Source organism: Granulicella sp. L56, assembly GCF_009765835.1.
GTDB lineage: Bacteria > Acidobacteriota > Terriglobia > Terriglobales > Acidobacteriaceae > Edaphobacter.
In genome coordinates this window covers 1-229243 of the sequence record NZ_LMUS01000004.1, presented here as the reverse complement: position 1 = coordinate 229243, position 229243 = coordinate 1, and the positions used below count along the sequence as shown (strand labels likewise).

199 protein-coding genes, 5 tRNA genes and 1 pseudogene are annotated in these 229243 nt (G+C 57.8%); 97 read left to right on the top strand and 108 right to left on the bottom strand.

Annotated features, from left to right (window positions below):
- Window positions 1-271: pseudogene (locus tag GSQ81_RS07895) on the top strand (CDP-diacylglycerol--glycerol-3-phosphate 3-phosphatidyltransferase); the annotation flags it as partial.
- A 111-nt stretch (window positions 272-382) separates the two neighbouring features.
- Window positions 383-1342, top strand: coding sequence for a hypothetical protein (locus GSQ81_RS07890; RefSeq protein ID WP_158910227.1), 960 nt, complete (start codon window positions 383-385; stop codon window positions 1340-1342).
- A 6-nt stretch (window positions 1343-1348) separates the two neighbouring features.
- Here GSQ81_RS07890 and GSQ81_RS07885 read toward each other — a convergent pair whose 3' ends face one another.
- Complete coding sequence (locus GSQ81_RS07885; RefSeq protein ID WP_158910226.1) at window positions 1349-2893, bottom strand: fumarate hydratase; 1545 nt, start codon at window positions 2891-2893, stop codon at window positions 1349-1351.
- A 30-nt stretch (window positions 2894-2923) separates the two neighbouring features.
- Entirely contained in the window at window positions 2924-3184 is a 261-nt protein-coding gene (locus GSQ81_RS07880) for a hypothetical protein (protein WP_158910225.1), read from the bottom strand.
- A gap of 66 nt (window positions 3185-3250) precedes the next feature.
- On the opposite strand from GSQ81_RS07880, the gene GSQ81_RS07875 reads away from it, so the two are divergent.
- The gene (locus tag GSQ81_RS07875; protein WP_158910224.1) at window positions 3251-4651 is read left to right on the top strand and encodes an aspartate ammonia-lyase; all 1401 of its coding nucleotides are present in this window, start codon (window positions 3251-3253) and stop codon (window positions 4649-4651) included.
- 124 nt (window positions 4652-4775) lie between these two features.
- Here the strand turns inward: GSQ81_RS07875 and GSQ81_RS07870 are convergent, their stop codons facing one another.
- On the bottom strand, window positions 4776-5462 hold the full coding sequence (locus GSQ81_RS07870; RefSeq protein WP_158910223.1) for an outer membrane protein: 687 nt from the start codon (window positions 5460-5462) through the stop codon (window positions 4776-4778).
- 138 nt (window positions 5463-5600) lie between these two features.
- Here GSQ81_RS07870 and GSQ81_RS07865 point away from each other — a divergent pair, with 138 nt between their 5' ends.
- Complete coding sequence (locus GSQ81_RS07865; RefSeq protein WP_158910222.1) at window positions 5601-6146, top strand: cytochrome c; 546 nt, start codon at window positions 5601-5603, stop codon at window positions 6144-6146.
- Window positions 6147-6363: 217 nt separating this feature from the next.
- On the opposite strand, the gene GSQ81_RS07860 is transcribed toward GSQ81_RS07865, so the two are convergent.
- Window positions 6364-7518 carry a DUF481 domain-containing protein gene (locus GSQ81_RS07860; protein ID WP_254060071.1) on the bottom strand — a complete coding sequence of 385 codons (1155 nt, stop codon included), beginning with the start codon at window positions 7516-7518 and terminating at the stop codon, window positions 6364-6366.
- An 899-nt stretch (window positions 7519-8417) separates the two neighbouring features.
- Between GSQ81_RS07860 and GSQ81_RS07855 the strand changes: the two genes are divergently transcribed.
- The 3 genes from GSQ81_RS07855 (at window position 8418) to GSQ81_RS07845 (ending at window position 11786) form a co-directional block, all read left to right on the top strand.
- Window positions 8418-9155, top strand: coding sequence for a GvpL/GvpF family gas vesicle protein (locus GSQ81_RS07855; protein ID WP_158910220.1), 738 nt, complete (start codon window positions 8418-8420; stop codon window positions 9153-9155).
- 156 nt (window positions 9156-9311) lie between these two features.
- Window positions 9312-10943 (top strand): OmpA family protein, encoded by a 1632-nt coding sequence (locus GSQ81_RS20255; RefSeq protein ID WP_158910219.1) that lies wholly within the window; start codon window positions 9312-9314, stop codon window positions 10941-10943.
- 69 nt (window positions 10944-11012) lie between these two features.
- Entirely contained in the window at window positions 11013-11786 is a 774-nt protein-coding gene (locus GSQ81_RS07845) for an SDR family NAD(P)-dependent oxidoreductase (RefSeq protein WP_158910218.1), read from the top strand.
- Between the two features lie 20 nt (window positions 11787-11806).
- Here the strand turns inward: GSQ81_RS07845 and GSQ81_RS07840 are convergent, their stop codons facing one another.
- From GSQ81_RS07840 to GSQ81_RS07825, 4 genes are all read right to left on the bottom strand, one after another.
- A complete protein-coding gene (locus GSQ81_RS07840) occupies window positions 11807-12028 on the bottom strand; it encodes a hypothetical protein (RefSeq protein ID WP_158910217.1) in 222 nt (73 codons plus the stop codon).
- Between the two features lie 107 nt (window positions 12029-12135).
- A complete protein-coding gene (locus GSQ81_RS07835) occupies window positions 12136-13176 on the bottom strand; it encodes a YpdA family putative bacillithiol disulfide reductase (RefSeq protein WP_254060070.1) in 1041 nt (346 codons plus the stop codon).
- Between the two features lie 14 nt (window positions 13177-13190).
- Window positions 13191-13898: a response regulator transcription factor gene (locus tag GSQ81_RS07830; protein ID WP_158910216.1), complete on the bottom strand. Its 708-nt coding sequence runs from the start codon at window positions 13896-13898 to the stop codon at window positions 13191-13193.
- Window positions 13899-13936: 38 nt separating this feature from the next.
- A complete protein-coding gene (locus GSQ81_RS07825) occupies window positions 13937-14677 on the bottom strand; it encodes a response regulator (RefSeq protein ID WP_158910215.1) in 741 nt (246 codons plus the stop codon).
- A gap of 18 nt (window positions 14678-14695) precedes the next feature.
- Here GSQ81_RS07825 and GSQ81_RS07820 point away from each other — a divergent pair, with 18 nt between their 5' ends.
- Complete coding sequence (locus GSQ81_RS07820) at window positions 14696-16567, top strand: DUF2339 domain-containing protein (RefSeq protein WP_158910214.1); 1872 nt, start codon at window positions 14696-14698, stop codon at window positions 16565-16567.
- Complete coding sequence (locus GSQ81_RS07815) at window positions 16564-17853, top strand: hypothetical protein (protein ID WP_158910213.1); 1290 nt, start codon at window positions 16564-16566, stop codon at window positions 17851-17853. Before GSQ81_RS07820 ends, GSQ81_RS07815 begins: the two co-directional genes overlap by 4 nt.
- An 11-nt stretch (window positions 17854-17864) precedes the next feature.
- Here GSQ81_RS07815 and GSQ81_RS07810 read toward each other — a convergent pair whose 3' ends face one another.
- Entirely contained in the window at window positions 17865-20489 is a 2625-nt protein-coding gene (locus GSQ81_RS07810; protein WP_158910212.1) for a DNA translocase FtsK, read from the bottom strand.
- A 360-nt stretch (window positions 20490-20849) separates the two neighbouring features.
- On the opposite strand from GSQ81_RS07810, the gene GSQ81_RS07805 reads away from it, so the two are divergent.
- Both GSQ81_RS07805 and GSQ81_RS07800 read left to right on the top strand, forming a co-directional pair.
- A complete protein-coding gene (locus tag GSQ81_RS07805) occupies window positions 20850-21314 on the top strand; it encodes a PA2169 family four-helix-bundle protein (RefSeq protein WP_158910211.1) in 465 nt (154 codons plus the stop codon).
- 128 nt (window positions 21315-21442) lie between these two features.
- Window positions 21443-23107 carry a ribonuclease J gene (locus GSQ81_RS07800; protein ID WP_158910210.1) on the top strand — a complete coding sequence of 555 codons (1665 nt, stop codon included), beginning with the start codon at window positions 21443-21445 and terminating at the stop codon, window positions 23105-23107.
- Window positions 23108-23176: 69 nt separating this feature from the next.
- On the opposite strand, the gene GSQ81_RS07795 is transcribed toward GSQ81_RS07800, so the two are convergent.
- The 3 genes from GSQ81_RS07795 to GSQ81_RS07790 form a co-directional block, all read right to left on the bottom strand.
- The gene (locus GSQ81_RS07795) at window positions 23177-23623 is read right to left on the bottom strand and encodes a hypothetical protein (protein WP_158910209.1); all 447 of its coding nucleotides are present in this window, start codon (window positions 23621-23623) and stop codon (window positions 23177-23179) included.
- Between the two features lie 173 nt (window positions 23624-23796).
- A complete protein-coding gene (locus tag GSQ81_RS19705) occupies window positions 23797-24474 on the bottom strand; it encodes a hypothetical protein (protein WP_174237952.1) in 678 nt (225 codons plus the stop codon).
- 72 nt (window positions 24475-24546) lie between these two features.
- A complete protein-coding gene (locus GSQ81_RS07790) occupies window positions 24547-25209 on the bottom strand; it encodes a DUF6629 family protein (protein WP_158910208.1) in 663 nt (220 codons plus the stop codon).
- 213 nt (window positions 25210-25422) lie between these two features.
- On the opposite strand from GSQ81_RS07790, the gene GSQ81_RS07785 reads away from it, so the two are divergent.
- The 7 genes from GSQ81_RS07785 (at window position 25423) to GSQ81_RS07755 (ending at window position 33598) form a co-directional block, all read left to right on the top strand.
- Window positions 25423-27594: a patatin-like phospholipase family protein gene (locus tag GSQ81_RS07785; RefSeq protein WP_158910207.1), complete on the top strand. Its 2172-nt coding sequence runs from the start codon at window positions 25423-25425 to the stop codon at window positions 27592-27594.
- Between the two features lie 23 nt (window positions 27595-27617).
- Window positions 27618-28610 carry a threonine/serine dehydratase gene (locus GSQ81_RS07780; protein WP_158910206.1) on the top strand — a complete coding sequence of 331 codons (993 nt, stop codon included), beginning with the start codon at window positions 27618-27620 and terminating at the stop codon, window positions 28608-28610.
- Between the two features lie 118 nt (window positions 28611-28728).
- Window positions 28729-30423, top strand: coding sequence for a diguanylate cyclase (locus GSQ81_RS07775; RefSeq protein WP_158910205.1), 1695 nt, complete (start codon window positions 28729-28731; stop codon window positions 30421-30423).
- Between the two features lie 78 nt (window positions 30424-30501).
- Window positions 30502-31539, top strand: coding sequence for a hypothetical protein (locus GSQ81_RS07770; RefSeq protein WP_158910204.1), 1038 nt, complete (start codon window positions 30502-30504; stop codon window positions 31537-31539).
- A gap of 46 nt (window positions 31540-31585) precedes the next feature.
- A complete protein-coding gene (locus GSQ81_RS07765) occupies window positions 31586-32140 on the top strand; it encodes a DinB family protein (RefSeq protein ID WP_158910203.1) in 555 nt (184 codons plus the stop codon).
- A 41-nt stretch (window positions 32141-32181) separates the two neighbouring features.
- Window positions 32182-32664, top strand: coding sequence for a GNAT family N-acetyltransferase (locus GSQ81_RS07760; protein ID WP_216846398.1), 483 nt, complete (start codon window positions 32182-32184; stop codon window positions 32662-32664).
- Window positions 32665-32707: 43 nt separating this feature from the next.
- The gene (locus GSQ81_RS07755) at window positions 32708-33598 is read left to right on the top strand and encodes an undecaprenyl-diphosphate phosphatase (RefSeq protein ID WP_158910201.1); all 891 of its coding nucleotides are present in this window, start codon (window positions 32708-32710) and stop codon (window positions 33596-33598) included.
- A gap of 73 nt (window positions 33599-33671) precedes the next feature.
- Here the strand turns inward: GSQ81_RS07755 and GSQ81_RS07750 are convergent, their stop codons facing one another.
- The 13 genes from GSQ81_RS07750 to GSQ81_RS07690 all read right to left on the bottom strand — a co-directional run bounded on the left by GSQ81_RS07750 (window position 33672) and on the right by GSQ81_RS07690 (window position 45827).
- Entirely contained in the window at window positions 33672-34028 is a 357-nt protein-coding gene (locus GSQ81_RS07750) for a DoxX family protein (protein WP_158910200.1), read from the bottom strand.
- Window positions 34029-34066: 38 nt separating this feature from the next.
- Entirely contained in the window at window positions 34067-34918 is an 852-nt protein-coding gene (locus GSQ81_RS07745) for a 2,3,4,5-tetrahydropyridine-2,6-dicarboxylate N-succinyltransferase (RefSeq protein WP_158910199.1), read from the bottom strand.
- A gap of 39 nt (window positions 34919-34957) precedes the next feature.
- A complete protein-coding gene (dapA, locus tag GSQ81_RS07740) occupies window positions 34958-35878 on the bottom strand; it encodes a 4-hydroxy-tetrahydrodipicolinate synthase (protein WP_174237951.1) in 921 nt (306 codons plus the stop codon).
- Window positions 35879-35934: 56 nt separating this feature from the next.
- Window positions 35935-37200 (bottom strand): aminopeptidase, encoded by a 1266-nt coding sequence (locus GSQ81_RS07735; RefSeq protein ID WP_158910198.1) that lies wholly within the window; start codon window positions 37198-37200, stop codon window positions 35935-35937.
- Window positions 37201-37224: 24 nt separating this feature from the next.
- Window positions 37225-37911 carry a 4-hydroxy-tetrahydrodipicolinate reductase gene (dapB, locus tag GSQ81_RS07730; RefSeq protein ID WP_158910197.1) on the bottom strand — a complete coding sequence of 229 codons (687 nt, stop codon included), beginning with the start codon at window positions 37909-37911 and terminating at the stop codon, window positions 37225-37227.
- Between the two features lie 11 nt (window positions 37912-37922).
- A complete protein-coding gene (gene lysC, locus GSQ81_RS07725) occupies window positions 37923-39356 on the bottom strand; it encodes a lysine-sensitive aspartokinase 3 (protein WP_371715228.1) in 1434 nt (477 codons plus the stop codon).
- Window positions 39353-40453, bottom strand: a complete 1101-nt coding sequence (gene asd, locus GSQ81_RS07720) for an aspartate-semialdehyde dehydrogenase (RefSeq protein WP_158910196.1) — start codon at window positions 40451-40453, stop codon at window positions 39353-39355. Before asd ends, lysC begins: the two co-directional genes overlap by 4 nt.
- A 112-nt stretch (window positions 40454-40565) precedes the next feature.
- The gene (locus GSQ81_RS07715; protein ID WP_254060069.1) at window positions 40566-41381 is read right to left on the bottom strand and encodes a carboxypeptidase regulatory-like domain-containing protein; all 816 of its coding nucleotides are present in this window, start codon (window positions 41379-41381) and stop codon (window positions 40566-40568) included.
- A 29-nt stretch (window positions 41382-41410) separates the two neighbouring features.
- Window positions 41411-42451, bottom strand: coding sequence for an isocitrate/isopropylmalate dehydrogenase family protein (locus GSQ81_RS07710; RefSeq protein WP_158910195.1), 1041 nt, complete (start codon window positions 42449-42451; stop codon window positions 41411-41413).
- Window positions 42452-42462: 11 nt separating this feature from the next.
- Window positions 42463-42936, bottom strand: a complete 474-nt coding sequence (gene nrdR, locus GSQ81_RS07705; protein WP_158910194.1) for a transcriptional regulator NrdR — start codon at window positions 42934-42936, stop codon at window positions 42463-42465.
- Between the two features lie 77 nt (window positions 42937-43013).
- Window positions 43014-44072, bottom strand: coding sequence for a lysylphosphatidylglycerol synthase transmembrane domain-containing protein (locus tag GSQ81_RS07700; protein ID WP_158910193.1), 1059 nt, complete (start codon window positions 44070-44072; stop codon window positions 43014-43016).
- Between the two features lie 42 nt (window positions 44073-44114).
- A complete protein-coding gene (locus GSQ81_RS07695; RefSeq protein WP_158910192.1) occupies window positions 44115-44843 on the bottom strand; it encodes a lytic transglycosylase domain-containing protein in 729 nt (242 codons plus the stop codon).
- A 57-nt stretch (window positions 44844-44900) separates the two neighbouring features.
- Window positions 44901-45827: an HAD-IIB family hydrolase gene (locus tag GSQ81_RS07690; protein ID WP_158910191.1), complete on the bottom strand. Its 927-nt coding sequence runs from the start codon at window positions 45825-45827 to the stop codon at window positions 44901-44903.
- 148 nt (window positions 45828-45975) lie between these two features.
- Here GSQ81_RS07690 and GSQ81_RS07685 point away from each other — a divergent pair, with 148 nt between their 5' ends.
- Complete coding sequence (locus GSQ81_RS07685) at window positions 45976-46944, top strand: pyridoxal-phosphate dependent enzyme (protein WP_254060068.1); 969 nt, start codon at window positions 45976-45978, stop codon at window positions 46942-46944.
- Between the two features lie 146 nt (window positions 46945-47090).
- Here GSQ81_RS07685 and GSQ81_RS07680 read toward each other — a convergent pair whose 3' ends face one another.
- The gene (locus GSQ81_RS07680; protein WP_158910189.1) at window positions 47091-47801 is read right to left on the bottom strand and encodes a hypothetical protein; all 711 of its coding nucleotides are present in this window, start codon (window positions 47799-47801) and stop codon (window positions 47091-47093) included.
- 176 nt (window positions 47802-47977) lie between these two features.
- Between GSQ81_RS07680 and GSQ81_RS07675 the strand changes: the two genes are divergently transcribed.
- Complete coding sequence (locus GSQ81_RS07675; RefSeq protein ID WP_158910188.1) at window positions 47978-49582, top strand: inorganic phosphate transporter; 1605 nt, start codon at window positions 47978-47980, stop codon at window positions 49580-49582.
- A 56-nt stretch (window positions 49583-49638) separates the two neighbouring features.
- Here GSQ81_RS07675 and GSQ81_RS07670 read toward each other — a convergent pair whose 3' ends face one another.
- Window positions 49639-50568 carry a choice-of-anchor A family protein gene (locus GSQ81_RS07670; protein WP_158910187.1) on the bottom strand — a complete coding sequence of 310 codons (930 nt, stop codon included), beginning with the start codon at window positions 50566-50568 and terminating at the stop codon, window positions 49639-49641.
- Between the two features lie 200 nt (window positions 50569-50768).
- A complete protein-coding gene (locus GSQ81_RS07665; RefSeq protein WP_158910186.1) occupies window positions 50769-51278 on the bottom strand; it encodes an O-acetyl-ADP-ribose deacetylase in 510 nt (169 codons plus the stop codon).
- A gap of 76 nt (window positions 51279-51354) precedes the next feature.
- On the opposite strand from GSQ81_RS07665, the gene scpB reads away from it, so the two are divergent.
- The 4 genes from scpB (at window position 51355) to GSQ81_RS07645 (ending at window position 54935) form a co-directional block, all read left to right on the top strand.
- On the top strand, window positions 51355-52386 hold the full coding sequence (scpB, locus tag GSQ81_RS07660; protein WP_158910185.1) for an SMC-Scp complex subunit ScpB: 1032 nt from the start codon (window positions 51355-51357) through the stop codon (window positions 52384-52386).
- A gap of 71 nt (window positions 52387-52457) precedes the next feature.
- Window positions 52458-53396, top strand: coding sequence for a pseudouridine synthase (locus GSQ81_RS07655; RefSeq protein ID WP_158910184.1), 939 nt, complete (start codon window positions 52458-52460; stop codon window positions 53394-53396).
- A gap of 269 nt (window positions 53397-53665) precedes the next feature.
- Window positions 53666-54142, top strand: coding sequence for a peptide-methionine (S)-S-oxide reductase MsrA (gene msrA / locus GSQ81_RS07650; RefSeq protein WP_174237950.1), 477 nt, complete (start codon window positions 53666-53668; stop codon window positions 54140-54142).
- 40 nt (window positions 54143-54182) lie between these two features.
- The gene (locus GSQ81_RS07645) at window positions 54183-54935 is read left to right on the top strand and encodes a class I SAM-dependent methyltransferase (protein ID WP_158910183.1); all 753 of its coding nucleotides are present in this window, start codon (window positions 54183-54185) and stop codon (window positions 54933-54935) included.
- A gap of 19 nt (window positions 54936-54954) precedes the next feature.
- On the opposite strand, the gene GSQ81_RS07640 is transcribed toward GSQ81_RS07645, so the two are convergent.
- From GSQ81_RS07640 to GSQ81_RS07630, 3 genes are all read right to left on the bottom strand, one after another.
- Window positions 54955-55932, bottom strand: a complete 978-nt coding sequence (locus GSQ81_RS07640; RefSeq protein ID WP_158910182.1) for a glycosyltransferase family 2 protein — start codon at window positions 55930-55932, stop codon at window positions 54955-54957.
- On the bottom strand, window positions 55929-57071 hold the full coding sequence (locus GSQ81_RS07635; protein ID WP_158910181.1) for a glycosyltransferase family 9 protein: 1143 nt from the start codon (window positions 57069-57071) through the stop codon (window positions 55929-55931). Before GSQ81_RS07635 ends, GSQ81_RS07640 begins: the two co-directional genes overlap by 4 nt.
- 169 nt (window positions 57072-57240) lie before the next feature.
- The gene (locus GSQ81_RS07630; RefSeq protein WP_158910180.1) at window positions 57241-58626 is read right to left on the bottom strand and encodes a lipopolysaccharide biosynthesis protein; all 1386 of its coding nucleotides are present in this window, start codon (window positions 58624-58626) and stop codon (window positions 57241-57243) included.
- 60 nt (window positions 58627-58686) lie between these two features.
- Between GSQ81_RS07630 and GSQ81_RS07625 the strand changes: the two genes are divergently transcribed.
- The 7 genes from GSQ81_RS07625 (at window position 58687) to GSQ81_RS07595 (ending at window position 68395) form a co-directional block, all read left to right on the top strand.
- Window positions 58687-59769 carry a glycosyltransferase family 2 protein gene (locus GSQ81_RS07625; protein WP_158910179.1) on the top strand — a complete coding sequence of 361 codons (1083 nt, stop codon included), beginning with the start codon at window positions 58687-58689 and terminating at the stop codon, window positions 59767-59769.
- Between the two features lie 393 nt (window positions 59770-60162).
- A complete protein-coding gene (locus tag GSQ81_RS07620; RefSeq protein ID WP_158910178.1) occupies window positions 60163-61683 on the top strand; it encodes a DEAD/DEAH box helicase in 1521 nt (506 codons plus the stop codon).
- 316 nt (window positions 61684-61999) lie between these two features.
- Window positions 62000-63637, top strand: a complete 1638-nt coding sequence (locus tag GSQ81_RS07615; protein ID WP_158910177.1) for an ABC-F family ATP-binding cassette domain-containing protein — start codon at window positions 62000-62002, stop codon at window positions 63635-63637.
- Between the two features lie 74 nt (window positions 63638-63711).
- The gene (locus GSQ81_RS07610) at window positions 63712-64845 is read left to right on the top strand and encodes an alkaline phosphatase family protein (RefSeq protein ID WP_158910176.1); all 1134 of its coding nucleotides are present in this window, start codon (window positions 63712-63714) and stop codon (window positions 64843-64845) included.
- A 148-nt stretch (window positions 64846-64993) separates the two neighbouring features.
- Window positions 64994-66235: an ornithine--oxo-acid transaminase gene (gene rocD, locus GSQ81_RS07605; RefSeq protein WP_158910175.1), complete on the top strand. Its 1242-nt coding sequence runs from the start codon at window positions 64994-64996 to the stop codon at window positions 66233-66235.
- Between the two features lie 16 nt (window positions 66236-66251).
- Complete coding sequence (locus GSQ81_RS07600; protein ID WP_254060067.1) at window positions 66252-66644, top strand: DUF2237 family protein; 393 nt, start codon at window positions 66252-66254, stop codon at window positions 66642-66644.
- A gap of 164 nt (window positions 66645-66808) precedes the next feature.
- The gene (locus tag GSQ81_RS07595; RefSeq protein WP_158910173.1) at window positions 66809-68395 is read left to right on the top strand and encodes a tetratricopeptide repeat protein; all 1587 of its coding nucleotides are present in this window, start codon (window positions 66809-66811) and stop codon (window positions 68393-68395) included.
- 22 nt (window positions 68396-68417) lie between these two features.
- Here GSQ81_RS07595 and GSQ81_RS07590 read toward each other — a convergent pair.
- Window positions 68418-68494, bottom strand: a tRNA-Arg gene (locus GSQ81_RS07590).
- Between the two features lie 100 nt (window positions 68495-68594).
- On the opposite strand from GSQ81_RS07590, the gene GSQ81_RS07585 reads away from it, so the two are divergent.
- On the top strand, window positions 68595-69161 hold the full coding sequence (locus GSQ81_RS07585) for a DUF2911 domain-containing protein (protein WP_158910172.1): 567 nt from the start codon (window positions 68595-68597) through the stop codon (window positions 69159-69161).
- A 3-nt stretch (window positions 69162-69164) separates the two neighbouring features.
- On the opposite strand, the gene GSQ81_RS07580 is transcribed toward GSQ81_RS07585, so the two are convergent.
- From GSQ81_RS07580 to gcvT, 7 genes are all read right to left on the bottom strand, one after another.
- Complete coding sequence (locus GSQ81_RS07580) at window positions 69165-69431, bottom strand: hypothetical protein (protein WP_158910171.1); 267 nt, start codon at window positions 69429-69431, stop codon at window positions 69165-69167.
- On the bottom strand, window positions 69432-70979 hold the full coding sequence (gene gcvPB, locus GSQ81_RS07575; protein ID WP_158910170.1) for an aminomethyl-transferring glycine dehydrogenase subunit GcvPB: 1548 nt from the start codon (window positions 70977-70979) through the stop codon (window positions 69432-69434).
- A 2-nt stretch (window positions 70980-70981) separates the two neighbouring features.
- The gene (locus GSQ81_RS07570; RefSeq protein ID WP_158910169.1) at window positions 70982-71326 is read right to left on the bottom strand and encodes a hypothetical protein; all 345 of its coding nucleotides are present in this window, start codon (window positions 71324-71326) and stop codon (window positions 70982-70984) included.
- Window positions 71327-71328: 2 nt separating this feature from the next.
- Complete coding sequence (gene gcvPA / locus GSQ81_RS07565; RefSeq protein ID WP_158910168.1) at window positions 71329-72666, bottom strand: aminomethyl-transferring glycine dehydrogenase subunit GcvPA; 1338 nt, start codon at window positions 72664-72666, stop codon at window positions 71329-71331.
- Between the two features lie 2 nt (window positions 72667-72668).
- Entirely contained in the window at window positions 72669-73058 is a 390-nt protein-coding gene (gene gcvH / locus GSQ81_RS07560; RefSeq protein ID WP_158910167.1) for a glycine cleavage system protein GcvH, read from the bottom strand.
- Between the two features lie 67 nt (window positions 73059-73125).
- Window positions 73126-73416: a muconolactone Delta-isomerase family protein gene (locus tag GSQ81_RS07555; protein ID WP_158910166.1), complete on the bottom strand. Its 291-nt coding sequence runs from the start codon at window positions 73414-73416 to the stop codon at window positions 73126-73128.
- A 39-nt stretch (window positions 73417-73455) separates the two neighbouring features.
- Window positions 73456-74583: a glycine cleavage system aminomethyltransferase GcvT gene (gcvT, locus tag GSQ81_RS07550; protein ID WP_158910165.1), complete on the bottom strand. Its 1128-nt coding sequence runs from the start codon at window positions 74581-74583 to the stop codon at window positions 73456-73458.
- Window positions 74584-74733: 150 nt separating this feature from the next.
- On the opposite strand from gcvT, the gene GSQ81_RS07545 reads away from it, so the two are divergent.
- Window positions 74734-76068, top strand: a complete 1335-nt coding sequence (locus tag GSQ81_RS07545; RefSeq protein ID WP_158910164.1) for a S41 family peptidase — start codon at window positions 74734-74736, stop codon at window positions 76066-76068.
- A 60-nt stretch (window positions 76069-76128) separates the two neighbouring features.
- On the opposite strand, the gene GSQ81_RS07540 is transcribed toward GSQ81_RS07545, so the two are convergent.
- Genes GSQ81_RS07540 through GSQ81_RS07530 form a run of 3 tightly spaced genes read right to left on the bottom strand, consistent with a single transcriptional unit; the run spans window position 76129 to window position 79041 of the window.
- Window positions 76129-77730, bottom strand: coding sequence for a methylmalonyl-CoA mutase (locus GSQ81_RS07540; protein ID WP_158910163.1), 1602 nt, complete (start codon window positions 77728-77730; stop codon window positions 76129-76131).
- 30 nt (window positions 77731-77760) lie between these two features.
- Entirely contained in the window at window positions 77761-78276 is a 516-nt protein-coding gene (locus tag GSQ81_RS07535) for a hypothetical protein (RefSeq protein WP_158910162.1), read from the bottom strand.
- Between the two features lie 54 nt (window positions 78277-78330).
- Window positions 78331-79041, bottom strand: a complete 711-nt coding sequence (locus GSQ81_RS07530) for a DJ-1/PfpI family protein (protein WP_216846397.1) — start codon at window positions 79039-79041, stop codon at window positions 78331-78333.
- A 117-nt stretch (window positions 79042-79158) separates the two neighbouring features.
- Between GSQ81_RS07530 and GSQ81_RS19700 the strand changes: the two genes are divergently transcribed.
- The 3 genes from GSQ81_RS19700 to glgC all read left to right on the top strand — a co-directional run bounded on the left by GSQ81_RS19700 (window position 79159) and on the right by glgC (window position 81334).
- A complete protein-coding gene (locus tag GSQ81_RS19700; protein WP_174237949.1) occupies window positions 79159-79302 on the top strand; it encodes a hypothetical protein in 144 nt (47 codons plus the stop codon).
- 170 nt (window positions 79303-79472) lie between these two features.
- Entirely contained in the window at window positions 79473-79787 is a 315-nt protein-coding gene (locus tag GSQ81_RS07525; protein ID WP_371715227.1) for a hypothetical protein, read from the top strand.
- 284 nt (window positions 79788-80071) lie between these two features.
- Window positions 80072-81334 (top strand): glucose-1-phosphate adenylyltransferase, encoded by a 1263-nt coding sequence (gene glgC / locus GSQ81_RS07520; protein ID WP_158910160.1) that lies wholly within the window; start codon window positions 80072-80074, stop codon window positions 81332-81334.
- A gap of 174 nt (window positions 81335-81508) precedes the next feature.
- Here glgC and GSQ81_RS07515 read toward each other — a convergent pair whose 3' ends face one another.
- Window positions 81509-82207 (bottom strand): hypothetical protein, encoded by a 699-nt coding sequence (locus GSQ81_RS07515; protein WP_254060066.1) that lies wholly within the window; start codon window positions 82205-82207, stop codon window positions 81509-81511.
- A gap of 337 nt (window positions 82208-82544) precedes the next feature.
- On the opposite strand from GSQ81_RS07515, the gene tatA reads away from it, so the two are divergent.
- On the top strand, window positions 82545-82757 hold the full coding sequence (gene tatA, locus GSQ81_RS07510) for a twin-arginine translocase TatA/TatE family subunit (protein ID WP_121470463.1): 213 nt from the start codon (window positions 82545-82547) through the stop codon (window positions 82755-82757).
- Between the two features lie 80 nt (window positions 82758-82837).
- On the top strand, window positions 82838-83644 hold the full coding sequence (locus GSQ81_RS07505) for a polyphosphate kinase 2 family protein (RefSeq protein WP_158910159.1): 807 nt from the start codon (window positions 82838-82840) through the stop codon (window positions 83642-83644).
- A 180-nt stretch (window positions 83645-83824) separates the two neighbouring features.
- Here the strand turns inward: GSQ81_RS07505 and GSQ81_RS07500 are convergent, their stop codons facing one another.
- Both GSQ81_RS07500 and GSQ81_RS07495 read right to left on the bottom strand, forming a co-directional pair.
- A complete protein-coding gene (locus GSQ81_RS07500) occupies window positions 83825-84703 on the bottom strand; it encodes an EamA family transporter (RefSeq protein WP_254060065.1) in 879 nt (292 codons plus the stop codon).
- A gap of 10 nt (window positions 84704-84713) precedes the next feature.
- Window positions 84714-86027 carry a VWA domain-containing protein gene (locus GSQ81_RS07495; RefSeq protein WP_254060072.1) on the bottom strand — a complete coding sequence of 438 codons (1314 nt, stop codon included), beginning with the start codon at window positions 86025-86027 and terminating at the stop codon, window positions 84714-84716.
- 233 nt (window positions 86028-86260) lie between these two features.
- On the opposite strand from GSQ81_RS07495, the gene GSQ81_RS07490 reads away from it, so the two are divergent.
- Both GSQ81_RS07490 and GSQ81_RS07485 read left to right on the top strand, forming a co-directional pair.
- On the top strand, window positions 86261-87298 hold the full coding sequence (locus GSQ81_RS07490) for a VWA domain-containing protein (RefSeq protein WP_158910158.1): 1038 nt from the start codon (window positions 86261-86263) through the stop codon (window positions 87296-87298).
- Between the two features lie 378 nt (window positions 87299-87676).
- Window positions 87677-88015, top strand: a complete 339-nt coding sequence (locus tag GSQ81_RS07485) for a hypothetical protein (RefSeq protein WP_158910157.1) — start codon at window positions 87677-87679, stop codon at window positions 88013-88015.
- Window positions 88016-88041: 26 nt separating this feature from the next.
- Here GSQ81_RS07485 and GSQ81_RS07480 read toward each other — a convergent pair whose 3' ends face one another.
- From GSQ81_RS07480 to GSQ81_RS07425, 12 genes are all read right to left on the bottom strand, one after another.
- Window positions 88042-89175, bottom strand: a complete 1134-nt coding sequence (locus GSQ81_RS07480; protein WP_254060064.1) for a lactonase family protein — start codon at window positions 89173-89175, stop codon at window positions 88042-88044.
- A gap of 62 nt (window positions 89176-89237) precedes the next feature.
- Window positions 89238-89912 (bottom strand): HisA/HisF-related TIM barrel protein, encoded by a 675-nt coding sequence (locus GSQ81_RS07475; protein ID WP_158910155.1) that lies wholly within the window; start codon window positions 89910-89912, stop codon window positions 89238-89240.
- A gap of 56 nt (window positions 89913-89968) precedes the next feature.
- Window positions 89969-90739 (bottom strand): imidazole glycerol phosphate synthase subunit HisF, encoded by a 771-nt coding sequence (gene hisF, locus GSQ81_RS07470; protein ID WP_158910154.1) that lies wholly within the window; start codon window positions 90737-90739, stop codon window positions 89969-89971.
- On the bottom strand, window positions 90740-91021 hold the full coding sequence (locus GSQ81_RS07465) for a biotin/lipoyl-containing protein (protein WP_158910153.1): 282 nt from the start codon (window positions 91019-91021) through the stop codon (window positions 90740-90742). It abuts the gene before it with no gap.
- A 2-nt stretch (window positions 91022-91023) separates the two neighbouring features.
- Window positions 91024-91632, bottom strand: a complete 609-nt coding sequence (gene hisH, locus GSQ81_RS07460) for an imidazole glycerol phosphate synthase subunit HisH (protein ID WP_158910152.1) — start codon at window positions 91630-91632, stop codon at window positions 91024-91026.
- A 280-nt stretch (window positions 91633-91912) separates the two neighbouring features.
- Entirely contained in the window at window positions 91913-92521 is a 609-nt protein-coding gene (gene hisB, locus GSQ81_RS07455; protein WP_158910151.1) for an imidazoleglycerol-phosphate dehydratase HisB, read from the bottom strand.
- Entirely contained in the window at window positions 92521-93651 is a 1131-nt protein-coding gene (gene hisC / locus GSQ81_RS07450; protein WP_158910150.1) for a histidinol-phosphate transaminase, read from the bottom strand. Before hisC ends, hisB begins: the two co-directional genes overlap by 1 nt.
- A complete protein-coding gene (gene hisD, locus GSQ81_RS07445) occupies window positions 93648-94907 on the bottom strand; it encodes a histidinol dehydrogenase (protein ID WP_158910149.1) in 1260 nt (419 codons plus the stop codon). Before hisD ends, hisC begins: the two co-directional genes overlap by 4 nt.
- Window positions 94908-95022: 115 nt before the next feature.
- On the bottom strand, window positions 95023-95904 hold the full coding sequence (hisG, locus tag GSQ81_RS07440; RefSeq protein WP_158910148.1) for an ATP phosphoribosyltransferase: 882 nt from the start codon (window positions 95902-95904) through the stop codon (window positions 95023-95025).
- Window positions 95904-96242 (bottom strand): phosphoribosyl-AMP cyclohydrolase, encoded by a 339-nt coding sequence (gene hisI / locus GSQ81_RS07435; protein WP_158910147.1) that lies wholly within the window; start codon window positions 96240-96242, stop codon window positions 95904-95906. The genes hisG and hisI overlap by 1 nt, the downstream gene beginning before the upstream one ends.
- Window positions 96243-96474: 232 nt before the next feature.
- Window positions 96475-98097: a multicopper oxidase family protein gene (locus GSQ81_RS07430; protein WP_254060063.1), complete on the bottom strand. Its 1623-nt coding sequence runs from the start codon at window positions 98095-98097 to the stop codon at window positions 96475-96477.
- On the bottom strand, window positions 98094-99740 hold the full coding sequence (locus GSQ81_RS07425) for a phospholipase C (protein WP_158910146.1): 1647 nt from the start codon (window positions 99738-99740) through the stop codon (window positions 98094-98096). The genes GSQ81_RS07430 and GSQ81_RS07425 overlap by 4 nt, the downstream gene beginning before the upstream one ends.
- A gap of 192 nt (window positions 99741-99932) precedes the next feature.
- Between GSQ81_RS07425 and GSQ81_RS07420 the strand changes: the two genes are divergently transcribed.
- Both GSQ81_RS07420 and GSQ81_RS07415 read left to right on the top strand, forming a co-directional pair.
- The gene (locus GSQ81_RS07420; RefSeq protein ID WP_158910145.1) at window positions 99933-100244 is read left to right on the top strand and encodes a helix-hairpin-helix domain-containing protein; all 312 of its coding nucleotides are present in this window, start codon (window positions 99933-99935) and stop codon (window positions 100242-100244) included.
- A 133-nt stretch (window positions 100245-100377) separates the two neighbouring features.
- Window positions 100378-101100 carry a DUF4397 domain-containing protein gene (locus tag GSQ81_RS07415; RefSeq protein ID WP_158910144.1) on the top strand — a complete coding sequence of 241 codons (723 nt, stop codon included), beginning with the start codon at window positions 100378-100380 and terminating at the stop codon, window positions 101098-101100.
- Window positions 101101-101163: 63 nt separating this feature from the next.
- On the opposite strand, the gene ahcY is transcribed toward GSQ81_RS07415, so the two are convergent.
- The 4 genes from ahcY to GSQ81_RS07395 form a co-directional block, all read right to left on the bottom strand.
- Entirely contained in the window at window positions 101164-102600 is a 1437-nt protein-coding gene (gene ahcY / locus GSQ81_RS07410) for an adenosylhomocysteinase (protein ID WP_158910143.1), read from the bottom strand.
- A gap of 94 nt (window positions 102601-102694) precedes the next feature.
- Window positions 102695-103813, bottom strand: a complete 1119-nt coding sequence (locus tag GSQ81_RS20250) for a bifunctional transcriptional activator/DNA repair enzyme AdaA (RefSeq protein WP_158910142.1) — start codon at window positions 103811-103813, stop codon at window positions 102695-102697.
- A 120-nt stretch (window positions 103814-103933) separates the two neighbouring features.
- The gene (metK, locus tag GSQ81_RS07400; RefSeq protein WP_158910141.1) at window positions 103934-105103 is read right to left on the bottom strand and encodes a methionine adenosyltransferase; all 1170 of its coding nucleotides are present in this window, start codon (window positions 105101-105103) and stop codon (window positions 103934-103936) included.
- A 329-nt stretch (window positions 105104-105432) separates the two neighbouring features.
- Window positions 105433-105849: a RodZ family helix-turn-helix domain-containing protein gene (locus tag GSQ81_RS07395; RefSeq protein ID WP_158910140.1), complete on the bottom strand. Its 417-nt coding sequence runs from the start codon at window positions 105847-105849 to the stop codon at window positions 105433-105435.
- A gap of 359 nt (window positions 105850-106208) precedes the next feature.
- Here GSQ81_RS07395 and GSQ81_RS07390 point away from each other — a divergent pair, with 359 nt between their 5' ends.
- The 5 genes from GSQ81_RS07390 (at window position 106209) to GSQ81_RS07370 (ending at window position 113065) form a co-directional block, all read left to right on the top strand.
- Complete coding sequence (locus tag GSQ81_RS07390) at window positions 106209-107327, top strand: acyltransferase (protein ID WP_158910139.1); 1119 nt, start codon at window positions 106209-106211, stop codon at window positions 107325-107327.
- Between the two features lie 212 nt (window positions 107328-107539).
- Window positions 107540-108688, top strand: a complete 1149-nt coding sequence (locus GSQ81_RS07385; protein WP_158910138.1) for an acyltransferase — start codon at window positions 107540-107542, stop codon at window positions 108686-108688.
- A 244-nt stretch (window positions 108689-108932) separates the two neighbouring features.
- Complete coding sequence (locus tag GSQ81_RS07380) at window positions 108933-110450, top strand: hypothetical protein (protein WP_158910137.1); 1518 nt, start codon at window positions 108933-108935, stop codon at window positions 110448-110450.
- A 91-nt stretch (window positions 110451-110541) separates the two neighbouring features.
- Window positions 110542-111828 carry a hypothetical protein gene (locus tag GSQ81_RS07375; protein ID WP_158910136.1) on the top strand — a complete coding sequence of 429 codons (1287 nt, stop codon included), beginning with the start codon at window positions 110542-110544 and terminating at the stop codon, window positions 111826-111828.
- A 136-nt stretch (window positions 111829-111964) separates the two neighbouring features.
- The gene (locus GSQ81_RS07370; protein WP_158910135.1) at window positions 111965-113065 is read left to right on the top strand and encodes an ABC transporter permease; all 1101 of its coding nucleotides are present in this window, start codon (window positions 111965-111967) and stop codon (window positions 113063-113065) included.
- 40 nt (window positions 113066-113105) lie between these two features.
- On the opposite strand, the gene GSQ81_RS07365 is transcribed toward GSQ81_RS07370, so the two are convergent.
- Window positions 113106-114218: an acyltransferase gene (locus tag GSQ81_RS07365; protein ID WP_158910134.1), complete on the bottom strand. Its 1113-nt coding sequence runs from the start codon at window positions 114216-114218 to the stop codon at window positions 113106-113108.
- A 285-nt stretch (window positions 114219-114503) separates the two neighbouring features.
- Between GSQ81_RS07365 and GSQ81_RS07360 the strand changes: the two genes are divergently transcribed.
- From GSQ81_RS07360 to GSQ81_RS07320, 9 genes are all read left to right on the top strand, one after another.
- On the top strand, window positions 114504-116417 hold the full coding sequence (locus tag GSQ81_RS07360) for a hypothetical protein (protein WP_158910133.1): 1914 nt from the start codon (window positions 114504-114506) through the stop codon (window positions 116415-116417).
- 366 nt (window positions 116418-116783) lie between these two features.
- Window positions 116784-117236, top strand: coding sequence for a 50S ribosomal protein L13 (rplM, locus tag GSQ81_RS07355; RefSeq protein WP_158910132.1), 453 nt, complete (start codon window positions 116784-116786; stop codon window positions 117234-117236).
- A 123-nt stretch (window positions 117237-117359) separates the two neighbouring features.
- Window positions 117360-117755 (top strand): 30S ribosomal protein S9, encoded by a 396-nt coding sequence (gene rpsI / locus GSQ81_RS07350; RefSeq protein WP_158910131.1) that lies wholly within the window; start codon window positions 117360-117362, stop codon window positions 117753-117755.
- A gap of 308 nt (window positions 117756-118063) precedes the next feature.
- On the top strand, window positions 118064-118984 hold the full coding sequence (rpsB, locus tag GSQ81_RS07345) for a 30S ribosomal protein S2 (protein ID WP_158910130.1): 921 nt from the start codon (window positions 118064-118066) through the stop codon (window positions 118982-118984).
- A 118-nt stretch (window positions 118985-119102) separates the two neighbouring features.
- A complete protein-coding gene (gene tsf, locus GSQ81_RS07340; protein ID WP_158910129.1) occupies window positions 119103-119771 on the top strand; it encodes a translation elongation factor Ts in 669 nt (222 codons plus the stop codon).
- A 435-nt stretch (window positions 119772-120206) separates the two neighbouring features.
- Window positions 120207-120788 (top strand): carbonic anhydrase, encoded by a 582-nt coding sequence (locus GSQ81_RS07335; RefSeq protein WP_158910128.1) that lies wholly within the window; start codon window positions 120207-120209, stop codon window positions 120786-120788.
- A 178-nt stretch (window positions 120789-120966) separates the two neighbouring features.
- Window positions 120967-121608, top strand: a complete 642-nt coding sequence (locus GSQ81_RS07330) for an NAD(P)-dependent oxidoreductase (protein ID WP_158910127.1) — start codon at window positions 120967-120969, stop codon at window positions 121606-121608.
- Window positions 121609-121661: 53 nt separating this feature from the next.
- Window positions 121662-122366, top strand: coding sequence for a UMP kinase (gene pyrH, locus GSQ81_RS07325; RefSeq protein WP_158910126.1), 705 nt, complete (start codon window positions 121662-121664; stop codon window positions 122364-122366).
- Window positions 122367-122494: 128 nt separating this feature from the next.
- Entirely contained in the window at window positions 122495-123649 is a 1155-nt protein-coding gene (locus GSQ81_RS07320) for an acyltransferase (RefSeq protein ID WP_174237948.1), read from the top strand.
- A 449-nt stretch (window positions 123650-124098) separates the two neighbouring features.
- Here the strand turns inward: GSQ81_RS07320 and GSQ81_RS07315 are convergent, their stop codons facing one another.
- From GSQ81_RS07315 to GSQ81_RS07295, 5 genes are all read right to left on the bottom strand, one after another.
- Entirely contained in the window at window positions 124099-125361 is a 1263-nt protein-coding gene (locus GSQ81_RS07315) for a beta-propeller fold lactonase family protein (protein ID WP_158910125.1), read from the bottom strand.
- 110 nt (window positions 125362-125471) lie between these two features.
- Complete coding sequence (locus GSQ81_RS07310) at window positions 125472-126725, bottom strand: beta-propeller fold lactonase family protein (RefSeq protein WP_158910124.1); 1254 nt, start codon at window positions 126723-126725, stop codon at window positions 125472-125474.
- Between the two features lie 276 nt (window positions 126726-127001).
- On the bottom strand, window positions 127002-129086 hold the full coding sequence (locus GSQ81_RS07305) for a M13 family metallopeptidase (RefSeq protein ID WP_158910123.1): 2085 nt from the start codon (window positions 129084-129086) through the stop codon (window positions 127002-127004).
- Window positions 129087-129267: 181 nt separating this feature from the next.
- On the bottom strand, window positions 129268-130353 hold the full coding sequence (locus GSQ81_RS07300; RefSeq protein WP_158910122.1) for an MlaD family protein: 1086 nt from the start codon (window positions 130351-130353) through the stop codon (window positions 129268-129270).
- Between the two features lie 163 nt (window positions 130354-130516).
- Entirely contained in the window at window positions 130517-130894 is a 378-nt protein-coding gene (locus GSQ81_RS07295; protein ID WP_158910121.1) for a holo-ACP synthase, read from the bottom strand.
- A 211-nt stretch (window positions 130895-131105) separates the two neighbouring features.
- Between GSQ81_RS07295 and GSQ81_RS07290 the strand changes: the two genes are divergently transcribed.
- Window positions 131106-131471, top strand: coding sequence for a hypothetical protein (locus GSQ81_RS07290; RefSeq protein WP_158910120.1), 366 nt, complete (start codon window positions 131106-131108; stop codon window positions 131469-131471).
- Window positions 131472-131514: 43 nt separating this feature from the next.
- Here GSQ81_RS07290 and GSQ81_RS07285 read toward each other — a convergent pair whose 3' ends face one another.
- Window positions 131515-132111 (bottom strand): hypothetical protein, encoded by a 597-nt coding sequence (locus GSQ81_RS07285; RefSeq protein WP_158910119.1) that lies wholly within the window; start codon window positions 132109-132111, stop codon window positions 131515-131517.
- 38 nt (window positions 132112-132149) lie between these two features.
- Here GSQ81_RS07285 and GSQ81_RS07280 point away from each other — a divergent pair, with 38 nt between their 5' ends.
- From GSQ81_RS07280 to GSQ81_RS07270, 3 genes are all read left to right on the top strand, one after another.
- A complete protein-coding gene (locus GSQ81_RS07280) occupies window positions 132150-132851 on the top strand; it encodes an ABC transporter ATP-binding protein (RefSeq protein ID WP_158910118.1) in 702 nt (233 codons plus the stop codon).
- Between the two features lie 85 nt (window positions 132852-132936).
- A complete protein-coding gene (locus GSQ81_RS07275) occupies window positions 132937-133806 on the top strand; it encodes a magnesium transporter CorA family protein (protein WP_158910117.1) in 870 nt (289 codons plus the stop codon).
- A 141-nt stretch (window positions 133807-133947) separates the two neighbouring features.
- On the top strand, window positions 133948-134223 hold the full coding sequence (locus tag GSQ81_RS07270; RefSeq protein ID WP_158910116.1) for a hypothetical protein: 276 nt from the start codon (window positions 133948-133950) through the stop codon (window positions 134221-134223).
- A 72-nt stretch (window positions 134224-134295) separates the two neighbouring features.
- Here GSQ81_RS07270 and GSQ81_RS07265 read toward each other — a convergent pair whose 3' ends face one another.
- Both GSQ81_RS07265 and GSQ81_RS07260 read right to left on the bottom strand, forming a co-directional pair.
- On the bottom strand, window positions 134296-134937 hold the full coding sequence (locus GSQ81_RS07265; protein WP_158910115.1) for a carbonic anhydrase: 642 nt from the start codon (window positions 134935-134937) through the stop codon (window positions 134296-134298).
- 17 nt (window positions 134938-134954) lie between these two features.
- Window positions 134955-135524, bottom strand: a complete 570-nt coding sequence (locus GSQ81_RS07260; protein ID WP_158910114.1) for a thioredoxin family protein — start codon at window positions 135522-135524, stop codon at window positions 134955-134957.
- 282 nt (window positions 135525-135806) lie between these two features.
- Between GSQ81_RS07260 and GSQ81_RS07255 the strand changes: the two genes are divergently transcribed.
- A complete protein-coding gene (locus GSQ81_RS07255) occupies window positions 135807-139175 on the top strand; it encodes a TonB-dependent receptor (RefSeq protein ID WP_158910113.1) in 3369 nt (1122 codons plus the stop codon).
- Window positions 139176-139703: 528 nt separating this feature from the next.
- Window positions 139704-143000, top strand: coding sequence for a vitamin B12-dependent ribonucleotide reductase (locus GSQ81_RS07250; RefSeq protein WP_158910112.1), 3297 nt, complete (start codon window positions 139704-139706; stop codon window positions 142998-143000).
- Window positions 143001-143040: 40 nt separating this feature from the next.
- On the opposite strand, the gene GSQ81_RS07245 is transcribed toward GSQ81_RS07250, so the two are convergent.
- Both GSQ81_RS07245 and GSQ81_RS07240 read right to left on the bottom strand, forming a co-directional pair.
- Window positions 143041-143451 (bottom strand): hypothetical protein, encoded by a 411-nt coding sequence (locus GSQ81_RS07245; RefSeq protein ID WP_158910111.1) that lies wholly within the window; start codon window positions 143449-143451, stop codon window positions 143041-143043.
- The gene (locus GSQ81_RS07240; protein ID WP_158910110.1) at window positions 143448-144512 is read right to left on the bottom strand and encodes an AAA family ATPase; all 1065 of its coding nucleotides are present in this window, start codon (window positions 144510-144512) and stop codon (window positions 143448-143450) included. Before GSQ81_RS07240 ends, GSQ81_RS07245 begins: the two co-directional genes overlap by 4 nt.
- 867 nt (window positions 144513-145379) lie before the next feature.
- On the opposite strand from GSQ81_RS07240, the gene GSQ81_RS07235 reads away from it, so the two are divergent.
- The gene (locus GSQ81_RS07235) at window positions 145380-145793 is read left to right on the top strand and encodes an ester cyclase (protein ID WP_158910109.1); all 414 of its coding nucleotides are present in this window, start codon (window positions 145380-145382) and stop codon (window positions 145791-145793) included.
- A gap of 151 nt (window positions 145794-145944) precedes the next feature.
- Here the strand turns inward: GSQ81_RS07235 and GSQ81_RS07230 are convergent, their stop codons facing one another.
- The 5 genes from GSQ81_RS07230 to GSQ81_RS07210 all read right to left on the bottom strand — a co-directional run bounded on the left by GSQ81_RS07230 (window position 145945) and on the right by GSQ81_RS07210 (window position 154951).
- On the bottom strand, window positions 145945-148650 hold the full coding sequence (locus GSQ81_RS07230; RefSeq protein WP_216846396.1) for a glycoside hydrolase family 3 C-terminal domain-containing protein: 2706 nt from the start codon (window positions 148648-148650) through the stop codon (window positions 145945-145947).
- A gap of 45 nt (window positions 148651-148695) precedes the next feature.
- A complete protein-coding gene (locus GSQ81_RS07225; RefSeq protein WP_158910108.1) occupies window positions 148696-149937 on the bottom strand; it encodes an endo-1,4-beta-xylanase in 1242 nt (413 codons plus the stop codon).
- A 105-nt stretch (window positions 149938-150042) separates the two neighbouring features.
- On the bottom strand, window positions 150043-152451 hold the full coding sequence (locus GSQ81_RS07220; RefSeq protein ID WP_158910107.1) for a hypothetical protein: 2409 nt from the start codon (window positions 152449-152451) through the stop codon (window positions 150043-150045).
- A 166-nt stretch (window positions 152452-152617) separates the two neighbouring features.
- Window positions 152618-153406, bottom strand: coding sequence for a carboxypeptidase-like regulatory domain-containing protein (locus GSQ81_RS07215; RefSeq protein ID WP_158910106.1), 789 nt, complete (start codon window positions 153404-153406; stop codon window positions 152618-152620).
- Window positions 153407-153712: 306 nt separating this feature from the next.
- On the bottom strand, window positions 153713-154951 hold the full coding sequence (locus GSQ81_RS07210) for a hypothetical protein (RefSeq protein ID WP_158910105.1): 1239 nt from the start codon (window positions 154949-154951) through the stop codon (window positions 153713-153715).
- A 109-nt stretch (window positions 154952-155060) separates the two neighbouring features.
- Here GSQ81_RS07210 and GSQ81_RS07205 point away from each other — a divergent pair, with 109 nt between their 5' ends.
- A complete protein-coding gene (locus tag GSQ81_RS07205) occupies window positions 155061-155948 on the top strand; it encodes an aldo/keto reductase (RefSeq protein ID WP_216846395.1) in 888 nt (295 codons plus the stop codon).
- Window positions 155949-156029: 81 nt separating this feature from the next.
- Here GSQ81_RS07205 and GSQ81_RS07200 read toward each other — a convergent pair whose 3' ends face one another.
- From GSQ81_RS07200 to GSQ81_RS07190, 3 genes are read right to left on the bottom strand one after another with little or no spacing between them, the layout of a single operon-like run.
- Window positions 156030-157526, bottom strand: a complete 1497-nt coding sequence (locus GSQ81_RS07200; protein ID WP_158910103.1) for an efflux transporter outer membrane subunit — start codon at window positions 157524-157526, stop codon at window positions 156030-156032.
- Window positions 157510-158763, bottom strand: a complete 1254-nt coding sequence (locus GSQ81_RS07195; RefSeq protein WP_158910102.1) for an efflux RND transporter periplasmic adaptor subunit — start codon at window positions 158761-158763, stop codon at window positions 157510-157512. The genes GSQ81_RS07200 and GSQ81_RS07195 overlap by 17 nt, the downstream gene beginning before the upstream one ends.
- On the bottom strand, window positions 158760-161936 hold the full coding sequence (locus GSQ81_RS07190; protein ID WP_158910101.1) for an efflux RND transporter permease subunit: 3177 nt from the start codon (window positions 161934-161936) through the stop codon (window positions 158760-158762). The genes GSQ81_RS07195 and GSQ81_RS07190 overlap by 4 nt, the downstream gene beginning before the upstream one ends.
- A 114-nt stretch (window positions 161937-162050) precedes the next feature.
- Here GSQ81_RS07190 and GSQ81_RS07185 point away from each other — a divergent pair, with 114 nt between their 5' ends.
- A complete protein-coding gene (locus GSQ81_RS07185) occupies window positions 162051-162344 on the top strand; it encodes a helix-turn-helix transcriptional regulator (RefSeq protein WP_158910100.1) in 294 nt (97 codons plus the stop codon).
- A gap of 111 nt (window positions 162345-162455) precedes the next feature.
- Here GSQ81_RS07185 and GSQ81_RS07180 read toward each other — a convergent pair whose 3' ends face one another.
- Window positions 162456-164537 carry a M13 family metallopeptidase gene (locus GSQ81_RS07180; RefSeq protein ID WP_158910099.1) on the bottom strand — a complete coding sequence of 694 codons (2082 nt, stop codon included), beginning with the start codon at window positions 164535-164537 and terminating at the stop codon, window positions 162456-162458.
- Window positions 164538-164726: 189 nt separating this feature from the next.
- On the opposite strand from GSQ81_RS07180, the gene GSQ81_RS07175 reads away from it, so the two are divergent.
- Window positions 164727-166334: a hypothetical protein gene (locus GSQ81_RS07175; RefSeq protein WP_158910098.1), complete on the top strand. Its 1608-nt coding sequence runs from the start codon at window positions 164727-164729 to the stop codon at window positions 166332-166334.
- Window positions 166335-166397: 63 nt separating this feature from the next.
- Here GSQ81_RS07175 and rpsT read toward each other — a convergent pair whose 3' ends face one another.
- Window positions 166398-166676, bottom strand: coding sequence for a 30S ribosomal protein S20 (gene rpsT, locus GSQ81_RS07170; protein ID WP_158910097.1), 279 nt, complete (start codon window positions 166674-166676; stop codon window positions 166398-166400).
- Between the two features lie 283 nt (window positions 166677-166959).
- A complete protein-coding gene (locus tag GSQ81_RS07165) occupies window positions 166960-167715 on the bottom strand; it encodes a PEP-CTERM sorting domain-containing protein (protein ID WP_158910096.1) in 756 nt (251 codons plus the stop codon).
- Between the two features lie 555 nt (window positions 167716-168270).
- On the opposite strand from GSQ81_RS07165, the gene trmFO reads away from it, so the two are divergent.
- The gene (trmFO, locus tag GSQ81_RS07160; protein ID WP_158910095.1) at window positions 168271-169626 is read left to right on the top strand and encodes a methylenetetrahydrofolate--tRNA-(uracil(54)-C(5))-methyltransferase (FADH(2)-oxidizing) TrmFO; all 1356 of its coding nucleotides are present in this window, start codon (window positions 168271-168273) and stop codon (window positions 169624-169626) included.
- Here the strand turns inward: trmFO and GSQ81_RS07155 are convergent.
- Window positions 169623-169937, bottom strand: coding sequence for a hypothetical protein (locus GSQ81_RS07155; protein ID WP_158910094.1), 315 nt, complete (start codon window positions 169935-169937; stop codon window positions 169623-169625). The genes trmFO and GSQ81_RS07155 overlap by 4 nt on opposite strands.
- Before the next feature lie 214 nt (window positions 169938-170151).
- Between GSQ81_RS07155 and GSQ81_RS07150 the strand changes: the two genes are divergently transcribed.
- Window positions 170152-171222 (top strand): hypothetical protein, encoded by a 1071-nt coding sequence (locus GSQ81_RS07150; RefSeq protein ID WP_158910093.1) that lies wholly within the window; start codon window positions 170152-170154, stop codon window positions 171220-171222.
- Here the strand turns inward: GSQ81_RS07150 and der are convergent.
- A complete protein-coding gene (der, locus tag GSQ81_RS07145) occupies window positions 171219-173027 on the bottom strand; it encodes a ribosome biogenesis GTPase Der (protein ID WP_158910092.1) in 1809 nt (602 codons plus the stop codon). The genes GSQ81_RS07150 and der overlap by 4 nt on opposite strands.
- A 125-nt stretch (window positions 173028-173152) precedes the next feature.
- Between der and GSQ81_RS07140 the strand changes: the two genes are divergently transcribed.
- Window positions 173153-175228 (top strand): ATP-dependent DNA helicase, encoded by a 2076-nt coding sequence (locus GSQ81_RS07140; protein WP_158910091.1) that lies wholly within the window; start codon window positions 173153-173155, stop codon window positions 175226-175228.
- A gap of 22 nt (window positions 175229-175250) precedes the next feature.
- On the opposite strand, the gene GSQ81_RS07135 is transcribed toward GSQ81_RS07140, so the two are convergent.
- Window positions 175251-176678: an MFS transporter gene (locus tag GSQ81_RS07135; RefSeq protein WP_158910090.1), complete on the bottom strand. Its 1428-nt coding sequence runs from the start codon at window positions 176676-176678 to the stop codon at window positions 175251-175253.
- A gap of 56 nt (window positions 176679-176734) precedes the next feature.
- On the opposite strand from GSQ81_RS07135, the gene GSQ81_RS07130 reads away from it, so the two are divergent.
- The 4 genes from GSQ81_RS07130 to GSQ81_RS07115 all read left to right on the top strand — a co-directional run bounded on the left by GSQ81_RS07130 (window position 176735) and on the right by GSQ81_RS07115 (window position 178726).
- Window positions 176735-176983 (top strand): hypothetical protein, encoded by a 249-nt coding sequence (locus GSQ81_RS07130; RefSeq protein ID WP_158910089.1) that lies wholly within the window; start codon window positions 176735-176737, stop codon window positions 176981-176983.
- Between the two features lie 119 nt (window positions 176984-177102).
- Entirely contained in the window at window positions 177103-177480 is a 378-nt protein-coding gene (queD, locus tag GSQ81_RS07125; protein ID WP_158910088.1) for a 6-carboxytetrahydropterin synthase QueD, read from the top strand.
- Between the two features lie 11 nt (window positions 177481-177491).
- Window positions 177492-178175: a radical SAM protein gene (locus tag GSQ81_RS07120; RefSeq protein ID WP_158910087.1), complete on the top strand. Its 684-nt coding sequence runs from the start codon at window positions 177492-177494 to the stop codon at window positions 178173-178175.
- A 38-nt stretch (window positions 178176-178213) separates the two neighbouring features.
- A complete protein-coding gene (locus tag GSQ81_RS07115) occupies window positions 178214-178726 on the top strand; it encodes a hypothetical protein (RefSeq protein ID WP_158910086.1) in 513 nt (170 codons plus the stop codon).
- A 21-nt stretch (window positions 178727-178747) separates the two neighbouring features.
- On the opposite strand, the gene GSQ81_RS07110 is transcribed toward GSQ81_RS07115, so the two are convergent.
- The 3 genes from GSQ81_RS07110 to GSQ81_RS07100 all read right to left on the bottom strand — a co-directional run bounded on the left by GSQ81_RS07110 (window position 178748) and on the right by GSQ81_RS07100 (window position 180779).
- Window positions 178748-179227: a DUF1440 domain-containing protein gene (locus GSQ81_RS07110; protein ID WP_158910085.1), complete on the bottom strand. Its 480-nt coding sequence runs from the start codon at window positions 179225-179227 to the stop codon at window positions 178748-178750.
- Between the two features lie 112 nt (window positions 179228-179339).
- Window positions 179340-179906: a hypothetical protein gene (locus GSQ81_RS07105; RefSeq protein ID WP_158910084.1), complete on the bottom strand. Its 567-nt coding sequence runs from the start codon at window positions 179904-179906 to the stop codon at window positions 179340-179342.
- A gap of 54 nt (window positions 179907-179960) precedes the next feature.
- Window positions 179961-180779, bottom strand: coding sequence for an enoyl-CoA hydratase-related protein (locus GSQ81_RS07100; protein WP_318523931.1), 819 nt, complete (start codon window positions 180777-180779; stop codon window positions 179961-179963).
- A gap of 8 nt (window positions 180780-180787) precedes the next feature.
- Here GSQ81_RS07100 and ribH point away from each other — a divergent pair, with 8 nt between their 5' ends.
- Together ribH and nusB are read left to right on the top strand one after the other, a co-directional pair.
- Window positions 180788-181666, top strand: coding sequence for a 6,7-dimethyl-8-ribityllumazine synthase (gene ribH / locus GSQ81_RS07095; protein WP_158910083.1), 879 nt, complete (start codon window positions 180788-180790; stop codon window positions 181664-181666).
- Window positions 181666-182088, top strand: a complete 423-nt coding sequence (gene nusB / locus GSQ81_RS07090; protein WP_158910082.1) for a transcription antitermination factor NusB — start codon at window positions 181666-181668, stop codon at window positions 182086-182088. The genes ribH and nusB overlap by 1 nt, the downstream gene beginning before the upstream one ends.
- A gap of 53 nt (window positions 182089-182141) precedes the next feature.
- Here nusB and GSQ81_RS07085 read toward each other — a convergent pair whose 3' ends face one another.
- Complete coding sequence (locus GSQ81_RS07085) at window positions 182142-183827, bottom strand: protease pro-enzyme activation domain-containing protein (protein WP_158910081.1); 1686 nt, start codon at window positions 183825-183827, stop codon at window positions 182142-182144.
- A 162-nt stretch (window positions 183828-183989) separates the two neighbouring features.
- Here GSQ81_RS07085 and GSQ81_RS07080 point away from each other — a divergent pair, with 162 nt between their 5' ends.
- The 5 genes from GSQ81_RS07080 (at window position 183990) to fucP (ending at window position 189858) form a co-directional block, all read left to right on the top strand.
- The gene (locus GSQ81_RS07080; protein WP_158910080.1) at window positions 183990-185360 is read left to right on the top strand and encodes a DUF3863 domain-containing protein; all 1371 of its coding nucleotides are present in this window, start codon (window positions 183990-183992) and stop codon (window positions 185358-185360) included.
- Window positions 185361-185423: 63 nt separating this feature from the next.
- Window positions 185424-186485, top strand: a complete 1062-nt coding sequence (locus GSQ81_RS07075) for a YncE family protein (RefSeq protein ID WP_158910079.1) — start codon at window positions 185424-185426, stop codon at window positions 186483-186485.
- A 117-nt stretch (window positions 186486-186602) separates the two neighbouring features.
- Window positions 186603-187439: an amidohydrolase gene (locus GSQ81_RS07070; protein WP_158910078.1), complete on the top strand. Its 837-nt coding sequence runs from the start codon at window positions 186603-186605 to the stop codon at window positions 187437-187439.
- A 53-nt stretch (window positions 187440-187492) separates the two neighbouring features.
- On the top strand, window positions 187493-188494 hold the full coding sequence (locus GSQ81_RS07065) for a zinc-binding alcohol dehydrogenase family protein (RefSeq protein ID WP_158910077.1): 1002 nt from the start codon (window positions 187493-187495) through the stop codon (window positions 188492-188494).
- A gap of 35 nt (window positions 188495-188529) precedes the next feature.
- Entirely contained in the window at window positions 188530-189858 is a 1329-nt protein-coding gene (fucP, locus tag GSQ81_RS07060) for an L-fucose:H+ symporter permease (protein WP_254060062.1), read from the top strand.
- A 73-nt stretch (window positions 189859-189931) separates the two neighbouring features.
- Here the strand turns inward: fucP and GSQ81_RS07055 are convergent, their stop codons facing one another.
- The 4 genes from GSQ81_RS07055 to GSQ81_RS07040 form a co-directional block, all read right to left on the bottom strand.
- Window positions 189932-190657 (bottom strand): hypothetical protein, encoded by a 726-nt coding sequence (locus GSQ81_RS07055; RefSeq protein WP_158910076.1) that lies wholly within the window; start codon window positions 190655-190657, stop codon window positions 189932-189934.
- 93 nt (window positions 190658-190750) lie between these two features.
- Window positions 190751-191965 carry a hypothetical protein gene (locus GSQ81_RS07050; RefSeq protein WP_158910075.1) on the bottom strand — a complete coding sequence of 405 codons (1215 nt, stop codon included), beginning with the start codon at window positions 191963-191965 and terminating at the stop codon, window positions 190751-190753.
- Between the two features lie 93 nt (window positions 191966-192058).
- Window positions 192059-195436 carry a maltose alpha-D-glucosyltransferase gene (treS, locus tag GSQ81_RS07045; RefSeq protein ID WP_158910074.1) on the bottom strand — a complete coding sequence of 1126 codons (3378 nt, stop codon included), beginning with the start codon at window positions 195434-195436 and terminating at the stop codon, window positions 192059-192061.
- Window positions 195433-197487, bottom strand: a complete 2055-nt coding sequence (locus GSQ81_RS07040; protein WP_158910073.1) for an alpha-1,4-glucan--maltose-1-phosphate maltosyltransferase — start codon at window positions 197485-197487, stop codon at window positions 195433-195435. The genes treS and GSQ81_RS07040 overlap by 4 nt, the downstream gene beginning before the upstream one ends.
- 163 nt (window positions 197488-197650) lie before the next feature.
- Here GSQ81_RS07040 and GSQ81_RS07035 point away from each other — a divergent pair, with 163 nt between their 5' ends.
- The 5 genes from GSQ81_RS07035 (at window position 197651) to GSQ81_RS07015 (ending at window position 208427) form a co-directional block, all read left to right on the top strand.
- Window positions 197651-199468 carry a glycoside hydrolase family 15 protein gene (locus tag GSQ81_RS07035; protein ID WP_158910072.1) on the top strand — a complete coding sequence of 606 codons (1818 nt, stop codon included), beginning with the start codon at window positions 197651-197653 and terminating at the stop codon, window positions 199466-199468.
- Window positions 199469-199569: 101 nt separating this feature from the next.
- Entirely contained in the window at window positions 199570-202281 is a 2712-nt protein-coding gene (gene treY, locus GSQ81_RS07030; protein WP_158910071.1) for a malto-oligosyltrehalose synthase, read from the top strand.
- Window positions 202274-204022, top strand: coding sequence for a malto-oligosyltrehalose trehalohydrolase (gene treZ, locus GSQ81_RS07025; protein WP_158910070.1), 1749 nt, complete (start codon window positions 202274-202276; stop codon window positions 204020-204022). The genes treY and treZ overlap by 8 nt, the downstream gene beginning before the upstream one ends.
- 243 nt (window positions 204023-204265) lie before the next feature.
- Entirely contained in the window at window positions 204266-205450 is a 1185-nt protein-coding gene (locus tag GSQ81_RS07020; protein WP_254060061.1) for a DUF5666 domain-containing protein, read from the top strand.
- 103 nt (window positions 205451-205553) lie between these two features.
- The gene (locus GSQ81_RS07015) at window positions 205554-208427 is read left to right on the top strand and encodes a TonB-dependent receptor (protein ID WP_158910069.1); all 2874 of its coding nucleotides are present in this window, start codon (window positions 205554-205556) and stop codon (window positions 208425-208427) included.
- 53 nt (window positions 208428-208480) lie between these two features.
- On the opposite strand, the gene GSQ81_RS07010 is transcribed toward GSQ81_RS07015, so the two are convergent.
- Window positions 208481-209878, bottom strand: coding sequence for an NAD-dependent succinate-semialdehyde dehydrogenase (locus GSQ81_RS07010; protein ID WP_158910068.1), 1398 nt, complete (start codon window positions 209876-209878; stop codon window positions 208481-208483).
- A gap of 124 nt (window positions 209879-210002) precedes the next feature.
- Between GSQ81_RS07010 and GSQ81_RS07005 the strand changes: the two genes are divergently transcribed.
- Together GSQ81_RS07005 and GSQ81_RS07000 are read left to right on the top strand one after the other, a co-directional pair.
- On the top strand, window positions 210003-210476 hold the full coding sequence (locus tag GSQ81_RS07005) for a nucleoside deaminase (protein ID WP_158910067.1): 474 nt from the start codon (window positions 210003-210005) through the stop codon (window positions 210474-210476).
- Window positions 210477-210479: 3 nt separating this feature from the next.
- On the top strand, window positions 210480-211790 hold the full coding sequence (locus tag GSQ81_RS07000; protein WP_158910066.1) for a homoserine dehydrogenase: 1311 nt from the start codon (window positions 210480-210482) through the stop codon (window positions 211788-211790).
- Window positions 211791-211826: 36 nt separating this feature from the next.
- Here the strand turns inward: GSQ81_RS07000 and GSQ81_RS06995 are convergent, their stop codons facing one another.
- The 5 genes from GSQ81_RS06995 to GSQ81_RS06975 form a co-directional block, all read right to left on the bottom strand.
- On the bottom strand, window positions 211827-213410 hold the full coding sequence (locus tag GSQ81_RS06995) for a glycosyltransferase family 39 protein (RefSeq protein ID WP_158910065.1): 1584 nt from the start codon (window positions 213408-213410) through the stop codon (window positions 211827-211829).
- Between the two features lie 153 nt (window positions 213411-213563).
- Window positions 213564-214787 (bottom strand): molybdopterin-synthase adenylyltransferase MoeB, encoded by a 1224-nt coding sequence (gene moeB / locus GSQ81_RS06990; protein WP_158910064.1) that lies wholly within the window; start codon window positions 214785-214787, stop codon window positions 213564-213566.
- A gap of 101 nt (window positions 214788-214888) precedes the next feature.
- Entirely contained in the window at window positions 214889-215170 is a 282-nt protein-coding gene (locus GSQ81_RS06985; protein ID WP_158910063.1) for a MoaD/ThiS family protein, read from the bottom strand.
- An 11-nt stretch (window positions 215171-215181) separates the two neighbouring features.
- Window positions 215182-215640: a Mov34/MPN/PAD-1 family protein gene (locus GSQ81_RS06980; protein ID WP_158910062.1), complete on the bottom strand. Its 459-nt coding sequence runs from the start codon at window positions 215638-215640 to the stop codon at window positions 215182-215184.
- A gap of 4 nt (window positions 215641-215644) precedes the next feature.
- On the bottom strand, window positions 215645-216580 hold the full coding sequence (locus GSQ81_RS06975; protein WP_158910061.1) for a PLP-dependent cysteine synthase family protein: 936 nt from the start codon (window positions 216578-216580) through the stop codon (window positions 215645-215647).
- Between the two features lie 87 nt (window positions 216581-216667).
- On the opposite strand from GSQ81_RS06975, the gene GSQ81_RS06970 reads away from it, so the two are divergent.
- Complete coding sequence (locus tag GSQ81_RS06970) at window positions 216668-217081, top strand: hypothetical protein (RefSeq protein WP_158910060.1); 414 nt, start codon at window positions 216668-216670, stop codon at window positions 217079-217081.
- Between the two features lie 76 nt (window positions 217082-217157).
- On the opposite strand, the gene GSQ81_RS06965 is transcribed toward GSQ81_RS06970, so the two are convergent.
- From GSQ81_RS06965 to GSQ81_RS06955, 3 genes are all read right to left on the bottom strand, one after another.
- Window positions 217158-218012: an SGNH/GDSL hydrolase family protein gene (locus GSQ81_RS06965; protein ID WP_158910059.1), complete on the bottom strand. Its 855-nt coding sequence runs from the start codon at window positions 218010-218012 to the stop codon at window positions 217158-217160.
- A gap of 397 nt (window positions 218013-218409) precedes the next feature.
- Window positions 218410-219279, bottom strand: coding sequence for a 16S rRNA (cytidine(1402)-2'-O)-methyltransferase (rsmI, locus tag GSQ81_RS06960; RefSeq protein ID WP_158910058.1), 870 nt, complete (start codon window positions 219277-219279; stop codon window positions 218410-218412).
- Complete coding sequence (locus GSQ81_RS06955) at window positions 219280-220389, bottom strand: CBS domain-containing protein (protein WP_158910057.1); 1110 nt, start codon at window positions 220387-220389, stop codon at window positions 219280-219282.
- A gap of 38 nt (window positions 220390-220427) precedes the next feature.
- Here GSQ81_RS06955 and rsmD point away from each other — a divergent pair, with 38 nt between their 5' ends.
- On the top strand, window positions 220428-221027 hold the full coding sequence (gene rsmD, locus GSQ81_RS06950) for a 16S rRNA (guanine(966)-N(2))-methyltransferase RsmD (protein ID WP_158910056.1): 600 nt from the start codon (window positions 220428-220430) through the stop codon (window positions 221025-221027).
- Here the strand turns inward: rsmD and GSQ81_RS06945 are convergent.
- Genes GSQ81_RS06945 through thiL form a run of 3 tightly spaced genes read right to left on the bottom strand, consistent with a single transcriptional unit; the run spans window position 220969 to window position 223694 of the window.
- Window positions 220969-221550 carry a hypothetical protein gene (locus tag GSQ81_RS06945; protein ID WP_158910055.1) on the bottom strand — a complete coding sequence of 194 codons (582 nt, stop codon included), beginning with the start codon at window positions 221548-221550 and terminating at the stop codon, window positions 220969-220971. The genes rsmD and GSQ81_RS06945 overlap by 59 nt on opposite strands.
- Complete coding sequence (locus tag GSQ81_RS06940; protein ID WP_158910054.1) at window positions 221547-222668, bottom strand: cystathionine gamma-lyase; 1122 nt, start codon at window positions 222666-222668, stop codon at window positions 221547-221549. The genes GSQ81_RS06945 and GSQ81_RS06940 overlap by 4 nt, the downstream gene beginning before the upstream one ends.
- Before the next feature lie 21 nt (window positions 222669-222689).
- The gene (gene thiL / locus GSQ81_RS06935; protein WP_158910053.1) at window positions 222690-223694 is read right to left on the bottom strand and encodes a thiamine-phosphate kinase; all 1005 of its coding nucleotides are present in this window, start codon (window positions 223692-223694) and stop codon (window positions 222690-222692) included.
- 242 nt (window positions 223695-223936) lie between these two features.
- Between thiL and GSQ81_RS06930 the strand changes: the two genes are divergently transcribed.
- Window positions 223937-224965 (top strand): M23 family metallopeptidase, encoded by a 1029-nt coding sequence (locus GSQ81_RS06930; protein WP_254060060.1) that lies wholly within the window; start codon window positions 223937-223939, stop codon window positions 224963-224965.
- A 211-nt stretch (window positions 224966-225176) separates the two neighbouring features.
- Here GSQ81_RS06930 and GSQ81_RS06925 read toward each other — a convergent pair whose 3' ends face one another.
- Both GSQ81_RS06925 and GSQ81_RS06920 read right to left on the bottom strand, forming a co-directional pair.
- The gene (locus GSQ81_RS06925) at window positions 225177-226178 is read right to left on the bottom strand and encodes a hypothetical protein (protein WP_158910052.1); all 1002 of its coding nucleotides are present in this window, start codon (window positions 226176-226178) and stop codon (window positions 225177-225179) included.
- Between the two features lie 83 nt (window positions 226179-226261).
- Window positions 226262-227071, bottom strand: a complete 810-nt coding sequence (locus GSQ81_RS06920; RefSeq protein WP_254060059.1) for a TIGR03435 family protein — start codon at window positions 227069-227071, stop codon at window positions 226262-226264.
- 146 nt (window positions 227072-227217) lie between these two features.
- On the opposite strand from GSQ81_RS06920, the gene GSQ81_RS06915 reads away from it, so the two are divergent.
- From GSQ81_RS06915 to GSQ81_RS06885, 7 genes are all read left to right on the top strand, one after another.
- Window positions 227218-227820, top strand: coding sequence for an HAD family phosphatase (locus GSQ81_RS06915; RefSeq protein WP_158910051.1), 603 nt, complete (start codon window positions 227218-227220; stop codon window positions 227818-227820).
- 146 nt (window positions 227821-227966) lie between these two features.
- A tRNA-Thr gene (locus tag GSQ81_RS06910) sits at window positions 227967-228042 on the top strand.
- A gap of 196 nt (window positions 228043-228238) precedes the next feature.
- Window positions 228239-228325: transfer RNA gene (locus tag GSQ81_RS06905), tRNA-Tyr, on the top strand.
- A 29-nt stretch (window positions 228326-228354) separates the two neighbouring features.
- A complete protein-coding gene (locus GSQ81_RS06900; RefSeq protein ID WP_158910050.1) occupies window positions 228355-228528 on the top strand; it encodes a hypothetical protein in 174 nt (57 codons plus the stop codon).
- A gap of 41 nt (window positions 228529-228569) precedes the next feature.
- A tRNA-Thr gene (locus tag GSQ81_RS06895) sits at window positions 228570-228644 on the top strand.
- Between the two features lie 45 nt (window positions 228645-228689).
- Window positions 228690-228764: transfer RNA gene (locus tag GSQ81_RS06890), tRNA-Gly, on the top strand.
- A 20-nt stretch (window positions 228765-228784) separates the two neighbouring features.
- Complete coding sequence (locus GSQ81_RS06885; protein WP_318523930.1) at window positions 228785-229102, top strand: hypothetical protein; 318 nt, start codon at window positions 228785-228787, stop codon at window positions 229100-229102.
- Window positions 229103-229243 lie beyond the last annotated feature (141 nt).

The following is a 229243-nucleotide window of genomic DNA, read 5'->3' as shown; positions in this document are numbered from 1 at the left end:
GGTGGTCGCCGCCATTCTGGCGCACCGCTGGGATTACTGGCTGTGGTTTCCGAGCCTGGGGGGCGGCTTCGTCGTTGGCGTTCACTTTATTGCGGTGACGGCCATCTATTGGATGGCGATAGTCTCGATTATCTCGGCGGTCGATTATTTTGTCGGCTTCTGGAAGAAGATCGACCACGCCAGCGATACGCGCCGCAAACGGCGCAGCTTCGTTCTGAATCGCAAGCAAAAAAGCACCCCACCTGCAGAGCACCCTTCCCGCATCGGCTGATCTGCGCCGTCGGATTGTCTTCCGATGAGGGCCTGTCTGATTGACCTGCTCTTCTCCAGTCCAGTATCGTTGCCTCGAAGTACTTCCAGCCCACTTAGAGAGATTTGCCTCATGCATCGATGCGCGCTGCTCGTCCTCTGCTTTGTCTTTAGTCTTGCTCTCCCCGCACAATCTCCGGGCCCACTCTCGGGCAAGGATCTTGCCCGTCACGATTTTCTCTATGCCGGCGAGGCGAAAGACCGGCAGATCTTCATTGTTCGCCAGGGCAAGATTGTCTGGTCCTACGCTGATCCCGCGGGTAAAGGCGAGATCAGCGATGCGGTCCGGCTCTGTAATGGCAACATCCTCTTCGCTCACCAATTCGCCCTCACCGAGATCAGCCCCGATAAAAAGATCGTCTGGAACTACGACGTGCCTGCCGGTCACGAGGTCCATACCGCCGTTCCTATCGGCAACGACCGTGTTCTCTACATTCAGAACGGCTCGCCCGCTCTTCTTCGCGTCGTCAACATTCGTACTGGCGCCATCGAAAAGGAACTGACCCTCAAGACCAGGACTCCCGTCAGCGTCCACGGTCAGTTTCGCCACGCACGCCTCACCCCGGCCGGGACATTACTTGTTGCTCACATGGATCTCAATAAAGTTGTCGAGTACGACTCCGGTGGCAACGAACTCTGGTCGTTCCCTGCAAAAGGTCTCTGGAGCGTCGCGCCGCTCGATAACGGCAACGTTCTCATTACCGATAGCTTAGGTGTGCGCGAGATCACTCGGCGTGGCGACGCGGTGTGGTCTTTCTCGCCCAGTACCGACGCACCCGCATACAAGTTCGACAATCTACAGCAGGCCTGGCGTCTGCCTGACGGTAATACCGTCATCAACAACTGGGTCAACGAGTGGAGCGCCGTCCCAACTCCCCAATCGCTGCAGGCCATCGAAGTCACGCCCAGCAAGAAGGTCGTCTGGGTCCTTCATTCCTGGGAGTCTCCTGCGAATCTTGGCCCTGCGACTACCTTTCAGTTTCTCGATCAACACTCTTGTCCAGAGGACGCTCACTTCGGTGATATTAAGTAAGGTTGTTCACTGTCCTAAGATCGACACTCCGCCAATTCCTTCAGCGATGCGGCGCGACCACTCCGCCGGCCCTGTGTTGTGGACGCTTGTTCCTTGCGAGTCTACGGCTACGGTGACGGGCATGTCTTTTACGTCGAACTCGTAGATCGCCTCCATGCCGAGGTCTTCGAAGGCCAGCACACGCGAGCTTTTGATGGCCTTCGAGACGAGATAGGCTGCACCGCCTACGGCCATCAGGTAGACAGCTTCGTTATCGCGGATCGCTTCGATTGCCGCTGGGCCGCGCTCGGCCTTGCCGACCATGCCCAATAGACCGGTGGACTCCAGCATCTGGCGGGTGAACTTGTCCATGCGAGTGGCGGTTGTAGGGCCTGCGGGGCCGACGGCCTCTTCGCGTACTGCATCCACCGGACCGACGTAGTAGATGAAGCGGTTGGTGAAGTCGACGGGCAGCTTCTCACCGCGGTTCAGCATGTCGGTCATGCGCTTGTGTGCAGCATCGCGTCCGGTCAACAGCTTACCGTTCAACAGGACGACCTCTCCCGGCTTCCACGTCTTTACGTCGTCGCGGGTGACGGTGTTCAGGTCAACGCGGCGAGCGGTGCTGACGTCGTAGGTCAGCTTTGGCCATGCATCGAGTGATGGCGGCTCCAGCATGACTGCGCCGCTGCCATCGAGATGAAAGTGGGCGTGGCGTGTTGCGGCGCAGTTGGGAATCATCGCCACGGGAAGATTGGCCGCGTGGGTTGGATAATCCAGAATCTTGATATCGAGCACGGTGGTCAGGCCGCCGAGGCCCTGCGCTCCTATGCCCAGCCGGTTGACCCTGTCGTACAGCTCGATGCGCAGCTCTTCGAGCTTGTTCTGCGGTCCGCGTGCCTTCAACTCCTGCATGTCGATGGGATCCATTAACGCCTGCTTCGCCAGCAGCATGGCCTTTTCCGCAGTGCCGCCGATGCCGATGCCGAGCATTCCCGGCGGACACCAGCCCGCGCCCATGGTGGGGACCGTCTTCAGCACCCAGTCCACGATCGAGTCCGAAGGATTCAGCATGACGAACTTTGACTTCGCCTCGGAGCCGCCGCCCTTGGCAGCGACGATGACGTCCACATCGCCACCCTTGACCAGCGAGACCTCGACGACCGACGGCGTGTTGTCCTTCGTGTTCTTGCGAGTGAAGGCGGGGTCGGCGAGAATGCTGCCACGCAATTTGTTATCGGGGTCGAGATAGGCCTTACGCACTCCGGCGTCGCATATGGCTTGCAGGTCCAGAGTGGCGGGTCCACCATTCGGTCCCTGCCATCCGACCTCCATCCCGACCTTCAAGAAGATGGTGACGATGCCAGTATCCTGGCAGATGGGGCGATGACCCTCGGCGCACATGCGCGAGTTGATGAGGATCTGCGCTATCGCATCCTTGGCCGCATGGCTTTCCTCCATCTCATAGGCCCGTGCCAGATTCGTGATGTAATCCACCGGATGGTAGTAGCTGATGTACTGCAGAGCGTCCGCCACGCTCTGAATCAAATCGTCCTGCTTAATGATTGCCATATTTTTGTTGTGCGGTCAGCACAGGATTCATTATCCAATATTTGGATTGGCCTTGGCGTGCTTGACCGGTCTTCGAACACACACCCAGAATGTTCCAATAAAGACGATGAGGGCAGCGATACCAGCAATGGGCATTCCGTAAATGAAGGCAGCGAGTCCTGCCATGGAGTTGTTGTGGGGGTATCTTAGTTCTGCCCACACGATATATGCGATGTTGAAACCCACGAAAACAATCGCAAATCCAATGATGGAGAATCCTAATGCAATCAGGCTACTTATTGTCTTTGTCATGCTCGCTCGATATTCAGAAGGATCATAATTGGTTTAGAGAAGGATAGTTTCAAATAGGTGCTCCTGATGTCCGATACCCGCACGGAAACCGACTCGTTAGGCAACGTTGCCGTTCCTGCCGAAGCTCTCTATGGAGCGCAGACTACTCGAGCCATCTCCAATTTCCCCATCAGCGACCTCAAGGCCAGTCCATTTCTCATCCGCGCGCTGGCAATGGTTAAACATGCTGCGGCTGAGGCGAATCAATCTCTCGGTCTCATCACCACGGAGCAGGGAAGCGCCGTAATGCGGGCCGCGCACGAGGTTATCGACGGCCAGCACCACGACCACTTCGTTGTCGATGTCTTTCAGGCTGGAGCCGGAGTCAGCCTGCACATGAACGCCAATGAGGTGATTGCCAACCGCGCCGGGCAGATTCTCGGCGAACCGCTCGGCAGCTACAAAAGAATCCATCCCAACGACCACGTTAACTATGGCCAGTCCACCAACGACGTCTTCCCCACGGCCATGCGGCTCTCGGTCTTGCTGGCGCTCGAAGATTTCTACCCTGTACTTAACGATCTGGCTGCCAGCTTCGATGCCAAGGCGCGCGAGTTCAAGGACATTCTGAAGGCTGGCCGCACCCACATGCAGGACGCCGTGCCTATCACGCTGGGACAGGAGTTCGCGGCTTACGCCGTTGCCGTCCGGAAGTGTCATCAGCATCTGGGGCGCACCGCTGAATCGCTGCGCGAACTGGGCCTTGGCGGCTCTGCTGTTGGGACTGGGCTTAATACTCATCCCGACTATCGACAGCGGGTCATTGAGAACCTTAGCCGCATCTCCGGTCTCGAACTTCTGGAAACAGAAGATCTCCGCTATGCCATGCAATCGAACGCTGTGATGGCCGACGTCTCCGCCGCGCTACGCACGCTTGCGCTCGAACTGATTCGCATCTCCAACGATCTGCGTCTGTTGTCGAGTGGGCCGAATACGGGCTTCAACGAGATCCATCTGCCCAGCCTGCAGCCCGGCTCGAGCATCATGCCGGGCAAGGTCAACCCCGTGCTCGCAGAACTGACTGCGATGGTTGCGTTTCAGGTCATTGGCAACGATACTGCCACGGCCTACGCCGTACAGGCAGGGCAACTTGAACTGAACGTGATGATGCCTACCATGGCGCATAACACGCTGCAATCCATCACTATTCTGACCAGCACGCTGAGGCAATTGGATCACCACTGCATTCGCGGAATCACGGCTAACCGAGACCGCTGCGCTCACTATGCTGCCAGCACCATTGCGCTCGCCACTGCGCTGAATCCCTACATTGGCTATGCAAAGGCGGCAGCGTTGGTAAAGGAATCGGTTGCTACGGGACAGAGCATCGTAGCCCTTGCCCGCGAGAAAAAACTGCTCACCGAAGAACAGATCGCAGAGATTCTTGACCCCAAAAACATGACGGAACCACATGCCAGAAAGTCCTGACTGCTGTGGTTCCGTCTATTGAGATATTTTTCTGCTCTAACGATAAGACAAAATACAGGATCTCTCCGCTCAGCTGCGGTCGAGATGACGTGATTCTTTGGTCTTACGGAAACACTAAAGAGTTCTAGTTTCTTCCGAAACGATAAACAATCCCAATGTTCAATCCCGCATTATTCTGCACGGTTCCTCCAAAGGTGGTCCCCAGGTAGGTCGGTGTAATCCGAAATGCCAGGTTGGGATAGAGGTTGTAGTCGAGGTTCAGGCCGACGGAAAACGCTGCTCGCGTTTCGGAAGGCCACGTCCCCAGCAGAGACGAAGGAATGCCCTTTGAGCCGCTGTCGAACTTGCCGACTCCCGCGCCGCCGATGGCAAACACGCTCACTGCCGTCTTTTCTTTCGCATAGAAGCGGTAAGAAGGCCCGGCCATGAAGCCGTATTGCGATATCTGCGGGTTGAACTTGAGATAGTCGTTGGTGCCGATCTTGGCATTGCCGAAGGCACCGCGAATGTCAGCCTCGACGCCAAGCTTCGGGTTGAAGTAGCGTGTCCCGCTCAGCCAGAAGGCGACCTCGTTGTTGCGCTGCAGGCCCTCGCCGGAGCGATAGCGCAGATAGCCGCCGCCGCCGCCCACTTCCCACTTGTGGCTGTAGGTGTCCTTGACGATCCGGGCGATTCTTGCCTGGCGGTTGGCGTTCGTCTCTCGCCGTGTCCGCCGCATGGATTGCGCCTGAACGATGCCTGCTCCGCTGGCCATCAATGCCGCCAGCAACATAACCGCTACACACTTTTCCTTCAACTTCAAACCGAACATCAACTGTTACTCCTGCACAAGCTGCGCTTTGCTATTGTTGGAACTTGGAGCGCGCTGCTGGCAAACCAGCGGCGGCCATCCCTTATTAGAACATCCGCCGCCGTTTCCGGGGCGGCTACCGGCAAAGGAGCACATCCGATGGCAAAAAAAAGTGGCAGTGGTGGCTTTGGCAAGGTTTTTTTAGGTTTTCTGATTGGGGTCGCCGCGGTTGCGGTCGGCCTGTTTCTGTACCTGCACTTTGGGCCGCTTCCCGTCGCCGTAGCCGACGCGCCCTTCCCCTATGAGAAGCAGATTGTCCACCTGCCCATGAACGCCCGCATCGACCATGAGGTCAAAACCCCGCCCTTCGGCACCAGCGAGGACGTCTTCGAGTCAGGCGCCGCCGTATACCGCGCCCAGTGCGCGAGCTGCCACGGTGTCCCCGGTCACGACGTTCTTTACGCGCGCTATATGTATCCCCGTGCGCCTCAGCTCTGGAAAAAGCATGGAAAATCCGATGTGGTTGGTGTCAGCGACGATACGGCAGGAGAGACCTACTGGAAGGTCGCCAACGGCATCCGTCTCACCGGTATGCCTGCCTTCAACCACGTGCTTACCGACACGCAGATGTGGCAGGTCAGCCTTCTGTTGAAGAGCGCCAACACAGAGCTACCATTGCCGGTGACGCAGATTTTGACCAGGTAAAAAGAGACGGGAAAGAGTCAAGAAAAGCCTGATTAAAGTTGCTGAACTCCGATGACATTCCCTCAGTGGCTAAAGCCACGTTGAAGCAGCGTCACTGGCGGACGGGCTGAAGCCCGTCCCTTTCAAAGCCTGGACTTAATCAGGGTTTTCTTAAAGACGATGAAATTAAAAGAAATAGGCGGTCTCAACCGGGTATGGGTTGAGACCGCCTATTTTCTTATTTCAATGTGTAGACGATAGCAGTGATGAACTGGAAGCTGTTCTTCTTGTATCCGGTAGCTGGCATGTTGAGGTAGTTGTCCGTGCCATTCACTCCCAGGCTGATTCGCTTATAAGTAGGCAAAGCCAATCCAGCAGTTGCGATCGCCGAATAGGCTTGCGGATTATTGAACGCAGGCAAAATGCTGGCGCTCTCGGTAAAGACGATCTTGCCCGGCAGATTGCGGTGGTACGCCTCGCCAATCGTCGAACCGATCAGGTTCTGGTTGGGGATGCGCGGGTTATCCACGGTAATCGGGTCGGGCTGGATGAAGGACTGCATCTCGTAATGGATGTCGGCCTTAAGATCGAGTTGCTGTACCGGAGTCAGGATGGGGGTCCAGCCGAAACCGCCGCCGTAGACCTGCTGCATATTCAGGCCCTGCGCGAAGTTGTGGTCAAAAGAGACTTCGCCCAGCGCGTAGAAGCGGGGAGTGAAATAGAGATCATGCTCGGCATCCGCATGAAAGATGCTCGTCTTCGCCTCAGAAGGAGGTGTCGGGGGTGTTGTCTGCGGAATCACCGGCTGGGTCAACTTGCCGTAGCTCTCCAGCAGGTTGAAGGTGGTGCGTGTTTTGGGCGGCAGATAAGGCACGGTTGGAATCGCCCGTATCAGGGCGATGCCAGCGTTAAAGCTGGTTCCCGTCTGGCTCGATCGGACCAGCGAAGCACCGCCTGAGACGGACCCGGCCCATCCATGCAAAAAGCTTGGATTGTGTGCCACTTCCTTGTCGTAGGTCGCCTGGTCGATGATGAAGGCAAGGTCCTTCACCGGTACTGTCTCCGGGGTACCCGCCTGGGTCTCGACGCTTATAGCATTGTCTCCATAGGCGATAGCACCCGGATGCCGGGTGATCTTCGTCGGCTTCTCATCTTTCCGAATGACGACAAAGCTGCCATGCGAGCGCAGCTCCTTGATCTTGCTCAACGGAACCGTGATCTCGCCCGCGGTATCGCTTTTGAAGACGATGCTGTCGCCCACGCCGCGTTCGATGGTTCCGGTCAACTGGTCGCCATTGGTAAACACGATCACGTCGGACTTCGGGGCTGCTGCCGCTCCCTGCGCCACAGCACTGTGGGACAGGATGCCTGTCACCAGGCAGAGGGCAACCAAGCTCCAGATTCGTTTGGCACTGTAGGTGAAATTATTGGATGGACTCATCCCTTTAAAATAACGTAGCCTCAAGCGCTCGGAGAGTGAATTGTGAATCCTATTGTTCGTGTCATTGGAAAGATATTGCGTATGGTAGGCATATCGAGCCCGGAAGACACCCTTCCCAAGCGCAGGGTTGCACAGGACCCGCCCTCCTGGCGTGACCAGGCTCCGTCAAAAGGGAATGACTCGCCCCGCTAACCCCCGCTCAGGCTGCAAAATCCGGGCCTCTTGCCATCGAGTTAGATATCGAATAAATAATTGATTCTATTGCCATAATCGATAATTCATCGAAAAATGCTCGTGAAATCGTCTGTCAAGGCTCGAATCCCCTAACTCAAACAAAATAAATGGAATAGAGGATTTCGGCTCGATTCCTCCAACAAGATAAAATAAGGAATAGAGAAAGCAAAGAAAAGGCCCGGCAAAGCGCTGGGCCTAACTTGTTTATAAATAAGGATTTGCATGCAAAGTGCCTGGAATGAATACTTTGTGAAAATTATCCAGCTAAACCTTTGATTCGAGATGCTTTGCATAAAATTACCCTCGGGGGTGGGGTACGCCCCGCAAAAGAGGGAATCCGAAGAAAATTCACCATTCAGCGTAATTTTGGGTCGGCTCTGTTCCTGCAAGTTCAAGCACTTAGCGGAAAGATTAGGAAATTCTTGCCAACCGTCTTCCAATAGGCATACTATCCGTTTCGCGTTCAGTCGAGGCCGCTAATCGCGCACCTTGCCTGAATCCGAAATAATTACAAATGCAGAGTGTTCAATCAAACTTTCGCATCAGTATGAGTTCCATAACCCAACTTCCTGATGGGGCAGTTAGACCCCTCAGTGCGCTAAAGGAAGGTATAAGACATGGCATGGTACGCCTATTGCATCGCAGAACGGCAGTCGTTCCCGGAACTTTGTCGACACCGTCGTCCAATGCCCCTTACCGGAGTCTCAGGCCTCTTCGGTAATCAGGCATTCTTGTTTCCCGCCAGTGATTTGGCCGTCATCGTCTCCGAGCACAGCGCCGAAGATCATGAACGGCTCGACCAGCAAGCTGCAAAAGACCATGCCCGCGTCATCGCGGACTGCTTCAAGCTCTCAACCGTCCTGCCGTTCCGTTTTGGCACCACCTTTCAGGATGACGACGCCCTCCGCCGCTCCGTCCGCTCCAACCAGCGTCATTTCCAGGCCAACGTCGAGCGTCTTCGCGGCAAGGCCGAGATGCACCTCAAGGTCCTCGTGGACGACACCTGCCCTGGCAACTCCGCCCGCGACATGACCGTCGGCCAGCAGTACCTCACCAGCCTGCGCGAGAGCGCCAGCCGTCAGCGGGAGCGCCAGTCCAAGGCCCGTGCACTCTCTGTTCAGATGCATCGCATGTTCCTTCCCATCGCTGAAGAGATTACCTGCAAACGGATGGACTCGGGCAAGATGCTTTTGGATATCGCCCATCTCATCGATAACAAGACGGTTGAGCGTTATCAAAACAAGTATTCCTCGGCCACTCTGCAACTGAAAGAGTGCCGTATGCAACTCTCCGGGCCGTGGCCTCCGTACCACTTTGTGCATCGTTCCAGCACATCGCAGCAACACTCTGCTTAGTTCTTCCAAACTGCTCCATTTTCTGCTAGATCGAAGAAAATGGGGCAGTTCTGCGACTATAGGACTACCTTTGCCCAAGACCGGGCATCGAAAAGTAGTAGGAGAATGCCTGTTTGGAAATATTCGTCAGCGCATTCCGGAACGCCAGGAGAGATCATGAATCGAACGATAGAAAACTTTTCCACGCGGGCTTTATCCGCGTTTTTATTTGCCGGTGTCGCGTTGTCGACCCTGCCCACTGCCTTTGCTCAGACGACCAGAACGACAACGACGACACAAACCACCAGCCCGACCGAGGATTCGACGACCATCACTAAAAAGAATGGGGTCTACTTCTATCAGGTCAAAGTCGTGCATCGCGATCTGGATGCCGTGAATTATCTGCATCGCAGCAGCAGCACCCGGATCGGATTTCGAGGGACCTCGCTCCTTCCCAATGGTAAAGGCGAGGCCAAGGTCCAGAGTGAGCGCGGCCGTATCACCATCGACGCCGAGTTTAAGGGCCTCACCCCGGCCAACGGCTTTGGCCCCGGCTACCTGACGTATGTTCTTTGGGCGATCACACCCGACGGCCGAGCGACCAACCTCGGCGAAGTGCTGCCGGCAGGAACCAAGAACAATATCCATGTGACCACACCGCTCCAGTCTTTTGGAATGATTGTTACCGCCGAGCCTTACTTCGCCGTCACCGAGCCAAGTGACGTGGTCGTGCTGCAAAACGACATCATTCAGGACAAGACGAACGGCGTGCTGGAGAAGGTAAATGCTCACTACGCGCTTCTGCCGCGCGGCTTCTATGCGCCGACAGACGGCTCCAAAACGAATGACAACCCCATCACCCGTGATGAAAAGGCGCCGTTGGAGCTGTATCAGGCCTACAACGCAGTCCGCATCGCCCAGGCAAATGGCGCGGACCAGTATGCCAATGACATCCTGACTGAGGCGAAGCAGGACCTTCAGAATGCCGCCGATATTCAAAGCAACAAAAAGGGCGACCGCAAGATGGAGATCACCTTTGCCCGTCAGGCCGTCCAGCGTTCCGAGGATGCTCGGCTGGTGACTTTGCGTAAGAAAGACGAAGAGCGCCAGTTGAATGCGCAGCGTGCCGCGCAGCAATCGCAGTTGGCGGCGCAGCAGTCACAACTTCAGGCCCAGCAGGCGCAGATGCAGGCCCAACAGGCCCAGCTTGAGGCAGAGCGTGCTCAGGCAGCCAAGGCAAAGGCAGACGCAGAGGCCGCAGAAGCCCAGGCTCGCGCTGCAGAGGCCAACAAGAGCGCCGAGAGCGCAAACGCTACCCGTGAGCGGCTACGCAGCCAGTTGAACAGCGTGCTTGCCACCAGCGAAACTGCTCGCGGTCTGATCGTCAACATGTCCGATGTGCTCTTTGACACTGGCAAATACAGCCTTAAGCCGACGACCCAGATCAGCCTCGCCAAAGTGGCTGGAATCCTCCAGGCGTATCCCGGCTTGAAACTCCAGGTTGAAGGTTATACCGACAGCGTAGGAAGCGACTTGATGAACCAGAAGCTCTCTGAGAATCGTGCCGATGCCGTCAAGGCCTTCCTCATTGGTCAAGGGGTGCAGCCGGACAACATCACGTCCACCGGCTATGGCAAGAGCAATCCCGTGGCGGACAACGGAACGGCCAAGGGCCGCGCACAAAACCGCCGTGTGCAGCTTGTCGTCTCGGGCGATGCGATTGGCGTCAAGGAGTCCAGCCCAGACGTAACCGCTCCACCGGCACCGGCAGCCGCTCCCAATGACACCGGAACTGCGAATCCGCAATAGGCAGCCGGTCAACCAGTAAAGGCGAGGTGCCGTCCTACACGGCACCTCGCTTTTTGCTATAAGGAAGCTATGAGATCCTTACAGGGAAAGATCGTCTTTGTTACGGGAGCAAGCTCGGGAATCGGTAGAGCGACAGCGTTGGCTTTTGCCCGCGAGGGTGCCAGGCTTTTGCTGTGTGCGCGGCGTTTGGAGCGATTGGATGAGTTTAAGCAGGCGCTCCTCCAAGATGGAGCACCAGAGGTGCACGTCTTTGCCCTCGATGTTCAGAAGCGTTCTGCGGTCGAAAAGGCCCTTGAAGAGCTTCCGTCCGAATGGCAGGAGATTGACGTGCTGGTCAATAATGCCGGACTGAGCCGCGGCCTGACCAAGCTGTATGAGGATGACCCGCAGAACTGGGAAGAGATGATCGATACCAATATCAAGGGTCTGCTCTACGTTACCCGCGCTGTGGTGCCGGGGATGGTCTCGCGTGGCCGTGGGCATGTCATCAATCTTGGATCGACAGCGGGATATATCACCTACGCCAACGGCGCTGTCTATTGCGCGACCAAGGCGGCTGAGAAGGCCATCAGCCAGGGGTTGAAGATCGATCTGATGGGAACTGCCGTGCGCGTGACCTCAGTGGACCCGGGGATGGTCGAGACAGCGTTCAGTTCGGTTCGATTTCGCGGAGACGAAGAGAAGGCGAGCAAGGTGTATGAGAACATCACGCCGCTTCAGCCTGAAGACGTTGCAGACGCCATCGTCTGGGCCGCCAGCCGTCCGGCACACGTCAACATTCACAATATCCTGCTGACGAGCATCGACCAGGCGAACTCAACGGTCTTACATCGTCACAGCTAGCATCGTCACAGCAAGCGCTACTACATGTGGATCGTCCAGCCGAGTTCGGAGAGCTTCTCTTCGATATCGGCTAGGGCGAGTTCGAGTGCCGATCGCCGGTGCGGACTTGAGGTCCGTTCCGATAGAACGCGCTCCCGCTGTAGCTCCAGCGCCTGCCGTTGGCGTTTCCGCTCGGCGGATTCAGCGCTGGCCTTTGCGGGGTCCGGTCGTGGAGCAGCAGCTTGAGATTGTTGTTCTTCCACGGATTTACTCTCCCATCCTCGCGACATAATACTTATTTTACGCCGCCAGATATTAATCTGACGGGATTTGATAGTGAACGGTCACCCCGGAATACTGGCGAAGCCGCTTACTCTGAAGCGCCGACCAGCTTTGCGCGGAGGTCTTCGGCGATGAGCTTTCCGTGGAATCGTCCATTCTCGATAAAGATTTCGTTGGTGCGTTCCCCGGCGACGATGACCCCCGCAAGATAGATTCCAGGAACGTTGCTCTCGAGCGTAGCCGGATCGCACACTGGGCAACGGTCATTGGCCTCATCGAGACGCACTCCCAGCCGTTCGATGAAATCAAAGTCGGGGTGGTAGCCGGTGAGCGCAAAGACGAACTGGTTCGGCAGTGCCACTGATCCCTCAGGAGTCTGGAGTGTCACGTCGTCTTCTGAGATGTTGGCCACTGTGCTGCTGAAGTACGCTTTGATCTCGCCATTTTTGATGCGGTTGTTGATGTCGGGCAGGATCCAGTACTTTACGTGGCGGTGCATCTCCGCACCGCGATGGACGAGAGTTACGCGCGCGCCATGCCGCCAGAGATCGAGCGCCGCAATGGCTGCCGAGTTCTTGCCGCCTATGACGACTACATCGAGTCCATAAAAGGGATGTGGCTCGTGATAGTAGTGGCGGACCTTGTGCAGCTCTTCGCCGGGAATGTCGAGATAGTTAGGCAGGTCGTAGTAGCCGGTGGAGATGGCCAGTTTGCGCGCGCGATGGACAAGTGGGCGGCCAAAGCGGTCGGTGGTGTGAACCGTGAAATCACCGTCGCTGCCTTCGACCCGTTCTACAGTCTCGTACTGGCGGATGTCGAGACGATAGTGCTCCGCGACCTTGCGGTAGTACTCCAACGCTTCGTTACGGTTGGGTTTCTGGTTCGGGCTGGAAAAGGGCATGTCGCCGATCTCCAGCAGCTCTGGCGTGGTGAAGAACGTCATGTGCGCGGGATAGTGAAAGAGAGAGTTGCAAAGGCAGCCTTTATCCACCAGGATCGCGGAGAACCCTGCCCGTTGCGCCTCGATGGCGCAGGCCAGCCCGGTGGGGCCGGCGCCGACTACCAGTAAATCAACCTTGTCTGAAGCTGCACCATCGCTCATGTCTTCAATCTTACTGAAGGTCTGCATCGCCTGATCTAAAGTCAGGCGTTGAGGATGACCAGCTTATGTGCGATGGCGAACAGCGCAAGCTCCAACCGAGTCGAAACGCCGGTCTTGTCGAAGATGTTCGAGAGGTGGCGCTTTACGGTCTCCTCGCTGATGGCAAATTGCTTCGCTACGTCCTTGTTGCTGCATCCTTCGACGATGCAGGTGGTGACCTCCAGCTCGCGCGGGGTCAGACCGTAGGTCTTCCGCTCAGGCACGGCGGCGGCCTTGTTCATCAGTTCGTTCAGGGCGGTCAACAGGTTGGCAACGCGCTCGCCGCCGATCCAATAATCGCCGGAGAGGACTGCCCGCAACGAGGTTGCGAGGTCGCTGGCGACGGCGTCCTTCAATACAATTCCGCGTGCGCCGATCTGCAGGGCTTCGATGACCTGCTGGGTCGAGATGGTGCTGGTCAACAGGATGATTTTGACCCGGGGAGACTTGCTCATGATGGCGCGCATCGCCTCCAGACCGGGAAGGCGTGGCATCTGGAGATCGAGCAAAAGAATATCCGGCTCCAGATCGAGCGTCTGCGTGATCGCGTCATCGCCGTCTTCGGCCTGGCCCACTACCTCGAAGCCTGGCTCATCTTCCAGCATGTTTTTGACGCCGATGCGGACTACGGGATGGTCGTCGGCGACGACAATGCGGATGGGTGTCACTGCGACTGTGGGGGTACCGGCTGATTTCACTGCGTCGTTCATAGGGTCGTTCTCCTCATTATGCAGTGCAAACAAATTTGCTATATGTTCCTTCGCGCCATCAGGATACGACGCAGACGGTCACAGGAAATCATCAATTCGTCAAGAGAAGCTACATGATTAGCTTGAATGCCATCGTCTTCCAGAACTCCGGCCAACGTCTGTAGCTCAACTGCTCCAACCAGGCCCGCGCCGCCCTTGATGGCGTGAGCCTCCTTTCGGAAGGACACGTCCTCTTTGTTGGATGCAAGTTGTCGCATGCGTGTGATCCGCTCTTCTGCGTCAGTGAGGCATAGGGTATAAAGCTGCTCCAAGCGCTCTGCCCGCATCGATTTTGCGAGCTTCTCATAAGTAACCTGATCCAGAAGGGTTAGATTTTGATGAACTGCGTCGCGGGCAGCCTGGGGCAGGTCGTTCGTTGCCGCAATGGCAGCGGACAGCTCTTCCATGGTGAAGGGCTTGAGCAACAGACCATCGAAGTCGCGAATGACGTCATCGCTGGGGCGGCTTCCGCTCATGGCCAGCAGCAGCGAGTCCGCTCCGCAGCACTCGCGCAGAGCATGGGCCAAGGCGCTGCCGGTCGTGCCGGGCATTTGTATGTCGGCCAATACAACATGGGGCCGCGGTTCAGGCATGGTACTTAGCTGATGCACCGCAGCGTCACCGGAATCCGCTGTGCCGACGATGTATCCGGCGTGATCGAGCAGAAGCGCAAGAACCTCGCGGCTCAACGCGTCGTCGTCTACAACCATAATTCGCAGCGGCCCCGTTTCATTCTTCATCAGGGCAAAGAGTATCAAGTGAAAGATTCAACTGCCAAACCCTGCCGCAATGACGGTAAAGTATTGCCAATGGGACAAGAGGCGGAATCCGCGCGGCAGGATCGTGAAACGCAATTTGCCAATGAGTTGGCGTCCCTGTCGGAGCGGGTGAAGGCGCTGGAGAGTGAAGTTGCCCAATTGCGTGGAAGTTCCCCCGCGAAATCGGCAGCGACTGTGGCTCCTCCTCTGGTCACGGCTCCCAAGGGGGTTGCGGATACTCCGCGCGCCTCTTTGGAGAACCGCATCGGCTCGCAACTCTTCAGCCGTATCGGTATTGTGGCGTTGCTCATCGGCGCTGCATGGTTTCTTCAACTCGCAATCAATAACCGCTGGATTGGACCTCTGGGCCGCATCCTTGTGGGTCTTATCGCCGGTGCGGGACTGATCGTATGGTCTGAGCGTTTTCGAGACAGGGGATTCAAGGTGTTTTCGTGGTCGCTCAAGGCGATTGGCAGCGGCGTGCTTTATCTTTCGCTCTGGGCCGCCGTCCAGCTTTACCATCTGTTACCTGCTTCGGGGGCTATTGCTGCGATGGTTCTGGTCACGGCGTGGAACGCCTTCATGGCCTGGTCGCAGGACAGCGAAATCCTTGCAGCCTATGCTTTGGCCGGAGGCATGGCTACGCCGCTGCTGCTCTCTACCGGCGGCAACCACGAGATTTTTCTCTTTACCTACATCCTTGCAATCGATGTTGCGATGGTTCTCCTTCTTCGGCTCAAGCCGTGGCCGAGGCTGCTGCTGGGAGCGTTTCCCGCTACCGTCGCTTACTTCATCGGTTGGTATATTGCTTTCAATTCCGCGGCCCAGCTTGCACCGACGGCCCTCTTCGTCTTCCTTTTCTTCGCAGTGTTCATATCGGTCCCCATCGGCTGGAAGGAGAGTCAACGGCTTACTCAGGCAGGGAAGCGAGGCGCATTCCGTATCACCGAGATCTTTCTTCCGCTGGCCAACGCCATCTTTGCGTCGCTCGCGCTCTACGTGCTTTTGCAGGATGCAGGCCATCACAGCCTGTTGCCGTGGTTGATGGTGCTCTTTGCTGTTGTCTATCTTGGCCTGCTGCGATTGCCGCAAACGAGCATTGCATCGGCGGTTCACCTGTCTTTGGCCGTTGTGTTTCTTACGATTGCCATTCCGCTGAAGGCCAGCGGACGCTGGATTACGGTGGGCTGGTTTGTAGAAGCGGTGGCGCTGCTATGGGCCTCTGCGCGGCTTGAGACGGCAACAGAGGATGCAGCTTCGGCAAGTGCGCATCGTATCCTTCGTTCGCTTGCGGTGGCTGCGCTAGCTTTGGGATGCTGCGGTCTCATGCTGCAGCCCCTCTGGTTCGGTAAGCCCGTCCATGCGGCGTTTCTTAATGGCCGCTTTGCCACGGCACTCTTTGGGATTGCAGTTCTGGCCTGCGCCGCATGGATCTCGCTTCACGCGCGTCACTCGAACGAGGGGAGCCCTCGTTGGCTGCACATTGCAGGGGCTTCCATCATTGCGCTCAATCTCGTCGCAATCGTCGCGTGCGTTCGCGAACTGGATACTGTTTGGGGGCACACCGCCGCTCACTCTGACGCTGAGTTGCAGAAGGCGCTTGCGGTCTCTGCTTTTCTGATGATCTATGGAGCGGTGCTGCTGGCTGTCGGCTTCTGGAAGCGCACTGCCTTCATTCGCTGGCAGGCGTTGATTCTGATCGTCTTCACTATCGCCAAGACTTTCGTCTACGACATGCGTAGCCTCAGTCAGGGTTATCGTGTGGTCAGCTTCCTCGGCCTCGGGGCTCTGCTCATGGCAGTGAGCTTTGCCTACCAGAAGGACTGGCTGGCCCTGCGCGACTCCGAGCCGGAAGACAAAGGAGTTGAATGATGAAGTCTGCTCTTCTGGCGTTGCTGATCTTCTGGCAGACTGCGGCACCGGCTCCCAAAGTCTCGCTCGATTTACAACAGTATTCGCGCTATCAGAGGACGATCGCACTCCCTGCTGGAGCCGGCCAAACATGCGCTGTAATCGATGCGCAGATGCTTCCTCACGCCGCTCCATCGCTCAAAGATGTTCGCCTCTATCAAGGGACACAGGAACTGTCGTACGCCATCACGCTCAGCGAACCGGGGCAGGTGGATAGTACCGCTGCGCGCGTTTTGAATCTCGGCACACGCGGGCGCAGCATTGTGTTCGATCTTGAGATGACCGGCCGGCCTTATACAGACGTTGATCTCGATCTTGCGGGTCAGGATTATCTTGCTACTGCTACCGTCACAGGATTAGATACGCCTCAGTCTTCCGGGGCGACCCAGCTCGGCGAATTCACACTCTTCGATCTGACTTCGCAACATCTCTCTCACAGCACAACGCTCCATCTTCAGGAGTCCAGTTTTCCCTATCTGCATATTGTTCTAACTCTTTCTCCGGCACCCGGTGGCCACGGCTTTGCCGCAGCGCCAGGTATGGTCAAAGGCGCCACGGTTCCACCTAGCCGCGAGGCTCAGTCTCTTTACACTATCGCTGACCAAGCTACGACCATCGCGCAGCAGGGACGCCAGAGTATTGCTTCGTTTGCCTTGGGCGAGCGAATTCCAGTTGAGCAGGTAAGCTTCGTTCTTGCTCCGGGCTTCAAGGGCAATTTCAGCCGCGATGTCCACATCTCCGATCGTCCGACGGGAACGCCAAAGTCTGGGGCGGAGACCATTGATGGCACGATCCTTCGCGTGCATCTCACTCAGGCGGGACACGAGATTCGCCAGCAACAACTGAGCGTTCCTGCGATTCTTGGAGCTAATTTGCAGGGGCCTGCGACGGTTGAGGTGGCGGTCGACAACGGCGACGATGCCCCGCTTCCCATCACCGCCATTCAACTCGAGATGCGCCAGCGCAAGCTTTGTTTCTCCGCGCCGACAGCGCAAGCCGTGACCCTCTTCTACGGAGACGCCGGGCTGAACGCTCCGCAATACGACTATGCTCGTCTTTTCTCCACGGTTGCGCACGCCAACTCAGCGCAGCTTGGCCTCGAACAGCTAAATCCCGCTTACCGTTCGCGTCCAGACACGCGTCCCCTTACCGAGCGCTATCCCGATCTTCTCTGGATAGCGCTGCTTGCCGTTATATGCGTTCTTGCTGTTATCGCCTTGCATTCAGCGCGGAAAGTTCATCGGTAACAGGCTGTTTCTTATCGAATTGCCGCGTCTACTTCGCTCACCCAGTCAGGCGACCGCAGGATCTCCCGCGGCTTTGATCCGTCTGCAGGCCCAACCAGTCCATCGCTGTGCATCAGGTCAATCAGGTGGGCGGCGCGCCCGTAGCCGATGCGCAGACGCCGTTGCAGCAGGGAGGTGCTCGCCTTGCCAAATTCGAAGACCAGGCGCACGGCGTCGTCGTACATGGGGTCGTCATTTTCACTGTCGCCCCCATCTCCGTCCTTGCCCGTTTCATCCTTTGGCCCTTCGAGGAAGCCGTGCACATACTCTGCCTCGCCCTGCGCCTTCCAGAATGCGGTGACGGCGGAGATCTCTTTTTCAGTGACGAACGGAGCGTGGACACGCTGTACGCGGCTCGTTCCCGGCGGCAGGTAGAGCATATCGCCCCGTCCCAACAGGCTCTCGGCACCGTTCGAGTCGATGATCGTTCGTGAATCTACCTTGGTCGCCAGACGGAAGCTCATGCGCGTAGGCACGTTCGCCTTGATCAAGCCGGTAATGACATCGACCGAAGGACGCTGCGTCGCAAGGATAAGGTGGATGCCGACGGCACGCGCCATCTGTGCCAGCCGCGTAATAGACTCTTCCACGTTCGAGCGGTCGAGCATCATCAGGTCGGCCAGCTCGTCGATGATGATGATGATGTAGGGCAGCGGCTCCTGGTTTACGTCCTCAAACAGATAGTCGCTGCCGTGGTCGAAGAGCTTGTTGAACTGGTCGATGTTGCGAACGTGATTGGCAGCGAGCAGTTTCAACCGCCGCTCCATCTCGCGCACGGCGTTTCGCAGTGCATTTGCGGCGAGCTTCGCCTCGGTGATGATCGGCGTAAATAGATGAGGAATGCCTTCGTACATGCCAAGCTCAACGCGCTTCGGATCGACGAGGATCATCCTCACCTGCTCCGGCGTGTTCTTGAAAAGCACGCTCATAATCATCGCGTTGATCGCTACCGATTTACCTGATCCAGTCGATCCGGCGATGAGCACGTGCGGCATGGAAGCCAGATCGGCAGTGACGATGCGGCCATTGATGTCCTTGCCTAGCGCGATCACCAGCTTGCTCTTACTCTGCGCAAAGCTCTCGCATTCGACCACATCGCGCAGCCAGATTGTCTCGCGTTCATGATTTGGGACCTGAATGCCGACCGTACTTTTGCCTGCCATCCGCTCAATCAGGATTGACTCGGCGGCCATTGCCAGGCACAGGTCATCGGCCAGTCCGGTGATGCGTGCGACCTTTACGCCAGCCTCGGGACGAAACTCAAAGGTTGTGACCACCGGGCCCGGATTGATCTGCGTCACCTGACCGTTGACACCGAACTCGGCGGACTTCTCCACCAGCACGCGCGCTTCTTCGCGCAGAGCGTCTTCGCGCACGGTGGCTTGCTCCTCGCTGCGATGCAGCAGTGAAGAGGGCGGCAACTTATAGCCGCGCACGCTTTTGGGCACGATCGTTACCGTCTTGATATCGGCATCGGCCCGTTTGCCAAAGGAGATGTCGTCCTCTGCGCCCCCATGCGGAGTAGCCGGAATCGGTGTAAATGCCGTGGCCCTTGGTTCTTCCGCTCTCTTCACTGTGCGAATGGGAGCAGCAACTCGCTCTGCTTCGAAACCGTGGGGCTGAAAGTTTGATTCGCCGTCGAGTGCATTGCCGGGTGTTGCCGCCTTTGCCAATGCATCCGCATATGGAGCAGCCGCGGCAGCAGCGGTGCTAAATGAAGTTACGGGAGGAGCATCCACGAATGTTCGCGGCATGGCCTGCCACATCGACGTCGGTTCTTCCGCGATTTCTTCCTGTGGATCAACTGAGATAGGCTCCGTCCGCTTTTTCCCCCACCAGCGGAACAGACCGCCCAGCAGGGTATTGCTTTCGACCTTGTTGTTTCTGCGCTCTGCCTGTTCGCGGGCGCGTTGCGCCTTCAGTTCGGCCTGCTCGCGCTTGTTGCCGTAGGCCTCCTTCGCCGCCGCGATGCTGGCATTCTTCCGGTTGCTGCGCCAGCGGGCCCACCGCTCCCACATGGATTGGGCAAACGAGAAGTGAATCAAGCTCCATTCGCGCGCCGTGTTGAAGGTGAAAGTTGTGGTGAGGTACAGCGATAGCGCCACCATGAGCGCAACCACAATGCAGGCGCCCGGAAGGTTGAGATACTGCACCATTACGTCTGAGAGGAGCCGTCCGCTCACGCCTTCGATCGGCAGCGTACGATGCCAGAGCATGTGTCCGGGCAACAAGGCAATCGCTGCCGGGCCGAAGATGACCCACAGTCCCAGTCCAATGCTCTTTGCCAGCGGAGAGCCAGCCGGGCGCGACCACATCCAGCACAGTCCCAGCCTTCCAAGCACCAGCGGCAGAAAAAATGCTGCCACACCAATCGCCTGCAACAATGCATCGGCTACATAAGCGCCGATGATGCCGGTCCAGTTATGTGCGGGGCGGCCAGTAGCATAAGGCCCCACAGTATTGAATGAAGGATCGGTCGATGTATAGGTCGCCAGCGCAAGTAGAAGCAGCGCAGCGCCGACCAGAACGGTCAGCCCGATAATCTCGTTCAGCCGCCGATTGCGGGTCGGAGTCGAAACTAGTCTCAGTGTCTTCATCAGGGGTTACGCGCGACCTCTCCTGCACCGGCGCAGCGTCTCGCACACCGGGCGGTCTGCAAGGCCGTGAACCACCAGAGCATCTCCGATTATCCCAAAACGGCGAACAAAATTGGAAAACCTTCCCCCCGGGGTACCTGGATGCAAACCCACAGCCCATCCCTGCATCTATTCCTGCATACTCGCCGCTGGGTGCACTTGCCCAGTGGACCTTAGCAAACGGTGGGCAGGGGAGCGGGATTTTCGCGATTTCTCCTGTTTGCTGCCCGTGAAGGAGAATCGCACTCAGCCGGCGGACCCTGTCTCAACCGAAGCTTCTTTTCATCAAGATCCGATCCAACTCCAAACCACGAGGACACCATGTCAAGCGATTCCGGCAAGCAGCACGAGATAGAGCGCGTTCTGCTCTCAGTCATCAACAGCCTTCGGGACAGCCAGAAAGGCTTCGCCGACCTCGGCGAGCACCTTAAGGACGAGACGCTCAAGCGATATTTCCTTGCTGAGTCGCTCAAGCGGGCCAGTTTTCGTGGCGACCTCGAAGAGGCGCTTCATCAGAACGGTGTCCATGACATCAAGGAAAACGGCACTGCCGTCGGAACATTGCACCGTGTTTGGGGCGATCTCAAAGCCAAGCTTGGCGGTGGCGACCACGGCTTGCTCGACACCGCCGAGAGTGGCGAAGACGAAGCGAAGAAGGCTTACGCCGATGCTCTGAACCAGGAACTTCCTTTGCCCATCCGTCAGCTTCTGGCCGAGCAGCAGGCCCACATCCTTACCTCGCACGACTACGTTCGCAATCATCGCGACGCCTTGGCAGCGAAATAAGGCAACAACGATGCAAGTTATCTTCACCATCGGCCTCGCATTCCATCTGGATGCGGGGCCGATGTGTATTTTGTGACACTAACTACGCAAAACAGCGATATTGGCTGCGATGCTAAGATTGAAGGTTGATGACACTTGATAAATTGAAGATGATTCCGCTGGGGGGCCTGGGTGAGTTCGGGATGAACTGCATGGCTCTCCGCTGGCAGGATGACATTATTGTCATCGACGCCGGTCTGATGTTTCCCGAAGAAGAGTTGCTGGGTGTGGATATTGTTGTTCCGGACATCAGTTACCTGACTGAAAACCGCGAGAAGGTTCGCGCCATCCTTTTGACTCACGGGCACGAAGACCACATCGGCGGTCTGCCCTGGATCCTCTCCGAATTGAATGTTCCCGTCTACGGGACCGAGTTCACCCTGGCCTATGTCGAGGGCAAACTCGAAGAGCACCGCCTGCTGGACGACGCCGACCTGAACGAGATGATTCCCGGCAAGCGGTTTACACTGGGGCCTTTCTCGGTCATGCCCATTCGCGTGACCCACTCGTTGGTGGACTGCGTTGCGCTGGCGATTCACACTCCTGTGGGCGTCATTCTGCACACCGGCGACTTCAAGGTCGATCTTTCGCCCCCGGACAATAAGCCGTTCGATCTCCATGCATTTGCGGAGTTGGGTAAGCAAGGCGTTTTGGCGCTATTGCAGGACTCCACCAACGTCGACCGCTCCGGCTATACGCCGAGCGAGCGTGCGGTGCGTCCGCGATTGGATGAGATCTTTGGACAGGCCAAGAAGAAGCTGTTCTTCAGTTGTTTTTCGTCCTCGATTCACCGTATTCGCCTGGCGATGGAGTTGGCGCACCAGCATGGCCGCAAGGTTGCGATCATCGGTCGCTCGCTCGATAACTCGACCGAGATCGCGCAGGACCTTGGCTACCTCGATCTGCCGCAGGGGCTGATTATCAATCCCGGCCACATCAAGGACCATCCGGCCAACAAGCTGTGCATCATGATCAGCGGAACGCAGGGCGAGCCTATGAGCGCTCTGAGCCGAGCCGCGGTCAACAACCATAAGTTCGCGCACATCGATGCAGGCGACACCGTGCTGATGAGCTCGCGCGTCATTCCCGGCAATGAGAAGTCCATCTATCGCGTCATCGACCATCTGGAGCGTCGCGACGCCAAGGTCATCTATGACGACGGTGCTTCAGGGCTGATCCACGTCAGCGGACACGGCAGCCAGGAAGAGCTGCGGCTGATGATCAACCTCGTCCGTCCAAAGTTCTTCATCCCCGTGCACGGCGACTATCGCCATTTGAAACGGCATATAGAGCTTGCTAGCTCAATGGGAGTTGTGGAGAAGACGATTCTGCTCGAGGACGGCGACGTTCTGGAGTTAGACAAGAACTCCGCTACCAAGACTGGCAAGGTTACCGTGGGTCGCGTCTGCATCGACTCTGGCGGCTCCTCAAACGATGTCGTTGGAGACCTTATCATCCGCGACCGCAAGCATCTCAGCGAAGACGGAATCGTGTTGCCGATTATTGCCATCAATAAACGGACTGGACTGCTTGAGAATGCACCCGAGATCGTGATGCGTGGCATGGCTGTGGCCGAGGAGGGCTTGATCCCCGAGGCGCGGCAGATCGTGCAGCGCACGCTCGATAACTCCAGCCCGGAGGAGAAGGCCGATTACGGTGTCATCAAAGAGAAGATTCGCAATGACCTCAAGCGGTATATCCAGAAGAGCACCAGCCGGCGACCGTTGATTATGCCGGTGATTCTGGAGATCTGACCCTCCTGTTTAGAAATGAATAAAGGCGCCCACAGAGGGCGCCTTTATTCATTTGCGACCACTGGCGGCTTATTTATCTTCGATAGCATGTTTCAGATGTTTGGCGCAGGCCTCGGCGGTACTTTGCGCAGCGCGGGCGGCATTCAATTTGTCGACGGAGTAGGCGAACACGAGATTGCCTGTCTTTGCGTCCTTGATAGTAATGCTGGCCCCGGCTGACGATGCCGGTGAAACAAAGATGGTTTTAGCCCATCCGGCCTTTTGCACATGAGAAGTACCGTTGACGATGTAATCCGCTTTGGATTTATCGTCAACGATGATGACGGGGACTTTCTTTTTGAGAATGGCAGCCGAGAGATAGGTCTCGAAGCCGTCCATGGGCTCGATAAAGAGGCTGGAGTTTGGGGCGATGTGTCGTGTCGACGATGCTGCGGTTTGCGGAGCGGTTGCTGGTGTTTGGGCAGTTGCAATCGCGAGTGTTCCGAGCAACAGGCAGAGCGTAAGACAGGCCTTCATTTAAATTCTCCAAGGGGATAAAGCCCCACCAATCTTACATGCGGCGACTTTAGATGTATTTTTATCGTCTGCAACTTTAGAGGAGTGGGTATAAATCAAAAGGGAGGCCTGCCGAGGATAGAAAAGGCGCCCTTTGTGGGCGCCTTTTGTTTTGAGTGGAGCGATTGTGTCTGTTACTGCAAGATGTCGATGACATTGGCAATGAAGTAGCTGATTGGATCGTAGACGACCACATAACCCTGGTAGTAGCCCATCGAATATCCGGGCGGTGGCGGCGGTAGATAGCCATACACATCCGGCGGAAGCGGCTGGATGTAGGGAATGTAGGCATAGGGGAAGAATCCGCCGATGATAAAGCGCGGTCGGTTAGCGCGATTGATTGCGCCAAAACGACTCTGGTAGTAGCGGTGCAGATAGGCACGGTCGTTATTGCGGAAGCTATAGGAGGGGCGCTGCGTCGGGCGATGTCCCCACTGCGGCGGACGGCCTTGGCTTGGACGGCCATTGCCAGGACGGCCCGGATTTGGCCGAGAGGGTTGAGGACGGCCCGGCTGCGGTCGGCTTGGCTGCGGACGGCTTGGCTGTGGACGGCTTGGCTGCGGACGGCTTGGCTGTGGACGGCTTGGCTGCGGACGGCTCGGTTGCGGCTTCTGATTTCCACCACCAGGGTTAGGGCGACCAGGCTGCGGCTTGCCTCCGCCAGGGCTTGGCTTCGTCTGCGGCCCGCCGGGCTTTCCATGGTTGCCGCCTGTCTTCTGCGGAGCATTATCGCGGTTCTGCGAAGCAGCCGGGTACGCCGTCGATAAGCCGAAGAGAATGATCGTGCTGAATAAGAGTGCTCTTGAATGCATGAATCCTCCGGAACTTCGGTACAGAAGGCGAGCTTAGCCCTTTCGAATACGGAAGGCAAAGCAAATTACGATTTAAGCGGCGGCTGTGTATAGAACCGGAGCCATGCGACGTCTTCGGCGGAAATGAAAGTAGATCAGAACACTAATCACCGCAGCGTAGGCACACCAGATCGAAGTAAACGCGTAGCGCATCACGATCATTACCACCAGTAGGCCGGCGATGTTGGCGATGCCGAGCGCGATCAGGTAGCGGAACCCGGAAAAGAGTAGAGCACCGCACGTCGCGATCACATAGAGTACGGCAACTGCCGACGTTGTCGTCACCGGATTGAAGTAGACGATGCTGTGGCCTTGAGCGGAGACCTGCAAGGGATAGGCAGTAAGTCCCCACAGAATATACAACGCCAGGCAGCCACCCAGCAGCACGAACCAGAGCATGCGCTTTTGTCTGTAGCGCGTCGGCTCGATGAGGTACACGCTCAAGGGCAGCAGAAAGGGCAACAGTCCCTGCGCGTACAGCACAAAGGCAGCCCCGGCATCGTGAGCGACGTACGACGGCAGAATGTTATCCAGGCCAAGCCACACGAATCCTTCGATGAACTGATGCGCGGCAAACAACAAAGGCATGGCTGCAAACATGAACGCGCGCCGGTGTTTCACCTCGGCCAGGGTAGCGACTCCGATTGCTCCCAGAATGGCGCTCCCCGTGAAGTTTGCAGTGGCTGAAAAGCACATCTGTCCTGCCCCTCTGTATCAAAGGGATCATACGTTACGAAGGAAGGGGAACATCGGTCGCTTCCTCTGAAGCAACCAAAGTGTAACTGCGGTGTAATCGCTGAAGGTACCTGCGATCGCCCGTCGAAGAGGGGTTGCTGATAGATTTATGTGCAGATGATCTCTTTTGCTAAGAGCGCTTTTTCTCGAAGAATTCTTCTTGGGTTAGGCTGCATGGCTCTTCTGCCGGGGCTATCGGTCATGGCGGCACAGAAGCCGAAGATTATTCCCCCGAAACGGCCAACCATTGGGCTGGTGCTTGAGGGCGGCGGGGCGCTGGGCTTCGCGCACATCGGCGCAATCGAGTGGTTGGAGGCGCATCACATTCCGGTAGATTATGTGGCCGGGACCAGTATGGGCGGCCTCGTTGGCGGCCTCTATGCCGCGGGCAACAGCCCCGACGACATCAAGTCGTTCGTCGGACGGATTCACTGGCCCGGCGTGTTGAGCGGCCAGGTTCCGTTTCAGGCGTTGAGCTATCGCAGGAAAGAAGACAGGCTCGCATACCCCAATCGATTGGAGTTTGGGCTGAAGCATGGAATCAGCGTGCCAAGGGGGTTGAACTCTGGCGCAGCGGTAGGTCTGCTCTTCGACCGTACCCTGATGCCCTACTACGATCTAAAGAGCTTTGACGATCTTCCTATCCCATTCCGCTGCGTAGCCACCGAGATTGTGACTGGCAAGAAACATGTCTTCGATGACGGCTCGCTGGCGCAGGCCATGCGTGCGACGATGTCGATTCCCGGCATGTTCGCACCCGTACAGCATGGCGATGAAATCTACTCCGATGGTGCGGCAGTCGATAATCTTCCCGTAGACGTGGCGCGTGCCATGGGCGCGGACATTGTGATTGCGGTGTATCTGGACACTGGGCCGATTAAGCCGGAGAGCCTAAGCTCCCCGCTGGCCGTCGCCGGCAGAAATGTGTCGATCATGGTGGCGGCGAATGAACAGGCCAGCATGAAGAATGCTACGGTGCTGATCAGGGCTGACGTCAGCAAGTTCAGCGCAACTGATTTCGATAAGAGTTCCGTGATTATTCCTCTGGGCAAAGAGGCCGCAGAAACGCAGGCTGCGGCGCTCGAAAAATATGCTCTCGACGATGCGGACTGGAAGACGTATTTAGCGAACCGCAATGAGCGGCGGCGCACGGAGGTTCCCGTGCCTCAGTTTGTGGACGTTTATGGACTGAAAGGCGCGGCGCAGTCGGAAGTTGCCGCTTCGTTTAAAAAGTTTGTTGGTAAGCCTGTCGATACAACGGCGATTGAGCAGACGATCTCTGACCTCGAGGGCACTGGAACCTACTCGATCATCAATTACAACCTGATCGACGAGAACGGCAAGCCAGGATTGTTGATTCGACCCCGATCGAAGGACTACGCTCCGCCGTTTCTGAATCTGGGATTGACCCTTTTGTCTAACGACTCAAATGACATTCAGCTTGGGTTCGGCGCAAGGGCCACATTTCTGGATGTTGCCGGTCCGCGTTCGGAGCTGCGGATCGATGGCATGGTCGGGCAGGTTGCGGGTTTCGACGCGGAGCTTTACAAGTCGCTGACGCTGACCTCGCGATGGTTCGTTGCCCCGCACGCTTATGTGACGCATTCGGAGACCGGCTACTACTCAGGCAGCGCTCAGTTGGCGCAGTTCAAGCAGCGTAGAAATGGGCTGGGCGTCGACGTGGGCTACCAGTTCAATGCAAGGACTGAGCTGCGCGCAGGCGAAGACTATCAGTGGTTCGGCGAGCGCCGCATCGTCGGAAATCCGATCGGGCAGGAGTTCAGCCTTACCCCTCTGGTCACGTCGGTACGGTTTCAATATCTGGGGCAGGATGAGGTGATGCTGCCGTCCAGGGGCTCTGAGATACGTTCGAACTTCAGCTATTACACCCAAAGGCCCAATTCAAGCGATGGGCTCTCGCAGTTGAATGTAACGACGGAGCACTTTATCCCATCAGGCAAACGCGGCATTATCTTTGGTACCGCGAGCGGAGGCACAAGTTTCGGCGCAACGAATCTTGGACTTGCTGGATTTTCGTTGGGCGGTCCTCTGCGCTTGACTGCCTACGACCGCGGTGAGCTGCTGGGTGAGGACTATTTTCTCGGACAGGCGGGCTACCTGGTTCGGCTGTCGCATCTGAACCCCATCTTCGGCGACGCAATTTATGCAGGTGGCTTCTACGAGATAGGCAAGATTAACGGCGGCAACTCGGGCACGCCGGACGTGCCTAACGATGGAACCGCCATCGTGGTGATGAAGACGCTGATCGGGCCTGTCTATGGTGGCGGCAGCATCGGCGGTAGCGGACACTATAAGTGGTACTTCGGGCTGGGCCGGATTTTTTGAAGACCGAAGACCAAGGATGAGAGATGAGTGACCTGGTAACGCTCGATGAGATTCGCGCAGCGAAGCAGAGGCTCACGGGAGTGGCGGTGCGAACTCCACTCTACCGGCTGGAGCGTGCTCGTCTGAGAATGGCAAAACTTCCCGAGCCGGACTTCGACATCTATATCAAGGCGGAGAGTGAGCAGCCCATCGGCAGCTTTAAGCTTCGCGGAGCGTACAACATGGTGGCGCAATTGTCGCCCGAGGCATTGGAACGCGGGGTAATCACCTACTCCAGCGGCAATCATGCCCAGGGCGTCGCCTACGCCGCGCGAGCACTCGGCGCAAAGGCCGTCATCGTCATGCCCGACAACACCCCGGAGATCAAGAAGGCGGCAACAAAAGCTCTTGGCGCCGAGATCGTTACCGTGGGGCCATCATCTTCCGAGCGACAAGCCAAAGCCGAAGAGCTTGCTGCGCAGTTTGGTTATGCCGTCATTCCACCCTACGACCATGCCGCCATCATCGCCGGACAGGCAACCTGTGCGATGGAGATTTTGGAGCAGTTGCCCAGCGTTGATCTGATCGTTGCACCGGTAAGTGGAGGTGGCCTTTTGAGCGGAACCGGGGCAGCCGTAAAACTGACCACGTCGGCCGTGCAAGTCTGGGGCGCAGAGCCGGAGCTGGCGGCAGATGCGAAGGAGAGCTTCGAGGCCAGGCAATTGATCAAGTGGCCCGCAGAGAAGACGACCCGGACCATCGGAGACGGCCTCCGCACCCAGAGCCTTGGCGCGCTCAACTTCGAGCACGTCCTGGCCTATGTGGACGGAATCGTCGCCGTAACAGAGGACGAGATTTTGTCGGCCATGCGAACTCTGTTGTCGGTTACCAAGCTGGTTCCCGAACCCAGCGGTGCGGTGGCTCTTGCCGCAGCCTTGTACCATGCTGACGAGCTCCCCCGTGTGCGCAAAGTTGCCGTCATTTTGAGCGGAGGAAACCTGGAGCCGGAGCTGCGAAAGGCGTTGGATCGACATTAAAAGTCGTGACGGGTGTAATCTCCGGGTAGCACTACCGCTTTCGTATCAGCCTGTTCTGGCTATATTCGCGATACGCTAGGTGAGAATCACGTTGAAGATACGTGTCAGGGACATAAAATTGACTGAACTTTTCTCCTCTCGACACGCTCCTCTTAAGCCCAGTAAGGTGATCCCTCTGCTGCTCCTGTCCGCCATTGGAGCGTTCATCTTTACAGTAGGCGGGGGGCTGATCGTCTACTCGAACACGCGGCACCTGATCGAGATTCGTAACTGGCTGGATCACTCTCAAACCGTTCTCAGCAATATCCAGATGGAATCGCAGCGGCTTGATCGGCTCAGCTCCAGCATGCAACTGTTTCAGGCGACCGGAGATATAAATTATCTGCGTACTGCGGAATCCTCTCTATCAGCTATCCAGAACGGTGTCGTCACCCTGCAAAATCTCTTTCAGGACAATGCCTCCCAACGGCATCACGCAGACGAGTTGGAAACCTCGGTCGTCGTGCTAACTCATGCGGTGGAGACTGCCCGGCAATCGAAGACGGTTCCCGATCAGGAGATTCTGGCCTGCCACCACGTCCTCGATGTGATTCAGCAGGAGGAGCGCGGATTATTGAAAGAGCGCTCCAACGAATCGCAGGACAGCAGCGTTCGAAGCCTGCTTGCGGGCGCCGGTTACCTTGGCCTCTTACTGGTAGTGCTGGTTGTCCTTTTTTGGTTTCTCATTCGAGATGCTCTGCGCCGCCGGTCGTTTGAGAAGCAGTTGTCCGTCGCCAACGATCACCTCGAAGCCACCATCGAGGCGCTCGAGCGCCGTGGAGGCGAGGCCGCTCTTCTGAAAGCTACGCGCGACGAGTTGCACCTGTGCGTTACTGCAGCCGAGGCCCAGGCCTGCACCTGCCGTCACCTGCAGGCGCTTGTCCCCGGAAGCAGCGGTGCAACCCTGATCACGAACAATTCGCGCAGCATGTTGGAGATCGCAGCTTCGTGGAACAATCCCATCTCGCTGGCCGACGGCTTCGCTTCCGATGCCTGTTGCGGCTTGCGGGCCGGGCATCTGCGCTGGCGTTCTCCCGGTCACTCCGCGATCAACTGTAGTCACTTCGCCGGCGAACCACCCGAGAACTATGTCTGCATCCCCTTAGCCGCACAGGGTGAGACACTTGGCTTCGTCTATCTCACCTTTCCCGCACAGGAGATCGCAGACCTCGCACGTAGCCGTATTCTTCAGATCAGCGAGACAGTAGAACTGGCAGCGATGACCATCGCAGGTCTCAATCTGCGGGCGAAGCTTGAAAATCAATCCATTCGCGATGGCCTTACACGGCTGTTCAATCGCCACTTCATGGCAATCGCTCTTGAGCGCGAGGTACATCGCGCTCTCCGCAGCACGACTCCTCTGGCTGTCCTTATGCTCGACGTGGATCACTTCAAGGCCTTTAACGACACCTTCGGCCACGAGGCGGGCGATACCGTTCTCCGCGAGGTCGCCGAGTGTTTCCGACAGTCGGTACGCAGCGAAGATGTCGTCTGCCGCTATGGAGGCGAGGAGTTCATCATTATCCTTCCCGAGACCAACGAGGAGACTGCCGTCGAGCGCGCGGAGCTGATCCGGCAGGCCGTCGGCAAGCTGCGCGTACGGTCCAAGGGAGAGACCCTGCGCCAGATTTCGGTGTCCATTGGCGTCGCGATGTATCCCGCTCCTGCCCAGGATGCGACCGATCTTGTTCGTCTGGCTGACCGTGCGTTGTACGATGCTAAACACGCTGGTCGCGACCGGGTCCACGTTGCCCGCGAATCAGTGACCGCCTGAACCGCATTTCCTTTCGTTAGCCGCTATCATTGCGTACGGGCTCTCCCCAATCTTGAATGGAGCGTCTAATAATCGTCTATGCGTGCTCTCCTGCTTCAGCGAACTCTTCGGTCACGATTGATACTCTCGGTATCGGCAACCCTGTTGTTTGCCGCCGGAATTGCGGCAGCGCAGAAGCCCAAGGACAAGTCCGGTTATGATCGCGCCGCCCGCGCCACTGTGCTGCATCTGGCCAACGTCTATGTCACCGCCGATGCCGACGCCCAGAAGCTCTCCACCGTTACTCCCGGCCACGAGGTCGTTATCGTTCAGCGCAATGGCCCGTGGATCCAGGTCTTCGCCAACACCGATGTCGAAGACACCAGCGACGAGAACAAGCCTGAATTCACCGATGACAACGATACTGTTACTCCGGCCTCAGGCTGGATTCGCGATAAGGGCGTCGTTACTCCATCGACTCCCGGCGGCGACGCCATTCTCTATGGTGCTGCGGCGAACTTCGAGGCCGAAGCGGCTGAAGCTCATGCACCGAAAGGAGCCGCGCAGGCGGCGCATCTCCTCTACGAACGTGCTGCCGATTATTTTCCCCAGTCCTCCTTTGCTCCGGCGGCCGCATGGCGAGCCGCAGATATTCGCTGGCAGTTAGAGAAGGTGGACATCAGCACCCTTCCCAGCGCCAAGGAGCAGGAGGCCTATCTTCGACCCCAGCTCTACGATGGCGAGATGAAGAAGGTCATGAAGATGTATCCCGACACCAAATACGCTGCCCTCGCTGCCTACGATCTGCTCGACAACAAGCTCTGCGGCGACTGGCAGGGTCTTCCCAAGTGTCCTGAGATGGAGTCTGGCCTCTACGAAAAATACGCGCAGCGATACCCCGACGGCCCCAAAGCGGCAGAAGCTCTCTACAACGCGACCTACCGTCAAGGCGTAGCCAGCACCATGTATACCGTGCAGGACGACCGCAAGCACTCGCAGGATGCCGGGCAGCGGGCCATCGCCATAGCTCAGGAACTCAAAGAGAAGTATCCGCAATCGGACTATGCCGCCCGCGCCGCAGCTATCGCTTACAAGGTGCAGCAACAGATCCCCATCTTCGGCGACGACCGCGATTGAGCATCGCCGCTTGAGTTCAAAGTGCAACCCATGTATCTATGGAGCCATGGCAAACCAGAACAAATGCAACCTGCCCGAGACCATCGCGGTCCTCACACGCACTCCCGCCGTGCTCGATGCGTTGTTGCGAGAGCTCCCCGATATCTGGGTGCGCCGTAACGAAGGAGAAGGGACCTGGAGTGCGTTCGATATCGTGGGCCATCTGGCCTTCGTCGAGCGCACTGACTGGATGATCAGAGTGCGTATCACGCTGGAGAGCGGCGAAGCCCGGCCATTCGATCCCCTTGACCGCTTTGCGCAGTTGAAGGCCAGCCAGGGCAAGTCGCTCGAACAGTTGCTCGACGATTTTGCCCGTCTGCGGAAGGAAAATCTGGCTTCGCTCGATGCCCTGAATTTGCAGCCCGAAGACCTGGCGCGCAGAGGAAGGCATCCGGCCTTTGGCCCGGTGACACTCTCAGAGCTTTTGTCGACCTGGGCCGTTCACGATCTCACCCATCTCCACCAACTCTCCCGCGTGATGGCCCACCAATATCGTGACGCAGTTGGTCCATGGAGTGCCTATCTGGGCGTCTTGCAGTGCACGGGCCACAGCGCTTCCTAACTGCTATTTAGCTATGTAAACATGGAATAATGAGCGATTCTTTGACTGACCGTCCTGATGCGACTCCTCGTAGTCCCTCTCTGATCGTGCGTCCCGTCTTGCTCGAAGACGCTCAAGCGATATCAGAGCTAAGCGCGCAGCTTGGCTATGACGTATCCAGCGAAGCAATCTCGCAACGCATCGTACAACTGTCCTCACACATCGGCAGTCATGCAGCATTTGTTGCCTGCCTGAAGATTGCCGGCAACACCGAGATCGCCGGCTGGATCGAAGTGACCCTTATGCATGAACTCCAATCGTGCTCGTTCGCACTCATCACCGGGCTCGTCGTCAGCGAAGCCCATCGGAGCCTCGGCATTGGCAAACGGCTCTGCGCCGAGGTCGAGTCATGGGGCAGGGAACAGGGAGTCACGAAGATTCGCGTCACCTCCCGCATCGCTCGCGAGGGAGCGCACCGATTCTATCTGCGCGAAGGTTTCGAGCGGATTAAAACCTGGGCAGTGTTCGAAAAGATGCTCTCGTAGGCACTCGCTGCTTTATCATCGAGACGCCATTTAGGATGGATCTATGCCAATTTTTCAAGTGATCATTCTTGCCATAGTGCAGGGTCTCGCCGAGCTTCTACCCGTCTCCAGCTCCGCCCACGTCGTCGTCGCGGAGAAGCTGCTGGGCCTCGACCCCTCCTCGCCGCCCATGACGCTGCTGTTGGTCATGCTGCACACCGGCACCATGTTCGCCGTGATCGTCTACTTCTGGAGCCAGTGGAAGCGGACCTACTTCTCCAGCTCCGACGCCTTCAAGCGCTTCGCCATCCGTGCCATCTGGGCCTCGATCCTGACCGCCATCATCGGCTATCCCATCATCAAAGTCATCGAGAAGACCGCCTTTGCCGGGGCGAGTAAGGGCGAGATCGAATCTCTCTTCGGGCGGCTCGATCTGGTCGCTCCCGCGCTTGCCGCAGCCGGCATCCTCATCCTTATCGCCGGACTGATTGAAAAGCGGCGCATGGGCGCGCACGAACAGGTCTACGGCGACAGCGTCACTATGCGACAGGCAGGCTGGATCGGTGCTGTACAGGGCCTCTGCCTGCCCTTTCGCGGTTTCTCCCGCTCGGGCGCGACCATCTCCACCGGCATGTTGACGGGAGCCAGCAAGGACCGGGCCGAGCGCTTCAGCTTCGCCCTCGCCGTCATCCTCACTCCCGCCGCCATCGGCAAAGAAGCCCTGCGGCTATTGAAGGCGACGCACGAAGCCGCTGCCAGCGGAAGGCCCATCGATCTACACAGCAGCGTGATCGCAAGCCTGCTGGGAATGGTCTTCGCCTTCCTCGCCGGCCTGGTTGCCTTGAAGTGGCTCAGCAGTTGGCTTGAACAGGGCCGCTGGTATCTCTTCGGGATCTATTGCCTCGTAGCTTCAGCCGTGGTTTTCTACCTCCACTACGGTCCCCGTCACCTGTAATCATCGCGGCTTACACTCAACCGGGTGCCCCATGTCCCGCTTCTGGGACATGGGTTTCAGCAGAGATATCAATCTAGCCTCGCGTATAGAGCCACGCCCAATATACAAGCGGAATCTGAAGTGGAATTCTGAGCCACTGAACCCAGCTCTGGCCTGCCAGGCCGGGCAGCGCGAGATGAGCCGTCGCCGTATAGATGTTGGCAGGCAGCACAGCGATCAACAGCGCCACGAGCCCCCAGGCGGCCAGATGGCGGGTCGGGGGAATCAGCAGCCCAATCCCACCCAATATCTCCGCCACCCCGCTGATGCCGACGAGCAACGACGGCGAAGGCAGATACGGCGGCATGATCCGAAGATAGGGCTGCGGCAGAACGAAATGCAGTATGCCGCTCAGCATAAAGAGCACAGCGAGGATGATTCGTCCGGTCATACAGATTCAACCTCGAACTGCATTTTCGAGCCTCGGTATTAGCGCAAAATATCCTCTAAGACCAGAGAGAGCTCGGTCTTTTCATCACGATACTTGACGATCACTGGAGCAGAGATGCTCAACCCCCACTCCTGCCCTTTTCCTTTGTTGACAGCGCGCGAACCCGGCACCACCACCGCCCCTTCTGGGATAATCAGCGGCATCTCAGCGGTCGCCTTATACACCTCTCCACGCACCAGATCGTAGACCGGAGTTCCACGCGTCAACACCGTGCCAGCCGCCAGAACCGCACGCTTCCGCACGACCGTACCCTCATAGACCCCGGTATTTCCGCCTACTAGCACACCATCCTCAATAATGACGGGGCTCGCGTTCACCGGCTCCAGCACGCCGCCGATCTGCGCTGCCGCGCTCAGATGCACCATCTTGCCAATCTGCGCGCAGCTCCCCACCAGCGCATGAGAGTCCACCATCGTCCCCTCATCTACATACGCTCCCACATTGATGTAAGCCGGGGGCATCAGGACGACCCCTTTAGAAACAAAGGCTCCCGCTCTGACACTGGAGCCGCCCGGAACCACCCGTACCCCGTCTTCCACGGCAAACCGTCGCGCCGGATAGGTCTCTTTGTCCACAAAAGAAAGTCCCTCGGTCGACCCCATCTCCACCAACGCTCCCAGTCGGAAACCAAGGAGGATACCTCTTTTGATCCACGCATTGACGCGCCAACCTAAAGGCGAATCATCCGGCTCTGCTGAGCGCAATTCACCCGCTTCGAGTCCACGCCGCAACTCAAGAAACGCGGCCTCAGCCTCTTTGTTCCCTACCGCAGCCGCACCCTGCGCAAACCAATGCTCAATCCGCTCCTGCAACGTTCCGTCCAGACTCACTTGTCACCTTTTTCTTAAAATGTTGATTGATATGAAGCTTTAGAACATTCGCAGATCTTCGCCGGTTCCCGGAACACCTACCAGAAGGCCAAGCTCTCCCACCATGCACTCCAGCTTGCGACGCGTAGCTGCAGAAACCGGCACCATGGGCAGCCGCAAAACATCTTCGCATCGCCCCAGTAGGGAGAGCACAGCCTTGATGGGCGCAGGATTGGCCTCCCAGAAGTGCGCCTGCATCAATTGGAAGAACTGTCGATTGATCCGCCGCGCGCCCACCCAATCGTTCTCCATGGCTGCCCCAATCATCCGCGACATCTGCCCCGGAATGGCATTGGAGGCCACCGAAATCAATCCGCTTCCGCCCAGGGAAATTACCGGCAACGCAATTCCATCATCTCCGGCAAAGACCTTAAAATTCCGCGGAGCCGTAGTTAGCAGCTCAGTAATTTGCGCCAGATTTCCGCTGGATTCCTTGATGCCAATGACGTTGGGCAACTCCGCTAACCTCAACACGGTAGCCGGCTCCAGATTCGCGCCCGTTCGCCCCGGAATGTTGTAGAGCAGGACTGGCAGGTCCACCGCTTCGGCGACTGCCCTGAAGTGTTGATACTGCCCCTCTTGTCCCGGGCGATTGTAATAAGGATTCGCCGTTAAGATTCCTGTGAGCCCATGAACCTGTGCCAGCTTCCGCGCCTTGGCTACAGCTTCATGGGTCGCATTATGCGTACACCCGGCAAACACCGGAACTCGTCCTGCCGTGGTCGCAACCACCAACTCGATGACGCGAAGCCACTCAGCTTCGGTCAGAGTCGAAGCCTCGCCGGTAGTGCCGCAGGGAACCAGAAAATCAATTCCGCTCTCGATCTGCCAGTTCACCAGCGCATGAAGCGCAGGCTCATCTACGCCGCCATCCTTGCGAAAAGGAGTGACCAGCGCCGTTCCACATCCCATCAGTTCCATAGTGGTTGCAGTTTACCTTGTCTTCGCTTGTGATTGCTGTTGTGAATGCGGGTTAACTACACCCACTCGCCCTTACGCATCAACGGTTCAGCCGTTCCATCCGCAGCGATGCCATCTACATCCATCGCCCCGGAACCGATCATCCAGTCCACATGGATCAGGCTGGCATTCGCGCCGCGCTTGGCCAGCTCTTCCGCGTCCATCTTTTCGCCGCCAATCAGGCAGGTCGAATACGCTTGTCCCAATGCAATGTGGCTTGCGGCATTTTCGTCGAACAAGGTGTTCCAGAAGAGCACACCGCTCTGCGCAATCGGCGAGGAATGAGGCACCAGCGCCACCTCTCCCAACCGCCTTGCGCCATCGTCCGTGCTGATCAACCGGTTGAGCACGTCCTCACCAGCCGTTGCGGTCGCTTCTACGATTTTTCCGCCGTCAAACCGCACCGTAATATTTTCAATCAGGGTGCCCTGATGCGAGAGCGGCTTCGACGCCCGCACCGTCCCATTCGCGCGATTCATGTGCGAAGTCGTGAAGCACTCCTCGGTAGGAATATTGGGCTGGCAATAGACGCCGTTTCCGGCGGTCGTTCCACCACCAGCCCAAAGATGATCGTCAGCCAGTCCAACAGTCAGGTCCGTTCCGGGCCCCTTGAAATGAAGGGCAGAGAAGCGTTTTGCATTCAGCAGATCGACGCGCTTCTTCAAGCGTTCGCCATGCTGCTGCCACTCGACGACCGGATCGTCCGCATTGATGCGCGAGGCAACAAAGATCGCCTCCCACAACTTAGCGACGGCGACATCTTCGGGATCATTCGGAAACACCAGCTTTGCCCACTCCGGCGTCGCATAGGCAATGATCGTCCAGTTGATCTCATGGCGGGTAATCAACTCCATCGCAGGCTTGCCTGCCTTTGAGGCCGCAACATTCGCCCGTGCCACCTTCGCCGGATCCTGCTTTGCCAGCAGCGCAGGATTCGCCCCCGCAATAGCTAGCCGTGCTGCTCCGCTTCGGAATCCCTCGGCTATGCCATCCTGCAACCACTTCGGCGCGTAGTCGAAGCTGGCATCAGGAGCATAGGCAAACCGGGCGAGCACCGACGGATCATCGCCATAAAATGTCGTCACCAGCAACGCGCCAGCTTTGTAAGCATGTTCTGTGATGCGCCGCACCAGCGGCAGCGCTTCCATGGGCGCAGACATGATGAGTTCCTGACCCGCGCGCAGCCCCAACCCAACCTTTACAGCTACTTCAGCCAGTCGGTCCAGCTTCTGGTCAAACGCTAAATCCGCAAACTTCGCTGTTACTGCTTCCATTGTGCTCATGGCATTCCCCGATTCGATGCAGACCTAAATCTGCGTATAAATATTTTGAAAGTCGTAGCAGCCTTTGCGAGACGAAAGCCACTCGGCTGCGCGCACTGCGCCTTCGGCGAATCCACGCCGCGAGAACGACTCGTGGGTCAGCGTAAGCCTGTCCGCATCGCTCTGCGCTACGAGAACATGGGTGCCGGGAGCATCGCCTTCGCGCTTCGATTCGATAGGAACTTTCTGGTAGCCCGAAGCCGTTTCTACGACTGTCGCCAGCGTGATCGCGGTTCCACTGGGCGAATCCAGTTTGGTGACGTGATGCGTTTCCTCAATCGAAAACTGGTACCCGGCATTCTTCAGTGACTCGCCTAGTTTTGCTGCCAACTGAAATAACACCTGAACGCCGATGGAAAAATTTGTCCCGTATAACAGACCCGCCTGCTTGCGGTCCGCAAGGGCCTTCATGTCGGGCAGTTTGTCATACCAGCCAGTTGTGCCGATCACCATCTTCGCGCCCGTCGCGAGGCAGGCACGCATGTTCTGCCCCACAGCTTCCGGCGCAGTAAAGTCAATGACAACATCGAACCCAGCAACAAAAGGTGGAGTCAGCGCGGATGCATTCGCATTTTCCTTGGCGTCCAGCACATGGACTCCGTGACCGCGTTCCGCTGCGATTGCGGCTACCAGTTTTCCCGTCTTGCCCTGTCCTAAGACCAATATCCGCATGTGTTCCTCTCTTACGCTTTGACTGCAACTGGAACACGAGCCGCCACATCAAAAACGGTCTCGTCCGGATCGGCGAAGAATTGCTTGTGCAGGCTGCGCACGGCCTCTTCGACATCTTCCTCGTCGATCATGAAGCTCATGTTGATCTCGCTTGCGCCCTGAGAGATCATTCGCACGTTGATGTGGCTGACCGCGCTGAAGACCTGTCCGGCGATGCCGTTGTGGCCGCGAATATCCTCGCCCACCAGGCATACCAGCGCCTTGCGGCCTTCGTATTTTACGTCTGCGATCCTGCCCAGCTCTTCGCAGATCTCCGGCAGCTTCTCATTCGAGTCCACCGTCAACGAGATGCTCACCTCGCTGGTCGAAACCATGTCAATCGCGCACTTGTACTTATCGAAGACGTCGAAGACGGCCTTGAGATATCCGTGCGACATCAACATCCGGCTGGCGACGACATCGATGATGGTCAGCCGTTTCTTCGCCGCAATGCTTTTGAAGGGACTGGCGCACTTCGGAGCCATGGCAGTGATCTTGGTGCCTTCGTTCTCGGCATTACGCGAGTTCAACACCCAGACGGGAATGCTCTTCTGGACGGCAGGAAGAATCGTGGCGGGATGCAACACCTTCGCCCCGAAGTAGGCCAGTTCCGCCGCCTCTTCAAAGCTGATCGTCTTGACGCGAAGCGCATCCGGGCAGATGCGAGGATCGGTCGTCATGATTCCATTGACGTCCGTCCAGATTTCGATGGCGCCTGCGTGCATTCCACCGCCAACCAGGGCAGCAGTGTAGTCGCTGCCGCCGCGTCCCAGCGTCGTCGTAATCCCCTCTGCGGTTGCTCCGATAAATCCGCCCATCACCGGGGTCTGTCCAGCTTGAATCAAGGGCAAGACCAGTTCCGTAAGCTTTGACTCAGTCGCGCCTTCCTGCGGTACGGCCTTTCCATAGTTGTCGTCGGTCACGATGCAGGTGCGGGCGTCGACATGCGCGCCCTGCAGGCCATGCTGCTCGAACGCTGCTGCGACCATGCGGCTCGATAACCGCTCGCCAAAACTCACTACAAGATCATTGGTGCGCGCCGTCAACTCACCTACCGCGGCAATACCGCGCAGCAGATCGTCCAGCGCGTCGAACTCATGGTTGACGGCCGGTTGCAACTGGACAAAGCGTTCGCCGTCCAATAGGTCAGCCGCCGTATCGATATGCCGGTGCCGCAACCTTGCGCTGATGGCCAGTGCGCCTGCCTTGTCGTCGCGTCCCGCTGCGGCAGCCGCAGCCAGCAGTTGGTCGGTGACCTTTGCCATTGCCGACACAACGACGACAGCTTCCAACCCACGCTCCCGGCGTCCACGAACAATTGCCGCGGTCCGCTCAATTGCCTTCGCGTCCTCGACTGATGTTCCGCCGAACTTCATCACTACCAGTTGTTCGCGTACTGTACTCAAGCCGTCACCGCCACAGCAGCCACGCTTAACTTATCCAACTTGCCCAGCAACGCCAGAACTTCTGCATTCAACACGGCGGCTCCTGCCGCTCCGCGAATCGTATTGTGCGAGAGCACGACGAACTTCCAATCCAGCAGGCTACACTCGCGCAGGCGGCCAACGGTTGCGGTCATGCCGTTGCCGCGCATCCTGTCCAGTCGGGGCTGCGGGCGGTCAGCCGCAGAGTCGTACTCCACCGGCTGAGATGGGGCGGTCGGCAGATGCTGTCCTTCCAGAGGAAGGAACTCGCTCCACGCCGCCAGAATCTCTTCCCGCGTGGCCTTTTTTCGCAGCTTGATGCTAACGCACTCTGTATGCCCGTCTTCGACCGCAACGCGGTTGCAGTGGGCGCTTATCTTAGCGTCCAGCATGTCGACTTTTTTGCCGCTCAGTGTGCCAAGCAGCTTGCCGACCTCTTCCTGCATCTTCTCTTCTTCGTTTTTGATGAATGGCACCACATTGCCCATGATGTCCAGCGAAGGCACGCCGGGATATCCCGCGCCGCTCACCGCCTGCATCGTAGCCACAAAGACACTCTCAACACCGAACCGCTCTTCGAGCGGCTTCAGCGCCATGACCAGGCCGATCGTGCTGCAGTTTGGATTGGTGACAATATAGCCGCCCTTGCCGCCATTTTCCTTGCGCGAAGCCTGCGCTTCAATCAAAGCCAGATGGTCCGAGTTGACCTCAGGAACTACCAGCGGCACATCCGGAGTCATGCGGAATGCGCTGGAGTTCGAGATAACGGCGCAGCCCACGGCGGCAAACTTCGGCTCCAACTCTCGCGCAATGTCTGCGTCGAGCGCGGCGAAGATAATCTTCGGCAGCTCTCCCACCGTACCTTCGGGCACGTTCGGCTGCATCGTCATCGCGGCAATGTGTTTGGGCAGCGGGGTGTCCAGCTTCCAGCGGCAGGCTTCGCCATACGTTTTGCCAGCGCTGCGATCGCTCGCCGCCAGCCACGCAATCTCAAACCACGGATGATTGCTCAATAATTGAATAAATCGCTGCCCGACCATACCGGTCGCGCCCAAAATTCCGACCTTGCGCCGTTCCATATATTCAAGAATAACGCGGCGCGGCCACTACCGTCACCGGACATTGGCTGTTCACCGCCCTTTAGTCGCATTTTGGGAGGATCAGGCTGCGAGACAGGTCAGTTACCCTATTCTATTTCTTGATCGAATAGCTAAAATTCGCTGTTTCCGTTACATGGGGCCTAACCGTAACGGTCATGGTCTGCTCCCCCATCTTCTCGTGCACCGCCGCGAGAGTATAGGTTCCCGCTGGCAAGCCTTTGATCTCAAAGTGACCATTCGCGTCGGTTACGGCGAAAAACGGTGTGACGGAGACGTTGATAAATGCATTCATCCAGGGATGGTTGTTGCACCGCACCGGCATCATGATCTCAGGCTCGGCGAAGCTCTTCACCTCGGGTGCGCCCTTGGGCCCCTGAGAGATATCAATCTCTTTATTAGTTCCCGCTTCTGGGATGGTGTGAATGTTATGCATGGTTCCGTCTGAATTACGGAATTCGACCGATCCTCCTCGCATCACAGCGATCACATGAGGAACGTATTTGCAGCCAATCTGATCCAGCACGACAGGAGCTACGGAGGTGGCAGGGGCAGACATCGCTGCCGGAGGGCCGCTCTTGATGTAGATGTAGACATTCGCCAGCTTGCCGTCATGAACGACATACTGCTCGGCGAAGTTGTCGCCGCCCATCATGGAACATACCGGATCCTGGCTCATGTCGATGCTGATACGCTCGGGAGCCTTGCCCGCGAAGTGTACTGTTCCACTGACTGTCCCCAGCGTTGTAGGATCAAGCGGCACGGCCGGTTGTGCAGGAGCAGGCGTTGCATTTGTCTGAGCAGTCTCCGGACTCGTTTGAGCCGGTGTATTCGGCTTGCAGCCTGTAAATCCGACCACCATGCCACTCATCACGATTCCAGCCGCCAGCCAACCCAACTTCTGCTTCATGCCAACCTCGCTCTTGTAAGTAGCTTCTTTTACGCCGATACTGTCTGCGGCATCTCCATCGCCTGCAACACCGCATCCGCAAACGCCTTGGTACCGCTTGTTCCGCCGACATCTTTCGTCAACGTCTTGCCTTCCCAATAGACCTGCTCCAGCGCGTCCTGTACGCGAATTGCCGCCGCGCTTTCGCCGATGTGATGCAGCATCAGAACCGCACTTTGCAGCAATGCCGTCGGGTTTGCCATGTCTTTTCCGGCGATGTCCGGGGCTGAGCCGTGTACCGCCTCAAAGATGGCGCACTCCGTCCCGAGATTCGCACCGGGCACCAGGCCGAGGCCGCCTACAAACGCGCTGCACAGGTCGCTCAAGATATCGCCGTACAAATTTTCTGTCAGCAGGATGTCGTACTGGTAAGGGTTCATCACCAGTTGCATGCAGGTGTTGTCCACAATGTGCTCCGCATAGCTAACCTCAGGAAAGCCCTCGGCAACCGTCCGGCAGCACTGGAGAAACAGGCCATCCGACAGCTTCATGATGTTCGCCTTGTGGATAGCGTGGACCTTCTTCCGGTTATGCTTCCTCGCGTAGTCGAAGGCAAACTTGGCGATCCGCGTCGAGCCTTTCTCGGTAATGATCTTCAGCGCCTGTACTACTCCCGGGACCACCACATGCTCGAGTCCGGCATACAGGTCTTCCATGTTTTCCCGCACGATGATCAGATCGATGTTGGGATAATTAGTCTTCAAGCCGGGAAGACTCTTGACCGGCCTGAAGTTGGCAAACAATTCGAATTTCTGGCGCAAGGTTACATTGATCGAAGCAAAACCACCGCCGATTGGCGTCGTCACCGGACCTTTTAATGCCACCCGATTTTCTTCGATCGAGTCATAGAGCGCCTTCGGAATGTACTCCCCAGTCGTCTCGAACGCCTCTGCTCCAGCAGCATGGGGGTGCCATTCAAATGCCACCCCCGTAGCTGCCCCTGCCGCCTCGACGATCTTTACCACCGCGCCTGAGACCTCCGGGCCAATGCCATCGCCCGGAATCAACGTAATCTTATGAGTTTTCGCCATACGTCCTTCTGCTATCGCCGTTTCTTCTGATCTTTACCGTTCAACAGCTCTTCCAACTCTGCCTTGAACTCACTCACGTCTTTAAAATCCCGATAGACACTGGCGAAGCGGATATACGCTACCGTGTCGATGTCTTTCAGCCGCATCATGATCTGTTCGCCTACCTCGCTGGTCGAACGCTCGCGCTCAGGCGAGTCCACCACATAGGCCTCTGTCTCATCCACGATCTGCTCAAGCTTTACCGCGGAGACAGGGCGTTTCTCGCACGCATGAAGCAGCCCGCTCAACACTTTCTGGCGGTCGAACTTCTCGCGGCGGCCGTCCTTCTTCACCACCATGTAGGGGATTTCGTCGATCCGCTCGTAGGTGGTAAACCGCTTGTGGCAGCCTTCACACTCGCGTCGGCGGCGGATGGAGTCCGCGTCTTTACTCTCTCGTGAATCAACAACTCGATCCTGGGCAAAACCACAGTAGGGACACTTCATCGGAATACTTCGATTCTAGCAGTGGAGTCCACCATGGCAGCGCTATCACCGATCACGCAGCGAGTCAGAGCCGAATGTTAGTTGCCGGTCTCCGTGACAGCTTCAGGTGCATGTCCGGCAGCTTCGCTCTCACTTGCGATCTTCTTCAGGCTTACATGCTCCACTCGCGAGTACACCAGCCCCGTAGGAATGATGCAGAGGAAGGTTACCAGCAGCAACAACGCTCCACATGCCGTTGCAGCCTCAATCGGAGCGCCATAGAACGCATGCATCGCCGCTGCTGTCACGGCAATCTGGGTAAACCACCCGATGATCGGAAGCTGCAGCAGCGAACCGCCAATACTCGCCGCCATCAACAGCATCGTCCGTGAGAAGGTAAGCCCGGCCAATTCGGGTGTCTGCGCAAACGCATGCGCGGTTTGCATATATGCCGACCCGATCATTCCCCACATCGTTAGGGAGAGCAGAACCGCTATGCCGAAATCGCGCTTCGACGACAGCGCATTCAGTCCATCGCGAAATCCAATAATCTTTGTGGCGATACTCTCCCCAACCGGTTTTGAGAGCCGTCCCAGCGTCGCTCGCGCAAACCCCGCGACGACGCCTCCAGCCACTCGCACGACCCCTGCAAAGACAGCAATCACCAGCGTCAGCGCGAGACTCAACTCACCGGCGCGCACAAAAACTTCATGATGGGGGAGATCTTTGGGCGTAAAAGCCAGCGCGCTCGAAAAGATGATTGCCGCTGCCCCAAGATCGAACATCCGCTCAATCGTATACACCGCAACCTGCGAGCTTAGGGGCAGCGCAACACGCCTAGACACAAGGTAGGGCCGTGTCAGGTCAGCGAGACGACCAAAGAGTGCCACAGCCGTAAACCCGATAAACTGCGATCCCAGCAGGGAGTGAGCGGGAATTTTTTTGGTGGGTGATAGAAAGACTGCCCAGCGTACCGAACGAAGCCAGTAGGTGGCATAGATGAGCGCAATGCCTGCCCAGATATGGATCCACTCCACATGCTTCAACTGCTGCCAGAACATCTTCCAGTCGAAGTGCACCTTGTCACGGAACAGGAAGACGATGACCGCAAGCACGACAACGACTGCGATCCACACGATTCCACTACGCTTTTTCATCGTCTGCTCTCTCTGGCTGATTGAGTAAGTATTTCCGGTGCTCTACCGCGACTGTGCGACAAGTTCCATCTGCTTTCGCCGGTTGAACTCGCGGATGACCCGCGCAACGTATTCCTTGGTCTCGCGGTAGGGGGGAACTCCATGGTAGCGGTCTACCGCCGCAGGCCCGGCGTTATAAGCGGCCAGCGCCAGCACGATATTGTCGCGATATCGGGTGAGCAGCTCATCTAAATATGCCGTTCCTCCCGCGATGTTCTGGTCCGGACGGAAGGCATCCTGTACGCCCATCTCGGTGGCCGTCGATGGCATCAACTGCATCAGGCCTCGCGCCCCTGTCCGCGATACAGCTCGTACCTGCCCGCCGCTCTCGGCCTTCATCACGCTGGCTAGAAGGTCCGTGTCGATATCGTGAGAAGCTCCAGAGTGAGCAAGCATCTCGTGTATCTCAGCCTTTGTCGGTGCACTCGCTGTGATCGTTGAAGCAGTTTTTGATGTGGCGATCGATTGAGGCACATCGGCAACCGTCTCTACATGAACAATCGCATCCGCCGAAACTTCAAGATAATTGGCGGCATTGGCAGCCGAATCCGATACTGCCGTAGCTTTCTCGGGAAGATAAAGCCGAACCTTATTGCCAACGGCCTCACGGCGAACACAATCCAGCTCAAACCCGTTTCGCAGGGTGATGTGTTCCATCGCATGGATCAGTGGACAGACCGTCCAGACGACCGCCAGCATCACCAACCCGCGTTGAAGTAAATTTCGCCGCATCACCTAAAAGCCTATCATCGGCCAACCGCCGTTCGGCGATGGGCAACTCCTGAATGCTCAAGCCTCGGCCAGAACCGCTTCGATTGCGTGTGCCACCCCGTCCTCATCGTGCCTCCGGCCCACGGCCCATCCCCGCTCGAGCGCTGCCTGCTTCAAATCATCGGGAGCGTTGCCCATCAGCAATCTATGCCCAGTCACCTCGAGCATGGAAACGTCATTCCAGTTGTCCCCGATCGCCAGGATCTCCTCTGCCTTCAGTCCCCGACTTGCCACCAGTCGCAGCAACGCCGACCCCTTGCTGCATCCGGCTGGCAGAATGTCCACGATGCATAGATTTCGTTCGGGATACTCCGTCCGATTCAGTGAGATTTCAGCGAGAGTGTGTTCCTGGGGATTTACGCCCACGGCAGAGACACCAGGATGCTCCAGCAGACGTGCCTCTGCCCGCCTCATCCGTTCTATCGTGCCGCACAGCATCATCTGGATAGGGGATTCGTCTTCGAGCGCCTTCTCAATTGGCACAACATGTGCGATATAGGGTTCATTGGCGGCCATCCATTTGCCAATGCTTCCGTGCAACTCCTCTAAGTGCTCTACGACCAGAGCGCCCCGCGAATCTTCACCATCTGGACCGACCATGTCGAAGGTGATGACGAGCGCGTTGCGAAATTCGTCGATATGGCTGCACAGCCAACGTGCGGTGTGCGGCTGCATTAGGTTTCGCTCCAAAAGCCTAGCTCCGATGGTCCGAGTGACGGTGCCGTTGGAGCTGATTACGGCGTTCTCTTCTCTGAGGCCAAGTCCTCGCAGTTGACGCATGGCATAGCAGTGGCGGCGGCCAGTAGCGACGACGACCTCGATACCGGCCTTTTCTGCCGCCTGCAATGCAGTGAGGTTACGAGGGCTTACGTGGCCCTCGGGCCCGAGCAGCGTGCCGTCCATATCGACCGCAATCATGCGGACGGGGTGGCTCTTATTTGGCATTGCTTCACCTTATAGGGAATCTATTACCATCGTATCCATGCCTCGCATCTCCTCGCTTGAGTGCTCCCACTGCCGTCAACGTCTTAGTGCTGATTCTGCGCAGACAATTTGTTCAGCCTGTGGCGGCTTCCTCTTTGTTCGCTACGATATGGAGGAGATCAAGCGCTCTGCGAAGCGGCCTGACGGCGGCGATGCCGAGGTAGAAGTCCGGCGTTACGCTGCGGTCCTGCCGGAGTTTCCTCCGGTCAGTCTGGGTGAAGGTTGGACGCCTTTGCTCCGGAGTCGGCAGTTTTCGGGGCTTTTTGTGAAGGATGAGGGACGGAACCCCACGGGCTCATTTGAAGACCGTGGCATGGGGCTTGCAGTCGCAGCGGCAAAACACTATGGGGTTCAACAACTTAGCATTGCTTCGCAGGGCGAAAATGCAGCAGCGTTGGCTGCTTATGCAACTGCGGCTGGGATCGTGGCGCGTGTTTTTTTGCCGCACGATGTTGCGACGTCGAACTATCTGGAGTGTGCAGCTTTTGGTGCGGAAGTCACTCTGGTCGACGGACTGATCGGGGACTGTGAACGGGTGAGGGAAGAACAAGCAGGGGCTTCCCTTGATGTCTCAGAGTTCAAAGAGCCTTTTCGCCTGGAGGGTGTGAAGACGATGGGGTATGAGCTGGTGGAGCAGATGGGGTGGGAGTATCCGGAGGCTGTCTTTTGCCCAACCGGTATAGGGGTTTTGGCGATCTGGAAGGCGTTTGAGGAGATGGAGCAACTTGGGTGGGTGGCGGGGCGACGCCCTCGGATCTATGTGGGGAGCGGTGATATCAATTCCTTTATAATGAGTATTATAGACGGATCGGGTGGGCGAGCAGTGGAGCGGGGCGATGCCCTGGCCAGCCTGCTGGATTGGGCGAAGCAAGAGGGTCTGCTGCTTTCGCCAGAGGGGGCGGCTGGCGTGGGAGCCTATCGGGCTCTGCTGGCTTCCGGAGAGTTATCGGCGGGCGATAGGGTGGTTTTGATCAATGGCAGCGCGGGTGTGAAGCATGCCGAAGCCATGGCCAGGGCGCTGCGCCTGCGGCCTTCGCTGCCTACGAGTTTGCCGGTGGGCGGAATTATTACCCCTTAGTAGCCTGTCAATTGCTTGACGATGGCTTTCCATCCCCAGACTTCATCTGTCTTCTGTTGTGCCTATTTTGCATTGATTTGTGTCTGATCTGCATCCATTGAAGAGGTCTACGGTAATGGCATGGCAGTGGGATGGCTGGGTGTGGGCTATGGGGATGGAGCAAGGGCGAAGGCGAAGACGGTTCCGCCGGGGATGTGCACGTTATGGCCAGCGGCGGTGAAGGAACCAGATTCGGGCTTCCGAATATCGCTGGCGAAGCTGACGCCGGGGATGGCGTTCGGCTGCGAGAAGACTCCGGTTGGCGGTGGCACGGCGGCAGGTGTGTCGCGGTGGTGTTTTGGCAACCCGGCTATCTCTGAGCCCTGATAGCCCTGAGAGGGCGGTGTGCCACTCATTCCGGCGCCTACCCCTACGCCGGGCGTGGTTCTATCGGCGGGCGCGGAGACTTCGGTCGGATTGAGGAGGCTAGGGGGCTGGCCTATCCAGAGAATCGTCGCCTTGACGGAGATTTGACGGCCATCTTTGAAGAGCACCTTATCGAAGGTGACGGTGATGGCGGAGTCGCTCTTGTCGGTTGACGGTTGAACCGTATCGACGTGGCCCAGCAGTTTGCTGCTGGTCTCGAGGTCGACGCCGTCGGCGAGGTGGAGCTTCGCCTCTGGTCTGGCAGAGACCGGGTCACCTTCTTTTACTCTTTGGGTATCGAGAGTTTTGTTCAGTGTGGCGCGGATTCCAACCAGACGGATGGGAGCAGCTGTGCTGGGGGCCGCCTGGGCCGCAGCCATTGTGGTGAATGCGAGGCAGATGGCGAGATGCTTCAGAATGGCTGCTTTGCCAAGGCTTGGGGCGACTGACATTTTGCTGCTTACTCCGATCGGTATCGTCTTTTTTGTGCGCGTCCATCATAGCCTGCGCCTTCCGATAGAACGGACTGATAATCGCTCATCTTTAACGCGGTTGTAACGCAGGGTTCGCATTTCTTCCCTATCGTTCACATTACCTCCCCCATTTCGCGCGCTAAGGTGACTTGCTTATGGCTACACCCGCTGTACTGCCCCCGAGTTCCGTACTTGACGAAAAGCTGAAGAAATCTTCCCCTGGAAAAATCGGCATCATCATCTTTTCGCTGATGCTGGTTGGGGGGCTTGGCTACATCATCAGTAAGCTGGCCAGCGATCTTTCGGTGGTCCACACTGCGAGCGTCTTTCCCTATTTTCTGCTCGGATTGGCTCTGTTGATTGCCCTTGGCTTCGAGTTCGTCAATGGTTTTCACGACACGGCGAATGCAGTCGCGACGGTGATCTATACGCACTCGCTGGAGCCGCACTTCGCGGTGGCGTGGTCTGGACTGTGGAACTTTGTGGGCGTGCTGACCAGCTCGGGCGCGGTTGCCTTTGCCGTGATCTCATTGCTGCCGGTGGAGCTGATCCTGAAGGTGAGCAAGGGGTCGGGCTTCGCCATGGTCTTCGCCCTTCTGGTAGCGGCGATCATCTGGAACCTGGCTACGTGGTATCGCGGCCTGCCTGCTTCGAGCTCGCACACCATGATCGGCTCAATTCTAGGAGTGGGCTTTGCCAACCAGTTGATGAACGGCGTCAATGGAACCAGCGGCGTTGACTGGGGACAGGCGACGAAGGTGTTCAAAGCGCTGCTGTTCTCTCCGCTGGTGGGGTTTGTAATGGCCGCGCTGGTGTTTCTGCTCTTCAAGTTTGTGATGCGCGATCCGCGGCTGTATGAGGCTCCGAAAGGCACGGAGCCGCCGCCGCTCTACATTCGCGCGCTGCTGATCCTTACCTGTACGGGCGTCAGCTTCGCACACGGCTCCAACGATGGTCAGAAGGGTATGGGGCTGATCATGCTGATTCTGGTGGGTACAGTGCCGACGGCTTATGCACTGAACCACGCTGTAGGGGCGCGGCAGACCCAGACGTTTGCGGCGGTCTCGCAGCAGGTGGTCAGTACCGTAGAAAACTATGTCACTCCGGGAACCGTGATCGCCGATAGCGGGGCAGAACTGGAGCGTTTTGTCAGCTCGCACCAGTTTCAGCCGTCTACGATGCTCGCGCTGCAGCAGATGGTAGGCGACATTCGCAACGAGGCGGTTGGGTATGGATCGCTGGGCAAGGTTCCAGCAGCGATGCAGGCCAACGTGCGCAACCAGATGTATCTGACCAGCGAGACATTACGCCTGCTGCCGAAGTACGGACCCAAGGTCAGCGGCAACGACCAGAAGGTGCTCGATAACTACAAGGGCTTTCTCGATATCTCGACCAAGTTCATTCCTACCTGGGTCAAGGTAGCCGTAGCGCTGGCTCTTGGACTGGGAACCATGGTGGGGTGGAAGCGCATCGTCGTTACCGTTGGCGAGAAGATCGGCAAGACCCACCTGACCTATGCACAGGGAGCGAGTGCCGAACTGGTTGCCATGGTCACGATTCTGGCTGCCGATGGGTATGGGCTGCCAGTCAGTACAACGCATGTGCTGTCTTCAGGCGTGGCCGGAACCATGGCGGCGAACAGGAGCGGGCTGCAGATGTCCACGATTCGGGATATTGCGCTGGCGTGGGTCTTCACGCTGCCGGCAGCGGCGGTTCTATCGGGAGCGCTCTACTGGTTGTTCAGCAGCTTCACGAAGTAGATACCAAACAAAGAGCCCCGGCTGGTTGGCCGGGGCTTTTATGCTTTTGCTTTTTACTAGCTTAGTCTGCGGCGAAGCGCGGCGGCTAAGCCGAGCATCCCCGTACCCATCAGCATCAGCGAAGCGGGTTCTGGTGTGACTGCACTTGGTCCATCGGGAAGCGTGCCCGTGAACTCTACATTGTGTACTTCTCCGGTCTGGCCGATCTGGGCAGCGATAAAGTTGCCGGCCATCTGGCTGTTTCCACTGAGAACTGCAAAGGGAGCAAGGATAGAGGCGCTGAACTGGCCATCGATCGTGACTGTCTGCGCGGTGGCGAAGTTGAAGAGGATATCGGCGTCGGCTGCACTGTCGCCGGAGGTCTGGTTCTGGTTGTAGTAGAGTCCGGTGCCCAGTGTGACGTTGGTTCCGGCGACGTTGATGATGATGGTGGAACCCGCGGGTGCCTGGATGTCGATGGGGTGGTTGGTGTCGGCAAACTCCGCTGCGGTGATGTTGAAGATGTTCAAGCTGGGGTCAGTACCCTTCAGGACAAAGAAGGAAGGGTTGACGCCGGGCTGGTTGGTGCCGAGCACGCTGCCAGTAGAGGTGAGCGCGGCGAGAGTGAGCGTTTCGGCGTCGAGCGAGGTGCGCAGGGAGTTGAAGTCAATGCCCGACGAACCGGTGGTGACGCGATGGCCGCCGCCGTTGAAGTTGAAGTTGCCATTGCTGCCTGGAGCGTAGGCGTTGCCGTGGCTATTCAGGTTGAACTGCTCGCCCGAGTTGAGGCCGTTGGCGGAGACGAAGTCGTAGGTCGCTGCCGAGCCATAGGGGTCGGCGTTGAGGCTGCTGCCGATGGTGGTGCCGACGGTGATCTGGTTGGCGGCGGCGACGCGACCGGTAATGTCGGCGTTGGTGCTGATATTTCCTGCGATCAACGTGTTGCCGTTCGCATCTACGGTACCCAAGGCGACCAGGTTATATGCACTGGCGATCCCGAATGGCATCGATTCGGCATGGCACACACCTGCGAAGAGAGACAAGCTAGCAGAGAGGAGAAGAAACTTTTTGAGGAACATGCCGAGCTAATAAGCAGTTTGCATGCCAAACGAAAATACCCAATAGAAGGTAGATTTTTCGGGGTTACAAGCGAACTTTGGCTGAAATATAGGCAAGAGTTTTCCCTAAAATGCAAAATTATGCCACTTCAGTTGCCCATGGCGAGGACCTTCTCGTAGATCTGCGCTGTGGGCTCGTCAAAGCAGCAGAAGATGACCTGGTCTAAACCGCTTGCCTGTATATGCTCCCGGACTGCCCGGACGGCGATCTCTGCAGCCTGCTGCCGAGGAAAGTGATAGATTCCAGTCGAAATTGCCGGGAAGGCGATGGACTTTGCCTCGTGCTCGCGGGCAAGCTCCATGCAGCGGCGGTAGCAGCCAGCCAGCAATTCGGGTTCGTTATGAGTGCCCCCGCTCCAGACCGGCCCAACGGCGTGGAAGACCCACTTTGCCGGAAGATTGAAGCCGGGTGTGGCCTTGGCCGAGCCAGTGGGACAGCCACCCAGCTTCTCACAGGCGCAAAGCAGCTCTTTACCTGCTGCGCGGTGAATGGCACCATCGACGCCTCCTCCGCCCGGCAGAGAGGAGTTGGCCGCGTTGACGATGGCATCGACCTGGAGCTTCGTAATGTCGCCGCGAAAGACTTCGAACCGAGCCATTTGGCCTCCGGAACTAAAACATAATATTGAGATACCGGCAAGCGAGTGCGGCGTTGGTATGCTTAGTGGATAAATTATGAGTCTTAAAGCCAAGATCGAAGCCGTCATCTATGCCTCGGAAGAGCCAGTCACGCTGGCCCAACTTGTTGGGCTGCTTGGGCAGGAAGCCCAGGCCGAACTCGACCAGATTGAAGCGGCCCAGCAATCGCTTGATTTAGAACTGGCTCCGTCTGATGAGGAGGCCCTCAACAGCGAGGTGCTTGACGAGCCGGAACAAGCGACGTCGGCGAGTGAAGGAGAGACCCCCGAGCCGCCAGCTAGCGAACAGGCTTCGGTCGAGGCGGCTGAGCAGGGAAGCGAAGCTCCGGCTGATGCCGCGTCGGACGACAAGAAGGCCGTGCGTGAGACAAAGGAGAAAGAGCGCCGCCTGCGGGAGTACTTCCGCGCTATGCTCGACCAGCTCATCAACGATTACGCCAATGGAGATCGCGGTCTGGAGATTCGCGAGGTTGCCAGCGGTTATCGGCTGGCCACCAAGCCGGAGTACCACGATGCCGTCCGCGGCTTCGTCAAATCGCTGAAGCCACCCCTGAAACTGTCGTTGCAGGCACTGGAGACGCTGGCCGTGGTTGCGTACAAGCAGCCGGTGACGGCGCCCGAAATCTCGGAGATTCGCGGTGTGGATTCTGGTGGCGTACTGGGCAGTCTGATGGCGCGCAAGCTGGTTACCACGGCCGGGCGCAAGCAGGTCATCGGCCGGCCGATCCTCTACAAGACGACGCGCGACTTTCTGCTGCGCTTCGGTCTCAAGGACATCAACGAGCTGCCCAGCATCGAGGAGTTCGAGAAGATGGCGGGCGAACTGGCCGAGCAGGAAGAGATCCCGATGGAGCACCACGCTCCGGAGACCGCCGAAGAGCTTGAGTCTGAGAAGCATACCCATATTGCCCAGGCCGATGGCAGCCCCGACGCCGAGGACGATCCTCTCGATGTGGAGCTGGAAGACGATGCCGATGATGCCCAATCAGAGGTTAAGGGCGCCTCTGCGAACGAAGAGGAAGCCCCTGTTGAAGCGTCCGAAGATCCCGCACAGCAAGGCGAAAATTAGCGGCGAGGTACAATCCAAAGAGCAGCACTCACGACCGCGATGAGCAGCCCCGCAGTCAGAAAGACAGGAAGATGACAACGAAATCCATTAATAAGCCTCAGGACGCTCCTCAGGGCGACCGCCTCCAGAAGATTCTTGCGCAGGCCGGTATCGCCAGCCGCCGCAAGGCCGAACAGATCATCCTCGATGGACGCGTGCAGGTTAACGGCACTGTCATCAAGGAACTCGGCACCCGCCACGACATTTCAAAAGACCATATCCGCGTCGATGGGAAACTTCTCCATGGTCGGGAGCAGCAGCGCTACTACATGCTCAACAAGCCGCGTGGCTATGTCACAACGCTGGACGATCCAGAGAAGCGCCCCACTGTCATGGAGCTGATGACGAAGCAGAAGGGACCGCATGGCGACCATGTGCGGCTTTACCCTGTGGGCCGTCTCGACTACCTCTCCGAAGGACTGTTGCTGATGACCAATGACGGGGAGTTGGCGAACTCGCTCTCGAAGGCAGCCGCAGGGGTGGAGAAGACTTATCTGGTGAAGGTGAGCGGGCAGCCGGCGGCCAGCGGGCTCGATCAGATTCGCCGCGGCATCATGATCGATCGTGGACGCCTGAATGAAGTTCGTAGTGGACGCCGCGACCGTGTCATTACGGCCCCGGCCAGGATTGAGCTGGTGCGCGGAGGAGATAATCCCTGGTACGAGCTGACGCTGACCGAGGGACGCAATCGGCAACTTCGCAAGATGTTCGAAGAGATCGGAAACCATGTCGAAAAGATTCGCCGTATCGGCTATGGGGCCCTTCGACTCGATGTGCCGCCGGGTGAGTTCCGGGAACTGACTCCGGGTGAAGTGACCGCACTAGGACGTGCTGCCAAGGGCCAGAAGGTCGTTCCGAAGAGGAAGACGCCGGAATTTGCGCAGCTCAAAACTCCTGCGAAACCGAAGTCGAGCAAGCCGCGCCGCACGTTTACAGGGAAATCCACAGCACCTCGACGAAGACCGGTTTAACTTCTTTTTTCATTCTTTGTTTTTTAGGTAAGTCAGCTTGTAGCTGGCTTTACGGCGGCTTTGCCGCGTGCGAAAACGGATTCGTCTAAGTTGAAGTAAACATTGGTCAAGATTGCCTTATCCCTTGGTTGCGCTCCTTCCCCTTGAGTGCTATTTGGCGCACTTGACGCAGGTATCGCCTAAGGCACAAAATACTCGAGCTATTCACAGGAGGTGGCGATGACAAACTTGAACCCAGCGCATCCAATGAATCAGCAAAGGAGTATTTCGTGGCAATTGAAAAGGCAACATTTGGAGCAGGATGTTTTTGGGGTGTAGAGACCCGTTTTAGTGAACTCACAGGCGTTATTGACACAGCAGTAGGATACGAAGGCGGAGACCTCGAACACCCGACCTATCAAGAAGTTTGTAGCGACCGCACCGGCCACGCGGAAGTCGTACAAGTTAAGTTTGACCCGTCCCGTCTCTCCTACGAGGCACTCCTTGACGCATTCTTCGCGCTTCACGATCCTACCCAGGTAAATCGCCAGGGGCCGGACTGGGGAACGCAGTATCGCAGCGTCATCTTCACCCACAACGAGCAGCAGTTCGCCGAGGCACGAGCGAAGATCGCCGAACTGAACGCCTCTGGCACCTACCGCCAACCGATTGCCACCAGGGTAGAGCCTTCGAAGACATTCTGGAAGGCTGAGGAGTACCACCAGCGTTATCTGGAGAAGCGCGGCATGGTGAGCTGTCATATCTAGCTGAATCAGCATTTGCGATAACACGATAAGATGTGGGGGTATGCCACAGTTAGTTCAGCGTGCAACCACACGTCTCAGATGCATCGCTCAGAGTCGTATCCACCGACATGTCTATCTGCCCTATGTCGTCGACAAAATTGGACTGGAGATTGGCGGCCCGAGCGAGGTCTTTCGGCGTCGCCAACCACTTGAACTTTATCCAAACGTAGGTAGTTTGGATAATTGCGATTTTTCGCGGTCTACTGTCTGGGCGGAACAGCAGGATAACTACAAATTCGATGCTGAAAGGGATTCCGGCAAGAGCATCTTCTGCGATGGCTCGGACTTGGTCTCTGTCGAGGACAACACGTACGATTTTGTATTGTCTTCTCACAATCTGGAACACTTCGCCAATCCCGTGAAGGCGTTGAAAGAATGGAAGAGGGTTATCCGTCCATCTGGCGCGCTGATCCTTGCGCTGCCGGACCACCGAAAGACCTTCGACCATCGTCGCGAACCGACGAGTGTGGACCATATGCTCGAAGATTTCAAGCGGAATACGGGAGAAGACGATCTCACCCATGTTCCGGAGATTCTGGAGAAGCACGATCTCAGCATGGATCCCGGTGCAGGGTCCGCAGAGCAATTCCGGGAGCGGTCCCTGAATAACTTTTCCCATCGGTGCCTGCATCACCATGTCTTCGATGAAAAGAATAGTCGGGAGTTATTACAGCGCACCGGATTTGAGGTGCGGTGCGTCTATTTCGGTCTTCCTTGCCACATCTGCATCGTGGCAACAGTGCGCGACAACTGAGCCGCATGGGATATACGAATTATCGAGTTTGATTGCTTGTCGCGTTCATGTCCCACAGGTAGCGCAGCATGGACAAATTGTTCGGCGCCCAAGGCACGTACAAGCCATATCGCAGCGCTATCCAGACACGCACAAACCTCTGATTACTTTGCGGGCATCGTAAGAGGTTCTGTAACAGGTGAAGTTTGTTCGGTGGTAACTCGCTGCCATATGCGCGCAACATGGCTTTTGCCTGGCGCTCCATTAGATCCAATCGTCGCTGTTCTTCTTTGTTGTCGTGTGGCTGAGCTGCCGCCGACCGGTCTTGCATTTCTATTGCTCCAAGTATATTTCCGCCGTGTTGTCGATAGAGTACTGTCTGCACGGGCACGGCTTCGCCTGCTCCAAATGCCGACGCCACGAGGGCGACCCAACTGTCGTGCATGTCCGCCGCCTCCGGCATACGCAATGCGAGTTCTACCAGACTACGATTTGCCATCGCGGTGGATCCGGTGACGACATTTTGCCCAATCAGTCGAGCGAAGTGATTGACCTGCCGGGGATTGAGGCAATGAAGTTTCCAGAGCGATTCGGCTATCGTCGCCAGGTTCTCATCAACTACACGTAGATCGGTAAACGCCAGCAGGGGGACCGTTGTGCCATGCCTCGCTTCGAGCCGCCCCATCGCCTGCATCGTCAACGTCAGCTTTTGCGGCAACCAGACGTCGTCCTGGTCGGCGAAACAGATATATTCGCTGGTTGAAGCTTCCATCAGCCGCAGAAAATTCCATTTGGGATGACCGGTTCCAGCGCTTGCAGGCAGCACCCGGAAATGGCTTGGAAGACGCCCCGCATATTCCTTGAGAATCGATACCGTGCCGTCGGTCGATCCATCGTCTCGGGCCAGCACTCGCCAATTTCCATAATCCTGCGCCAGGATTGAGTCGATCTGTTCGCGCAGAAAGCGCTCGCCGTTATAAGTAGCCAGCAGAATTTCAATCTCAGGCGTGTTGTTCAACTTTGTACTCCAGTTGGCGTCGCGTGGATAGCTTCGGCCCGCTCCATCTGAAGCGTGGCGGCTTGGAGCACTTCGAAGGGCTGGATTGTTTTGATGCAGTGGGCTTCCGCCGCTTCGCAGCATAGAAGACAAGGAGGGACGCATTTAGAAGGGCGGCAGAACGCCACATGTGGACCAATCGGATGGATGCGTCGCGGGTTCCACGGTCCATCGGGATCGTATCCTTCTTCAGAGATAAAGAGAATGACGGTCGGTACACCCAATGCTCCAGCAACATGTCCGGGGCCGGAGTCATTACCGAGGAACAGCTTCGCATGAGAGATCAGCGTCGCCGATTCCGACAGGCTTGTCCCGCCTGCGACCAGCGTAGCCCAGCCACCGTTGTGCTCGTGTAACTGTCGTGCAATTGCTGCATCATGAGCGCCAGATAGCACCACCACCTGAAGCCCTTTGGCGCGAAGATCTTGCATCACCTGCGCCCATAACTCAATCGGCCATACCTTCTTTGGCATACTTGCGCCAGGTGCAATCACTGCAAAGGGCGAGGTTGCGTCCACTCCGATCCGGTCTGCCAAACTGGGCCAGTCGATCGCTGCGGCGATCTGTTTTAGTGAGACGATGACGCTGGCGCAGATTTCCCGAGTGTCAACTTTCGGAATTAATCCTGCGTTACGCAAGAGCAGACAGAACTTCGCCGCCTCGTGCATGCCACGGCCACCTTGAATTCGTTCGGTTAGCAGGGCATCACGATGCGGAAGTTGCTTCTGTTGAGCAGCGCTTACATCGGAGGCGAAACCTATTCGGCGCGACGCTCCTGTCAAATAGCCGAGCATATTTGATCGGAAGAGATCATCACCCCATCGTGGCATCACGCATATCGTTGGGGCACTCTGGCGCATCTGCTGCCAGTAGCAACCCACCACGCGCAATGTGCGCTGCACTGAGAGTGACCGGGTTATAGGAGGAGCGCTGCCTAACTTCAGAGCGTAGACATGGTCGATGGCTGACATTCTTTGCAGAAGAGGGGCAGCTCCGGCTTCCACGGCGCACTCAATCCTGGCGTGTGGATGCTCTTTGCGCAGAGCTTCGATCATCGGCATCTTTAGGATGGTGTCACCCAGATGCGATGTCAGACTCACAATCAAAAACCTCTCCTGCCCCCCCGGCGGCTTTGAACCGGATTGCGGCAGGATACGCAGCATCCGTGCCAGATTTACGCTCCATCGAAAGGCAAATATTGCTGATCGGTCCAACAGTGGTAGATAAATCTGGTGGTAGAGAGGGCCCAGCACTGGTTTCAATACGCGCTTAAGCATGTTGCTTATCTCGTATATCTAAAATCGCTGCCTTCTGAGGAGGCCGATAAAGAGCCCGCCATACAATCACTGTTTGCGGTACTACCAGAATCAGCAGATAGGACAGAATTGTTCCGAGGATCACCCCAAGGCTTCCCAATCTCTTTACCAGATAGATCGACAGGACAATATTCAATGCTGCCGCAAATACAGAAAGTATGCCCTGAACTTTGATCCGATTGATTGCCGCCAGCAAGCATGCCTGTAGCTCCATTCCTGCACAAAGCAATGTCCAGGCGCAAATGGCGAAGAGGAGCAACGCAGTTGGCACAGCCGCCGGTCCTGCATACCATCGGATCAGCCATTGTCCAAAAAAGCTCAGGATCAGAACCGCTATCGCAACTGCTCCCATGGCTACCTTGACAGTGTTCCAGAACATCCGGCGCACCCAGCCATACTCGCCGCGCGCGTACGCCTCTGCATATGCCGGCCATAGCGAAGGCAGCACGGCGGTCTGTAATACCGCGGCATATCCCGCAAGTCTCCAGGTCACGCTGTACGGAGTTACGTCGGCTGCACCCAGATAATGCGTAATGATCAGGTTATCTGAATTGAAGACCACGATGCCGGCCAGTTGCAGGACAAAAAATCCCATTCCTGTGCTCATCAAGTCGCTGACGACCGCTCGCCGTATAAAGCGTGGCGACGGCATGAGCCAAGGCCTGTCCCACAGGTTTACCCAGATGTTAAGCAAGACATTGCCGAACAGCAGGGCACAGGAGTACATCAGCATTAGTGTGACCAATGAACCACGCAGCTTAATTACGGTCACAATAACTATTAGCGATAGTATGTTGCTCATCAAGGTGAAATAGTTTGTGATTTGTGTCTGCTGATATCCGCTCAGGATTCTGTGCACTAGATTGAGCGGCAGACTCAAGAGGAAGAATCCCAGCGCAATCGCAACACATAGGGAGACCTCGTGAATCAAGGCTGGGTTTTGAAGATGAAAAAGATCTCCCCAATTCATGTGTGGCCATAGCATCAAGGCGATGAGGCCAAGAACGGTACTAATGCTGACGCTACTCCAGAAAGCTGTCGCATAATAACGCTGGGCAGCTCCCCGATCATCGTGGGCATACGCTTGGGAGATCATATTGGTAAGCGTATTTGCTATGCCCAAATCCATTACCGCCAGCATCACCACTGTCGTGCTGATCGTAATCCAAATGCCATATTGCAGTGGGCCAAGATATCGGATTGTGAGCGGCAGGGTTATAGCGCTCACCAGCAGTGCGACCCCTCGGCTTACCAAAGCGGAAGCGCCTCCGTGGAGAATGCGGCCCAATCGCGGGTCTTCGCTGATGCGACGACGAATGCGCTGCATTGAAGAATACATAAAACTCCAGATTCCTCTGCCATTCTAACTGTGTGACTAGGGAGAGGGTGGGAGTGAATCATGTTCGCAAGCGAAACGCTCAAAACATTGAGCAAAGTTTCGAAAAGCCCGGATACGATATTTTTCTTTCCAGCGTTGAACAAGAGAACATCTTGCAGCACGAAAAGGCTTCGGCGTGCATGGTGCCGTGGAATAGACTTGATGCAGAAAGCGGATGAGTCCGGCACAGATCGGCAGGAGATAGTTGAGATTGCAGATATGGTAAGCAACGGCGTATGCGCGGTGATTGTCACCTTTCATCCAGATCCGGATGTATTGGAAAATCTATCGAAGGTGCGACAGCAGGTGCAGGGTTTGGTCGTGGTCGACAACGGTTCTCCACAGGGTGCAATCCATCGGCTGCGATCTGCGAGCCACCAGGTAGGGTTTGAACTGATTGAGAACGGCGAAAATCTTGGGATTGGCGCTGCTTTGAACACTGGTATCCGTTGGGCTGAAGCCAATGCATTCGAATGGGTCATCCTCTTCGATCAGGACAGCGCCGTCACGGAAGGATTCATGGATGCCATGCTCCATGCTTTCGAAAACATCTCAAAGAGAGACCGGCTTGGGATTCTTGTTCCCCGCTATGTTGATAAACGTTCTGGAATCCCTCTCCCGCAGGATGCAGCAAAGAGCGGTGGCCTTGAGACTGCGATGACGTCAGGCAGCTTGATGCGCGTCTCCTCGTTTCGTGAGCATGGTTTGTTTGAAGAGGAACTCTTTATCGACAGTGTCGACAGTGAATATAGTCTTCGTCTGCGCAGCAGCGGACACCTGATTGAAGAGTGCAGAGATGCGGTCCTTTTACATTCTCCCGGCCATCCGACGGTCCTTCGACTTTGGGGCGTCCGGCTCTTTCAAACGGCCAACTACAGCGCAGTTCGGCGTTACTACCAGGATCGGAATCGAATCTGGCTGACGCGGAAATACTGGAAAATTTTCCCAAAGTTCTGTCTCAGACTTTATCGGGACAGCTTCAAGGAACATGCCAAAACCATTCTCGGAGAAGACCAGAAATGGAACAAGTGCTACTGTGCCGGTCTGGGAATATTGGACGGTCTGCGCGGGCACATGGGCAAATTCGATAGAAATAGGGATTGAAAGGCTTCGAATCCAATCTGCTTCACCTGCTCCCGAGGCCTTGGCAGATACGTTGCGAAGATGCATGGACAGCAGAGTCCTTCGTAGAGGGCAATCTGTGGTATTCTGTTTATGCACTCTGGAAAGAACGAGTGCGGGCATCGCAGGCAAAGACCCTCCATGGAATTCGGGGTTTGGCCAGAGACTGCGATTCGCCTCTCCCCACCGCTTATCTTCCTTCAAAAAATCGGAAGCCGCGCTGGTTGCTCTGGCTGGAAGGCCCGTCACAGGACAGGTCTCGCCGTGCAGCAGCAGCGCTTCGATAACCGACAGCAATGCTGATATCAGAATCCATGGTGCTTCGGCACCCCTGCATCCATTCGTCGATCTCTCCAACTCCTTAAAGGATAATTCTTGACTACCGCAACTCTTGAACCACAAGCACTTATACCCCAGGCTGAAGTTAGCGCCAGCGTAAACTCGACCAGCCTTCCCCTCACCAACGATGTTCGCTTCACCGACTTCAACATCTCTGACTCCCTCAAAAACCGTCTAAGCAATGCTGGCTTTAGCATTCCCACTCCGGTTCAGGCCAAGGCTATTCCGCCAGCGCTCGAAGGCGCAGACATCCTTGCCACCGCCTCGACCGGCACGGGCAAGACGCTCAGCTTCCTGATCCCGATGATCGAGCGCATGGATGCAAACTCTGTACCCAGCACAAAAGGCAAGCGCGGTCCGATTCGCGCCCTGATTTTGCTGCCCACCCGCGAGCTTGCGATGCAGGTGCTCGAAGCCTATTGGAAGCTGGTTCCCGGCTCGAAGAACGATGCTGTGCTGGTCTGTGGCGGCCTGTCGGAGAACAACCAGCTTGACCAACTCGACCGCGGCCCGCGCCTGGTTGTGGCCACGCCGGGACGGCTCGAAGACTTCCTGCGCCGTCGCGAGATCAACATCAACGCCGTCGAGATGCTTGTGCTCGACGAAGTGGACCGCATGTTGGACATGGGCTTTCTGCCCGCCATCCGCCGCATCGTCGGCGCGGTACCGAAGACCCGGCAGACGATGTGCTACTCGGCCACGCTCGACGCCAATATCCGCGAGATCGTTCGCGACTACGTCAACAAGCCGGTCCGCATCGAGATCGGCCAGACCTCGAAGCCCTCTGATCGTGTAGAGCTTCGCGTCTACACCGTCATGCAGGACCAGAAGCTGGGCCTGCTCGACCAGATGCTGCGCGAAGAGGAGGGAACCTTCCTCGTCTTCTCGCGCACCAAGCATGGAGCCGATCGCATCTCGAAGAAGCTGGAGAGGCTGGGCCACGACTCCGACGTCATTCACGGAGACCGTAGCCAGTCGCAGCGTACGGCGGCTCTGAAGGGTTTCCAGAACGGCAAGCACCGCGTTCTTGTCGCCACCGACGTTGCGGCGCGCGGCATCGACGTGCAGGACATTGCTCACGTCGTGAACTACGATCTGCCCAATGCCTCCGAGGACTTTGTTCACCGCATCGGCCGCACCGGTCGCGCTGGCAAGAAGGGGGTTGCGACCACCTTCGTCATGCCTCAGGAAAAGCACGACGCCCGCAAGCTGGAGCGTGAGCTGAAGATAAAGTTCGAGTGGCGCGAAGCCGATAAGAATCTTGAGAAGGAACTGCGCAATCAACCCCTCGACACAACAGCTCAGGGACAGAATTTGATGCAGCTCGAAAGCCGTTCCTGGCGCGGCAACGATCCTGTTACCCCGATGGCCGCAAGCCCCAGCCCCTACAAGGCGGCGAAGGGAAGCGGCGGTGGTGGCTTCCGCAGCCGCGGCAAGAGTGGCGGCGGCGGATTCTCCGGTGGACGCAGCTCTGGAGGTCGCGGGCCCGGCGCAGGCAGCCGTCCCAGCAGCCGCCCCGGTAGCAGCCGCTCTGGTCCAGCTCGTCGCGGCCAATAAACGAAACCCGATCGCGCTTCCTCTCTGCGTGCCAACCAGCCGCAGAGGGGGAGCAGCGTTTTAATTTCTGTAGTTGGACAATACTTTCGCTAAAGTCATGTCCGAAAATATAGCCGGCTTCAGCGAACTCTCAGCTATCGTCGAAAAGGACTAGAGCTTCGTCCTGCGCATCCGCAGCCTGGACTCACCGGGGTTTATGGATGGCTCGTTTCCACGCTTGCTCCTATTTTTACGATGGCGTTTGCCATGCGTTGCTCGTGCATTGACTTCTTGATCGGCGCCGCAACGCAAAGCCCTGTAAAATAGAAGGAATCCCATGATCTCAGTCTCCAATGTCACCATGCGCTACGGCTCGAAGCTGCTCTTCGAGGATGTCTCCGTCACCTTCACCCAGGGCCGCCGCTACGGCCTCACCGGTCCCAACGGGGCCGGCAAATCCACCTTTATGAAGGTGCTCACCGGCGAGATCGACGCCCAGAAGGGCAACGTCGTCCGCCCCAAAAAAATCGGTGTTCTCTCGCAGGACCAGTACGCCTTCGACGCCTACCGCGTCATTGACACCGTCATCATGGGGAACAAGGCCCTGTGGGCTGCGCTTGAAGAGCGCGAAGTGATCTATGCCAAACCCGAGATGACCGATGAAGACGGTTCACGTCTTGGAGAACTCGAAGGCATCGTCGGTGACGAGGACGGCTACGAGGCCGAGTCCAACGCCGCTGTGCTGCTGCAAGGGCTCGATATCCCCGACGAACTGCACGAGCGCCATATGTCCGAGCTGCAGGGCGGTCAGAAGGTACGTGTGCTGCTGGCGCAGGCACTCTTCGGCAATCCGCAGGCGCTGCTGCTCGACGAGCCGACGAACTATCTCGACCTCGAATCGATCCACTGGCTCGAGGACTTCCTCCTCCGCTATAACGGCACCGTCATCACCATCTCGCACGATCGGCACTTCCTCAACAACGTTTGCACCCATATCGCCGACATCGACTACGAGACCATCATCACCTACAACGGCGGCTACGACGACATGGTCTTCCAGAAGACCAGCGTCCGCACCCGCATCGAGAGCCAGAACGAGCAGCGCGAAAAGAAGATCGCCCAGCTCAACGACTTCATCGCCCGCTTCAGCGCCGGTACGCGCAGCTCGCAGGTCAACTCCCGCAAAAAGGAAGTCGAGCGCCTCGCCACCAGCGAACTCGCGCGCTCCAACATCGCGCGCCCCTTCATCAGCTTCAAGATGGAACGCCCCTCGGGAAAGAACGTCCTTGAGTTCGAGAAGGTCAACAAGACCTACGAGCAGAAGGACGGCAAGGTCGAGCACGTCATTAATAACTTCTCCGCCGCTGTTACCCGAGGCGACAAGGTCATCCTCATGGGCCGCAACGGGCAAGGCAAGACCACGCTCCTCAAAGCCCTGCTGGCCAACGGCCCCGGCGTCGAAGAGAAGGACGTCTCCATCGACTCCGGCTTAGTCAAGTGGGGCCACGAAGTCTCCATCGGCTACTTCGCGCAGGACCACAAGGGCTCGATCGAGCTGGGCATGACGGCCAGCGACTGGCTGCACCAGTTTGACCCATCGGCCACCAAGGAAGACATCCGTGGCATCCTCGGCCAGATGCTCTTCAAGGGCGAAGAAGGCCTCAAGAAGACGGACGCACTATCCGGTGGTGAGGCGGCGCGGCTGCTCTTCTGCAAGATCATGTTGCAGAAGCCCAACATCCTCGTCCTTGACGAGCCCACCAATCACCTTGACCTCGAGAGCATCAACGCGCTCAACCAGGCGATTCAGAAGTACGAAGGAACCGTCTTCCTCGTCACTCACGACCAGGATCTCATCGAAGAGGCCGGAACCCGCATCTGGCACTTCGAGGGCGGCCCCGACAACTTCCGCATCACCGACCACAAGGGCCCCTACGAGGAATACCAGCAGCAGCTTCAAATGGCCGCAAAGTAGACGCAGCCAAACGCCGCTTGAATTAAAACTTCGAAACATGTTCATTTCAGCGAAAGCTGATCTAGCATGGCGGCATGAAGTTTTGCCTGAAGAAACTCTCTGTCTTTTTTGCCATCGTTGGCGCGTCCGCAGCAGTAACACCGTTGCGGGCGCAGACCACCGCCCGACCAGCCGATCCCGCTAACGAACACGTCCTTCTGGTGATGACGGACGGTCTGCGCTGGCAGGAAGTCTTCCGGGGTGCTGACCCATCGCTGCTGACCAAGGCCAACAACGACAATCTCTCCATCGACTCACTCGTCCGCCAATATGTGCGCTCGACTCCGCAGCAGGCCCGCGCCGCGTTGATGCCGTTTCTCTGGAGCCACATCGTCCCCGAAGGCGAGATCTACGGCAACCGCGACAAGGACTCTGACGCGCACGTCACCAACGGCTTCAACTTTTCCTACCCCGGCTACAACGAAACCCTGACAGGCCACGCCGACCCGCGCATCAACTCCAACGACCCAACCCCCAATCCCAATGTCACCGTCTTCGAGTGGCTGAACAAGCAGCCCGGCCTCACCGGCAAGACAGCCGCCTTTGGTGCATGGAGCGTAATCGCTGACGCCTTCAACCGGGAGCGCTGCGGCTTTACCGACAATGCAGGCTTCGATCCGCTGACCTCCATCCCCATCACGCCCCGACTCGACCTGCTCAACCATCTCAAAGCAGAGACGCCGCGCCTCTGGGACGACGAGACCTTCGACGCATCGACCTTTTACACCTCGCTCGAATATATCGAGGCGAAACACCCACGGCTGTTTTATCTCTCTCTCGGCGACACCGATGAATTGGCTCACGCAGGCAGCTACGGCCGCTACCTCGAAGCTGCCAATCGCGTCGATCAGTACCTGCAACGCCTGTGGGAGTTCGTGCAATCCAATCCCGACTATCGCGATCACACCACACTGATCCTGCTCACCGACCACGGCCGAGGCGATGCGCCGGTGGAGTGGAAGAGCCACGGCCAGAAGATTCCTGCCTCGAAGTACATCTTCATCGCCGCCATGGGCCCCGGCATTCCGCACAACGGAGAAGTCTCCGGCGGCAGCCCCGTTACCCAGAGCCAGATTGCCGCCACCGTGGCCAAGCTAGTCGGCAAAGATTGGAACAAGCAGACGCCCGCCGCAGGCCAGCCATTGCCCGGCATTCTGGTCAGCCACTGAGGTTTAGCCGCGATACAGTCTAGCTTTTCTGATAGCTGTCCAACGTGGCGATAAGGCAATTCCCGGCGGATGGATTGTCCGGTTACAGCGCCATCCGCGCTCCGCGTGAAATAATAGGGAGATACCAGACACAAAAAAGGCGAAAGTCATGGCAGCCAGCACCCTCCAGCACGACACTCAGAGCGAGCAGCAGAAACTTCCCACCGCCGAATACATCCGGCTCGAAGACCAGTACGGCACCAAAAATTACAAGCCGCTCGATGTTGTCGTTGAGCGTGCCCAGGGCGTCTGGGTCTACGACGTCGAGGGCCGCCGCTACCTTGACTTCCTCGCGGCCTACTCCGCCGTCAATCAAGGGCACTGCCACCCGCGTATCCTCGCCGCCATGCTGGAGCAGGCGCAGCGCGTCACCCTCACCTCGCGCGCCTTCCGCAACGACCAGCTCCCGCTTTTCTACAAGGAGATTCACGACCTCACCGGCTTCGACATGACGCTGCCGATGAACTCCGGTACAGAGGCCGTCGAGTCCGCCCTGAAGCTCGCACGCAAGTGGGCCTACAAAGTTAAGGGCGTGCCTGACAATCAAGCCGAGATCATCGTCTGCGCCAACAACTTTCATGGCCGCACCATCTCCATCGTCAGCTTCTCCACCGACGCGCAATATCGCGACGGCTTCGGCCCCTTCCTGCCCGGCTTCAAGATCATTCCCTTCGGCGATGCCGCCGCCCTGCGCGCCGCCATCACGCCTAACACCGCCGCCTTCCTCGTCGAGCCAATTCAGGGCGAGGCCGGCATCCTGATGCCGCCTGATGGCTTCCTCAAAGAGGCCGCAGCCATCTGCCAACAGAATCGCGTCCTGCTGATCGCCGATGAGATTCAGTCCGGTCTTGGCCGCACTGGCAAGCTCTTCGCCTACGAGCACGAGGACATCAAGCCCGACATGCTCATCGTTGGCAAGGCGCTCGCGGGAGGCTTCTATCCTGTCTCCGCCGTCCTCAGCTCACGCGAAGTTCTCGGTCTGCTGCACCCGGGCGACCACGGCAGCACCTTCGGCGGCAATCCGCTTGCCTGCGCCGTAGCTCGCGCCTCGCTTCGGGTCATCGTCGAAGAAGATCTCGCCGGACGTTCCGCTGAACTCGGCAAACTTATGTTTAAGCGTCTGCGCCAGATCTCCAGCCCGCATATCCGCGAGATTCGTGGACGCGGCCTCTGGGCGGCCATCGAGCTCGACGGCCCCGCCCGCCCTGTCTGCGAGGCGCTCATGCGCGAAGGCATTCTGGCTAAGGAGACGCATGACAATGTCATCCGCCTCGCTCCGCCACTTATCATCGAAGAGAAAGACCTCCTCTGGGCGCTCGATCGCATCCAGTCTGTCCTCGAAAGCCTCTAAGGAACTCATGCTCGAAATGGAATCTGCAAAATCTGCTGGAAAAAATGTTCTCGGTCAACCGCTCGCGGTCTGTGGCTGCAACCCTATGACCGGCTTCTTCCGCGACGGCTGCTGCAACACCGGCCCTGCCGACCTCGGCGTTCACACGATCTGCTGTGTCGTCGACGAAAGCTTCTTGTCTGCCAGTAGAGCGCTGGGAAACGACCTTTCTACGCCGATGCCGCAGTATGGCTTCAGCGGCCTCAAGCCGGGCGACCGCTGGTGTGTCTGTGCCGCCCGCTGGCTCCAGGTGCAGCAGGCAGGAGCAGCCTGTCCTGTCGTCCTCGAAGCCACTCACGAGAACACCCTGAAGATTGTTCCCTTCGAACTCCTGATCCAATACGCCGTCATACCAGACCAGCTTCATTAGCCGCCTCTCATTGCGGAGAGCCGATCAACTTGCGGTTAGTATGGAGAGGTTGATATGGGCTGCGCGAGGATGGCGTGAGAGGCTGGCTACGAGCAAAGAGCACGGCAAAACATTCGGCTCGATTGTGGATGACTCGGTCGCTATGGCTGATTTTTCTATCTGGAATGTTGCATCAGGTTTTGCAGGCAGCGGTGCCTGTGAAGCAGGCTGATGCGGTCTGTGCCAAGTGCCACGCCGAGATATTCAACAAGTACCTCGGTACGCCGATGGCAAATGCGAGTGGTTCGGCGATGGATCACCTGATCCCGGGCGACTTCACCAGCGTAACTTCCGGCACGAAATATCGCATCCATGCGGAAGACAGCGCCGCATGGCTGGACTACGATGACCCGCAGAGTCCTCCGGCAAAGGGCCGCATGAGGCTCGACTACTTTTTAGGCTCGGGACATTTAGGCATCACCTATCTTTACTCGCTCGACAAGTATCTGCTGGAGTCTCCGGTGGCGTACTACACCAGCGCAAACGGCTATGACATGAAGCCGGGCTTTGACGGTCTGCGCGAGATGCCGTCAGCGATTCCAATGGAAGCAGGGTGTCTGCGCTGCCACATGAGCGGTGTCCGGCACAGCGATCCTGGTAGCGAGAACCACTACTCCGAAGAGCCGTTTCTCTACGGCGGCATTACCTGCGAGAGCTGCCATGGGGACACGAAAGCCCATGTGCTGAGCGCCGGCAAGATGGCTGTTCTCAATCCAGCCAAGCTCGATGCCGACCGCCGCGACTCCATCTGCATGAGCTGTCACCTTGAGGGCGATGTCTCCGTAGAAAAAAAAGGACGCTCCGTAGTCGATTTTAAGCCCGGCGAGCCTATCTCCCGTTATCTCTCATACTTCGTCTACGCAAGCGCTGGCGCAACCGCCCGCGGAGTCAGCGAGGTAGAGCAGTTCGACACCAGCATGTGCAAGCGCGCGAGTGGCAGCAAGATGTCCTGCACCAACTGCCATGATCCGCACTACACTCCTCTGGCTGCCGAGCGCGCCGCGTTTTATCGCGGCAAGTGTCTTGCCTGCCACAACCAGGCTGCCTTTGTGAAGGAGCATCATCCCGAGAACCTGGATTGCACTAGCTGCCATATGCCGCGCAGCAAAGCTCAAAATATTCCGCATGTGGCATGGACGGACCATCGCATTTTGCGACAGCCGAAGATGGATTTAGCGGATGTCAATCCTGCCCACCCCGATAACCTGGTGCCCATCTTCTCTCCCTCCGCAACGCCGCGAGATACGGCTCTGGCATATTACGCGGCCGCGATGGAAGGACACACAGACGACCGCGAGCGGGCCTACACGATGTTGACCGCGGCCCATCAGAATGATCCTGACGATGTACAAGTGTTGCGGTCGCTGGGCCTGCTCGCAGGAATGAGCGGGGATACGCAGCTTGCCGGGTCGCTCTTCCGCAACGTACTGAAGCTAAGCCCGACCGACCAGACCGCGGCATCGGATCTCGCGGTGCTTGAAGCGAAGACAGGAGACCTGCAAGGCGCGCTCGGACTGCTGCAGCCGGTCTTCAACCGTAATCAGGATTCACTGGGACTTGCCATGAATCTGGCTGCCGTCGAATGCTTGCTGGGCGACGGAACTGCAGCACGCTCCACGATTGAAACAGCGCTCAAGTACAACCCGGGCTCCCGCGAACTGACGAACCGGTTGAAGCAGACGAGTTCGTGTGCTGTAGCTCGTCCGAAATAGCGATGGGAGAGGAAAGTAGAAGTGGTGCACCCGAGAAGATTCGAACTTCTGACCTACAGCTTCGGAGGCTGCCGCTCTATCCAGCTGAGCTACGGGTGCGTTCCTCTAGCGTAGCATGATCGTTGCGCCGGTTGACAGCCTCGCCGCCGCGGTACAACATCGAACCACCCTCCGGAAATCCGGGAAAGAGAGATAAATTATGTTCTTCCGCTCGATCGCAACCCTGGCTTGTACGGCCCTACTTGCTACCGCCAGCCTCACCGCTCAAATGCCGGATCGCATGAACGATATGCCAGCGCCGGATTCCGCCAAGCCGCTGGCCAGCCCAGCCGCCATCGCCAAAGTTACTCTCAACGGCAAGCAGATCGTCATCCACTACAACACCCCCTTGATGCGTGGCCGCAAGATTATGGGAGAGCTTGTTCCCTACGGCAAGGTCTGGCGTACCGGTGCCAATCCCGCAACAACCCTCATCACCAAAGCCAATCTGAAGATCGGAACCCTCGACGTTCCTGCCGGAACCTACACCATCTACACCCTGCCCAACGCGGATCAGTGGCTGCTCATCGTCAACAAGCAGACCGGCCAGTGGGGAACTGTCTATAACGAGAATCAGGATCTGGGGCGCACCCCAATGAAGGGCAACACCTTACCTGCTCCGCAGGAAAAGATGTCCATCTCCTTCGAGCACACCAAGGGAAACAGCACCGAGCTGCACGTCAAATGGGAGAAAACGGACGAATTCGTCAACGTCACTGCAGAGTAAGAGCTACTCTGCGGCTTCCTTCTCCAGTCGCAACTTCTCCATAACCGAAGAGACCAGTTCTTTAGCTCCGGTGATATTAGCCAGAACGGCCTGCAAGTCGAGCGCCGGGACCGCAGGGTTCCGTGTGCTCGCGCAGTAGACTCCGTGCTGCCCCACCAGAATCAGCGCATCGGTCAAAGCATCGAGAGTGACGGCCAGCCGTCCTCTCGCCTCGCCCATCATAAACTCGTATCTTTCAAGCTCCTGCTGGCGGTCGTAGAAGATGGACATCTACCACTCCTTCGCGGCAGTGTCCGCCACTAAAGGGGACGAGGCCACAGGCCCCTTCCAGCGTAGTACCGGCTTGCGCGCAGCCGTCGTCTCGTCGAGACGTTGCACCCGCGTCGTATGCGGAGCCGTCTGCACCAACTCGGGATTCTCCTCCGCCTCGCGCGCGATCTGCTTCAGCGCGTCAATCAGCAGGTCAAGCTCCTCGCGCGACTCGCTCTCGGTCGGCTCGATCATCATTGCGCCTGCGACGATCATCGGAAACGAAACGGTGTAAGCATGGAAGCCATAGTCGATGAGCCGTTTGCCCATGTCTCCGGTCTTCACGCCATTCTTAGCCTGCAATCTATCGCTGAAGACAACCTCATGCAGAGAAGGCGTCTTGTAGGGCAGCTCGAACGTACCCTCAAGCTTCGCACGGATGTAGTTAGCATTCAGTACCGCATCCTCGGTCGTCTGTCGCAGCCCATCCGGCCCATTGGCAAGAATGTAGGCAAGCGCGCGCACGAACATTCCGAAGTTGCCGTAGAACATTCGCACCCGCCCGACAGTCTGCGGACGGTCATACTCCAGCCCCAGAGTTCCATTGTCGCGAGTAACCACAACCGGTGTCGGCAGGAACGGCTCCAGAATCTTCTTGCAGGCCACCGGCCCCGATCCCGGCCCACCCCCACCATGCGGCGTGGAAAAAGTCTTGTGCAGATTCAGGTGCATCACATCGACGCCGAAATCACCTGGTCGCGTCTTACCGACCAGCGCATTCATGTTCGCGCCATCCATATAAAGCAGCGCGCCCTTGGCGTGGAGGATGTCGGCGATCTTGTGAATCTCGCTCTCGAAGACGCCGATGGTCGAAGGATTGGTCAGCATCAACGCCGCAGTGTCCTCATCGACCATGCGCTCAAGCTCGGCGATATCGACCATGCCCTGAGCATTCGACTTCAGATTGGCAACTTCATATCCGCAAACCGCAGCGGTAGCAGGGTTCGTTCCATGCGCCGAATCAGGAATGAGGATCTTCTTCCGAGGATTGCCCTTCGACTCGTGATAAGCCCGGACCAGCAGAATGCCGGTAAACTCGCCATGCGCGCCCGCGGCCGGTTGCAACGTAATCGCGTCCATGCCGGTGATCTCGATCAGGCAGTCCTGCAACAGCTTCATGATGCCAAGGCAGCCCTGCGACAGCGATTCCGGTTGATAAGGATGCGCCTCTGCAATTCCTTCCAGCCGCGCCACTGCTTCATTCACGCGGGGGTTGTACTTCATGGTGCAGCTCCCCAGCGGATACATCCCAAGGTCGATTGCATAGTTCCACGTCGAAAGCCGCGTGAAGTGGCGAATAATTTCGATCTCGCTCAGCTCCGGCATCACACCCAGATCAGTCCGCGCCGACGCACCCAGCAGGGAAGCAGCGTCCACCGCCGGCACATCCAGCTCGGCAAGCCGATAGGCCTTCTTGCCAGGGGAAGACTTCTCAAAGATGAGGTCCTCGTTCTGATTGACGTGCGTTGTTGCCTTCTTCGGCGTGCCTACGAATTTTTCATCTGCCATCGCTAAAACTCCTGCGCATTACTTGCGCTGCCGGTCTCGGAATAGCTCCCCGACTCTGGCCCATCCACATCTTCTTCGCGCAACGAGAGACCAAACACAGTGCCGTTTTCAAATTCAATCGTCAATGCATCGCCCTCTTCAAGCGATGCGGTCGTCACCTTCTCCCCGATCTGGGCACAGAGCGCATTGCGATACTCCGGCTCTCCATACGCAAGCGAGAATTCGGGGAATAGTACATGAGGCCATGCGTGCAGTGTGAACAAAGGCGCGGCAAAACGGAGCTGTAGATAGTCCTCCACAAACTCCACCGCTACAAGTTCTTCGCCAATGATTTCTGATACGTCCACAGTTAAGCCTTCTTGCCCGCGAGCACTGTTGCCGTAGCGTCAATCTGTTTTCGCGTCGTCAATTCGGTTGCACACCACAGCGAAGCATTCGGCCCAAGCTCCGGATACCACTTCTGCAATGGCAGTCCGCCAATAATTTTTTGATCGAGCAGCACAGCGTTCGTAGCCTCCGCACTCTTTGGGAGATCGAGCACAAACTCATGAAAGCGCGGCGCACCATCGAACAACACCTTCGCACCGGAACCTAAAGCTGTCTGCGCATAGTGAGCCTTCGCCAGATTTTGTTCTGCCAGTTCCTTCATCCCCTGCTTGCCATAGACAGTCAGGAAGATGGTCGTCATCAGCGCTACCAACGCCTGATTGGTGCAGATATTCGACGTAGCCTTCTCACGGCGAATGTGCTGCTCGCGCGTAGACAACGTAAGTACGAACCCGCGCTTGCCGTTGACGTCTTTCGTCTCGCCGATCAGCCGTCCCGGCATCTGGCGCAGAAACTTTTCCTTGCACGCAATGACGCCGCAGTATGGGCCGCCATATCCCACGGCAACGCCCAGCGACTGCGCCTCCAGCGAGACAATATCGGCCTCGACTGGCGGTTTCACAATGCCCAGCGACACTGCCTCGGCAATCGACACAATCAGCAGCGCGCCCTTCTTGTGCGCGATCTCGGCGATAGCAGTGACATCCTCAATCGTGCCGAAGAAGTTCGGCGACTGAATCAGCACGCACGCTGTATCACTTGTAATCGCCTCATCAAGCGCTTCCAGATCCACACGCCCATTCGACGCATAACCAACTTCAGTGACCGGAATCTCCTGATGCTGCGCATAGGTCGACAGCACCTCGCGATATTCCGGATGCACGGTCCGCGCTACCACCGCGCCATCGCGTCCGGTCACACGCACCGCCATCATCACAGCCTCGGCTGCGCCGGTCGATCCGTCGTACATCGAAGCGTTGGCGATCTCCATGCCGGTCAGCTCGCAGATCATGGTCTGGAACTCGAACATGGCTTGCAGCGTGCCTTGTGCAATCTCCGGCTGATAGGGGGTGTAGCTAGTCAAAAATTCGCCGCGCTGCACCAGCGAGTCGATGATGACGGGGCGGTAATGCCGGTACACGCCCGCACCAAGAAAGCTGGCATAGCCCGTCGCATTGCTTTCAGAAAAGGCACGGAAGCGATCCAGAATCTCCGACTCGCCATGCTGCCGGGGAATCGCAAGATCGCGCTTAAGCTGATATTCCGCAGGGATGCTTGAGAACAGATCGTCGATGGACGCAACGCCGATCTCGGCAAGCATCTCCTCGCGGTCCGCAGGGGACTTCGGCAGATAGCGCATCGTTAGTGTCCGGTCTCTTCGCTGATGAATTTTTCGTAGTCTGCAGCAGATAGTAGGCCATCTGCCGACGCTCCGTCTGTCAGATCCAGCCGCAACATCCACGTCTTGTTCGCATCGACGTTGATCTTCTCAGGAGCGTTTGCCAGATCTTCGTTCACCGACGTCACCGTGCCCGACGCCGGAGCGTACAGGTCCGAGACTGCCTTCACCGATTCCACCGAGCCGAAGATCTTGCCTGCCTCGACCTTGTCGCCCACCTTCGGCAGATCGACGAAGACGATGTCGCCCAGCGAGCTTTGCGCGTAGTCCGTTATGCCGACGGTGCCCTTTGCGCCGTCAACTTCAATCCACTCATGTTCCTTGGTGTACTTGTAATTCGCAGGATAGGCCATGTCTTGGGGTTTCTCCCTTTCCATTGTAGAGGGTACGGAGTTGAAAAAAGTGTGCCGCCGAGCTGTTTTAGCGCGGACCAAATCCGGGATAAGGCTCCAACTCGGTCAGGGCAGCAATCTCCAGCATTCCCTGCTTGGCCAGGGGCAGGCTCGAGACGGCGGCACGTGCCTCGTCCTCGGTCGCTGCCTCCAATAAAATCGCCGCTCCCGGCATGTCCTTCCGCCGCCAGATACTGCGAACGGTGCCCTCCGCATAGAGTTCGCGCACGCGCTGCGATTCACTCGCCAGCAGTTTCGCAGTCCACGCCTCTGCAGGAAATAGCTCTGTCTTACGTCGGGTCAAAACCAGAAATTGCAAGATAAGGCTCCTTGAAATCTATTTTTACGATTGGCTTAGTTATTTTCTGGGCCGTTTGTAAAAAGGTGTAGGCACTACCTTTGCCTTTACCCTTTGGCCGCGGATCTCCACCGCAACTTCCGTGTCCAGGGCTGCGAATTCCACAGGCACATAAGCCAGCGCAATATTTTTCTTCAGAAATGGTGCAGGCGATCCGCTGGTAATCTCGCCGATCTTGATGCCATCCAAAGAAAATATCTGATAACCATCCCGCCCAATACCACGCTCGATCATCTCCAGCCCAACCAGCTTGCGCCTGGGGCCACCGGCAGCCTGAACCTCCAGCAACGCATCGCGGCCAACGAACTCCGGCTTGTCGAGCTTCGCATAGCGCCCCAGACCAGCCTCCAGCACATTGATCGTGTCCGAGATCTCATGCCCATACAGCGCCATCGCCGACTCCAGCCGCAGCGTGTTCCGCGCTCCCAGTCCGCAGGGCAGAATGCCGAATTCAGCTCCAGCAGCAAGCATCTCGTTCCATACCCGCTCGCTGGTTGGAACATCCGATGGAACGTAAATCTCGAATCCATCCTCACCGGTATAGCCGGTCCGCGCAATCATCACGTTGTGCAGTCCACAGACCTGTCCCCAGGTAAACCAGTAATTTTTAATCGTGCTCAGGTCGGTCGAGGTCAGCTTTTGCAGCGTCTCTGCGGCGCGCGGCCCTTGTATGGCAAGTTGCGTGTAGTAGTCGCTGAAGTCGTTGATGTGCACGCCAGGCATCCGTCCAATCGTCTGCCGAACCCATTGCACATCCTTCTCGCGCGTCCCGGCATTGATGACGATCAGGTAGTCGTTGGCAGATAGCTTATGGACGACCACGTCGTCGACAAAGGTTCCATTCGGATAAAGCATCGCCGAGTATTGCGCCTGCCCTTCCGCCAGCTTCGAGGCATCGTTCATGCAAAGCTGCTGCACGGCAGCCAGCGATCCCGGCCCTCGCAGTTGAATATCGCCCATGTGCGAGACATCGAACAGGCCGACTGCGGTCCGTACCGCCATATGCTCGGCGATCAGGCCCGAAGACTCCACCGGCATGTCCCATCCGCCGAAGTCCACCATCTTGGCCTTTGCCGCCTGATGCGTGGCGTTCAGTGCCGTTTTGCGAAGCGTGCCTGTCTCAGCCATAATGCTCAATTTCCTTAGTTAAATAACAGTTTCGTCTCTCAACGATAGCACTGCCAGGCCTGTCACCGTCTTGATCCTTGTCGAATAAATTACTTCCCGGCATACTGTAAAAATCCAGCTATCTTTAGTAATAAGAAAAGGTGTTTCCGAATGCGAATCCTTCGTTCGTGTATTACCTGTACATTTTTTGTCTTACTTCTCTGGGTATCTTCTGTTTCCGTAGCCGCTCAACAAGCCCCAAAGCTAGACAACGCTGATCTCGACCATGTTCACGTCATGCTTAGGCAGGCGTATAAGGACGTAAAAAAAAATTACTACGATCCTCAATTTCATGACGTCGATCTCGATGCCACTTATCGTGAGTATGATACGAAACTCAATTCGGCCCATACGATGGGTGAATCATTTCGGATCATCGCCGCTTTTCTCTCCCATCTCCATGATTCCCATGTATTTTTTATTCCTCCATCGCCCGTTAACCGATCCGTGATTGGTTTTCATATGGAGATGGTGGGGGACAATTGCTTCATCACCCGGGTTCGTCCCAAGACGGATGCAAATACTAAACTCCATGTAGGGGATCGGGTTTTAGCTCTTGATGGGTATAACGTAGGTCGCCAGGATTTTTCCGATCTGCAATATTTCCTCAATGTTTTGGCCCCGGCCTCTACAGAACAACTGAACGTGTCAGATACCTCAGGCGTGCAGCGGCAAGAACTTGTTCATGCCAGCTACCATTCTGGCAAAGCAGTTCTTGACATAACGGGCACAGGCAGCAGTGATAATGACTTATGGAATCTCATACGACAAGGTGAGGATGATGCTTACAATAGCCGCGATAGAATAGCCGCGATCGGAGACGTGATTGTCTGGAAGATCCCGCGATTTTATATTGATCCGACACACACGAATTCAGTTTTTTCAACGGCGAAGAACCATAAGACTCTTATTCTCGACCTTCGCGGCAATCCTGGCGGCTCTATCGAAACCCTGAAAGAGGTGCTTTCTCATCTCTTCGACCGCGAGGTGAAGTTGGGAGACCGTATCTCACGCAAAGAATCAAAACCGGAGATTGCTAAAGGATCTCGCGACGCCTTCACCGGAAAGCTCATTGTCCTCATTGACAGCCAGTCGGCCTCTGCCGCCGAGATCCTCGCTCGTGTCGTTCAGATCGAGCACCGTGGCACTGTTATCGGAGATCGTTCGGAAGGGGCTGTGATGGAAGCATTGCACTACCCTGAATCCATAGGCACCGATACCAGGATCTTTTATGGATTCTCCATCACTTCAGCTAATCTCATCATGACCGACGGAAAGAGCCTCGAAGGCACAGGCGTCACTCCGGATGAGATTATGCTGCTCACGGCGTCGGACCTGACTGAAAGCAGGGATTCCGTCCTATCCCACGCCATCGAACTTGGAGGAGCGTCGATAAGCCCGTCGGATGCTGGCAAACTGTTTCCCTTCAACTGGCCCGATATCTAACATTCACCTCGGGTACATCTCGCTTTTTCACTTAGAGACTTAGAGGAGGCTGATCGACAACTAAATCCCTACGGTTTCCCTGTACTCCCCAAATACCACTCGCAGCACATCCGCAATTTCACCGACGGTGGCAGAATTTTCCACCGCATTCAATATCTGCGGCATGAGATTGCGACCATCTCTGGCAGCATCCTCAACGCTCCGCAGCGCTGCTGCATGAACACTCGCATCGCGCCGCAGCCGCAACGCTCGCACTCGTTCCACCTGCCTTGCTTCCAGCGCCTCATCCATCCGCTGAATCGGCACCTTGGCATCTTGTTCCGCGGCAAACGCATTCACCCCTACAACAATCGCATCCCCAGCATCGACGGCCTGCTGATAAGCGTATGCCGCAGTCTGGATCTCCCGCTGCACATAGCCCTGCTCGATGGCCCGCAGCATCCCATACTTGCCTGTACGGTCAAATGCGGCAATCGTGGCCAGATATTTCTTCGCCCGCTGTTCAATCTCATTGGTCAGCGATTCTATGTAATACGACCCTGCCAACGGATCGACTGTGTGCGGCACGCCGCTCTCGTGCGCCAGTATCTGCTGCGTTCGCAATGCAATGCGCGCGGCCTGTTCGGTCGGCAAAGCCAGCGCCTCGTCAAACCCGTTCGTATGCAGCGCCTGCGTTCCACCCAGCACCGCGGCCAGAGCCTGCAAGGTCGTGCGAACAATATTGTTCTCCGGCTGCTGTGCCGTCAGCGTCGATCCAGCGGTCTGCGTATGAAACCGCAGCATCCAGCTTCGCGGATTCTTCGCGCCAAAATGATCGCGCATCAGGTGTGCCCACATCCTCCGCGCCGCGCGAAACTTCGCCACCTCTTCCAGCAGATTGTTGTGCGCGTTGAAGAAGAAACTCAGCCGTGGAGCAAAGGTGTCCAAATTCAGACCGGCGTCAATCGCAGCCTGCACATAGGTCATGCCGTCGGCCAGCGTAAACGCTACTTCCTGCACGGCTGTGCATCCTGCCTCGCGCATGTGATAGCCGGAAATGGAGATCGTATTCCACTCAGGCAACTCCACCGCGGCCCACGCAACGATGTCAGTCACCAGCCGCATCGCCTGGGGCACCGGATAGATATAGGTGCCGCGAGCGATGTACTCCTTCAGAATGTCGTTCTGCACCGTCCCATTCAGTTTTTTTACATCCGCGCCCGCCCGTCGCGCCGCCGTGACATAGAGTGCCAGCAGAATCGCCGCAGTCGCATTGATCGTCATCGAAGTCGAAATCGTATCCAGCGGAATCCCATCGAGGAGCCGCTGCATGTCCTCGATCGAATCGATCGCAACCCCTACACGGCCCACTTCGCCGAGCGCCAGCGTCGAGTCCGAGTCATATCCAATCTGCGTCGGCAGGTCGAAGGCGACCGATAGCCCCTTAGTCCCATTGGCCAGCAGAAATTTATAGCGCCGGTTCGATTCCTCGGCATCGCCCATGCCGGCATACTGCCGCATCGTCCACAGCCGTCCGCGATACATCGTCGGCTGAATCCCGCGAGTGTATGGAAACGTCCCCGGATCGCCCAGTTCGGCAGCCGCGTCGAAGCCCTCAAGGCTCCCTGCTCCATAGACAAGGTCGACAGGAATTCCGGAACTAGTTTTAGGCGGTTCTGGCATGACAATGCAGTTTACTCGCTGCGCGGGGAACTATCGTCCGCGGCCTCTGCGGTTGGCCTTCACAAAGCTGCTCACCAGAAAATACGAAAACACGACGGCCATGATCACGCATACCAGAAAGCGGGCATGAGCATCATGATTTGAGGCCGTCTCATGCCAATTTCCGCGTAGCTTCCACGCCCACCCTGCGCCGAAGAAGGCGAAAAGCCCAAAAAATACCCCCGCCAGCTCCAGCCCCAGAACGCCCGAGAGCTTGATGAATGGCGTCCAGACAGCCTCTCCAAAGCGTTTGCTGCCACGAACCAGCCCTTGCCCAGTCTGTCGCGCCTGAGTCGCCGTCTGCGCGGCCTGTTGCCCAACCCGCGCGCCTGAAGCCTTCGCCCGCTGCTCCACCGTAGGCCCTGAAGGCGGCGCGCTTCTCTGGGCCGATTTTGCTCCCTGGGCAGAAGGGTTCGGCGCAGTCGCTGCATCGACCGCTGTCACCAGCGTCTTTGCAGCGGCACGAGCACCCACGCCAAGGGCGCGACCAAAGCGAACCGAATCCATACTAGAAAGTGTAGCGGTTCATCGCCCGGTTGCAACAGCCTTTACCGCGAATCTTCAAATCGCAATCTCCAGCCGCCGTGCCACGCGAATCGCGGTTTCAAGCCGCGCCGCCAGAATCTCCCGCCCCTGTTCCCGTGCGGCCTTCAGCACCTCGGGCGGAGCGGTCTTCGGAGTACCGCTGTTGAAGGCAGGATCAGGCGCGTACTCGATCATGAGCTGAATCTGCTGGGCCGCAAAGTCTCCGCGCAGCAGCGCCGCGACCGTAAGTGCGCCATCAATTCCAGCGGTTACCCCGGCAGCGCTGACGTGCTTCCCATCGACAACGACACGAGAATCCACCGGAATCGCACCGAAGTAGGGAAGCAAGTCAAAGGACGCCCAATGCGTCGTGGAGCGAACGTTCCTAAGCAATCCAGCCGCCCCGCAGAGCAAGGCACCTGTGCAGACGGAGAAGACATACTCTGCCCCAGCAGCTTGCCTTCGAATAAACGAGAGCACAGCCTCATCATTCATCAGGTCCTGTTGGCCATAGCCGCCGGGAACGACCAGCACATCAAGTTGCGGCGCATCGGCAAAACTCTCCTCCGGCGTCAAAATCAGCCCATTGATGTCTCGAATGGGCTCCTTGTCCCTTCCAATCACATGAAAGGTCGAGTTGGGGACCTGCGACAGCACCTCAAACGGACCAGTGAAATCGATCTGGTCCATTCGCGGAAAGATGAAGGCGCCAAGATGAAGATGCCTGCTACTGGAGATATCGGCCAAAGGTTGTCCTCTGCTCTTAGGGTAAGCCAGTTCAGAGGAAAAATGCCGCTGGCGATAGACCTCGGTCTGCCCCGTCGCATCTAACCAAAAAATGGCGCAAAAAGAGGGCAAAACACGATGAAGAGCTTTCTCTGGACGATGGGTGCGCTCTGTGCTGCGTCGGTAGGCTTTCTGGTATGGGGTCCCAAACGCATTAAACCGGTCGAAGAGCTGGCCAGGCAACTGGATGTGGCCTGGGGCGACCACCATACGACGGTCTAGGGCATCTTGGCGGATTCCCCTTCAATGTGATTGCGGCGCGTTCCTCGCGGGCGTATTCTGTAAAAAGTACTTCAAGGTACGCCGCAGTACCCGCAATGCCGTTCCCGCCGGTCGCGTAAGGCCGGGAATACCCGATGCGTGGTTGGGTGCATACATAGGGCAGTCCGGAGGTGGCATTGAACCAGAAGGTCAAAAACCTTATCCAGAAACTTGGCGAAGCGATCCACGAGTCCGTATCGGAGTCGGAGGACATCGCTGGCGTCGTCAAAAACATCCGCGAGCAGGGTTTTGATGTTCTCCTCATGCTTGAGGCCACCATTGGGCTCAACGAAGTCGAGGCGGAGACCGGCGAATCGGACGACCCCCTTGCATTGCCTCCTGAAAGCGGAGAGGCCCCGTTCACCCAGAACGACCTGACCTTTCTGAAATCCCTGCGCATCAGCCTTACCGAAGAGAGCGCGCAGGAAGACGCGAAGGAAGAGTAAAAGCCTCATCCAAACGCAACACAACGCCATCTCGACCGAAGCCGGGCGGTTTTATCGCGCGGTGCAGCGGAGAGACCCCTGTATTTCGCCGTTGTTCTTGCGACTGCCCCTTCTTTCGATTCGATCTGCCACCTTCCATCCCAGCGTTAGATACCGCTAAAATCCGAAAAACCAGCACACTCAATCCTCAGGATGATAGACTCGCGTTTCCGTGGAAGCTCGTACACGGTTTTGTGCATCCGACTGTGGTAGTTCATAGTTCATAAGTCCGAGGTCGTCAAAATATGAGAGATACGCTGGGCGTTCTGCTTGCCGGTGGTGCCGGTGAAAGACTTTTCCCCCTGACCCGTGATCGCGCTAAACCGGCAGTTCCCTTTGCCGGGCAGTACCGCATCATCGATAGCACGCTGTCCAACTGCATCAACTCCGATCTGCGTCGCGTTTATATCCTCACCCAGTACAAGGCGCTCTCGCTCAACCGCCACATCCGCGAAGGCTGGGGGCCAGTGGTGGCCAATGAACTCGGCGAGTTCATCGAGATCCTTCCGCCCATGCAGCGCGTCAGCAAGAACTGGTACACCGGCACCGCCGATGCGGTCTACCAGAACATCTACTCCATCGGTTCCGAGGAGCCCAAGTACGTCATCATCCTCTCCGGCGATCACATCTACAAGATGAATTATGGCCGCATGCTCAACCAGCACAAGGACTCCGGCGCGGATGTGACCCTGGCCACGCTGCCCATCTCGCCCGATGAGGTCTCCGCCTTCGGTGTCGTTGAGATCGCCCAGAGCGGCGAAGTCACCGGCTTCGTCGAAAAGCCGAAGGAGACCAGCATTCGTTCCCCCTTCACCCCGGACATGGTCGATGTCTCGATGGGCATCTACATCTTCAACACCGACGTCCTCATCCCCGAGCTTCTGAAAGATGCCGAAGATCCCGAGTCCAAGCATGATTTCGGCCATGACATTCTGCCCAAGCTTCTGGGGCGCTTCAAGGTTCAGGCATTCAACTTTGTCGACGAGAATAAGACGAAGGCCCTCTACTGGCGCGATGTCGGCACTCTGGAGGCCTACTACGAGGCCAACATGGATGTTGCGGGCGTCTCGCCTACCTTCAATCTCTATGACAAGTCCTGGCCCATGCGTACGCGTCCCTATCAGTACCCGCCTGCCAAGTTTGTCTTCGGAGAGCCGGGACGAACCGGCATGGCGATCAACTCAATCGTTTGCTCCGGCTCCATCGTCTCCGGAGCCGTCGTGCGCAACAGCGTCGTCTCGCACGACGTTCGTGTCAACTCCTACGCCGACGTGGATTCGAGCATTGTCTTTTCGCACGTTAACATCGGTCGCCACTGCCGCATCCGGCACGCCATTCTCGACCGCGACGTCCACATTCCGGACGGCACGGTCATCGGCTACGATCCCAACGAAGACAAGAAGAACTACTTTGTCTCCGCCAGCGGCATCACCGTCGTCACCCGCGACTACTCTGTCTACGAGAACCCGGTCTCACCAGACTTTCTCCAGCAACGCGACACCTGGTAATCCGCGGTCGGTTAATGTCTTCGAAAGAAGGCTTATAGCTATTTCCTCTCAGGTGTAGATTCCTTTGTTTGTCATTCCTGAGAGGGAACAGGTGTAGCTTCCTTTTGTTTGTCATTCCCGAAGGGAATCTGCGTTTTGCTCGAATCACCAAACCTGCATCTGGATAAAACCTCTCTAATTCTTGCCAAACCGATAGACGACACCAGCCGAGATCGCGAAGAACTCCCGCGTCTCTGTCCCGAAGTGCTCGAAGATCAGGTCCGGCGAGAGGCGAACCGCCAAGTTCTTGGAGCGGTTGATATCGAGGCTGCCGCCTACCGCCGCAATCGGTTTGGTGCGATTGCTGTACAGGCCTACATCCTCAGGAGGAACGCCGCCGGTGCCGCCATCGAAGACGCCGTGCGCCACGCCAAAGTACCCGTGGAGATTGACTGCGGCGAACTGGTTCTTCGGCCCGCGCAACTGTGCGCCAAGCATGCCCATGTTCATGTACACCAGCGGCCGGTTGATGTAGTTTGGGTTCGGCGGAATCGGCGCGCTGGGGAAGACCGGCGTCGTTCCTGCCTCACCGCGATAATCCGCAGCCAGGCCGACCCGCTTGGTCAGCCAGTAGGTGCCCAGAAGCTCGCCGCCGCCAAGGTTCATCCGCGTCGGCAGGTTCTGTCCCGCCTGAAAGTTCATAAAGTTCAGGCCGCCATAGATCTCGTAGCGGTTCGCATAGGTTACTGGAGGTTCTGCAGCCAGCTTGCCTGTGGCCTGTGCCATCGCCGCGGCGCCCGCAACAAACATCAATCCCAGCAGCATTCCACTTGCCGTGCGTGTTCCGTTCTTCCACGTCGCGGCCATCTTCAATCCCGACATCAATCTCTGCATCTTTTTTCCCAACACCTTCTCCCGCATTAGCTTCAGCTTCCAAGATATAACGTCTGGCGCACATCTGCCTGATTCGCTGTATCGTATCTACAAAGAGACCGGATTGTGGGCTATGAAAACCCGCGATGATGGTCTATAGGTAGACGATAGGTATTTCCACTCAGGTGTAGCTTCCTTTGTTTGTCATTCCCGAAGGGAATCTGCGTTTTGCTCGAATCAGCAAAACTACATCTGGAGGAGGACCGCTCTAATTGCAGTCTATCTGCGGATTTACTTTGTGCGACAATGATATGAGCCGGTTGGGGCGTTACGCATCCGGCTTGTAGGGAGAATTTATATGGGCGATCTATTTCAACCGTGGCATCTGGCCATCCTCGCGATCATCGTTATAGTGCTGTTCGGCGGTAAGAAGCTGCCGGAGCTGGGCAAAGGTTTGGGCGAAGGCCTTCGCGGCTTCAAAGACGGCATGAAGGGCGTCACCGAAGAGATAAACAAGCCCACCGAGACCACTCACGCCGTTACGCCGAAGCCGGAAGAATCGGTCAAGTAGGGCATCTCTTAGCCCGGATGGCGCGATATCCGCATCTCCGGGTTCTTCCTCTGTAGTTCTGTCCAGATAGGCATTTCCTGATGAAGCTGAAATCGCCCTACCTCGTCAAACCGCATTCGACAGTCCGCATCACCCGTCTTCCCGCCGGGGAGACCGGCTCCTTCAAGACGGAGGAGTCTGCCGCGGCGCTTCTCGTCAAGCATCGCACCCAGCTCAATACTCTTCAGGAAGTCTTCTACGCCAGCCAGCAGAAGGCCCTGCTGATCGTCCTGCAGGGCATGGACACGGCGGGCAAAGACGGCACCATCCGCCACATCTTCTCCGGCATCAACCCGCAGGGCTGCGACGTCACCGCCTTCAAGGTTCCCACCCCGCTGGAGGCTCGGCACGACTTCCTGTGGCGCGCTCACGACGCCGTCCCCCCCAGAGGCATGATCGGCATCTTCAACCGGTCACACTACGAGGACGTTCTCTCGCCGCGAGTCCACAAGCTCATCTCCGGCAAGATCGTCCGCCGACGCCTCGAGAACATTAATGGGTTCGAAGACATGCTCACCGACAACGGCGTCGTCATCCTCAAGTTTTTCCTGCACATCTCGCACGAAGAGCAGACCCAGCGCCTCAAGTCCCGTATCGACACGCCGGACAAGCACTGGAAGCTCTCCGAAGCGGACTTCCACGAGCGCCAGTTCTGGCCCGGCTACGAAGAGGCCTACAACGACATCCTCTCCGCCACCAGCCGCAAACATGCCCCTTGGTTCGTCATCCCGTCGAACCACAAGTGGTACCGCAACGTCGCCATCTCGCAGATCATCGTCGACGCCATGCAGGGTCTCAAGCTCAAATACCCGCCTCCGACCTTCGATCCCAGCCACATCAAGCTATAAGCCGATCCCAGCCCGGCTATGCCCCCGTAAAGCATTAAAAATAAAGGACATAAGCTCAAACCGGTTGAATGAAGCGCGACCGCCTGGGTGAAAAGCCAATTATAGTTTAGTAGTAAATAGTTTACTTACTAAACTATTTAGCACTAAACCAATTGTAGAGAGGGATGGCGAAAAGAGAGCTTACAGGGTAATCATGACCACGGCTGCTGCGGCTACCAGCATTCCCAGCCCCTGCCGCCGGGTGGGTCGCTCGCTCAGCATCCAGGCCGCCAGCAGGATGGTCGAGGCCGGGTAGAGGGAAGCCAGTACCGCGGCTACATCCAGTCGTCCGGCCCTTGTGGCTGCGATAAACAGCAGGTTGCCCGAGGTATCGAGCAGCGCTGTCGTCAGCGCCCAGCGAACCGCTGTGCGGTTCAGGCGGCCTTTGGCAATCTCTGTGGTCTTTGAGCTGAACGAGAGTCCCAGCAGCATCAGGGAGCAGACGCTCAGGCTGCCGATCCTTGCCGTAGCCATCGGCCAGACCACGCCGGCAACTCCGGCCATCTTCAAGGATACAAAGTAGATACCAAAGCCAATGCCTGCCACGACGGCCAGCCAGATCGTACCGGCATCGGCGGATTTGGCCTCGGCGTTCGGCCCGGCGGCGATTAGCCAGATGGCGCCTCCAGCTATAAGGAAACCCACGATGCGCAGCAGCCCCGGCGAACCCTCCGAGGCGATTGAGACCGCAGCAGGAATGGCAGCGGCCAGCAGGCCGCTCAAGGCGGCTGAGGCTCCCATGGCGCCACGCGAGAGCGCGACGTAGAAACAAGCCAGCGAGATTCCCCCCGCGACGCCAGCCCCAATGCCCCAGGCCAGCGGAGCGCCGTGCGGGAAGGCATCGCCGCGCCATTGGGCGATGGCGATTAGCACAACAAAGCTGGAGGCATGGCTCAGCAGGATGACGCGCAGCGCACCGCCCATGGTGCCACCGGCGTTCTTTGCGCCCATGCCGCCGGAGAAGTCTCCGCCACCCCATAAAACGGCTGCCGCCAGGGCCAGCAGAGCGTTCAGATGCAACAGGGCGAGCCTACTTTGCTCGAACGATGGACGGCTTGGTGTCCTCAGCCGAGGGATAGTACCCCGCCTTGGCGATGACCGTCAGATTCGGCCGCAGGATCTTGACCTCAAGGGTGCGATATTTGCTGTCGATAAACGGCTCGTGCGTGTAGTAGCCGATGGTGTACTGCGTGCGCACCTCTTCGGCGATCCGGGCAAAGCTGTCTTCGATGCCGCGCTGCCGGAACTCCGCCTCAAAATTGCCGCCGGTCTGCTTGGCATAGGCCTGCAGGACGTTGTCACGCATGGTCAGGGGCAGGTGGATGCGGTCGAGGAAGCCGACGACGGGCAGGGAAGAGTCGCCTACCAGCGTGCCGTAGACAGCGATCTTGTTGGTCTGCAGATACTTCACGACTTCTTTGAAGCTCGCTGTGCTGCCGTATTCCTTGCCATCGCTGATGACGTAGATCACGCGCCGACGTCCGGGCCGCGTCTTGGCCAGGTGGTTCGCTGCCGCCAGAATGGCGTCGTTCAGCGTATGCACTTCCTTGGGAACGTTCAGCGTATTGCTCAGGCTGGTGCCGTGGGTCGAATTGGTGTTTGGGTCGATGTAGCTCTGTGCACCGCCATTAAGGTTGATGTTCTGCGAGAGCGGACCGCTGGTGTAGGCCATCGCACCTTCGCGTCCGGTCGACTTGGACCGTTCGATCACGGCACTCAAGCGGGCGCTCTGGGCAGCGGTGAAGTCGGTCTGCATTCTCGGCCCATTGTTATAGGTAAAGACCGCGACCTCGTCATAGGCTGCGAAGGCTCCCGGCAGCGCATCGAGCGCGTTGTTGACCTTGGTCATGTTGTCGTAGGTCATGCTCTGGTCGATGACGAGCGCTACCGACAGAGGAAAGGCGTCTGTCGTAAAGAGTGCCATCTGCTGGCGCAGGCCATTTTCGTATACGTGCACATCGCGCCAGGTCAGTCCCGGCACCAGACGCTGCTTCGAATCCTTTACGGTAAACGGCACTTCGACAAAATTGGTCTGGACATGCAGGGTAAAGGCCTCAGCTCCTTGTCCTGCCGCCGGAACCTCAGGAGGCGTACCTTGCGCAGCCTTCTCCGCCGCCGTTTGCGGCAGGCTGCTTGGGGGTGCTCCAGCGTCATCGTCAGAAGAGGTCGAGTTATCGAGGTCTGCTGGTGTGCCCTTGCCGGGCGCAACCGCATTGAACGGCGATGGTTGCTGTGGCCTGGGAGCATCGGGAATCGCCTGCTGCTGCGCGGCTGTCTGTTGCGCGACTGTCTGCGGTGCCTGATCCTGTGCTGCCGTTTGCTGTGCCTGCTGTGCCAGCATCATGCATGCCACAGCCCCCGCCAATATGCTGTACTTCACCAAGAACGACCCCCGTATCTTTCAGCCCGGACACTAGCCCGGCCAACTACCAGACTACCAGCGCGACCTCCGCGCCGCCATCCCGTATCTAAACCTTTTCGTTGGACGCTCGACCTACCCCTTACGTTGTGCCTCCACTTTCGGGGCGGGCAGCATTTTTCCGCTGACTCCGCCCAATCTTCGTCGTCTAATGAGGTATGCGCCCCTTTGTCCTGCTTGCCGCCGCCCTGTCCCTTGGCTTCTCACTCCCCCTCCATGCGCAGGAGGCCCCCTCGCCCGACGGTCCACCCCCGGCCAGTACTGCTGCTGCCCAGCCCCGCGAAGATCAGGATGTCGAGACCCTGAAGGTCAACGTCAACCTCGTCAACGTCTACTTCTCCGTGCGCGATAAGGACGGCTTCATCACCAATCTGCATAAGAACGACTGCGAGATTGCCGAGGACAAGGTCCCACAGACCATCAAAAACTTTACGCAGGAGAAGAAGTTACCGCTCACGATCGGCATCCTGCTCGACACCAGCGGCAGCCAGCAGAACGTTCTTCCGCTGGAGCAGCAGTCCGGTGCCGAGTTTCTCAAGGACGTTCTGACGCCCAAGGACGAGGCCTTCCTTATCTCGTTCGACATCAACGTCGATCTTCTCTCCGATTACACGAACGACCCGCGCGAGCTGAGACGCGCCATGGAGAAGGCCACGATTAATACCGGTGCCGGCACTGGCTCCGTCACCGGCAATGGCACGCCGCGCGGCACTCTCCTGTACGACGCTGTGTATCTTGCCGCTCACGACAAGCTGCGGCAAGAAGCGGGGCGCAAGGTGCTGGTCATGCTGACCGATGGCGGCGACCAGGGCAGCCAGGAGACACTGAAGTCTTCCATTGAAGCGGCGCAGAAGTCGAACACGATCATCTACGTCATCCTGATCGCGGATCGCAATTTCTATAATGGCGGCTTCGGCATCAATCTTGGAGTTACAGGCGCTGCGGATATGGATCGTCTGGCAAGAGAGACAGGCGGCCGCGTCATCAACGTCGGCAATAACGGCAAAAAGCTCGAAGACGCCTTCGACCAGATTCAGGACGAGTTGCGCACCCAGTACCTTGCCAGCTACACGCCTACGAATCTCAAGGTGGACGGGACTTTTCGTACGCTCAATATCTCCTGCCAGAAGGGCCAGAAGGTTCAGGCCCGCAAAGGCTACTACGCGCTTGCTGATTCGATGGGCAACGACGAGTAACGCCGTATACACTGGCAGCTAGCAATGCCTTCGATCTCCAGATCGCGATTACTCAGGACCTATGCGGTCATAGCAGTCCTGATAGCTCTTCTGCTGGTGCTGCTCCCCCACGGAGCGCATCAGCAGATAGCGGCGCTTTGTTTCATCCTTGTTCCGGTATTTCTTGGCGAAGTGTTGGGCGCGCCGTTGTTCTCATGGCTTGATGCGCAACATAACAGCCCTACGCCTGACCGTGCGCCAATTTCGCCAGCCCGCTTTCAGCGTCCCCCACCCTCTACTACCTTCGCTTAGATTCTTGTTGACCTCGCGCTGGGCTTGTTATAACGCCTGCGCGATGAGTCTGACTTAGCGATCCATTTGCCTGAATGTGGGTTGGTCATGGACTTCGACGATAGTCTTGCGTGCTTCTTTTTAATTTTCTTTATCTTTGTCGCCTGCGCATTCTTCTTCCAACGGATACGGTGGAAGAAGAGAAAGCGTCGCGGGAAGTGGAATTTGGGCTTCTATCCCACTGCAGCGTCGGCAGGAAATGCCTTACATGCTCTGCAGATCTTCGCACAACCCAAAGTGCGGTACGTTCTTCAGGAAAAGCTGTCGGAGGATGAAGAGCAGGACGACGAGGGAGACGCTGACGATCCATCCATGCGTCTGAAGGGACAACTTAGACGAATCAGACGGGGCGAACCGGTCGGCGACTTGGAAGTGCCACTGCCATGACCGATTCGCAACCCGTCCGTTGATGCTTATGCAAATACGAGGCACTGAGGAGCAGCCAGATCGAAGCTCTTGCCGGAGTCCGCCAGCTTGCCTGTCTTTGCATCGCGCGCGAAGACGGAGATGTTGTTTGAAACCTGGTTCGCCACCAGTAGCCAGCGGTCGTTCGGGCTCAGCGCAATATGACGTGGAACCTTCCCGCCACATGAGGTCCGTTCTATCAAGGTCACCTTGCCATCCGTCTCCGAGATGGTGAACGAAGCCATAAAGTCGTGGAGACGGTTCGCCACATAGGCAAAGCGCCCCTTGCGGTCGAAGATAATGTCGCACCCACCGGTCTCGCCCTTGTATCCCTCGGGATTCAGCTCGACTGTCTGAATTGCCTCCAGCGTCCCCGCCTCTGCGTTCCAGTGCAGAACAACGACCGTCGACGTCATCTCCGTCACACAGTACGCCCATTTGCCGTTGGGATGGAAACTTAGCGCCCGTGGTCCTGCTCCTGCCGCAGACTTCCATGCCGGAGGCTCATTCGGTGTAAGCTTTGCCGTCTTTGCATCCAGCTTGTAGATATGAATTTCGTCCAGACCAAGATCGTTGATCAGCAGAAACCGGTTGTCCGGCGATAGCGTAACGCGGTGCGCATGGGGCTTCTCCTGCCGCTCTTTGTTCGGGCCATGGCCTTCGTACTGAAAGAAGCTGACTGCCTCGCTCAGATGTCCATCGTCGCTTACATGAAAGCTCGCCGCACTGCCGCCGTTGTAGTTGGCGACAAAGGCACAGCGCCCGGTGTGGTCCACCGCGATATGGCAGGTTCCAGGGCCACCTGTAGGCTCCGCATTGATCTCGGTGAGATGTCCGGTCTTGCGATCGAGATTGAAGCCTGTAATTCCGCCGCCGTCCTTTCCCGCAAAGTCGCTCGCCTCGCTGACGGAGAACAGGCGATTGCCGCCCGGAGCGAGCGCCATGAAGGTAGGATTCTCAATTGCCGCGGCGAGGCCGGTCTGCTTCAACTCACCTGTCGCTTCATCGAACGAGTACGAGTAGATTCCCTTGCTTGTGCTTGTCGTCTGCGTTCCCACCAGCAATAACTCGTTCTTGCTGCCCCCGCTTGCGCTTGCCAGTGAAGCACTCGCTGCCAATGTAGCTGCTGCCGAACTCTTCATAAATCGTCGCCTCGTCATTCCCTGCATTCATGTACTCCTTGATATTGTGCCACCCGGAAAGTCTATGCTTCCATCGCGCCCGAGTACACCGCCATGCCGGCTACGGCATCGACGCCCATCGCATCCAGAGCATCTACTTCGGCGCGTTCTTTGATTCCACCGGCAACGATGAGCTGGCGTCCCGTCGTCGCTCGCAGTACGGCTGCAACGTCCATCGGGAAGCCTGTCATCGTTCCTTCTATATCGACATGCGTGTAGAGGAACGCGGCACAATAATCTTCCAACCACGTCACTGCCTCTTCAGGAGTCAGGTCGACCGAATCCTTCCAGCCCTTCACCGCGACCTTGCCGCCTTTGGTGTCCACGCTGAAGACGAGTGCATCTTCGCCCAGCGATTTCTTCAATCCTGCGGCGAATTCTTTATTCACGCCTGAGGCTCCAAACAGACTCGAACCATAGATCACGCGCTTCGCGCCAGCGTCGAGCAACGCCTGTCCGTCTGCAGCAGTCTTCAAACCGCCACCCACCTGGCAAGGCAGCCGCTTGCAGATCATCTCAATCAGTTCACGATTATTTCCTTGCCGCATTGCTGCATCGAGATCGATCAACTGCACCACGGGATACTTCGAGAACCGCTCAATCCAGTAATCAAAATCATCGAAGGCCAGCTTCAGCTTCTCGCCCTGCACCAACTGCACAATGCGGCCACCCATTAAATCAATCGAAGGTATCAACATGTTTTTCTTCTCCGTTATAAAACTGTCATCTCGACCGAAGCGCAGCGCAGTGGCCTTCAGCAAGGAAGCCGTACAGAGACTCCGGCCTGTCGCAGCTCTGCCTTCAACTCGCGTGAATCCGTAACACCAAAATGAAAGATGCTGGCCGCCAATGCCGCGTCGGCTTTGCCTCTGCCAAAGACATCGGCAAAGTGAGTTGCCGATCCTGCACCGCCTGAAGCAATCACTGGAATCTGCACGGCTTTGCTCACTGCCGCGGTCAATTCGCAATCGAAGCCGTTGCGCATTCCGTCCGTATCCATCGAGGTCAGCAGAATCTCGCCTGCGCCGCGCTGCTCGGCTTCACGAGCCCAATCCACTACCTTTCGTCCTGTAGGTTTGCGGCCACCACTCACGTAGACTTCGGCGTCATCCACTCCTGCTGCGCCGCGACGGGCATCGATCGCTACAATCACCGCCTGCGCTCCAAAGCTGCCGCCGATTTCGCCAATCAACTCGGGCCGCGCGATGGCAGAGGAGTTGATGCTCACCTTATCGGCGCCCGCATCGAAGACCGCCGCCGCATCTTCCGCGCTGCGAATTCCCCCGCCGACGGTGAACGGAACAAACAAAGTAGCTGCTGTACGCTTCACCGTATCGAGCAGTGTGCCGCGCCCTTCGTGCGTTGCCGTAATGTCCAGCAGCACAATCTCGTCGGCCCCTGCCGCAGCATGGCGATGCGCCAGTTCCGCCGGATCGCCGGCGTCGATGATGTCTACAAACTGAACACCCTTGACCACGCGGCCACCGCGTACATCGAGGCAGGCAATAATTCGTTTCGTCAGCATCTATCCCAACCTTGCCGGAACAGCCGCTGGGACTGCAACTTCATCGCCTTCGCAGACAATCCGGGCCAGCGAATCCATGTTCTCGATCACAGCTCCATGTTCGACGAACCACTCCACCAACAGCCCCTGTTTGGGCGCAGGCACATGGAACTCCATCGCTCCATCGGTCACAGTGCAGACCGCCTGTCCCGTTCCCACGAGCGATCCGGCGGGTACTAATTGTTGGACGAAGGTGTAGGAAGGCTTCTCGGCTGCGATCTTTAGCTCATATATAAAGGGCATGTTTATAACTCCACAAAGTTCTTCAAGACCTGTAAGCCCACGGTGCTCGACTTCTCCGGATGAAACTGCACACCCATCACATTTTCCTGCTCGACGACTCCCGTAAACGACCCACCGTATTCTGTAACCGCAGCAGTTGCATTTACCACCGAAGCACGCCAGGAGTGGGTGTAGTAAACAAAGCCGCCGTTTTGCACGCCGCGCAGCAGCTTCGAATCCTGGCGCAGGCCTTCGAGCGAGTTCCAGCCCACATGCGGCGACTTTAACTCCGCACCTTCAAAAGATGCGGGAAAGCGCTCGCACATTCCCGTGAAGTGCCCCAGTCCGCCTACATCGGGCGCCTCGGTGGAGCCTTCAAACAGCCATTGCAGCCCGACGCAAACTCCCAGAAACCAAGCGCCCGTTTTCACGCTTTCGCGCACTGCCTCAGTTAGCCAAAGATCGGTTAACAACTGGGTAGCCTGAAAGTGACCCACTCCGGGCAGGACGATCTTGGAAGCTGTACGTACTACTTCCGGGTCTTGAGTTACCTGCGTTTCAGCGCCAAGATACTTCAGCGCCTTTACGACGCTGGTAAGGTTTCCGGCTCTATAGTCGATAACGGCAATCATTAGTAAAGTGAAACTCCTATCAGATACCAGAAAATCAATGACAACGATGCAGCGATTACAGCGCCTACTCTCCACCACCTCTTGCCAAAAAAACAAAGTGTGCAACCAAATAGGGAAGAACATAGTCCCCAAGTAACCCATGGCACGCCTTCATCTGCTTGCTTCAGATAATCTTGGGTATCTACTGGCCGCAAATAGCTGCCGACTACCAGTACAACCGACAGCAAGACAGACACAACTCCGCAAATAAAGAGCGCTCGACGGATTTGTGCTGCTTTGCTCACAGCAAACCCTTCGTACTAGGCAGCATCTCCCGCATCCGTTCATCACGCGAACAAGCTCCGCGTAGCGCCCGTGCAAACGCCTTGAAGATAGCCTCAATTTTGTGATGATTGGAGCGGCCATACATCGTCTTCACGTGCACGTTCGCCTTGGCTCCGCGAGCGAATCCATCGAAGAAGTCGGCCAGCAGCTCGCTCTGGAAATCTCCTACCAGCCGCACCTTCACCTTGTCATCGACGACATAGGCTACGCGTCCGCTCAAATCTACAGCGGCAACCGCGAGCGTCTCGTCCATCGCCATCACAAAATATCCGGCGCGCATGATGCCCTTCTTATCGCCGAGAGCCTTATTGAAAGCCTCGCCCAGCGCAATGCCGACATCTTCGACGGTGTGGTGTTGATCGACATCCAGATCGCCCGTGCACTTCAGCGTCAGGTCAAAGCCGCCATGCCGCGTAAACAGCTCCAGCATGTGGTCGAAGAAGCGTATTCCGGTCGAAACCTTATAGACACCCTGCCCATCGACGACCAGCTTGAGCGCAATCTGCGTCTCCGTCGTATCGCGCTTCACTGTTCCTGTTCGAACCTTGCTCAAACTCTTAGCCATTACTCAAACTCCCTTTCGCCTTCGCTGCTCTGCCGCGTTGTTCCTTCAGCAGCAGGCTTCCATCCAATCTCTTCGAGCGACGATCGCAGCGCCGCCAGTCCCACCCGCACATGCTCCTCAATGCCAATGGTGATGCGCACAAAGCCATTGCAGCCGGGATCAGCGGAACGGTCTCGCAGCAGCACTCCATGACCGCGCATCGCAGACACCAACTCCTTATGCTGCGGGCCAATCTTCATCAGCACAAAATTCGCATGGCTGGGGAAGTAGGGAACGCCCAGCTCGTCCAATTCGCGCATCATGCGATTGCGTCCCACGCGCACCTGTTCGACATACCATGTGAGGTAGTCCTCATCGGCCAAGGCTACGGTCAGGCAATCGAGCGCCACACCATTCACGTTGTAAGGGGAGCTGACCTTGCGCACATACTTCATCAGCGCGGCATTGCCTGCCAGTATTCCGATGCGAAGATTTGCGAGGCCATAAGCCTTTGAAAATGTCCGTGCCACCAGCAGATTCGGCACAGCGGACAGGTCGCCCATTGTGGTCTCGCCATGAAAGTGGTAGTACGCCTCATCCACCATCAACACGGCATGTGGAGCGGCCTTTGCAATCGCCAGCAGATGTTCGCGGCTCACCACGGCACCCGTAGGGTTATTGGGCGAAGACACAATAATCAGCTTCGTTCGTTCTGTAATCGCTGCAACAAATTTTTCAAAAGGAAATTGCAGCGTCTCATCCGCCTGCACCTTGCGCAGGTTCTGGGTCATCATCATGACGCTGACGTCATACATAAAGAAGCCCGGCGTGCAGATCACTGCCTCGTCGCCTTCTTCGAGAAACGCACAGCAGACCATGTGTATCGCCTCATCCACACCATTGGTCAGCAATACTTCCTCGGGCTTCAATCCAAAGTGCTTTGCCGCAATTCGCTCGCCGGGTTCGCGCTCGGGGTACTTCGTCAACCCTTCCGCTGTTATTTCACGCAGGCGCTCAATCACCTTGGGAGAAGGCGCGAATGTGTTCTCGTTGAAGTCCAGACGCAGCGCATCACGCCCCGCCAGCGGAGGGTGATACTCCGGCATCTGCAGTACAGCCCTGCGTGGTTTTACTTCGGTCGTAACACTCATCGCATCCTCACTCGAACACTCTCTGCGTGCCCAACCAGTCCCTCGGCCTCAGCCAGCGCAATTGCGTGAGGGCCAATCTTCCGCAGCCCTTTGCGCGTGTACTCCTGCACCGTAATCACCTTCAAGAAGTCCATCACACTTAAGCCGCCACGTACACGACCCACGCGCCCGGTTGGTAGTACATGATTCGGCCCTGAGACATAATCCCCCATTGACTGCGGAGTATAGGCCCCCACAAAGACACTCCCCGCATTGCGTACCCACTTCAAGTCCGCTGCTGCATCGACGGTCAGGTGCTCTGGAGCCAGCCGATTCGTCAGCTCTTGTGCTTCTGCAACCGTAGCAGTTACGAATATGGCTCCCTGCGCTGCCAGCGATTGCTTCGCAATCGTGTTCTTCGCTGCTTGCTTCTTCACCTCGACTGCAACATCCTTCGCCAAAACTTCATTGCTTGTAATCAGGATAGGGAGAGCTTCAGGATCATGCTCAGCCTGAGCTACCAGATCCGCGGCAATTCCCACCGCATCGCCAGTCTCGCTGGTAACTACAATCTCCGTTGGTCCGGCAGGCATATCAATTCCGCACTCGGTCGAAACAACTGTCTTCGCCGCAGTTACAAATAGATTCCCCGGTCCTACAATCTTGTCGACACGCTCAACCGTCTCGGTACCAAAGGCCATCGCAGCAATTGCCTGTGCTCCACCTACGCGATAGAACTCCGTCACCCCCGCAAGCCACGCTGCTGCCATCGTCTCTCGGGCAGGCTTGGGTGAACACACGATGATGCGATCCACTCCTGCTACTTGCGCCGGAGTCACCGTCATCAACAGCGTCGAAGGCAGCGGATATCGACCTCCGGGCACATAGCAACCGACGCTGCCCAGCGGACGAATAAGCTGGCCTGTCTTTACGCCTTCGGACGGTGCAATGGTCCATTCCTTCGGACGCTGCGCTTCGGCGAACGCGAGGATATTGCCGCGCGCCACCATCATCGCTGCCTGCAACGCCGGAGCAGTCTCTTCCCAGGCTGCCTGCATCTCTTCACGGGAGACCAGCAGCGCCAGCCGCTTCGTCAGCCCATCAAACTTTGCCGCATACTTTCGCAGTGCAGCATCGCCGCTCTTGCGAACGTCTGTAAGAATCCGCCGCACCACCGGCTCCACCTTCGCCGTGTTTGCTGCTCCACGCTGCTCCAGCGTTTCTATCAGAGCCGCCGCGGTCACTTTACCGCGCCCAAATGTTCGTACCAGCTTCATCGCCAACTCCGTAGAAACCTAACACCGATTTGCACCGATATCACCGATCAAAACCAGCCCGACTTTACTCTATCGGTGTTTATCCGTGCCAATCGGTGTTAAGCCTTTTGTCCGACTACAGTACAACCTTGCTCAAGGGATACTCCACGATTCCGGTAGCGCCGGCGGCCTTCAACTTCGGAATTACGTCCCGAACCTCGGCCTCATCCAGAATCGTATTCAGCGCAATCCATCCCTCATCGCTAAGCTGCGAGATCGTCGGCGAGTTCAGCGCTGGCAGCACGCCAATCACCGCCTGCAGCGAGTCCTTGCGAGCATTGAGCATGAGTCCGACGCGGCCCTGTGCGGCAATCGCAGCATTCAGCATCAGCGAGATGTTGCCGATCTTCTCGCGCTTCCAGTCATCCTTGTACGCAGCCTTGTTGGCGATGAGCTGTGTCTCGCTCTCCATCAGCGTCTCGATGATCCGCAGGCGATTCGCCCGCAGCGAGCTTCCGGTCTCCGTCACTTCGACGATCGCATCGGCCAGCGTCGGCGGCTTCACTTCGGTCGCGCCCCAGCTAAACTCCACCTTCACGGGAATGTTTTTGTTGGCAAAGTAGCGCTTCGTAAACTCAACCAGTTCGGTGGCAATGATCTTGCCTGCCAGATCTTCAGGCTTCTGAAAAGGAGAGTCTTCAGGAACTGCGAGTACCCACTTCACCTTCTGCCGGCTCTGCTTACTGTAGGTCAGGCTGGTGACATATTCGACATCGGTCTCGTTCTCGAGAACCCAGTCGTTGCCGGTCAGTCCGGCATCGAGCGCGCCGTGCTCGACATAGCGCGCCATCTCCTGCGCGCGCACCAGCATGCACTCGATCTCGGCGTCGTCGATCGAAGGGAAGTAGCTTCGTCCATTGGCGAAGATCCTCCAACCTGCTCGCTCAAACAACGCAATCGTCGCATCCTGCAAACTGCCCTTCGGAATTCCCAGCTTCAGCTTCTTCGCTCCAGACATTACGCCTTCTCCGTTTCAATATTTTTGGTAAAGCAGCTTACCGTGCCCTCGTGGCACACCAGCCCATCGCCCTCGACCTCTACCTTAAAGAGCAGCGCATCGTTGTCGCAATCAGTTGCGGCCGAGATGACCTTGAGCCGGTTGCCGCTGGTCTCGCCCTTCATCCAAAGCTTGCTGCGCGTTCTGCTCCAGAAGGTCACAAATCCTGTCTCCAGCGTCTTCGCATAGCTCACTTCGTTCAAGAAGCCGAGCATCAGCATCTCGCCCGTCTTCGCATCCTGCACGATGCCCGGAACCAGGCCATCCATCTTTGCAAAATCGATCTTTACCGCTTCCATCGTCATCTCCTGATTTTCTCTCTTAGGCCATCCAACTCGCTTACCGGGCAGCAAAAAGGCCCGCTCGCGATATGCGCGTTAGCGGGCCTTTCCAATCCTTAGTATGCGTTCGTTACTTCGCTACACCGGACACAGCCGCCAACACGCTTTGCGCATGATGATGGTGATGGCCGTGATGCTGCAGACGAACGCTCATTGTTTTAAAGGTAGCTGCGATGACCTCGCTTGTCAATCATTTGCCTGCTTTTTGCGGCTCCGCAGCCAAAATTTCATAAGGCCGCATCATCTCGTTGTCCTCATGCTCCAGCAGATGGCAATGCCAGACATAGCGACCGGTGTAACCCTTGAAGGGCACAATGATCCGCGTCAGCGTCCCTGCATCGGCTCGCACCGTGTCCTTCCATCCAGCTTCGATCCCGGTCGCCGGTTCCACATCTCCGATAAATTCCAGCGACCTGTTATCGAAGAATGCGTTGGTATCGATCCTCTGTCGGTCGAGAATCTGAAACCGCACCAGATGAATGTGAATGGGATGCGTGTCCTCCGTCAGATTCACGAACTCCCAGATCTCCGTCGTATCGATCACAGGCTTCTCTGTAATCGGCGCGTGCCATGGAGTATTGTTCAGCATCATGTCCATCGACTGATCGGCGAGATTCAGATGCTCATCCAGCGTCAGCAGCCTTGTCTTCACCGCCGTTGTCTCTTTGATACGTTCGACCGCACGTAACTTCGTCGGCAGTACACTCGTATCCGCCGCTGCCTGAGCAGCTACGCGAAACTGCATCACCTGCATGGAGTCGCTCGCAAGCTGCATTCGCTTACCCGCGTATTTGCTGAAGTCCACGACTACATCGGCGCGCTCTGCGGGAGCAAGCTGCAACCGCTGCAAAGTTACAGGTGCTTCGAGCAATCCCTGATCAGACCCGATCATGTGAAACTCATGATCGTCCTCAAACGCCAGCCGATAAAATCTTGCATTCGATCCATTCAGAATTCGCAGGCGGTACTTGCGCGGTTCTACTTCGAGATACGGCATTGCCTTGCCGTTCACCAGCACGACATTGCCAAAGACCTCCGGCACCCATGGCTTCCCGGGTATCGGCGATATCGGATACTCCAGTTGCCCATCCTTACGAAGAAAGCGGTCGTAGATGACCAACGGTACTTCGTACTTACCGCTTGGCAGATTCAGCGCATCCTCCACCGCATCGCGAATCAGGAACATCCCCTGCATGCCTGCGTAGACATTCAGGCGATTAATTCCCATCGCGTGGTCGTGATAAAACAACGCCGTTGCATCCTGCCGATTGGGATAAAAATTCACCGCCGACTTTCCCGACACGAACCAGTCCTCGGGATATCCGTCGCTCTCGGGAGGCGTTCTGCCGCCATGCAGATGAACGACGCTCCGCACTTCGGGAAAATCTTTGCCTGCGCCGTGCAAAGTGTAGTCGATCGGCAAAAAATGCTTTAGCGGAAGCTCATTCGCCCACTCCACCAGCAGAGCTTCACCGCTCCGTGTCTCAAATATCGGCCCCGGTGAGCTGTTATTGAATCCCCAAACTCGCGTCGCAGACAGATCGCGATGCACCTTCACATGCATCTCGCGCATGGCGACCTTGTAATAAGGAATATGTTCGCTCTTGCGATCAGGATTCGCTCGCGTCCCTACGCTCTTTGCAACGGGAGGCAGCGGAAGCGCATCTACGAACGGCGTCAGTTCTCCCGGCCCCAGCACGGCGTCGCTCATTGCGGCTTCCATGTGAGCCATCGCAGAGCCTGTCTCGGTCAGGAGCAGGCCGGTTGCAAATACCCCGGCCTGCTCCAGAAATCTCCTCCGAGTAATCGTCACTGCTTCTCCACGACTCCGGTTGAATCGTTCAATAAATATGGCTGCGCATCTAAATGTTCAAAGTCAAACATGCCCGTCATCGGGCCTGCAATCGAGTCGAACGAGCCGCCGCCAACTCGCTCGCCAGCCAGCCAGTTGTCTTCGATAAAGCGAAGCACCGAGGTCTGATCGGTCAGGGTGTGGTCAACGTAATTCTGCTTTGCATAGGGCGAGATCGCCAACAGCGGCAGACGTGGCCCATAGCCGCAACGTCCCTGTGCGTGTGCCGTATGTGGCCCCGGCAGCGCGGTCGAACCGTCACCGCATTGCCCTGGCCCGGTAAGCGCGTCGGCACGCGTCGTCGACTGGTTCACAATCGGCCCCATCTGATGGTCATACCATCCATCGGAGTCGTCATACGCCAGAATGACTACCGTATTCTCCCAGTCCGGCTGCTGCTGCAAAAAGTTAATGACCTTCACATCGAACGCCTGTTCATCCAGCGGGTCGGAGTAGCCCGCATGTCCATCCTGATAGGCCGGGGCCTTCAGAAAACTGACCGCAGGAAAGTTCCCCGCCTTTACCGCATCGAAGAAGTCGTCTGTGTCATATTGATGGTTCGCTGCATCGCCGTTGTGCCCGATCATCTGTAGCGAAGTCGGCCTTACATGCTTGAGGTTCGCCGTCTCCTTGTAGTACTGGAAGGGCTGATGATGCGGGCTGTAATCCAGGTCCGTCACCCTCACCACTTTGGAGTAGGTGCTGCGGCGGCAGCCCGTCGTTCCATTCGGATTCTTCTTCGTCAGATCGAAGCCGCCCTCGAACCATCCCCACGTCACATTGCTCTTCGACAGCATGGTGCCGATATTGTTGCCGGTGAAATGCAGCATCGCGCCCGATGGCACCGAGCATACATCGCCAATCGGGTCGCCATCGCCAATCTCCGTAAACGTGCCGTCGCCGCCTTCAATCACAGTGTTGCCGGCATTTACCTTGTCGGTCACGCCATTGGTCTGGCCCGAGATCAACTCAATCGCGCCCAGCGTCGAAGGCCCAAACGTCGAGCCATACGAGTTGTCATTCAGCGCATAGCGTTGCGCGTAGTTCCACATCGCCGTCACCGTATTGCCGTCGAAGTAGCCCATTACGAGGCCCTTCGTCTGGAAGGCATACTCCTTCGCGCCCTCTACCTTTTCGCTCCCCAGCCGCGCTCTCGACTTCGGCGAACCGAGGATGCCTGTATACCGCGGAAACGAATCCAGCAGCCCGGCGTGGAAGGCGCGCTGCTCGGCGGTATAGTCGTGGTTCTCATCCGCCGTCGCTGCCTGTGCCCGCGATAGCCGGAACGGCGCGGTCGCATCCTTACCGTTCACCTTGGTGTTAATGAAGTTCGGATTGTGCTCCAGCAGCGTCTGCGTCAAGCCATTCACCGCAGGCGTCTCGGGTTTTGCATGAAACTCTGGTTCGCCTGCAGGATTCACTGCATTGGGATAAGTCCCAAAATAGTGGTCGAACGAGATATTCTCGCCAAAGATCACGACCACATGTTTGATCGGCGTGGCGGTAGTTTTCACGTCGTGATGAGCGGTCTGCGCGAAGCCATGGCCTATCAATCCCAGTGCAAGTAGAGCGCCGCCAAGAGAGCCTGCAGTCAAAGTCTTCATTCATCCTCCTGTTTGCCCTACCAGTCTTTCAGATAGCGCTAACTTTGTCTTCACTATCCAATCAATCATCTCGTCGGCAGTATCCACCGATATTTTTCGATTTCACTTCATCTGGAATCGTATTTCCTTTGACCAACCGCCCCGCCTCATCTACCCTTGCATCGCACGCACTCATATCAGGAGGCATTCCGTATGTTCAAGCTCTTACGCTCCCCGTTCGTTCTCGCTCTGGCGCTTCTGCTATCTGCGCCGGTCATGGCCACGGCAGCGCCCTTCGCCGCCCCCCCCTCGGCCAACGCTGCCACTGCCGACAAGCTCGACATCAACACTGCTTCGCCTGATCAGCTCAAAGCCTTCAAAGGCATCGGTGACGCCTATGCGAAGCGGATCATCGATGGCCGCCCTTATACCGCTAAGAATCAACTTGTCACTCGCGGCATTCTTCCTGCCGCCACCTACAGCAAGATCAAAGACCAGATCATCGCCAGCAAACCCGCAAAGTAGTCCTGAGTTTGCGAACGCCGATCCTATCGGGTGCCCCATGTCCTGCTTCTGGGCATGGGGTCTTTCATGCCTATCGTGCCAGCTCTCCTCGAAATGGCCTAATATTAAGGGGCTCTCCCTAAACTGACGGCTAATGCCCTTCAAATTTCTCCAACTCGTAGTCCTTACTGTAACCCTCGTTGCGCTTACCGGCTGCCAGGGCCTCGTCAGCAGCCCCTCCGGTTCGCAGGTCCGTATCATCGACGTCTCCCCCGATGCCCCCAACCTCGACATCTACCAGAGCCACGACGCCCTGGCCTATAGTCTTGGTTTCGGCACCATCACCTCTTATGTGCCGGTCACGCCGGGGACTTACACCATCGCGGCCAACTCCGCTGGCACCGCGCAGGTCGTCTCTTCCGTAAAGAACACCTTCCTGCCCTCAACGCAATACACGGTTCTCATCGGCAACATCGCTCCCAGCTCGCAGCAGCTTACGCTCAAAGATCAGAACCAGCCCGCACCTTCAGGCCAGATTGACCTTCGCTTCATCGGTCAGGCTCCGCGCTCCGGTGCAGTCGATATCTATCTTTTGTCACGAGGCCAGACGCTCGCCGATGCCAGGCCCATCGCCACGAACGTCAACCCAGGCGCCAACACGGGATATCTGAGCGCTCCTGCCGGCACCTACAGCATCGTCATACTACCTGCCGGAACTCCTGCTATCGGAGCCACGCCTCCAGCTTACGTCGGCACTCAGGTCTCTTATGCCGATGGCTCCGCTCGCACCATCATCCTTATTGATCAGCGACAGATCAGCGGCTACCATCTGCAAATCATCACCGCAGATGACTACGATCCCCCCAGCGCGAGCTAACGTTCAGTCGCAAATAAAAAGGCCGCAGAGTTATCTCTGCGGCCTTTTATTTTTGCTTATTTTTTAATACCGGTACTGCTCCGCCTTGTAAGGACCATCCGGAGAAACCCCAAGATACTCCGCCTGCTTTGGCGAAAGCGTCGTCAGCTTCACGCCGATCTTCTCCAGATGCAGCCGAGCGACTTCCTCGTCCAGCTTCTTCGGCAGAATGTAAACGCCCGGTTTGTAGGTGTCCTTGTTCTTCCAAAGGTCAAGCGCAGCCAGCGTCTGGTTCGAGAAGCTGTTGCTCATTACAAAGCTCGGATGGCCGGTCGCGCAGCCGAGGTTCACCAGCCGTCCCTCAGCCAGCACAAAGATGCTGTTGCCGCCGGGGAAGGTGTACTTGTCCACCTGAGGCTTGATGTTCAGCTTGCTTACGCCCTTGGCGTTGTTCAACTGGTCCATCTGGATCTCGTTGTCGAAGTGGCCGATGTTGCAGACAATCGCCTGGTCCTTCATCTGCTGCATGTGTTCGAAGGTAATGATGTCGAGATTGCCGGTGCAGGTCACATAGATATCGCCACGTCCCAGCGTCTCTTCAAGCGTCGTAACTTCGTATCCTTCCATCGCTGCCTGCAGGGCATTGATCGGATCGATCTCGGTCACGATCACTCGCGCTCCCAGACCACGCAGCGAAGCAGCCGAGCCTTTACCCACATCGCCATAGCCGCAGATCACAGCCGTCTTGCCCGCAACCATCACGTCAGTTGCGCGTTTGATGCCATCGACCAGCGACTCGCGGCAGCCATAGAGATTGTCGAACTTGCTCTTGGTGACAGAGTCGTTCACGTTGATGGCTGGCACCAGCAGCTTGCCCTGCTCCATCATCTTGTACAGGCGGTGAACGCCGGTCGTCGTCTCCTCGGCAACGCCGCGCCACTCCTTCGCCAGCTTCTGGAAGTAGGTCGCGTCCTCGCCATGGATCTTCTTCAGCAGGTCCTTGATGACGCCTTCTTCCTGATTTCCGGAAGGAGTGTTGACCCAGCCATCGCCCTTCTCCAACTCCACGCCCTTGTGGATCAGCAGGGTCACGTCGCCGCCGTCGTCGATGACGATCTGCGGTCCAAGCCCGCCCTTATGCCGCAGCGCCTGATCGGTACACCACCAATATTCTTCGAGGCTCTCGCCCTTCCACGCAAACACCGGAACGCCTGCCGCGGCAATCGCCGCCGCCGCATGGTCCTGCGTCGAGAAGATGTTGCAGCTCGCCCAGCGAACATCCGCACCGAGAGCCACCATCGTCTCAATCAGCACAGCCGTCTGGATGGTCATGTGCAGCGAGCCGGTGACGCGAACGCCTGCCAGCGGCTTGGCCGCAGCGTACTTGTTGCGAATGGACATCAAGCCGGGCATCTCCTGCTCGGCGATATCAATCTCTTTACGCCCAAACTCTGCCAGCGAAAGATCCGCTACTTTGTACTCGGAAGCTACTCCTGCGTTATCAACAACTGCTGTCGCCATTACTGCTCCTTGACACTATTAGATGTTCTTGCAATCCCTCTCAGAATACCATTTTGATCAGTCAGGAAGCGCCTCTGGAACATCAACTCTTCTGTCAGCAGGCTCCTTCCGCCTCCAGCAATTTCTTCTTTCTCTGCACGCCCCATCTGTATCCTGACAAGCTCCCATCGCTCTTGATCGCGCGGTGACAAGGCACCACCACCGCCACGGGATTCGACCCGATCGCCATCCCCACTGCTCGCGCAGCCGTAGGGCTGCCAAGCTCCTTGGCGATGCTTCCATAGCTGCGCGTCTCGCCTCGTGGAATCTGCTGCAACGCCTTCCAGACCCGCTGCTGAAACGCCGTCGCCCTTACATCCAGCGGGAAAGTAGCCGCCAGCGGATGCTCGCTCAACTGGCTTGTAACAAAAGCCACGCCATCAGCCAGCCAGCCTGTATTTCCCTTGGCCTGCACCAGCTGCGCCTTGTTGAAGCGCTCCCGTAAATCAGCCACAAGCTCGGCATCATCCTTGCCAAATGCAATCGAACAAACGCCGACATCGGTAGCTGCAACCAGCATCCGTCCCAGAGGACTCGCCGCCGTGCAATAGCGAATCAGCAGCCCAGCTCCACCCGCTCGCATCACCCGTGGAGTCATTCCCAGCGAAGCCTCGCTCTTCTCATAGAGCCTGCTGCTCGACCCAAACCCTGCCTCATAGATCGCGTCCGTAATCCGCGCTTTTGCTCCACCAGGCCGGGGCTCCCGCACCTTGTTCTTAAACTTCGCCAGACGCTGCTCCTTGGCATACTGTCCCGGACTCACTCCCAGCACCCGCTTGAATCCGCGCAGAATCGTCAGCCGCCCTACGCCAGTAGCTTTGGCAACATCGGCGAGCTTCGTCCGCTCGTTCGCGTGTTCCTTCAGATACTTGGTCACGGCAACGATGGCTCCTGCCTGAGGATCTTCCTTCGGTGCAGTCCGCTCCGGCTCGCAGCGCATGCAAGGCCTGTACCCCGCAGCCTCTGCCGCAGCCGGGGTAGGGAAGAAGGCCACCTGTTTCCGCGTTGGTCTGCGGCTCGGGCAGCTTGGCTTGCAGTAGATCTTCGTTGACTTCACCGCATAGAAAAACTGCCCATCCGCGCTGGCATCCCGCTCCAGCACCTGCTGCCACTGTTTGCCTGGGAAAAAGCTGGGAACCGTATTTGCTCTGGAACTTCCGTTAGCCATCGTCATTCCAGTATCTTCCTCCACTGCTGTTGCACGCTACACTCCGATTCGTTCATTCAAACTCGTATTGGCCAAAAAAAAGAGGCAGGCCCTAAGGCCCGCCCCTTCTCCAATCCACAAAAAAAATTACTTGGCCGAAACAGCCTGTCCAGCCTGCTCCTTCAGAGCAGTAGCCTTGTCGGTTGCCTCCCACGTAAAGTTCTCGCCCTTGCGGCCAAAGTGCCCATAGGCCGCGGTTGCCTTGTAGATCGGCCGACGCAGGTTCAGGCTCTCGATAATCCCCTTCGGGGTCAACGAGAAGTTCTTTCGCACCAGCGCTTCGAGCCTGGCCTCATCGACCTTACCCGTGCCAAACGTCTCGACCAGCACGCTCACTGGCTCAGGAACGCCAATCGCGTAGGCGAGCTGAACTTCGCAGCGATCGGCCAGCCCGGCGGCAACAATGTTCTTCGCCACATAGCGAGCCATGTACGCTGCTGAACGGTCAACCTTGGTTGCATCCTTGCCGCTGAAGGCCCCGCCGCCATGACGGCCCATGCCGCCATAGGTGTCGACGATGATCTTGCGGCCTGTCAACCCGGTATCGCCCATCGGTCCACCGACCACGAAACGGCCGGTTGGATTGATGTGGTATTTCGTATCCTGATCGAGTAACTCGGCAGGGATCACAGCTTGAATCACATGCTTCAGGATGTCGCCGCGAAGCTCGTCGTTGCTGACGTTCTCTGCATGCTGTGTCGAGATGACGACTGCATCCACACGCACTGGCTTGTTGTTGGAGTCATACTCGACTGTCACCTGGCTCTTGCCGTCGGGACGCAGATAAGACATCAGGCCCGATTTGCGGACCTCGCTCAGCTTCTGCACCAGCTTGTGGGCCAGCGAGATCGGCGTCGGCATCAGCTCCGGCGTCTCGTTGGTCGCATAGCCGAACATCATGCCCTGATCGCCCGCTCCGCCAGTATCGACGCCCATGGCGATATCGCCCGACTGCTTGTTGATCGTCGAGATCACCGCGCAGGTATTGGAATCGAAGCCGTAGAGGGCATTGTCATAGCCAATCGCCGCCACTGTCCCGCGCACGATGCTCTGAAAGTCCACATAGGCCTTGGTCGTGATCTCACCGGCGACGACCACCAGGCCGGTGCAGGTCAGCGTCTCGCAAGCCACACGGCTGTATGGATCCTGCTCCAGGCAGGCATCAAGAATCGCATCGGAGATCTGGTCGGCAATCTTGTCAGGATGACCTTCGGTTACAGACTCACTCGTAAACAAAAACTTATCGCGTGTCGCCAAAACAACTCCTTTTAGGTGCCAGAACAGACACTTAGCCTGATCAGTTTGCAACCCTTCTATTTTACTCGTCGCGTAGGCCCCTCGACAAAGGAGCGCACTTATCCGTGCCGATTCTCGCTTCAATGGCGATATTCTGCATCGAATGGGAAGGTTTGCCCTGCTTCTAAGAGGCTGTTTAAAAACTGAAGGCTTAACACCGATAGTCGCCGATGGCACGGATTAGGAACAGGCAAAAGCAAGGGGCAACCGCAAAAGCAGGTCCTCCGCCTTGCGGCGAAGGATGACAAATTTGATGACAGATCGCGTGGTTAATGAGTTTTTGACAGATTCTAAGGCAATCGCCCGTGCAGAACGAACTTCCACACGGACCATGCCAGAGCGAGCAGCGCAACCATCATCATTGCCACGCCCATCCACTGCAGCTTCGTTCCTGACTCGCTGGCGCCTCTGTTCCTGCGCACATTCTCGGCGAATTCAGACCAGTCTTCGACCTCGGCATCCTGCGCGCCGCTCTCGCGCAGACTTGCTTCGAACCGGTCGAGCCACGATGACTCTTCTAGCCCCAGCGCAGCAAGATAACTGCGCACGATGCCCTTGCGAAAGACTCCGCCGGGCAACTCGTTGTACTCTCCCGCTTCTAACGCGCGCAGGTGCCGCGGCGAGACCTTGGTCTCCTCGCAGATCGCTTCAATCGAGATCTTGCGCTGCTCACGCGCCCATCGCAGCTCGTCGCAGAATCTTTCCATTCGCTCCGCTCAGCCGTTAGCCTTACTGGAACCCCAGATTTCTGCCGGATGTGTCCCAGTTGCTCGAAGAATAGACCTGCATCCCTATCAAGTCAAAGCACTTCCGTGCAATCGGAAGCTAGAGGATCATCTCTGACAACCCTTAACTTCCAAAAGAGATCGAGTGATCTTCCTGCTGATTGCCTTATCGCTGCGTCTCAGCGGCAAAAGCAGACAACCGCACAAGCAGGTCCTCCGCCTGCGGCGAAGGATGACACGTTTGATTACAGGTTCATTAAAAAGTTTTTTCAGATTATTAGAGAGTTTTATTGGAATGATTCAAAAGAAGGCCGGCGAACCCAGTCATCTATACTTGTACAGTGACCCCAAAAGTCAGTCATCAAAAGCCATCAAAGCGCGAGATAGAACTGGATTTTTTGCGCGGCATCGCCATCTTAATGGTGATCGATTACCATTCCCCGCGGGCCATTCTGTTTTATCCTTTCAGAGTATTGGGGTTTAGTCATTTTGGGTGGGCGGGCGTGGACGTCTTCTTCATCCTGAGCGGTTTTCTGGTGGGTGGTCTGCTGGTAAAGGAATGGATGCTGTATGGCCGGATTGACAGCAAGCGCTTTCTGATTCGCCGCGGCTTTAAAATCTGGCCACAATATTATCTTTTTATAGGCTTGATCCTGTTGACAGGCCACCGCACCTTCCACCAGATGTGGGGCAATCTGTTAAATATCCAAAACTATGTGGGGGGTGTCGCTCACACATGGAGTCTGGGTGTAGAAGAGCACGCTTACCTGCTGCTGGTATTGTGCCTAGCCATCGCTGCCTGGCGTGCAACGCGGATGAGAAATCTCTTCCTCTTTCTCGCAGGAGTGACAGGTACTGTCATTTTCCTGCGAATGATGCTGACGGTGTACGGTTTCGATACGGTCACAGCCACCCATACCAGGATTGATGGAATCCTGGAAGGTGTATTGCTTGCCATTCTTTATCACTATGCCCCGGAGACATTCAGGCGGTGGCAGAATCGCAGATGGATCTGGTTTCTTGTTCTTGCATTGGTGTTTGCTTTCTTCCGGCTGAATCTGCAAACGCGATGGGCGGCTTCGCTCAGCTTCGACTGTGCCAACGCATTAGGCGTTGCCCTCTTAATGCTGCTGTACCGGCATCGGGAAGGACGCCGGCGGTCTGCGCTCTATCGTCTGGTTGCGTGGATTGGACTGTATTCGTATGGAATCTATCTCTGGCACGTTGCCGTGATTGCTCCCCTCGTTCAGGTGTCACCACACCTGCCGCGATGGCTGGCACCGGTCTGGGTGGCGATTGCTCCAACCCTGCTGGGAGCGCTGGTCGGCATCTTCTTTACTAAAGTCGTCGAATTTCCAGCCTTGAAGCTGCGAGATCGGCTGTTTCCAAGAAGAGTTGACTCCGCTGTAGGCACGCCAGCCGAAATCGAAGTAGAAGCCCACGCAAGCTCGACAACGTGAACCTGGAAGGAAACCCAGAAGAACCAGCAGGAGCTATGAGCTGCATCGGTTTGCGTGACTAATTTCAACAAAGGGGTCTATCGTGCGAATCGTTCCATTCGCTCGGCTCAGCCGTTAGCTGCTCGAAGCATGACCTGCATCCCTATCAAGTCAAAGCACTTCCGTAAACGGGTCACTATATATAATTAGCCCCAGATAGAGGACCCTTTCTTATGGTCGAACCCCTCCCCACACGGGCCGCATCGATGTCTCGCATTCCCAGTCTCGATGGTCTGCGTGCGCTGTCTATCTTTCTCGTCATCGCTCTGCACACGATCCAGCGATTCGGCATGACTCACCATGTCTCTCTCATCTGGTTTGCCATCTTCAATGGTGATACCGGCGTATTTATCTTTTTTGTCATCAGCGGCTATCTCATCACAAGCCTTCTTTTGCATGAGCAACAGAAGCGCGGCTCCATCAGTATGGGCAGCTTCTACTTTCGACGCGCCATGCGCATCCTGCCCCCGGTCTATCTCTATGTGGCCGTCCTTCTTCTTCTCGGCTGGGCTGGGCGATTGGCGGTCACTCGAATCGATATCGTCAGCGCACTCTTCTTCTTTCATAACTACGCACTCACGGTGCGCATGTGGTCGCTGGAGCATTTCTGGACTCTCAGCATCGAAGAGCAGTTCTACTTCATCTGGCCTTGCATCCTTTATTACTGCCTGCGTCATCGTCCCGGCATCGCCGGCCGTATGGCTGCTGCGAAGTTCGCCCTTGTCGTCATCGTCATCTCCCCGGTGATTCGTGTCGCCTCTTTCGCTTCTCATGTTCCTTACCTGCATCATGGGGGCATGTTTCAAATGCGTGCGGACTCGCTCATGTTTGGCTGCGTCATCGCCTTATTGCAGGGGACCCCGCTCTTCGAGCGCGTCTACAGCTTCGTCACGAAGATATGGTGGATTCCTCCCGCCGTTATCTTCCTCTCCGATTGCATCGGTGCCCGCTTCCAGAATTATTGGGAGTTTCCCTTTGGCTTTACACTCTGCGGAACAGCCATCGCGTTCTTCCTGCTCTGGTGTGTTCGCAATCCACATTCCGCCGTCGGCAATGTGCTGAACAGTCGCCCTGTCATGCATATCGGTGTTCTGTCCTACAGCATTTACATCTGGCAGACGCTGTTCCTGCACAGTATGAACGCGTCTGTGTTCGGCCCTTCCCTGAAGATCATCAGCACCTTTCCTGGCAACTGGGTCGCAATCCTCATCGTCGCCGAACTTTCCTACTATGTGGTCGAGCAGCCCTCGCTGCGCCTCCGAAATCGACTCATGCGATATATCCCTGCAAAGTCATCAAAGAGCGTCCCTCTTGTCGAATAATAGGTAAGCATCCCAATTGAAGCTTCTAAGATTGGTTCGCTATAACTGGCATAGATTGTCTTAATCGTTTCCGGGGCACCTAGTGACTGCTAAGTTCCGCGCATGCTGGTTGGCTCACTCCCCGCCGCTGGTATCATCTTCCTAAGCCCTCGGTTGGATAGATTTCGGGGGGCCAATGCAAGTGCGCCAAATTCGCCGCTGACCTCCGGCAGTTGAACCAGACACTGGTTTAGAAAGAGAAAGAGTGCGCCTCCCATTTCCAGAACGCATTCCCCTTCTGTACGTTATCTGCTTTGCCGCGCTGCTCAGCATCGCGCAACTGCTTCAGGGGACGCCTGCCGCGATCTCTCTCTGCTGTTTCCTCTTTATCATCATTGCTGCCTTTACCTTCAATCTCGCCGGCGGGTTCACGAGTGCCTCCGGGGGGTATGTTTTTTTCTACGCTGTTCTGGTAGTCATCGTGGGCATTACCTGGAAGGCTGTTCTGGGCGAACAGGCTGGCTCCGATCTGAAACAGCCTCTCTTGACGTTTCAGGTCTACGTCGGCGGCATCACCGCAATGCTTGCGGCCGTTTTTTTTAGCCGAAAATTGACCGCGAAGCGTCCTCTTCTGGCCAACATGGTCTCAGACGAGAACATGTCGAACGCAGCTACGGGCTGCATGATCGCAGGTTTTGCTCTCACAGCGGTTATAACTGTAGCCCCTTCAGGGAGTGGTTCGGTCCTCAGCGCAGTCGGTCAAGTCAACTTCTTCCTTCCTCTTGCAATCATCCTTGGAACGATCGCGCAGATTCGCAAAAGCGGTGGAACCAGCAGCGTGAATCTGACTGTCCTGATTGCTTGCGGCGCTCTCTTCGCTGGCGGCCTTATTAATTTTTCCAAACAAGGGATCTTCAGCCCTCCGTTGTGCTGGCTCATAGCCGCCGCTTCACAACGATATCGGATCACCTTTTACCAAACCCTTGGCTGCGTTCTGGCGCTCCTTTTTATGGGATATTATCTCGTCCCGTATTCCCAGTACGGTAGAAACTACAAGTCAATCTCTATAAGCGAAAACGTAAGCACCTCGATCTCCCTGCTTTCAAAATTGGACTATGTTCGTGAGCAGTCCCACCAGACTGCCGACGGAATCGTCGAGGACAGGGTGCAGGCATACTTCGATACCCCCCAGGGCTTCTTCGACCGCCTGCAGATGATCTCCCCCGATGACGCTCTCATCAACGTCACCGAGGACAATGGCAACATCGGCTATGTTCCCATTGTTATGGACTTCGCGAATCTTATCCCCCATTTCCTCTGGCCGGGCAAGCCCGAGGTCGGCTTCGGCAACCTTTATGCCCACGAGATAGGCATGATCGGTGCAGATGACTTCTCGACCGGAATCTCTTTCAGTCCCACTGGAGAGGCATTTCATCTCGGCCGCTGGATGGGCATCTTTGTCCTCGCTCCTCTCCTGTGGATCATGCTGTTTGTCATCTTCGATTCGCTTTGCGGCGATGTTCGCAAGTACCCGTGGGGGCTGCTCGCCATTGTGATCTTCGCGCATGAGGCGCCGGAAGGAATGCTTCGAGGTGTCGTTCACGACTCCGGATATTTTGCTCTGGGCATTGTCGTCGCAGCGGTTACCTCGGCTTATGTCATGCCGATCATCGGCGCGCTCGTCTCGGTGCCGGAACGCACTCGTCTTCGCCGCATCGCACCGATTCGCAGCATCCCCCGCCGCTTGCCCCCGGCCCATCCTCCGCAAGAGTCCGGACGGTAACATGGTTCGGCGTGCCAGTCCCGTACACTGTTAGCTGCACCAAGCAACAGGCAGTCGGTCGTGACAGCAAAAATAATCATGGAGAGAACCTATGACTGGAGAGCAGACTCTCGTCGCTCGAGCAGCTCTTGGCATCTTTGCCGGCGCCGTCAGCATCCCAGCCGTCCGAAGCCGCCGTCTGCACGATCTGCCGCGTCAGGCTTTCGAGCGCCTTATCACCATCTCCTTTATTGCCAGCCGAATCGGGCTTTGGCTCTTTGTCTTCTTTGTCCTGCGCGTCTCTCCACGAGGAGATGTGACCATCTACATGGGAGAGGCCCAAAAAGCTCTGCTCCATCTCATGCCTTACAGGGACTTCGTCTCCAGTTATGCCCCGCTTCATTCCTACATGGACGCGCTTCTGGTCGGCTTCTTTCGAACGCCGCTCTCGCTGATCCTCTTTGCGATCCTTGTTGAATCGCTTTTGCTCCCTCTCTGGTTTCGAGCAGGCCGCACTTTTCTCTCTGACCGCGAATTGCGCACCGGCGCCATCCTGTACCTGACCAGCGCGGTCAGCCTTCAGTTTGTCGCCATCGATGGACAGGACAACATCATCATCGCCGTCCTGCTCGCGCTCGCCATGCTTCTGGTCCAACGGCGGCGAGCCTTCTCTTCAGGAGTTGCAGTGGGCGTTGGAGTCGCGTTACTGAAATTTCTACCTTTGCTTTACGTTCCGGCGTTCTTCCTTGCTGTACCGCGGCGATGGCGCTGGGTCGGCGGGCTCGGAGTTCTTGTCGCTGTCGTCTACGGCAGCGTTGCAATGGCCCATGCTCCGCTTCTTCAGCCCCTGCTGAGGGAGGGCAGCTTAAGGACCTCGGCGGATATCCCTTTCCTTATCGAGGGCGCGACCGGCGCGACCCTGCCTTCCTCTCTCTGGAATGGGCTTTTGCTGGCTCTGCTTGCCCTCACCTTTGGGCTTATCGCTAAAGCCTGCTACAAGGCGAATGAGACTGTGCGGCTGCGCGTGCTCACGTTCGCTGTGCCCGCGCTCACCCTCACGCTCATTCTCTTCGCCAAGAAGTCCTGGCCTCCCTACCTGATGCTGACTCTTCTGCCCCTCTGCCTGCTCATTTCAAACCGCCATAGGCTCGGAGCATTCTTGTTTGCCATCTTTGGCGTGGTCGCCGTGGTGGAGCATAGTTATTACGCCACCATTCTGCACGCGTTCTCCGCTCCAGAGTTTCATCAGGGCCTTCTCGCCCACGACCCGCATTGCCTTGTCTTTCTCGGAATCGAAATTCTCCTGCTCGCAGGCTATGGCTGGCTTCTTTTAGCATCGGTGCAACAGATTGTCGCAGTCGACAGGATCGTTCGCAGGGAGCATCTGCCCGTAAATTAGCGAGGGCATCTTGAACCCGGCGAACGCTCAAAGCCTGCTATTTTCCCGATTTGCTCCATATTGCACCACGCCGTGCAGCAGAGAACTCTGGCCAGCCAAGGTTCCCTGACGCCGCTTCCAATACACTGTTAAGTGTATGAATAAACTGGTTGTCGGTAATCTCGTCCATCGTCCGCTGCGCTCGATCATCAGTGCCTTCGCTGTAGCCATTGAAGTCATCATGATCCTCTCCATCGCTGCCATCATGCTTGGTCAGTTGAATGGTCAGCGCACCAGTCAGAGCGGCATCGGCATGGACATGGTCGTGCATCCCGGTGCAGCCACGAACCTCATCGGCATGTCCGGCGCCGCCGCTTCGATTCAGGTTGCCGATGTTCTGCGCGGCCTGCCTCATGTTGAGGTTGCGGCTCCAGTCAACATCCAGCTAACCTCCGGCAAGACCCTCGAAAACATCTACGGCATCGACTATGCCAGCTATAACGCCCTTCGCCCCTTCGTCTTCGTTGCGGGCGGTCCCTTTCAGCATCCGGATGACCTTATCATCGATGATCTTGAAGCCGCCCGTGGCTTCAAGATCGGCGACACCGTGGAGGTCTTGCACCATCCCTTCCATATCTGCGGTATCGTCCAGCATGGCAAAGGCGGTCGCAAGTTCATCCCCATCACGACCATGAACGAGATCGGCGGAACTCCCGGCAAAGCCAGCATGTTCTACCTCCGCACCGAAAACAATCCGCAATTTCAGGCCGACGTTCGCAAAGAGGTCCTTGCTACTCCTGGTATGCAGGAATACAACATCGAGACCCTTGCCGAACTGCTCGCCAATCTCTCCCCGGAAAAGCTGCCCGGCTTCAACATCGGCCTTCACGTTGTCATCGGCATCGCGGTGCTCATCGGCTTCCTCGTCATCTTTCAGTCCATGTACACCGCCGTCATGGAGCGCACCCGCGAGATCGGCATCCTCAAATCGCTCGGCGCCTCCCGCCTCTACATCATTACGGTGGTGCTGCGAGAGACCGGCTTGCTGGCTATTTCGGGGATCATCCTTGGAGTGGGCCTCACCTATCTCATGCGGGCCATCTTCCACTACAAATTCCCAACGCTGGCGTTCGCAGTTACGCCGGAGTGGGTCGCGACTGCGGTCGTCATCGCCTTTAGCGGCGCTATTCTGGGGGCCTTCTATCCTGCTATCAAAGCAGCACGCAAAGATCCTATCGACGCTTTGTCTTATGAGTAGAAATTGAGCGATTCGCAGATGCGATCAGCAAGCAGGCGGCTCACGCAGGCCTCGACTTGATGAACGTATAGCGTTCCTTCAGCCGCAGGAAGGGCCTCTCCAAAAATTGATAGGAGAGTGCAGCCACGCCGATCGTAAGCGCGAGATCGAGGGCGCCGCTGAAGGGCGAGCCTCTTAGGCCTGAATGCGGCCAGTGCTTCGCCGCTGAAGAGATCGAGTCGCCGATAAATTCATGGAAGACGTACAGGCCATACGATATCTGCCCAAGATAGCGCAGGCCCTTTGGTATCAGCGAAGCCTTCAATCCCAGGAATCCCAGGAAGATGAGCACCGTGCCGGCGAGGATCATGCCATACATCACGCACAGCCTCGCGGCGCCGGGATGAACATCGATATGGCGGGTCACATGGGTAGAAGCCATCCAAAGGGCCACACCGCCCCCCACGCAAGCTATGCGCCAATACACTCTCAGCTTTGGAACTCGCGCACGCAGCCCGATCGCTAACATGCACCCGGCAGCAAAAAACTGGAACTGCACCAGGCTGTTCGTCCACACCCTGATGTTCACGCTGGCGTCATGTTGTCCCAGCCACGCCAGCACACCATACGACACGATGAAAAAGAGAGCGGAGACCGCCCAGATTGCACGCCTGCCGCCATGCTTCATGATCGTCGGAATCAGCAGATAGAACTGCTCCTCGACCGAGATGCTCCATAAAGGCGAGATGGGATTCAGGGTAAAGCCAAAATAACTTGTGTACCAGTTGCCGGCCAGCAGAAGAAACGCGAGGACACGGTAGTGTTCCACTCTGAAGTGTGGCATGACGATGCCAAAGACTACGCCAAAGCCTAGAAATACAAAATAGAGCGGCCAGATGCGCAGCACGCGCCGTATGTAAAACGCCTTCAGGTGAACGCTGTTCGTCTCATCGCGTTCTTTGCACAGCAGCTCCGTAATCAAATAGGCGCTCAGCAGAAAGAAGAGGCAAACCCCATAAGCGCCGGCCTCCTTCAACTCTTGAATACGCGCGGGGAAAATTCGATCGAGGCCCAGTGTGAAGGGCACATGGTGCTGAAAGACGCACAGAAAAGCGAAGAACCGCAACGCATCCAGTTCTGGCCGATAGAATCTGCTGGGTTTGCGTTCCGGCATGAGTCCTTTTGCGAGGGGATTTTTATATCTTAGTGCATTCGCGATAGCTGCCTTAAGTGTAGCCGCTCTATGGGAACGACAAACCATCGCTCAAAAGATTGGACGACGAAATCCATCATGAAGCGTGAGCCATCGTTCTGAAATCGCATTTTGTAACATTCGTCTCCAATCCTTGACGCAGCTTGAGGGACTCAGTAGCCTTAAAATCTCGTCGCCTTTGTTTTCCTGCCGCAAGGCGTACTTCCTCTCATTTCGCTCCTCGACAAACAGACAGGTGCCCATCGAATGAATGCCACAATCCTGCTTCAGTTTGCTGTAGCGATTCTTTGGTGCGCCGGGCTCTTCGCGGCCATCTCCGGTTATGGTGCTCTCCTCCTGCGACTCTTCGGTGTGGGCCGCCCTGCATTCGCGCTCGCAGCAGTCTCGGGATTCAGCGCCACCATTCTGATCGGCGGAGTCCTCAACCTTCTGCATGCCATTACCGTTCCGGTGCTCTTCGGATTCAGCATCATCGGAGTCTTTGCACTCCTTCTGCTTCGCCTCATCGACAAGCAGCCGGCGGAGCTTGAAACTCCCGCGCCTTCGAGTGGGAACATTCAGGTCAAGCTGCTGCTTCTGTTCTTTGCCCTTGTCTTCGTTGTGCGTGTCGCAGCCACCGTCCACACTGCGCATTACCAGCAGGAGGACGACTACAACTTCTATCTGGCCGCGCCAAAAAAGATGCTCCAACTGCACGAGTACGCTCCGGACCCATTCAGCGAGCGCCGCATCATGGCAAGCGTCGGCGGCAACTACTTTCTGCAAACTCTCGTGCTCACCAAGCTCCCCCTCGAAGACGTTCAGATGGCCGACCGCGCCCTTGGCCTGCTTCTCCTCGCGGTCGTAGCCTTCGGTCTCGCAGACGAGTTTGACCTGACGCTGCTCCAGCGGGCAGCCCTTGCCGTCTTCGTGCTCATCACGCCGCAGCTCCAGTTCAACCTGACCTTCGTTCTTCTCCCCAGTGCCCTCTTCTTCGGCCTGGTCTACCTGGCCTCTCATCGAAGCCTGCTAGCCGAGTACAGAAACCTGCAGGCATTGCTGCTCGGCATGACGACCGCTGCCATCGCCTCGACCAAATCCACCTATCTTCCTCACGGTGTGCTGTTCGTCCTCTGCATCGCCGTCCTTGTCTTCAGTCGACGAGGCACCGCCGCAGGCCTTCGCATGGTCGTCATCGGAGCTGCGGGCTGCCTGCTCGTCCTCGCTCCCTGGATGGTCGCCCAGCACGCCACCTCCGGAACATATTTTTATCCATTGCTCGGCAAGGGCTTCCACTACAGCAGCTATGGACTCTACCCGCCGCCATCCGGCTTCAACGCGAAGATCATCCTTCACAAAGTCCTGCCGTTCAACCTTCCCCTTCTGGTCATTCTTCTTCTTGAATGGTTCTGGGGCGAGGATGACGAGCAGACCCGCGCTATCGCCGCCCTCACCGCCGCCACGCTGATCGCTTCGGTACTCGTCGGCATCGCCACCGGGGGAGACTCTGTTCGCCGTTACAACTATCCCGCGATCGTCCCGTCGGTCCTTCTTCTCTATGTAGTCTTCAGCCGCCGCGTGAACCATCTTCCTCTCGTGAGCAGATGGCGCCTTATCCAGGGCTGTTCCGCCGTGCTTGCCGTCGCCACCGCCCTCTATATAGGACTCAACTCCTGGACGCACGAGTACAGCAGGACCGCGCAAAACCTTCGCACCAGCTTCTCCGGCTACTCGATTGTGTCTCCCTCGGTTCGTCTCCAGTACGCCGCCATGGAGCGCGCCATCCCCACCGACTCCGGCGTCATAGCCACCGTGGACGACACCTTTCTTTTGGACTACCGCACCCATCACATTGATATCGCTGACTTTCCCGGCGCTGCCAGCCTTCCGCCCGGCTGGCCCGGTCGCTCCGACGGAGAGGCTCTGGCCAGCTATCTCCTCGCCCACCACATTCGCTATCTGGCCCACTCCTATAGCGACGATGAGTCCGAACAAAGCCACCTCATCTCCGTCATGAACGACAGGAGCGTTACCCAGTGGATCCGAAGCGAGGACGAGATGATGCTCGACAGCCACCGCCAATACAGCGAACTGTCCCGTACCCGCCGTCACCTCTACGACGACGGCTCCCTTTACGTCCTCGACCTGGCCATCCCAGCCGCTCAGTCGGCGGCGAATTGAGCATTTTCATTGACGAATCCCCGGCCTTTAGGCTAATCTTGAATCTCGCGCAGTCTCGCGTCCGTGCGTCTATGTAGGTCTATCTCCATAGGTAAGGCGGGCGAAAGAGATATCGTGGTGGACTCACTTGGGGTAGCCAACGTTGCACGGCCGCTCCCGAAGCACCCACTTCCCAGGCTGATTTTTCAAGGCTTTGTGCGTTGCCCTATGCGGAATGGCCTCTTTTACGTTCGAGGGTACTCTCTCGTCGTCAGGTCTTTCGTGCTGTAACTCGTTCTATTTTTTGTGAGAAACACATTCGATCCACCTTTCTTCATGCACCACGCCGAACACTGAAGACGGCAGAACCAGGGAGTAAACATAGCAATGTCCACCACTATCCCCAGCGGCAAAGATATTAAGCGCAAGTGGTTTGTCATCGACGCCACCGGCAAGACCCTCGGTCGTCTTTCCACGCAGGCCGCAAGCGTTCTCGCAGGCAAGCTCAATCCGCTCTACACCCCTTATATCGATATGGGCGATCACGTCATCGTCATCAATGCCGAAAAGATCGTCCTCACGGGCCTCAAGTCCAACACCAAGCTCTATCGCCGTTACACCGGCTTCCCCGGCGGTCTGCGTGAAGAGTCCTTCGTCAAGCTGCTCGCCCGCCGTCCTGAAGCAATCGTCGAGCAGTCGATCAAGGGCATGCTTCCCAAGTCCAAGATGGGCCGTCAGATGGCCACCAAGCTCAAGGTTTACAAGGGCAGCCAGCATCCGCATCTCGCCCAGCAGCCCGTAGCGATGGATTTTCACGCCTCCAACGCTCCTAAGGCCTAGTTTTTATGCGCGGCGGGCATTTGTCCGCTGAACAAGCGTTTTGTTAAAGGCACGGCTTCAACCGTGCTGCACAGAGCAAGAGATTTCGGGGCTTTAGCCCCTGAGGCAAGTTCAAGGAGCACCATGGCAGATCTGATCCAATACTACGGAACCGGCCGTCGCAAGTCTTCGATTGCGCGCGTCTTCCTGCGTCCCGGCAGCGGCAACTTCACCGTCAACAAGAAGGACGTTGACGTCTACTTCGTCACCGCCCAGCAGCGCGCCGCAGCCCGCCGCTCGCTCGGCATCGCCGACATCGGCGAGACCTTCGACGTTATCACCACCGTTAAGGGTGGCGGCGTCATGGGACAGGCCGATGCCGTCAAGCTCGGCATCGCCCGCGCTCTCATGGTCTTCAATCCTGAGCTGCGCAAGGCGCTCAAGGCAGAAGGCCTCGTTACCCGTGACTCGCGTGGTAAAGAGCGTAAGAAGTATGGCCAGAAGGGCGCTCGCGCTCGCTTCCAGTTCTCGAAGCGATAAAAAGAGCCTTTCAGCAAAGTCTTTTGCAGTTGCTTTTGTTCTCGCAGTGTTAAGGGCACGGCTTCAGCCATGCCGCTACTTCTCACCTCGGCGGTGCGGCTTTAGCCGCCGAGGTACAGTTTTCGATTCGGCCTCGCTGCTCTACCGGCCCGGATCAAGAAGCATCCGGCGAAAATGTATCGCCGTCAGCACCACCCTTCCAGCTCACCGGAAGGCAAGGAGTCAAATCTCCCGCGCTTTCTCATAAAAGCGGGATCAATCCAGGCATCGGAGCATTTCGGTCCGGCTGTCTTAACCAAGGAGCCTCTATGGCAAGTATCACAATGAAGGAACTGCTCGAAGCTGGTGTTCACTTCGGGCATCAGACCAAGCGCTGGAACCCCAAGATGAAGGAATACATCTTCGGCGAGCGCAACGGAATCTACATCATCGACCTGCAGAAGACGCTGAAGATGTTCAAGGAAGCGTCCAAGTTCGTCACCGACCTTACCTCCACCGGCAAGCTCATTCTCTTCGTCGGCACCAAGCGCCAGGCGCAGGATGCCATCGCCGAAGAGGCCACCCGCGCAGGCATGCCTTACATCAACAGCCGCTGGCTGGGTGGTCTGCTCACCAACTGGGTCACCGTGCAGAAGTCGGTCAAGCGCCTTACCGAGTTGGACGACATGTCCACCGATGGCCGCTACGAGCTGCTCACCAAGAAGGAAGTCATCAAGCTCGAGCGCGAGCGCAAGCACCTGACCACCAACCTCGCCGGTATCAAGACCATGAAGCGCCTCCCTGACGCGATCTTCGTCGTTGACTCCAACAACGAAGCTATCGCTGTCGCCGAGGCCCGCAAGCTCGGTATCCCGGTCGTCGCCGTCGTCGACACCAACTGCGACCCGACCGTGGTCGACTACGTGATCCCCGGCAACGACGACGCTCTCCGCGCCATCCGCCTCTTCACCACCAAGATCGCGGACTCGGCCTACGAAGGCGTCCAGATGGTCTCCGAGCGTGCCTTCGCCAGCGAAGTTGCTGATGTCCAGCAATCTGAAGTTGCCGCTGAGCATGTAGGCGAAGAGGGCGAAGTTGCTGAGGTTCAGGCCTCCGCCAGCCCCGAGGCAGCCGTCGAAGACGACGAAAACGTCGATCTCGAAGCCGTCCTCGGTGGTGGCATCCGCAAGGCGCCATCTGCCGCGACCATCGACGAGCCTGAGACCATCGCTGCCGAGACCGGAGCCTAAAACCCCTGCGTTACGGGCGCGCATTATCCAGCCCGTAACAGCGTTTTATTACCTTGATTGGGGGCGCGGGCCGAAGCCTGCGCCCCTTTTCGCAGAAACCGTACCTAAGGAAACTCGAATGTCCACGGAAACCCCAGTAAAGATCGACGCAAAACTCGTCAAAGAACTCCGCGAAAAGTCCGGCGCCCCCATGGGCGACTGCCTGAAAGCGCTGCAAGAAGCCCGCGGTGAAATTGAGGCCGCCTTCGTCGTCCTGCGCAAGCGCGGCATGGCTTCGGCTGCCAAGAAGGCCAGCCGCTCCACCAACGAAGGCGCGGTCGGAACCTACATCCACGCTGGCGGCAAGATCGGCGTCCTGGTTGAGCTCAACTGCGAGTCCGACTTCGTCGCTCGCACTAATGATTTCCAGGAGCTGCTCCGCGACGTAGCCATGCACATCGCCGCCACCGATCCGCGCTATGTCCGCCGCGAAGATGTCACCGAAGAAGACATCGCCCGCGAGAAGGACGTCTACCGCGCCCAGGCCGCTGCCAGCGGCAAGCCCGCGAACATCGTCGAGAAGATGCTCGAAGGCAAGATGAGCAAGTTCTACGAGGAAGTCTGCCTGCTCGACCAGCCCTTCATCAAGGAGCAGACCCAGACCATCGCACAGCTTATCGCCAGCAAGGTCGCCAAGCTCGGCGAAAACATCAGCGTCCGCCGCTTCGCCCGCTTCAAGGTAGGCGATCCCAACTGGACGGTAGCCACCACCGCTCAGGTCGCAGCCGCCGAAGAAGCCTCGGCCTAACCCGCACAAAACTTTTACGAAAGCCCGGACACTAGTCCGGGCTTTCGTTCATCGCAAAACTTACAAAAACGTCGAATGTGCCAGTTTGAATGGTTTTGCTAAGGGCACGGCTGAAGCCGTGACATAAGAACTCGAAAATAGTGAGAGGCTTTAGTCGCTGAGGTACGTTTTGTTCAAACTTACCCACTACCCCGGAACCTGCCCTCTTGACGTCCTATCCACCCTCCACTACTCTCCAACCATGCATCCTGCCGTAGCAGCCCGTTATTGTTGTCCGTCCAGCTTCTAGCTGACGACGCCTTTTCTGGGCTCCGCGCAGTATCTCTTTTTGAAATCTCCATTAGCCAGCCATCCGCGTACGAGCACGCTGGTTCTGTCTCGATATCCACAAGACGGAATCTCATGTCATCCACCAAGCCCCCAAGGAGCACCAACATGAGCAAGGTCCTCACCGAAGTTATCTCCGCCAACGAAGCCTACGCCAGCCAGTTCGGCGACAAAGCCAAGCTCGCGCTCCCACCAGCCCGCGGCTTCGCCATTCTCACCTGCATGGATGCGCGCCTCGACCCCGCCAAATACGCCGGACTCGCCGAAGGCGACGCGCACGTTATCCGCAACGCTGGCGGCCGCGCCAGCGACGACGCCATCCGTTCCCTCGTCATCAGCTACAAGCTTCTCGGCACCAAAGAGTTCTTCGTCATCCACCACACCGACTGCGGCATGCTCTTCTTCACCAACGAGGTCATCCGTGGCCTTCTCGCCAACAGCCTTGAAACCGCGGCGCTCACCGCCGAAGGCTTCAAAGACATCGGCAAAGGCCCCGGCTCTACCGCCGCTGAGTTCGTCGAATGGCTGACCATCAAAGATCAGGCCCAGTCCGTTCTGGCCGACGTAACCCACATCCGCGCCAGCCCTCTCGTGCCGAAGTCCATTCCAATCTATGGCTATATCTACGACGTGCACTCCGGCAAGCTCATCGAGGTGCCAGCCGCAACCGAAGCTGGCCGCGCCCATTGAACTGTTGCCCACATAAGCAGCGAGCCGCCTCAAAACCAAAATCAAGCCTGTGAATAAACCCGGGCTTTTAAACTCGCGTCCAACATTTTCTTTTTCGTAGGGTAGGGGATGCGAATGACGTGGATGCACAAGTCGTTTCCGTCCATCCCAACATCTCATGACTAACGGGAGAAATCACATGCAAATCGTCCTCTACGGAGCCACCGGACACGCTGGCAACCGCATCCTCACCGAACTCCTTAGCCGCGGCCACCAAGTCACCGCGATTACCCGAGACCCCGCAAAGATCGCGCCTCAGCCCAACCTCACCATCAAGCAGGGAGACGTAAACTCCGCCGCCGCCATCGCCGCCAACATCAAGGGAGCCGATACCGTCGTCAGCGCCTACGCTCCACCCGCCGACAACACCGACCAGATCCTCCCCGTCACTCAAAATTTCATCGATGCCGTCAAGCAAGTCGGCACCTCCGGCAAAGCCCCGCGATTCCTCTACGTTGGTGGAGCAGCCAGCCTCGAAGTCGCTCCCGGCGTCACCCTGCTCGACAGCGGCCATCTCCCCGCCGAGTGGCAGCCCATCGCCAAGTCCCACATCGACGCGCTCGCCCTCATCAAAAAGTCCGACATCAACTGGACCAGCTTCAGCCCGGCCGCCTTCTTTGCTCCCGGCGAGCGCACAGGCAAGTTTCGTCTAGGCAAAGACCAGCTCATTACTGACGCCGAGGGTAACAGCAAAATCTCGATGGAGGACTACGCTATCGCCCTCGTCGATGAGCTCGAAAAGCCGCAACACGAACGCCAGCGTTTCACCATCGGCTACTGATCACAAGCCGACCCAAAACCCCAAGCCGCTGCCATGCGATACTTAAGCCTGATATGTACAAGCGAGTCCTCCTCAAGCTCTCCGGAGAAGCCCTTGCCGCAGGCAGCGGCTTCGGCATCGACGCAATTTTCATTCACAAAATAGCCGAAGAGATCGCAGACGCTCACGCGCTCGGCTGCCAGATCGGCATCGTCGTCGGCGGAGGCAACTTCTTCCGCGGCGTAGCCCAGCAGGCCATCGACATGGACCGCGTCGCCGCCGACCACATGGGCATGCTCTCGACGGTCATCAACTCCATCGCGCTGCAGGACGCCATCGAAAAGCGCGGCCTCACCTGCCGCGTCATGTCTGCCATCGAGATGCACCAGGTCGCCGAGCCTTATATCCGCCGCCGCGCCATGCGCCACCTCGAAAAGGGCCGCATCGTCATCTTCGCCGCAGGCACCGGCAACCCTTACTTCTCGACCGACACCGCCGCCAGCCTCCGGGCAATGGAAATTAAAGCGGACATCCTACTCAAGGCGACCTCCGTCGACGGCATCTACACTGCCGACCCCAAGACCAACCCCGACGCCACCAAGTTCGACCAGATCACCTATAACGATATCCTCCGCCTCAACCTCCGCGTCATGGACACCACCGCCGTCTCTCTCTGCAAGGACAACAATATGCCCATGATGGTGTTCAGCATGAAGGAGCAGGGAAACATCGTCCGCGTCGTCGGCGGCGAAAAGCTCGGTTCGCTCGTCACCGCCTAAGCCATCGTTCGCAAAGCATCCCTGTATCGGGAGCCGAAGTTGCGTCATTTTCCTGTTGTATTGACCGCTGCCCAAAGCACGATCCAAGCATCTACCTTAAATATTAGTTAGAAACAGGAATCCGCCCTTTGCCAACCGCCGCCACTGCCGTTGCCACGCCGCTCAAGACGACCCGCAAGCCGCCTCTTCCGGCACTCACCGGCATCCGTACCCTGCTCGCGCTCAGCATCGTCCTCTTCCATTTCACGCCCTCGCACCTCGGCCCGCTCTATCCCTTTGTCGATAACGGCTACATCTTCGTCGGCGTCTTCTTTCTTATCTCCGGATATATCCTCACGTACAACTACGCCGACCGCGGCGCCAGCTTCAACAAGCGCAACTTCTGGGTCGCCCGCTTTGCCCGCCTCTACCCTATCTATCTGCTCGCCCTTATCGTCTCTGTCAAGATGCTCGAAGATGAGTGGGCCGTCCGCAGCCATGCCGAATTTTGGAAGGGAATCGTCCTCACCCCCTTTCTGCTTCAGGGCTGGAGCCCCAACCTCGCCACCTTCTGGAACACCGTCGCCTGGACGCTCTCCTGCGAGGTCATGCTCTACGCCGCCTTTCCCTGGCTCATCCGCATCCCCTGGCCCAAGACGGCAAGTCGGCTTATCGCTCTTCTGCTCGCTATCTGGGCGATCGGAATGGTGCCGCACAGCCTCTATCTGTTGCTTAACCCCGACCACCTCGACGGCCCGGTCACGCGCTACAGCTCCACCTACCTCATTCGCTTCCTCAAGTACACGCCGCTACCCTATATCTGCACCTTTCTGGTGGGCGTTGTGCTGGGCAAGCTCCAGCATGTGCTCGACATCACGCCTCGCCAGCGCTTTGCCATCGCCGCCACCAGCGTTGGAGCCCTCCTGGTCGTCTTCTACGGTTTTGTTGAGCACCTGCCGTACCTGCTGATGCATGGCGGCCTGCTCATCCCGCTCTTTGCTGCCCTTGTGCTTGGCCTCAGCGGAGTCAACCCAGTGGCTGCCGTCTTTGCCTGTCGTCCGCTGCTGATCGTCGGCGAGAGCAGCTACTGCCTCTACCTGCTGCACTTCAATGTGCTGATCCTCGTGCGCAAGTACCACCTGTCGCAGCACCTGCACCTGGCGGCGTTCGATCCCTGGTTCTCCTACGTCTTCGTGGTCCTCTTTTCGCTGGCCGCCTTCCGTTTTGTCGAGAACCCAGCCCGCAGATTGATCCTCACCCACCTCTCCACCCGCCCACGCGCCACCCAAACCGCTTCGTCCTAAAGCATTGTCATCGCTGCCGATGCACTGGCTGCCCTTTATAGTTGCACTTGCTTCTGGGTACGCCAAGGCTTCAGCCCTGGCCTCTCTCTCCCAGCACCTCAAGGGCTCTTAGCCCCTGGGGTGTGCCTTCCCTTTTCCAGCGACAGAGCTCCCTGCTGTGGAAAACTCTGTCAAGTCATAAATCATGCAAATTCCATAAAATCAGCAACATACAATTGCAAAAAAGCTCCACTCCTCTGCTACAGCTAATCTCAGTGAGTAAAGCCAATTGAGTCTGACCATCGCTCCGGACTTTCGCATTTAACTGGAGCGTCTCTAAGTCGAGGGAAGTCCCTTTCTTCGAAGACTTTGGCACCTAAATAGGGGAGAGGGCATATTTGCCAGACTCGCCCGCAGGCAACAAAAAGCCCCGCAATCGCGGGACTTTTTGTTGTGGCAACTGCGTGTTGTTAGGGGTTGATGATCTGGTTGGGATGACCGTACGAGCCATTCGCCACAGCTACTGCGCAGGTCGGCAGACCGGAGGTGGGGAAGGGCGTGTTCTGGACTGCGGTCAGGCCGCCATTGTGCGAGTTGAGCGCTTCGCCCGAGACCGTTCCGTCCAGGTAGTTCGAAACGTACAGGTACTTGCCCAGTGCCGGCTCGATGGCGATGCAGGTGGGGGTGGTTCCAACTGCCGTCGTGGCCGAACCTACGGAGCCAACTGGCGCGCCGGTTGCGACATCGATGGCATAGGCGCTCACTGTGTTGTCGTTATAGTTGGCGACGTATAGATACTTGCCGCGCGGATCGACGGTCACGCTGACCGGGAAGGTACCCGTCGCGAACGGACCATTGGTCATCGTGGAAAGCTGTCCATTGGTTCCGGTCAGGTAGCCATAAAGCTGGTTGGTGGCCTTGTCGGTGACATAAACGAACCGTGCCGAGGGGTCCTCAGCAATCGCGCTGGGGGTCGTGCCGGCCGGATAGCCATTGGTAACAGGGACGCCGTTCAGAATCACGGTGCCGTCCGTGGTCGGCGTCAGAGCGCCCGTGGAGGTGTTTTCAGCGTAGCCAAGAATGACACCCAGCGGGCTGGCGGTGGATGCATTCTCCTGATCCAGCACGTAGACATAGCTGTTGACCTTGCTGGTCACGATGCCGACCGGGAGGTTGCCGACGTTCTGCGTCGTCGCCGTGCCAAGGCTGCCGTCTGCGTTGATGGGGAAGATGGTGACGCTGCCTGGTCCAGGGGAGCCAGCCGTGTAGAGTTGCGTGTTATTCGGCCCGTTCTGGTAGGTGTTGGTGACATACAGGAACGTGCCGCCAGCATCGATGGCTGCTGCTGTCGGCAGGCTGCCGGTCGTGTTGTAGGTGTTCTTGAGGTACAGCTTGCCGTCGGTCCCGATGGAGAACTCCATCACGGTCGAGTCGTCATGGTTGACGACATAGATGAACTGGCCGTTTGCGCTGGCCGGTCCGGCAACCAGGGTGATCGGCTTCTTGCCAGCCGCGATCGGGGAGTCAGCTAGCGGTGTCAATGCGCCGGATTGATAGTCGACGGCAAACGCGCTGACGCCGCCGGCGGTCGAGGAGGCCGCCGAGAGAGGGGCCGCGGTGGTCACGTAGACGTATGCCAACGTGTAGTCGCGGCTGCAAGCCGTTACGCCAAGACCAATTGCAAGAGACAAAATCGAGGCCAGTGCACCACGGCCTATGTTATTCAACTTCATGCTTACCTGGCTCCGGGGCAAATCGTTTCCGCCCGCTTCTGCTGTTTCAAAAACAACTCAGGGTTCGTGCTGACACCCTGTCCTGTGTCTTTAGCTGGAAATGCTGCCAGCTAATTAACGTTTCCGCTGACTGCGAGGCAGGTCGACAACCCTGTCGCAGTGAACTTCGAGCCTCTCTTCAGGTTCGAGAGTTCGCCGGTGCTCTTGTCGAGGTTGAAGCCGGTGACCGTGCCGTCCACATTGTTCGAAGTGAACAGGTACTGGTTCGAAGGATCTTCGACCATGCACACCGGACCTGCGCCAACCTGGTAGGGATTGTTGCCCGTATCGGGAATCTCCTGCAGCTTGCCGGTCGTTCCGTCGATGGTGTACGCCGAGATGGAGCTGTAAGCTGGGGCGTTCGAGTTGGACGACGACTGGTTGGCAACGTAGAGGTACTTGTTGCTGCTGTCAACCATCGAGTAGACGGGGTTTGAGGTCTGGGGCAGGTTCGCCACCTTGCCGCCGGTCAGCGTGTTCAAGGCGCAACCGGTCCCGACCGTGTAGGGAAGAATATAGCCGCCCGAACTGTCGCTTGTGGCCGCCGCATCGGTCAGGTAGACATACTGCGAGCCTGCATTGATCGAGGTCAGCCTGCCTGCGCCGGTTGCAATGGTGGTATTGGCGGGCAGCGTCAACTGGCCTGCGGCCCCGATGGTATAGGGGAAGACCGTCTGGTCGCCCGAATCCACCGTGAACAGGCATCCGCTACCAGCGACCTTCATCATGATCGGAGTGTTGCCGACGGGGAAGTAGGTGAGCTGGGTGCCATCCGAATTCTTGATCTGCTTGTTCGGCACCAGCGTCAACCGCCCGGTGTCGTCGGCGACCGAGAATACGGTGATGTCGCCGAAGCATCCTGCGGCCGGAGCACCAACGCTGCAATCCGCAGTGGGTGCGACCTGGTCAAGAACATAGAGATAGGAGCCGGTGCTGTCCATCTGCGCCCAGACCGGAGTAGTTCCCTGGCTGGCAAAGCACTGCTGGAAGGTCAGGACGCCGTCGCCACCGATGCTGAACTCAGCGATGCCGCTGCCATTGGTGCCGCACTGCTGCGTTCCCGAGGTATTGCCTGAGGTCGGGGTAACGCCCTCGTTGATCACATAAAGATATCGGCCACCCGCCCTCACGACGAGAGAGACAGGATTTGCCCCGCCGGAGGTGAACGGCTCATGCGGAATATCTGTCAGATTACCCGTGTAGTCGTCGATCTTGAAACCGGCGATCTGGTTATACTGCGTGCCAAGAACCCACATGAAACCGACGGTGCCGCCACCGCACGCCGTCATGCCCAGACCCATCGCTACGGACACTACCAAGGCCATTGAAACCCGGCCAATCCTGCTCAACTTCATGCGCTTCCTTAACCTCGCCAGTGATCTTGTTCGATCACCTTCTGCCGCGAGCAACTCTGTAGGGATACGATTCCTTCGCCAATTGTAGAAGCTGTTGCGACTTTATGCCACTTCCCGGAACGCATTCCTTGCCGAAGTTTCTGGTCCCCAGCCGGCGGTTACGCTGCCAGACCCCTTTTGCGCAGCAAAAAGGCCCAGACCGAAGCCTGGGCCTTGTGTTAGCGCTGGTGGAATTTACCGGGCTGGTTACCAGACCTGGCAGCTCTTCTCCGGCATCATCGGCTGGCCAACCTTGCAGCCAAAGGCTTTGCCGAACTCGTCGAAGTTCTGCACGCTTCCGTTGACGCGCCACTGGCCGCTGGAGTGTGGATCTGTCTTGGCGCGCAGGCGTGCGGCCTGTTCGCGGGTGTTTTCGCACCAGACCTGTCCCCAGGAGATGAAGTAGCGCTGCTCGGGGGTGTAGCCGTCGATCTTTTCCGTGGTCGACTTGTCCGCCGACTTGTTCTCCTCGGCCAGCGTGCTCATCAGCGCAGCGTAGGCGATGCGCAGGCCGCCATTGTCGGCGGTGTTCTCGCCCAGGGTCAGACGCCCGTTCAGCTTCTGGCCGGGAGCGACCTCGAAGTTGTCGTACTCCTTGGCCTCGCAATCGGTGCGCTCGTCGAACTTCTTCTTGTCCTCGGGCGTCCACCAACTGCGCACGTTGCCCTGCGCGTCGTACTGGCTGCCCTGGTCATCGAAGCCGTGCGTCATCTCGTGACCGATGACGATGCCGATGCCGCCGAAGTTTACCGCCGGGTCAATCTTGAAGTCGTAGAACGGCGGCTGCAAAATTCCGGCAGGGAAGTTGATGTCGTTCATCGCCGGATTGTAATAGGCGTTCACTGTTGGCGGCGTCATGCCCCATTCCTTCTCATCGACGGGCTTGCCGATCTTGTTCAGGTCATGGCGGTCGTCGAAGGCACTGGCACGCTCGGCGTTACCGACGGGATCGTCACGCTTGACGGTCAGCGGCGAGTAGTCGCGCCATTTGTCGGGATAGCCGATCTTTTCGCGGAAGGCTTCGAGTTTCTTCTGCGCCTGTACCTTGGTGGCGTCGCTCATCCAGTCGAGATGCTGGATGTCTTGTCCGAGTGAGACTTCGAGCGCATGGACGAGCTTCTCCATGTTGTCCTTGGCGGCGGGCGGGAAGTTTCTGGCGACCCAGTCCTGCCCAACGGCCTCGCCCATGGCGCGATCAGTGGCGGCGGTGCAGCGCTTCCATCGCGGCGTGATCTCTTTCTGGCCGGTAAGGGTTGCACCGTAGAAGTTGAAGTTCTCCTCGACGAAGGGGGCGCTGAGGTTGGCGGCGAAGCGATGGACCGTGTGCCAGCGCATATAGCTCTTCAGCGCGTCGACGCTGGTGGCGTCGATCTGCTGCTGCATCGCCTTGAAGAAGCCAGGCGAGACGATGTTGGCGGTCTCAAGGCTGCCCTCTTTTTTGGCGTCGAGATAGACCTTCCAGTTGAAGTCAGGAGTGATGTCCTGCAACTGGGCAATCGTCATGACGTGATAGACGTTCGCGGGATTGCGGCGATCGACGCGCGCCATGGAGCCCTGCGCCAGCGCTGTCTCGACCGTCATCACATTCTGCGCCTCGGTGGCGGCTTGTGCCGGAGTGTCGCCAAGCAGCACGAACATCTTCGTTACATGCGCGACATACTGTTCGCGGAGGGTCTTGGAGCGCTCATCCTGGTTGAGATAGTAGTCGCGGTCGGGCAGGCCAAGGCCGCCCTGATCGAGCGCACCGATCTGCTGGGTCGAATCCTTCTGGTCCTGCTCAGAGCCGAAGTCGAAGAAGAAGCCGACGGCGTACTTGTCCTCCATCGTGCCCAGCAGCGTGGCCAGTGTCTTTTTGTCGTTCCAGTCGGCGATGGTCTTCAGCGCCGGGTCGATCGGCTTCGCGCCAAGCTGGTTGGCCAGATTTACATTCATGCAGGCGGCGAAATAATCGCCATACTTCTTTTGCAGTGGGGTCTTCGGAGCATCTGCTGCCGTCTTCAAATCCTGATAGAGAAGATAGTTGTTGCGCTCCGCCAGCTCATTGAAGCGGCCCCACCGCGTCTGGTCGGCAGGAATGGGGTTCTCCTTCTTCCAACTTCCGCAGGCGTATTGATAGAAGTCGGTGCACGGGTCGGCTGTCTTGTCGATTCCCGACAGGTCGAAGCTGATGGGCTTCTTCGGCACGGAGGTGGGTGCCAGGCCTGTGTCTGCCTGACCTGCCGGGGTGGAGGTCTGGCCGAGACACAGGCCACTGCTTAACACCAGAAATGCAGCGAAAGATTTAAAGGTCATGGGTCTCCTGAAGAGTGCCGAGGAAGCAATATTTGTAGATTCAGCATAAACCGCGGCTTCATCCGTACAAAGCGTGTTGAGTCAACAGTAGAGGCATTGATTGTGCCGGTCCAAAGTTTTGTTGATCTCGCAAAGAAAAGTCCAGGCCGCAGCCTGGACCTCTGGATCTACTAAACGATGCTTAGAAGATCTTCATATGAATCGTCAGATACTTCTTCGGATCTTTACGGATCGTGGTTACAAGGTCGGTGCTCGCGCTCAGCAGCTTGTTCAGATTGGTGTAAGCCTGATCGTCGGTGGTCAGCTTGCCAAGCGTGCCCCGGCCGTCGTTGATGCCGCTCACCAGAGTATTGACCTGTGCCAACGTATTGCTCAGATCGCTCCGGAACTTCGGATCTTTGAGCATCAGCCCAAGACCGCCCTTGCCCGCGTCCGCATCCGCCATGATCGAGTTGGCATGAATGAGCGTGGAGTTCAGGTTCTTGTAGAGTGAGTCGTCCTTCAGCAACATCCCGGCCGAGCCCTTGCCGCTATTCAGATCGTTGGCGATATTCTCCAGCTTGCCGGCGGCGTCGTTCAGCCGGTTATACATGGTGTCGTCCGTCATCAGTTTGCCGATGGAGCCGCGACCGTTGTTCAGGTTCTTTTCGAGCGTCAACAGCTCATTCACCGTCTCATTGGCCTTGTTGTACAGATCGGGGTTATTGATCAACAGGCCGACGGAGCCTTTGCCCGACTGGAGATTGTCGACGATCACGTTCATCTTCGACAGGATCACGTTCAGGCTCTCAATGGTCCCCTGGCTGGCTTTGACGACATCGGTGATGCTCGGCGTCTCCAGCGTCTTCAACTCATCGCCGTCTCTCAGAGGAGGCCCGACGGCGAACTGGCTGTTGATGTCCACGACGGTATCGCCGAGCACGCCGACCGTGGTCAGTGATGCCTTCGAGTCCTTCTTGAGGCTCGCGGCATATTTGTCATCGAGCTTCATGATGACCCTGACCGGAGTCAGCTTGCGATCAGGGGTGTTTACCACCGTCACGCTCTTCACGGTGCCGATAGTGACGCCTTCAAGGTTTACGGCAGCGCCTTCTTTCAGGCCTGCTGAGTTTTCAAAGTAGACGGGAATCGTCAGCTTGTGCGAAAAAAGTCCCAGCCCCGACGCGCTGGTCATCAGGAACAGTAGCGTCACCAGAATCACCGATGAGACCAGTACAATCACGCCCACTTTCAACTGCGACCATCTGACCTCCTGCTGGCTGGGCATAGCTCTCCTTCAAATCTCTTTCAACGGGATGCGACACAGGCAGCAGGGTACCCGGTAAGTGAGAGGATACATCAGCCGGTCTGCTGTCCGGCACATCTTCTTGCATCGCTCCGATTGTGTAAAGTGCTTGCTTTCAATGGATGCATGAAGTCGTCCATTGGTTTCAATTCTCCGCAATCACGACGGCCATGGCGATGTCATTGCTATGGCTCAGGCTCAAGTGCAAATGGCGCACGCCCATGGCTTCGGCCCGGTCTGCCGCTCTTCCCGTTAGATGCAGCGTTGGCCGCTCTCCGGGGTTGCGCCGCACTTCAATCTCCCGCCAACTGATGCCATGGGCGATACCGGTCCCAAGTGCTTTGGCTGCTGCCTCTTTGGCGGCAAATCGAGCCGCAAAACTCTCCGCGGCGTGCTTCTTCTGCTGGCAGTAGGCAATCTCGCCTTCGGTAAAGATCCTGTGCATAAAGCGGTCGCCGAAACGGGCGAGGCTTTGCTGTACGCGCTCGATCTCGATTAAATCTGTTCCCACTCCAAGAACCATCCGGCATCTCCTGCGGCTCGACCAACCTCCACGCCGCTTAAGCCATCAACATATAAGTAACTGTAGTCACTGTGCGAATCCATATCGAGCACGCTCGATACTCTCTGCCGTCACATGACTACCGTGCGCTGTGTCTATCACGCTTCCCGCAAACCTTTCCGATGAACAGCCTAACGGCAGAAATTTCTCGCCCCGGCGGCTACAGAATACGATGCAACTTCTTGATATACAGAGCTTCAGCTACGAAGAGCGGCAAGGACTGCTCCCCAACCTGACCGCGGCGCTGGCTGATTGCGGTGGCTGGGTTCTCTGCCGCAGGACGCTCTCGCCCAGCATGGTGGAGATCCGCCTGGAGATCCAGCTTCGTTCCATCGTCGACCTCTACGCTTCCATCGTATGCTCTGGCCTGGAGTTGACCCGGGCAGGCCACCTCGCACTCACCGACCTCTGCACCTGCCGCAAAAATCTCGCGACGCCCTCCGATATGGGACAGGTAGTCACCATTCGGCTCGAAATCAGTTTTCTTGAAGATGTGACGATCAACTCGCTGCTGATGATTGGCACCATTCCCGTCTGATGAGCTTCATCTTGTTCGATCGAGTCACAAGAGCTTTCAAAAACTATCGCCCCAGCCAGACCACTGTCCGTTTGTGAAGCAGGCTGTCGGAATTACCAATGACGAAGACTCCCGGCTGACGGGGACCGTGGGTAAAGATTAGCCCCAGTCCGGTGGCGTCCCCTGCCACTTTGAATACCGGCTGGCTCATCACAGAATCTCCCGCCGCAACCCGCGCCGTCATCCGCACGCCTGAAACCGCGGTCGATTCCGCCCATTGCCGTCCCTGTTTGTCGATCAGATAAGCCTGAATCAGCGCTTCGCTCTGCATCTTCTCCTTGCCGTGGTTCGAGATGCGTACCGAAACGCGAATCAGCCTGCTGCCATCCTGAATCAAGTAGCCTGGCAGCTCCTGCACGCCGGTCACGGCGAAGCACATATCATCGAAGCACTGGTCCTGCCCGAGAGCCACAACTTTCTGCGGCTTTGTAAGCGAAGTCCACAGCAGGATCGTCATATAGACCACCCAGACGGCAACCACCCACAGCGAATGCCGTGCCGCTTTCCGGCGTTCCTTCCGTACCAGCGAGATCGTGATTCCGGCCACGCCGACCGCCGTCCAGCCCGCCAGCACAAGCAGCAGCAACTCCCGAAAATTCATTCCAGACCCTCACTCGCGATAAACTTCATAGTAACTACATGGCACCCATCATTCTCGCGCAGGACCTCAGCAAGACCTACCGCTCCGGAAAACTCGCAGTCACGGCACTCCGCAAAGTCAGCTTTGCCATCGAGCCGGGCGAATTTGTGGCCATCGTAGGCCCCTCGGGCTCCGGCAAATCGACCCTCTTCTATATTCTAGGTGGCCTCACCCACGCTACCAGCGGCTCGGTCTGCATCGACGGCGTCGACTTTGCCACGCTCGACGATGCCGAGCGCACCAAGATGCGCCGCGCCAAGATCGGCTTCGTCTTCCAGCGATTCAACCTGCTGCCTACGCTGTCGGCCATGGGCAATATCGAGATTGCCCACGATATCGCCAACCTCGGTTCGCCCAAGAAGGAGATCGACCGGCCTCTGCTCGATCAACTCACCCACATGCTGGGTATCGATGGCCGTCTCGAGCATCGGCCCAATGAGCTGTCGGGCGGCGAGCAACAGCGCGTGGCCATTGCACGAGCGCTTATTACGCGACCCGCCATCGTCCTTGCCGACGAGCCTACCGGCAACCTCGATACTAAGAACTCAGATGCCGTCCTCGGGATGCTGCGCAAGTCCAGCCGCGATCTCAACCAGACCGTCCTGATGATTACGCACAATAGCGAGGCCGCGCAGATCGCCGACCGCATCCTGCACATGCGCGATGGCGAGATTACGCACATCGAGCAGGGCAGGGGATAAAGACTCCAGTTCGTTTTCAACGCGGTAAAAATTCTGTGATCCTGGCGTAGTCGAAGGTATTTAGCCGAACCTGCAAGGACAGCCGATGCCCTGGTACGAACTCGAATCCGCAGCCGACCCCCGCCTGGACGAACTGGCGAAGCAATATAACCTGCATCCGCTTCACATCGAAGACTGCCGCAGCGAAAACGAGAGCGTGAAGGTCGACACGGCACCGCACTATACCTTCGCCGTCTTCAAGCCGGTTCATCTTGAGGGCAATCCTGAGATGCCAGCCTTCGCGACCATCGACCTCTTCGCCGGCAAAGACTTTCTCATCACGATCGCTGACCCCAAGTGCCCCTCTACCGCTGAGGCGCTGGCACGCGCCCGCCGCGACGGCTCCGACGACAATCCCGGCAAGCTCCTGTATCTCATCCTCGACACCATCGTCGATCTCTACTTTCCCGCCATCGACAACTTCGACGACCGCATCGACGATCTCGAAGACGTTGTCATCGATTCACCCTCGCCCGAGGTGCTCCAGGGCGTCTTCGCCATCAAGCGCGAGTTGATCGATCTTCGCCGCGTCCTCGTCAACACCCGCGACGCCTCGCTGCACCTGCAACGCGACCCTGGCTCCATCATCGACGCCGAGCACCAGCCCTATGTCCGCGATATCTACGATCATGTGGCGCGCCTGCTTGACTCCGTCGAGACGCAGCGCGACTTGCTGAATAACACCCTCGACATCTACCTGTCGAGCGTCGCCAACCGCACCAACGAGGTGATGAAGGTGCTCACCGTGCTCGGCACCATCGCCCTGCCGGTTATCGCCATCTCCGGCATCTATGGCATGAACCTCAAGGGTTTGCCATTTGAAGAGTCTGCCAACGGCGCATTTTATGTCGGTGGCATCACCATCCTCTGCACTGCATTGTTACTGGTCATCCTTCGCAAGTTGAAGTGGCTTTGACTATCCCATCACCAAAAGAGCGATCGACTTTTCGCACAATGAAAATCCAGCGCTGACTTCGGCACACAGGCGTTCGCGGAGCCGTTTTTTCGCATCTCTCCTTAACAGACAGGTTGCGAAACCGATAAGGAGATTTTTGTCATGACCGATTACCGCGTAGCAAAAGGTGAAGCTCAGGAAGATCAAATAACCGCATCTATTGAGCAGTTCACTGCCCAGGTTCCTTCCAGCGTTTATTTAGGACTGGCGCTGGCCTCGATGGCCGTCTCGCTTGGTTTTTCAGCAGCGAAGAAGCCCCATAATGCCCTCTTTGTCGGCCAGTGGGCTGCGCCCTTCCTGTTGATCGGCATCTACAACAAGCTCGTCAAAATACACGGCTCCGACGGCACTAAGGCGATCAATTCGCTGAATCCATAAGAAGAGCGGGAAGATGCCCGGAGATTAAAACAGGAATCCAGGGCATCTTTTCTCGCTGCAAATTACGAAGATTCAGGCCGCTCCAGAGACGGGTACAAAGCTCTTTGCGCCATCCTCAGAAATACGCACCTGGCCGGTGCCGATCTCATAGACCCAACCGGAGATGGTCAACTCCTCCCGCGCTATTGCCGCGGCCACTGAGGGATGTGTCCGCAGATGCTGAATCTGCAACAGGACATTTTGTTCCGTAACGCTCCGCATCAGCGTCTCCGGTGCCTCGTCTCTGGCTCCCAGCGCCTCAGCGACGCTCATTGCCGTCGCCGCGTTCTTCAGCCAGTTTTTGACTGCGGGCATGGTCGTCACGCTATCGGGATTGAGCAGGCCTTTCATCGCTCCGCAATCGGCGTGGCCGCAGACCACCACATGCTTCACCTTCAGCAAGCTGACGGCGTACTCGACCACAGCGCTCACGCCGCCCATCATCTCGCCGTAGGCCGGTATCAGGTTGCCGATGTTGCGCAGCACAAACATCTCGCCGGGTTTCGTTTGCGTGATTGTTTCGGGTTCAATCCGCGAGTCGGCGCAAGCCACAAAGAGCGTGTGTGGTTCCTGCGGTACGCTTACCGCCTTGCGGTACATCTCTGCCTGTTCGGGGTACACCGTCGCCTGAAATCGGCGAACTCCTGCCTTCAATTGCTCAAGCACGTCCTGCATCGGTTCTCCTTCTGAGATTAGGCTTCGCGCCACTTAATGTTGCAGCCAAGGCTGGTCCGCTGATTCGTGTCCGGCCTCTTGCCGGCGATCACGTCGTCCAGCGCCTGCCGTAGGTCCTTGCCTGTTACTGGAATATCGTTGCCGGAATCTCCCCGCCGCGGTCGACTCTCGTCCAACTGGCCGCGATAGACGAGCTTCATCTCCGCATCAAAGAGGAAAAAGTCAGGGGTGCACGCCGCATCGTAAGACTGCGCCACCTCCTGCGACTCGTCGAACAGGTAAGGGAAGCGGAAGCCCAGCCGTTGCGCCTGCGCCTTCATCTCGTCCGGCCCGTCCTGTGGATAGGCAACCACGTCATTGGACGAGATCGCCACGATGCCGATCTTCCCTTCGTAGTTAGCGCCGATGCGGGCCAGCTCTGCCTCGACATGCTTCACATAGGGGCAATGTACGCAGATAAACATCACCAGAAGGCCGTTTTTGGCTACGTCGTCCCGTCCAACGGCCTTTCCCGTCACTACGTCTGCCAGTTCAAAGGCTGGGGCCACCGTTCCCAGCTCCACCATCGCCGATTGCGTCCTCGACATCGAAATCCTCCCAAACTCTCTCTCGTCCATCATATCTACCTTGTCGTCTTGCCTTATTTACCCATTAAAGAGGCATGAAAATCTGCTTCGCGACTTATCTTCCGGAAAAGAAAAATTTATCTAAGTCCTTATGTGGCCGCACTTGCTTGTAAAAATCCGGCTACAGGGGTAGATTTTTTAAAGACCGGATTTTGTTCATTTAGCCGTTATATGTGCAAATAATTGATTCACCTTTCTGCCTGGGTCAAATAGCTTCCATTTTTGGCGTGCCAGGAGATGCAAATGTGTACCTCGTATAAAAAACTGCTTCGCGCAGTCCTCCCCCTTTGTCTCTGTCTAGTCTTTTTGCCCGTGACGCAGGCGCAAACCATTACAGGCGCGGTCAACGGAACCGTGACTGATCCATCCGGCGCGGTCCTTCCCGGTGCGGCGGTCACCGTCAAAAACGTCGCCACCAACGTCGAGACCAATGCCACCACCAACAACAGCGGAGACTATTCGATCCGCTTCCTCCAGATTGGCCAGTACACCGTCACCATCAAACACGACGGCTTCAAGTCATTTTCGTCGTCGCCCTTCACGCTTGAGGTCAATCAGACCGCAAAGGTCGACGGCAAGCTCGAAGTCGGTTCCGAGACCCAGACCGTCACCGTAGAGAACACGCTGCAGCCGATCCTGGACACGGACAACTCCACGCTGGCCACGACGTTTACACCAAGCACGATTCAGAACCTTCCGCTCAACGGCCGCAATTTCTCTTCGATTACGATGTTCCTTCCCGGTGCCGTCGCGACTGAGCCGACGAGCATGTCGAACACCAACGCCATCGAGCGCGACACCAATCAGGGCGGCCAGGTCTCCATCAACGGAAACCGAAACCAGACCAATAACTACCTGCTCGACGGCATCGAGATCAACGAGACCATCAACAACGTCATCGGCTACAACCCCAGCCCGGACGCCATTGAGAACCTGACCGTCATCACCTCGAACGCGGGTGCAGAGTACGGCAACGTCAATGGCGGCGATGTGATCGCCGTCCTCAAGAGCGGTACCAATCACTTTCATGGATCGGCGTTCGCGTTTCTTGAGAACTACAACCTCGATGCCAACACCTGGGCGAACAAGTTTGCCGGTAATCCTCGCCAGCCCTTTACGCAGACCACCTTTGGGGGCACTGTCGGTGGCCCCATCCTTCGCGACAAACTCTTTTTCTTTGCCGATTACGAGGGCATCCGCTACCACAAGGGCGGCACGCAGGCTGCATCGGTCATCCCGGCGGCCTTCCGTACCGGAGACTTCTCCTCGCTTCCCGTTCAGCTATCTCACTATGTCGCCGGTCAGGGACAGGTCGCCTATCCCGGCAACCAGGTTCCTGTCACCAACCCAGTCGCCCAATATCTGTTCGCTCACCCCGAGCTTTACCCGCTGCCAAACCGGCCTGCTACGGACGGTATCGCGCAGAACAACTACCTCGGTACCTATCGGAACGTAGTTCGCAACGACCAGGGCGACATCAAGATCGACTACACGCTGGGCGCGCATAACTCCATCATGGCGCGCTACTCTCAGGGCGAAGCGGCGGACTCCACTCCCGAGACGCCCATCGCCATCACCTTTCCCACGACCAGCAGCTATCCCTTCAAGGGGCTGGCGCTCAACTGGGTGCATACCTTCTCTCCCCGGATCATTAACGAAGCCCGTGGCGGCTGGTCGCGCATTCGCTGGTTGCAGGGCATCCCGCAGGACACGACCGGAGTCTTCGGACTTAAAGGCAACTCGATCGTCGGCATCAATGCGGCCCAGCCCTATCCCGGCTTTGCCTTGCAGGACTTTGGCAACGGCCAGGGCCGTTCCACCCAGACCTACCTCACCGATATCGGAACCTTCGGCGGCGGCAGCAGCCTGATCGACAACATCTTTACCTATGGCGATAACCTGACCCTGCAACTGGGCCGTCACGTAGTCAAGGCCGGCGTCGAGATCCTGCGCTATCAGCAGAACAACTTCTACCCCGGCAACGATGGTGTCATGGGCCGTCTCCAGTATGCAGGTGCGTTTACCGGCAACACTGTCTCCGACTTCGACACCAACAATATCTACTACGCCGGTATCGCCGGCAACGTCGGCCGTTCCGGCCAGCGCCAGTACCGCGACGCCGCCTTCGTACAAGACGATTGGAAGGTGAGGGACAACCTGACCCTGAACCTCGGCCTTCGCTACGAGTACGATCAGCCCATCTACGAGGTCAATAACAAGCAGGCCAACGTTGACCTCGCCACCGGTCTCTACTACGCCGCCAACCAGCCCGGAGCAGCCGCCGCCTTTGGCGATGCGCGCGCGCTCTACCATCCCACCTATACCAACTTCATGCCCCGCGTCGGCTTCTCCTATCAGCCGAAGACACGGCTCGTCGTTCGTGGTGGCTACGGCATCACCAACTACCTTGAGGGCACGGGAGCGAACCTTCGCCTCAACTTCAACCCGCCGTTCCAGCCTGCCTACACCTATCAGGCGGTGGCTGCCTCGGACACCAGCGCCGGAACCCCTTTGACCGTGCAGACGGCCATTCCCACCAACGTCTCAGGCTCTCTTGTCAGCAATACCTACCGTGCCTGGGACAAAAATCTCAAGCCTGCGTTCATTCAGGAGTTCACCCTCTCGACCGAGTACCAGCTCGACAACAAGACCTCGGTCGTTCTGGGCTACGTCGGCCAGACGGGACAGCATCTGATCGACGCTCGCGCCGGAAACCAGCTCACCGCGCCCGGCACGCAGGCCCCTTACTTCAACCTGGTCGGCCAGACCGGCAACATCGTCGTGACCGAGACAAACTCGATGATGAACTACAACGCCGCTCAGTTGCAGATGCGCCGTCGCCAGTCCGAAGGCCTGGAGTTCCAGATCAACTACACCTTTGCCAAGGCGATGACCAACAATCCTGGCTTCTTCGGCACGGCCAGCGTCAACGGCGCCAGTGCCTACTGGCAGAACGGCTACAACGGGAGTGCTGACTACGGTCCCAGCGGCTTCGATGCCCGGCACAACATGAGCGCCACAGCCGTCTACGAGCTTCCTTTCGGTCGCGGCAGGCGTTTCGGCGGCAACATCAATCGCTTTGTTGACGAGGCGGTCGGCGGTTGGAAGCTGAGCGGAACGGCGATGGCCTACTCGGGCCTTCCCGTCACCATCACCGCTCCGGTTACCACCAGCGTCAACAACAAAACCGGACGCGCCAACCACTACCAGCACCTGAAGATCGCGAACCGTACCCTCAACAACTGGTTCGGCACCGATAACACGGTCGTCCATCCGGTGGTGACGCCTACAGGTACGGTTAATGGCTGTGCCACCGCTCAGGCACAGTCCTACGGCTGCGCCTACGGTCCGACGGTTGGCGAAGAGTTTGGTAGCGCCTCAGTCGGCACCGAGCGCGCTCCCGGCTACGAACAGATCGACCTGACCGGAGGCAAGAGCTTCACCATCTATCACGAGCAGGCGCTGGAGTTCCGTGCGGACCTCTTCAACGCCTTCAACATTGCCAGCTACAAGAACCCCGATAACGGCATTGCTGACAGCAACTTCGGCCAGATCAGCGACGTGCGTTCGCCGCAGCGGCAGATCCAGTTCTCCCTGCACTACGCCTTCTAAGCTGTAACTGCACGATTTGGGGTCCGGGGGTAACTTCCCGGGCCTCACCTATTTAGCATTCGCTGTAATCCGGACCCTGTTTTCCCACTTTTCCACTCTTATCCACATCCAGTGCACCATCGCTGCACCTTGTCGTCTGTATCGCAGGCGCATACCTTCAAAAAGTGCCTATTAACCATCTCGTAATCTCCGCCTCCGACGTGCTTCTGCGGCAACTTCCACAGCCAAATCCCTGTTTTTTTTACCCTCTTTTGGTGAATCGCCCGTAAACAGGGGTATTTGCACAGATAACACAATAGGTTGTGCTTTATACTTGACAGACCCTACAGGCGGCGGTACTTTTGCGACTGCACCGCTCCAGATCGTTCGGTTCGGGTTCACATTTTTCGCCCTGCTTCGACGCCGCCGAAGCCAGTTGCTCCGGATTCATATCCAGTGTCGTCAGGGACATTTTCACCCGCTCACGAGAGTACGCACCGTGAGCCAGAAGCTAAGTTTCATCATCAAATTAGAAGGAGCAATTCCCCCATGGCCACCATTCCTACCCAGCCCGCCAAGACCTCCAAGAACACCGTCCCTGCTCCGTCTCAGGCGTCCGCTAAATCCAGTTCCAAGGCTCCGGGGTTGTCCTTCAGTCGTCACTTCACCAAGCCCGGCCTCTCCCCCTTCGACGAGATCACCTGGGAGTTCCGCGATGCCATCATTCAGGACTTCAAGGGCAAGATCATCTTCGAGCAGAAGAACGTCGAAGTCCCCGCCGACTGGTCGATGACCGCCACCAACATCGTGGCGTCGAAGTACCTCCACGGCCTCAACGGCACCGATGAGCGCGAGTCCGGCGTTCGCGCCCTCATCACCCGCGTCGCCGAGTCCATCCGCGACTGGGGCATCCGCGACGGCTACTTCGCCACGTCCGAAGATGCAGACACCTTCTTCGCCGAGCTCTCCCACCTGCTGCTCAATCAGAAAGTGGCCTTCAACTCGCCCGTCTGGTTCAACGTAGGCTGCGACCGGTTGGAGCCCAACTCCGACGCCCAGAACTGGCACTGGAACCAGACCACCGGCAAGGTCGAGTTCTCCGTTACCGGCTACACTCGCCCGCAGTGCTCGGCCTGCTTCATCAATTCGGTGAACGATTCGCTCGACAGCATTCTTACCTTGGCCAAGACCGAGGGCATGCTCTTCAAGTGGGGCTCGGGCGCAGGCTCGAATCTGAGCAGCATCCGTGGCAGCATGGAGACGCTCTCCGGCGGTGGAACTGCCAGCGGCCCCTTGAGCTTTATGCGCGGCTTCGATGCCTTCGCCGGTGTCATCAAGTCCGGTGGCAAGACCCGCCGCGCCGCCAAGATGGTCATCCTCAACGTCGACCATCCCGACATCAACGACTTCATCCAGTGCAAGGTCAGCGAAGAGAAGAAAGCCTGGACACTCGTGCAGGCAGGCTACGATGGCAGCGGCCCCGACTCCGAAGCCTATAGCAGCATCTTCTTCCAGAACGCCAACAACTCCGTCCGCGTCAACGACGAGTTCATGCAGGCCGTCGAAGCCGACGGCACCTTCAGCACCAAGACCGTCAAAGAGCGCAAGCCGGTCAAGGAGTACCGTGCCCGCGACATCATGCACAACATCGCCGAAGCCACCTGGCAGTGCGGCGACCCTGGCATGCAGTACGACACCACCATCAATCGCTGGCACACCAGCAAGAACACCGCACGCATCAACGCCAGCAATCCTTGCAGCGAGTACATGTTCCTCGACGACTCCGCCTGCAACCTGGCCAGCTTCAACCTGCTGAAGTTCCTCACCCCCGGCGGCCAGTTCGACATCCCGGCCTATCGCCACGCCATCGGCATCCTCACCACCGCGATGGAGATCATCGTCGACGCCGCCGGTTACCCGACCGAGCAGATCTCGAAGAACTCTCACGACTACCGCCCTCTCGGCCTCGGATACGCCAACCTCGGCGCGCTGCTGATGGCCTTCGGCCTGCCCTACGACTCCGACGCCGGCCGCGACTTCGCCGCCGTCCTCACCGCCATCCTCTGCGGCGACTCCTACTGGCAGTCGTCGCGCATCGCCGAGACCTGCCCCGCCCTCGGTGCAGCGACTCCGCTCACCCAGCAGGCTGAGATCGCCGGAGGAGCCTGCCCCGGCTTCTACGTCAACCGCGAGCCCTTCCTCGACGTCATCCGTATGCACCGCGCCGAGGTCAACAACATCGGCAAGTCGAAGACCAGCGCCGAGCCTTTCAGCGTCCCTCAGCTTGACCAGCTCATCGAAGCCAGCCGCCACGCCTGGGACGGCGCGCTCGCCCACGGCGAAAAGCACGGCTACCGCAACTCGCAGGTCACCGTCCTCGCCCCCACCGGCACCATCGGCTTCATGATGGACTGCGACACCACCGGCATCGAGCCCGACCTCGCCCTCGTCAAGTACAAGAAGCTCGTCGGCGGCGGCATGATCAAGATCGTCAACAACACCGTCCCCTCGGCGCTCATCAAGCTCGGCTATAACGAGGCCGAGGTCAACGCCATCGTCAGCTACATCGACGCGACCGGCACCATCGAAGGCGCTCCCGCCATCAAGCCCGAGCACCTCGCCTGCTTCGACTGCTCCTTCAAGCCATCCAAGGGCACGCGCAGCATCCACTACATGGGCCACATCAAGATGATGGCAGCCACCCAGCCCTTCCTCTCGGGAGCCATCTCGAAGACCGTCAACCTGCCGCAGGACGCGTCCGTCGATGACATTGCGGAGGCCTACCTCGAAGCCTGGCGTCAGGGCCTCAAGGCCGTAGCCATCTACCGCGACAACTCCAAGGGCTCGCAGCCGCTCAACGTCTCCGCCAGCGACGGCAAGGCCCAGAAGCAGACCACTGCCGTAGCCCCCGCCGCAGCAGGCTCGGTCGAAATCGAAGAGGCTGTCATCGCTGCCAAGGCCGCTGCTCAGGCACGCATCACGGCGCTCGAGACCCAGCTCAAGACCATCACCGACGCCGCCCTGCAAAACTCCGACTCGCTCGACGCGCAGTCACCACCCCGCGCCGTCCGTCACCGCCTGCCCGCCGAGCGCGCCTCGGTCACGCACAAGTTCGGCCTCGCCGGACACGAAGGCTACATCACCGTCGGGCTATATCCAAATGGTCAACCCGGCGAAATCTTCATCCGCATGGCCAAAGAGGGAAGCACCGTCTCCGGCCTCATGGACAGCTTCGCCACCGCCATCTCGCTTGCGCTCCAGCACGGCGTGCCGCTCAAGGTGCTCTGCGAAAAGTTCGCGCACACCCGCTTCGAGCCCAGCGGCTGGACCGGCAACGCTGAGATCGGCTACGCCAAGTCCATCATGGATTACATCTTCCGCTGGATCCAGATCCGCTTCCTCTCCGGTCACCAGTTCGACCTCTTCGCCGGCCTCGCCCCCCACACCGAGGGCAGCGTCCCCGTCGAAGGAACCGTCAACAGCCCCGGCAACGTCATCCAGTCCCTGTCCGCCTCAAATGAAGATGCTGTCATTCTGAGCGAAGCGAAGAACCCCCGCATCTCGTCCGAAGCTCCTCAGGATCTCTCGGAGAGCTTCTACACCACCACCCCACCCCAGCAGGGAATCGCCCCCGACTCTTCTTTGTCATCCTTCGGCGAAGCCGGAGGATCTGCGTCTGCCTTCCCCAACACAGAAGACCGCGGCATCTACCACGCAGCTGACGCGATGAAGTCGATGTACGACATGGGCGACGCACCCTCCTGCGCCACCTGCGGAGCCATCATGACCAGAAGCGGCTCCTGCTACCGCTGCATGAGCTGCGGCAGCACATCAGGCTGCAGTTAGATTATGAATTGCCAACGTTAGGCGCTAGCATTTATAGCGCCTAACGTTTTTTCGCATTTCGGCTGGAAGTCTTAGGCGTGGTTTTCCGGGATTTATCTATTGGTCCCTCTTTGGCGCTGATTATGTTAAGCCATTTAGAAAATTCTTCACCTGAAGGTCGATTAAATTTCTCGGAGGGTCTCTGCACCTGCAAGATGAATTCTCTTATAGCCGTATCTTCTTGGGAAGCAGGAAATTTAGCGCGAGTTTTTACGAATTTGTGCAGGCCGTTATCTGGCTGTTTACCTTCTTCATCGCGGATACGAGCTTTAATTTTTGTCTTGATTTTGGAAATGCGATCAGCCGTTATTGTCGGATCGATCTCGGACAACACAAAAGCCCAATCGCGAACGCTGTTTGTCGAAAGCAAATCGGATAGGCGCTGGAGCATACTTAGCTGTTTTTTCGTCACAGGGATATCCTTTCTGCAAACTCCTTTGCAAAACTAGAAAAGTTTGTTACTTTTTCCCACCGTGCATGATTCGTCAGAAAAATAGGTAAACCTAATCGAGATCCTTTCGGGTATGACTCAGAGGCGCTTAACTCGGTCTGAAACATGGGCCAATTAAAAACTTTTGAAGCTTTAAGTATGTCAGCCTTAGATCGTTTATATTCCGGTTTACTCTCAACAACCCCATTTAAGACAATTCCAGCGACTTGAACATTCGAATCGGGTTTGTGTTCGCGAAAACGATGGAGGGATCGATCTATAAGGGGCAACCCGATTGCAGGAAGAAATTCTGGTCGAACCGGAATCAACAAAAAATCGCTTGCTGAATAAGCCGCGTCTGTCAACATGGAGTCAGTAGGCGGGCAGTCTATAAGAATCAGATCGTAGTTATCTTTGCCAATAGTGTGTTTCAAATAATTGTCGAGCATCACGTCTTTGAAATATCCATCCCGCGTAACCCAAGCTAAATCCAAATCCGAAGGGATAAGATCCAATTTTCCGCCTGCGCGTGACGCTCTGATCTGATTAACGGCTTCCTTTCCGACTTTCGACGACCCATTCGCAAAAATAGTGGATATAGTTGGCTTTTTGGCGCGCACTAATTTTTCGTATTCGTCGCTCCCGAGTGCATACTGGCTCAAATTAAATTGAGGGTCCAAATCTACAAGAAGAACCTTCTTTTGAAAGCGCGAATAGCAGTACCAACCGAGATTGATGGTAACTGTCGATTTACCTACGCCACCCTTTGCGTTCATTACGGCCACAACGCAGGCTTTTTTTCGTGGTGTTTTGGCGCTGGGCTTAACCTCTTCAGTCTTCTGAAGACGATGCCCGTTTGCTTGAGCCCAGATCACAATTTCGTTACGCATCCAAACGGGGCCGGACTTCAAATCCGCCATAGGCTTCGGGAACGCTTCATCTCTCGTGCGCCAGTTGCTAACAGTCTGCTTGCTTACGGCAAGTAGGTCGGCAATTTCGGACACGCCAAGGAGTGAAACCTCGTCTGCTTCGGGATTATGCATTGACTTGTTCACAGAAGTTAATTTACGCTACTCGTACACAGAATGTAAAGTGTGTGTACGATGTTCAACGATCGTTATATTTATGGCTTCACGATCCAATGCAGCCACGGAGATTAATATTTGTCGGGCCTATTCGGACGGCAAATGGCAGAAGAGGTTCGGCTCTTCTGCCACTTGAGGAGGCCACATGAAGAATGTGGAAGCAGTAACGTTTCGTCGGTACTTCAAGCACTGGCGTAACGGCATTACCTATGACGCTTATGCCTATGGGTTAAAGTCTTGGCCCATTGGCAAGTGTACGAAGAAGTAGTCGCCCGGAGTGTTGACGCACTCCTTAACATCGGGGGCTGGTACCTCAGCCCCTGATTCAACATCAACTGGCAATAATAATCAAGCTGAATTAGGAGACTATTCGTATGGCTAAAATAAGTAATCTTCCCCCAGGTACTACGGCTCCCAGGTCCGGTGAGTATACAACTATCGGACCAAGAGGGGGGCGTGGACCAGAGGTTACTGTACCTCGAGGACACACTTTACCCCCTACCCAAAAGCCAAACAGTAGCTACACGCTAACTCGCCCAGCTCGAAATGGAGCCGGGCGCAGTAGGTAAATCAAGGACATGCGGGTTGCGACCTCAAGCGCAGCTCGCACTGTCATTAGCTCAGGTGGATGGCAAACGGCCCACATCCCCCTCATCAAAGCGAGCTTTTCCGAAGCAACTACGGTTACGCCAGCCTCAACGAATATCTGGCCGCCCATCGCACCCCTCCAAAGCTGCGCCCCTAAGCAGGACATGGCGAAGACTCAAACGACGCTCATCCCACCGACTGCGCCGCGTGCTAATCTTTCCCGCATGAGGTGTCACTATGTCAGAGCAAAACAGGGCCCTCGCAAGACGCTGGTTTGAAGAAGTCTGGAATCAAGGCAGCGAAGCAACCATCGACGAACTCTTCCACCCGCAGGGCAAAGCCTACGGTTTTCCCGACGCCGACTCCGTCCTCATCGGCCCGGAAGGCTTCAAAACCATCCACCGTCAGTTCCACAGCGCCTTCACCAACATCCACATCGACATCGACGACCTCATCGCCGAGGGAGACCGCGTCGCCATCCGTTGGACCTGCTCGATGATCCACAACGGCGATGGCCTAGGCTTTCCCGCCACCGGCAAAAAGACCACCTTCCCCGGCGCCTCCTTCATCACCTGCCGCGACGGCCAAGTGATCGAGGGTCGCAACTTCATGGACCTCACCCGAATGACCCTCCAGCTCCAGAACAAGTAACGGAAACTTGACAAACCCCGGCCTCCCACGCCCCCTTCCCGAAACCGGACTCGAAGACCAGGTCTGGACCTATGTCCTTTCTTTCGAAGACTTTGGGTACTTTAGTCCGGGGGTGGGGGATACCTCGGTTTTTCAGCCAAAAAGTCCGAGTTCAGGGCTGCAAATCGGAGTGGCCCAAAATTCGAAATCGCATCATAACTCCATTGGATTGTTCAGGTTGGCCTCCGCCAACAAAAAGCTTATATTCGCCCTGCTGCACGCTTCGCGTTCCGTCTGCGGAGACAAGACTCAACTCGCGCGGCGTCAATGTCATCCGCACCGTCTTGCTCTCACCGCGACGAAGCTGCGTCTTCTGGAAGCCGACTAATTCGCGCAGCGGCGCTCCAACCGAATGCTCAGGAATCAGATAAGCCTCAATCGTCTCCGCGCCGTCGCGATCACCCTCATTCTTCACCTCTACCTGCACTTTGAGCGGTTGTCCCGCTTGCACAGTCGAGGCAGAAAGCTTGCCTGCGGAGTAACCGAAACGCGTGTAGCTGAGCCCATATCCAAAGCCGTAAAGCGGTTCGCCGCTGAAGTAACGATAAGTTCGGCCGCTCATGCTGTAGTCATCAAACGGCGGAAGCTGCGCCGTGCTCGTATAGAACGTAATCGGCAATCGCCCCGAAGGATTGTTCTCTCCGAAGAGAGTCTCCGCAATCGCCGTTCCGCCAGCTTGTCCTGGATACCACGCTTCGAGAATGGCATCCGCTTTCTTCGCCGCCTCGCCAAGCGCGATTGCGCTTCCATTCATGAGCACCATGACAATCGGCTTGCCCGTGGCGGCGAGTGCAGAGACCAGTTGCTGCTGCGCGTCCGGCAGCTCAATCGAGGTGCGGTCTCCTCCGCGAAATCCTGTCACCGCAATCGGCATCTCTTCGCCTTCGAGTTCAGGGCTCAGTCCCAGAAACAGCACGACAGCATCTGACTTGGACGCAGCCTCAACCGCTTGCTGGCGCAGCACGTCCAGCGGCGGTCTCCAGTTCAGAGTAAGCCCAGCTCCGAAGTGAGGCGCTTGGTGGGTGTATTCAATGCGCAAACGATGCGGCCTGGTGTCGGCAAACGCCAGTTGAAAAGGCGTTGCCGGAGCGCGCCTGCCATGCGTTGCTGCGTGATCGTAGGCATACACCTGCTTGCCGTCGAGCCATACCTTGATCGTCTCCGCGTCCTCGCAGGTGCTGCAATGCGCGAAGGAGAAGCCCATGTCGAGCGTGCCGGGCACGGGGGCGGTCATCATGCCTGTCCAGCGAACGGCAAACGCTTTGGCCGAGATGCCGGGTGCAGGTGGTGCGCCATTCCAGTCGAAGTCAATTCTGCGATCGACACGGGTCACTACTGGAGCGCTCTTGAAATCTGTATCGGAGAAATACTCTCCACGCAGACCGTGCGTGGCTGCTCCATCTATGGTCAATAGGGTTTCGGGTACAGGCAGGGAGGCACCATCGACATACGGCGATCCCTGCGCGTATCGCACGCGGCCCTGCATTCGCTTCTCCAGAGCCTCCAGCGGAGTTACTGGGTGCGAGGCCACGCCGTTATAGTTGCCCTCGAGCGCTGGCAGTGTGTCGGCATTTGGCCCGATCACCGCAATGCTTCTCAGATCGGAACGCAGCGGCAATATGCGATGGTCATTCTTCAGGAGCACCAACGAAGCACGCGCCGCTTCGAGCGCAAACTGAGCATGTTGAGGTGAATCATTTTGCGAGAATGGAATTTGATTGAATGACACCGAGGCAGCAGGATCGAACATGCCGAGCCGAAACCGCGCCGTGAACAAGCGACGCACGGCTGTATCGATGTCTGACTCTGGAATCAGATGATGGCGCACCGCCCCCGCCAACGCCGCATATTCCTTGCCGCAGCTCAGGTCGGTACCGGCCTTCACGGATACAGCAGCCGCGTGTTCCAGGTCCGGAGCATACTTATGACCAACGCTGACATCCGAGATTGCTGCGCAATCTGAGACTACAAAGCCATGGAATCCCCAGTCACGCTTCAGCTTCTGTTGCAACAGCATGGTGTTGGCGCACGCAGGTGCGCCATCGACTGCGTTATACGCGCACATCACGCTGTCCACCTGTGCCTGCGTCACCAGCTCGCGAAATGCGGGCAGGTAGGTGTCTTCAAGGTCGTGGGGAGAGATCGCGGCATCGAAGCTGTGCCGCTCCGACTCCGGCCCACTATGTACAGCGAAGTGCTTGGCTGTAGCCACCGTCTTCAGATATCTGGGATTGTTGCCTTGCAGCCCGCGCACAAAGGCGCTGCCGATCTCACCCGTCAGGAAAGGGTCTTCCCCATAGGTCTCCTGACCGCGTCCCCAGCGAGGATCGCGAACGATGTTGATGTTCGGCGACCAGATAGTCAGGCCGTAAAAGATCGAGTGATTTCCCAGGCGCTGTGCTTCGTTGTACTTTGCACGCGCCTCCGTTGAGATGACATCGGAGGCTCTGCCAATTAATTTTGGGTCCCAAGTCGCAGCCAGTCCAATCGCCTGCGGAAACACGGTGGCATAGCCGGACCGCGCCATGCCGTGCAGGCCTTCATTCCACCAGTCATAGGAAGGAACATGCAGGCGCGGAATTGCCGGCGCTTCGTTCTGCATCTGTGCGACTTTTTCTTCGAGCGTCATGCGCCCGACCAGATCGTTGACACGCTGTTGCAGAGGAGCGCTGGAATCAAGATAGAGAGGAGCCTTGTTCTGGCTGTGCGAAGACAGCGGAGCAGCAAGGAGGCAAGCAGGAGTAAGAACAAAAAATAGAAAGAGGGTGGTGACGAAAGCCATGCAGAGGACCGTTCCTTGTAGGTAGAGAGCTCGCATGTCGCGCGCCCGGCTAAAAATGAGTTGCTGAATGTTGCCGCTTGTTCACCTTTTGGCGCTGCGGCTGTCAAAGCTCTCGCGAATGGCAAAAAACGCTGGCGTTGGCCGATACTCCGGATCGAAGGGAAGGGAACGCTGCGGCCGATTCGGCTGTTTGCGGTGATGCGTCGGTCCGTCATTCAACCACGTTCGGCGATCGCTGATGCCCCACGTCAACACCAGCTTCACCGATGCATTGTTCAGCGCGACATCGAGAAAGTTCTTATATGTCTGAGCGATCAGGCGATCGCGTTCCGCGATCTCATTCGACGCAATATCATGCTCGTTGACATCGAGCTCGGTGAGGTAAACCTCGAGCTTCATTGCGCGAATTGCTTCCATGTAATCTGCTAAACCGTTGCCGACGATCGATGGCGAAGCTGCCTTGATATGCGACTGAATTCCAACCGCATCCAAGGGCACTCTGCGCGCCTGCATTCCACGCAACAACTCAAGAATCGCACGTCGGCGCTCCTCGTCCTCTGCGTTCTCGTACTCCACGCCGTAGTCGTTGTAAGTGAGCTTGGCTTTCGGGTCTGCTTCGCGCGCCGTGTGATAGGCAAGGTCGATATAGTCCGCGCCTACGCGCTCATACCAGAAGGACTTTCTCAAGTTGCCGGGCATCGCGTCCTTCGGCAGGATCGCTTCGTTCACGACATCCCACGAATGCACTCGTCCTCGGTATCGCCCCATCACAGTGCGAATGTGCTCGACAAACAATGTCCGCACATCCAGACTTGCGGGCGCGGCCATCAACCAATCGGGCACGCTGTTATGCCACGCGAGCGTGTGCCCACGAACCAGCAAATGATGCTCCGCCGCGAAGGCGAAGAGTGCGTCGGACTGGGAGAAGTCGAACTTGTCTTGTGCTGGCCGAAGGGCGCGCCACTTCAGTTCGCCCTCGGGTACGAGGATGCCGCACTGATCGAGGATTAACTCCGCCAGCGCGGTATCGTTGCCGAGCGAGCGCACGACCACGGCGGCTCCCGAAATTAATTGGTGCCGTGCAGCGTGGGCTTTCAATGATCCAGCGCCTGCAACCGCCTTCGCTTCCTTCGGCAGCACCTTCGGTATCGTTCCAAAGTCAGGCGGCGGAAAGGTCTGCAGCCTCGGCGCACTGTTCAGCGTCATATCGTCAGGATGCTGCGCGACCTGTGCCAGTAGTCTCTTGTCGATTGCCGTTCGCGAAAGCACTACTGCCACCGCGGCCTTTAATCCTCCGGCCAATATCTCTCTTCGTGTTGCCATCGTCGATCTCCCATGCCGTCACCAGCTAAGCCGAATGAAAGTGAAGGGCATGTGGTGCAAAGAGATTTTCTTTGCACCACATGCCCAGGCCTAATGCTCAAGCGGTTAGAACGATAGCTTCAGCGACATCTGGCCGATGCGCGGATCGCTGGCCGAAGTGACCCGGCCAAAGGCTCCATTCGTCACCGAGGCATTCGGGTCGCCGAAGTTGGTGTGGTTCAGCACGTTGAAATACTCCGCGCGGAACTGCAACTGCACAGCCTCATGCACGGGGAAGTAGCGCACGACACTGACGTCCCAGTCGGTATATTGCGGCCCGACGAAGCTGCCCTTCACGATATTGCCGTACGACAACGGCAGGTTCACCGTGTAGCTTGGATTGGTCGAGAAGTTGGCAGTGTTCAGGTACGACTTGCATGCAGTGCCGACCCCTCCGCAGGCGTTGCCACCATAAGGATTCTGACTATTCCACACGCCGCGCTCGCGACCCAGGTTGGTTCCGCTGTTGCCTGCGCCGGTCACAGTGAGAGGATCGCCGCTGCGGAAGGCGAAGATGCCATTGGTCTGCCAGCCGTTCGCAATATATCGAACTGCTGCATTGCCTTTGCTGAGCTTCGGCAAGATCCACACGTACGAGAGAGACACCACGTTGCGGTGGTCGTAGTCCGAAGGACCACTGTCCAGCCGTTTGAAGTGAGGTTCATAGACCGGAAGCGAATATCCCGAACCCGGTACGACGGCGGTAGCCGATGCGCCAAACGGGAAGTTATCAATCGCCTTCGACCAGGTGTACTTGAGAAAAAGAGTAAGCCCTGTGCTCACCCGGTTCTGCAGCGAGGCCTGTAGCGAGTGGTAGATTGCGTTTCCGCCTGTATCCACCTGCGCGATTGCCTGCGTGTAGTTTTGCAATAAGTTCGGCGAATAGTAGACGCGCTTGCCTACGTTCGGCCCCTGGTTATAGGTCGGATTGATGTCCGACGGCACATACTGGTGATTGCTGCGCGATCCAACATAGGCGATCCGGCTGGAAAGCTTGTCGGTCAACTGCTGCTCCACCGCAAGGTTCCAGGAGTACGTCACCGGCAGGCGGAACTTCGTTGGATCGAACGTACTATAGCTCGACGACTGATAGTTCGCCGTCGTGAAGTAGCTTGCCGACGGAGGCTGCGGAGCAGGGAACGGATTGCCGCCCGCTACGCTCGCATAGGGGTTCGAGAAATCAGCCAGCGCCGTCGGCAAAAACTGCACGTTGACGGAGGCGACAAACGGCACCGAGTTGGCGAAGATGTTGTCGAAGACTCCCGGCAGGCGCGTGTCATAAAACTGTCCGGCGCCGCCGCGGATGCTGGTCTTTCCATCACCAAATACATCCAATGCAAATCCAACGCGAGGCATGAAGTGAGAGTAGATGGGATGTACCATGTTCTCGACAAATCCTGCGTCGCCAGGAAACAGCAAGCCGGCAAGCGCAGTGGGATGCGTCGTCGAGACAGTCCCGGCAGCGCGCGCAGCCGGGCTGAACATTCCCTCTCGTTCATGGTTCTCATGTTGCGGCGCGAAGGGTTCATAGCGGATTCCGTAGTTCAGTGTCAGCCGTCGGCTCACCTTCCAACTGTCCTGAGCGTAGTAGCCGGTCACATGATAGCGGTTGTTGAAGTATTGTCCCGAGGCTTGCTGAAAGTTCGTCAGCCCGCCCAATAGATAGTCGGCCAAAGGGTTCGAGATGGAAGCGTTGCTGTTGAACTGGAAGATACCGGGTTGCTGAAACTGATTGTCGACATCGACCTTGGCCAGCTCTCCATGAAACCCGAAGCTCATCGTGTGACTGCCGAGCACCCAGTGCAGATCGTCGGCCAGCGTGTAGTTATTGCGGCGGAAACTTGCTGCCGGATTGTCGCCAATCGTAAAGAAGTTCGTCACCTGAATCTGATTGATCTGCTTGAAGGCAGGCTGCCAGACGTTTACGCCCAGATCATTCACATCCGGCGCGCCCGCCAGCGGTCCGCGCGAGGCATCTTCAATCTGATAGCTCAGGCTGAAGTTGTTCAACAGATGAGCGTTGAAGGTGTGCGTCTCGGAGATAAGCGCATTGTGATATCGAATCGCGGCCTGATCGGAGTAGCTCAGCAGGTCCGTCGTGTCGAGTACCCCCGCATTGTCGAAGCTGTCGTAGAAGTAGCGCAGGCTCAGATGGTCGTTCGTTCCCAGCGCTTGATCGACGCGGCCCGTGTATTCGATGTAGTTCTGCTTGCTTGGGCGGAAGAACTGGTACGTTCCATCGGCTCCGCTGATCGTCGGCAGATACTTCAACAGCGCCAGCGACGACTGGTTATAGTCGTTCGGATTGACGGTGCAGGTAAACGTGGCTCCTGTGGGAGTACATGGGTAGGGAAGCAGTGTCTTGGGATTCAAGATCGGGCTCGACACCCCGGTAAAGGTTCCCGCAAGCTGCGCCGGAGTGGGAAGGAATGCCGTGCCGCCCACGCCATTGGTGCGGAGCCGTGTCGATTGCACGCCAAAGAAGAAGAAAGTTTTGTCTGCGCCGTTGTAGAGGTGCGGAATGATGACCGGGCCGCCGATGGTGCCGCCAAACTGATTACGCTTGAGCGGATCGACTGTCTTCTGGGTTCCGACATAGCTGAAGTAGTTCGCTGCATTGAATACCCGGTTCCTCAGATATTCAAACGCGTCTCCATGAAATTGATTCGAGCCGCTGCGGGGTGATGATGTTCACCACTCCGCCCGCATTCTGGCGATACTCGGCGTTGTAGTTACTCGTCTGCACGCTGAACTCCTGCAGCGCGTCGGGCATGGGGAAAGGAGCATTGACGTTAGTGTATTCATCGACATTGTTGCCGCCGTCCAGTATGTAGTTCACCTGGTTGGCACGGGTTCCATTGATAGTGACCGCTGCGACCACCGGAAACGTCTTGGTCTGTCCCTGGTCGATATTGGCCGATGGAGCCACGACCACACCCGGCACCAGCGTTGTCAGCGCGGCGGCGTTGCGGCCGTTCAGGGGTAGGTCGTTCACCCGTTTTTCGTCGATGACCTGCGATAGGGTGCCGGTCGTGGTGTCCACCTGCGGCGGGGCGGAGTCGACATTGATGGTCTGCGTGTCACTGCCTACCGTCAGCGTCGCATTGACCGTAATCGACTGGTCGGCCTGCAGAACGACGCTCTTCTGCAGAAACCCGGCAAAGCCGCTCGCCGTTACGCCGAGGCTGTACTCGGCTGGGGCCAGGGACGGGAAGACATAATCGCCTGCACCGTTGGATGTAATCGTGGTTTTGTCTCCCGTACTGAGCCGAGTGGCTATCACCGTGGCATTCGGAATCGCCGCACCCGAGGAGTCAGCTACCGTTCCCGAGATGCGAGCGAGCCCCTGCCCGAAGAGGGCGTGAGGCGTTACAAGACTTAGAACGCAGAGGACGGTGAACCACTGGATGGTGCGTAAAAGGTATTTCATTAAAAGGTCTCCTCAATTTGCTTTGGCGGGAGAGATCTTCAGGTGTCAGCCATGAATCAGCTTCGGCAGGCTTGAACCTGTTCCTGGCTAAATGGCTTATCGCGCTCGATCTCTCCCGATTTAGCTCTCCCCGGTCTCCGTTTTTCATCACTCGAAAAGGAGGGTGGCTAATTCGAAGCCGATTTCTATCGAGCGCAAGCGACATAAAGATAGACAGGTACGGTTCCTGACTGTCAGGAATGTCAAAAATGCTTATTTTCAAGCATTTAAGTCGATGACTTTTGCCGTGACAGCGCAGCGCCAGCGCTACTCGGTCGACACCGCAAGCACCCTGGGAGGGCCGGCAACCGCATCCGTCACCGTAGTTCCCAGTACGATCTGCAGGTTGGTGTGCGAGTTCTCCGGGATCTGGCTGGCAATCGTCTGCATCAGTTGCGGGTCGGAGAGAAACTCCCCGGCCGTCTCGGTCCCGTAGGTATAAAGCCCCCCGACGACGATGACGACGTGGCCCGTCTCCGAGTTCCATATGCGGGAGATCAGAGCATAGTCCATCAGCGCAGGCCCTCCCGCGGCTCCCTGATCGTCGGTCGACTTGTCCGTCGCCCAGCTCCAGGTTCGCAGCGACGGATTTTTGGCGTCCTTGATATAGATAAGGTGCTTCTCCGCATCGAGTGCCAGGCTGTAACGCAGTTGTTGCGTCAGCCTCAGGCTCCATTCGTTGTTGAAGGCGCCAATGAGTACCACCGGCCCCTCGCGCAGATCGGAGAAAGAGCTGGCCTCTTCTCGCCGAATCATGACCCTCTTACCCTGCAACTGCAACACTCCCAGAACCCGCGCCGTCGTCACAGCGTCGGCAAAGGGGACCGTCGTCGACGAGGTCTTATGGATGATGGGGAGCGAAGACGTCGTGTCTCCGGCTGTCGAGGACGGAGGCCCATTGGGGACGTCGCCCACCGCCAACAGAACCGCCCCCGGCGTCTCCACCACCGGCCTCCAAAATAAAGCCTGGGCGCTTTGCGGGCGAAGCCACAGATATCCAAAGCATGCTATCAGCAAGATCATAGCGACGGTGAAAGCCGTGTACCAGTTCTTCCAGCTTCGTTCTGCGGGACGGCTGCCCACGAGAGGCTCTTTCAGCTCCGGTTCAGCGATGGCGATGGAAGCCAGTCCGTTCGTCCCGTCGATCCCGGCGTCAGCCTCCGCAACCGCACCGGCTGGTTCCGGAAGCTTGAACTGAGGGATATACGACCCCGGCACCAGGCTCATTCGCAGCTCGGAACGGTGCTTCTCTTCGCCATAGTAGATTGCCAGCCGCTTGCGAAGCTCGCCGGCAGCCGTCCGCACGATATGGTCTTCGTTTGTATCGTACGAAGGCGGCCGTCCAAAGACCTCCACCCCGATCGTCCGCTCCTTGATCTGATCGGCAGCGCCACTTAGGGTCTTCTCTACGACATATCTCAGGAATTGAATGGATCGTTTGCTGGATCGAAAGGCTGGGTCCTGAACGATCGACTCGAGTTGCTCACGAATTGCTTCTGGGTTCAATTTTTCGCCTGGACTTTCGGCAACTGCACTTCTGGGCATAAGCTGATGGTAAGAATTTTACTAGCAACCGCTTACCCCCTAACCGCAATGACCAATGAGGAACAGTTCTGTGAATAATGACCAATCTCTCTCCGTCGCAGCCGCGGGCACGTTTACCATCGGCGGCGATCTTACTGTCAACCGTCTTGGCTATGGAGCCATGCGCATTACAGGCGCTGGAATATGGGGACTTCCTGCCGATAAGGCTGCGTGCCTTGCCACCCTGCGCCGAACGACCGAACTCGGCATCAACGTGATCGATACGGCCGACTCCTATGGTCCGGGAACCTCTGAAGAACTAATAGCCGAAGCGCTCTATCCTTACCCAAAAGATCTGGTGATTGCTACCAAGGGCGGTTGGGAGCGTCCCGGCCCGGGTCAATGGACGCACAATGCCAGCCCCAAACATCTGACGGAGGCGTTAGAGGGCAGCCTGAAGCGCCTGCGGTTGGAGCGCATCGACATTCACCAGCTCCACGCGCCCGATAACGCGGTCTCCTTTGAGGCCTCCGTCGAGACGCTGGCAAAGCTGCGCGAGCAGGGAAAGATTCGCCATGTGGGCCTCTCGAACGTCACCCGCGAGCACATCGAGCGCGCCCGCAAGATCGTTCCGATTGTCTCGGTGCAGAACCGCTTCAGCTTCGCCGACCGCGAGTACGACTATGTTGTCGACTATTGCGAGCAGAATGGCATCGCCTTCTTTCCCTGGGCTCCCCTTGGCCAGGCGAAGGAGGCGCACGAGGTGGTGAAGGAGGTGGCGAGTGAGCTCGATGCGACGCCGCTTCAGGTCGCACTGGCATGGCTGCTCAAGCGCTCTCCGGTGACCCTGCCCATTCCCGGAACATCGTCGGTTAAGCATCTGGAAGAGAATGTTGCCGCTGCGGACCTTGAACTGCCACAGGCGTCGTTCGACAAGCTGTCGGCTGTCAGCCATAGGCCAATGAGCCTGCGAGGATAGGAACGGCCGACGGTCTCTATAAGAAAGGGCATCGCGATTAATCACGATGCCCTTTCTTACATCCCATGCGAGTCCTCGGTATTACTGCCAGCCTCCACCCAGTGCGGCGTAAAGCTGAACCAGCGAGGTTGCCTCTTGCTCCTGAGCCTGTGCCAGTTGCAATTGAGCGTCGTAAAGATTGGTATCGGTCGTGAGCACCTCAAGATAGCTGGTATTGCCGCCGGAGTAGCGGAGCCTCGCCAACCGCACGGCATCGGCGGCAGAGACAACCAGAGCGGCCTGCTGCTCGCGGCGTTCGCGCGTCTCCTTGTAAGTAACAAGCGAGTCGGAGACATCCTTCAACGCATTCAGGATGGTCTTCCGGTATTCGAGCAGCATCTCCTGCTGTTGCGCCTGCGAAAGATGGTAGTTACTTCGGATGCGGCCACCGTCGAAGATAGGCTCAGACAACGAGCCAGCGGCGTACCAGTAAGCATTCTTGCCGGAGAAGACGCTCTGCAACTGGTTGCTGGAGGAACCGCCAAGACTCGTGAGCGAGATATTGGGAAAGAATTGTGCGCGAGCTACGCCGATGCGAGCGTTGGCCGCGATAAGCGTAGCTTCTGCGCGCTGAATGTCGGGGCGCCGTTCCAGCAACTGCGATGGCACGTCTACAGGAATCTCCTGTGGGTGAGGCTGATCGGCCACGTTGAGGCCGCGAGCGATCCCTTCAGGATTGTGGCCAAGAAGAATGCTGATGGCGTTTTCCTGTGTGGCAACCTGCCTTCGCAACTCAGGCAGGTTTGCCTGCGCGGCGTGCAACAACTCCTCAGCCTGGCGCGTGTCCGCCAGCGAACCGGCGCCATACTTTTCGAGAGTCTGGGTCAGTTGCAGAGAGTCCTGTCGGGCCTTGATCGTGCTTTTTGTTATCTCTAACTGAGCGTCGAGGCTGCGAAGCTGAAAGTACGCCTCAGCCACTTGTTGAACGAGTGCAGCGCGTGTGGCCTTCTGCGCCCATTGGCTCGCCAGTAGCTCTGCCCGTGCAGCTTCGGTCTGTCGACGATACAGACCCCAGAAGTCGAGGTTCCACGCGGCGGAGGCGCTGAAGCCGCCACCATTGATGAGGGAGTTTTTCTGCGTGCCGTCGGAGTTCTTTCCCGCGAGGCCCAAGGGGAGTTGAAGCGCGGAGTAGCCACCGCTCGCACTCACGGAAGGAAGCTGCTGCGAACGGGTGATGCCGACCTGTGCCTGTGCTTCGAGAACACGCTCCGCAGCCACACGCAGATCGAGATTGTTCTGCAATGCCTCGGTTACGAGCTGCTGCAAAATCGGGTCCTGAAATATTGTCGACCAGCGTTGATCGCCTAGCGACGATTCCGTCGGGACCGTCGGTGCAATCTCCGGAGCAAGCGCTCCGCGATAGCTCTGCGGAGTTGTGGCGGCGGGCCTTTTATAGTTTGGTCCTACGTTGCAACCCATCACCATCAAGACGAGCAGGCTGGCAATGACCGCCTTTGCTACGCCTTCTGCGACGATCTGCGCCGTGCTATGGGTGGACGGGATATTTGGAGTTGGAAGATCATCAACGTACTTCGACATGTTCCCCCTCACTGAGCAGATCGCTCGGGCTTGCGACCAGTGACTCGGTCTGGTTGAGCCCATTGAGAATCTCGATCGTCTTGCCCATGTCCTTGCCGATGGTGACAGGCACAAAATGGACAGCATGCGCTGCATCGACCGTGACGACGTGCATGCCGCTGTGATCGACGACGAGAGAGCTGGTGGGAATGATGAGCGAGGTGCGCTGTTCAGGCAGTGTGAACTTGACCTGGGCATACATGCCCGGCAGCAGGGAAGCGTCTTTGTTGTCGACTTGTACCTCGGTCAGCATGGTCCGTGCAGCGTTGTCGAGCGCTCCCGCATTGCGAATGATGGTGCCCGTATACGTGCGGCCGAGATGTTCCTTCACATCGACCGAGGCTGTCTGGCCATCTTTAATATTCACGGCCTCCGATTGAGGAACGTCGACCTGTATGCGGACCGTACCACTTTGCGCAATGCTGAACAGTGGCTTGCTGTTGGTCGAACTGCCAGTGCTGACAAGGTCGCCGCGCTCCACATTGCGCTCGGTGATGATTCCATCGAAGGGCGCGACGATGCGCTCGAACTGCTGCATCTGTTGCAGGCGGGAGGCGTTGGCGCGGTTCGCGGTCACGTTCGCTTCCGCGGCGGCGATGTTTGCATTCGCAGCCGATACGTCGGCCATGCGCGCGTCATAGGACTGCACGGCGCTATCTACGATCTGCTGCGAGATGGCGTGTTGCTCGCCCAGCGGCAGATCGCGCTCTTTTGTCAGCCGGGTAAGCTCCGCATTTGCCTTTGCCTGTTCGAGCGCTGCCCTGGCTTGTTGGAGTGATGCCTCAGACTGCGCCAGCGTGGCTCGCGCTTGCAAAAGCTGCTGGTCGACCTCAGGCGATGAGATGACGGCCAATACCTGGCCCGACTTTACCTGAGCGCCGATGTCTACATTGCGACGCTCAAGATAGCCATCCACGCGAGCGTAGAGGTTGGCGCTGTAGAGCGGCTCGATGTTGCCGGGCAGATGCAGCTCCGACGTCGGCTCTCCCTCCTCCGCATGAACGATGGTCACGACAGGATGCGTGGCCGGAGCTTCTCCCGTCGCCGCAAGAGCTGCGCGTTGTCGCGCGATGCGAGGAAAGGCACCGATGGCAACCAGCACCAGGAGAAACGCCACAGTACCGGCGACCTTGACGATCGTTCCAGAGGACGTAGCTTTGGTTTGCTCTTCACGAAGTGTTTCGGTTGGCTGGGTCATGCTGTCTCCTGTTGGGTGCGGGCTTTTCTTCCGTGGATCAAGGTGAACATCAAGGGAACAAAGAACAGGGTGGCGAAGGTGGCGACGGTAAGACCACCGATGACGGCCCTTGCGAGCGGCGCGTTCTGCTCGCCGCCTTCACCGATGCCAAGCGCCATCGGCAACATGCCGATGATCATGGCGCAGGCGGTCATGATGATGGGCCGCAGTCGCGTATAGCCTGCGGTGACTGCCGCTTCGAGCGGATCCATGCCTTTCTCGCGCAGCTCATTGGCGAATGTCACCAGAAGGATGGAGTTCGCCGTCGCCACGCCGATGGACATGATGGCTCCCATGAGGCTAGGCACGTTGAAGGTGGTCTGCGTGAGAAAGAGCGCCCAGACAATTCCTGCAAAGGCCCCCGGCAGAGCGCAGATGATGATGAAGGGATCGAGCCAGCTCTGGTAGTTGACGACCATCAATAGATAAACCAGAAGCGCTGCGAACGCGAGGCCGATGCCGAGACGGTTGAATGCCTCGTTCATGCTCTCCACCTGACCGCGCATCACGATCTTGGTTCCGGGAGGAAGATGCGCGCTCTCTTCCTTCACGATGCGATTGATTTTTGCTGCGACCGAACCGAGATCGCTGTCCTGCGTGTTGGCGAAGACGTCGAAGACCGGCGCGCCGTTATGGTGATTGATGACGACAGGCAGCACGGCAGGCGTAAGTGTCGCCATGTTGCCCAGCAACTCAGTGCGGTTGGTCAGCGTGTGAATAGGGATGGGCGTGTTCTCCAGCGCGTTGATGGAGTTGATGTCGTATTGCGGCGTCTGTGTCGCGACGGTGTAGGTGATTCCCATCTTCGGGTCGAGCCAGAAGTTCGGCTGCACGGCAGCGCTGGAGCTGAGAGAGATATAGAGGCTGTTGGCCACGTCCTGTTGTGTCAGTCCGAACTGCGCGGCACGGACGCGGTCGATGTCGAGATGCAGGTCAGGCGCATCGACGACCTGGTGCAGGTGAACATCAACCGCTCCGGGAACAGTGGCCACGCGCTGTCGCAAGCGACGAGCAATTTCATAGTTGCCGGGATCGTAGCCCTGCACTTGAACATCGATGGGAGCAGGAAGCCCGAAGTTAAGGATCTGCGTCACCATGTCTGCAGGTTGAAAGAAGAACGTAAGATCTGGAAACTGCTTCTGCAATTGCGACCTTAGTTCTTTGACATATTTCTGCGTCGGGCCATGGTGTTTCTCATTGAGCGCGATCAGCACGTCTCCATCGGCGCTGCTGATGGTCGATCCATCGCCGAAGGCATAGTTAAACGTCTCCGGCGTCAGACCGATGTTGTCCATGATGAGTTCGGTCTCATCAGGGGGAATGACCTTGCGGATCTGTTCCTCCACCTGGCTGAAGATCACCTTGGTGCTCTCGATGCGAGTGCCTGGTCTAGCTCTTATGTGTAATTTAATTTGCCCCGCATCGACGGAAGGGAAGAAGTCTCTACCGATAAAAGGAAGCAACACAAACGCCGTGGACATAAGCGCAATCGATGCGAAGAGCGCGGGTCTCCGGTGGTGCAGAACGGCCTCAAGCGCACGGGTGTACCGGTCGCGGAGCCGGAGATAACCCTCATTGAAGCGGTCGTTGATGCGGCCCAAGAACGAGCGTGGCGCGGCTTCCGCCGACTCCTCTGTGGAGTGACCCTCAAAGGTATGCTCTGCGCCAAGAAGAAAATTCACCAGTACGGGTACGAGCGTTCTTGACAACACATAGGACGCGAGCATCGCGAAGACGACCGCAAACGCCATGGGCGTAAAAAGATATTTCGCAGGGCCGGTGAGGAAGATGACCGACACAAAGACGATGCAGATGGTCAGCGTGGAGACCAGCGTAGGCGTTGCAATTTCTGACGCGCCGATCAGCACGGCCTCGCGAAGAGGCTGCTCGCTCATGTGCCGGTGAATGTTCTCGATGGTGACGGTTGCGTCGTCGACCAGAATGCCGATGGCCAGCGCCAGCCCTCCGAGTGTCATCGTGTTCATGGTCTCGCCCATCGCGCTAAGGACGATGATCGAGCTGAGGATCGAAAGAGGAATCGAGATCGCAATGATCAGCGTGCTGCGCCAGCTTCCTAGAAAAAGCAGGATCATCAACGCCGTGAGGCAGGCAGCGATGACTCCCTCGCGCAGTACGCCGACGATGGAGGCCTTTACGAAGATCGATTGATCGAATAACTCCGTGATCTTCAATCCCTTTGGTGCGGCTGCTCGGGACGCAGGGAGCACATCGTTTTTGATCTGGTTGACGATGTCGAGCGTCGAGACCGATCCGGTCTTCATGATGGTGAGCAACGCTGCCGGCTTGCCATTCGCGCGCGCCACATTTTGCTGCACCGACCAGCCGTCCCTTACATGCGCAACGTCTCTCACGTAAACAAGAGAGCCATTGACGGTCTTGATGGGAACGTTATTCAGCGACAGCGCGTCGACCGGGCTTGAGTTGGTGCTGACGGTATATTCGTTCGTGCCAATCTTCGCGGTGCCCGATGGAAGCGTGACGTTCTGCGCATTGATGGCCGTCGTTACATCGATGGGCGTTAGCCCCTTTGCCAGTAGGGCGTTCTGATCGAGGTCCACCATGATCTGCCGCGCAACGCCGCCATACGGCGTGGGGAGCAGTGTGCCGGGAACCGTTGTCAATTGCTGACGAACACGAAACAGCCCATAGTCGTAAATCTCGGATTCGGAGAGCGTGTCGCTGGAGAGCGAAAGCTGGATGATCGGCACCGTCGATGCGCTGAACCGCAGGATCCATGGCGGATTCACGCCCGGCGGCATGCGGAAGCGAATCGAATTCACGGCTGCTCCAACCTGGGACATCGCGGCGTCGATATGCACCTGCGGCTGGAAAGAAATCTTGATGACGCTGGCTCCGCTGGTCGTCTGCGAGTCGATGGATTTAACATCGTTGACCACAGCCATCACAAATTCGCTGAAGGTCGTAACCCGTTCTTCCATCTCTTTCGCGGGCAGGCCGGAGTAGGACCAGATGACGGTGACGACGGGGATGTCGATGTTCGGGAAGATGTCAGTGGGCGTCGTGGCGATGGAAGAAAAACCGAATACGAGGATCAAGATCGACGCTACAATGAAGGTGTAAGGGCGGTTCAAAGCAAGTCGAACGATCCACATCGCAATATCTCCATTCGCACAGCAGTTTGGCTGGAGTTATTTAGATGAGCATCGAAATAGTTGGATTCATGCTTTTCATTGCTCTGAATTTTGTTCTGCTGCGTCTGATAAGTTATGGCAAAGATGACGGACGACGAAGTCGCTCAGATCGGCAAGGCGCTTGGTGATCCGAACCGTCTCGCCATCTATACCCAGATCGCGCAGCACGACGAGCTGTTCTGCGGCGAAATGCACGCCAAGCACACCATCTCGCCCGCTACCTTGTCCCACCACCTCAAGGTTTTGCATGATCTGGGGCTGATTACATCTCGCAAAGAAGGCCTGAATGTCTATTACCGTGCGATCCCGGAGAAGTTTGCGGGATATATCCGGTATCTGAATAGCATTGGCCCTAATGTTCGCACTTAGACTCAAGCGCAAAGCCGCAAACGCCTCATTAAAAACTTAGCGAGGTGCCCTACTCATCGAATAGGGCACCTCTAATTTAAGTGATTGAAGAACGCCTGACGCAGTTTCTTGTTACCAGACTCGGCAACTATCGACCGGCACCATCGGCGTTCCTTTTTTGCAGCCGAAGGCCTCGGCGAAGCCGGGCTGGTTGACGATGGCTCCATTGGCGCGGAAGTGATCGGGTGAGTGCGGGTCGCTGAGTACCTGCGCGCGAACGCTCTCTGGGCGCGAGTTCTCGCACCAGTTCTGCGCGAAGGCGATGTAGAACCGCTGCGGCGAGGTGTACCCATCTTTCTTCGTATCGAGGTCGATGCCTTCCTTCTTGGCGCGCTCGAGATAGGCCATGTAGGCCAGCACCAGGCCACCATTGTCTGCGGTGTTTTCGCCGAGTGTGAGCTTGCCGTTGATCTTGACGTCGTCGACCGCAGTGAAGCCGCCATACTCGTTGACGAGGCAGTCGGTGCGGGCCTCGAAGTTCTTCGTGTCTTCAGACGTCCACCAGTCGGTGAGATTACCCTTGCCATCGAACTTGCGACCCTGATCGTCGAAGCCGTGGGTCAGTTCGTGGCCGATGACGGCGCCGATGTGGCCGTAATTGACGGCATCGTCTTCCTTTGGATCGTAGAAGGCGGGCTGCAGAATGCCTGCGGGAAAGTTGATGTTGTTCATGCTGGGGTCGTAATAGGCGTTGACCGTGGGAGGTGTCATCTGCCACTCGTTAGGGTCGACCGGCTTGCCGATCTTGTTGAGCTGGCGGTCATTTTCAAATCCGTTCGCGCGCAGCGAGTTGCCCAGCGCGTCATCGGGTTTGACCTCAAGCCTGCTGTAGTCGCGCCATTTTTCCGGGTAGCCGATCTTATTGGCTACGAGTTGCAACTTCTGCTTGGCGCGGGCCTTGGTGGCGGGCGACATCCATGCAAGCTGGTCGATGTCATTGCTCATGGCGGTCTCGATATCACTGACCATCTGGAGCATGCGTGCCTTGCTGTCTCCGGCAAAGTAATGCTCGACGTAGACCTTGCCGAGAGCTTCGCCGAGTGCGGCATCGACCGAGTTCGAGCAGCGCTTCCAACGCGGAGACTGCTCAGGCTGGCCGCGCAGCTTGCGGCCATAGAAGTCGAAGTTCTCCTGGTCGAACTGGCTGGGCAGGCGTCCGGCAACAGTGGTAAGCAGGTGGTAGCGCATGTACGCCTTCAACGTCTCAAGATCATTGGATCGAATCTGCTGAAAGAGAACAGGGAAGAACTGCGGCGTGGCGTTGTTGATCTCGCTGACGCGCGGAGAGTGAATGGCATCCTCAAACGAGCCAAAGTTGACGCCGGGAAGGCTGGCCTCGAAGGTTGCGATAGGTTGCAGGTGATAGGTCTTCTCCGGATCGCGCATATCGGTGACGCTCAGGGAGCCCTTGGCCAGCGCGGTCTCAAACGCCATGATGGTGACAGCATCTTTCTGTGCCTGCTCTGGCGTGCTGCCAGCGAGGGTCAGCATCTTTGCGACGTGGGCAACATACTGCTGGCGGATGGTCTCGTCTTTCGCGCCGGTGCGGAGATAGTAGTCCTTCTCAGGCAGGCCGAGGCCAGCCTGCTGAATGAATGCGATCTGCTTGGTAGCGTCCTTGAGGTCCTGCTGCTCGCCATAGCCGAAGAACGCATCGACGCCCACGCGCTGTAGCTTGCCGATCAGCGCGGGAAGCTCTCTCTTGCTGGTGATGGCATTGATCTCGTCGAGTAGAGGCTGGACCGGGGCAAGTTCCTTGGCGTTGATCGCATCGGTATCCATGCAGGCTTTGTAGTAGTCGCCGATCTTCTGCTCTTCAGGCGAGCGCGACGCGCCACCGTCCGCGGTCTTGGTGAGAATGTCGTTCAAGCGCTGGGTGTTGACGTTGAAGAGGGCGTAGAAGTTGTCGACACCATCCTGATCGGGCGGAATGGGGTGGTTGGCCGTGAACTTGCCGCAGGCAAACTTGTAGAAATCATCGCAGGGATTAGCCGAGGTGTCGATGGAAGAGGTATCGAAGGCAGGGATAGGGAGATAGACCTTGGTCGGCTGACCGGTGGCTGGGGCCGGTGTCTGTGCAAATGCGGCAGCGCATGAGCCAACCGCGACGATGGCGGCGGTCGCCACAAAGCTTGTCTTACGAACAAATCTCATCTTCCGTCCTTGCAACATACAGTTTCTCCTCCGGGCCTTGACGCCTCAACGTTGTTCAGTCTTTGTATCACCAGTGCGCACGAAACCACTATAAATTTGGCTGCGCAAGGCAGACCTTGGCGTCTCCGGTGCGTCTGTGAAAGAGTAGACCTACGCGCGCTGTATGAAGATGGATACGCGGACTCTGCCATGCCGGTTCCCGTCAGGACTTACGCGACTTCACGGCCCCGCCAGCTTCCCCGGCTGGCCCTTCTGGTCTTGCTGGCTTTGACCCCTCTGTTTGCCTGGGCCAATGGGCCCGCAACTCGTATTCCTTTGGATTCACTTGGCTTCGAGCCACAGTCGCCGCAGTTTTTGGCGGCGGGCAGCTCCATGCTGACCGTGAATTATGTGGATAGCCAGCACCTGCTTTTTACTTTTTGCGTCCATCGTTTGATGGCGCGGATCCCCAATGATCCCCCCGACGACGAAGACCGCATGGTGGAGGCAGTGTTGGTCGAGCTGCCTTCCGGCCGCGTTCTGGCACGGACGGACTGGCGTTTCCATGACAATGGCCAGTATCTGTGGAACCTCGGGCATGGGCGGTTCCTGCTGCGCACCCACGATACGCTGACGACGTTTGCCCCGCTGGCGAACCTGGCTTCGGGACAGCCCTTCCGGCAGCGGGATTTTCTGACGACGAACCGGCGCATTGGCGTGGTGCTGCTCTCGCCGGAGTCCGATCTGATGATCGTCGAGTCGGCAGAACGGACACCGCCCGCGCCTGCCGCCCCGGCCTCGCTGTTTGGACCGACACCCAAACCAGCTCCAGAGTCTGTAGGAAAGCCGGGAGATCCTGATCCGGTGGCGTTGAGCTTTTATCGCCTGTCGCTATCGGACACTGGCGATGTAGTGGAGGCCACGCTGGCCGGTATTGCCCATGCCACTCACTTTGGCGACCTTGCGGCGATGGGGTCGGGGCATATCGCCGTGGTCGATGAGGGACGGCAGGAATGGGGCTTTGATTTTCACCCTTTCAACGGCGACGTGAAGGAACTGGCGCCATTTGCTTCGACCTGCGAACCGACGCCGCGGTTCGTCAGCAGCAGCGAGTTCGTCGGGTTCGGCTGCCACACCGGAGATTCACCGCAGGTGCTTGCCGGATTCAACCTGCGCGGCGAAGAGATGTGGGAGCAGAACCTCTTTGGCGACTACGTGGCGACGTTTATGACCTTCGCTCCGGAGAGCGGGCGGTTCGCCCTGGGACGAGTGATCGGAGGCGCGCCTGCCGATCACCTGGAGCAGCCAGCAGCGGCGGGACTCACCGGGCAAAGCGTCGTCGTCTATCAGATGGAGAGCGGCAAGCAGATCCTGCATGTCGACTGCTCCCCCGTGGTACGCGCCGGGCAGAACTTCGCCCTGTCGCCGGACGGCATGGGCCTGGCAGTGTTACGCGAGAACGCCGTCGAAATCTATCCCCTGCCGCCGCTCAGCAAGAAAGACCAGTCCGATCTGAAAGAGGCGCGGGCGATGGTCCCCGAAGAAAGTGCTTCCCCCATCGATTTCGCCGGGCCCTCGCCTGCGCCAACTACAGCGAGTCCCGCTCCGGCTGAAGCTACAGACGTAAAGACGACCGTGCCTGCGGTGCAGAATGCGGCTACCGCAGTTTCGACCGCCTCAGTGGCTCCCCAGCCGCCTCAGCCTGCGACCACTACGGCTGTCGGTGACGCCCCGCCGGATGAGCCTCGCAAGCGGCCAACGCTGTATACGTTGCCGGGCGAGACGCCGCCTGGCAATGATGGGGACGCGCCAAAATAAGAGAGGGCCGGCTCCGGTGATCTCGGAAGCCAGCCCTCTGATAATTCTTTGTTTGTAAAGTGCTTAGGCAGCCTTGGTGGTCGCCACAGCCTTGACGCGGGCGTTGAGGCGGCTCTTGTAGCGGCTGGCGGTGTTCTTATGCAGAACGCCCTTCTGGACGCTCTTGTCAAGCACGGACACGGTCGAGCGATAGACCTCGCCGAGCGTCTTGGCGTCGCCAGCGGCGATGGCCTCACGCAGGGTACGCAGGGTGCCGCGCAGCTTGCTCTTGTTGGCGCGGTTGATCGCGGTCTTGGTTTCGGTCTGACGTGCGCGCTTCAACGAGGAAACATGATTTGCCATTACTGAACTCTTTTCTCTAACCCGTCATTTGTCGGGGAATTTAGGATGCAGGCCGGAGGCTGGCTATAGACACAGCCCGACCCATCCCCTGCAATCTCTAAGTCTACGGAAGTCTGACGGGATGGTCAAGAATTGTCTGCCGCCTGCTTCAGCATCTGAAGGATAAGCACTTATAGCAACGGTAAAAGCGACGACCACGGATGAAGCAGACGAACCCGGATTAAAATTCTCATCCGAGTCGATCCGCGTCATCCGTGGTCGATCTTGCCCGATTATGCCAGCCTTATGCGGCCATCCTGCGCCGCAGGGTGCCTACCAGTCCAAGCATCCCGGTGCCCAGCAGTATCAGAGAACCCGGTTCCGGAATCGGCGAGGCGGCAAAGTTGACGCTCGTACCGGCAAACGGCTCTCCGAAGGTGGTGAGCACTGTTCCATTGAGCGAATCACCCGCGCCATAGCTCAAACCAAGCCCCGGCAGCACGCCATTGCTCCACACGTCGACGTTGTAGCCGCCCGCGACATTGAACAGCAGGCCATAGATGTCGAGCTGGCCACCACCAAAGGGGTACTCCCCATTCGGATCAGTGGGATCTGGAGGGCATACCGCAGGCGAGTCTCCTGCCGGAAAAAACAGGTTGTCATAGGAGAAACCAGAGCCGCCAGATGCCTGGCCGGGCGGAATAAAGGTGCCGTCGGGATTGATGCCCGAAGGTAGCGAAGTGGCCACCAACCCGGTAATCGCCGCGTTGGTGAGGCCAAGGTTCGAGTCCGAGAAGGTACCGCTGATTCCCGTAACCTGCAACGCGCCGGGCACTCCGGGGACCGTTGCATTCGAAACCGTGATCACCCCGGAGGCGTTGAGACCGCCGCCGCTGAAATCGAAGTTGTAAGAGTCAGCCCTCGCCGCCGGAGCCAGGGCAACACTCGTTGCCAGCACCAGCAAGGCCGAAAGAATGACGTTGGAGCGTGAAGCCACGCGCGCAGCTACCCGGCGTCCCATAGCGGACGTCGGCTTATTTTTGCCCAATGAAATGTGCATAGTTCCCTCCTCGGAAACAAAGTGGTGCCTTTGAGATATCGGGGAGGGAACCCAGACTACCATAACCCCGTTTCACCTACATTTCTAGGCTTCGTTTCACTTCATTGCCTACTCCAACGCGATGCCGCAAGCGTCAACGGCGCGATCAATACCAGCATGGGGCGAAGCCCCATGATCCTGTTGCCAAAGATGAGGGCTGAAAGCCCGCTCGATGGTTGTTCCGGAACGCATTAGACTATGAATTGTCTACGACCGAACCGACATCGAACATCTATATGGCCTTCCGGAATGGCCTTCCGGATCTCGACACCCTACGGCCATTCGACTCGTATTGTCTCCCCCAGCAACCTTGACGTGCCCCGTATAATAAAGAAGGGGCAAGACCAAAACCCAACATCTTTCGCCATGGGCATTCACGTTTTCGTGTCTCTAACTAGTTTAGATCGAATACTTTGCGGATTGGTCTCGCGTAAAATCAATACTTTGGCGATCTAGTCTAGACCTAAAGTATCTGTTTCGAAGACTTTGCAGGAAAAGTAGAGGGAGGGGGGGACCTTGGCAGAACGAGCACCAAAGCGAATCAAAGTCATCGGCGGAGGTCTCGCCGGTCCCGAAGCTGCGCTCCAAGCCGCCCGTTTCGGCTGCGAGGTCGATCTCTACGAGATGCGCCCGACGCGCTCGACCGAGGCGCACCAGACCAGCGACTTCGCCGAACTCGTCTGCTCCAACTCCCTCAAGTCCGAGAGCGAAAACACCGCTCCCTGGCTGCTCAAGCAGGAGATGCGCCGCGCCGGTTCCATCCTGCTCGTCGAAGCCGACGCCTCAGCCGTTCCCGCCGGACACGCCCTCGCCGTAGACCGCGTCGAATTTTCCAAACGCGTAGCCGAACGCATCGCCGCCGAGCCTCGCATCACCGTCCACCGCGAAGAGGTCACGCACCTCGACGAGAACGATCCCAACACGATCACCATCCTCGCCAGCGGCCCGTTGACATCACCGGCGCTCGCTGCCGAGTTGCAACGCCTCACCGGCTCCGACTACCTCGCCTTCTACGACAGCATCAGCCCCATCGTCGACGCCAGCACCATCAACATGGACCGCGTCTACTTCGCCGCCCGCTACGACAAAGGCACTGCAGACTACATTAACTGCCCCTTCACCAAAGAAGAGTACGAGACCTTCCTCGACGCCCTCACCACCGCCGAGAACGTCGAGTCGAAGGAGTGGGAGAAGCTGCAATACTTCGAGGGCTGCCTGCCCATCGAAGAGACCGCCCGCCGCGGCCGCGACACCCTTCGCTTCGGCCCCATGAAGCCCGTCGGTCTCACCGACCCCAAAACCGGCCGCTGGCCCTACGCCGTCGTCCAGCTCCGCCAGGAGAACCTCCGCGCCGACAGCTATAACCTCGTCGGCTTTCAGAATCACCTGAAGTTCGGCGAACAAAATCGAGTCCTCAAGCTGATCCCCGGCCTCGAAAACGCGACCTTTCTGCGCTACGGCCAGATCCACCGCAACACCTACATCAACGCTCCTACGCTGCTCACCGAAACCCTGCAGCTCAAAGCCCACCCCAGCGTCATGATCGCGGGACAGCTCAGCGGAGTTGAAGGCTACACCGAATCCATCGCCTCAGGTATGCTCGCCGGACGCTACGCTGCGTCCCTCGCCCACGGCAACGCGCCCACACCCGCGCCCCGAGCCAGCGCCAACGGCAGTCTCACCCACTACATCACCCACGCCGAAGGCAAGCGTTTTCAACCCGCCAACATCACCTTCGACCTGCTGGTGCCGCTCGAAGAAGAGCTACGTAAAAAAATCCGCGACAAAAAAGAACGCCACAAACTCCAATGCGACCGAGCCCTGGCCGCATGGAGAGAGTGGATTACTTCGTCATTAAATCTCTACGGCTAAACCGTACTGGTACTCATCTTCGTCTTGATTAGTCCCACGATCGCCATGAGAATCGCCCCTCCGACACCGCCGCCAACCACATTTCCCAGGATCGAGGACAGGTCCGTTCCCCCGCCCGTAGTCGCCGCCGCCGTAGCCGCCGCGCCACCCGCCGTTAACAGGCTCAATAGTTGGCCGCCCCCGGCACCCCCAATGGCTCCCGCGATCGAATTTCCAACAGGGCCAAGGTTAATCTTCTTCAAAGCCGCACCCGCAATATTTCCGCCGACGCCGCCAGCAATCAAGTCTGTAACGATGCCCATGACATTCATGGCACTCTCCTGAATTTCTCTAGATTCGGAAATGGATCCCGGGCCCGGTAGCACCTTCAATAAGACAGCCTGAAATCTCAGGGCCCTATGGGGAGACACCCATTTATCCACTAATCCAAGGAGAATGCAACTTATATAGGACGACCGTCCGCACCCCTTCGCATAAATTTCTTCTCAAACTGAAAAACCTGAGGTACCCTCATCGCACTCAATCATGCGACAGCTCTCGGCCAGTGAAGCGATCAACCCAGCAATTCAGCGCACCAGAACAATCCTCTTTCGGCCCTTCCGCAAGGGACGGTCGTGGAAACTAGCCGCAGTCGCTTACCTCAGCGCAATGGGACTAGCCTTCATTCCATATCCCCTCATCTTTTTCGCAGTACCCAGACCCGCCAGCGAGCAAGGCGTTCATTTCGGCCTTGCAACCGCTGCCTTCGGCCTCTTCACTGCTGCAGTCCTGTTTTTGTTCTTCTATCTGGGATCGCGATTGCAGTTCGTACTCTTCGCCATCGCCGCCGAGAAGAGTACGAAAGTCGCTCCATTGTGGAAGAGATATAGTTCGCGCACCTGGCCGTGGCTTGGCTTGAAATTTATTCTTAGCATCGTCGTCACGGCCATCTTCGCCACTCCCATCTTCTATGCGTTCCGCTCGTTGATCACGCATATGACCATCCAGCCTGGCCAACCCCCATCGCCGGAGATGTTCGCCAGTCTCTTTCTCTTTTACGTCTGCCTCTTTGCTCCCATCGCCATTCTCATGCTGTCTTCATCGCTCCTCAGCGACTTCGCCCTGCCCTCGATCGCCTTGGAAGAAGCCTCTATCTCCGAGGCTCTTGGTCGATTCTTTCAACTCATCAAAGCAGAGCCGGGTCAGGTCCTTCTCTACACCATCTTCAAGGTGCTGTTCGCTATAGCTGGGATGGCGATCGTGCAGGTCATCATCATGCTTGCGGAGTTGGTGGCGCTCATTCCGTTCGCCCTTTTGGCGCTCCTGGGATGGTTCATGTTCCGATCCCTCGGTCCCGTTGGCCATCTGCTTCTCATCGGCGGCGGCATTATGCTCGGCGTTGCCGTGATCGTCGTTCTCTTTTACATCGTCATCGGTGTGCTGGGTTGCGCGCACATGTTCTACCAGAACTACGCGCTCTACTTCCTTGGCGGTCGCTACCCTCTGCTTGGAGATCTTCTCGAGCCACCCGCTCCGGACTTCCCCCCTCCACCGTTATTTCCAGACCTGCCCCCCACACCGGCAGGTCCGGGTTCATCTTCGGAATTGGCCTACTAGCTATCCGCCTTCTTCTTGTTCCGCGCCTTGATCTTGAACCAGATCGGCGATCCGATAAACCCGAAGTTGTCCCGAATCTGATTTGCCAGAAACCGCTCGAACGAGAAGTGCATCTTCACATCCTTGTCGGTGAAGAGCACAAACGTCGGCGGAGCAACCGCAGCCTGCGTCATGTAGTAAATCCGCACGCGCTTGTTCATCGGCACGGAAGCCTTCTGGAAGTCGACCTTTTCGAGAAAGCGATTCATCTGTCCTGTCGTCACGCGCTTGCGCCGCTCCCGCGAAACCAGCTCCACCTTCTTGAACACCGACTCGATATTCATGCCCTCTGATGCAGAGATAAACAGCAGCGGAGCATATTCCAGATACTTCAGCGCATCCCGAACCTGCTGCTCGTAGATCTTGATATCGGCAGGCGGTTTGCCGTCGTTCCGCGCCGTCGTCATCAGGTCCCACTTATTGACCACGATGATGACGCTGCGCCCGCTCTCATGCGCGTAGCCGCCGATGTTCGCGTCCAGCGCGGTTACGCCTTCGACCGCATCGATGACCAGCAGCGAAACGTCCGCAGCTTCGAGGTGCTTGCGCGCCATCACGACGGAGAGCTTCTCGGCCATCAGCTTGGTCTTGCCCTTGCGGCGAATGCCTGCGGTATCGACAAAGCGGAAGCTGTGTCCGCCGCGTTCCACAACCTCATCGACCGCATCGCGCGTGGTTCCAGCAATCGGCGAGACAATCGCGCGGTCGGTGCCTGTCAGCGCATTCAGCAGCGTGCTCTTGCCGACGTTCGGCCTGCCGATGATGGCGATCTTGGTCTCCTTCTGGACATAGTCGCCATGCGTGCGCAGCTTACGGATTGGCTGCGGTCCATCTTCGTCCTCGGTCATCTCGTCTTCCGCGGTGAGCATGACCTCGGTCGGCTCTTCGTCCACCTCTTCAGGAGGCAGCGAAGCGAACACCTCATCGAGCAGATCGCCGATGCCGCTGCCATGCTCCGCCGAAATAGCCAGCACATTGCGGAAGCCGAGTCGCCGGAAGTTCTCTGCCTGCGACTGCATGGCCTCGGTGTCCATCTTGTTCACCGCCAGAAATACCGGCTTGCCGCCGCGCAGCAGCAATCTTGCCAGCTCCATGTCGGGCGAAGCCAGCTCTGTTCGTCCATCGACGACCATGACGATCGAATCCGCTTCTTCGAGCGCGACCTGTGCTTGACGGAAGATCTCGCTGGGAATCAGCGCCTCATCGTCCGGCACAACTCCGCCAGTATCGACGATGCGTGCATCGCGTCCCGCCCACTCGATCTCGCCATAGATGCGGTCGCGAGTGATTCCGGGCTCGTCGCCGACAATCGAACGGCGCGATCCTGTCAGGCGGTTGAACAGCGTGCTTTTGCCTACATTCGGCCGGCCGCAGACGGCAATCAGCGGCAGCTCCTGTGCTTCCGCGCTCTCGGTTACGGTCGACAACTGCGCAGCGATTGCCTCGGCTTCGCGCCAGTCGTCCTCGCCGATGTTTTCCCTTCCGGCAACGTTGGAGGAACGAGGCGTCTGTCGGCCAACGATTCCATCGGCGGGTCGCGTACTTTGCGCGGTCCGCAGCGTCTTCTTGGTCTCGAACTCCGGAGACCGCTTCGACACCAGCTTGGCCTTGGCCGCCGCTGCCTTCTTTGTGGCCAGCACCTTGCGCTTGCGCGGGTCTACGGCTCCTGTGGTTGGAGCGACTCTCGGCGCTCGGCCCTTTTTGGGACGGGTCTTTGCCTGTCTGTGTTTTTTGCCCAGCCGCTTCCTATCGTCTTTTTGAGCCACGGTGAATGTCCATCTTTCTCCCACACACCCTGTAAGGCGCAAGGCAATTACGCTAATTCTTCGCTACGCTTCTATTATAGAAAGCGTAGCTCGTCTGTGCCGCCCTATCTCGCGCAAACCATACATTGTCCACGACAATTCCCATCTCGATCACGCCTGCTCCGCCAGAGAATCTGCCGAACCTGCACGATTTTTTCTCTCCTGGAGGCACGCTGGCCCGTTCATCGCTCGCCTTCGAGCACCGCAAGGGACAGTACGAGATGGCACGCGCCATCGAAAAGGCATTCAAGGAGAAGCGCCATCTGATCGTCGAAGCGGGGACGGGAACGGGAAAGACGTTAGCGTATCTGCTGCCTGCTCTGCGGCTTGCCCGGGAGCGTCAGCAGCGGGTCATTATCTCCACCGGAACGAAAAATCTTCAGGAGCAGCTTTTTTTCAAGGACGTTCCCTTTCTTGAATCTCTGCTTGGCCCGCTGAAGGTTTGCTACATGAAGGGCCGCAGCAATTACCTCTGCCGCCACAAGCTCTACGCCCTCCGCGATAGCCCGCTGCTCAATGGCCTTGAAGAGATAAGCCAGTTTCACATCCTGTCGCAGTGGGAGAAGACTACCGAGACCGGAGATCGCGCCGAGATCGACGCGTTGCCCGAAACCTCTGCGCTGTGGAGCAAGCTCGACGCCCGCACCGAGGCCTGTCTCGGGCAGACCTGCCCCGACTGGGAGCGCTGCTTCGTCACTAACATGCGCCGCAAAGCGCTTGAATCAGACATTGTCATCGTCAACCACCATCTCTTCTTCGCCGACCTGAGTATCAAGCAGCAGGCTGCGAACGCGCCTGACGCGGGCATCCTGCCCGAGGCCGGAGTCGTCATCTTCGATGAGGCGCATGAGCTGGAAGAGATTGCCTCAAACTATTTTGGTATTGGCCTCAGCACTCAGCGCTTTGACGAGTTAACCCGCGACATCGAGACGATGCTCAAGAGCAGGGAGGCCTTCTCGTCTTCCATCGTCAACGCCAGTGTCAACGTCAAAGAGCGCGCCCATCGCTTCTTCGCCGCGCTGCCTAGCGAGGATAGCTTTGGCGCTCCGGCAATCGGACGAATGCCGTTTGAAGATCGTGAAGCCTTTCTCGAAGAGAGCGGGGACACCTATACCGCTACGCTCAATGCGCTGACGCGACTCGAGGGCGAACTTGAGTGCGTTAAAAATATCGAAGAGATTCCCGGCCTGCGCAAACGCACCGCAGACATTCGCGCACACCTTGCGTTTCTGCTCGAATCTTCCGACCGCAACACGGTCTTCTGGATCGAGCGTCGCGCAGGAAGTGGCGTTCGTAATCTGGCTCGTGGCGGGGCCGCTCCGGCGGCGGTTCATACGCATCTGCAGGCCACGCCGATCGATGTCTCCGAGCTGCTCACCACGTCGCTCTTCGATACCTACTCCAGCGTCGTGCTGACCTCGGCTACGCTCACGGTTTCAGGAGGATTCGACCATATTCGCAAGCGGCTGGGACTGACCAGCGCCCGCGAACTCGTCGTTCCTTCGCACTTCAACTACGAGAAGCAGGCGTTGCTCTATCTGCCGCCGAACATGCCTGATCCGCGCGAGCCTGACTTTCCTCTCAAGGCGACCGAACGCATCCGCCGCGTGCTCGAGATCACCAAAGGCCGCGCCTTCTGCCTGTTCACGAGTTATAAGCAGATGCGCGAGACCCATGACCGCCTGCTTGCTGAACTGCCTTATAAGCTGCTGCTTCACGGCACAGCGCCGCGGCATGTTCTTCTGCAGCAGTTTCGCGACACGCCCAACGCGGTGCTCTTCGGCACCTCGAGTTTTTGGCAGGGAGTAGACGTGCAGGGCGAGCAGCTAAGCTGCGTCATTATCGACCGGCTGCCGTTTGCTGTGCCTAACGATCCCGTCGTCAAGGCGCGCATGGAGGCCATCGAAGCGCTTGGCGGAAAGCCTTTCTTCGACTATCAGGTGCCTAACGCTGTCATCACGCTCAAGCAAGGCTTTGGCCGCCTCATTCGTTCGCTCGACGACCGCGGTGTTCTGGTGCTGCTCGACCCGCGCATCCAGCGTCAGCGCTACGGCCGCATATTCCTCGAAAGCCTGCCGCCGTATCGGCTTACGCAGGAGATTACCGACGTCGAGGAGTTCTTCGCGGCCTCGGGCGAAAAGATAGTCACTCTCAAGCAGTAGGCTACTTCCCACGAAGACACGCTTAGGCGGGGTTTACTTCCAACTCCTGCGGACGATGCCCGCTGGTGGTAGCGCCTGCATCATGTGGCAGGCCGATGCTGTTGAAGACAGGTCCAAGGGCGAGAACGGCCATGAAGAGAATGGCGTAGTGAAAGTCGCGAAGCTGCGGCGTAGCAGCGGAGTGGCCATGCGCATGGGCGACCAGCCGCAATGTGATCGCCCCAACTGCGACCCCCATGCCCATGCCGAGCTGCATGACGGCGCTGAGAAATCCATTGGCACGGCTCATCCTATTGGACGGAATCTCTGAGTACGCGAGCGTCGTCATGCAGGTGAACTCCATGGATCGACAGGCGCCGTGGAAAAATAGGATGGAGACGATCAAGATAGGTGGCGTTACGGGGCTCAGGATCGCGCAAAGGGCCATGGATGCTGCGGTAATCACGCCATTGACGATGAGGATGTTGCGGAATCCGAAGCGGCGAAGTACCTGGATGACAAAGGCCTTCATGCTCAGGTCTCCGGCGAAGAGCGCGAGCAGATAGACACCCGATCGAAAGGCATTCAGGCCGAACGATATCTGAAACATCAGCGGCAGCAGAAATGGCAGTACCGAGACGGAAATGCGGAAGGCGCTTGCTCCGTAGACCGAGAGCGAGTAGGTCTTCATCCTCAGGGATTCGAGGTCAATTAGAGAGGTAGCCGGGTTGCGGCGGGCAGAGAAGGTCGCGAGGGTTCCGCTCAATACGCTGAGCGCAAGGATGAAGGTGGGCAACTGCCAGTGCACTCCCTCTGCTCCGAGCTTCTCCATGGCGTATACGACTCCGGTAGAGGCAGAGCCGGCCAACAGGAAGGTGAGCCAATCGAAGGGATGCACCTCGTCCGTGCGTACGTTCTCGACCCAGAGCATGGTCAGAATGAGGGCCAGAATGCCAAGGGGCAGGTTAAGGAAAAAGATCCAGTGCCAGCTCATGTAGGTTGTGATGAAGCCGCCCAGAGGCGGCCCGATCACGAGCGCGGTCAAGCCTGGCCAACTGATGTACGCGATGGCCTGGGCGAGCTGGTCTTTCGGAGTGCTGCGCAGCACGACTAGCCGTCCCACCGGCACCATCATCGCTCCGCCGATGCCCTGCAGAATGCGCATCAGCGTGAACTGCGTAAGCGTGTGCGACACGCCGCAGAGCAAGGAAGCCAGCGTAAAGACACCGATCGCTGCGGCAAAGACAGTGCGAGAGCCAACGCGGTCGGCCACCCATCCGCTAATAGGAATAAAGACTGCTAGAGTCAGCAGATATGCCGTCATTCCGATGTTCAGACTGACCGCGCTGACGTGAAAGCTGTGCGACATCTGTGGCAGCGCCGTGGCGATAATCGTGCCGTCCAGATTCTCCATGAAAAAAGCGCCCGCGATGAGCGTGGTGACGTATAGCGGAGAGCGGACTTTCTTCATTTCTTTAGTTTACGAAATGAGAAAGGCTCTGCCAGCCGTAAAATGAAGCTATTCATATGGGCCGTAATCTTTACATCCTTGCCGGAACGCTGCTGGTCTTTGCGATGATCTCTTTCGGGATCTCCTATACCAATATTGCGCAGCAACCGGGCTCTCCGGGCGACACGTCACTTTGGCGGACGATGGGCCTTGCGCTCTTCTTTATCAGCATGGTCGTCTCGCTCGCTGCCGTGCTTTCTTCGCTCTTCGAGCAGGCCGAGCGCCACACCGACGAGCAGCGCCGCCAGCAGCGCAAAAAGCATTAGGCCGCTCGAAGACGGTACAATGAAGTTAACAGGCTTTAGAAGGCGTAAATCACGCCGAAAGCCGCGTTACTCCAGCTCCAAATCCAGCCTGACGCGGCCGTTGAAGGGATCGTAGAACCATGTTCGAAGTCACCGTAGAAGCCGGTTTTTCCTCCGGCCACTACCTCCGCAACTATCGCGGCAAGTGCGAGAACCCGCACGGCCACAACTACAAAGTCTTCGTCACGCTGATCGGACCCGACCTCGACGAAGCCGGTCTCCTGCTCGACTTCAAGCTGCTCAAGCAGGTCATGCGTCCGGTCGTCGACTATCTCGACCACCAGATGATCAACGACCTTGAGCCTTTCACGACGGTCAATCCGTCGGCTGAGAATCTCGCTCGCTACTTCTATCAGGAGACAGCGAAGCAGCTCCACGACATGACCGGGGGCCGCGTTCGCATCAAGGACTGCACTCTCTACGAGACCGACACCAGCTTCGCCCGTTATTACGAATAAGCCCTCTCGAAATGCACTTAATCGAACTCTACAAATCCGTTCAGGGCGAGTCATCCTTCGCAGGACTCCCCTGCATCTTCGTCCGGCTCGCGGGGTGCAATCTCCGCTGCGCCTGGTGCGACTCCGAGTACACCTTCAGCGGCGGCAAGCCCTTTAGCGAGGATGAGATCGTTACCCAGATCGAGGCGCTCACCCCGTGCAGGCTGATTGAGTTCACGGGTGGCGAGCCGATGTTGCAGGCGAAGGAGCTTCTGCCGCTGATGCAGCGGCTGCTCGCACAGGATTACACATTGATGATCGAAACCTCCGGTGAACGACCATTGGCGGAAGTGCCCAAAGCTGTGCACAAGATCGTTGACGTGAAATCCCCCGGTGCAGGCGCGGCGGCTAATAGCTTCCGTCTTGAAAACCTCGAAGCCCTCACCAAAGGTGACGAGGTGAAGTTCGTCATCACCAACCGCGAAGACTATGAGTTTGCCCGCGACTTCATCCGCCAGCATGATCTGAACAGCAAGGCTGGAGGCATATTGCTCAGCCCGGCTTTCCAGCAGACACCCAGTCCGCAGCGCACGGCAGACAACATGGCGCTCGACCCGCGAAAATTAGTTGAATGGATGCTGGCTGATGGCCTCGACGCCCGCCTTTCGCTCCAGATTCACAAGTTCATCTGGGAACCGATGAAAAAGGGCGTCTAGATCGCAGATTCAAAGCTCGCCAGTGCTATATTGCTTCCATGAAGCGCTCGAAGGCCACTCCCGCGCAACTTGTTGGACTCATTATTCTGGGCACTCTTATCGTGGCAAGCGCTTTTCTTGTCGTACCGCACGGAAGCCACTATAGAGGTGATTGCAATGGCGGATTCCTCGGCTTCAGCTTCATCTCGCACCTCATCGTGATGTGCATGTTTTTCGGCGGCGGCGGTTATCTTGGCTGGTGGGCGCAACAGGAACTTACTTGTGGCATCCGGTTGGAACGCTGGAATGAGGAACAGCTTCGTTCAATCCGCAAATATTCAGAGAGTTGGGTAGCGAAGACAGGCCCTATCATTCTGCTTTTTGTCGGAGTTGTCTTTTACCTGACAGAGACTTCTCAACATCACAGTTCTTCCGTTGTGTATTGGGTTTGCTTCGTGCTGTGCCATGGGCAGATGGCTCTCAACCGCAGTCTCGCCCCACCCATCGACTCGCAATCGGCGTCAAGGCTCGAGTCGTCGGCCCCGCTGCGATCAGAGCATTGGGGCGAGTAGCCTCACGTTAGTCCGAGAGGTTTATCGCAGGATCTTTCGCACCACTCGCCGCACTGTCTCCGTTACCACGCCAAACACTGCGTGAGACGCCATCTCGCTGGTGCGCTCCCGGGTGGTCTGTTGCTCTGGTGGCGCGGACAATCCCATCGCGGGCAGCGCTCCTTCATGGGTCAACGAAGCCAGCGCCATGCCAAACCCTGCGCCGTCTTTTGCGGTTGCTGCCGGATAAAACTCAGCCAGAGCTCCGTAGGCTGCGCCGGTCAACGCGCCGAATCCCCAATGGATCGTCTCTGTGGCAACGGCTTTTTGGCCTGTCGTCAGTTCGTGCCCAGCCAGCTTTTCGGCAAGCATCGACGGAGGCTCAGGCTCTCCGTGCGTGCGCGGAGGATAGACTCTCTCCATCATCGTCTTCGCTGCCGTGGCGACAAGTCCTCCAATCAAGCCAGCTACCAGGCCCTTGACTAACGACTTCCCAAATTCAGTCTTTCTTTCCTCACCCATCTCACCCACTCGTCACCTCGACATCTTTCGTATAGGTAAGATGCATTCCATCCGTCTTAGGCTTGCCGGTGGATTCGACTGCACGTATTCAAAGAGCTAAGCAATAAAGAGCCTAGCTCTTTCCCGAATCGCTCCAGTCATACACGACAATGCCGAGATTGTTCAGAGTATTGACCACCGTCTCCACATTACGGCGGACCTGGGGACGTGCTTTGACCGGGACCTCGTGCGCCTCTTCCACCGCGATCACGCGGCCATAGGGCCATGAGCTTTGCGGTATCGCATTGAGCGCAGCGGAGAGTTCGGTCAACCGCACATTCAAATCGCGTCGTCGCGCGCCCATGGGACGCAGCAGGCCGCCCTTGCCGAGATCGCTGGTATTGGCGTCCGCGATCATTACATGCACCGTCACCATGCCGCCCTGAACCGTCAGGTAAGGATTCTGCCAGAGATTGAGACTCTTGACCGCCATGTACTGCGCCTTCGATGGCATCGGAATGGCCTCCATCTCCTGCTTCGCCTGGGCAGCTTCCTCCTGTTGTTCGGCGGCAATCGCCCGCACTTCCGCTTGGCTCGGCGTCGAGGTATGGGTGCAGCCGGTGAGCATCACGGGAAGGAGAAGGGCGGGGAGCAGGGCAAACTGGACGATGGATCGAGGGCTACGCACAAATATCAGCATATCAAGTGGCTGCTCCTTCAGAAAAGCGCCAAAGCGCAAAGTTTTGCCGGGTTTTCATCGACCTGTCCATTCCGGTAACCGCTTTTCGAGAAACGCCGTCGTTCCTTCAGCTTTATCGTCTGTTCCGCAGAGTCGCCCGAATATTTCCGCCTCCACCTGCATGGCCTCGTCGATTCGCAATCCGATTCCACGTTCGACAGCCTCCAGGCATCCGGCCACGGCCAGCGGAGCCATGGTCACGATCGCGTTGGCCAACTCCTTTGCTCGCGTCATTAACCGTTCGGGCGGGACGATCTCGTCCACCAGCCCAATCCGCAATGCCTCTGCCGCTCCGATCATCTCTCCGGTCAGCATCAGGCGCAGGGCCGCCGACCGTCCAACTAGTCGAGGCAGGCGCTGGGTGCCGCCGTATCCGGGTACCAACCCAAGCTTCACCTCCGGTTGCCCCAAACGGGCCGTTTCGCTGGCAAGACGCAGGTTGCAGGCCATGGCCAGCTCGCACCCGCCCCCCAGCGCGAAGCCGTTGATGCAGGCGATGACCGGCTTGCCACAGATCTCGATCAGGCGAAAGACCGCCTGCCCCCGCCGTGCCTTGGCTTCGCCGGATCCGGCATCGGCCGCCGCAAGTTCGTTGATGTCGGCTCCTGCGGCGAATGCCTTTTCCCCCGCGCCTGTCAGCAGGATCACGCGGACGGCAGGGTCTTTCGCGAGTGCAGTAAACACTGCTTCCAACTCGTCGAAGACCTGGGTGTTCAATGCGTTCAGAACCTGGGGGCGGTTCAGGGTGACGGTCGTAATCGGTCCATGAGCCTCGCACAACAGCATCTCGTAGTTCACCGGCATCTCCTTCGCATTGCATTTCAGACGATACAATCGAACTTATGATTAAGGGAATTACGGTTGTCGGCGCCATTGCTTCGGCGGATACGTTCGACCGGCTCAACAGCCTGCTCTCCGCACTGGGTTTTGAGCCGGGCAAAGGCTGGCAGGACGCTAAGGGCCGCGGTTCCGCGCATCTTGCGCCGCTGGCGAACCTTGAGTTTGTCACGGGAAGACCGCCTGCGGTTCCGCCATTGCTGATTGAGGTGACGCAGCTCGACCAGGTTCATGCCGCGGTCGAGAAGTGGATGTTGGCCTACTACCGTACCGAAGAGATTGCGGAGTTGCTGTCGGCAGTGGAGCTTACGCACTGGAACAGCCGCCTGTTTACGGTCAAGATTGCGACCGGCGAAGCGGAGGCGCTGACGCTGGGCTTCTGGCAGTCGGAGAATCCGCTGCACAACAAGCCGGTTGCCGTAGAAGGCGATCTGTCGGCAGCTGGAATGCGGTTTGCTATTGTGACCGCCCGTTGGAATGCGGTGATTACCGACCGTTTGCTGCAAGGCTCTTTGGATGGGCTGTACCGCAGCGGCGCGGCGAAGTCCGATGTCGAGATTGTTCGTGTGCCGGGCGCGTGGGAGATTGCCTCGGCGGCGCGCACGCTGGCTGAGTCGAAGAGGTTTGACGCGATTATTACGCTGGGGTGCCTGTTGCGCGGCGAAACTGCCCACTATGAGGCGATCTATATCGAGGTGGCGCGGGGCATTGGCCAGTCGCAGCAGGAGACTGGCATTCCTCATGCCTTTGGCGTGTTGACCTGCGAGACGCTGGAGCAGGCGCTCGATCGAGCTGGCGTAAAGGCTGGCAATAAAGGATTTGAGGCTGCAATTGCAGCGATTGAGATGATATCGATCCAGAAGAAACTGGCGGTGAAGCTCTAATGGGAACTCGACGCAAGTCTCGTGAATTGACGATGCAGATGCTGTTTCAAGGCGATCTTGGCAAACAAAGTCCTGAGGAAGTGCGTAAGCTGTTCTGGCCTTCGCGGGATGACGTGGATGCCGACACCCGCGGTTTCGCTGAGGATCTGTACCGCATCGCAACTTCGCGGCAGACAGAGATCGATGCGTTGATCGAGGCGCACGCGCAGAACTGGCGGATTGAGCGGATGCCGGTGGTCGATCGTAGCCTGATTCGTGCAGCGGTGGCGGAGATGCTGGGATTTCCTAATACTCCTGCGGCGATCATCATCAATGAATCGCTGGAGGTCGGACGGCGTTACGCTGCGCCCGAGTCGATCCACTTCCTCAACGGTGTGCTCGATGCGATTGCGCGGGATCTGATGAAGAAGCGGCTGGCCTAGGTTCCATCCCTTTAGAGAATAAAGAGGCACCCGTTTGGGGTGCCTCTTATTTTTTATCGGTTCGATTTTTTGGTGGGCTTCTTTTTAGGGGGCTTCGGTTTCGGATGCTTCTTGCCGGAGGTGGTGCCGGTGGCCAGGAATGGGATGAGAGTGCCTGTGATGGGGGAACCCAGGCCGGTGCAGGCGTCCCAGCCGGGGCCGGCGCTGAAGCTGCCGTTATTGCCCGAGGTGATGTCGCGGAAGCCGGATTTGGCCTTGGCAGCGTAGATCTGCGGCTGAAGAAACCCTGCGGTTGTGCCGTTCTGCTGGTTGGCTACGGCGATAAGACCTGCCCAGAGCGGTGCTACAGCGCTGGTGCCTCCGATGACGAGCGTCTGGCCGTCGACGCGGACGGTATAGCCGGTGGCGGGATCGGCATTGCCGCAGACGTCGGGGACGCCTCGTCCTCCCGTGCTGTTGCTCGGCGCGGGCACGTTGGAATTAGCTTGCCACGAGGGCAGAGGGAAGACGTTGCTGACACCGCCGCCGGTGGCGCCCTCGTTGCTGGCCTGCTCGTTCCAGACGACCTCGCTGGTGATGGTGCTTCCGCTGCCGGTGAGCGTGGTCCCTCCGCAGGCGAGTACGTGGGGGCTGGAGGAGGGGAAGTCAACGTTATTGCCGGTGCCCCCGTCGGATGAGCCGTTGTCGCCTGCGGCCACGGTAATAGAGATGCCGAGGGCAGCGGCAGACTGGCAGACGGTATCGAGAGCGGTCATGGACTGTTGGGTCCAGTTTGCCTCGGCCGAGCCCCAACTGATGGAGATGACGCTGGGCTTGTTGGTGGTGTCGTGGATGGCGGCATCGAGGCCATCGAGGAAGCCCTGGTCGGTGTTGGGGGCGAAGTAGACGGCTATGTTGGCTCCCGGAGCTACGGCGGCGGAGACCTCGATGTCGAGCATGACTTCTCCGTCCGCGCCATCGGCAGTGGAGGGACTGTTCTTGGCTCCGTCGACGGAGACGGCGGTGACTGTGGGTGCCGTCTGGCCAAGGGTTTTGAAGTAGGCCGTGAGGTCGGCGGTGCGGTAGCCTCCGCCTAGCTCGAGGATGCCTATGGTTTGGCCCGCGCCGCTGGCGTTGGCGGGGAACTGGTAGAGCTGGGCGACCTGGACGGGGGTGTAGGAGATGTCGGCTTGGGCGCGGATTTGAGGCGTGGCGAAGCCTCCACCCTGTGCAATAGGCTTGCTCTTTCCGTGGGCGACGCGAAAGTGGGGCTGAGCCTGGGGACGGTTGTCGAGGCCGAGGACAGCTTCGATCTTGCCTGAGAGTTCAGAGGGGAGGGTGATATTGCCTTCGCGGATGCGATAGGTGGCAGCGCCGCTAACCTTGTGGACGAGGGTGGCGCCGAAGGCCTTTTGCATGGCAGCGATGGTTCCAGTGAGCTTGAGGATGCAACTGCCAGGGATGGGGGTGCCCGCAACGGGGGTGAGGCCGTATTCTTTAGCAAAGGCTCGGATAAGCTTGAGAGCGTCGGGGTCGGGGCCGTGGGACTGGCGAAACTGGGCGCGGGTGAGGCGCTCTTTGCCCAGGCGATTCGCGGCCTTTAGCGGAGTCTTGCATTTCACCATGACGGAGACGGTAATGCGTGTGGCGGCAGGAACGGGCTTTTCGGTGGCAGGCTGGACAAAGCTTGGCTTTTGGCTGCCGGGAAGGACGATGCGGCTTTGTGTTGCGAAGCGGGAGGCGGATTTTTTTGTCGGCATGGAAGGAGTCTCCAGAGAGTGTGATGCGTTTAATGCCGTAGCCGGATGTGGATTTCATGAGGCCGGGATATCGATCTGGACATCGGCTGCTACGATGACTGCTGCCGGGTAAAGAGCGTCCAACGAAGCTGTGGGCAACTGACGAAACAGAGGAGCAGGTAGATGAATGAAAGTTGGACGAGGCGGCATTTTCTTGGCGGCGCGGCTGGTACAGCTGCATCGCTCGCGCTGGGTGGACCGGGAGCAAGTAGCCAACTCTTTGCCGAGCAGACAGCCCCGATGCGTGGACGGTTCGTGACCCACGTTTCGGTGGTGCGGGTGAACCAGATTGAGGTAACTCCCACCCGCTCGATTGGCGAAGATGAGTCTGGCGATAACAGTACAGCCCACATCCGTTCGCGGCGAGAGGCCTTTGCGAGAGGCTGCCCGGATGGGAAGATGACCTGGGCGATCAGTTGGCTTGCCTTAAAGGACGACCGCGAGGAGTATAAGCAGGCGCGGAAGCTGCTGGCCTTGTACCACGACCGCTATGGCGACGAGATCACATTTATCCCAGGCGGTTATTTTGCGCCGATGTATGACACGCGCGAGCACGTCCGGCAGACGATTCACGATGCTCTGCGAATGATCTCCGACATGGTTGGCGGTGGTTATCGCCCGGAGTGCGTGGTGGCAGGCTTCATGGACTCTGAAAACCAGAGATTGCTGGCGACCGACGAGGGCATTCATGTGTGCCAGGGCCAGATCTGGAGCCAGCACGGCATCGATCATGGGGATGGCGATGGTGGCATCTGCTATCCGTATTATCCAAGCCGCGAACACTATCTGAAGCCTGCGCAGGGACCTGCAGACTTTATCGACTGCGTGTGCCTCGATGGATGGACCTGCGATTTTCTGACGGCGCGGCGAGAGGGCTTTCAGGGCGGCTTCAACAGCCGGATGGGCGTGGGTCCGATTGAGACGGTGGGGAATCTGGGCAAGGAAGTGGGCCGCAGAGAGATGATGGATACCACCGCGGTGCACTTTGACCGTGGGCACGCCCTGAACGGTTTTGGCTGGGTGACGGGCATCTGGGAGGTATCGGTGGGCCACGACGAGGACCTGACCTACTGGTTGCAGACGATGCGCGAACGTTGGCCGGATACGCAGGTGATGACGGAAGGCGCGTTCGGGTTGGAGTGGCGCAAGCATACGCCCAGCAATGCGTTGCTCAACTACCGGTTTGACGAGAAGGGGACCGGTGCGCCGGGTTCGGAGAAGAACCTGGAGATCGAGTGGTTTATGAACCAGGAGTTTCGGCTGGCGCTTTTGCACGACTGGACCACGAACAGCCCTGCCATGGCGATCGACTTTACGCGATATGACTTGAAGGCCGAAGAACCGCGCGGTCTGCAACGTGAATGGAGCCTGATGAATGTGCTCAACCAGAAGGGGATGCGGCCGCAAGACAAGCCGAAGCGCCTGGGCCAGTTGAGCGCCGAAGACCAGCGCATGATATTCGAGCGGTATCCCGAGCTGAAGAAGCGGGCTTGATCTGGAGCTGCGGAGTGCCTTAATCTCTGGCTTTGCGGTGAGGTTTGGGGGTAGGCTCAACGCATGAAAGCTCTCGTTCGCGCTACTGTTCCCGTCGTCTATCTCTGCCTCTCCGGCTTTCTCTATGGACAGAGCAAACCTTCGGCATCGCTGCTGGTGCTCTCGAAGCAGGAGCACAGCTTGAGTGTCGTCGATCCTTCGAGCCTGCGGGTGCTGGCCAGGGTGCCTGTGGGGAATGATCCTCACGAGGTCATTGCGTCGGAGGACGGGACGACGGCGTATGTCTCGAACTATGGCTTCGGTGCGTACAACACGCTTACCATCGTTGATCTGGTAACGGATAAAAAGCTGCGAACGGTAGACCTTGGTCCGCTGCGGGGGCCGCATGGGCTTGCGTTCGAAGGCGGCAAGACGTGGTTTACCGCTGAAGCCGCCAAGGCGATTGGCCGCTACGATCCCGCTACCGGTAAGGTCGATTGGATTTTGGGTACAGGACAGAACCGTACTCATATGATCTATGTCTCGAAAGATGGGCAGCGCATCGTCACGAGCAACGTCAACTCGGGAACGGTTAGCATCATCGACCAGGAGCCGGTACGGATGCCCGGGCCACCGCCCGGAGCACATCGACCTGGCGGAATGCCACCGCCGCCGGGTGGGCCTGGTGGCGCGGCTCGCACCGATTGGAACGAGACCGTGGTTCGCGTCGGGAATGGGTCGGAGGGCTTTGACGTCTCTCCGGATGGCAAAGAGATCTGGGTTGCGAATGCGCAGGATGGCACGCTCTCAGTCATCAATTTTCATGAGAAGAAGGTAGTAGATACACTTGCCATCAACGCTCAGGGAGCGAACCGGCTGAAATTCACATTGGACGGGAAGCGGGTGCTGGTGTCGAGCGGGCCGGAGCTTATCGTTCTGGATGCGAGTACGCGCAAGGTGGTGAAACGTATCCTTATCGGTCATGGCTCGGGTGGCGTGCTGGTTGAGGCCGATGGTGCGCGAGCGTTTGTCGCGTGCGGCCCTGATAACTATGTCGCGGTCATCGATCTCAAGACGCTTGCGGTGACGGGGCACATTCAGGCTGGTGGCGAACCCGATGGTATGGCCTGGGCTGTCAGGCGCTGATAGAGGTTTCCGAGAGATAATTCGCGCAAAACCAGCCGTGGTGCGGCTGGGATAGACTTGGCTTGTGTTTTTTTGCGGCGAAAGCTGTCGCCGAGCGAGTTGAAGGGGACGAAGAGAGTGGCAGAAAAGATTGATGCACATCACCATCTTTGGCGGTATTCGCCTGAGGATTATGGATGGATCGATGACGAGATGACAGCACTGCGCAGAGATTTTCTGCCGCAGGATTTAGTGTGCGAGATCGCGGCGGCTGGGATCGACGGCACGATGGCAGTGCAGGCGCGGCAGACGATGGACGAGACTCGCTGGCTGCTGCAGATGGCCGACGAGTGCGAGGCGATTCGCGGTGTCGTGGGATGGGCTCCGATTGCCGGGGAGGACTTTCCTGGGGTGATGGAGGAGTTTGAGTTCAGGCCCAAGCTGAAGGGACTGCGGCACGTGATTCAAGGGGAGAAGGACGAGAACTATATTCTGCGCGAGGACTTCAACTCCGGCATTCGTACTCTTCTGGGTAGCGGGCTGGTGTACGACATTCTGATCTACGAGCGGCAGCTTCCGCAGGCGATTGAGTTTGTAGATGAGCATCCGGAGCAGGTGTTCGTGCTGGACCACATGGCCAAGCCGCTGATTCGCGAAGGTCTGCTGGAGCCCTGGGCTGCGCGGATGCGAGACTTGGGCAAGCGCGAAAATGTCTGGTGCAAGGTGTCGGGCCTGGTGACGGAGGCAGACTGGAAGACGTGGACGCCGGAGTCGCTACGACCCTATCTGGATGTGGTGGTGGAGGCGTTTGGGCCGGGCCGGTTGATGGCCGGGTCGGACTGGCCGGTCTGTCTGGTGGGATGTGAGTACGGGCGCTGGTTCGATGTGCTGCGAACTTACTTCGCGGACTTCAGCGAGGCCGAGCGGGATGCCGTGTTCGGTGGGACGGCGACCGCGGTGTATGGGTTGGAGTAGATTTTATGAAAGACTATTTTTCTATTTGAAAATAGGTTGATCGGAGTTTTTGAATGAAGGCGTTTCGGATAGAGGGGCCTGAGGTCGCGGCTATGGCCGAGGTCCCGGATATCGCTGTGCAGGCTGGCGAGGCTTTGCTGCGAGTGAAGATGGTGGGGATGTGCGGGACCGACCTGAATACGTTTCGCGGCCGCAATGCGATGGTGACGTTTCCACGCGTGCCGGGCCATGAAGTCGCGGCAGAGGTTGTCGAAGGCGGTGGTGCTCTGGCGGCGGGAACCCTGGTGACGATTTCGCCTTATACGAGTTGCGGCAAGTGCGCTTCATGCCGACGCGGCAGGGTCAACGCCTGCCAGTTCAACGAGACGATGGGGGTGCAGCGTGATGGCGCGATGACGGAGTACATCAGCGTTCCGGTTGAGAAGCTCTATGCCGCGAAGCTGTCGATTAAAGAGTTGTGTCTGGTTGAGCCGTTGACGGTTGGGTTTCATGCGGCGGCGCGTGGACGGGTGAGTGCGGAGGACACGGTTGCGGTGTTTGGATGTGGCGGCGTAGGACTTGGTGCGATTGCCTCGGCTGCGTTTCGTGGTGCGGAGACGATCGCGATCGACATGGACGACGCTAAGCTCGAGATTGCACGCAAGGCTGGAGCGAAGCATCTGATCCACTCGAAGAACGAAGACCTGCACGAGCGGTTGAGCGCCATTACGGACGGGCATGGGCCTGATGTGATGATCGAGGCGATTGGGCTGCCGCAGACCTTTCGTGCGGCGGTGGAAGAGGTCTCCTTCACCGGGCGCGTGGTGTACATCGGCTATGCGAAGGAGCTGGTGGCATATGAGACGCGGCTGTTCGTACAGAAGGAGCTGGATGTCATGGGCAGCAGAAATGCGCTGCCGGAGGACTTTCGCGAGGTAATCCGAATGCTGGAGGCAGGACAGTTTCCGGTGGAGGATGCGGTGAGCGCGGTGGTTCCGCTGGCGGAGGCGGCGCGGCTGCTGGGCGAGTGGAGTGCGGCTCCCGCAAAGTTTACGAAGATTATGGTGGAGATTTAAAGCTTAGGAACAGAGTTCAGGATTGAGGGATAGAGATGCAGATTTCTACGCCGATTGGCGGAAGCGCAAAGGTTGACGATGGCACGAAGCACCCCATGTTTCCTGTGGGGCACCTGCTGCCGTTCATTTTTGTGACGGTACTGTTTTTCCTTTGGGGAATGTCGAACAACCTGACTGACATTCTCGTGCAGCAATTCAGGAAGTCGTTCGAGCTGTCGCAGTTCAGCGCACAACTGGTGCAGACGGCGAACTTCTTCGGCTACTTCTGCATGGCGATTCCCGCGGCATTGCTGATGCGCAAGTGGGGCTACAAGGCCGGGATGGTGACCGGGCTGGTCATCTTCGGGGCGGGAATGGTGCTGTTCTGGCCTGCGGCGGTGAGCGGGCAATACTCGTTGTTTCTGATCGCTCTGTTCACGGTCGGCAGCGGTGCTTCGGTGTTGGAGACGGCGGCGAATCCTTTCATCGCGCAGTTCGGCGACCCACATACTTCGGAACAGCGGTTGAACTTCTCGCAGGCGTTCAACCCTCCGGGGACGATTACCGGGGTGCTGATCGGGACTTATTTCATTTTCTCTGGCGTGGAGCCGAAGGCCGCGCAGATTGCGGCTATGAAGCTGGCTGGCACCTATCATGCCTATCTTCATAGTGAGATTATGCGCGTGGTGCCAACGTATCTGACGTTCGGTGTGGTGGTGCTGCTGTGCGCGCTGATCCTCTCGCGCACGAAGTTTCCGGTGATGACGTCGGAGCATGAGGGCGAAGGCGAGAACCATGGCAGCTTCGGAGAGTTGCTGCGAGTTCCGGCGATCTGGATTGCGGTGGCAGCGAACTTCTGCAACGTAGGTGCGCAGATCTCTTCGTGGAGCAGCCTGATTCCTTATATGAAGCAGTACACTGTCGTGAGCGAGCGGACAGCCGCACTGTATCTACTGGCGACGTTGATTGCGATGGCAGCAGGACGTTTTGTTTCGACTCCGTTGATGCGTTTTGTGCGCCCCAGCCGGATGCTCGCGGTTTATGGTGTTGTCAACGCGCTTCTGATGCTGGTCGCGGTCAATCGCCCAGGACTCATTGGGGCATGGGGAGTTGTGGCCAGCGGATTCTTCATCTCGATTATGTATCCCACGATCTTCGCTCTCGGCCTCAAAGGGTTGGGACGGAACACGAAGATCGGCGGCTCGTTGCTGGTGATGGCAATTGTCGGCGGCGCGATCTTTCCGCCGGTATCTGGATTGATTGCACGGCAGACGGGAAGCGTAGCGCTGGGGTATCTGGTGCCGATGGTTGGCTTCTGCGGTGTGGCTCTCTATGGCTTCTATCAGTCGGCACAGCGAAGCTTGCTTTCGGGGCCGGCTTACTGAGAAGCGCTTGAGCTGAATGGGCGCGACTGAGATCGCGCCCATTCAATTTATGTGCAACAAATAAAAGCGTGGTTTAGAAGTGGCGCAGCGGCTCGGAGCCGGCGGGGGATTCCGTGGCGGCGTTAGGGTCGGTGCGCTCTACATTCTTTTCAAGAGAGCGGCTGACCATCTCGCGTGAGCCGAGGCCCACGGCGAGGGCGAGCGTAAGCACGATGCCGCCGAAAAGGATGCCGAAGGCCAACTCGACGATGGCTCCTCCGATCTCGAGGTGGTCGAGCACCATGGCTGCGGTGAGAACGAGTACGAGCCACTTGATGCCGAGTGAGAGGAAACGCGCGTACTGAAGACGGGCGTTGACGGCGCCGATGAGTACGGATCGCTCCAGGAACCGGGCGATGAGGTTGCCAATGATGAGAAGAACGATGGCGCCGACGGAGTGGGTGAGGTAGGGAAGCAGGAAGGTCGAGATCTGCGATCCGTTGGAAGATGCGTCGAAGGCAGAGATACCGATGATGAACCCGAGGACCACGCAAGCCCAGAAGACGATACGGGCGACGAGTAGCGTGGGGCTGCCGGAAGGGGACCAGTCGGAGAGCGCGTCGGTTGAGTTGCGGGCCATGCGCTCGTCGAATTTGGCAGAGACGAGAATGCGGCGCAGCATTGCAGCGAGAGCTGCGCCAACCAGGGCAAGCACGATGACGGCGACCAGCAGGGCGAGGAGGCCGGGGAGAAAGCTCGCGAGCTTGAAGAGCACACGGTGGGCGGACTGGCTTAGCGCGCTATGAACTTGTTGCCACATGATCTTCTCCTTTGATACCAGCTACCAGATACGAGCTATCAGCTTTTAGCCATTCGCTTCTGGCTGCTTGCTTATTGCTTTGCCGGGACGTCGTCATGGATTGAAGCGGTCGGGCCAGCGCCAGCGGGATACGAGATAGGGCTTGTCGGCCTCGAAGGCGGAGGCGAGGTCCTGAATATGTTTTTCGGGTGGCGTGCCGTTTCCGGTCAGAACGAGATGCGAGGCGACCCAGGCAAGATAAAGCGGCGTGAGCGCGCCGAGCAGGTGGCCGCGGTTGATGGTACGCAGGCGGTAGGCCAGGGCGAAGTCGTAGACGATGCGTGCCCACAGGCCGTCGGGCATGTTGAAGCTATCTGCCGGTGTGACGGAGAGGCGCTTGAGGCCGAGCAGCGAGTTCGGTGGCAGGACGAGCGACCAGATCTCGTGCAGGTTGGCATAAGCGAGATGGAAGGTATCGAGCATGGGCGTGATGTCCGGGCTTTCCGTAAGCCACGCGGAGAGATCGACGGGAAGCCCAGGTTGGGCGCCGCGTGCCCGCTGCCAGAAGGCCGCCCTGGCATCGACTTCGGCGAAGAGCGAGCTGCCGATCTGGGCGAGCAGTGTGTTGAGGTCGGCTGCTGCAGGCTGGGGCAGCACGCGGGAGCCGATGTCGACTTCGGCAATGGCATAGTTCGCGCATGCAGCTTCGATGCATGGCCAGAGGAGGGCATCGCTCTGGTTGCTTGAGATGAACTTTTGCGAAGCTGCGGCAAGGCGCTCCGTCATGCGTAGTGAGAGGCCCAGATCGATGGCCAGAGGATAGCGGGAGCGCACGCAGAAGAGAGCGCGGGTGAGCGGATAGAGGATCGCAGAATTGAACAGACCTTCGCGGGGACCGAGGTTGTAGCGGGCCACGGCGAGGTCCGCGTTCGAGCCCGTGACCGAGGCAGCGAGCGCGCGGATGGCTTCCGGGGTGAGCGATTGACATTCGGCGCCGAGCAGAAGACAGGCGCTGGCCTGGCTCTCCTCTGCTCCCTTGAAGGTGTTCAGATAGTCGGCTGCGGTGAGCACCCAGTTGGTGGTCGAAGTTGCCGCTGGCGTGTAAGGGACAAGATGAATGTTGTCTGGTGTTGCGTGCGGTGTGCCATTCGGTGTGGCTGAAGGAATGGCCACGAGTACGGTTTGCGTAGGAAAGGCTGCGGCGAGGGTCGCCAGCATCGTCTCGAACGACCCGTTGGGCAACGGGGGAAGACTGACGAAGAGGCTGCCTGAGGAAATGGCGGCGGTCTGCTGCGCTGCGGCGTCGATGTGTGTGGGGGTGGAGGCCATCGTGTGTTTTAGGTTTTACCGAATACTCTCTTAGATACGTTCCGGACACTTCGAGGATACTTCAAGCCACTTCAGGCTACGTGGATCGTCAGGTTACGGAATGTTCCCTTCGCGAGGAAGGGCGAGGATGCCTGTGAGTGGGATGCGCACCCATGCGGGCCGGTTATTGAGCTCATAGAGCAACTCATAGAGTGCTTTTTCAAGAAGATATGCGTTGAGCAGAATGTGTGCCTGCGGGGGTTTGGGAATGAGGTTTGGGCTCGCGCTGATGGCCTGGCGGTAGGCGTGGAGAAATTCTGTCGAGACCGTATTCTGCCAGAGTCGCGCCCAGGCTTCGAGGTTGCGGGCGTCGGCTTCGTTGTTGGGCGGACGGCGTTGGGTGAAGGCGCTGAGCCCGGCGTAAGCGGCGTAGCTGAAGGAGCGGAGCATTCCTGCGACATCTTTGAGGGGCGACTGCTTGGCGCGGCGCTCGCTGAGTGGGCGGGCGGGCTCACCTTCGAAGTCGAGGATGACATAGTCACCGCGCGAGCGAAGGACTTGGCCGAGATGGTAGTCGCCATGAATGCGAATGCGCTGGCCGGAGCTTCCGGGAGCTGACGAAGTGATAATGTTGGCGCGGGCGAATAGGTCGATGCGGCGGCTGAGGAGGAGCGCCGCACTGTCGACGGTGGCGTCGTCGGTGAGTTGCGACATGCCGCGCTTGAGGGCATCGAGAGTGCGGACGATCTGAGCGTCGATGCGGGTGGCGTCCGCTTCGAGGTCAGAGGGCGAGAATGGCTCGGGGGAGAATGCGGCGTCTTCGGTCGGGGTGGCGAGAGCGAGGTGCATCTCGGCGGTGCGGCGGCCGAGCAAGGCAGCGGCGTCGAGATAGAGGCCAGCGTGTTCATGAGCAATTTTGTGCGCTTCGGTCTCTGCTTCCCTCTCCGGAGGATTGAGGAAGGCGGGCTGCTTGCCGGTATCGTGGGGCGGGGGAGTGGTAGCGGCGCTCTCGTAGTAGCGGGAGAGCTCGTCGAGCGTCCACTGCCAGCCGTCGCCCTCGTTTTCGACGAGACCTTGCAGCATGGCGACGGTGATGGGCTCGGAGTTCTCCGCGGTGAGGCGAATATCGCCGAGGAAGGGCGCGATGCGGGGAAAGTGTGCGGTCTCGGTGAGGAAGCGACCGATCTCGGTGTCGGGGTTTTCGCCGGGCTGGAGGCGACGGAAGAGCTTCATGATGAGTTTGGCGTCGTAGAGGATGGAAGTATTCGATTGCTCTGCGGAGCCAGTACGTGCGGGTAGGGGGCCGATACCGCGAGCTTCAGAGAAAGCGGTGCTCTTCTGACTCTGAAGAACGCCGTGTTGGGCAGGGATCTCGTTGCTGCTTTCGATCAGGCTAAACAGCGACTGGCGAAGATCTTCGCGGGCTACGGCATCGTGCAGAATTGCGGGACCAGTCGGAGTGGTGAGGGTAGCGATAACGCTGCCGGGGTTGGCGATGCGAATGTTTTCGACCTCTTCGCCAGTGGAGATGGTAAGAGGAAGTTGGTAGATATCTTTCGCTTCGCCTTCGGCTGCATTCTCGTACGTGAGCTCAAGGAAGACGAGGGCCGCGTTGATGTTGGGTAGCTGGACCCAATCGAGAACGCAGACGGTTTTGATGGTGCGGGACTTGGCTCCGAACCAGCGCTGATGCGGCAGATAGGTAGGGAGGATCTGCTGGAGGAGTTCGAGCCCGGTGCCGGTGAGCAGGCCATCGAGAGTTGGGCTGAGAAGCTCCAGCGTGCGCTCGCCCTCTTGGATAGCGATGGGTTCCGGCGCTTCGGCGGCGGCCTGCAGCTCGAGCCAGAGGAACGAGTAGGGCGAGAGTGTGAGCGCGTAAGGTTGCGCGGTAATGGTGGGGAAAGGCACGTAGCCCAGCATCTCTACTGGGACCATATTGGCGAATTGCGAGAGGTCGAGCGAGACCGGCTGGGCGAAGCGGGAGAGGTTGGCCACGCAAAGGACAATTTCTGGTGGTGTGCCGTCATTGCGATCGTAGCGGCGGATGTAGGCGAGTACTTTGCGGTTTTCGGGATTGAGAAATTCGAGTGTGCCGCGACCGAAGACCTGGAAAAGCTTGCGCAGGGCGATCATGTTGCGCATCCAGTGCAGGAGCGAAGACTGATCGCTGAGCTGGGTTTCTACATTGACGGCTTGATAGCCCCAGATGGGGTCCATGATCACGGGAGCGTAGAGCCTGGCGGGGACGGCGCGGGAGAAGCCTGCGTTGCGGTCTGAGGTCCACTGCATGGGAGTGCGGACGCCGTTGCGGTCGCCGAGATAGATGTTGTCGCCCATGCCGATCTCGTCGCCGTAGTAAAGGATGGGTGTGCCGGGGAAGCTGAAGAGCAGCGAGTTGAGCAACTCGATGCGATGACGGTTGTTGTCGAGCAGAGGCGCGAGACGGCGGCGGATGCCTACGTTGATGCGCATCCGCGGATCAGCAGAGTAGGCGAGGTACATGTAGTCGCGCTCATCGTTCGTCACCATCTCGAGGGTCAACTCGTCGTGGTTGCGAAGGAAGAGGCCCCATTGGCAGTTGTCCGGAATGGCTGGGGTCTGCGCCATGATGTCGGTGATGGGGAGACGGTCTTCCTGCCGGAGCGCCATGTAGATGCGTGGCATCAAGGGGAAGTGAAAGGCCATGTGGCATTCGTCGCCATCGCCGAAGTATGGACGTACATCGGCGGGCCACATATTGGCTTCGGCGAGAATGGTGCGGTTTCCGTATTCGGCGTCGATGACGGCACGGATCTCTTTGATCTTGACGTGGGTTTCGGGAACGTTCTCGCAACTGGTGCCGTCACGTTCGACGAGATAGGGGATTGCATCGAGACGGAGAGCGTCGACTCCGAGATCGAGCCAGAAGCGCATGGCGGTGAGGACTTCTTCCATGACGCGTGGGTGGTCGAAGTTGAGATCGGGCTGATGGGAAAAGAAACGGTGCCAGTAGTACTGTTGCGCGACCTCATCCCAGGTCCAGTTCGATTTTTCGGTGTCGGTGAAGATAATGCGGACGCCTTCGAAGAGCCGATCAGTATCGGACCAAACATACATCTCTCGTTCAGGAGAGCCTTTTGGAGCCAGGCGTGCGGCTTGGAACCAGGGATGCTGATCGGAGGTATGGTTGATGACCAGCTCGATCATGACCTGCATGCCGCGTTGGTGGGCGGCGTCGAGAAACTGCTTGAAGTCATCAATAGTGCCGTAGCTGGGATTGACGTCGACGTAGTTGGCGATGTCGTAGCCGTCATCGCGCAGGGGTGAGGGGAAGAAGGGAAGGAGCCATATGCAGGTGACACCGAGGTCCTGCAAGTAATCGAGGCGGGAGAGCAAACCGCCGAAGTCGCCGATGCCGTCGTTGTTGGAGTCGGCGAAGGCGCGGACGTGCAGCTCATAGATGATCGCGTCTTTGTACCAGAGAGGATCGCTGGCGCTGCCGGATTTCTTCACTCGGTTGTCTCCGCCTGTGCAGGTGCTGAGGTGAGTTTAGTACCGTTTCCACTGTTCGGGTCGCGAGTGATGCGAAAGATGTGCGCGGGCAGCACGTCGGGGCGCAGGGCGACGTAGTTGCTGCGACCATGCCATTCGTAATGGATTCCGGTGAGCAGATCTTCTACATCGAACGCCTGACCGTGGCCGATGGCGAGGTGCTTCAGGTCGAGGTCGATCCAACCGGCTTGTTCCTGTGCGGGATCGAGGTTGATCGCGACGAGGATGACGTTGCTCCCTGCAATTTTGCTGTAGCAGAGGATGTGTGGGTTATCGACCGGATGAAAGTGAAGTGAGCCGTCGCTTTGCAGTGCCGGATTCTCGCGCCGGATCTGATTGAGGCGCGTGATGAGCGGCGCGAGAGAGTGGGAGGCGGTGCGGTCCCATTGGCGGATCTCGTACTTTTCGCTGTTGAGATACTCTTCGCCGCCTGGTTTTGCCGGAAGATTCTCCCCTAACTCGAAGGCGGGTCCGTAGATGCCGTAGTTTGAGCCGAGCGTGGCTGCGAGGATGACGCGCTGCATGAAGGCAGGACGGCCACCATTCTGCAGCGTCTCGTGAAGGATGTCGGGCGTGTTGGGCCAGAGGTTCGGACGAAAGAAATCAGTGATGGGTGGCTTGGTGATCTCTTCAAAGTACTGCTGCAACTCAGCGCTGGTGTTACGCCAGGTGAAGTAAGTGTAGGACTGGGTGAACCCTGCCTTGGCGAGCGAGTACATGACATGAGGTCGGGTAAAGGCCTCCGCGAGAAAGATTACGCCGGGATGCTTTTTGTGGATTTCGGCGATGCACCATTCCCAGAACGGCAACGCCTTGGTGTGTGGATTGTCGACGCGGAAAATTTGTACTCCATGCTGAATCCAGTAATCGAAGACATCATGCAGAGCTTGCCAGAGTGCACGCCAATTAGGCGATTCGAAGTTGAGCGGATAAATATCCTGATATTTTTTTGGTGGATTTTCAGCATACTGAATGGAGCCGTCGGGGCGCTTGATGAACCAGTCAGGATGCTCCGTGACCCACGGATGATCGGGAGAACACTGGAAGGCTATGTCGAGCGCGAGTTCCATGCCATGCGTGTTGGCTGCGGCGACGAGGTGCTCGAAGTCGGCAATGGTGCCGAGTTGTTTGTGGATCGCCGTGTGGCCGCCATCTTTTGCGCCGATGGCCCAGGGGCTACCAGGGTCGCCTTTGGATGCGACGACGTTATTGTTGGGGCCTTTGCGGAAAGCATCGCCAATGGGATGGATCGGCGGAAGATAAAGAACGTCGAAGCCCATCGCGGCAATGTCGGGAAGAAGCGCTTCGACATCGGCGAAGGTGCCGTGCCGTGCCGGATCGGCGGAAGTGGAACGAGGAAAGAGTTCGTACCAGGTAGAGAAGCGGGCGCGTTCGCGATCGACCCAGAGAGAGAGCTTCTGATCGTATCGCGTGGCAAGGGTGAGGTCGGGGTATCGATTTACGATGTCGACAAGCTTACCGAGTTCATTGTCGATGGGACTTGCGACCGCGTCGCCCTGATCCGCAATCTGTTGAAGAGATGCCTGCGCCTTTGCAAGTAGCTTGGCATCCGCACCCTTGGCGCGAGTTGCCGCTTCCTCCAGGAGGATTGCTCCTGTGCGGAGTGCCAGAGGAATATTCTGCGAGGCTGAGGACGCGTCTGCGGTGGAGTCATGCTGAGCGGAGAGACGCTTCTGAAGATCGGCGTGCCATGTGCCGAAGTGGTCGACCCAGGCCTCGATGGTGTAGCTCCAGGTTCCAGGTTTATCTACAACGAATGTTGCCGACCATAGATCGTTGGTCAGTGGTGTTATCGCGGTAGAACGCCACGTCCTGTCTTTCTCATGCCGAAACATAAGACGTCCCGCGATATGGTCGTGCCCATCGGCAAAGACTGCTGCAGTTACGGTGACATTATCGCCCAGCGTTCGCTTGGCTGAATAGCGAGCGCAGCCGACTTGTGGTTGAACATCTTCAATAATTACGCGCTTGCGACCCTCAACAGGTTTCATTCAACTCAATTCCAAAAGTTTGTTCATGTTAATGATTCGTTTCGACAAATGATTGGCTCTATGCATCCTACCGTCTACAGGCCGGCCACTGACTAGAGAGATGCGGTTGGGCCATGTGCGGTTGCTGACGATGGGAACGCTACTGTCAAAGAGGGACGAACCAATGGCAGGACGGAAGAAAAAAGAGGGTTTACCGCTGCACGGCGCAAGAATTGAGGACTATTGCCTGATTGGAGACTGCGAGACGGCGGCACTCGTCTCTCGCGAAGGCTCGATTGACTGGTTGTGCTGGCCGATGTTTTCATCGGGCGCATGTTTTGCTGCATTGTTGGGGACGCGGGACCATGGATTCTGGAAGATAGCTCCGGCAGGCAAGATAAAAGCGATTCGTCGGCAGTATAGAGCACACACGCTGGTGGTGGAGACGACGTTCGAGACATCGAAGGGCGAAGTGTGCGTCATCGACTTTATGCCGCCGCGTGACGAGCATTCAAGCATCGTGAGGATTGTGCGAGGCGTGCGCGGCGAAGTGGCGATGCGAATGGAACTTGCGGTTCGCTTCGACTATGGGCGCACAACTCCATGGGTAACCAGCATGAAGGGCGAGTGGCGAGCTGTGGCAGGCCCGGACATGGTTGTGTTGCAGACGAAGGCTCCGCTCTGCGGCAAGGATATGACGACTGTCAGTGAATTCAGCGTAAAGGCGCAGGAGTCAGTGACCTTCACCATGACGTACCTGTCTTCGCTGGCATCTGTTCCGCCGCAGATTCCGGCCGCCAAGGCATTAGCGGAGACACAGAGGCTATGGACGGAGTGGGCGCACCGCAGTCAATACAACGGCCCGTACAAAGAGGCAATCGAACGATCGTTGATTACGCTGAAGGCGTTGTCCTATCGGCCCTCGGGAGGAATTGTCGCGGCGGTGACAACTTCGCTGCCGGAAAAAATAGGCGGCGTCCGCAACTGGGACTACCGTTATTGCTGGCTGCGCGACACGGCCTTTACCTTGATGGTGCTCATGCTGGCAGGGTATGAAGAAGAAGCGATTGCATGGCGAAGGTGGCTGCTGCGCGCGATCGCCGGCGCTCCGGATCAGGTGCAGACGATCTACGGAATATGGGGAGAGCGCCAACTTTTAGAATGGGAGGCGGCTTGGCTTCCTGGCTATGAGAACTCGCAGCCCGTACGCATCGGCAATGCTGCGGTCGATCAATTTCAACTGGATGTATTTGGCGAAGTGGCGGCTGCGCTTGCGCGTACCCCCGAGGCGGAACAGAGCATCCGGGTTCCAGCCACTGCTCTGCAGGCCTCGCTTGTCGATCATCTGTGTGATGTCTGGCGGTTGCCTGACGAAGGAATCTGGGAGACACGAGATGGCCGCAAGCACTTCACCCACTCGAAGGTGATGGCGTGGGTGGCATTGGACCGCGCGATTAAGCATCATGAACAATTTGATGGCGGGGGAGACATCAAACGATGGAGAAAAGTCAGGAAAGAAATTCATGATGAAGTGTGCAACAAGGGCTTCAATAAAAAATTGAATAGCTTCGTGCAGTCTTACGGCTCGAAACAGCTTGATGCATCGTGCCTGCGAATCGTGATGGTTGGATTTCTTCCGCCGGAAGATCCGCGCATTCGCGGAACGGTAGAGGCAATTGAACAACGTCTGATGAAGGGCGGCTTCGTGCAACGGTATGACACGAAGACGAGCGACGACGGATTGCCTGCGGGGGAAGGGGTGTTTCTCGCGTGCAGCTTCTGGATGGTGACCAATCTATGGCTCATCGGACGCAAAGACGAAGCGATCGCTCTTTATGAGCGGCTGCTTAAACTACGCAATGATGTGGGACTGCTATCAGAGGAATATGATCCGGTCGGCAAGCGGCTTGTAGGGAATTTCCCACAGGCTTTGACACATATCGCACTCCTTCACGCGGCCTATGCGATCTCGGGAATGTGGCATCCGGAAGGCAGCAAATAGAGAGTACGTTGCAGGTGAGGTGGTACAACCAAACTCGCCTTGCGAGCCTCTAAAAAGAGACTGCCAAATCTGATCGTAACTGTTTCTTTTGAGGGTAATGTTTGCGTATTCCCGGTTCTACCTATCGTTTGCAACTGCACCAGGGCTTTACGTTCGATGATGCTGCAAGTATTGCGGAGTACCTTCGTGCGCTCGGCGTAACGCATGTGTACTGTTCACCTTATCTTCAGGCCGCGCCCGGCAGCACACACGGATACGATGTCGTCGATCACCAGAAAGTGAACGAAGAGTTGGGTGGGGCGGCGGGTCATAGCCGCTTCTGTGCCAGGCTGAAAGAAGTGGGGCTGGGGCAGGTGCTGGATGTTGTGCCAAACCATATGGCACTCGGCAAGGAAAATCGCTACTGGTGGGATGTGTTGGAGAACGGAACCTCCAGCCGATATACCTCGTTCTTCGATATCGATTGGCAACCGCAGGAAGAGCGTCTGCGCGACAAGGTGCTGGTCCCGGTGCTCTCTGACCAATATGGAAGAGTGTTGCAGGCTGGCGGCATCAAGGTGTCGAGGCGCGGGGGCAGGTTTCTGGTGGAGTGTGCAGGCCAGACGTTTCCCGTGGCTCCAACTTCGCTGCCTGTGATTCTGACGCGCGCTGCCGAATATGCGAAATCGGACACGCTGAGTTTTTTGGCGGCGTCGTTTGGACGGCTGCCGACACCCGAGTATGTCGACCGCAGAACGACACTTGCGCGCCATCGTGACAAGGTTGTGCTGTTCACTTTGCTGGATCGCCTGTGCGGGGAAGAGCCAGAAGGGTGCAATGCAATCGATCGCTCTATCGCAGAGTTGAATGAGCATCTTGATGCATTGGACGATTTTCTCAATCAGCAGAACTACCGGCTTTCTTACTGGAAGACAGCAGATCAGCAGCTTGGATATCGCCGTTTTTTCGATGTGAATTCGCTGATTGGGTTACGTGTCGAGCGCGAGCATGTGTTTGAAGAGGTTCACGCGCTCGTTCTAGATTGGATAGAGCGCGGCATTCTGGACGGAGTGAGAATCGATCATCCGGATGGCTTGCGGGACCCGTTGGAGTATCTGCAACGCTTACGCGAACGCGCTCCCGATGCGTGGATCGTGGGCGAAAAAATTCTTGAGCACGGAGAGTTTCTGCGCGAGAGTTGGCCCATCGAAGGCACGACTGGCTATGACTTTCTGAATGTTGCCGCCGGTGTGCTGGTGTCACCGCAAGGCATGGAAGAGTTGAGCAAGGTCTATGAAGCTTTTCTGGGCCGTGATTTTGCAGGGGAGCTTACAGATTTTCCAGCGATGGCGCATAACAAAAAAGTCAGCGTCACCCAGGAGGGCCTGGGCAGCGACGTGAATCGCCTGACCAGCATGTTCGTCGAGATATGCGAAGCCAATCGCAACCAGCGGGATTACACGCGGGCCGAGATACGACGGGCCATTCGGGAGATTGCGGCCTGCTTTGCAATCTATCGCACCTATGTGGTGCCGGTACGCGATGAGATCACGGATGAAGACAGGGCGTACATCTCTCATGCGGCGGAGTATGCGAAGCAGGAGCGGCAGGACATCGATGGCGGCCTCTTCGATTTTCTTCGCGAGGTGCTGACCATGAAAGTGACTGGCAAGCAGGAGAGCGAATTCCTGCTGCGGTTTCAACAATTCACTGGTCCGGTGATGGCGAAAGGCGTGGAAGACACTGCCTTGTACTGTTACAACCGCTTGTCCGCGATGAATGAAGTCGGCGGCGATCCGGGGAGCAACGGTTTGAGCGTCGCGGAGTTTCATGCTTATTGCGAAAAGATGCAGGCAACACACCCGCTAACGATGACGACGCTCTCCACCCACGATACGAAGCGCAGTGAAGATGTACGGGCGAGAATTGAAGTGCTGTCGGAGATGCCTTCGAGGTTCAGTGCGGCAATCCACCGCTGGGTCCGGATGAATAATGGGTTCCGCACGGCGGGAGCCGGCACAAACGCAATGCCCGATCGTAATACGGAGTACTTGTACTATCAGACTCTGATCGGGGCATGGCCGTTGTCGATTGAGCGCGCGCAGGCCTATATGTTGAAGGCGACGCGTGAGGCGAAGCAACAGACGGCATGGACTGCCAACAATAAAGAGTTTGAAGACGCGCTGGCCAGATTTATTGCCGGAACTCTATCGAGCGCGCCGTTCTTGCGAGATTTGGAACAGTTTGTCGATAAGGTAAAAGACGCGGGTCGCGTGAACTCGCTGGCACAGACGTTGATGAAATACACTGCGCCCGGAGTGCCGGATACATATCAAGGAACAGAGATCTGGGATTTGAGCCTTGTCGATCCGGACAACCGTCGACCAGTGGACTACCAGCAGCGTATTGCCTTAATGAAAGACCTGAGGAAACTGCATGGGGACAATATTGCGGCCCAGGTGATGGCTCGCTCTGAGGAAGGTCTGCCCAAGATGTGGGTCATTCATCATGCGTTGCAGTTGCGGCGCGAAAGGCCGGAATGGTTTGGCGCGGACGCAGCCTATACTCCGTTACTCGTAGATGGGCCGAAGAGCGAGCACGCCATTGCCTATCTTCGTGGCGATTCGCTCGCTATTGTGGTGCCGAGGTTGACAGTGAAGCTGGCTGGAGCGTGGAGAGAGGCGAGCATCATGCTGCCGAAGGGCAGATGGTTAAATCTTCTGACCAAGCTGGAGATAGATGGAGGAAAAGTCGCCATCAAAAATTTGCTGAATGGCTTTCCAGTTGCGCTGCTTGTACGCAAGGACGACAGCAAGGAGCAGAGCCATGTATAAATTTACCGTGTGGGCGCCGGGTGCTAAGAAGATGGCAGTCAAGATCGGCGATGCTCTGCACCCCATGAGTGGACCGGATGATACGGGATGGTGGAATGCATCGATAGATGCAGCGAACAACAGTACGGACTACAGTTTCGTGCTGGATGACGATGCGACCCCTTACCCTGATCCGCGCGGATTGTGGCAGCCGCATGGAGTTCATGGGCCGTCGCGTGTCTACGATCATGATGCTTTTGCGTGGAACGATAGCCGCTGGCAGGGGCCGCCACTCTCGGGCGCCGTCATCTACGAGATGCATGTGGGAACGTTCACCGCCGCAGGAACATTCGCCGCGGCGATTGAACGGCTCAACTATCTTTTTGAGCTGGGAATTACGCACATCGAGTTGATGCCGGTCGTTGAGTTTCCCGGTAAGTTTGGCTGGGGCTATGACGGTGTCGCATTATTTGCTGTCAAAGATCTTTACGGCGGCCCGGACGGACTAAAGAGATTCGTCGATGCATGTCACTCGCGCGGCCTTGCGGTCCTGATGGATGTGGTCTACAACCACTTTGGTCCGGTGGGAAACTACACGACGAAGTTTGGGCCATATCTGACGCACCGGCACAATACCCCGTGGGGCGATGCGGTCAACTTTGAAGAGGCAGGTGCGGACGAGGTGCGGCGGTTCTTCTGCGACAACGCGCTGATGTGGATGCGCGACTATCACGTAGACGGTCTGCGGCTGGATGCGGTGCACGAGTTTGTGGATCGATCGGCGATTCATTTTATGGAACAGCTATCGGCGGAGGTCGAGATCTTGTCTTCGACGCTTGAGCGGAAGCTGGTGCTGATTGCAGAGAGCGACCTGAACGATCCGAAGATGGTAACGCCGCGCGAAGCGGGTGGCTACGGCATGGACGCGCAATGGAGCGACGACTTTCACCATGCGCTGTTTACCATCCTCAACATTGAAGTAGAAGGCAAAGGCTACTACGTCGATTTTGGATCGTTTGAGCGCTTGGCAAAAGCTTTGACGGCGGTATTTGTCTACGATGGTGTTTACTCCCAGTATCGGCGGCATACGCACGGCCGTCCCGTGCATGGACTGTCTGCGCATCACTTCATTGGATTCATTCAGAACCATGACCAGGTGGGAAATCGCGCGACGGGCGACCGCTTGGAGCACATCGTCGGCATGGAGCGCGCAAAGGTTGCCATTGGGATTGTTCTGATGTCGCCTTTTGTTCCTCTGATCTTTCAAGGAGACGAGTTTGCGGCTTCTTCGCCATTTCAGTACTTTGCTGATCACGATGAGCCTGCGATGGTTGCAGCCGTGCGAGAGGGAAGGAAGCGCGAGTTCGCGGCATTCGGATGGAACCCGGATGAGATTCCCAACCCGGACGAGGCAGATACCTTTCAACGATCGAAGCTGAATTGGGACGAGATTCACGAGGAGAATCACGGAGAGATGCTGAACTGGTTTCGGCAACTCATCCAGCTGCGGCGTCATACCTCTTGCCTCAATGACGGAGACCTGAATCACCTCAAGGTCAAGTTTGACGAGGATAAGCGCTGGCTAACGATGGACCGTGGCCAGGTACGAGTCTTGTGCAATCTGGGCAAGGAGTCCGTCGAGTTTGAGAATTGCGGCGGATTTTCTCTGTCGCTGGGTTCTCGAAATGATATCGGGATTACCAATGGCAAGGTGCTTCTGCCGCCCGACAGCGTTGCCATCCTCTCCGCAAAAGAAGGCTAAAGCCTATCAACGATGGGTCTTCGCAGACGAGCGTTTGCACGCGGATAAAGGTACGATTAAGCTTGTCTTAAGCCTAGGGCGATATCTTCATCTTGGCTCTGTTTGTTCCTGACACGAAATCACCTTTAATTTAGGAAACTTTTGGGGTGCTGGAGCGTCTTCCTTTAGAGGCAACAACTTCCCTCGGGCCGGCGCAGGCTACCCGCACGTTTTGCAATAGCAAGACATACAAGGACGACCACAATGGTTACCAGGCTTGGAATCTTCCGGGCATCAATATTTGGCGCGAGCCTGTTGCTTCCCGCGGCTGGGTTGATGACCTATACTGCGGCGGCTCAGGCGCAGGCTGCTACCGGGCCGAAGATTGGTACGGTGGCGGCCATCTCCGGCACGGCTATCACCTTGACGACCGATAGTAAGCAGCAGATCGCCGTCACAGTTACGGATGGCGCACGCATTCTTCAATTAGAGCCGGGCAGCAAGGACTTGAAGTCTGCTCAGACCATCACGCTGAACGATATTGCAAAGGGTGACCGGATTCTGGTTTCGGGCCAGCCTGGCAGCGATGCCACCTCGTTCACGGCTTCGCGCGTCATTCTGATGAAGGCCCAGGACATTGCACAGCAGCACGCGAAAGAGCAGGCCGACTGGCAGAGCCGTGGAACCGGCGGGCTGGTAAGCGCGGTCGATGCGGGAAGCGGGACGATCACCGTGTCGATCGGCGCGAAAAAAGTCGCCCTTCAGACATCGAGCGCTACAAAGTTTCGCCGATACGCCGGCGGTTCCGTGAAGTTTGAGGATGCACAGCCGAGTACGCTCGCAGAGGTCCGTGCAAGCGATCAGGTGCGTGTTCTTGGAACGAAATCCGCCGACGGCTCGTCCATCCAGGCAGAGATTGTAGTCAGCGGCTCATTCCTGCATCTGGCCGGAACAATAGCAACCATCAACGCGTCCGATGGGACGTTTACGATTAAGGATCTTGCTACCAAGAAGCTGATGACCGTCAAGGTGACGGCGGACTCCGACGTCCGCAAGCTGCCGCCACAAGCAGCGGCAAGGTTTGCTGCACGGGCAAAAGGCGGCGTCGGCACAGCAGGTCATGCTGGAACTGGCAGTGCCCATCCCGCAGCGGAGGCAAGTGCCTCGGCACCCGAAGGTGGCGTGGAGCAGCGACGATCTGCTGGTATGGATCTGTCGCAGATGTTGAGCAGGCTGCCCACGCAGACCCTCGCCGATCTTAAGGTTGGCGACGCGGTCATGGTGGTGGCGTCGCAGCAAGACCCCGCCAGCCACAATGTATCGGCAGTGACGCTCTTGTCCGGCGTTGAGCCGATTCTGTCCGCGAACCCGAATGGCGCGGCAACGATGAGCCTCTCGCCCTGGCAAATGGGTGGCGAACCTGATGCTGGCGGCGGATCGTCACAATAGTAGCTCTATTCAAGAGCGGCAACGCGGTATTTTTCGAGGAGTAGTAATGTCATTTCGTTCAGCTTTAAGGTTTGCTGTACTTTTTTCATTCGTTGTTATGCCTATGGTTGCAAGTGCCCAGCAGAAGGGCGCTACGGTACATGGAACAGTTGCCGATCCGGATGAGGCCGTGATTCCCGGCGCAATGGTTACGCTGACGCCCGCCTCCGGCAAGCCGCTGGTCACCCAGTCGCAGAGCGATGGAACCTACGTGCTTCACAATGTCCCAGCCGGCACATATTCCGAGACCGTTACGATGCAAGGCTTCGCTTCGTTCGTGAAGCTGGGCGTAAAGGTCAATGTGGGCCAGTCGCTCGCGCTCGATGCGAAGATGGACATCCAGGCCCAGCAGCAGGAGGTGCAGGTGACCGCGCAGTCGGCGCAGGTCAGCGTCGACGCAGACAGTAATGCCAGCTCCACGGTCATCAAGGGAAAAGATCTTGATGCCTTGTCGGATGACCCGGATGAACTTTCTTCTGAATTGACAGCGTTGGCAGGGCCGGCCGCCGGTCCGAATGGCGGTCAGATTTACGTCGATGGATTTACTGGCGGCCAGTTACCGCCAAAGTCTTCGATCCGCGAGATTCGCATCAATCAGAACCCGTTTTCGGCAGAGTACGATCGATTGGGCTATGGCCGGGTGCAGATCTTTACCAAGCCCGGCACGGACAAGCTTCACGGCTTTTATCAGTTGTCTGGAGATCCCTCGGCATTCAATAGCGGCAACCCGCTTCTCAACGACAATCTAAGTCCAGGGCAGAATTCTGTTACCCAACCTCCATACCATACGATATTAATGTTTGGAGACGTGTCTGGCCCTCTTACTTCCATTGCTTCTTTCACTGTGGGAGGATCGCACCGGTCGATTCAAGACAACGCCATGATCAACGCGACGGTGCTGCCATCGCAGTTTCCGTGCGCTGCTGGGCAGACCTCCTGTAACTATCAGTTGGCGACTCCAACTCCAAGTGTGCGGACCGATATCAGTCCGCGTATTGACCTCCAGTTGGGAGAGAAGAACACGCTCACGACACGTTTTGAATATGAGCTAAGCGATCTGTCGAACCAGGGCGTGGGAAACCTTAATCTGCCATCGACCGCGTACAGCTCAAGCAGCTCGGAGATTACGCTTCAGATGACGGACACGCAGGTTGTAAGCTCGCGCATCATCAATGAAACCCGGTTTGAGTATCAGCGTGACCATAGCACCGAGACACCACAGAGCACCACTCCGACGATCTCCGTTTCAGGAAACTTCACCGACGGCGGTGCAAATACAGGCGCCAACGCAGACAGTCAGAATCACTTTGAATTGCACAACTACACCTCGATCCAGTTGAAGAAGAACTTCATCCGGTTTGGCGGGCGGTTGCGGTCTACAGCAGATACAAATACTTCAACGGCAGGCAGCAACGGACTGTTTACTTACAACTGCCTATTGACATTGAATTGCGGAGTTGGGTCCGACGGCACGACTGTCTCTTCGTATGAGAATGAACAGGCCAGTCAGTTCAAAATTACCAATATTGTTCATCCCACGGTGAACGCAACCATGGTGGACTTAGGCGTCTACGCAGAGGATGACTGGAAGCCTGTTCAAAATCTCACCGTGAGCTATGGCTTCCGCTACGAAACGCAAAACTATCTTAGAGACCATCACGATCTCGCGCCGCGCCTGTCGTTTGCCTATGGCCTGGGACGCGGCCAAAAAGCGCCAAAGACCGTTTTGCGCGGTGGCTTCGGAATCTTCTACGACCGCTATATGCTCGCCAATATCCTGACCACCGTTCAATACAACGGTCAGAATCAGTTGCAGACAACTTTGGCGCTTCCAAATACTGCAACGTGCTCGCCTACTAATCTAAGCGGTTGCACCGCAGGGTCGCCGGGCGGCAACACGACTGTCTCGTCCGCTTCAAATTTGCGTACGCCCTACTCGATGGAGTTTGCTATTGGAGCCGATCAACAGGTGGCCCGCAATGCGACTCTGTCCGTAAATTATCTGAATACCAGAGGCGTGCATCAGTTTCTGAGCCAAAACGTGAATGCACCTACAGGCACGGACAGCAACGGCAACTTTATCTATCCGATTGCCCCCGCGCCCGGTGAGGCTGCAGCGGTCATCCAGCAGTATCAGTCTGAGGGAGTGTACCGGCAGAATGAATTGATTACTAATATCAATATCCATGAGAGGGCCTTTACTCTCTTCGGATACTATGTGTTGAACTTTGCAAAATCGGATACGGGTGGTATCACCACGTTCCCATCTCAGCCCTACAACATTGGTGCGGACTATGGACGCGCAGTATTCGACCGGCGTAATCGCCTGTTTCTCGGCGGCAATTTTTCGCTGCCATATCACATCTCGCTCAGCCCCTTCATCGTCGCTTCCTCAGGAACGCCTTATAACGTAACGCTTGGCAAAGACTTGAATGGCGACAGCGAATATAACGATCGGCCTGCCTTTGCAATCCCCGGCTCAACCAACGTGAGCACGATTGCAGGTTGCGGCAGCTTTACTACTCCTGTACCAGGCAACGAGACACGGATTCCTATTAACTACTGCACCGGCCCCGTGTTGTTCGTTACAAATCTTCGCGCTTCGAAGACGTTCGGTTTTGGTCGCTCTACGGCAACGCCTAATCAAGGTGGTTCGGGGGGCGGGCCTGGAAGCCATGGTGGCGACCACGGTGGCGGCCACGGTGGCGGCGGTGGTGGTGGCGGTAGAGGTGGATTTGGCGGCAGCAGGACGGACAAAAAATACAATCTGACGTTCTCGGCCCAGGCCCAGAACCTCTTCAACAATGCCGATTATGCGACGCCGAATGCGACAATGACGGGCAAGTCGTTTGGAAAGTCTACGCAGTTGGCGGGCAATCCTTATACCAGCAGTTCAGCCCTTCGTCGTATCTCCCTCAACATGTCATTCCAGTTCTAGGAATTAAAAACGAAAGCAAGGGCGGCCAGTTTTGGTCGCCCTTGCCCGTTTAATCACCTCTCAGAGCGAGGGTGCTCGTTATCAGGCTGTGCGATGACGACCGTCTTTGAATTGAGAAACTCGCGCATTCCCGCGGCAGATAGTTCGCGTCCATAGCCGGAACGCTTGATGCCGCCAAAGGGCAGTCGCGGATCGCTCGCAACCATTGCATTTATGAAGACCGCCCCGCACTGTAGTTCTCTGACAAAACGCTGTTGCTCGTTCGCGTTGTGTGTCCATGCTGAAGCACTCAAGCCAAAAGGAGTATCGTTTGCCAGCCGGATCGCCTCATCCAGATCCGCTACGCGAAAGAGCATGGCGACTGGCCCGAAGAGCTCTTCGCGATAGACCACACAGGTTCGCGGCACGTCGACGAGTACGGTTGGCTCGAAGTAGTTGCCCTCGCCGACCATACGCTCTCCGCCAGTGAGAATCCGCGCTCCGGCGCTGGTTGCGGCTTTTACCTGTGCTTCAAGCTCGTCGACGATGCTGGCCGTTGCGAGCGGCCCGATGTCCGTGGTGTCCTTCATGGGATCGCCGACGCGCATGGACTCCATGCCTGCGACGAAGTGTGCTTCGAACTCGTCATAAATCTCATCGGCGACGATAAAGCGTTTGGCAGCGATGCAGGATTGGCCGCTGTTGACGCAGCGTGCGCGAACGGCAGTCTCGACGGCAACATCGAGGTCGGCGGAGGTCATGACGATGAACGGGTCGCTGCCGCCCAGCTCGAGCACAGACTTTTTGATGAGCCAGCCTGCCTGCGCGGCCACCGCACGGCCAGCGGGCTCGCTTCCGGTTACGGTAACAGCGGCGATCCGCTCATCGTTGAGTACAGACTCGATCTGGCGGGAATCGATCAGCAGGGTCTGGAAGGTGCCTCGCGGAAATCCGGCACGGCGGACGAGTGCCTCGATGGTGAGGGCGCATTGGGGAACATTCGACGAGTGCTTGAGCAGGCCGACGTTGCCCGCCATCAGTGCGGGGGCAAGAAAGCGAAAGACCTGCCAGAAGGGGAAGTTCCATGGCATAACGGCGAGGATGACGCCGAGCGGGTCCCAGCGGACGTAGCTGTCGTTGCCGTCGGTCGGGATCGGTTCCGGGGTAAGGATGCGGGCGGCATTTTCCGCGTAGTAGCGGCAGGCGGTGGCGCACTTCAGCACCTCCTGTCGCGCGGTGTGGAGAGGTTTGCCCATCTCCTCGGTGATGATGATCGCTAGATCTTCGGTCTCATGTTCGAGGATCGAGGCCAGCTTTCTCATGCAGAGAGCGCGGTGCTCGAGCGGGACTGCCTTATAGGCCTCGAAAGCCTCGGCGGCGAGACCGATTTTCTGGTGGATCGCTCCGTCCTCAAGCGGATCGAAGTGACGGAGGAGTTTGCCGTTGGCGGGATTGATGGATTCGATGGCCATGCGTATAGGAGCGTCTACACTGATGTTAGGTTAGCAAGGAGCGGTGGGGCATGTGCCATAATTTGACTATCCCGTCAGTCTCTCCGTGCCAAATGCGGAATATGGAATAAGGATAACGAGCCGAATGCAGGGCAATCCAATCTTTATGGAAAAGGCGATCGCCCTGGCGACGGAGAATGTCGTCTTGGGTCGCGGCGGCCCTTTTGGGGCGGTAATTGTCCGCGATGGCAAGATCGTTGCCACGGGTGTCAATCAGGTGACTGCAACTAACGATCCCACGGCCCATGCAGAGGTCACGGCGATTCGCAATGCTGCGGCAACGCTGGCAACGTTTGATCTGGCCGGTTGCGCGATCTATTCCAGTTGCGAGCCGTGCCCAATGTGCTTGGCGGCGATCTACTGGTCGCACTGTGATGCGATCTTCTATGGCAACACCTCGGCGGATGCTGCTGCCGCAGGTTTCGACGATGCGTTTCTCTATGAAGAAGTGAAGCTCCCCTTGAGCGAGCGCCGAATTCCGACGATAAACCTGTTGCGGGAGCAGGCAATCTCTAACTTTGAGGCTTGGCGCAAGTACGCCGGCAGAATCGATTATTAAGTGATGGCGACGAAGAAAAAACAGGCAGCAAAGAAGAAGCAAGCTGGTTCGACGGTAAAAGTGGCTCTACTCGGCTTCGGAACGGTGGGCAGCTCGGTGGCGCGCGTCTTGGCTGCGTCTAAGTTTCCCGGCATAGAATTGACCCATATCTTCAATCGCGATGTTCAGCGCAAGCGGACCTCTGCTGGGGCCAAGGCGGTTCCTGCGTCTGTTATCTGGACCGAAAACATCGATGACATCCTGAACTCAAAGGTTGACGTTGTCGTCGAGCTGATGGGCGGCTTGAATCCTGTCGAGGGATGGCTGCGCAAGGCGCTGGCGTCGGGCAAATCGGTTGTCACCGCCAACAAGCAGTTGATCGCCTATCGCGGCGCAAGCCTCTTCAAGCTGGCAGCGGTCAACAATGTTCATCTGGTTTATGGCGCTGCCGTGGCTGGCGGTGTGCCTGTGATTCCCGGCATGAAGCAGGGGCTGGGCGGAGATCAGGCAAGGCGGTTGAGCGGCATTCTCAATGGGACCTGCAACTACATCCTCAACCGCATGGAGGGCGGCGCCGACTATGCCACGGTACTGGCCGATGCGCAGCAGCTTGGCTACGCCGAGGCCGATCCGTCGGCCGATGTGGACGGCTTCGATGCGCGGGCCAAGCTGTGCATTCTGTCGCGCATCGCGCTCCATGCCGAGCTTGACCCCGATGCGGTGACGACCCAGACCATCTCGACGATCGAGTCGATCGACTTTACCTATGCCAAGGAGCTGAACTGCACGATCCGCCAGGTCTCGCAGGCAGAGCGAAACGGCAACGCCGTTCATGCGCGGGTCGCTCCGATGCTTGTACCGCTAAGCTCGCCGATGGCGTGGTCGCACGGCACGCAGAATATGGTGGTTGTCAGCGGACGGTTCGGCGGCGACGTCGTCTTCTCCGGCCACGGCGCGGGCGGCGAACCAACAGCGGTTGCGGTTGTCTCCGATCTGCTGGCCGTTGCGCAGGATTGCAGCGCGGTACAGTTGCCGGTCCGCAAGCGGGAAGTGACCGACGAGTTCATGGCTCCGCACTACCTTCGTTTCGTAGTGGATGACAAGCCAGGGATCGTCTCCTCGATTGCAGGTGCACTGGCGAAGGTGGGGGCAAATATCGATTCGCTGTTGCAGACCCCCGGCCATCCCAAGCACCGTCTTCCGTTTGTGGTCACGACCGAGCCTTCTTTGACCTCGACCATCGAGAAGGCCATGAAATTGATTGCCAAGCTGGACTGCATGTTGGAGAAGCCTCTATGCCTGCAGATTCTGGTAGCGGACGATAAGCCCGAGTAGTTCCGGGGTGTCCGCTGCTCACGATGTGGTTGGGGGCTAATAGTAGAACTTGTACTTTGCCCAGTTGAGCGTCGGGCTTTGGGCCTCCTGGCAGTCGTGCAGCAAATAAATCGTCTTGCGCCGTTCGAACGGCATGGCCAGCGGGTGATTCATGTTCCCGACGATCTGCACCTCGCGACACAGGCTCTGGAAGTGTTGCGGCGGATCGCCGGAGATGACGATGAGCACCTTTGCTCCCACGTTGTGCGGGCCCCAGAGCCAGTAGTTGTTGTGGCCGCTGATGACAGGAGGAAGATCGTGCCCAAGAAAGTCCAGCGCGCCCGCCTCTCCGTAATTGTCCGCGACGATACCTGCCTGCGCCCGATCCTCGGGAGAGAGCCGCTCGACGGCAGCAGTGATCTGGTCGACCTCTTCCTGCCATCCGAAGCGATCGGCGTAGAACTGCGGCAGTACCGCCCGCCTTCCGCTCTCGCTGTCGCTGTTGGGCAGATGAAGGGCATGGGCATACTTCAGGAACGTTGCGGGCCGAAGTATCGGATTGCTGGCGGGAAGAAAGACGGCCGATAGCACGATGACGACGGTGGTGAGGATCGGCCACGCGATCGCCCGGTCTGTTTGCACCCGCCGATTGGACGCGAACCGTTGCTGCCATGCAACGCCTCCTGCAGCGAACAGAAAGGGATAGATGGGCGTGACGTAGTAGTCCTTGGCGCCGAGGGCGACCATGACAACGAGGAAGATGCAGTAGGTGAGGCCCAGCCAGCGCTGCTCACGCTGCCGCAGCAGGCGGACAAGTCCAGCGATCCAGACGAAGGCCCCGAGGATACCGAGGATGAAGATCTGGTTGGCGATGAAGGGCAATGGAGCGAGACGCGTATTCTTACCCGCGACACGGCCGTCATGTAGAAACTCCAGCGTGGCCCAATGGTGGTGCATCTGCCAGAAGAGATTAGGCAGTGCGATCAGCACCAGAAGAACGACACCCCATGCGGCATATCGCGTGAACAAAGCCTTTCGCTGCGGAGTGAGCAGCAGGGCCAGCGCAAGCGCGATAAGGAAGAAGGTCATCGACGGCTTGTTGAGCAGGCCAAGTCCGGCGGAGACGCCGAAGACGGTCCACCAGAGACGCGGACTGCGGCCGCGCAGGATCAGGATGAGTGCAAGGATGCAGGGCATCCAGAAGGCCGACTCCCAACTGTTCATGGAAAGGAAGCCATCGATGGCGAGATAGATGGGCGCGAGGAGAACAAAGAGCATCGCCAGCGCCTGGGCGGAGCGGCGTCCGCCCAGCGCCCAGCAGATCACGCCGGTAAGCGCGACACGGATGGCTCCACCAAGCGCCGAGAGCAGGCGAATGCCCACGAGTGAATGGCCAAACAGCGTTTCGGCCACGCGGGCTTGTACCGCAACGACAGGGCCCTGGTCGACATAGCCCCAGGCGAGATGGCGCCCGCAGGCGATGTAGTAAAACTCGTCGCGAAAGTAGCCATAGCCGATGTGGTGCTGCCAGAGCGCAGCACCAATGTGGAAGACAAGCTTGATGGCTGCGAAGACCAGTGCCAGCCGCAGCGCGGGCCGCAGCGTTGGGTCTGAAGGTTGAATGACGGTTGTCCGTGCCATTATGAGCAAGATACGTCAAGACATGCCCAATGTTCCCGGTTTTTATAGGAAAGAAGCGGTGTAACGATTGGTGCGTTAGAGGTTGGGATGCACGGAAAAGAGAACACCCAAGCTTTTGGCGGCTCGGGTGTTCTCTTGCGAATTGATTTTGTTTTAGTACTTCGGCAGCGACGGGTCGATCTTCTCTGCCCACGCGGTGATGCCGCCGGTCAGATTGGAGACGTTGGTGAAGCCCGCCTGCTTGAGCGCCAGGGAAGCCTTCTGACTGCGTCCGCCGGTCTTGCAGTGGACAACGATCTCGCGGTCCTTCTGCGCGGCCAGCTCGCCGAGACGGCTGGGAAGCTCGCCCACTGGAATCAGCGGCGCACCAAGGTTGACGATCTGATACTCGTGCGGCTCGCGAACGTCGAGGACAAACACATCTTCCTTGGCATCGAGCTTCTGCTTCAGCGCCTCGACCGAGATCTGCGGAATGCCGTCGACCACAGGCAGGTCAGCGACTACCTTGTCGCGGGCGACCTCAAGCGGGCCAACCGAAGTGGGCTTCTCGATACCGCAGAACTGGTCATAGTCGATCAGCTCGGTCAGGGTTGGGTTCGCGCTGCAAACCGGGCACTCCGGGTTCTTGCGCAGCTTGAGGGTGCGGAAGTTCATGCCGAGGGCGTCGACCAGCAACAGGCGGCCAATCAGAGGCTCGCCGATGCCGAGGATCAGTTTGATGGTCTCGGTGGCTTGAATAACGCCCAGCAGACCGGGGAGAATACCCAGCACGCCCCCTTCGGCGCACGAAGGAACGAGGCCCGGCGGTGGCGGCTCCGGATACAAGCAGCGGTAGCATGGACCAGCCGGTACGCCGAAGACGCTGGCCTGACCTTCGAAGCGGTAGATGGAGGCGTAGGCGTTGGGTTTGCCCAGCAGGACGCAGGCATCGTTGACCAGATAGCGGGTCTGGAAGTTGTCGGTGCCGTCGGCGATGACGTCGTAGTCCTTCAGGATGTCGAGCGCGTTGGCGCTGGTCAGCATCGTGTTGTGCTTGATGACGTTCAGGTTCGGGTTGAGGCCCTTGAGCATCAGCTCGGCGGAATCGTTCTTCAACATGCCGACCGTGGCCGTGGTGTGGATGATCTGGCGTTGGAGATTGCTGGTATCGACGACGTCGAAGTCGACGAGGCCGATGGTGCCGACTCCGGCAGCGGCGAGATACATGGCGAGCGGCGCACCGAGGCCGCCGGTGCCGATGCACAGGACCTTAGCTGCCTTGAGTTTTCGCTGGCCGTCCATGCCGACCTCGGGCAGGATCAGATGGCGGGAGTAACGGGCGATCTCGTCGTTGGTGAGCTTGGGTAGTTCTACGGTTTCTTCAATGGCTGTAGGCATTGCGGCTTCCTTCGGGCTTCTCTTATCTCTGTCAATTCTAGATGCAGGAGCCGGGGGAAAGGCTCATCTGCGGGACGGACGCTTGTCGCTGGACCGTGGAATCAACAGCTTGTGCCGCCTGCGATGGAGGGAATAATGGTCAGCTCGTCGCGGTCGGTAACGGCGGTGGCTTCCTTTTCCGGCAGATAGCGGAGGTCATCGTCGTTGACGTAGACGTTGACGAAGGAGCGAAGCTTGCCCTCAGCGGTGAAGAGGTGCTGCTTCAGTTCGGGGTACTTGATGGTGAGCTGCTCGAACACCGCGCTGACGGTCGCACCGGAGACGGTGACGGTTTCAAGGCCGCCCGTGTAGGTGCGCAACGGTGTAGGGATGTGAATGTTCATGCTTGACCTTTCTATTTATTCGCCGGAGCCTTGGCGATTTCAATCTCGATGGCTTCGTCTTCGAACTTCTTGTCTTCCTCGGTGGTGCCGGTGAGCAGGAAGGAATTTGTCAGGACCGCTTTGTCGTTGTCGACGCTGGTGATGATGTACGAACATCCCAGCCAGTGGGCTTCGGCAAAGTCGGTCGGCGACCACTGCGCCGGGTGGTCGGGGTGCGAGTGGTAGAAGCCAACGATGTCGAGCCCGAGGCCGCGTGCCTGCCGCTGGATCTTCACCAGCTCCTGCGGAGCGATGTTGTAGCGGTTGTGGGCGGAGTCGGTGCGGGTGTTGCCCGCGCGGACGAGCTGCTGGACACGATTGCCCGTACCCGGCTCATTTTTGCCTAGCAAAACGCCGCAGCACTCGTGCGGATAGGTCTCTTCGCCGTGCGCGCGCAGGGCTTCGTAGTCGGCATAGCTGATCTGAAGCACTTGGTTACTCCTCCTGCCAGAAACGTTCGCTCATATACTTTTCAGCCGAGTCAGGAAGGATCGTCACAATGACGGCTTCGCGTTCGGCCTTGGCCTCCTGCTCACCGATCTGGACCGCCGTGGCGACGGCCGCGGCTGCGGAGATGCCGACGAGGATTCCCTGATTGCGAGCGAGGGCTTTCACCATTTTATAGGCTGTCTCGGTCGGCATCTCGATGTTGGCGTCGGCTAGGCTCGAATCGTAGATGCGCGGCACAATCGCGGTGGGCATGAACTTAAGCCCTTCCAGGCCATTGAAGGGCGAGTCGGGCTGCATGGAGATGCAGCGGATCTCGGGGTTCAGCTCGCGCAGGCGGCGCGAGGTGCCCATAAACGTGCCGCTGGTGCCCAGACCGGCGACAAAGTGGGTGATGCGGCCGTCAGTCTGCTCCCAGATCTCGTTGCCGGTGGTGCGGTAGTGGGCCTTCCAGTTCTCGTCGTTGGAGTACTGGTCGGCGTAGAAATATTTGTCCGGCTCAGCGGCCGTCATCTCGCGGGCCTTGCGAATGGCGCCGTCGGAGCCGTCGGCCGGGTCGGTCCAGATGACGTTGGCACCGTAGGCCGCGAGGTAGCGCTTGCGCTCGGGCGAGACGTTCGAAGGCATGCAGAGCGTAACCGAGAAGTCCAGCGCAGCTCCCAGCATGGCGTAGGCGATGCCCGTGTTCCCGCTGGTTGCGTCGAGCAGGCCACGGCTGGCGGTTAGCAGGCCACGGCGCTGGGCGTCGGTGACGATGGCCGAGGCGGCACGGTCTTTGACGGAGCCGCCGGGGTTGGTCCACTCGGCCTTGCCAAGGATCTGAACGCCGGGTAGGTGTGCGGAGAGGCGTTCAAGCCGTACCAAAGGCGTATTGCCGATGCGTTCGAGGATGCTGGTGCCGAGCGATTTGGTAAGAGTAATCATCTGTTTCCGTTTTTGGCCCATGTCTGCCGCAGGAGAGCGGATTGTAGGAGAAGACCGGATGTGCGACAGTTAAGATGAGTCTAACTTATGGCAAAGAAGAGCCCGCAACGAAGTTTCAACGATGTCCTTTCCCTTCTGGGTAGTCAGCGATTTGATGTAGCGCCCGCGCAGGAGGGTGCAAAGCGTACCCCCAACGCCTTTCAGGTGCGCAAGAACGGCTGTGCCGCGGAGATTGCCGCCGCTCCCGATGGCACCGTGCTGATGCTGTCCCATCCCGGCTGGGTTCTGAACGGCGAGATCTCGCGTCTGCTCGACAAGGGCTACCAGAAATTTCTGAAGACCAGCCACGTCGAGATTCCGGCTACGGCGGACAAGCTGCGCGCCATCCACGAGTTCAGCGAAGAGCTGAACGAGGCGGCCGGTGCGACCAGCCTTTACAACGAATCGCTCGGAACCACCAGCGATGTGTACATGTACGACCGGGTCAAGGGCCGAGCCTAGTAACGATCTGACGTCATCTCGACCGGCGCGCAGCGGAGTGGAGAGACCCCTGTATTTCGTGTTGGGGGTAGCCATATCAAGGGGCGGGCTCATGCTCCAGCTCTTCATAGAGCTTGTCCCCGACCGCCTTGTGAGTAGCCGTCGAAGGATGCCCCGTGTGGTAGTAGAAGTGTGTCGCGGGGCTGGCGCAAGGCGTTGTGTTCTCGTGGTGAATCTCGCGTCCGGCGCAGGCATCGGTCGTATTGGTGATGCCATACTGCGCGGGGTGCAGCATCACGTCGTCGTAGAACGGCCCCCAATGGCTCAACAGGATTTGCGCTCCAGCTAGCTGCGGGGAAATCTCTTCGGGGATGCGGGCGAGCTCGGGATTGAGGCGTATGCCTACTGCACTGAAGGCCGGGATGGCGGTGGGCAGCAATGCGACTGTGAAGCGACGCGCTCCAAGGGAATAGAGAGTCTTGATCTCGCCGGTAAGATTGGCCACCGTCGTCGCACTCGGGAGACTGCGATCGTTGAGACCACCGGCGATGAAGAAGAGAGTCGTTGCAGGGTCGAAGGTGATGGTGTGGGCGTTCACCCTGGCGGCGAAGTCGTCCACCTGATTGCGCATTCCATAGCCGAGCAGGGAGTTCCCAATCTTCTTCCCCGCACCGCTGCCGGTCTGCGCTCCGCTGATGGCAAAATCAAGGCTTTGATTGGCGGTATCTGCCGCGTTCGCGGGAGCCAGGGTAAAGCCGAGATGCTGCGCCAGATAGGCGACCGAGGTGGGGCCGTTGCCGTCAAGGTATCCCTCGCCGATATCGGAGTAGCTGTCGCCGAAGACGTACATTCGATGGATTGGAGCCGACTTCGTAACCTGTGCGAGGGCCGGGGCAAGAGATGCGCTGCATAGGAGGATGATGGCGAGTCCAGTGATGTTGAAGCGCGGCATGAGCAACTCTCGTCGGAAAATATTTTCCATCTGAAACACGGCAAGTATTCACGAGAGAGCTCCGGTCGTGCAACTCGACCCAAAAAGTGGGTAGTGGTTAAGTCTAAAAATTGCTTCTACTTCATAAGCTTGATAACCCAGAAAATCTCGATAGAAAATATGAAGATCATAAGAGTTAAAAGCCAATACAGACGCTTCTTCTGACTTCTGCTCAAATTTCTCGGAAACATTACGAAGAGGGAGGGAAGTTTTACCGCCCACCAAGCGTTTGGATTTTTCGGATCTTCCGGCATCCCCCCATACTCTCAAGGCATCAAGGGAGGCGCAAGAGACTTCTTAAGGTGCCTTCGCAAATTACGCAAGCAGTCCAAACTTGACCACTACCCAAAAATGGATTTCAACGCAACCGGTTCTGCTCGCGCTGAAACTCGCGATAGGCCTCGCTCTTGCCGATGCCGCGCTCGCGGGCGACGCGCTTGAGAGCATCTTTTTCCGTGAGACCTTGGGCCTGCATCAGCGACGCGACTTCGACAGCGATGCTGGATTTTTGCGCGGCGGCCTGTTGTGCGGCAGGAGTGAACAGCAGAACGATCTCGCCACGAATGACTGCGCGGGCTCCAAGCTGGGCGCGGAGCTCGCTGACCGGGCCACGCAGGAACTCCTCGTGCAGCTTGGTCAGCTCCCGCGCCACGACGGCGTGCTGCGCCGCTCCGAAGACGGCTTCGAGATCGCCCAGCGTGTCCGCGATGCGATGAGGAGCTTCGTAAAAGATGTGGGTGGCGTTGTCACGGGGAAGCTCTTCGAGAGCAGTCTTACGCTGCCCGGGCTTGGAGGGCAGAAAGCCATGAAAGGTGAAGCGGTCAGTGGGCAGGCCGCTGGCGATCAGGGCGCTGATGGCGGCGTTCGCTCCGGGAACAGGGAAGACAGGAATGCCAGCCGCGATGGCTGCCGCGGCGATCTGGCCGCCGGGGTCGGCGATGCCCGGCGTGCCAGCATCGCTGACGATGGCGATACGCGCTCCCTGCTTCAGCTCGGCCACCAGCTCTTCCGCGCGCGGAGCCTCGTTGTGCATGTGGTAGCTGACGGTGGGAACGCGAATCTCAAAGTGGTTCAGCAGCTTCTGAGTCTGGCGGGTGTCCTCGCAGGCTATCCGGTCGACACTGCGCAGGATGCGCAGCGCCCGAACGGTAATATCTTCGAGATTGCCGATAGGGGTTGCGACCAGATAAAGCCCCGGAGCCAGCGGTTCCAGAGAATCGACAGCCATCTATTCCACCGGCGGGCGCAGCCTGCGGCGCTGGTTCAGCAGGCCGAGGGCGTGGTTCAGGTTCTGTGGTGTGATGATGCCGACGATGCGGTTGCCTTCGAGGATGGGAACCATCTGTGCAACCTGCCCAGTCATGATGCGCTTCAGTGTCGATACCAGCGAATCGTCCGGCTGGGCGGTCTGGAACGAGCGCGTCATCACGCCTTGTACATAGCCATTGCCTTCGGCCTGCAGCGCCTCGACGATGCCCTGCCGGGAGACTGCGCCAACCAGATTCGCGCCACGCACGACAGGAAAAACATCCTGCAGCGTATGCACCGAGCGCTGCAGCGCATCTTCAAGCGTGTCCGAAGCGGACAACATGCTGAACTCGGTGAGCATAACGTCGCGCATGCGGACGGCTTCCGTATCGTTCTGCAGCAGCAACCCCTGGCCCTCCATGTGCGAGCCGATGAGCACGAAGCCGCCGATCATGATGAGCCACATGTTGCTGATGATGAGACCGCCGATGACCAGTGCGAGGGCGATCATCTGCCCGAGTCCGACCGAGGCGCGGGTGCCTTTCAAGATGCCATGGCCCTTCGAGAACTCGCCGCGGAAGAGTCGGCCGCCGTCCAGTGGAGAAGCAGGAAGAAAGTTAATAGCACCGAGCAGCAGATTGATCCAGATCGCTGAACGCAGCAGGTGAGGAAGCGCGATCCACGGGCGCTCGACCAGACTGATCTGCGGCGTCACCGTGAGCACAATAGCAGCGAGCAGCAGACCGAAGCCGATGTTTGCCAAAGGGCCGACCAGCGCGAGCCGCTTTTGCACATCGGGTGCATCGGCGCGCTCCGTCGCTTCAGGGGTACCAAAGGTCATCAGAGCGCCGGTGGGCAGCAGCAGCAGGCTGCGCAGGTCTAGGCCCAGCCATGCAGCGGCGATGGCGCGGGCGATCTCGCGGACGGCGAGGGCGAGCAGCAGCAGCAGCCACAGCGAGAAGCCACGTCCGCCGGTCGAACCTAAAACCGAGCCATAGCTGACGGCGACGCCCAGCAAGAGCACAAGGAAGGTGTGGATGCGAATATCCACGCCGAGAAATCTGCCGATCGGAAATGACCACCCACGCATAACTATCATTGTATGCGCTGCCGTCATACCATTGGGAGATGCGCGTTATTGCAGGAACCTATCGCTCCCGTCCCCTGGCCGCTCCGCGTGGTCTGGACACACGGCCCACTAGTGACCGATTGCGGGAGACCTTGTTCAATATTCTTTCGCCGCGGCTCGAAGGCTGCTGCTTCGTCGATCTTTACGCCGGGACAGGTGCAGTCGGAATCGAGGCCCTGAGCCGTGGCGCGGCCCATGTGTGGTTCGCCGAAAATGCCGATCCTGCGCTCGCCTCGCTCCGCGCGAACCTTACAGCACTGAAGATCAGTAGCGGCTTCACGGTCGAGCCACGCGGAGTCGGCGCTGTGCTGCAGAAGCTAGGCAAGCTCACACAGCAGATCGATCTGGTCTTTCTCGATCCGCCGTACGAAGCAGAGGCAGAGTATTCGGGGACGTTGAGCTTTCTTGGCAGCGCTCGCGGGCGCGAGATGCTTGCGCCGGATGCGCTAGTGATTGTGGAGCATACCAAAAAAGCGAAGCTGGCCGCGCGCTATGGCGCACTGGAGCATACGCGGCTGGTGAAGCAGGGCGACGCCACGCTTAGCTTTTTTGCCTTTGCGGCGGCGAAGGAAAACCCCCACCCTGATGCTGCCCTGTAAGCAGATCGACGGAGAAGGCGACTTCTTTGTCGGTCATCAGGTTCCAGCCGAAGCCGTGCAGCATACTGCCCTCGATGGCCGTGATGCGAAGGCCCTCCCAGCTTAGCTTTGCTGTCTGCCATGCGTGGCCATGTTCGCCCCAGGCGACGATCGTGTGGAAGCCGGAGAAGAGGAGCAGGTTTTGCTCGGGCAGCGAACGGACTTCGACCACCGGCTTGAGCGCGATGTGGGTGCTGCGTTCGGGGTGCATCGTGTCGACGATGTAGGCGTAGCCTCCGGCGACGGCACAAAGCTCGTCCGCGTTGGGACAAGCGAAGACGCCTGTAGGCATGGATGGGTCGGTGAAGCCGAGAGCGCAGGTGGCAAGAAAGACTCCGCCGCGGGTAGGGCGGACCATCAGTAGCAGCGCGCCCCGGGCCAGCGCATCTTCTTCACCCGCAATCTGCTGCGGATAGGTGAACTGGCGAGCTGGCGCGATCATCGGCGGTTGCGTCAGAATCTCGACGGTCCAGCTCTGTGTCATCGAATCGCGTCCAATGCGTGTGCCATATCTTCGATAAGGTCTTCAACGGCCTCGCAGCCTGCACTCATGCGGATGAAGCCCTCGGCGACGGCATCGCCTCCCCAGCGGGCGCGGCGCTCGGCGGTGCTGGTAATGCCGCCGAAGCTGGTAGCCTCGGTGAGTAGCTGCGACTTTGCGAGGAAGGTCTCGGCGGCCATACGGTCACGCAGAATGAAGCTGAGGACCGCACCAAAGTAGCGCATCTGCTTCGCTGCGATAGCGTGGCCGGGATGCGTAGGCAGTCCGGGGTACAAGACGCTCTCGACCTCTTTGCGCGTCGTCAGAAACTCCGCGATGCGCTGGGCATTCTCGCAGCTTCGTTCCAGCCGCAGGGGAAGTGTGGCGATGGAGCGCAGGGCAAGCCACGCCTCCATGGGGCCGAGGATGCCGCCGGTCAGGGTGCGCCACTGGTCGATTTTGGCGAGCAGTTCGCGGTCACGCGTGGCTACGTGGCCGAGCAGGAGATCGCTGTGGCCGGTCATGGATTTAGCGTCGGAGGCGACAGAGAAATCTGCACCGAGCGCGAGCGGCCGTTGGCCCAGCGCAGTGGCGGTGGTGTTGTCGACGGCTACCAGCACGCCGTCGCTGCGGGCTGCTTCGCACAGCGCGGTGATGTCGCAGATCTCCATGGTGGGATTGCTGGGGGTCTCCAGCCAAAGCAGCTTTGCACCCCGCAACAACTCGGCCTGCGCATTGCGGGCGGTTGGCGCGGTGCGAAGCTCGATGCCCATCTTGGCGAAGTACTCCTGCGCCAGCACACGGGCGGCGAAGTAGGCGTTCGAGGGCATCACAACGACGTCGCCGGGACGCAGAATGGCTCCGAAGACCGCGGTAGTGGCGGCCATGCCTGAGGCGAAGACGAGCGCGTTGGCGCTATAGCCGGGGCCGGACTCCATCTGGCCGATGGCGTGTTCCAACTCCGTCCATGTGGGGTTGTGGGAGCGGGCGTAGCTGTAAGCCGTGTCCGCCGGGTCGCCGGGGGTGTGGTACGGAGCGGCGAAGACCGGGCCGGAGTGGAGTGGTGTTCCGGGGATGGCCGGGGTCAGACCGGAGCGGATAATTTTGGTGGAATCGCGCATAGATTTAGCAGTAAATGCGGCTTAGCGGCTGGGAAAGTGCTCCCATCCCTGTGGCTCAAGTGTAGCGCGGCTGCCATTGGGTTCAATCAAGGCGATCAGTGGGCGCCCGGCCTGTTTGCGCGTGAACTGCCCGATGCGGGTAATAGGGACGCCCGCCAGTTGGCGAGGGACACAGACTGAGGCTGGCGCAGAGAAGAGCAGCTCGTAATCTTCGCCGCCATGCAAAGCGACACTAAGGGCTGCTGCTGAAGGTAGCTTGCGAGTAAGAAAATGCAGAGGGATGGCTGCCTGTTCGAGTTCGGCGGTAACGTTGGAGGCTTTGCAGAGGTGGGCCAGATCCGTTGAGAGGCCATCGCTGATGTCGATGCAGGCGGTCGCCAGTTTGCGGCGCAACAGCGCCTGACCCACTGCGACACGAGGCTCAGGAAAGGTCTGGGGGTGATTTCCCGTTTTGGAACTCTTTGCCGGACCAGCGTTGCGGGCGAGCATGGAAGAGAGCTCTGCGGCCGCTCCGCCAAGTGCTCCGGTGACGTAAATCACGTCGCCGACGCGGGCTCCAGAGCGTCGCAGGGATCTGCCCACAGGTGCAGCGCCGAGGAGAACGATATCGGCAAGGATGGCGCTCGTGGGGGATTGAGCGGTGTCTCCGCCGGCAAGGGTAATGCGGTGCTGGCTGGCAAGGGACCGTAAGCCTTTGAAAAAGCGGGTGATCCATGCACGACCCTTGGCAGTCGAAACCAGATCAGCAGGCAGGGCGAGCGAGAGAAAGGCGGTCATCGGAGTTGCACCCATGGCGGCCAGGTCGCTGAGACCACGCGCAAGGCAGCGGTGGCCGATGGACTCGGGCGAGTGCAGATCGCGGCGAAAGTGTCGCCCTTCGAGGGTAAAATCTGTCGTAACAAGGACTTCGGACCCAGATGGAGGGCGAAGGATGGCACAGTCGTCGCCAATGCCAAGGGCTACGGCTCGACTTCGTGAGGTGCCGAAGTCACGGCGAATCTGCTCGATCAGGGCTAACTCTCTCATGATGTTCTAAATACGGCCGAAAAGCAGTATAGCGATGTTATATTGTGTGGCTAAACCGAGTTGTGCGGTATCCGGTGGTTTGTTAGGCTGTAGAAGACGCCCGAACCAAAACTGCAATTTCTGAATGCCGATTAGTAAAGCTCATTTGCCCTGGTTGAATCATTGAGTGGAATTTGTCAGCAGTGAAGCTTTGTGAACGGCAATTGTAGTGTGGTCAAATTCATCTGGGTCTGGATTGTCGATTGAGTCTTAAAAAGCGCTACTACATCATGTTCGTCAGCCGTGGCGAAGACGGGAGCCTCAACAAGGTTCCGGTGCCGCTGCACTATGCGTATATCTTCGTGGCGGCAGCCGTGATCGGCATGTTTACGATTACCGGGATGGCGGGATCGTACTCGCGGATGCTGATTAAGACAGCGCGCTTCAATCAACTTCGGCAAGACCACAACTCCCTGCAAAAAGACTATGCGCATCTCGAGAAGACGGCGCACGATAAGGATATCGAGGCAGCCTCCCTGGGTTCGCTGGCGAGCGAAGTTTCCGCCCTCTATGGCCTGACCGCAGGCAAGCTGACATCGACGAGCAAGATAGTGATGACGGCAGGGCGGCATCACAAGTCGTCCGGGACTGAATCGGTTGCGACGACTCCGCTGACCGAGACCAGCAACAGCCTTACAGACGAGTCGTATTACAAGTCTCTGCAATCTTTTTATGCCCTGCGCAACTCTGCGATGAGCGGCTCAGTAACGCGTGCGCTGACAGTGATGGGTAGTCCCGACTATTCCCCGACGGGCAGTCTGGATATGACAGACACTGGCAACCTCCAGATGGCCTCCTACGCTCCTTCGCTTTGGCCGGTCATGGGGCCGATTACAAGCAGCTTTGGTGAGCGCGAAGATCCGGTCAAGGGCAACGGCGAAGGTGAGTTTCATAAGGGCCTTGATATCTCTGCGCCGACCGGCACACCGGTCCACGCGACTGCCGACGGAGTAGTAAAGCTCGCCGGAATGGTGAACGGCTACGGACGTGAGGTGATCATCGATCACGGCCACGGCGTTGAGACCTGCTACGCGCATCTCTCGGCCTTCGCTTCGATCGTCGGCCAGATAGTGATTCGCGGCCAGGTGATTGGATATGTCGGCCACAGCGGCCGGGTTACCGGCTCCAATCTTCACTACGAGGTGCGGATCCGCAATACTCCCGTCAATCCTCATCGCTATATGCGGGTGACGATGGCCAACCTTGGCAGCGACGCGGCATCAGGCAGCTAGCGTACCGATCCTGTTTAAAAACTCTTCAATCAAGCAATCTGAATCATCCTTGTCATCCTTCGCCGCAGGCGGAGGACCTGCTTTTGCCATTGTCCCTGCTTTTACCTGTTCTTGATTCGCGCCATCGGTCAAAAACAGGCGAGGACCTAAGTCCTCGCCTGTTTTCTATTCGCCAGCCTGTTTACCAGTATTGACCACATGCCAGATGCTCTTATGGCTGAGGACTGGCAGATGGCGCGGTGAGCTGCTTGAGCAGATCGAGAGGGACAGTCCCCGTAAGCACGGTGCGGTCCTTGTGCTGCTCGATCTTCAGCGACTCGATCATGGTGCGCAGCGAGGCATCGGCGGGGATGCGTGGCTGGCCCTGCTGGATCGATCGGAAGAGATTGAGCAGACCGGTCAGGGTTTCGGCGGAGCGGGCGGCATCGGCGTCGGTTGGGGCGCTCTGCTCGACACGCAGATGAAGCGTTCCCACATAGCGCAGGCTGGCCACGAAGGTGGTGTCCTCGGGCAACGGAAGCTGCAACCCGAGAACAGAGATATAGCCGCGCTCGGAGAAGGGCAGGCCGATGTGGCCGATAGCCCATGCGCTCGACAGCAGAGGCACATCGCCGTACCGCGCCGAGAGCAACGATGAACCAGAGAAGGGCGATGCCGCGGCACGATGGCGATCGAGGATGGAGTGGATCTGCTCGGTCGTGGGCATGTTGGAGGCGGCGATGGTGTCGTAGTCGAGCTGGGCAACGCGAAGCTGGCGCGCGGTGCGGGTTTTGGGGTCGAGCTCGCCTACCGGGATTGTGAAGATGGTGTGGCCGTCGTAGCTCTCCTGCGAGGTCGCGATGGTCGCAAGATACTTGGCAAGTCGGGTGCCGTCGAAGCGGCCTTCGAAGACTTCGGAGTAGCCTACGGATCCATTGGGCCCATCAGGATCGTCCATGCGATGCAGCGCGAAGGCAGCGTCGTCGAGGTCGCGCTCTGGCACAATGCCAGTAGCGTCAATGAAGTGCTGATAATCAGCGCTGCGGTTAACGGTCGTGCGGTCGAAGTGGGTCGCCAGCCGCAGAGGCTTGAGGTTGAAGTAGACGATGGCGTCTGACTCCGGCAGCAGGCGCGCTGCCTCGGGCGGAGCGGCCTTGCGCAGGAAGATGGCGACGGCCAGCGCGGCTACAAGCGCGAGCGCGATAAGAAGCGAGTAGCGGGTCGATTTGCGCATCCACTTTGTTTCTACTCTGTCCCCGGACGTACGGCAATGTTTTCAATGACCTTCGTGCAGAAGTTCGTTTGCGAAGCAGAGGATTAGTTGGCGGATGGGTGGGCGATCTGGTCGATAACGAGAGTTTCGACAGTGCCTTTGGCGGGTTGGAGTTTGAGGCCGAGTTGTTCCTTCAGAACGGTGAAGAGCGATGGATAGACGGAGTCGGGAATCTCCTCGGGAGACCATTTGATCTCGAAGTCGAAGTTGCCTTTGAGGCCGGTGTGGTCCTCGACCGGACGGCCCGCCTGACGGCGAAGCGCGGCGGCAACATCAGCCATGGACATCTTCGAAGCCTTCATTTCGCCCATTGCGCCGTTGAAGTTGGTGCTCATGTTGGGCTGCGAGTCAGGTGTGCTTGGCTTGAGGGCCGGCCCGGTTTTTCCTGGCTTATTGAGTTTGAGCCAGTAAACGGGGCCTTCCTTTTGCTCGCGATGAAATTTGAACTGAAAGCGGTCTTCGAGCAGCGAAAGGATGAGTTGCTGAAATTGCTCCGGGGTCCTGACCTCGGCGTGATCGGCGATCGTGGCGTTGATGTCGAAGGTCTCGTTGTTGATCCAGCCGGGCGCGCCGGACATACGGTTATCGTCGAGACCGGAGGCGATTCGAATGAGGGTGCGGACTGTGGTTGCGGTGGCGACAAAACGTCCGCCGGGAAGGATGCGGCGATTGGAGGGTTCGTCGCCGGTGAACGGGTGCGGGCGAATCGAGGCGACTTCAAATCGAAGGGGCAACGGCGCAGCAGGCGATGATGGCGATTGGGCTGAGAGATGCAACGGGGCAGCGGCAAGCAAAAGCAGCATGGCGAGGAAATGTCCGATACGAAAAGACTTCGTCTGCAGCGTTGTCATCATGATTCTTCCTACGGACACCCGCTGCAAAAGTTCCGAAATTAATCCTTAGCGTCAGCGGCGAGCAAATATCCCTGATGATCCCTGATGAGAAAATGAAGAGAGTGCGATGAAATCGCAAAGCGTCATGCAGAGAAAGGCAATAGACTTTGAAACTGAACTTACCGGCTGGCCCCTTCAAGGCTTATCTGTTCGATTGCGACGGCACGATTGTCGATTCGATGCCGCTTCATTACGTCGCCTGGCGCAACGTCCTTGCCGAATGGGGCTGCGAGTTTGAGGAAGAGATCTTCTATGCGTGGGGCGGTATGCCGGTAACGGAGATCATCTCCACGCTGAACCAGCGGCATGGGCTGAAGATGCCGATCGAGGATGTATCCCGGCGCAAGGAGGAGCTTTATTTTGCGGCTCTTTCGCAGCTCAAGGCTGTCCCTGAGGTGCTGGAGCATATTGAAGATCAATTTGGGAAGATTCCTTTCGCGGTGGTGTCGGGAAGCACAAAGGATTCCGTGGTGGCTTCGCTCGAATCGCTGGGGATTCTGGACCGGTTCGACACGCTTGTCTGTGCCGGGGATTACGAGAAGAGCAAGCCCGATCCCGAGCCGTTTTTGATGGCGGCACGCAGGCTCGGAGTCGCGCCCGAGTCATGCCTCGTCTTCGAGGACACGGACATGGGCGTGCAGGCCGCGACCGCTGCGGGAATGGCTTCAGTGAAGGTGCCTCCGCCGTGGGAGCGGGTTTCAATTGGCTGAAGAGTTTTCAAGAGGCAGCCACGTTGCGACCACGTTCCGGCTATGCTAAAGTTACGACTGCGGCGCACTCTGCGCAGGCACTGCTGCGCGTTCTGCGGTTGGGCTTACAGAGGGCTGATTCACAGCGGTAAAACAGGGCTGTTTGGGCTGGCGTAGCTCAGCTGGTAGAGCATCTGATTTGTAATCAGAGGGTCGGGGGTTCAAGTCCCTTCGCCAGCTCCAGTTTCAGGCAGCAATGAGAGGTAGCAGCGGTAGAAAGACGGATTTGGTTGTACTGCTTGCCGTTCTGGTCACGCAGGCCTCCTCAGACTTCTTCAAGGTTTTAGATAACCCGCACGATTCGGGATATGGATCGTTGCATGGGACTTGATGGGTTGAGATAAGGGCTGTGTGCGGCAGAGAGGACTTTGCAGAATGTGCACAGGTGGCCGAGTGGTTAATGGCAGCAGACTGTAAATCTGCCACTCTTCGAGTTACGGAGGTTCGAATCCTCCCCTGTGCACCACTAGTTTTTTGTTGTACGAGCGGAGAGTTGTGGATCTAAGCCCTGCAGGCAGCGGACGGATGTGGATTGCGCTTGCTGTCATTGGGGTATTGGCCTTACTTTCCTGGCATACGATGCAGCCAGGAAAATACCGGTCGCTGACGTGGATTTTATTGGGCTATTTTGCCTTCCGCGTCGGGTTGGAACGCTACCGTTCGCGGTAAAATTGTTTTACGGTAGAAAAGTTTTTGTTTCAGGTTTTTATGCTGGCGTAGCTCAGTGGTAGAGCACTCCCTTGGTAAGGGAGAGGTCGAGAGTTCAAGCCTCTCCGTCAGCTCCAGAATTTTTGAGAAGTCCAGAAGATGGACGACTTTGCAGTAGCAGGGCGGGAGTAACTCAGTGGTAGAGTCACAGCCTTCCAAGCTGTTGGTCGCGGGTTCGATTCCCGTCTCCCGCTCCAAATGTTTGTAGGAGATTGCGTTGAGCACTTTGCATGAGCAGGCTGTACTTCATGTCGCCGATCCCGAGCCGTTTGGCGTGGTGAAGGGGGCCATCGAGTCCTCATTTTCTTCGGGACATGTAGCCGCGTTTTTGAAGACCCTCGAGCGTTCGGGGGTTCGCGTGCGTGACTTTCAGTCGGTGCTGGTCAAGGGGCTCCTGGGCAAGACCACCGCAACGGAGTATGGCCGGTTAGGCAACAGCGACCAGGGCCAGATTCGTGAGTTCTATCTCGCCAGCCTCGAACGCGTTGCGCCGGAGCTGCGACAGAAGTTTTTCAGGCTGTACGCGTACTACTGATCGGGGAGTTAGTTTTCAGCTTATTTTTTTATACCGCCGGTCCAAACGCCGGCCAACACGAGGAGACGAGTAGTCATGGGCAAGGAAAAGTTTGACCGGTCAAAGCCGCACGTAAACATTGGAACGATTGGGCACATCGAC

Excerpts from the sequence above, each read along its gene's own strand:
- GSQ81_RS07270 (WP_158910116.1), top strand. The coding sequence starts at position 133,948 with ATGACCGATTACCGCGTAGCAAAAGGTGAAGCTCAGGAAGATCAAATA.
- GSQ81_RS07330 (WP_158910127.1), top strand. The coding sequence starts at position 120,967 with ATGCAAATCGTCCTCTACGGAGCCACCGGACACGCTGGCAACCGCATC.
- gcvPB (WP_158910170.1), bottom strand. The coding sequence starts at position 70,979 with ATGGCAGATGAAAAATTCGTAGGCACGCCGAAGAAGGCAACAACGCAC.
- GSQ81_RS07810 (WP_158910212.1), bottom strand. The coding sequence starts at position 20,489 with ATGAAGACACTGAGACTAGTTTCGACTCCGACCCGCAATCGGCGGCTG.
- GSQ81_RS07165 (WP_158910096.1), bottom strand. The coding sequence starts at position 167,715 with ATGCACATTTCATTGGGCAAAAATAAGCCGACGTCCGCTATGGGACGC.
- rpsI (WP_158910131.1), top strand. The coding sequence starts at position 117,360 with ATGGCAGATCTGATCCAATACTACGGAACCGGCCGTCGCAAGTCTTCG.
- GSQ81_RS07335 (WP_158910128.1), top strand. The coding sequence starts at position 120,207 with ATGAGCAAGGTCCTCACCGAAGTTATCTCCGCCAACGAAGCCTACGCC.
- GSQ81_RS07580 (WP_158910171.1), bottom strand. The coding sequence starts at position 69,431 with ATGTCCATCTTCTACGACCGCCAGCAGGAGCTTGAAAGATACGAGTTT.
- moeB (WP_158910064.1), bottom strand. The coding sequence starts at position 214,787 with ATGCCTACAGCCATTGAAGAAACCGTAGAACTACCCAAGCTCACCAAC.
- GSQ81_RS06965 (WP_158910059.1), bottom strand. The coding sequence starts at position 218,012 with ATGCCGCGCTTCAACATCACTGGACTCGCCATCATCCTCCTATGCAGC.
- GSQ81_RS07240 (WP_158910110.1), bottom strand. The coding sequence starts at position 144,512 with ATGCATAATCCCGAAGCAGACGAGGTTTCACTCCTTGGCGTGTCCGAA.
- GSQ81_RS07370 (WP_158910135.1), top strand. The coding sequence starts at position 111,965 with ATGAATAAACTGGTTGTCGGTAATCTCGTCCATCGTCCGCTGCGCTCG.
- GSQ81_RS07710 (WP_158910195.1), bottom strand. The coding sequence starts at position 42,451 with ATGGCGAAAACTCATAAGATTACGTTGATTCCGGGCGATGGCATTGGC.
- GSQ81_RS07630 (WP_158910180.1), bottom strand. The coding sequence starts at position 58,626 with ATGTATTCTTCAATGCAGCGCATTCGTCGTCGCATCAGCGAAGACCCG.
- GSQ81_RS07305 (WP_158910123.1), bottom strand. The coding sequence starts at position 129,086 with ATGACCTTTAAATCTTTCGCTGCATTTCTGGTGTTAAGCAGTGGCCTG.
- GSQ81_RS20250 (WP_158910142.1), bottom strand. The coding sequence starts at position 103,813 with ATGACGATGGCTAACGGAAGTTCCAGAGCAAATACGGTTCCCAGCTTT.
- hisG (WP_158910148.1), bottom strand. The coding sequence starts at position 95,904 with ATGTCTGGAGCGAAGAAGCTGAAGCTGGGAATTCCGAAGGGCAGTTTG.
- GSQ81_RS07755 (WP_158910201.1), top strand. The coding sequence starts at position 32,708 with ATGCCAATTTTTCAAGTGATCATTCTTGCCATAGTGCAGGGTCTCGCC.
- GSQ81_RS07250 (WP_158910112.1), top strand. The coding sequence starts at position 139,704 with ATGGCCACCATTCCTACCCAGCCCGCCAAGACCTCCAAGAACACCGTC.
- GSQ81_RS07615 (WP_158910177.1), top strand. The coding sequence starts at position 62,000 with ATGATCTCAGTCTCCAATGTCACCATGCGCTACGGCTCGAAGCTGCTC.
- tsf (WP_158910129.1), top strand. The coding sequence starts at position 119,103 with ATGTCCACGGAAACCCCAGTAAAGATCGACGCAAAACTCGTCAAAGAA.
- GSQ81_RS07185 (WP_158910100.1), top strand. The coding sequence starts at position 162,051 with ATGGCAAAGATGACGGACGACGAAGTCGCTCAGATCGGCAAGGCGCTT.
- GSQ81_RS07845 (WP_158910218.1), top strand. The coding sequence starts at position 11,013 with ATGAGATCCTTACAGGGAAAGATCGTCTTTGTTACGGGAGCAAGCTCG.
- GSQ81_RS07780 (WP_158910206.1), top strand. The coding sequence starts at position 27,618 with ATGAGTGACCTGGTAACGCTCGATGAGATTCGCGCAGCGAAGCAGAGG.
- GSQ81_RS07275 (WP_158910117.1), top strand. The coding sequence starts at position 132,937 with ATGCCCTGGTACGAACTCGAATCCGCAGCCGACCCCCGCCTGGACGAA.
- GSQ81_RS07645 (WP_158910183.1), top strand. The coding sequence starts at position 54,183 with ATGCCACAGTTAGTTCAGCGTGCAACCACACGTCTCAGATGCATCGCT.
- GSQ81_RS07005 (WP_158910067.1), top strand. The coding sequence starts at position 210,003 with ATGCAGGGCAATCCAATCTTTATGGAAAAGGCGATCGCCCTGGCGACG.
- GSQ81_RS07360 (WP_158910133.1), top strand. The coding sequence starts at position 114,504 with ATGAATGCCACAATCCTGCTTCAGTTTGCTGTAGCGATTCTTTGGTGC.
- GSQ81_RS07465 (WP_158910153.1), bottom strand. The coding sequence starts at position 91,021 with ATGCCCTTTATATATGAGCTAAAGATCGCAGCCGAGAAGCCTTCCTAC.
- rpsT (WP_158910097.1), bottom strand. The coding sequence starts at position 166,676 with ATGGCAAATCATGTTTCCTCGTTGAAGCGCGCACGTCAGACCGAAACC.
- GSQ81_RS07515 (WP_254060066.1), bottom strand. The coding sequence starts at position 82,207 with ATGCAGAGATTGATGTCGGGATTGAAGATGGCCGCGACGTGGAAGAAC.
- GSQ81_RS07190 (WP_158910101.1), bottom strand. The coding sequence starts at position 161,936 with ATGTGGATCGTTCGACTTGCTTTGAACCGCCCTTACACCTTCATTGTA.
- GSQ81_RS19700 (WP_174237949.1), top strand. The coding sequence starts at position 79,159 with ATGAAGAGCTTTCTCTGGACGATGGGTGCGCTCTGTGCTGCGTCGGTA.
- GSQ81_RS07020 (WP_254060061.1), top strand. The coding sequence starts at position 204,266 with ATGGTTACCAGGCTTGGAATCTTCCGGGCATCAATATTTGGCGCGAGC.
- GSQ81_RS07255 (WP_158910113.1), top strand. The coding sequence starts at position 135,807 with ATGTGTACCTCGTATAAAAAACTGCTTCGCGCAGTCCTCCCCCTTTGT.
- hisF (WP_158910154.1), bottom strand. The coding sequence starts at position 90,739 with ATGCTGACGAAACGAATTATTGCCTGCCTCGATGTACGCGGTGGCCGC.
- GSQ81_RS07535 (WP_158910162.1), bottom strand. The coding sequence starts at position 78,276 with ATGGATTCGGTTCGCTTTGGTCGCGCCCTTGGCGTGGGTGCTCGTGCC.
- asd (WP_158910196.1), bottom strand. The coding sequence starts at position 40,453 with ATGGAACGGCGCAAGGTCGGAATTTTGGGCGCGACCGGTATGGTCGGG.
- GSQ81_RS07110 (WP_158910085.1), bottom strand. The coding sequence starts at position 179,227 with ATGGGTGAGGAAAGAAAGACTGAATTTGGGAAGTCGTTAGTCAAGGGC.
- treZ (WP_158910070.1), top strand. The coding sequence starts at position 202,274 with ATGTATAAATTTACCGTGTGGGCGCCGGGTGCTAAGAAGATGGCAGTC.
- GSQ81_RS07475 (WP_158910155.1), bottom strand. The coding sequence starts at position 89,912 with ATGTTGATACCTTCGATTGATTTAATGGGTGGCCGCATTGTGCAGTTG.
- GSQ81_RS07200 (WP_158910103.1), bottom strand. The coding sequence starts at position 157,526 with ATGTCGAAGTACGTTGATGATCTTCCAACTCCAAATATCCCGTCCACC.
- GSQ81_RS07825 (WP_158910215.1), bottom strand. The coding sequence starts at position 14,677 with ATGAAGAATGAAACGGGGCCGCTGCGAATTATGGTTGTAGACGACGAC.
- GSQ81_RS07785 (WP_158910207.1), top strand. The coding sequence starts at position 25,423 with ATGGCTCTTCTGCCGGGGCTATCGGTCATGGCGGCACAGAAGCCGAAG.
- rplM (WP_158910132.1), top strand. The coding sequence starts at position 116,784 with ATGTCCACCACTATCCCCAGCGGCAAAGATATTAAGCGCAAGTGGTTT.
- hisB (WP_158910151.1), bottom strand. The coding sequence starts at position 92,521 with ATGGCTAAGAGTTTGAGCAAGGTTCGAACAGGAACAGTGAAGCGCGAT.
- GSQ81_RS07000 (WP_158910066.1), top strand. The coding sequence starts at position 210,480 with ATGGCGACGAAGAAAAAACAGGCAGCAAAGAAGAAGCAAGCTGGTTCG.
- GSQ81_RS07075 (WP_158910079.1), top strand. The coding sequence starts at position 185,424 with ATGAAAGCTCTCGTTCGCGCTACTGTTCCCGTCGTCTATCTCTGCCTC.
- GSQ81_RS07870 (WP_158910223.1), bottom strand. The coding sequence starts at position 5,462 with ATGTTCGGTTTGAAGTTGAAGGAAAAGTGTGTAGCGGTTATGTTGCTG.
- GSQ81_RS07085 (WP_158910081.1), bottom strand. The coding sequence starts at position 183,827 with ATGCCGACAAAAAAATCCGCCTCCCGCTTCGCAACACAAAGCCGCATC.
- ribH (WP_158910083.1), top strand. The coding sequence starts at position 180,788 with ATGATTAAGGGAATTACGGTTGTCGGCGCCATTGCTTCGGCGGATACG.
- GSQ81_RS07415 (WP_158910144.1), top strand. The coding sequence starts at position 100,378 with ATGCCCTTCAAATTTCTCCAACTCGTAGTCCTTACTGTAACCCTCGTT.
- GSQ81_RS07865 (WP_158910222.1), top strand. The coding sequence starts at position 5,601 with ATGGCAAAAAAAAGTGGCAGTGGTGGCTTTGGCAAGGTTTTTTTAGGT.
- rpsB (WP_158910130.1), top strand. The coding sequence starts at position 118,064 with ATGGCAAGTATCACAATGAAGGAACTGCTCGAAGCTGGTGTTCACTTC.
- GSQ81_RS07280 (WP_158910118.1), top strand. The coding sequence starts at position 132,150 with ATGGCACCCATCATTCTCGCGCAGGACCTCAGCAAGACCTACCGCTCC.
- queD (WP_158910088.1), top strand. The coding sequence starts at position 177,103 with ATGTTCGAAGTCACCGTAGAAGCCGGTTTTTCCTCCGGCCACTACCTC.
- GSQ81_RS07055 (WP_158910076.1), bottom strand. The coding sequence starts at position 190,657 with ATGTGGCAACAAGTTCATAGCGCGCTAAGCCAGTCCGCCCACCGTGTG.
- GSQ81_RS07080 (WP_158910080.1), top strand. The coding sequence starts at position 183,990 with ATGAATGAAAGTTGGACGAGGCGGCATTTTCTTGGCGGCGCGGCTGGT.
- scpB (WP_158910185.1), top strand. The coding sequence starts at position 51,355 with ATGAGTCTTAAAGCCAAGATCGAAGCCGTCATCTATGCCTCGGAAGAG.
- GSQ81_RS07765 (WP_158910203.1), top strand. The coding sequence starts at position 31,586 with ATGGCAAACCAGAACAAATGCAACCTGCCCGAGACCATCGCGGTCCTC.
- GSQ81_RS07290 (WP_158910120.1), top strand. The coding sequence starts at position 131,106 with ATGCAACTTCTTGATATACAGAGCTTCAGCTACGAAGAGCGGCAAGGA.
- nusB (WP_158910082.1), top strand. The coding sequence starts at position 181,666 with ATGGGAACTCGACGCAAGTCTCGTGAATTGACGATGCAGATGCTGTTT.
- GSQ81_RS07700 (WP_158910193.1), bottom strand. The coding sequence starts at position 44,072 with ATGAAAAAGCGTAGTGGAATCGTGTGGATCGCAGTCGTTGTCGTGCTT.
- GSQ81_RS07805 (WP_158910211.1), top strand. The coding sequence starts at position 20,850 with ATGTCAAGCGATTCCGGCAAGCAGCACGAGATAGAGCGCGTTCTGCTC.
- GSQ81_RS07420 (WP_158910145.1), top strand. The coding sequence starts at position 99,933 with ATGTTCAAGCTCTTACGCTCCCCGTTCGTTCTCGCTCTGGCGCTTCTG.
- GSQ81_RS07065 (WP_158910077.1), top strand. The coding sequence starts at position 187,493 with ATGAAGGCGTTTCGGATAGAGGGGCCTGAGGTCGCGGCTATGGCCGAG.
- gcvPA (WP_158910168.1), bottom strand. The coding sequence starts at position 72,666 with ATGCGCTATCTGCCGAAGTCCCCTGCGGACCGCGAGGAGATGCTTGCC.
- GSQ81_RS07545 (WP_158910164.1), top strand. The coding sequence starts at position 74,734 with ATGCGAATCCTTCGTTCGTGTATTACCTGTACATTTTTTGTCTTACTT.
- GSQ81_RS07610 (WP_158910176.1), top strand. The coding sequence starts at position 63,712 with ATGAAGTTTTGCCTGAAGAAACTCTCTGTCTTTTTTGCCATCGTTGGC.
- GSQ81_RS07800 (WP_158910210.1), top strand. The coding sequence starts at position 21,443 with ATGACACTTGATAAATTGAAGATGATTCCGCTGGGGGGCCTGGGTGAG.
- GSQ81_RS06975 (WP_158910061.1), bottom strand. The coding sequence starts at position 216,580 with ATGATTACTCTTACCAAATCGCTCGGCACCAGCATCCTCGAACGCATC.
- GSQ81_RS07715 (WP_254060069.1), bottom strand. The coding sequence starts at position 41,381 with ATGAAGCAGAAGTTGGGTTGGCTGGCGGCTGGAATCGTGATGAGTGGC.
- GSQ81_RS07665 (WP_158910186.1), bottom strand. The coding sequence starts at position 51,278 with ATGGCTCGGTTCGAAGTCTTTCGCGGCGACATTACGAAGCTCCAGGTC.
- GSQ81_RS06925 (WP_158910052.1), bottom strand. The coding sequence starts at position 226,178 with ATGCGCAAATCGACCCGCTACTCGCTTCTTATCGCGCTCGCGCTTGTA.
- GSQ81_RS07595 (WP_158910173.1), top strand. The coding sequence starts at position 66,809 with ATGTTGCATCAGGTTTTGCAGGCAGCGGTGCCTGTGAAGCAGGCTGAT.
- GSQ81_RS07600 (WP_254060067.1), top strand. The coding sequence starts at position 66,252 with ATGGAATCTGCAAAATCTGCTGGAAAAAATGTTCTCGGTCAACCGCTC.
- GSQ81_RS07015 (WP_158910069.1), top strand. The coding sequence starts at position 205,554 with ATGGTTGCAAGTGCCCAGCAGAAGGGCGCTACGGTACATGGAACAGTT.
- GSQ81_RS07215 (WP_158910106.1), bottom strand. The coding sequence starts at position 153,406 with ATGAAATACCTTTTACGCACCATCCAGTGGTTCACCGTCCTCTGCGTT.
- GSQ81_RS06955 (WP_158910057.1), bottom strand. The coding sequence starts at position 220,389 with ATGCGTGGGTGGTCATTTCCGATCGGCAGATTTCTCGGCGTGGATATT.
- GSQ81_RS07770 (WP_158910204.1), top strand. The coding sequence starts at position 30,502 with ATGCGTGCTCTCCTGCTTCAGCGAACTCTTCGGTCACGATTGATACTC.
- GSQ81_RS06970 (WP_158910060.1), top strand. The coding sequence starts at position 216,668 with ATGGCAAAGAAGAGCCCGCAACGAAGTTTCAACGATGTCCTTTCCCTT.
- GSQ81_RS07490 (WP_158910158.1), top strand. The coding sequence starts at position 86,261 with ATGCGCCCCTTTGTCCTGCTTGCCGCCGCCCTGTCCCTTGGCTTCTCA.
- GSQ81_RS07875 (WP_158910224.1), top strand. The coding sequence starts at position 3,251 with ATGTCCGATACCCGCACGGAAACCGACTCGTTAGGCAACGTTGCCGTT.
- GSQ81_RS07385 (WP_158910138.1), top strand. The coding sequence starts at position 107,540 with ATGGTCGAACCCCTCCCCACACGGGCCGCATCGATGTCTCGCATTCCC.
- rsmD (WP_158910056.1), top strand. The coding sequence starts at position 220,428 with ATGCGCGTTATTGCAGGAACCTATCGCTCCCGTCCCCTGGCCGCTCCG.
- GSQ81_RS07395 (WP_158910140.1), bottom strand. The coding sequence starts at position 105,849 with ATGGAAAGATTCTGCGACGAGCTGCGATGGGCGCGTGAGCAGCGCAAG.
- GSQ81_RS07890 (WP_158910227.1), top strand. The coding sequence starts at position 383 with ATGCATCGATGCGCGCTGCTCGTCCTCTGCTTTGTCTTTAGTCTTGCT.
- GSQ81_RS06995 (WP_158910065.1), bottom strand. The coding sequence starts at position 213,410 with ATGGCACGGACAACCGTCATTCAACCTTCAGACCCAACGCTGCGGCCC.
- GSQ81_RS07540 (WP_158910163.1), bottom strand. The coding sequence starts at position 77,730 with ATGCCAGAACCGCCTAAAACTAGTTCCGGAATTCCTGTCGACCTTGTC.
- GSQ81_RS07285 (WP_158910119.1), bottom strand. The coding sequence starts at position 132,111 with ATGAATTTTCGGGAGTTGCTGCTGCTTGTGCTGGCGGGCTGGACGGCG.
- GSQ81_RS07040 (WP_158910073.1), bottom strand. The coding sequence starts at position 197,487 with ATGAAACCTGTTGAGGGTCGCAAGCGCGTAATTATTGAAGATGTTCAA.
- GSQ81_RS07675 (WP_158910188.1), top strand. The coding sequence starts at position 47,978 with ATGGCTACACCCGCTGTACTGCCCCCGAGTTCCGTACTTGACGAAAAG.
- GSQ81_RS07365 (WP_158910134.1), bottom strand. The coding sequence starts at position 114,218 with ATGCCGGAACGCAAACCCAGCAGATTCTATCGGCCAGAACTGGATGCG.
- GSQ81_RS07830 (WP_158910216.1), bottom strand. The coding sequence starts at position 13,898 with ATGAACGACGCAGTGAAATCAGCCGGTACCCCCACAGTCGCAGTGACA.
- GSQ81_RS06945 (WP_158910055.1), bottom strand. The coding sequence starts at position 221,550 with ATGACACAGAGCTGGACCGTCGAGATTCTGACGCAACCGCCGATGATC.
- gcvT (WP_158910165.1), bottom strand. The coding sequence starts at position 74,583 with ATGGCTGAGACAGGCACGCTTCGCAAAACGGCACTGAACGCCACGCAT.
- GSQ81_RS07690 (WP_158910191.1), bottom strand. The coding sequence starts at position 45,827 with ATGCCAAATAAGAGCCACCCCGTCCGCATGATTGCGGTCGATATGGAC.
- GSQ81_RS07880 (WP_158910225.1), bottom strand. The coding sequence starts at position 3,184 with ATGACAAAGACAATAAGTAGCCTGATTGCATTAGGATTCTCCATCATT.
- hisI (WP_158910147.1), bottom strand. The coding sequence starts at position 96,242 with ATGGAAGCGGTAAAGATCGATTTTGCAAAGATGGATGGCCTGGTTCCG.
- GSQ81_RS07655 (WP_158910184.1), top strand. The coding sequence starts at position 52,458 with ATGACAACGAAATCCATTAATAAGCCTCAGGACGCTCCTCAGGGCGAC.
- GSQ81_RS07150 (WP_158910093.1), top strand. The coding sequence starts at position 170,152 with ATGCGACAGCTCTCGGCCAGTGAAGCGATCAACCCAGCAATTCAGCGC.
- GSQ81_RS07815 (WP_158910213.1), top strand. The coding sequence starts at position 16,564 with ATGATGAAGTCTGCTCTTCTGGCGTTGCTGATCTTCTGGCAGACTGCG.
- GSQ81_RS07835 (WP_254060070.1), bottom strand. The coding sequence starts at position 13,176 with ATGCAGACCTTCAGTAAGATTGAAGACATGAGCGATGGTGCAGCTTCA.
- GSQ81_RS07300 (WP_158910122.1), bottom strand. The coding sequence starts at position 130,353 with ATGCCCAGCCAGCAGGAGGTCAGATGGTCGCAGTTGAAAGTGGGCGTG.
- GSQ81_RS07195 (WP_158910102.1), bottom strand. The coding sequence starts at position 158,763 with ATGACCCAGCCAACCGAAACACTTCGTGAAGAGCAAACCAAAGCTACG.
- GSQ81_RS07485 (WP_158910157.1), top strand. The coding sequence starts at position 87,677 with ATGGACTTCGACGATAGTCTTGCGTGCTTCTTTTTAATTTTCTTTATC.
- GSQ81_RS07750 (WP_158910200.1), bottom strand. The coding sequence starts at position 34,028 with ATGACCGGACGAATCATCCTCGCTGTGCTCTTTATGCTGAGCGGCATA.
- GSQ81_RS19705 (WP_174237952.1), bottom strand. The coding sequence starts at position 24,474 with ATGCATTCAAGAGCACTCTTATTCAGCACGATCATTCTCTTCGGCTTA.
- gcvH (WP_158910167.1), bottom strand. The coding sequence starts at position 73,058 with ATGGCCTATCCTGCGAATTACAAGTACACCAAGGAACATGAGTGGATT.
- GSQ81_RS07010 (WP_158910068.1), bottom strand. The coding sequence starts at position 209,878 with ATGGCCATCGAATCCATCAATCCCGCCAACGGCAAACTCCTCCGTCAC.
- GSQ81_RS07130 (WP_158910089.1), top strand. The coding sequence starts at position 176,735 with ATGGGCCGTAATCTTTACATCCTTGCCGGAACGCTGCTGGTCTTTGCG.
- hisD (WP_158910149.1), bottom strand. The coding sequence starts at position 94,907 with ATGAAGCTGGTACGAACATTTGGGCGCGGTAAAGTGACCGCGGCGGCT.
- GSQ81_RS07295 (WP_158910121.1), bottom strand. The coding sequence starts at position 130,894 with ATGGTTCTTGGAGTGGGAACAGATTTAATCGAGATCGAGCGCGTACAG.
- GSQ81_RS07855 (WP_158910220.1), top strand. The coding sequence starts at position 8,418 with ATGGCATGGTACGCCTATTGCATCGCAGAACGGCAGTCGTTCCCGGAA.
- GSQ81_RS07375 (WP_158910136.1), top strand. The coding sequence starts at position 110,542 with ATGACTGGAGAGCAGACTCTCGTCGCTCGAGCAGCTCTTGGCATCTTT.
- GSQ81_RS07790 (WP_158910208.1), bottom strand. The coding sequence starts at position 25,209 with ATGTGCTTTTCAGCCACTGCAAACTTCACGGGGAGCGCCATTCTGGGA.
- GSQ81_RS07260 (WP_158910114.1), bottom strand. The coding sequence starts at position 135,524 with ATGTCGAGGACGCAATCGGCGATGGTGGAGCTGGGAACGGTGGCCCCA.
- GSQ81_RS06985 (WP_158910063.1), bottom strand. The coding sequence starts at position 215,170 with ATGAACATTCACATCCCTACACCGTTGCGCACCTACACGGGCGGCCTT.
- GSQ81_RS06920 (WP_254060059.1), bottom strand. The coding sequence starts at position 227,071 with ATGATGACAACGCTGCAGACGAAGTCTTTTCGTATCGGACATTTCCTC.
- GSQ81_RS07180 (WP_158910099.1), bottom strand. The coding sequence starts at position 164,537 with ATGAGATTTGTTCGTAAGACAAGCTTTGTGGCGACCGCCGCCATCGTC.
- GSQ81_RS06940 (WP_158910054.1), bottom strand. The coding sequence starts at position 222,668 with ATGCGCGATTCCACCAAAATTATCCGCTCCGGTCTGACCCCGGCCATC.
- GSQ81_RS07585 (WP_158910172.1), top strand. The coding sequence starts at position 68,595 with ATGTTCTTCCGCTCGATCGCAACCCTGGCTTGTACGGCCCTACTTGCT.
- fucP (WP_254060062.1), top strand. The coding sequence starts at position 188,530 with ATGCAGATTTCTACGCCGATTGGCGGAAGCGCAAAGGTTGACGATGGC.
- GSQ81_RS07050 (WP_158910075.1), bottom strand. The coding sequence starts at position 191,965 with ATGGCCTCCACCCCCACACACATCGACGCCGCAGCGCAGCAGACCGCC.
- GSQ81_RS07120 (WP_158910087.1), top strand. The coding sequence starts at position 177,492 with ATGCACTTAATCGAACTCTACAAATCCGTTCAGGGCGAGTCATCCTTC.
- GSQ81_RS07265 (WP_158910115.1), bottom strand. The coding sequence starts at position 134,937 with ATGCAGGACGTGCTTGAGCAATTGAAGGCAGGAGTTCGCCGATTTCAG.
- tatA (WP_121470463.1), top strand. The coding sequence starts at position 82,545 with ATGGGCGATCTATTTCAACCGTGGCATCTGGCCATCCTCGCGATCATC.
- GSQ81_RS07315 (WP_158910125.1), bottom strand. The coding sequence starts at position 125,361 with ATGAAGTTGAATAACATAGGCCGTGGTGCACTGGCCTCGATTTTGTCT.
- GSQ81_RS07115 (WP_158910086.1), top strand. The coding sequence starts at position 178,214 with ATGAAGCGCTCGAAGGCCACTCCCGCGCAACTTGTTGGACTCATTATT.
- GSQ81_RS07155 (WP_158910094.1), bottom strand. The coding sequence starts at position 169,937 with ATGAATGTCATGGGCATCGTTACAGACTTGATTGCTGGCGGCGTCGGC.
- GSQ81_RS07680 (WP_158910189.1), bottom strand. The coding sequence starts at position 47,801 with ATGTCAGTCGCCCCAAGCCTTGGCAAAGCAGCCATTCTGAAGCATCTC.
- GSQ81_RS07885 (WP_158910226.1), bottom strand. The coding sequence starts at position 2,893 with ATGGCAATCATTAAGCAGGACGATTTGATTCAGAGCGTGGCGGACGCT.
- GSQ81_RS07225 (WP_158910108.1), bottom strand. The coding sequence starts at position 149,937 with ATGGCAACACGAAGAGAGATATTGGCCGGAGGATTAAAGGCCGCGGTG.
- GSQ81_RS07685 (WP_254060068.1), top strand. The coding sequence starts at position 45,976 with ATGGAGGAGATCAAGCGCTCTGCGAAGCGGCCTGACGGCGGCGATGCC.
- pyrH (WP_158910126.1), top strand. The coding sequence starts at position 121,662 with ATGTACAAGCGAGTCCTCCTCAAGCTCTCCGGAGAAGCCCTTGCCGCA.
- GSQ81_RS07480 (WP_254060064.1), bottom strand. The coding sequence starts at position 89,175 with ATGAAGAGTTCGGCAGCAGCTACATTGGCAGCGAGTGCTTCACTGGCA.
- rsmI (WP_158910058.1), bottom strand. The coding sequence starts at position 219,279 with ATGGCTGTCGATTCTCTGGAACCGCTGGCTCCGGGGCTTTATCTGGTC.
- GSQ81_RS07135 (WP_158910090.1), bottom strand. The coding sequence starts at position 176,678 with ATGAAGAAAGTCCGCTCTCCGCTATACGTCACCACGCTCATCGCGGGC.
- GSQ81_RS07035 (WP_158910072.1), top strand. The coding sequence starts at position 197,651 with ATGGCAGGACGGAAGAAAAAAGAGGGTTTACCGCTGCACGGCGCAAGA.
- hisH (WP_158910152.1), bottom strand. The coding sequence starts at position 91,632 with ATGATTGCCGTTATCGACTATAGAGCCGGAAACCTTACCAGCGTCGTA.
- dapA (WP_174237951.1), bottom strand. The coding sequence starts at position 35,878 with ATGGAACTGATGGGATGTGGAACGGCGCTGGTCACTCCTTTTCGCAAG.
- GSQ81_RS20255 (WP_158910219.1), top strand. The coding sequence starts at position 9,312 with ATGAATCGAACGATAGAAAACTTTTCCACGCGGGCTTTATCCGCGTTT.
- GSQ81_RS07175 (WP_158910098.1), top strand. The coding sequence starts at position 164,727 with ATGCCGGTTCCCGTCAGGACTTACGCGACTTCACGGCCCCGCCAGCTT.
- GSQ81_RS07230 (WP_216846396.1), bottom strand. The coding sequence starts at position 148,650 with ATGCGAGCTCTCTACCTACAAGGAACGGTCCTCTGCATGGCTTTCGTC.
- GSQ81_RS07425 (WP_158910146.1), bottom strand. The coding sequence starts at position 99,740 with ATGAAGACTTTGACTGCAGGCTCTCTTGGCGGCGCTCTACTTGCACTG.
- GSQ81_RS07670 (WP_158910187.1), bottom strand. The coding sequence starts at position 50,568 with ATGCCATTCGGGATCGCCAGTGCATATAACCTGGTCGCCTTGGGTACC.
- GSQ81_RS07795 (WP_158910209.1), bottom strand. The coding sequence starts at position 23,623 with ATGAAGGCCTGTCTTACGCTCTGCCTGTTGCTCGGAACACTCGCGATT.
- GSQ81_RS07505 (WP_158910159.1), top strand. The coding sequence starts at position 82,838 with ATGAAGCTGAAATCGCCCTACCTCGTCAAACCGCATTCGACAGTCCGC.
- glgC (WP_158910160.1), top strand. The coding sequence starts at position 80,072 with ATGAGAGATACGCTGGGCGTTCTGCTTGCCGGTGGTGCCGGTGAAAGA.
- GSQ81_RS07495 (WP_254060072.1), bottom strand. The coding sequence starts at position 86,027 with ATGATGCTGGCACAGCAGGCACAGCAAACGGCAGCACAGGATCAGGCA.
- nrdR (WP_158910194.1), bottom strand. The coding sequence starts at position 42,936 with ATGAAGTGTCCCTACTGTGGTTTTGCCCAGGATCGAGTTGTTGATTCA.
- GSQ81_RS07695 (WP_158910192.1), bottom strand. The coding sequence starts at position 44,843 with ATGCGGCGAAATTTACTTCAACGCGGGTTGGTGATGCTGGCGGTCGTC.
- dapB (WP_158910197.1), bottom strand. The coding sequence starts at position 37,911 with ATGCGGATATTGGTCTTAGGACAGGGCAAGACGGGAAAACTGGTAGCC.
- rocD (WP_158910175.1), top strand. The coding sequence starts at position 64,994 with ATGGCAGCCAGCACCCTCCAGCACGACACTCAGAGCGAGCAGCAGAAA.
- thiL (WP_158910053.1), bottom strand. The coding sequence starts at position 223,694 with ATGAGAGAGTTAGCCCTGATCGAGCAGATTCGCCGTGACTTCGGCACC.
- GSQ81_RS07105 (WP_158910084.1), bottom strand. The coding sequence starts at position 179,906 with ATGCTGATATTTGTGCGTAGCCCTCGATCCATCGTCCAGTTTGCCCTG.
- GSQ81_RS07310 (WP_158910124.1), bottom strand. The coding sequence starts at position 126,725 with ATGGCCTTGGTAGTGTCCGTAGCGATGGGTCTGGGCATGACGGCGTGC.
- ahcY (WP_158910143.1), bottom strand. The coding sequence starts at position 102,600 with ATGGCGACAGCAGTTGTTGATAACGCAGGAGTAGCTTCCGAGTACAAA.
- GSQ81_RS07235 (WP_158910109.1), top strand. The coding sequence starts at position 145,380 with ATGTCAGAGCAAAACAGGGCCCTCGCAAGACGCTGGTTTGAAGAAGTC.
- GSQ81_RS07625 (WP_158910179.1), top strand. The coding sequence starts at position 58,687 with ATGTTCGCAAGCGAAACGCTCAAAACATTGAGCAAAGTTTCGAAAAGC.
- GSQ81_RS07735 (WP_158910198.1), bottom strand. The coding sequence starts at position 37,200 with ATGAGCACAATGGAAGCAGTAACAGCGAAGTTTGCGGATTTAGCGTTT.
- hisC (WP_158910150.1), bottom strand. The coding sequence starts at position 93,651 with ATGAGTGTTACGACCGAAGTAAAACCACGCAGGGCTGTACTGCAGATG.